General features: G+C 65.6%; 170 protein-coding genes, 1 pseudogene and 1 riboswitch (1 of these 172 only partly in view). Of the genes and pseudogenes, 96 read left to right on the top strand and 75 right to left on the bottom strand.

The genetic code is table 11. The features are described from left to right. Positions 1-369: 369 nt before the first annotated feature. From rpmH to JCQ34_RS19540, 8 genes are all read left to right on the top strand, one after another. Positions 370-507 carry a 50S ribosomal protein L34 gene (gene rpmH, locus JCQ34_RS19575; RefSeq protein ID WP_062008104.1) on the top strand — a complete coding sequence of 46 codons (138 nt, stop codon included), beginning with the start codon at positions 370-372 and terminating at the stop codon, positions 505-507. A 40-nt stretch (positions 508-547) separates the two neighbouring features. Further along, complete coding sequence (gene rnpA / locus JCQ34_RS19570; protein ID WP_286400621.1) at positions 548-958, top strand: ribonuclease P protein component; 411 nt, start codon at positions 548-550, stop codon at positions 956-958. Beyond that, the gene (gene yidD, locus JCQ34_RS19565) at positions 951-1,343 is read left to right on the top strand and encodes a membrane protein insertion efficiency factor YidD (RefSeq protein WP_286400619.1); all 393 of its coding nucleotides are present in this window, start codon (positions 951-953) and stop codon (positions 1,341-1,343) included. Before rnpA ends, yidD begins: the two co-directional genes overlap by 8 nt. A 15-nt stretch (positions 1,344-1,358) precedes the next feature. Next, positions 1,359-2,330 carry a membrane protein insertase YidC gene (yidC, locus tag JCQ34_RS19560; protein WP_286400617.1) on the top strand — a complete coding sequence of 324 codons (972 nt, stop codon included), beginning with the start codon at positions 1,359-1,361 and terminating at the stop codon, positions 2,328-2,330. Next, the gene (locus tag JCQ34_RS19555; protein ID WP_286400615.1) at positions 2,330-2,893 is read left to right on the top strand and encodes a protein jag; all 564 of its coding nucleotides are present in this window, start codon (positions 2,330-2,332) and stop codon (positions 2,891-2,893) included. Before yidC ends, JCQ34_RS19555 begins: the two co-directional genes overlap by 1 nt. 20 nt (positions 2,894-2,913) lie before the next feature. Further along, positions 2,914-3,564 carry a 16S rRNA (guanine(527)-N(7))-methyltransferase RsmG gene (gene rsmG, locus JCQ34_RS19550; protein WP_286400613.1) on the top strand — a complete coding sequence of 217 codons (651 nt, stop codon included), beginning with the start codon at positions 2,914-2,916 and terminating at the stop codon, positions 3,562-3,564. 89 nt (positions 3,565-3,653) lie between these two features. Next, on the top strand, positions 3,654-4,736 hold the full coding sequence (locus tag JCQ34_RS19545) for a ParA family protein (RefSeq protein WP_286400611.1): 1,083 nt from the start codon (positions 3,654-3,656) through the stop codon (positions 4,734-4,736). 65 nt (positions 4,737-4,801) lie between these two features. Then, positions 4,802-6,094 carry a ParB/RepB/Spo0J family partition protein gene (locus tag JCQ34_RS19540; protein WP_286400609.1) on the top strand — a complete coding sequence of 431 codons (1,293 nt, stop codon included), beginning with the start codon at positions 4,802-4,804 and terminating at the stop codon, positions 6,092-6,094. Between the two features lie 4,327 nt (positions 6,095-10,421). On the opposite strand, the gene trxA is transcribed toward JCQ34_RS19540, so the two are convergent. From trxA to JCQ34_RS19515, 5 genes are all read right to left on the bottom strand, one after another. Beyond that, positions 10,422-10,748, bottom strand: a complete 327-nt coding sequence (trxA, locus tag JCQ34_RS19535; protein ID WP_286400607.1) for a thioredoxin — start codon at positions 10,746-10,748, stop codon at positions 10,422-10,424. A 34-nt stretch (positions 10,749-10,782) separates the two neighbouring features. Continuing rightward, a complete protein-coding gene (gene trxB / locus JCQ34_RS19530; protein WP_286400606.1) occupies positions 10,783-11,739 on the bottom strand; it encodes a thioredoxin-disulfide reductase in 957 nt (318 codons plus the stop codon). A 227-nt stretch (positions 11,740-11,966) separates the two neighbouring features. After that, positions 11,967-13,652: an ABC transporter substrate-binding protein gene (locus JCQ34_RS19525; RefSeq protein WP_286400604.1), complete on the bottom strand. Its 1,686-nt coding sequence runs from the start codon at positions 13,650-13,652 to the stop codon at positions 11,967-11,969. A 163-nt stretch (positions 13,653-13,815) separates the two neighbouring features. Next, a complete protein-coding gene (murJ, locus tag JCQ34_RS19520; protein WP_286400602.1) occupies positions 13,816-15,948 on the bottom strand; it encodes a murein biosynthesis integral membrane protein MurJ in 2,133 nt (710 codons plus the stop codon). A gap of 60 nt (positions 15,949-16,008) precedes the next feature. Next, the gene (locus tag JCQ34_RS19515; RefSeq protein WP_159629410.1) at positions 16,009-16,509 is read right to left on the bottom strand and encodes an NUDIX hydrolase; all 501 of its coding nucleotides are present in this window, start codon (positions 16,507-16,509) and stop codon (positions 16,009-16,011) included. A gap of 208 nt (positions 16,510-16,717) precedes the next feature. On the opposite strand from JCQ34_RS19515, the gene JCQ34_RS19510 reads away from it, so the two are divergent. The 15 genes and pseudogenes from JCQ34_RS19510 (at position 16,718) to JCQ34_RS19440 (ending at position 36,492) form a co-directional block, all read left to right on the top strand. After that, a complete protein-coding gene (locus tag JCQ34_RS19510) occupies positions 16,718-18,226 on the top strand; it encodes a CCA tRNA nucleotidyltransferase (RefSeq protein WP_286400600.1) in 1,509 nt (502 codons plus the stop codon). Next, the gene (locus JCQ34_RS19505; RefSeq protein WP_142132017.1) at positions 18,223-18,807 is read left to right on the top strand and encodes a histidine phosphatase family protein; all 585 of its coding nucleotides are present in this window, start codon (positions 18,223-18,225) and stop codon (positions 18,805-18,807) included. The genes JCQ34_RS19510 and JCQ34_RS19505 overlap by 4 nt, the downstream gene beginning before the upstream one ends. 641 nt (positions 18,808-19,448) lie before the next feature. Next, the gene (locus tag JCQ34_RS19500) at positions 19,449-19,580 is read left to right on the top strand and encodes a hypothetical protein (RefSeq protein WP_286400596.1); all 132 of its coding nucleotides are present in this window, start codon (positions 19,449-19,451) and stop codon (positions 19,578-19,580) included. 64 nt (positions 19,581-19,644) lie between these two features. Beyond that, positions 19,645-21,108, top strand: coding sequence for a glycosyltransferase family 87 protein (locus JCQ34_RS19495; RefSeq protein WP_286400594.1), 1,464 nt, complete (start codon positions 19,645-19,647; stop codon positions 21,106-21,108). Between the two features lie 12 nt (positions 21,109-21,120). Continuing rightward, on the top strand, positions 21,121-22,587 hold the full coding sequence (locus JCQ34_RS19490) for a phytoene desaturase family protein (protein WP_286400592.1): 1,467 nt from the start codon (positions 21,121-21,123) through the stop codon (positions 22,585-22,587). Positions 22,588-22,665: 78 nt separating this feature from the next. Then, on the top strand, positions 22,666-24,654 hold the full coding sequence (locus JCQ34_RS19485) for a penicillin-binding transpeptidase domain-containing protein (RefSeq protein WP_286400591.1): 1,989 nt from the start codon (positions 22,666-22,668) through the stop codon (positions 24,652-24,654). Positions 24,655-24,679: 25 nt separating this feature from the next. Then, the gene (locus JCQ34_RS19480) at positions 24,680-26,362 is read left to right on the top strand and encodes an ABC-F family ATP-binding cassette domain-containing protein (protein ID WP_286400589.1); all 1,683 of its coding nucleotides are present in this window, start codon (positions 24,680-24,682) and stop codon (positions 26,360-26,362) included. Between the two features lie 61 nt (positions 26,363-26,423). Further along, positions 26,424-27,197: a DeoR/GlpR family DNA-binding transcription regulator gene (locus tag JCQ34_RS19475; RefSeq protein ID WP_286400587.1), complete on the top strand. Its 774-nt coding sequence runs from the start codon at positions 26,424-26,426 to the stop codon at positions 27,195-27,197. Further along, positions 27,194-28,495, top strand: a complete 1,302-nt coding sequence (locus JCQ34_RS19470; RefSeq protein WP_286400585.1) for an MFS transporter — start codon at positions 27,194-27,196, stop codon at positions 28,493-28,495. Before JCQ34_RS19475 ends, JCQ34_RS19470 begins: the two co-directional genes overlap by 4 nt. A gap of 22 nt (positions 28,496-28,517) precedes the next feature. Beyond that, positions 28,518-30,014, top strand: a complete 1,497-nt coding sequence (locus JCQ34_RS19465) for a bifunctional phosphatase PAP2/diacylglycerol kinase family protein (protein ID WP_286400584.1) — start codon at positions 28,518-28,520, stop codon at positions 30,012-30,014. A gap of 182 nt (positions 30,015-30,196) precedes the next feature. Continuing rightward, positions 30,197-31,120: an ABC transporter ATP-binding protein gene (locus JCQ34_RS19460; RefSeq protein ID WP_286400582.1), complete on the top strand. Its 924-nt coding sequence runs from the start codon at positions 30,197-30,199 to the stop codon at positions 31,118-31,120. After that, positions 31,120-32,008, top strand: a pseudogene (locus JCQ34_RS19455) (ABC transporter permease). Before JCQ34_RS19460 ends, JCQ34_RS19455 begins: the two are co-directional and overlap by 1 nt. Before the next feature lie 271 nt (positions 32,009-32,279). Then, positions 32,280-33,683, top strand: coding sequence for an amino acid permease (locus tag JCQ34_RS19450; RefSeq protein ID WP_286400580.1), 1,404 nt, complete (start codon positions 32,280-32,282; stop codon positions 33,681-33,683). 22 nt (positions 33,684-33,705) lie between these two features. Next, the gene (locus tag JCQ34_RS19445) at positions 33,706-35,007 is read left to right on the top strand and encodes a M18 family aminopeptidase (protein WP_286400578.1); all 1,302 of its coding nucleotides are present in this window, start codon (positions 33,706-33,708) and stop codon (positions 35,005-35,007) included. 168 nt (positions 35,008-35,175) lie between these two features. Then, positions 35,176-36,492 carry an O-antigen ligase family protein gene (locus JCQ34_RS19440; protein WP_286400576.1) on the top strand — a complete coding sequence of 439 codons (1,317 nt, stop codon included), beginning with the start codon at positions 35,176-35,178 and terminating at the stop codon, positions 36,490-36,492. 41 nt (positions 36,493-36,533) lie between these two features. Here JCQ34_RS19440 and JCQ34_RS19435 read toward each other — a convergent pair whose 3' ends face one another. The 14 genes from JCQ34_RS19435 to JCQ34_RS19370 all read right to left on the bottom strand — a co-directional run bounded on the left by JCQ34_RS19435 (position 36,534) and on the right by JCQ34_RS19370 (position 55,889). Then, positions 36,534-38,426 (bottom strand): glycosyltransferase family 2 protein, encoded by a 1,893-nt coding sequence (locus JCQ34_RS19435; RefSeq protein ID WP_286400574.1) that lies wholly within the window; start codon positions 38,424-38,426, stop codon positions 36,534-36,536. Then, complete coding sequence (locus JCQ34_RS19430; RefSeq protein WP_286400572.1) at positions 38,423-39,565, bottom strand: glycosyltransferase; 1,143 nt, start codon at positions 39,563-39,565, stop codon at positions 38,423-38,425. Before JCQ34_RS19430 ends, JCQ34_RS19435 begins: the two co-directional genes overlap by 4 nt. A 50-nt stretch (positions 39,566-39,615) precedes the next feature. Beyond that, complete coding sequence (locus tag JCQ34_RS19425) at positions 39,616-41,172, bottom strand: polysaccharide biosynthesis tyrosine autokinase (RefSeq protein ID WP_286400570.1); 1,557 nt, start codon at positions 41,170-41,172, stop codon at positions 39,616-39,618. A gap of 184 nt (positions 41,173-41,356) precedes the next feature. After that, positions 41,357-42,454 carry an acyltransferase family protein gene (locus JCQ34_RS19420; RefSeq protein WP_286400568.1) on the bottom strand — a complete coding sequence of 366 codons (1,098 nt, stop codon included), beginning with the start codon at positions 42,452-42,454 and terminating at the stop codon, positions 41,357-41,359. Between the two features lie 54 nt (positions 42,455-42,508). Beyond that, on the bottom strand, positions 42,509-43,450 hold the full coding sequence (locus tag JCQ34_RS19415) for a rhamnosyltransferase WsaF family glycosyltransferase (RefSeq protein WP_286400567.1): 942 nt from the start codon (positions 43,448-43,450) through the stop codon (positions 42,509-42,511). Between the two features lie 278 nt (positions 43,451-43,728). Continuing rightward, positions 43,729-44,862 (bottom strand): DegT/DnrJ/EryC1/StrS family aminotransferase, encoded by a 1,134-nt coding sequence (locus JCQ34_RS19410; RefSeq protein ID WP_286400566.1) that lies wholly within the window; start codon positions 44,860-44,862, stop codon positions 43,729-43,731. A gap of 11 nt (positions 44,863-44,873) precedes the next feature. After that, positions 44,874-46,409, bottom strand: coding sequence for a lipopolysaccharide biosynthesis protein (locus tag JCQ34_RS19405; protein ID WP_286400565.1), 1,536 nt, complete (start codon positions 46,407-46,409; stop codon positions 44,874-44,876). Beyond that, positions 46,406-47,488 carry a glycosyltransferase family 2 protein gene (locus JCQ34_RS19400; RefSeq protein WP_286400564.1) on the bottom strand — a complete coding sequence of 361 codons (1,083 nt, stop codon included), beginning with the start codon at positions 47,486-47,488 and terminating at the stop codon, positions 46,406-46,408. The genes JCQ34_RS19405 and JCQ34_RS19400 overlap by 4 nt, the downstream gene beginning before the upstream one ends. Continuing rightward, positions 47,485-48,144 (bottom strand): acetyltransferase, encoded by a 660-nt coding sequence (locus tag JCQ34_RS19395; protein ID WP_286400562.1) that lies wholly within the window; start codon positions 48,142-48,144, stop codon positions 47,485-47,487. The genes JCQ34_RS19400 and JCQ34_RS19395 overlap by 4 nt, the downstream gene beginning before the upstream one ends. Beyond that, on the bottom strand, positions 48,141-49,307 hold the full coding sequence (locus tag JCQ34_RS19390; protein ID WP_286400561.1) for a DegT/DnrJ/EryC1/StrS family aminotransferase: 1,167 nt from the start codon (positions 49,305-49,307) through the stop codon (positions 48,141-48,143). The genes JCQ34_RS19395 and JCQ34_RS19390 overlap by 4 nt, the downstream gene beginning before the upstream one ends. Further along, positions 49,304-50,299 (bottom strand): NAD-dependent epimerase/dehydratase family protein, encoded by a 996-nt coding sequence (locus JCQ34_RS19385; RefSeq protein WP_286400560.1) that lies wholly within the window; start codon positions 50,297-50,299, stop codon positions 49,304-49,306. Before JCQ34_RS19385 ends, JCQ34_RS19390 begins: the two co-directional genes overlap by 4 nt. After that, the gene (locus JCQ34_RS19380; protein ID WP_286400558.1) at positions 50,296-51,420 is read right to left on the bottom strand and encodes a Gfo/Idh/MocA family protein; all 1,125 of its coding nucleotides are present in this window, start codon (positions 51,418-51,420) and stop codon (positions 50,296-50,298) included. Before JCQ34_RS19380 ends, JCQ34_RS19385 begins: the two co-directional genes overlap by 4 nt. A gap of 28 nt (positions 51,421-51,448) precedes the next feature. Then, positions 51,449-53,047 (bottom strand): sugar transferase, encoded by a 1,599-nt coding sequence (locus tag JCQ34_RS19375; protein ID WP_286400557.1) that lies wholly within the window; start codon positions 53,045-53,047, stop codon positions 51,449-51,451. Positions 53,048-53,201: 154 nt separating this feature from the next. Then, positions 53,202-55,889, bottom strand: coding sequence for a helix-turn-helix transcriptional regulator (locus JCQ34_RS19370; RefSeq protein ID WP_286400555.1), 2,688 nt, complete (start codon positions 55,887-55,889; stop codon positions 53,202-53,204). Positions 55,890-56,182: 293 nt separating this feature from the next. Here JCQ34_RS19370 and JCQ34_RS19365 point away from each other — a divergent pair, with 293 nt between their 5' ends. Continuing rightward, positions 56,183-57,193: a metallophosphoesterase family protein gene (locus tag JCQ34_RS19365; protein WP_286400553.1), complete on the top strand. Its 1,011-nt coding sequence runs from the start codon at positions 56,183-56,185 to the stop codon at positions 57,191-57,193. A 134-nt stretch (positions 57,194-57,327) separates the two neighbouring features. On the opposite strand, the gene JCQ34_RS19360 is transcribed toward JCQ34_RS19365, so the two are convergent. Continuing rightward, positions 57,328-59,571, bottom strand: coding sequence for a PKD domain-containing protein (locus tag JCQ34_RS19360; protein ID WP_286400551.1), 2,244 nt, complete (start codon positions 59,569-59,571; stop codon positions 57,328-57,330). Between the two features lie 430 nt (positions 59,572-60,001). Here JCQ34_RS19360 and JCQ34_RS19355 point away from each other — a divergent pair, with 430 nt between their 5' ends. The 7 genes from JCQ34_RS19355 (at position 60,002) to JCQ34_RS19325 (ending at position 69,340) form a co-directional block, all read left to right on the top strand. Beyond that, positions 60,002-60,901, top strand: a complete 900-nt coding sequence (locus JCQ34_RS19355) for a glycosyltransferase family 2 protein (RefSeq protein ID WP_350310821.1) — start codon at positions 60,002-60,004, stop codon at positions 60,899-60,901. Beyond that, positions 60,894-61,898: a glycosyltransferase family 2 protein gene (locus JCQ34_RS19350; protein ID WP_286400549.1), complete on the top strand. Its 1,005-nt coding sequence runs from the start codon at positions 60,894-60,896 to the stop codon at positions 61,896-61,898. Before JCQ34_RS19355 ends, JCQ34_RS19350 begins: the two co-directional genes overlap by 8 nt. Beyond that, entirely contained in the window at positions 61,895-63,193 is a 1,299-nt protein-coding gene (locus JCQ34_RS19345; RefSeq protein ID WP_286400548.1) for a glycosyltransferase family 2 protein, read from the top strand. The genes JCQ34_RS19350 and JCQ34_RS19345 overlap by 4 nt, the downstream gene beginning before the upstream one ends. Before the next feature lie 91 nt (positions 63,194-63,284). Continuing rightward, complete coding sequence (locus JCQ34_RS19340; RefSeq protein WP_286400546.1) at positions 63,285-65,498, top strand: hypothetical protein; 2,214 nt, start codon at positions 63,285-63,287, stop codon at positions 65,496-65,498. Beyond that, complete coding sequence (locus JCQ34_RS19335; protein WP_286400545.1) at positions 65,479-66,309, top strand: glycoside hydrolase family 16 protein; 831 nt, start codon at positions 65,479-65,481, stop codon at positions 66,307-66,309. Before JCQ34_RS19340 ends, JCQ34_RS19335 begins: the two co-directional genes overlap by 20 nt. Positions 66,310-66,359: 50 nt before the next feature. Continuing rightward, a complete protein-coding gene (locus tag JCQ34_RS19330; protein WP_286400543.1) occupies positions 66,360-68,333 on the top strand; it encodes a hypothetical protein in 1,974 nt (657 codons plus the stop codon). After that, on the top strand, positions 68,330-69,340 hold the full coding sequence (locus JCQ34_RS19325) for an aminoglycoside phosphotransferase family protein (protein ID WP_286400541.1): 1,011 nt from the start codon (positions 68,330-68,332) through the stop codon (positions 69,338-69,340). The genes JCQ34_RS19330 and JCQ34_RS19325 overlap by 4 nt, the downstream gene beginning before the upstream one ends. A 48-nt stretch (positions 69,341-69,388) precedes the next feature. Here JCQ34_RS19325 and JCQ34_RS19320 read toward each other — a convergent pair whose 3' ends face one another. The 3 genes from JCQ34_RS19320 to JCQ34_RS19310 form a co-directional block, all read right to left on the bottom strand. Further along, entirely contained in the window at positions 69,389-70,876 is a 1,488-nt protein-coding gene (locus JCQ34_RS19320) for an oligosaccharide flippase family protein (protein WP_286400539.1), read from the bottom strand. After that, positions 70,873-72,084 (bottom strand): glycosyltransferase, encoded by a 1,212-nt coding sequence (locus tag JCQ34_RS19315; RefSeq protein ID WP_286400537.1) that lies wholly within the window; start codon positions 72,082-72,084, stop codon positions 70,873-70,875. Before JCQ34_RS19315 ends, JCQ34_RS19320 begins: the two co-directional genes overlap by 4 nt. A 133-nt stretch (positions 72,085-72,217) precedes the next feature. Next, on the bottom strand, positions 72,218-73,333 hold the full coding sequence (locus tag JCQ34_RS19310; protein WP_286400535.1) for a glycoside hydrolase family 16 protein: 1,116 nt from the start codon (positions 73,331-73,333) through the stop codon (positions 72,218-72,220). 4 nt (positions 73,334-73,337) lie between these two features. Then, positions 73,338-73,484: riboswitch (cyclic di-AMP (ydaO/yuaA leader) on the bottom strand. A gap of 378 nt (positions 73,485-73,862) precedes the next feature. Between JCQ34_RS19310 and rpsF the strand changes: the two genes are divergently transcribed. The 6 genes from rpsF to JCQ34_RS19280 all read left to right on the top strand — a co-directional run bounded on the left by rpsF (position 73,863) and on the right by JCQ34_RS19280 (position 77,344). Next, entirely contained in the window at positions 73,863-74,168 is a 306-nt protein-coding gene (rpsF, locus tag JCQ34_RS19305) for a 30S ribosomal protein S6 (protein WP_013602900.1), read from the top strand. A gap of 70 nt (positions 74,169-74,238) precedes the next feature. Next, on the top strand, positions 74,239-74,814 hold the full coding sequence (locus tag JCQ34_RS19300) for a single-stranded DNA-binding protein (protein ID WP_141158852.1): 576 nt from the start codon (positions 74,239-74,241) through the stop codon (positions 74,812-74,814). Between the two features lie 126 nt (positions 74,815-74,940). After that, positions 74,941-75,180, top strand: a complete 240-nt coding sequence (gene rpsR, locus JCQ34_RS19295) for a 30S ribosomal protein S18 (RefSeq protein ID WP_003800144.1) — start codon at positions 74,941-74,943, stop codon at positions 75,178-75,180. Between the two features lie 17 nt (positions 75,181-75,197). Next, a complete protein-coding gene (rplI, locus tag JCQ34_RS19290; RefSeq protein ID WP_018769834.1) occupies positions 75,198-75,650 on the top strand; it encodes a 50S ribosomal protein L9 in 453 nt (150 codons plus the stop codon). Positions 75,651-75,730: 80 nt separating this feature from the next. Further along, positions 75,731-76,579: a PhzF family phenazine biosynthesis protein gene (locus JCQ34_RS19285; RefSeq protein WP_286400531.1), complete on the top strand. Its 849-nt coding sequence runs from the start codon at positions 75,731-75,733 to the stop codon at positions 76,577-76,579. Positions 76,580-76,717: 138 nt separating this feature from the next. Continuing rightward, on the top strand, positions 76,718-77,344 hold the full coding sequence (locus tag JCQ34_RS19280) for an FMN reductase (protein WP_286404682.1): 627 nt from the start codon (positions 76,718-76,720) through the stop codon (positions 77,342-77,344). A 12-nt stretch (positions 77,345-77,356) separates the two neighbouring features. Here the strand turns inward: JCQ34_RS19280 and JCQ34_RS19275 are convergent, their stop codons facing one another. Next, a complete protein-coding gene (locus tag JCQ34_RS19275; protein ID WP_286400528.1) occupies positions 77,357-77,923 on the bottom strand; it encodes a hypothetical protein in 567 nt (188 codons plus the stop codon). 753 nt (positions 77,924-78,676) lie between these two features. Here JCQ34_RS19275 and dnaB point away from each other — a divergent pair. Beyond that, positions 78,677-80,062 (top strand): replicative DNA helicase, encoded by a 1,386-nt coding sequence (gene dnaB / locus JCQ34_RS19270; RefSeq protein ID WP_142132093.1) that lies wholly within the window; start codon positions 78,677-78,679, stop codon positions 80,060-80,062. Here the strand turns inward: dnaB and JCQ34_RS19265 are convergent. Further along, on the bottom strand, positions 80,059-81,033 hold the full coding sequence (locus JCQ34_RS19265; RefSeq protein WP_286400525.1) for an acyl-CoA thioesterase: 975 nt from the start codon (positions 81,031-81,033) through the stop codon (positions 80,059-80,061). The two genes, dnaB and JCQ34_RS19265, sit on opposite strands and share 4 nt — an antisense overlap. 132 nt (positions 81,034-81,165) lie before the next feature. Next, complete coding sequence (locus JCQ34_RS19260; RefSeq protein ID WP_286400523.1) at positions 81,166-81,600, bottom strand: DoxX family protein; 435 nt, start codon at positions 81,598-81,600, stop codon at positions 81,166-81,168. A 108-nt stretch (positions 81,601-81,708) separates the two neighbouring features. On the opposite strand from JCQ34_RS19260, the gene JCQ34_RS19255 reads away from it, so the two are divergent. The 3 genes from JCQ34_RS19255 to JCQ34_RS19245 all read left to right on the top strand — a co-directional run bounded on the left by JCQ34_RS19255 (position 81,709) and on the right by JCQ34_RS19245 (position 84,131). Next, positions 81,709-83,061: an MATE family efflux transporter gene (locus JCQ34_RS19255; RefSeq protein ID WP_286400521.1), complete on the top strand. Its 1,353-nt coding sequence runs from the start codon at positions 81,709-81,711 to the stop codon at positions 83,059-83,061. 46 nt (positions 83,062-83,107) lie between these two features. Next, the gene (locus JCQ34_RS19250; RefSeq protein WP_286400519.1) at positions 83,108-83,698 is read left to right on the top strand and encodes a hypothetical protein; all 591 of its coding nucleotides are present in this window, start codon (positions 83,108-83,110) and stop codon (positions 83,696-83,698) included. Between the two features lie 97 nt (positions 83,699-83,795). Then, entirely contained in the window at positions 83,796-84,131 is a 336-nt protein-coding gene (locus JCQ34_RS19245; protein ID WP_286400517.1) for a hypothetical protein, read from the top strand. Here the strand turns inward: JCQ34_RS19245 and JCQ34_RS19240 are convergent. After that, the gene (locus tag JCQ34_RS19240; protein ID WP_286400515.1) at positions 84,128-84,673 is read right to left on the bottom strand and encodes a CGNR zinc finger domain-containing protein; all 546 of its coding nucleotides are present in this window, start codon (positions 84,671-84,673) and stop codon (positions 84,128-84,130) included. The two genes, JCQ34_RS19245 and JCQ34_RS19240, sit on opposite strands and share 4 nt — an antisense overlap. A 131-nt stretch (positions 84,674-84,804) precedes the next feature. Between JCQ34_RS19240 and JCQ34_RS19235 the strand changes: the two genes are divergently transcribed. Further along, positions 84,805-85,779 (top strand): EamA family transporter, encoded by a 975-nt coding sequence (locus tag JCQ34_RS19235; protein WP_286404680.1) that lies wholly within the window; start codon positions 84,805-84,807, stop codon positions 85,777-85,779. 85 nt (positions 85,780-85,864) lie between these two features. Here JCQ34_RS19235 and JCQ34_RS19230 read toward each other — a convergent pair whose 3' ends face one another. Next, a complete protein-coding gene (locus JCQ34_RS19230; protein WP_110545130.1) occupies positions 85,865-86,128 on the bottom strand; it encodes a WXG100 family type VII secretion target in 264 nt (87 codons plus the stop codon). 211 nt (positions 86,129-86,339) lie between these two features. Between JCQ34_RS19230 and JCQ34_RS19225 the strand changes: the two genes are divergently transcribed. Then, positions 86,340-86,612, top strand: coding sequence for a DUF2277 domain-containing protein (locus JCQ34_RS19225; protein WP_286400511.1), 273 nt, complete (start codon positions 86,340-86,342; stop codon positions 86,610-86,612). Positions 86,613-86,633: 21 nt separating this feature from the next. On the opposite strand, the gene JCQ34_RS19220 is transcribed toward JCQ34_RS19225, so the two are convergent. The 6 genes from JCQ34_RS19220 to JCQ34_RS19195 form a co-directional block, all read right to left on the bottom strand. Next, positions 86,634-89,048 carry a heavy metal translocating P-type ATPase gene (locus JCQ34_RS19220; RefSeq protein ID WP_286400510.1) on the bottom strand — a complete coding sequence of 805 codons (2,415 nt, stop codon included), beginning with the start codon at positions 89,046-89,048 and terminating at the stop codon, positions 86,634-86,636. Between the two features lie 27 nt (positions 89,049-89,075). Then, complete coding sequence (locus tag JCQ34_RS19215) at positions 89,076-89,315, bottom strand: heavy-metal-associated domain-containing protein (RefSeq protein ID WP_286400508.1); 240 nt, start codon at positions 89,313-89,315, stop codon at positions 89,076-89,078. Between the two features lie 54 nt (positions 89,316-89,369). Next, positions 89,370-89,735: a metal-sensitive transcriptional regulator gene (locus tag JCQ34_RS19210; protein ID WP_286400506.1), complete on the bottom strand. Its 366-nt coding sequence runs from the start codon at positions 89,733-89,735 to the stop codon at positions 89,370-89,372. A 300-nt stretch (positions 89,736-90,035) separates the two neighbouring features. Next, positions 90,036-90,548 (bottom strand): universal stress protein, encoded by a 513-nt coding sequence (locus tag JCQ34_RS19205; RefSeq protein WP_286400504.1) that lies wholly within the window; start codon positions 90,546-90,548, stop codon positions 90,036-90,038. Positions 90,549-90,637: 89 nt separating this feature from the next. Then, complete coding sequence (locus tag JCQ34_RS19200; protein WP_286400502.1) at positions 90,638-91,450, bottom strand: class F sortase; 813 nt, start codon at positions 91,448-91,450, stop codon at positions 90,638-90,640. Positions 91,451-91,561: 111 nt separating this feature from the next. Further along, positions 91,562-92,359 (bottom strand): hypothetical protein, encoded by a 798-nt coding sequence (locus JCQ34_RS19195; RefSeq protein WP_286400500.1) that lies wholly within the window; start codon positions 92,357-92,359, stop codon positions 91,562-91,564. 278 nt (positions 92,360-92,637) lie between these two features. Here JCQ34_RS19195 and JCQ34_RS19190 point away from each other — a divergent pair, with 278 nt between their 5' ends. The 9 genes from JCQ34_RS19190 (at position 92,638) to JCQ34_RS19150 (ending at position 99,171) form a co-directional block, all read left to right on the top strand. After that, positions 92,638-92,838: a hypothetical protein gene (locus JCQ34_RS19190; protein WP_286400498.1), complete on the top strand. Its 201-nt coding sequence runs from the start codon at positions 92,638-92,640 to the stop codon at positions 92,836-92,838. Between the two features lie 69 nt (positions 92,839-92,907). Further along, positions 92,908-94,017 (top strand): WD40/YVTN/BNR-like repeat-containing protein, encoded by a 1,110-nt coding sequence (locus JCQ34_RS19185; protein WP_286400496.1) that lies wholly within the window; start codon positions 92,908-92,910, stop codon positions 94,015-94,017. Further along, positions 94,010-94,297, top strand: coding sequence for a MoaD/ThiS family protein (locus JCQ34_RS19180; RefSeq protein ID WP_286400495.1), 288 nt, complete (start codon positions 94,010-94,012; stop codon positions 94,295-94,297). Before JCQ34_RS19185 ends, JCQ34_RS19180 begins: the two co-directional genes overlap by 8 nt. Positions 94,298-94,463: 166 nt before the next feature. Then, positions 94,464-94,739 carry an ATP-binding cassette domain-containing protein gene (locus JCQ34_RS21135; protein WP_286400494.1) on the top strand — a complete coding sequence of 92 codons (276 nt, stop codon included), beginning with the start codon at positions 94,464-94,466 and terminating at the stop codon, positions 94,737-94,739. After that, positions 94,736-95,245 carry a hypothetical protein gene (locus JCQ34_RS21130; RefSeq protein ID WP_286400492.1) on the top strand — a complete coding sequence of 170 codons (510 nt, stop codon included), beginning with the start codon at positions 94,736-94,738 and terminating at the stop codon, positions 95,243-95,245. The genes JCQ34_RS21135 and JCQ34_RS21130 overlap by 4 nt, the downstream gene beginning before the upstream one ends. Then, the gene (locus JCQ34_RS19165; protein WP_286400490.1) at positions 95,232-95,942 is read left to right on the top strand and encodes an ABC transporter ATP-binding protein; all 711 of its coding nucleotides are present in this window, start codon (positions 95,232-95,234) and stop codon (positions 95,940-95,942) included. The genes JCQ34_RS21130 and JCQ34_RS19165 overlap by 14 nt, the downstream gene beginning before the upstream one ends. A gap of 6 nt (positions 95,943-95,948) precedes the next feature. Continuing rightward, a complete protein-coding gene (locus JCQ34_RS19160) occupies positions 95,949-96,830 on the top strand; it encodes a branched-chain amino acid ABC transporter permease (RefSeq protein ID WP_286400488.1) in 882 nt (293 codons plus the stop codon). Then, positions 96,830-97,918: a branched-chain amino acid ABC transporter permease gene (locus JCQ34_RS19155; protein ID WP_286400486.1), complete on the top strand. Its 1,089-nt coding sequence runs from the start codon at positions 96,830-96,832 to the stop codon at positions 97,916-97,918. The genes JCQ34_RS19160 and JCQ34_RS19155 overlap by 1 nt, the downstream gene beginning before the upstream one ends. After that, a complete protein-coding gene (locus JCQ34_RS19150) occupies positions 97,915-99,171 on the top strand; it encodes an ABC transporter substrate-binding protein (protein ID WP_286400483.1) in 1,257 nt (418 codons plus the stop codon). The genes JCQ34_RS19155 and JCQ34_RS19150 overlap by 4 nt, the downstream gene beginning before the upstream one ends. 20 nt (positions 99,172-99,191) lie before the next feature. Here JCQ34_RS19150 and JCQ34_RS19145 read toward each other — a convergent pair whose 3' ends face one another. The 7 genes from JCQ34_RS19145 to JCQ34_RS19115 all read right to left on the bottom strand — a co-directional run bounded on the left by JCQ34_RS19145 (position 99,192) and on the right by JCQ34_RS19115 (position 106,853). Beyond that, positions 99,192-99,812, bottom strand: a complete 621-nt coding sequence (locus tag JCQ34_RS19145; protein ID WP_286400482.1) for a PadR family transcriptional regulator — start codon at positions 99,810-99,812, stop codon at positions 99,192-99,194. Positions 99,813-99,881: 69 nt separating this feature from the next. Then, positions 99,882-101,294, bottom strand: coding sequence for a vanillate/3-O-methylgallate O-demethylase (gene ligM / locus JCQ34_RS19140; protein WP_286400480.1), 1,413 nt, complete (start codon positions 101,292-101,294; stop codon positions 99,882-99,884). A gap of 38 nt (positions 101,295-101,332) precedes the next feature. Then, entirely contained in the window at positions 101,333-102,205 is an 873-nt protein-coding gene (gene purU / locus JCQ34_RS19135) for a formyltetrahydrofolate deformylase (protein ID WP_286400478.1), read from the bottom strand. Between the two features lie 12 nt (positions 102,206-102,217). After that, entirely contained in the window at positions 102,218-103,114 is an 897-nt protein-coding gene (locus tag JCQ34_RS19130; RefSeq protein WP_286400477.1) for a methylenetetrahydrofolate reductase, read from the bottom strand. Between the two features lie 112 nt (positions 103,115-103,226). Continuing rightward, positions 103,227-104,717 (bottom strand): aldehyde dehydrogenase family protein, encoded by a 1,491-nt coding sequence (locus tag JCQ34_RS19125; RefSeq protein WP_286400475.1) that lies wholly within the window; start codon positions 104,715-104,717, stop codon positions 103,227-103,229. A gap of 46 nt (positions 104,718-104,763) precedes the next feature. Next, positions 104,764-105,729, bottom strand: a complete 966-nt coding sequence (locus JCQ34_RS19120) for a VOC family protein (RefSeq protein ID WP_286400473.1) — start codon at positions 105,727-105,729, stop codon at positions 104,764-104,766. Positions 105,730-105,755: 26 nt separating this feature from the next. Further along, complete coding sequence (locus JCQ34_RS19115; protein ID WP_286400471.1) at positions 105,756-106,853, bottom strand: 4-oxalomesaconate tautomerase; 1,098 nt, start codon at positions 106,851-106,853, stop codon at positions 105,756-105,758. A 190-nt stretch (positions 106,854-107,043) separates the two neighbouring features. Here JCQ34_RS19115 and ligM (JCQ34_RS19110) point away from each other — a divergent pair, with 190 nt between their 5' ends. Further along, the gene (gene ligM / locus JCQ34_RS19110; RefSeq protein ID WP_286400469.1) at positions 107,044-108,456 is read left to right on the top strand and encodes a vanillate/3-O-methylgallate O-demethylase; all 1,413 of its coding nucleotides are present in this window, start codon (positions 107,044-107,046) and stop codon (positions 108,454-108,456) included. Beyond that, positions 108,446-109,270, top strand: a complete 825-nt coding sequence (locus tag JCQ34_RS19105) for an NAD(P)-binding domain-containing protein (RefSeq protein WP_286400468.1) — start codon at positions 108,446-108,448, stop codon at positions 109,268-109,270. The genes ligM (JCQ34_RS19110) and JCQ34_RS19105 overlap by 11 nt, the downstream gene beginning before the upstream one ends. Before the next feature lie 29 nt (positions 109,271-109,299). On the opposite strand, the gene JCQ34_RS19100 is transcribed toward JCQ34_RS19105, so the two are convergent. The 4 genes from JCQ34_RS19100 to JCQ34_RS21080 all read right to left on the bottom strand — a co-directional run bounded on the left by JCQ34_RS19100 (position 109,300) and on the right by JCQ34_RS21080 (position 112,882). Continuing rightward, positions 109,300-109,536: a hypothetical protein gene (locus tag JCQ34_RS19100; protein WP_236800316.1), complete on the bottom strand. Its 237-nt coding sequence runs from the start codon at positions 109,534-109,536 to the stop codon at positions 109,300-109,302. 104 nt (positions 109,537-109,640) lie between these two features. Next, positions 109,641-110,891 (bottom strand): pyridoxal phosphate-dependent aminotransferase, encoded by a 1,251-nt coding sequence (locus tag JCQ34_RS19095; protein WP_286400465.1) that lies wholly within the window; start codon positions 110,889-110,891, stop codon positions 109,641-109,643. Between the two features lie 39 nt (positions 110,892-110,930). Further along, positions 110,931-112,616 carry an alpha-amylase family protein gene (locus tag JCQ34_RS19090; protein ID WP_286400463.1) on the bottom strand — a complete coding sequence of 562 codons (1,686 nt, stop codon included), beginning with the start codon at positions 112,614-112,616 and terminating at the stop codon, positions 110,931-110,933. Continuing rightward, on the bottom strand, positions 112,613-112,882 hold the full coding sequence (locus tag JCQ34_RS21080) for a hypothetical protein (protein ID WP_350310800.1): 270 nt from the start codon (positions 112,880-112,882) through the stop codon (positions 112,613-112,615). Before JCQ34_RS21080 ends, JCQ34_RS19090 begins: the two co-directional genes overlap by 4 nt. Positions 112,883-113,177: 295 nt before the next feature. Here JCQ34_RS21080 and JCQ34_RS19080 point away from each other — a divergent pair, with 295 nt between their 5' ends. Then, positions 113,178-114,101 (top strand): AEC family transporter, encoded by a 924-nt coding sequence (locus JCQ34_RS19080; protein ID WP_286400460.1) that lies wholly within the window; start codon positions 113,178-113,180, stop codon positions 114,099-114,101. 52 nt (positions 114,102-114,153) lie between these two features. Next, on the top strand, positions 114,154-115,242 hold the full coding sequence (locus JCQ34_RS19075; RefSeq protein WP_286400458.1) for an ATP-dependent DNA ligase: 1,089 nt from the start codon (positions 114,154-114,156) through the stop codon (positions 115,240-115,242). A gap of 108 nt (positions 115,243-115,350) precedes the next feature. On the opposite strand, the gene JCQ34_RS19070 is transcribed toward JCQ34_RS19075, so the two are convergent. After that, a complete protein-coding gene (locus JCQ34_RS19070; protein ID WP_286400456.1) occupies positions 115,351-116,670 on the bottom strand; it encodes an MFS transporter in 1,320 nt (439 codons plus the stop codon). A gap of 234 nt (positions 116,671-116,904) precedes the next feature. Between JCQ34_RS19070 and JCQ34_RS19065 the strand changes: the two genes are divergently transcribed. The 12 genes from JCQ34_RS19065 (at position 116,905) to JCQ34_RS19010 (ending at position 128,293) form a co-directional block, all read left to right on the top strand. Next, positions 116,905-117,768 carry an IclR family transcriptional regulator gene (locus JCQ34_RS19065; RefSeq protein WP_286400454.1) on the top strand — a complete coding sequence of 288 codons (864 nt, stop codon included), beginning with the start codon at positions 116,905-116,907 and terminating at the stop codon, positions 117,766-117,768. A gap of 154 nt (positions 117,769-117,922) precedes the next feature. Further along, complete coding sequence (locus JCQ34_RS19060) at positions 117,923-118,804, top strand: shikimate dehydrogenase (RefSeq protein WP_286400453.1); 882 nt, start codon at positions 117,923-117,925, stop codon at positions 118,802-118,804. Then, positions 118,804-120,693, top strand: coding sequence for a bifunctional sugar phosphate isomerase/epimerase/4-hydroxyphenylpyruvate dioxygenase family protein (locus JCQ34_RS19055; RefSeq protein WP_286400451.1), 1,890 nt, complete (start codon positions 118,804-118,806; stop codon positions 120,691-120,693). Before JCQ34_RS19060 ends, JCQ34_RS19055 begins: the two co-directional genes overlap by 1 nt. Positions 120,694-120,736: 43 nt before the next feature. Beyond that, positions 120,737-121,606: a protocatechuate 3,4-dioxygenase subunit beta gene (gene pcaH, locus JCQ34_RS19050; RefSeq protein WP_286400449.1), complete on the top strand. Its 870-nt coding sequence runs from the start codon at positions 120,737-120,739 to the stop codon at positions 121,604-121,606. A 5-nt stretch (positions 121,607-121,611) separates the two neighbouring features. Then, positions 121,612-122,169 carry a protocatechuate 3,4-dioxygenase subunit alpha gene (gene pcaG, locus JCQ34_RS19045; protein WP_286400448.1) on the top strand — a complete coding sequence of 186 codons (558 nt, stop codon included), beginning with the start codon at positions 121,612-121,614 and terminating at the stop codon, positions 122,167-122,169. Next, a complete protein-coding gene (locus JCQ34_RS19040; RefSeq protein WP_286400447.1) occupies positions 122,166-123,644 on the top strand; it encodes a lyase family protein in 1,479 nt (492 codons plus the stop codon). The genes pcaG and JCQ34_RS19040 overlap by 4 nt, the downstream gene beginning before the upstream one ends. Further along, positions 123,637-124,455, top strand: coding sequence for an alpha/beta fold hydrolase (locus tag JCQ34_RS19035; RefSeq protein ID WP_286400446.1), 819 nt, complete (start codon positions 123,637-123,639; stop codon positions 124,453-124,455). The genes JCQ34_RS19040 and JCQ34_RS19035 overlap by 8 nt, the downstream gene beginning before the upstream one ends. Beyond that, positions 124,452-124,892 carry a 4-carboxymuconolactone decarboxylase gene (pcaC, locus tag JCQ34_RS19030; protein WP_286400444.1) on the top strand — a complete coding sequence of 147 codons (441 nt, stop codon included), beginning with the start codon at positions 124,452-124,454 and terminating at the stop codon, positions 124,890-124,892. Before JCQ34_RS19035 ends, pcaC begins: the two co-directional genes overlap by 4 nt. Next, complete coding sequence (locus JCQ34_RS19025) at positions 124,889-126,091, top strand: thiolase family protein (RefSeq protein WP_286400442.1); 1,203 nt, start codon at positions 124,889-124,891, stop codon at positions 126,089-126,091. Before pcaC ends, JCQ34_RS19025 begins: the two co-directional genes overlap by 4 nt. 3 nt (positions 126,092-126,094) lie before the next feature. Further along, complete coding sequence (locus tag JCQ34_RS19020) at positions 126,095-126,784, top strand: 3-oxoacid CoA-transferase subunit A (protein ID WP_286400440.1); 690 nt, start codon at positions 126,095-126,097, stop codon at positions 126,782-126,784. A 1-nt stretch (position 126,785) separates the two neighbouring features. Continuing rightward, a complete protein-coding gene (locus JCQ34_RS19015) occupies positions 126,786-127,472 on the top strand; it encodes a 3-oxoacid CoA-transferase subunit B (protein WP_286400439.1) in 687 nt (228 codons plus the stop codon). Between the two features lie 11 nt (positions 127,473-127,483). Beyond that, positions 127,484-128,293 (top strand): IclR family transcriptional regulator domain-containing protein, encoded by an 810-nt coding sequence (locus JCQ34_RS19010; protein WP_286400438.1) that lies wholly within the window; start codon positions 127,484-127,486, stop codon positions 128,291-128,293. Positions 128,294-128,529: 236 nt separating this feature from the next. Here JCQ34_RS19010 and JCQ34_RS19005 read toward each other — a convergent pair whose 3' ends face one another. Next, positions 128,530-129,126, bottom strand: a complete 597-nt coding sequence (locus JCQ34_RS19005; RefSeq protein WP_286400437.1) for a hypothetical protein — start codon at positions 129,124-129,126, stop codon at positions 128,530-128,532. A gap of 154 nt (positions 129,127-129,280) precedes the next feature. Beyond that, positions 129,281-130,618 (bottom strand): MFS transporter, encoded by a 1,338-nt coding sequence (locus JCQ34_RS19000; protein WP_286400435.1) that lies wholly within the window; start codon positions 130,616-130,618, stop codon positions 129,281-129,283. A 143-nt stretch (positions 130,619-130,761) separates the two neighbouring features. Between JCQ34_RS19000 and JCQ34_RS18995 the strand changes: the two genes are divergently transcribed. Both JCQ34_RS18995 and JCQ34_RS18990 read left to right on the top strand, forming a co-directional pair. After that, entirely contained in the window at positions 130,762-131,598 is an 837-nt protein-coding gene (locus JCQ34_RS18995; RefSeq protein WP_286400433.1) for a shikimate dehydrogenase family protein, read from the top strand. Between the two features lie 116 nt (positions 131,599-131,714). Then, positions 131,715-132,494 carry an IclR family transcriptional regulator domain-containing protein gene (locus JCQ34_RS18990; protein WP_286400432.1) on the top strand — a complete coding sequence of 260 codons (780 nt, stop codon included), beginning with the start codon at positions 131,715-131,717 and terminating at the stop codon, positions 132,492-132,494. Here JCQ34_RS18990 and ligK read toward each other — a convergent pair. Next, the gene (gene ligK, locus JCQ34_RS18985; RefSeq protein ID WP_286400431.1) at positions 132,482-133,165 is read right to left on the bottom strand and encodes a 4-carboxy-4-hydroxy-2-oxoadipate aldolase/oxaloacetate decarboxylase; all 684 of its coding nucleotides are present in this window, start codon (positions 133,163-133,165) and stop codon (positions 132,482-132,484) included. The genes JCQ34_RS18990 and ligK overlap by 13 nt on opposite strands. Positions 133,166-133,188: 23 nt before the next feature. Next, positions 133,189-134,214, bottom strand: a complete 1,026-nt coding sequence (locus JCQ34_RS18980; protein ID WP_286400429.1) for an amidohydrolase family protein — start codon at positions 134,212-134,214, stop codon at positions 133,189-133,191. 192 nt (positions 134,215-134,406) lie between these two features. On the opposite strand from JCQ34_RS18980, the gene JCQ34_RS18975 reads away from it, so the two are divergent. The 5 genes from JCQ34_RS18975 (at position 134,407) to JCQ34_RS18955 (ending at position 139,113) form a co-directional block, all read left to right on the top strand. After that, entirely contained in the window at positions 134,407-135,066 is a 660-nt protein-coding gene (locus JCQ34_RS18975) for a GntR family transcriptional regulator (protein ID WP_286400427.1), read from the top strand. Between the two features lie 171 nt (positions 135,067-135,237). After that, complete coding sequence (locus JCQ34_RS18970) at positions 135,238-136,434, top strand: Re/Si-specific NAD(P)(+) transhydrogenase subunit alpha (RefSeq protein ID WP_286400425.1); 1,197 nt, start codon at positions 135,238-135,240, stop codon at positions 136,432-136,434. Then, positions 136,434-136,739, top strand: coding sequence for an NAD(P) transhydrogenase subunit alpha (locus tag JCQ34_RS18965; RefSeq protein WP_286400423.1), 306 nt, complete (start codon positions 136,434-136,436; stop codon positions 136,737-136,739). Before JCQ34_RS18970 ends, JCQ34_RS18965 begins: the two co-directional genes overlap by 1 nt. Next, complete coding sequence (locus tag JCQ34_RS18960) at positions 136,736-138,109, top strand: NAD(P)(+) transhydrogenase (Re/Si-specific) subunit beta (protein WP_286400421.1); 1,374 nt, start codon at positions 136,736-136,738, stop codon at positions 138,107-138,109. The genes JCQ34_RS18965 and JCQ34_RS18960 overlap by 4 nt, the downstream gene beginning before the upstream one ends. Positions 138,110-138,192: 83 nt before the next feature. Further along, complete coding sequence (locus tag JCQ34_RS18955) at positions 138,193-139,113, top strand: diacylglycerol/lipid kinase family protein (protein WP_286400419.1); 921 nt, start codon at positions 138,193-138,195, stop codon at positions 139,111-139,113. A 4-nt stretch (positions 139,114-139,117) separates the two neighbouring features. Here JCQ34_RS18955 and JCQ34_RS18950 read toward each other — a convergent pair whose 3' ends face one another. The 6 genes from JCQ34_RS18950 to JCQ34_RS18925 all read right to left on the bottom strand — a co-directional run bounded on the left by JCQ34_RS18950 (position 139,118) and on the right by JCQ34_RS18925 (position 145,397). Next, positions 139,118-139,843 carry a maleate cis-trans isomerase family protein gene (locus JCQ34_RS18950; protein ID WP_286400417.1) on the bottom strand — a complete coding sequence of 242 codons (726 nt, stop codon included), beginning with the start codon at positions 139,841-139,843 and terminating at the stop codon, positions 139,118-139,120. Positions 139,844-139,851: 8 nt separating this feature from the next. Next, positions 139,852-141,276: an amidohydrolase family protein gene (locus tag JCQ34_RS18945; RefSeq protein WP_286400415.1), complete on the bottom strand. Its 1,425-nt coding sequence runs from the start codon at positions 141,274-141,276 to the stop codon at positions 139,852-139,854. Between the two features lie 30 nt (positions 141,277-141,306). Beyond that, positions 141,307-142,095, bottom strand: coding sequence for an aspartate/glutamate racemase family protein (locus tag JCQ34_RS18940; protein WP_286400413.1), 789 nt, complete (start codon positions 142,093-142,095; stop codon positions 141,307-141,309). Beyond that, positions 142,092-142,805: a GntR family transcriptional regulator gene (locus JCQ34_RS18935; protein ID WP_286400411.1), complete on the bottom strand. Its 714-nt coding sequence runs from the start codon at positions 142,803-142,805 to the stop codon at positions 142,092-142,094. The genes JCQ34_RS18940 and JCQ34_RS18935 overlap by 4 nt, the downstream gene beginning before the upstream one ends. Positions 142,806-142,855: 50 nt before the next feature. After that, positions 142,856-144,214: an MFS transporter gene (locus JCQ34_RS18930; RefSeq protein ID WP_286400410.1), complete on the bottom strand. Its 1,359-nt coding sequence runs from the start codon at positions 144,212-144,214 to the stop codon at positions 142,856-142,858. A 340-nt stretch (positions 144,215-144,554) separates the two neighbouring features. After that, positions 144,555-145,397 (bottom strand): ACT domain-containing protein, encoded by an 843-nt coding sequence (locus tag JCQ34_RS18925; RefSeq protein WP_286400408.1) that lies wholly within the window; start codon positions 145,395-145,397, stop codon positions 144,555-144,557. A gap of 154 nt (positions 145,398-145,551) precedes the next feature. Between JCQ34_RS18925 and JCQ34_RS18920 the strand changes: the two genes are divergently transcribed. Continuing rightward, entirely contained in the window at positions 145,552-146,628 is a 1,077-nt protein-coding gene (locus tag JCQ34_RS18920) for an FUSC family protein (RefSeq protein ID WP_286400407.1), read from the top strand. A 58-nt stretch (positions 146,629-146,686) separates the two neighbouring features. On the opposite strand, the gene JCQ34_RS18915 is transcribed toward JCQ34_RS18920, so the two are convergent. Next, positions 146,687-147,868, bottom strand: coding sequence for an MFS transporter (locus JCQ34_RS18915; RefSeq protein ID WP_286400405.1), 1,182 nt, complete (start codon positions 147,866-147,868; stop codon positions 146,687-146,689). A 215-nt stretch (positions 147,869-148,083) separates the two neighbouring features. On the opposite strand from JCQ34_RS18915, the gene JCQ34_RS18910 reads away from it, so the two are divergent. After that, positions 148,084-148,827 carry an IclR family transcriptional regulator gene (locus tag JCQ34_RS18910; protein WP_286404677.1) on the top strand — a complete coding sequence of 248 codons (744 nt, stop codon included), beginning with the start codon at positions 148,084-148,086 and terminating at the stop codon, positions 148,825-148,827. A 114-nt stretch (positions 148,828-148,941) separates the two neighbouring features. Beyond that, positions 148,942-150,132 (top strand): 4-hydroxybenzoate 3-monooxygenase, encoded by a 1,191-nt coding sequence (locus JCQ34_RS18905; RefSeq protein WP_286400403.1) that lies wholly within the window; start codon positions 148,942-148,944, stop codon positions 150,130-150,132. Positions 150,133-150,169: 37 nt separating this feature from the next. Here JCQ34_RS18905 and JCQ34_RS18900 read toward each other — a convergent pair whose 3' ends face one another. Continuing rightward, complete coding sequence (locus JCQ34_RS18900) at positions 150,170-150,709, bottom strand: TetR/AcrR family transcriptional regulator (protein WP_286400401.1); 540 nt, start codon at positions 150,707-150,709, stop codon at positions 150,170-150,172. 56 nt (positions 150,710-150,765) lie between these two features. Between JCQ34_RS18900 and JCQ34_RS18895 the strand changes: the two genes are divergently transcribed. Next, positions 150,766-151,821, top strand: a complete 1,056-nt coding sequence (locus JCQ34_RS18895) for an FAD-dependent monooxygenase (RefSeq protein ID WP_286400399.1) — start codon at positions 150,766-150,768, stop codon at positions 151,819-151,821. Here JCQ34_RS18895 and JCQ34_RS18890 read toward each other — a convergent pair whose 3' ends face one another. The 4 genes from JCQ34_RS18890 to JCQ34_RS18875 all read right to left on the bottom strand — a co-directional run bounded on the left by JCQ34_RS18890 (position 151,822) and on the right by JCQ34_RS18875 (position 156,526). Beyond that, positions 151,822-153,645 (bottom strand): ABC transporter permease, encoded by a 1,824-nt coding sequence (locus tag JCQ34_RS18890; RefSeq protein WP_286400398.1) that lies wholly within the window; start codon positions 153,643-153,645, stop codon positions 151,822-151,824. It lies immediately after the preceding gene. Beyond that, positions 153,642-154,706 carry an ABC transporter ATP-binding protein gene (locus tag JCQ34_RS18885; RefSeq protein ID WP_286400396.1) on the bottom strand — a complete coding sequence of 355 codons (1,065 nt, stop codon included), beginning with the start codon at positions 154,704-154,706 and terminating at the stop codon, positions 153,642-153,644. The genes JCQ34_RS18890 and JCQ34_RS18885 overlap by 4 nt, the downstream gene beginning before the upstream one ends. 47 nt (positions 154,707-154,753) lie before the next feature. Further along, a complete protein-coding gene (locus JCQ34_RS18880; RefSeq protein WP_286400394.1) occupies positions 154,754-155,830 on the bottom strand; it encodes an extracellular solute-binding protein in 1,077 nt (358 codons plus the stop codon). 192 nt (positions 155,831-156,022) lie between these two features. Further along, on the bottom strand, positions 156,023-156,526 hold the full coding sequence (locus tag JCQ34_RS18875; protein WP_286400392.1) for a GNAT family N-acetyltransferase: 504 nt from the start codon (positions 156,524-156,526) through the stop codon (positions 156,023-156,025). Positions 156,527-156,681: 155 nt separating this feature from the next. On the opposite strand from JCQ34_RS18875, the gene JCQ34_RS18870 reads away from it, so the two are divergent. Genes JCQ34_RS18870 through JCQ34_RS18860 form a run of 3 tightly spaced genes read left to right on the top strand, consistent with a single transcriptional unit; the run spans position 156,682 to position 158,583 of the window. Beyond that, positions 156,682-157,197 carry a MarR family winged helix-turn-helix transcriptional regulator gene (locus tag JCQ34_RS18870; protein WP_286400391.1) on the top strand — a complete coding sequence of 172 codons (516 nt, stop codon included), beginning with the start codon at positions 156,682-156,684 and terminating at the stop codon, positions 157,195-157,197. 49 nt (positions 157,198-157,246) lie between these two features. Continuing rightward, complete coding sequence (locus JCQ34_RS18865; RefSeq protein WP_286400390.1) at positions 157,247-157,591, top strand: hypothetical protein; 345 nt, start codon at positions 157,247-157,249, stop codon at positions 157,589-157,591. After that, positions 157,588-158,583, top strand: a complete 996-nt coding sequence (locus tag JCQ34_RS18860) for a serine/threonine-protein kinase (protein WP_286400388.1) — start codon at positions 157,588-157,590, stop codon at positions 158,581-158,583. Before JCQ34_RS18865 ends, JCQ34_RS18860 begins: the two co-directional genes overlap by 4 nt. Here JCQ34_RS18860 and JCQ34_RS18855 read toward each other — a convergent pair. Together JCQ34_RS18855 and purB are read right to left on the bottom strand one after the other, a co-directional pair. Further along, complete coding sequence (locus JCQ34_RS18855) at positions 158,580-159,257, bottom strand: histidine phosphatase family protein (RefSeq protein ID WP_286400386.1); 678 nt, start codon at positions 159,255-159,257, stop codon at positions 158,580-158,582. The two genes, JCQ34_RS18860 and JCQ34_RS18855, sit on opposite strands and share 4 nt — an antisense overlap. Positions 159,258-159,349: 92 nt before the next feature. Further along, on the bottom strand, positions 159,350-160,792 hold the full coding sequence (purB, locus tag JCQ34_RS18850) for an adenylosuccinate lyase (protein ID WP_286400384.1): 1,443 nt from the start codon (positions 160,790-160,792) through the stop codon (positions 159,350-159,352). Between the two features lie 166 nt (positions 160,793-160,958). On the opposite strand from purB, the gene JCQ34_RS18845 reads away from it, so the two are divergent. Next, positions 160,959-161,261, top strand: coding sequence for a hypothetical protein (locus JCQ34_RS18845; protein ID WP_286400382.1), 303 nt, complete (start codon positions 160,959-160,961; stop codon positions 161,259-161,261). Continuing rightward, positions 161,261-162,607 (top strand): hypothetical protein, encoded by a 1,347-nt coding sequence (locus tag JCQ34_RS18840; protein WP_286400380.1) that lies wholly within the window; start codon positions 161,261-161,263, stop codon positions 162,605-162,607. Before JCQ34_RS18845 ends, JCQ34_RS18840 begins: the two co-directional genes overlap by 1 nt. A gap of 27 nt (positions 162,608-162,634) precedes the next feature. On the opposite strand, the gene JCQ34_RS18835 is transcribed toward JCQ34_RS18840, so the two are convergent. Next, positions 162,635-163,555, bottom strand: a complete 921-nt coding sequence (locus tag JCQ34_RS18835; RefSeq protein WP_286400378.1) for a hypothetical protein — start codon at positions 163,553-163,555, stop codon at positions 162,635-162,637. Positions 163,556-163,775: 220 nt separating this feature from the next. Next, a complete protein-coding gene (locus JCQ34_RS18830) occupies positions 163,776-164,201 on the bottom strand; it encodes a phage holin family protein (protein WP_286400376.1) in 426 nt (141 codons plus the stop codon). Positions 164,202-164,304: 103 nt separating this feature from the next. Here JCQ34_RS18830 and JCQ34_RS18825 point away from each other — a divergent pair, with 103 nt between their 5' ends. The 5 genes from JCQ34_RS18825 (at position 164,305) to JCQ34_RS18805 (ending at position 169,889) form a co-directional block, all read left to right on the top strand. Further along, on the top strand, positions 164,305-165,423 hold the full coding sequence (locus JCQ34_RS18825; protein ID WP_286400374.1) for a histidinol-phosphate transaminase: 1,119 nt from the start codon (positions 164,305-164,307) through the stop codon (positions 165,421-165,423). 149 nt (positions 165,424-165,572) lie between these two features. Then, positions 165,573-166,802 (top strand): pyruvate dehydrogenase (acetyl-transferring) E1 component subunit alpha, encoded by a 1,230-nt coding sequence (pdhA, locus tag JCQ34_RS18820; RefSeq protein WP_286400372.1) that lies wholly within the window; start codon positions 165,573-165,575, stop codon positions 166,800-166,802. Further along, entirely contained in the window at positions 166,802-167,782 is a 981-nt protein-coding gene (locus tag JCQ34_RS18815; RefSeq protein ID WP_286400370.1) for an alpha-ketoacid dehydrogenase subunit beta, read from the top strand. The genes pdhA and JCQ34_RS18815 overlap by 1 nt, the downstream gene beginning before the upstream one ends. A gap of 7 nt (positions 167,783-167,789) precedes the next feature. Next, positions 167,790-169,268: a dihydrolipoamide acetyltransferase family protein gene (locus tag JCQ34_RS18810; protein ID WP_286400368.1), complete on the top strand. Its 1,479-nt coding sequence runs from the start codon at positions 167,790-167,792 to the stop codon at positions 169,266-169,268. 3 nt (positions 169,269-169,271) lie between these two features. After that, positions 169,272-169,889 (top strand): phosphatase PAP2 family protein, encoded by a 618-nt coding sequence (locus JCQ34_RS18805; RefSeq protein ID WP_286400367.1) that lies wholly within the window; start codon positions 169,272-169,274, stop codon positions 169,887-169,889. A gap of 31 nt (positions 169,890-169,920) precedes the next feature. On the opposite strand, the gene JCQ34_RS18800 is transcribed toward JCQ34_RS18805, so the two are convergent. From JCQ34_RS18800 to JCQ34_RS18780, 5 genes are all read right to left on the bottom strand, one after another. Then, positions 169,921-170,256, bottom strand: a complete 336-nt coding sequence (locus JCQ34_RS18800) for a hypothetical protein (RefSeq protein WP_286400365.1) — start codon at positions 170,254-170,256, stop codon at positions 169,921-169,923. 178 nt (positions 170,257-170,434) lie between these two features. After that, positions 170,435-170,863 (bottom strand): universal stress protein, encoded by a 429-nt coding sequence (locus JCQ34_RS18795; protein WP_286400364.1) that lies wholly within the window; start codon positions 170,861-170,863, stop codon positions 170,435-170,437. A gap of 44 nt (positions 170,864-170,907) precedes the next feature. Then, a complete protein-coding gene (locus tag JCQ34_RS18790) occupies positions 170,908-172,200 on the bottom strand; it encodes a PLP-dependent aminotransferase family protein (protein ID WP_286400362.1) in 1,293 nt (430 codons plus the stop codon). A gap of 88 nt (positions 172,201-172,288) precedes the next feature. Then, positions 172,289-172,882, bottom strand: a complete 594-nt coding sequence (locus tag JCQ34_RS18785) for a GerMN domain-containing protein (RefSeq protein ID WP_286400360.1) — start codon at positions 172,880-172,882, stop codon at positions 172,289-172,291. A gap of 221 nt (positions 172,883-173,103) precedes the next feature. Further along, a complete protein-coding gene (locus tag JCQ34_RS18780; protein WP_286400359.1) occupies positions 173,104-173,661 on the bottom strand; it encodes an NAD(P)H-dependent oxidoreductase in 558 nt (185 codons plus the stop codon). Between the two features lie 122 nt (positions 173,662-173,783). Here JCQ34_RS18780 and JCQ34_RS18775 point away from each other — a divergent pair, with 122 nt between their 5' ends. From JCQ34_RS18775 to JCQ34_RS18750, 6 genes are all read left to right on the top strand, one after another. Then, positions 173,784-174,392: a TetR/AcrR family transcriptional regulator gene (locus JCQ34_RS18775; RefSeq protein WP_286400358.1), complete on the top strand. Its 609-nt coding sequence runs from the start codon at positions 173,784-173,786 to the stop codon at positions 174,390-174,392. A 267-nt stretch (positions 174,393-174,659) separates the two neighbouring features. Then, on the top strand, positions 174,660-175,643 hold the full coding sequence (locus JCQ34_RS18770; protein ID WP_286400357.1) for an ABC transporter permease: 984 nt from the start codon (positions 174,660-174,662) through the stop codon (positions 175,641-175,643). Positions 175,644-175,645: 2 nt separating this feature from the next. Continuing rightward, positions 175,646-176,635 (top strand): ABC transporter permease, encoded by a 990-nt coding sequence (locus JCQ34_RS18765; RefSeq protein ID WP_286400356.1) that lies wholly within the window; start codon positions 175,646-175,648, stop codon positions 176,633-176,635. Beyond that, positions 176,632-178,827, top strand: a complete 2,196-nt coding sequence (locus tag JCQ34_RS18760; protein WP_286400354.1) for an ABC transporter ATP-binding protein — start codon at positions 176,632-176,634, stop codon at positions 178,825-178,827. The genes JCQ34_RS18765 and JCQ34_RS18760 overlap by 4 nt, the downstream gene beginning before the upstream one ends. A 49-nt stretch (positions 178,828-178,876) precedes the next feature. Further along, positions 178,877-180,595: an ABC transporter family substrate-binding protein gene (locus tag JCQ34_RS18755; RefSeq protein WP_286400352.1), complete on the top strand. Its 1,719-nt coding sequence runs from the start codon at positions 178,877-178,879 to the stop codon at positions 180,593-180,595. A 103-nt stretch (positions 180,596-180,698) separates the two neighbouring features. Next, entirely contained in the window at positions 180,699-181,772 is a 1,074-nt protein-coding gene (locus JCQ34_RS18750; protein WP_286400351.1) for a Gfo/Idh/MocA family protein, read from the top strand. A 173-nt stretch (positions 181,773-181,945) separates the two neighbouring features. Here the strand turns inward: JCQ34_RS18750 and ald are convergent, their stop codons facing one another. Next, entirely contained in the window at positions 181,946-183,064 is a 1,119-nt protein-coding gene (gene ald / locus JCQ34_RS18745; RefSeq protein WP_286400350.1) for an alanine dehydrogenase, read from the bottom strand. Between the two features lie 234 nt (positions 183,065-183,298). On the opposite strand from ald, the gene JCQ34_RS18740 reads away from it, so the two are divergent. Next, positions 183,299-184,519 carry a PucR family transcriptional regulator gene (locus JCQ34_RS18740; protein ID WP_286400349.1) on the top strand — a complete coding sequence of 407 codons (1,221 nt, stop codon included), beginning with the start codon at positions 183,299-183,301 and terminating at the stop codon, positions 184,517-184,519. Here the strand turns inward: JCQ34_RS18740 and JCQ34_RS18735 are convergent. The 3 genes in view from JCQ34_RS18735 to ptsP are tightly spaced (at most 52 nt apart) and all read right to left on the bottom strand, a layout consistent with a single transcriptional unit that may run on beyond the window. Continuing rightward, complete coding sequence (locus JCQ34_RS18735; protein WP_286400347.1) at positions 184,482-185,312, bottom strand: alpha/beta fold hydrolase; 831 nt, start codon at positions 185,310-185,312, stop codon at positions 184,482-184,484. The two genes, JCQ34_RS18740 and JCQ34_RS18735, sit on opposite strands and share 38 nt — an antisense overlap. Further along, entirely contained in the window at positions 185,312-185,749 is a 438-nt protein-coding gene (locus tag JCQ34_RS18730; RefSeq protein WP_286400346.1) for a helix-turn-helix domain-containing protein, read from the bottom strand. The genes JCQ34_RS18735 and JCQ34_RS18730 overlap by 1 nt, the downstream gene beginning before the upstream one ends. A gap of 52 nt (positions 185,750-185,801) precedes the next feature. Then, positions 185,802-187,020: the 3' portion of a phosphoenolpyruvate--protein phosphotransferase gene (gene ptsP / locus JCQ34_RS18725; RefSeq protein ID WP_286400344.1), read on the bottom strand. It continues 467 nt past the right edge of the window; only the last 1,219 of its 1,686 coding nucleotides appear in the window; its start codon lies beyond the right edge, outside the window — the gene reads right to left on this strand; the stop codon is at positions 185,802-185,804.

Below are 187,020 nucleotides of genomic sequence, written 5' to 3'. Positions count from 1 at the left end.
CGTGGATAATCGGCTACTGGGACACTCTAGGGGATGAAAAGCCTAGAAGATAGCTGGCTATCCGGCTGTGGATAATTACACTGTTGTGGTTCTCCGAATGGCCTTGTGAGCCACTTCATCCACAGGCTGTTGGGGATACTTAGGCACAGCTGGGGACAGCCGGAGAAGGACCTCCCGGTTTGACTCCGGGCCGCGGATTGCCCTAACGTTGTGAAGTCCTTTGTGTCCGCTTTTTGGCCCCATTTGAACTATCCAGTCGCAGTGCGCCTGGCCAGTCGGGGGAAGCGTGCATATACAAAACTTAGCGTCGGCCAGTTCTTCCCCATACTGATCGGGTGGACGCACCTTTGATCCACTGGAGTAACTAACGTGAGCAAGCGGACTTTTCAGCCGAATAACCGCCGTCGAGCCAAGAAGCACGGCTTCCGCCTTCGTATGCGTACCCGTGCCGGCCGTGCCATCCTGGCAGCCCGTCGTGGCAAGGGCCGCATCGAACTGTCGGCCTAAATAACTGGCTCGTCGGTAGACATCCCTTTGCGAGTTTAAGGTGCTGGCCGCCCGCAACCGCCTGAGGACTTCAACCGATTTTTCAACAACTGTACGTTCCGGTGTCCGCAATGGGCGCCGGAACGTAGTGTTATATGCGGTAGCCATTGCTGCCGACGAACCCAGCCGGATCGGGTTCATTGTTTCCAAGAGTGTAGGGAACGCTGTGGTCAGGAACCTCGTTAAGAGGAGACTGAGGGAAGCAGCTGCTGCATCGCTGCGCGAGCACGGTACGGGACTCGCCATCGTGGTGCGGGCGCTTCCTGCGTCTGCCACCGCCAGCTGGGACCAGCTGCTGTCGGACTACAACGCTGCACTGGGATCTGCGCTGAACCGGCTGGCCGGCCGCCCTTCACGGGCTGCCGCCAAAGGTTCGGCCGGTACAACACAGGAGGGGACAACGCGTGCCTAACGCCACTGCCGTCGTCGCCCATTCCCGCCACCTGTTGGCCGCCGTCGGGAGGTTCCTCTGGGACCTGCCCCGGAACATCCTCATCCTTCTGCTGATGGCCTACCGCAAGGTGGTTTCTCCCTTGTACGGCCCGGTCTGCCGATTCTTCCCTTCATGCTCGGCGTATGCCCTTGAAGCGGTCACCGTCCATGGCGCCGTCAAGGGAAGTTGGCTGGCAGCCCGGCGCCTTGGCCACTGCCACCCATGGAATGCCGGCGGCGTGGACCACGTCCCCGCCGGCCGCCGGGAATGGCCCGAAGGCCGGACCCCCACAATTGTTGTGCTGAACAATCCGGACATTTACCGGGTTGATCGGACTGATGAACAAGGCCGCAGTGCGGCCTGACGAATAGGGATAAGTATGGACATCTTTGGAACAATAATCGCCCCGTTCAAGTGGCTGGTTTCGTTCATCATGGTGGCGTTCCACGACGGGCTCAGCGCCATTGGCATGCCCGCGGAGAACGGCTGGACCTGGACTTTGGCCATCATCGGGCTGGTGCTGGTGATCCGTGCCGCCCTCATCCCCGTGTTCGTCAAGCAGATCAAGGCGCAGCGCGGCATGCAGCTGCTGCAGCCCGACCTGAAGAAGCTGCAGGAAAAGTACAAGGGCAAGACCGACCAGCTCTCCCGCCAGGCCATGGCCCAGGAACAGATGGCCATGTACAAGAAGCACGGGACCAACCCGTTCTCCGCCTGCCTTCCCATGCTGATCCAGATGCCGTTCTTCTTTGCACTCTTCCAGGTGCTGTCGGGCATCTCGCAGGCCAAAGACCAGGGCGCCGGCATCGGTGCCATGAGCCACGAACAGGTTGTCGAGTTCGATGCGTCCAGCATTTTTGGGGCTCCGCTGTCCGCTTCCCTGCTGCACGGCGGGGGTGGTGGCGGCCAGGTTGCCGTGGTGGTGCTGTCGATCGTGATGATCCTGGCCATGACGGCCTCGCAGTTCATCACCCAGAAGCAGATCATGGCCAAGAACATGTCCGAAGAAGCCATGGCCAGCCCGTTCATGCGCCAGCAGAAGATGATGCTTTACATCCTGCCCATCGTCTTCGGTGTGGGCGGCATTAACTTCCCCATCGGTGTCCTGATCTACTGGACCACCACCAACCTTTGGACCATGGGCCAGCAGTTCTTTGTCATCCGCCGCATGCCGACGCCGGGATCCCCCGCAGCCAAGGCCCTCGCCGAACGCCGTGCCGCCAAGGGCCTGCCGGCACTTTCTGTGCTGACCGGCAAGCGGGACGAAGCAGCCGACGCCGCCGCGGCCGCCGCAGTTGAGATCAAGGGACAGCGTGTCCAGCCCCAGCGCAAGAACAGGAAGAAGAAGTAATGTCTGCCGAGAGCACCGAGCACGCCTTTTCTGAAGAGATCGAAGATCAGGACGTTTCCGTGAACCAGGATGCTTCCGCCGCCAAGGTTTCCGCCGCCAGCCGCCTCGAGGAAGAGGGGGACGTCGCTGCCGACTACCTGGAGGAACTGCTGGATATCGCCGATATCGACGGTGATATCGACATTGAGGTCCGCAACGGCCGCACCTACATCTCCATCGTCGCCGAGGAGGAAGCCGAGGGTCTCGAAGGCCTGGTTGGCGAAGACGGCGAGGTCCTTGAAGCGCTCCAGGAGCTGACTCGGCTGGCAGTCCTGTCGGCCACGGAAAACCGTTCCCGGCTTGTCCTGGACATCAATGGCTACCGGCAGGAGCGCACGGGCCACCTGCAGAAGATTGCCGAAGACGCCGCGGCGTCCGTCAAGGAAACCGGCAAGTCGGTGGCACTTGAACCGATGAGTGCCTACGAACGCAAGATTGTTCATGATGCTGTGGCCGACCTCGGCTTGGTCAGTGAGTCCGAGGGCGAAGGCGCCGGACGCCACATTGTTGTTTCCGCGGACTAGAGAATGCTGACCCGATAACCATGGTTGACATCACGGCAGCAGAACTGCGCGCTGCTGAGAAAATCTTCGGCGACCGGCTGGACCTTGCCAAGCGCTACGTGGAGCACTTGGCCACCTCAGGAACTGAGCGGGGCCTTATCGGGCCACGGGAGGTGCCCAGGTTGTGGAGCCGGCATGTCCTCAATTGTGCAGTCATCGAAAGCGAGATTCCCCCGGGAAGCCATGTTGCCGACGTCGGAAGCGGCGCCGGACTGCCTGGCCTGTGCCTTGCCATTGCGCGCCCGGACCTTGAGCTGACGCTCATCGAGCCGCTGGAGCGTCGCGTGATCTGGCTCCAGGAAGTGGTGGATGACCTTGGCCTGGAAAACGTCACAGTCATGCGTACGCGCGCCGAGTTGGCCGTAGGGCAGGTGGAGGCTGACGTGGTAACCGCCCGCGCCGTTTCGGCCCTGACCAACCTGGCCGGCCTCACCATCCCGCTCCTTGGCGGCCACGGTGAAGTGGTGGCCATCAAGGGACGCAGTGCGGGGGAAGAAATCGAGAAGGCGGCCAAGACCATCCGTAAGCTGGGTGGCGTTGAGACCTCGGTACTGACCGTAGGTGACAACCTCCTCGAGGAGCCCACTACGGTGGTCCGCATTGTGGTGAACAAGTCCCAAAAGAAGTCCTGACCCGGGCCCGCTGACGGCTGTCAGCAGGCAGGAGCAGTTAGGCTAGACAACGGCAGCAAAATTGGCTGAACGAGAGTGAGTGTGCCCCAGTGACCAGTAGTGAAGCCTCCGCACAACGGATCCCGCCGTTTGTGTCCCTGGGGTCGGCACGTTCTGTCGCTGGGTCCGGACTTGCCGGTATCGGCATGGCTCCCGCCCGGGGTGGAAACCACCCGAAAGCAGGTGTCTCCGCTGCGTCGGGCAATGCAGTTTCACGTGAAACAACCACGAACGGTCGATCAAACGTCATCGACGCGATCGACGACTCCAGCCCCATTGCACGGGAGCTTGCCCATGAAACGAAGCGCCGTGAGCGTCTGATGGGACGTCAGCTCCCTCGCCCCGAAAAGACCCGTATATTCACGGTGTCCAACCAGAAGGGTGGAGTAGGCAAGACCACCACCACGGTCAACATCGCCGCGGCTTTGGCAGCGGCCGGACTCAATGTGCTGGTCATCGATATCGATCCCCAGGGCAATGCCTCCACCGCCTTGGGCATCGAGCATCATGCAGACGTTGACAGCATCTATGACGTCCTGATCAATGACGTCCCTCTTGCCGACGTCGTAGCCCCGTGCCCGGATATCGGAAAGCTCATCTGCGCGCCGGCAACGATCCACCTTGCAGGGGCCGAGATTGAGCTGGTGTCCCTTGTGGCGCGCGAGCAGCGGCTGCGCCGGGCCATCGATGTCTACGCGAAGGAACGCGAGAAGAACGGCGAGGACCGGCTGGACTATGTGTTCATCGACTGCCCACCCAGCTTGGGCCTGCTGACCGTCAACGCTTTCTGCGCAGCCAGTGAGGTGCTGATCCCCATTCAGTGCGAGTACTACGCACTGGAGGGCCTGAGCCAGCTGCTCAAGAACATCGAGATGATCCAAAAGCACCTTAACGCGGACCTCGTTGTGTCGACCATCCTGCTCACCATGTACGACGGCCGCACCAACCTCGCTGCCCAGGTCGCTGCGGAGGTACGCCAGCACTTCCCCGAACAGGTCCTCTCGGCCGTGGTTCCACGGTCCGTCCGCATCTCCGAAGCCCCCAGCTACCAGCAGACGGTCATGACTTACGATCCGTCCTCAAGTGGTGCCCTGTCCTACTTGGAAGCCGCCGCTGAAATAGCGGAACGCTAGAATCTTCAATACCGCAACGCACGGAGCAAGGGTCAGCCCGGCTCTACCACTGGAGGGATTTACCCATGAGCGAGAAGCGACGGGGCCTAGGCCGCGGTCTTGGCGCGCTGATTCCAAGTTCCGCCGCAACCAATGGTTCCGGCAACGGTGGGGCGGTATCGCGGCCTGTTGATCTGTTCTTCCCGGAAGGACGCAGGAAGGCAGAACCCTCAGAGCAGCCTGCAGCGGCAGCAGTCACCGGAATGCAGAGCAAGGAGGCGGCAACTCCCGCCACCCCGTCTTCTTCAGCTAAAGCAGCTGCCTCCAAGGCCGCTGCCGATAAGAGCAGCGATGATAAGAAGCCAGCCTCGGCGGCTGCTCCCGCTTCGGCAAAGAGGGCTCCTGCCAGGAAGTCCCCCGCAGCGGGATCCAAGGCTGCCGCCGCCGAACCACCTGCCGCAGTGGAAGATTCGGAAGCCCCAAAGCCGGTGGATATTTCACGCCCCGAAGAGCCTGCTCAGGCCGGTGTGGCTGCCGACTCCGGCGTCGGGCTGGTGGAAGTTCCCGGTGCACGTTTCGCCGAGATTCCGGTGTCAGATATCCACCCGAACCGGAAGCAGCCGCGCAATGTTTTCGATGAAGACGACATGGCGGAACTGGTTCACTCGGTTCGCGAGATTGGGGTGCTCCAGCCCGTTGTTGTTCGCACATCAACCGAACCCGGTAGCGAACCCTACGAGTTGGTCATGGGCGAACGCCGCTGGCGCGCCGTCCAAGCCGCTGGGCTCGAAACCATTCCTGCGATCATCCGCGATACGACGGACGACGACCTTCTCCGGGACGCTCTGCTCGAGAACCTCCACCGCAGCCAGCTGAACCCGCTGGAAGAGGCAGCGGCCTACCAGCAGCTCCTGGAAGACTTTGGTACCACCCACGAGCAGCTGGCGGACCGCATTGGCCGTTCCAGGCCGCAGGTGTCCAACACTCTTCGCTTGCTGAAACTCCCCCCGCTGGTACAGCGGCGGGTGGCTGCCGGGGTGCTGTCCGCAGGCCATGCACGTGCCCTTCTGTCGCTGCCCGACGCTGCCGCCATGGAGCGGCTCGCGCAGAGGATTGTTGCAGAGGGTATGTCAGTGCGGGCCACGGAAGAGGCGGTGACGCTGTACCAGGATCCTGCAAAGCCCACGAAGAACAACATCCCGCGCCCTGGGGCCCGGCATGAACGCCTTGATTACTTGGCTTCCTCGCTCTCCGACCGCCTTGATACGAACGTCAAGATCTCGCTCGGTGTGAGAAAAGGTAAGGTGAGCATCGAGTTTGCCAGCGTTGAGGACCTAAACCGCATTATGGATGTGTTGGCTCCGGATTCGTCTAACTGATCCCCAATAAGAAAGGCCCGATTCTTCGCGAATCGGGTCTTTTTTAGTAGTGGGCGGAGCCGTACGCTGTGATGGTTGGTGGCGGGGCAAGTAGCTGAAGGTTCTGTCCTGATATCGCAACTACATCTGCCAATCGCCGCTAGAGATTGTTGGCCGGCCCTAGACTGGCTAGCTTTCAGGGAGGCCAACGTCGAATTACGCTCTGTGGCCGCGTACATGGTCGAGCGCTTACCCTTCCCGTGGTCGCTTGCTAAGGGTTGTGTGCGCGGCCTTTTGGGGTCGCCTTCACCATTCCCACGGAGACATGCGTCTCTATCTCACTGGTAAATCCGCATAATTCTCTGATCATCATGTTCTTACACCCCCTTTTGTAACGAGAAGTGCTTTGATCCAGCTGTTGGGAGGAGTGGAAGGATTTCAGAGTAGAGGATCGTGATCCGTCCTGTCGTGCCAGTTCTACCGGTAGCCGTGACGGTAGAAGTGTTTCACGTGAAACAAGGGTGTGCTGGCGGGCCCAGCGCTGTCCTTTCCCCCACACTGACAGATGTTCTGCATCTCGCTCTCCAGCCGCCAAGTGTGCTTACAAACGTCATAGGTCCGAGCCCCCCGCGGACGACCTACCCCCTCTTTCGTTGAGGTATCTGCATTTGCCGCCCCTTGTTGTCCTTGATTGGGTGGAGGAATGCGTGGGGTTGGCACTTCCCGTTTCCTTGCGTTGTTTTTGAGGAGGACGGACTCCGCTGGGAACTGTGCAGAGCATGCTTTTCCTGGGTATCAAGCCCTATCCTTGGTGCTCGGGCGTCCCATAATGGAACCGCCAATACCGACGTTTGCTTCAAATGAATACGTATTTGCGCTTTGTACGCTGGTGTCGGACGTGCAAGAGGTATATTGCAGCGGGAGGAGGGCCTGCAGCGGGCCATGTGTCGTGTGTCGCTGTAGGCGACAGGCAGGTTTCCGACCTCACGCTTTCAGCTTGCCGCACCTAGCGCAGCATCATTTGCCTTCGGCGGGAGGGAGGTTGTGCTGCAACTACGGAAGGCGGGTCCGGAACACCGCGTTTGAGTGTGACGCACGGATCGGTGTGTGTATTGCTAGCGGCAGAGCGCCTTAACCGAATCTGCTTGGAGGTAGTCCTTTTCGGATGGTCGTTGGTAAGCCGCGTGACATTCAAAGTTGGAGACGTAGGCGGCTGTTTCACGTGAAACATCAGGAGCCGCACATGTAAGCGGCAACACGTTAAGCGACAGATCGTGAGGCTACGGGCGCTCTACTCGCGGCATTTCAGGCGCGGTTAGAAGTTCCGGGTTGGGGATTCTGGCTCGAAGGATCGTACGACCGCGCCAGGGACCGCTCCCCCTTTCGCACCGACGGTAGGTCCCAGATGTTTCACGTGAAACGACCCCAGCCATTCGTGAATCGTGCTCGGACCCTGGTATTCGGCCAGGAAAACGGCGTAGTGTCCCGCTGGTGTAGGCAGCCGGACTTGCTATCGCTCCCTCGTTCTGCCCTACTTTTAGAGGGCGCCCGCAGCGGAGGCAGGGGGCACCCCTGTACGACAGCTTCTTCCGTCACTCTATATGTGCTGTCATGCACCTGGCGTTGTCCTTGGCTGCAGCCGTCCTACGGGCTATAGACAGCGATCTCCGTCCGCACGAACGTGATGTTCGGGTCTCGTCGAGCCTCGCAGTTCACTCTCTTGAACGGGCAACGCCTCAAGGCTATTGCTTGAGGAGGACGCGACTGTCTGTAGGTCATGCCTCATCTCGCTTTGTACGGCCGGGACTCCTTCTCCTCTTAGGTTTGCGGTGCCAGGGCGGCGTATTCTGCGCCGATAGGACAGCTATATATCGCTGCTAGGTCTTGGATTCGGAAGCATAGAAGGCCCTGGCAACATGGACTCGATCTCTGTAAGGGCCACACTGAGCACATGGCATAGTCCACCGACAAGCCGCAACGTAGTCCGTCTGGCCCTTACAGTAGATTTGCGGGGCTCATGTACTGCTCGTCCTGGACGGTCCCGTTCTGCGGGAGCACGATCCCTATTAGGCTTGAGCTACACTTCTGGCACCTTGATATGGGATCCTCGAACCCTTGGGGCCTATGTTTCGCCCCTCCAAGCATCCAGTGGATAACGCTGTGGATAACGCTGTGAATATCTTTGTGGATTCCGGCCACGGCCGGCCCCTTCACGGCAGGCTGCAGCAGCGTCACACTGAGGCCATGGTCTTGGTGACCAATATCGTCATCTGCGCGCACATGGCAAGAGTATTAGTGTTTCACGTGAAACCCGCCTTTAGCGGCGGGAGCGAGGGCTGCAGCATCGATATGCACATACTTTCGGTTGGTAAGTCATCCTGCCTGGTGAGCTTATGGTCAGGGCGCCACCTGTTAGGGACGGCGATCCAGGCCTAAGTGCTTACCTCTAGGGAGGCGGCGGTCAGCAAGTCGCGTGCAACCAACAAGTAAGTCGAAAGATGGCCGCCGCTTTCGGCTGTGGATAATCTTGTGGAAACCCGAGCGTGGGTCTGTGGATAACCGTGGGGACAAGTTCGCTCGGCGGATGAGTTGTTCCGTCCTCTTGGCGGTCATGTCCCTCACGCCTACTGTATGCGGTGCTGGTGACAGGACGGACGGCCGGCTTGATTGCAGGCGCCTGGCTAAGTGCCTTGCCTGCACACGAGTCGACCTTGCCTGTTGCCTCACTTGCGTACCTGGTACGGGTGGAAGTGGAAACCCCGGGCGGAGGCCATGCTGGGTGCTAACAGTCGTCGTTGCGGTCACACTCGCACTTCCGAATGGCCCCGTTGCAGGTGCCTACCGGTGTTCTGCTCAAACCAGGGATCGAGTGCGACAGGATGTCTGCCGCGCAAGGTGCAGCGCGTGCCGCGGACCGCAGCTTCTGGCATGTCCCCGGGAATTCCACGGAATCGCTCCCCGGCCGTGGGGTCTCTGCAATTCACGAACCCAGCCCTAGGCACCGCAGCGTCTTACCCGCAGGGGGCATGCTGTCCTGTTTTCTGCGTACGACCTCGGATGGCCGCTTCTGTGTTTCACGTGAAACATGGCTGGTTCGTGAAGCAGCTGTTTCACGTGAAACGTCGCGATCCTCAGTTTCCTCTTGTTGTGGAAATTTCATGCCTTCGCCCGCATCGCCATGCTTAGGACCCAACAGCGCGATTTAGGTGTCGTATGCTCGGTGCTTTCAGTGTGCCCCGCGACAGGGCTGGCCTTACGCCGGAGATTCTAGGAGAGCGGTGCGTCAGCACGGCTGCCCGCTGCCAAATCTGGTCCGCCGGGTCGATTTGCGGTCATAAAGGCGGTGACCACTAGGCGGCTGTACGTCGGACTCCAATAGCGCTGCAGCACGTAGGCCGTAAAACGATCACTTGTGAGCCCGCCCGGCCGCTTTGTGCTGCACATTTCCAGCGCGGAGGGAGGCGGATCCTCCAGCGACCGTTACGGGACCTCTCGCGCCTTACTTCACGCTACGTCGTGCAATCGGGCAGCGTGGCTTTGGAGGGTACGTTCGTCGATTGATGGAGTGGGAGCAGCGTTGGGCAGGACTGGTAACGCGTACGGGAAGACGAGGAAAATCTGGTGCCGCGGGACAAGCACATCAAGCGCTACGCACGGAGCCGCCACCCCGGTGCATAGCCAGCAGGAACCTCGGTCTGGACGCATTAGGAGCAGCAGGCCGTACAGCACGTCCACTTATTCACGGTGCTTGGAGCTTCAACGATTCGTTGATTTGAAGCGTATGCCTTGTATTGCGCAGGTCTGGCTCCTACAGGCCGATATCTGCTGCGACTTTGTCGCCTAGCGCCACGGCGTATAGCGCAATAGCTTTATACGGAGAAGGATGGCCGCCTTTGGCTCCGTTTCACGTGAAACAAATTGGTCGCTCGGGTTATGTGAAGGGTGCATGCCCCTACTAGCGTGGCCCAGGCAATTAGTCCGTGCCAATGCCTTTCAGATGCCGCCCATCTGAACTGGGTGACTCCAAAGTCCGATAACAGCCGTTCCCACACAAATCCAGGCGCTTCTCTAGGTTCGATCCGACGACGAACCTGAATGTGCAAGAGCTGTTCCACTAAAAAGTAGGCCTCGGTTCTGGAATTCCCTTCGCACCCTCACCCACACAAGGCATGTTTCACGTGAAACAGACATCCAGCAGCTGCCCGCCCACTAGTGACAGCCCATTATGCCTAGCAGTGCACAGGAGGCACGGATTTGAGCATAGAACCCACACATGAAAAAGAGCGGCCACCGCCTCCAGGCAGTGGCCGCTCTTCTACTGGCCCACGTTCAGCATGGGCGCTTGAGCTTAGGACAGAACGTCGGAGAATTCCTTCTCGAAGAACTGCTTGGGCTTGGCACCGATAACGGTGCTCTTTACCTCACCGCCCTGGAAGAGGTAGACGGCAGGGATCGAGGTGATTCCGTACTCAGCGGCAATAGCAGGATTGTCGTCAACGTTTACTTTGACGACGTCTACCTTTTCGCTGTACTCGACAGAGATCTCGTCCAGGATGGGGCCCAGCTTGCGGCAGGGGCCGCACCATTCGGCCCAGAAATCTACGATTACCGGCTTATCGGCCGACAAAACGTCAGTGCTGAAACTTGCGTCAGTTACATCTTTAGCGTTGCTCATAACCTATCTTTCTCTTCGGACTACAGTGCGCTGATTATGCGGGCAGATCTGTCAGGTAGTGCTCAACATCAATTGCTGCCACGCAACCGGAACCTGAGGCGGTGATGGCCTGGCGGTAGGTGGGGTCAACGACGTCACCGGCAGCAAACACGCCGGAAAGGCTTGTCTTGGAGCTACGACCCTCCACCGCTATGGTTCCCTCGGGGGTCAGGGCGAGGACGTTCTTGACGAGTTCGGTCCGTGGGTCGTTGCCAATGGCTACGAAAACACCTGTAACATCGAGCTCCGACTCTGTCCCGTCGAGAAGGTTTTTCAGCCGAAGACCGGTGACTTTCTCAGTTCCCAGCACATCATCAACAGTGGTGTTCCAAATGAAACGGATCTTTTCGTTGGCCAGCGCGCGGTCGGCCATGATCTTGGAAGCCTTGAGCGTGTCCCTACGGTGGACAACCGTTACTGACTTCGCAAACTTTGTGAGGAACAGGGCCTCTTCCATGGCTGAGTCTCCACCGCCAATGACGGCGATGTCCTGATCCTTGAAAAAGAAACCATCGCAGGTTGCACACCAGCTAACTCCGTGGCCGGAGAGCCGCTTTTCATTCGGGAGCCCCAGCTCGCGGTACGCGGATCCGGTGGAGAGGATGACAGCCTTCGCCTTGAAGGTCTCCCCCGTGGCGATGGTGACCGTCTTGATCGGTCCCTCCAGCTCCAGCGCGGTTACATCCTCGAACTGGATCTCCGTCCCAAAGCGGGCGGCCTGCTTCTCGAAGTTCTCCATCAGGTCCGGCCCCATGATCCCCTCGGGGAATCCGGGATAGTTCTCCACGTCCGTGGTGTTCATCAGCTCGCCGCCGGCAGTCACGGACCCGGCCAACAGCAGCGGCTTGAGGTCCGCCCTGGCGGTATAAACGGCTGCCGTATAGCCTGCCGGGCCCGAGCCCACAATGATGACGTCGCGAACATCCGACGCCGTCTTATCTTCGATGGTCACTGGACCGTGAACCTCTTCCTTGTTCGACTCGCCTCCCCGTGGAGGCCGGCCACATGGCACAACTGTGTCCGGGTGCTGAATATTCCAGCGCCCAAGCAAGGCAAACCGCCGGCAGGATGAAAGACGAGCGATCGCAGGCAGGGCGCGTTTCCCAAACTACATTCCCGCCTGGGCTCAGTCGCTCCAGACAGTAACATGCATAGTCGTGAAGCCCCCGGGCCTCCGCCCTACTGGACCTTGATCTCAGCCAGCCGGAGGCCGTAGCCGTAACGGGTCTTGGGAGCCGCAAGCTTGGGCAGTGAGTTGATGGACACAATCACGTACTGTGCCTGCACCGGCTCCGGCAGGGGCATGTTCAGGTCAGTGGAAGTGAAGCTATTGGTTCCAACCAGCTTGGCACCGTCCGTGGTGGGCCGGTCATTGGTGTAAACGCTGATGTTGCCACCCGATCCCCCAAGCTGGGAGAGCGTGATGGAAGAGACGGTGGATTGGCTCTTCAGCTTCACCACGAGGGGAACACCCTGCGGGGCCAGGCCACCCCAGTTCTCCGTGGCGAACTCCATGTCAGACCAGTAGCTTGCGGCATTGCCGTCGTACGCCTTGATCAAGTCGCCGTCGAACGTGGCGGCAAAGTCGAAGTTACCCTGCCGGCTGACACTCTCGATAACCGGCGCAACAACCGGAGGTTTCGAGGGGGCTGCCTGCGTTGCCGGGGCGGACGGCTGCGGCGCGGTGGTGCTCGCTGCGGGTGCGGCCGTCGGCTGGGCCTGCGGTTCAGAGGTGAAGAGGCTGCCCAGGTTGGTGACGGCAAAAATCAGGCCGGCAATCAGAACCACGGCCAGCAGGCCCCCAACCAGCCAGCGCATGGAACGGGGCTGGTTTTGGGATTCATCCCTGTCATCGTCGTAGTCGTCCCGGTCAGTGAAGGAGACTCCCGCAGCAGCCGGAGACGCCGCACGGGCGAACAAGGCAGACTTGCTCTTGACCGGCCGCGTTTCGTGCTCGGCTAACTCGGCTTCCTCGTAGCGGTCTTGGTCCCCCGCCTGTGTGTAATCGTCCTCGGACCACAGGGAAACCTTCGGCTTGCGCTGCTCGGCCGCGGGCTGCGCCTGGGTGCTGCCGGCGGCCGCCGTATCGTTCGGGCCCGTGTCTGCCTCCGCGGAGGCTGCGCGTCCGGATGGGGAAGGGGCACGGTTGGCTACCGGCTGGGCAGCAGTGGCATCGGGGTCTACCCGGGAGGCTCCCGTCCCTGCCTTTGAAGCACCAGCACCTGAAGCAGCAGCACCGGTAGCGGCGGCAGCACCGGCGACTCCCGCAGCTGCACCCGCAGCAGCTCCGGCACCGCGGTGGCCATTGGGGGCGGGCTGCTGAGACGCCGGCTGCTGAGAACCAGGCTGTTGCGCGGCGGGGCGAACGGCAGGCCGGGGCGGTACAGCGGGAGCGGCACGGTACGGATCAACCTGGCTGGGGTGCGAATCACCGTAGTTGATGTAGCCGGCCTCGACGTGGTCTTCCTCGTCGTACGGCTCGGGCTCGTGGGACCGCGGCTGGCCAAAGATTTCACTGCCCAGGGTGTCCGTGAAGAAGGGTTCAATGTAGGGCGGGTTCGGGGTGACCACCAGGTCCAGCAGGTCAGCGGCAGAGGTGTGGTTGGTGATCAGGTAGGTGGCGTCCTCGGTGACGCCCAGGTCCAGGACCTGCACGGTGCCGGGGCGTTCACCGGTGGCCACTTCCCGGGCGCTCTGGGCAACCTGTTCCGTGTTCTCCGGCCCGGCAACCAGGATGCTGACCGGGCGGTTGAGGACCTGGTCCACACCGTCCAGCACCAGATCGTGGTCATGCGAGGCCAACACTGTGGCGGTGACCTTGTAGCGGCCGCCCAGTACTGATCCGACATCGATCGGGTTGGACACGTGTTCCTCCTAGACTGTCCGGGATCGCCGGCCTCGATGACGCAACCGCCGTTCAGGCGCCGCGCACGGCCAACCCTGAATGCAACTACCCCTGTACCTGTTCGATCCTAGCCGATCCGCCCCGGACGACCGCGGAGAAGACGGGCGCCGGGCCACACCCGGGTCACTTTTTACGCTTGCGCCGGCTGCTGAAGTACGGGTTCTCGCCGGCTTTGCCCTGATAGGTCCGGCGGCCGGGGAGCGGAACCTGTTCGCTGAGCAGGCCCCCACGGGCAGTGCTTGGCTGGTCCTCGCCCGGCAGGTAGCCTCCTTCGGCACCCTGCCGGGCGCCGCCGTCGTACGTTTCCTGCCGGCGTGAGCCCCGCTGCGGATCCGGGCCCGCACGGAAGGAGACGGCGTCGAATTCGCCGGAGATCCGTGGGATGAGGCCGGTGTCCACGGAGGTGGTGGCCCGTTCAGGACGGTGCCCGGAGGAACCTTCAGCAGGGGCGGACGACGGCGCGTGCCCGGCTTCCGGAGCAGGCGTTTGGCCGCCGCGGCCAAGCCGCCCCAGCAGAGGCCTGAGCATGTCGCTGAGCTCGGAGACGCGGAACAGCCGCAGCAGCAGGAAGTAGACGGCCAGCATGACGGGTCCTGCCACCGCGACCGTCACCAGTGCCTGGAGGCGGCCGCTCCACGCGAAACCGTCAGGGTTGTAGCTGCCCATCAGCCACAGGGCGCCAGCACCGGCGATGGCCGAGCCCAGGGCCGCGTACCCCATTCGGATGTAGGAGTTGGCGATCCGCGGCCCGTCGAGGCTGCCCAGCATGCGCCGCAGGAAGAACGCGCTGATGACCACGGAGAGGATGTTGCCCACCATATAAAGGACGGCGATGGCGTAGATGATCCGGCCGACGGGCAGGAATTGAATGGCGAACGCACCGGCCACGTACACCACCGCGAGGAGCAGCTGCACGTAGAAGGGCGTGCGGGCGTCTTCATTGGCGTAGAAGACGCGGGACATCATGAAGTTGGCGCTCATGAACGGGGTGCTGAGGGCCAGGATGGTGAGCGTCTGGGCCAGCATGACGCCGTCCTGGCGCAGGCCGCCCGAAAAGAACATGCCCAGCGGACCGGCCAGGGCGAACAGTGCCAGGGCGCCGAAAACGGTGGCCACGGCCATGGTTCGCAGGCCGTGCGAGAGGGCGTCGCGCAGCTCCGCGCGGTTGCCGTCCTGCGACGCCCGGGTCATCCGGTTGAACAGCACGGTGGCCAGGGACAGCGCGATAATCGAGTGCGGCAGCAGGTACAGCTGGCTGGCAACCTCAAGGACCGCGTTGCCGGGAAGGGTGGAGGCGGACGGGTCCCCCGCCTCCTGCAGCCGGATGCGTTCCGCGCCGGGGATAGTGGCGATGCGCATGACGTACAGGAAGGCGAGCTGCCCGACGGCGGCCGTCAGGAGCGTCCAGATACTCAGCCGGGCAGCGTGGCCCAGTCCCACGCCCCGCCACCCGAACCGGGGACGAAGTCCGAGCTTGAGCCGGAAGACCGGAATCAGCAGTATGGCGGTTTGGGACAGCACGCCGATGGTGGAGAACCCTGCCACCAGGAGGGTTTCCGTGGCACCCCAGTTGTCGATGGTGTGGCGGCTGAACTCGTTGGTGCCGAAGATCCAGATGAACATTCCCAGGCCGGCAATCGCCACCAGGTTGTTCAGGATTGGTGCCCACATGGCAGGGCCGAACGCGCCGTTGGCGTTCAGCACCTGGGTGAGCAGGGCATAAAGGCCGTAGAAGAAGATCTGCGGGAGGCACCAGAACGCGAACGTGACCGCCAGGGCTTTTTGCTGGGGCGAGTAGCCCTGGGTGGTCAGCTCGATCACCGCGGGAGCCGCCAGGGTGACCAGCGCCGTCAGGCCGAACAGGAGCAGGACAGCCAGCGTCAGCAGCCGGCTGATGTAATCCGCTCCCCTGTCCGGAGCCTTGCTGGCCTTGATGATCTGCGGGACCAGCACGGCATTGAACACGCCGCCGGCCACCAGCAGGAAGATCAGGTTGGGCAGGTTGTTGGCGTTGATGAACGTGTCATTGACCGTTGATCCAAGTCCCAGCGCCGTACCCAGCATCCAGGTCTTGCCGAAGCCCAGGAAGCGCGACACCAGCGTGCCGGCAGCCATGATGGCACTGGAGCGCGTCTCGCTGACGCCCGCTGCTGCGGGCTGGGAGATGTCCGGCGCCGCCGGCTCGGGGGGCACGCCATCGGGTGCCGCATCATCGGGCCGGCCGGACCGGTCGGAAGGAAAGTTGGTAGCTGACATCGACTTCATCGTCTCACCCGCGGGCACTTAACACCGCAATGACGACGGCGGCGTCCGGGCTTAGAGGTGTCCCGGCAGGACTTCGCGGGCGAGGTCGGCGATGCGGCGTTCGTTGGGGAAGGACAGCTTCCGTGCCAGCTCCTGAATGGGCACCCAGGCCACGTCCACGGCTTCCTGGTCCGGATCGTTCTCGATGGTGAGCTCGCCGCCGGTGGCGCGCAGGAGATAGTGGTGCACGGTCTTGTGCACCCGGTGCCCGCTGACGGTGAACCAATAGTCGATGCTGCCCAGGGGGGCCAGGATGATGCCCTCGATCCCGGTTTCCTCGGCAATTTCCCGGACCGCGGCCTCTTCGTTGTTTTCCTTGCCCTCCGGATGGCCCTTGGGCAGGCACCACTCGAGCCGGCCACCCCGGTTAAGGCGGGCGATGATCGCCACCCTCAGTTCGGCGTCGGACGTGTCCACCACGACGCCGCCGGCGGAGACTTCCTCCACCGTGGGCAAGGACGCCGGCGCCGATTGCTGGGCAGGGGCAACGTGCGCCCCGATTGCCGACGGCAACGGTGCGTTTGTCCTCCTGCCTGGAGCGCTCGGTACTGGATGGGCCATGGAGTCCACTCTAACGACTGTTGCCCTCCGGTGATGACCGGAACATGACACCAACATGGACGGGATATGACGTACTTTCTGCCAGGGAACGCCAACCAGCGCGGATCCGGATGCTTTTTTGGACTGCCGCGGCGCTGGTTTCTGCCAAGCTTAAGGAACTATGTCGCACGCACATCACAAGATTGATACCCACACTGTCGACTTCAAGGTGGATCCGGTGGTCCTGGAGCTCGGGCAGCGCTTCGTGGACGCCGGCCACGAATTGTCCCTTGTGGGGGGTCCCGTGCGCGACCTGTTCCTTGGCCGGACCTCCCCCGACCTGGACTTCACCACCGACGCCACGCCCGACCAGACCGTGGCACTGATCAAGAAGTGGGCCGACAACTTCTGGGAGATCGGCAAGGCCTTCGGCACCATCGGCATGCGCAAGGCCGGTTTCCAGATCGAGATCACCACCTACCGTGCGGAGGCCTACGATCCCGACTCCCGCAAGCCCGTGGTGGCGTTCGGCTCCTCCCTGACCGATGACCTGCTGCGCCGCGACTTCACCATCAACGCCATGGCGCTGAAACTGCCCTCCATGGAACTGGTGGATCCCTTCGGCGGCGTACGCGACCTGCACGCCTCCCTGCTGGCCACGCCCGGTTCTCCGGAGGCATCCTTTTCCGATGACCCCCTGCGAATGATGCGGGCCGCCCGGTTCGCTGCCCAGTTGGGCGTCTCCGTCCGGGACGACGTCCGGGAGGCCATGGCCAACATGGCGGACCGGATCAAGATCATTTCCGCCGAGCGGGTGCGCGACGAACTGGTGAAGATGGTGTGCGGCGCACGGCCGCGGACAGGCATCGACCTCCTGGTGGACACGGGGCTGGCGGAGCATGTGCTGCCTGAGGTCTCCGCCCTCCGCCTCGAATCCGACGAGCACCACCGACACAAGGACGTCTACCAGCACTCCCTCCAGGTCCTGGAGCAGGCTGCCGCGCTTGAAACCGACGCGGAGGGCCCCGTGCCCGGCCCGGACTTCGTGCTGCGCTTTGCTGCATTAATGCACGACGTCGGCAAGCCGGCTACGCGACGCTTCGAACCGGGCGGCGCGGTGAGCTTCCGGCACCACGACATGGTGGGTGCCAAGCTCACCACCAAAAGGATGAAAGCCCTCCGGTTCGACAACGACACCACCAAGGCCGTGGCACGGCTGGTGGAGCTCCACATGCGCTTCTACGGCTACGGTGACGCCGGCTGGAGCGACTCGGCCGTCCGGCGCTACGTCACCGACGCTGGTCCACTGCTGGAACGGCTGCACCGGCTGACCCGCTCCGACGTCACCACCCGCAACCAGCGCAAGGCCGACCGGCTGTCCTTCGCCTATGACGATCTTGAGTCCCGGATCGCCACGCTCCGCAAACAGGAATCCCTGGACGCCGTGCGCCCGGACCTGGACGGAGCCGCGATCATGGCCCTGCTGGGGCTCAAGCCAGGACCCGTGGTGGGACGGGCCTACAAATTCCTCCTTAATGAGCGGATGGAGCACGGACCGCTGCCCACGGAGGAAGCGGAGGCGCGCCTGCTCCGCTGGTGGGCCGAACAGCCTGAATCCGCACCTGCCGGGCCCGGGGCAGAAGCCTCTCCGGCCGTCGTCGAACCTTCACCCGTTGAGGAGCCCAAGTGACCAATTCCGCCTTTGCCCCACGCCCCCAGCTCTGGATCCTCCGCCATGGTGAGACTGAATGGTCCAAGAGCGGGCAGTACACAGGCCTGACCGACCTTCCCCTGACGGTGGAAGGCGAGCAGCAGGCCGTGGAGGCCCGCAAGGTGCTGGACGGCGTCGACTTTGACCTGGTGCTTACCTCTCCGCTGCGGCGGGCCCGGCGGACGGCCGAACTGGCCGGCTTCCCTGACGCCAGGCACGAACCGCTCGCCGTTGAATGGAACTACGGCGACTATGAGGGCATCAGCTCGGACCTGATCCGCAAGGACAACCCCGATTACCTGATCTGGACGCACGGCGTGCCCAACGGAGAAACGCTGGACGAGGTGGCCGCGCGTGCGGACAAGATCATCGGCCGGATCCTGGAATCCGGGATGGACAACGTGCTGATCGTGGCACACGGGCATTTCTCCCGGATCCTCACCGCGCGCTGGCTGGAATTGCCGCCTACCGAAGGCCGACACTTTATCCTGGGCACCGCCAAGGTCTGCACTTTGGGATGGGATAAAAAGACGCCCGCTATTGTGCGGTGGGGCCTGTAAATCCCCGTTTTCATTAGTTTCTGATCTTTTCCGGGAAATTGCTGGCATTTTGCTGATTCCTGCGGTAGCTTTATTTCTGACCCCACGGTGATCTGCCCGGGTCGCAGACCGCATCGCACCCTACGCAGCGGACAGCAGAAAAGGAGGTTGGGAAAATGATGACTTTGACTGGCGAATGGAATGCCCCCATCAATGCGTTCCCGGCCTTTGCTGATGACGCATGCGTAGCTTCGGTCAACTCCGGTTCCCTCCGCCCGGCAGCCTTCGCGGGCTTGCTGCGGCGCCGCTAACCGCACCTGCATCGGCGTCCCGGCCGGGATCCCTTTCCGAGGTTTCGGCCATATCACCTGGCCTGCCTGGAACGCTGCGCTTCTTCACTGACTTCCCGGAACAGCTTCCGGCTTAGCCCCTGCTCTTTCGTCGAATAAGCCCTGCTCAGAGAGCTTTGCATTCGGCTTTGTGCAGTTCTACGGCTTCTCCGCAGTCAGGTATACCGTAAATTGCGTTTTTCTGCGCAATTTTCATTAATTCCCTTTTGTGGAATATCTGCGCCCTTATTCCCGAGATTTATCGTGCGAAAGGTCGGCGCTAATTCGCCATGCCCTTTTGCACCCGATGAGCAATGAAAGGAGGTGGTTCCCTTGATGCGAGTGATCATGGGACTCCTGTCCCGCCCACTGCAGCGCCGCAGTTCCTTCAACAGCGCCCTGCTGGAGCAGCACCGGAATGATGTTTTCGTGCTTATGCACCAGCAGTTGGGCGGCCTGCGCTGACAGCCGGCCCCGATCCTGCCGGACACTGATCTCCTGGGACGGGGCCGGCTGTAAGCTCGATGCCATGCACGAGACCCAGCCGCCGGAGGAAGCACGACGGCCCCGAATCGTGGTGCCCAGCCGCAGTGATGACCTGCTGCGGAATTTCACGGAGGTACTCGGCGGTCCGCTGGGATCCAGGACCGACCCCGGGGTGGTCTCCCCCGGCATCTTCACCGTGGAGCGGGTGCTGGTGGTCCTTACGGCACTGGCCGCCTTGGTGGGGATCCTGCTGAAGGGATACTGCAGGGTCAACGGCTGGGAGACGCCCACGCAGTTCTACGCCACCTGCTACTCGGACTTCCCCGAGCTGTTCCGCAACCGTGGCCTGGCAGCGGGGATCTTCCCCGTCCTGGGCAGCGGCAGCCAGTTCGAATACCCCGTGCTCATAGGACTCATTGCAGGGGTCACGGCGTGGCTGGTACCCGGCGGAGACCCCAATGCCATGGCTCTGGCCTACTTTGACATCAACGCCGTGCTGCTGGCGGCGGTGGTTATGGTCACCGTGGTGGTGGTTGCCCGCATGCCCGGCCGCCGGCCCTGGGACGCGGCCATGGTGGCCCTGGCCCCGGGGATCGTGCTGGCCGGCACCATCAACTGGGATCTTTGGGCCGCCTGCCTGCTTGCCGTGGGCATGTACTTTTTCGCCCGGAAGCGGCTTGTCCCTGCAGGGGTCCTGATCGGCCTGGCCACCGCTACCAAGCTGTATCCCGTGCTGGTGCTCGCCGCCATCCTGCTGCTCGCCATCCGCTCAGGCAGATGGCGGCCGCTGCTGGTGACCGGCGGCAGTGCAGCCGTCACGTGGCTGGTGGTCAATCTGCCGTTCGCGGCGGTAAACCCATCCGGCTGGGCCTATTTCTTCCAGTACAGCGCCGATCGTGGCGCCGGCTACAGCTCAGCCTGGTTCGCCTACAACCTGGTGGCGGGCAGGCTGGGCTGGTCCGGGCTCGGCGCCGACGGCGTCAGCATCCTGTCCGCCGGGTTCTTCGTGCTGGCCTGTGCCGGGATCGCCCTTGTAGCCCTGGCTGCGCCCCGCCGTCCGCGCCTGGCCCAGTTGGCGTTCCTGATCGTCGCGGCCTTCATCCTGACCAACAAGGTCTACTCACCGCAGTACGTGGTGTGGTTGATTCCGCTCCTGGCCCTGGCCCGGCCGCGGTGGCGCGACTTCCTGGTGTGGCAGGGCATCGAAGCCCTGCATTGGGCCGCGATATGGATGTACCTTGGACAGGTGACCAGCGCAGGTGCCTCCCAACACAACCTGGACATGCCGTATTACGTCCTCGCCGTTGCCGCGCACATGGCCGCGGTGGCGTACCTCATGGCACGCGTCACCTGGGATATCTACAACCCCGTCTACGACCCCATTCGCCGGCACCACCTCGATGACCCGCACGGCGGGCCCTTCGACGACGCACCGGACCGGTTCCGGTGGCGCATCCGACACGGCTCCGCTTCGCCCCTCCCTTTCCAAGCTTCGCCCTCACGTTGAAAGCAAGGTCTCATGGTTGATGTTGCGGTAGTTGGCTCCGGCCCGAACGGGCTCTCGGCAGCAGCGGTCATGGCACGCGCCGGGCTGTCGGTGGAGGTCTTCGAGGCCGCACCAAAGATCGGCGGAGGCACGCGGACCACCGAGTTGATGCAGCCCGGGCACTTCCATGACGTCTGCTCCGCGGTGCATCCGATGGCCGTTGCTTCACCCTTCTTCCGCGCCTTCGAGCTGCCCCGGAGGGTGGACCTGATTACGCCGGACGTGTCTTTCGGGTCTCCGCTGGAGGGTGGCCGCGCGGCTTTGGCCTACAGGTCCCTGGACAAGACCGCGGAGGCACTTGGGCAGGATGGTCCGGCGTACCGGAGGCTCATGGAACCGTTGGTCCGCCATATTGATGACGTCATGGAGTTCACCCAGAACCAGCTCCTCCGAATCCCCCGGAACCCGCTGGTGGCCGGCATTTACGGGCTGCGGACCCTGGAACAGGGAACCGGGCTGTGGAACCTTCGGTTCAGAGAAGAGCTTGCCCCGGCACTGCTCAGCGGGGTGGCCGCGCACGCCATTTCGCACCTGCCCTCCCTGGCCGCGTCCGGGGCCGGCCTCATGCTTGGCGCCCTGGGGCATGCAGGTGGATGGCCCATCCCGCGCGGCGGTTCTGCCTCGATAGCGGCAGCACTCGCTGATGACATCCGCGCCCATGGAGGCGTGATCCACACCGGGACAGCGATAGACCGGCTGGAACAGCTTCCTGCCACCCGGGCCACCCTGCTGGATGTGGCGCCCCGGGGACTTCTAGACATGGCAGGGGAATCACTCCCGGGCCACTACCGGCGGGCATTGGAGCGTTTCCGCTACGGCAACGGCTCCTGCAAGGTTGACTTCATCCTGTCCGGGCCGGTGCCGTGGCAGGCCAGTGGCCTGTCCGAATCCGGTACTGTCCACGTGGGCGGCACGCGGGCTGAGCTGGCGCGATCGGAAAACGAGGTCAGCGCCGGACGCCACCCTGAACGGCCCTACGTGCTCGTGGCCCAGCCGTCCCGTTTCGACCCGAGCCGGGCCCCTGCAGGCCGGCACACCCTCTGGACCTATTGCCACGTGCCCTCCGGCTCGACAAAGGACATGACCAACCAAATCGTGTCCCAGCTGGAACGGTTCGCTCCGGGCTTCCGCGACCTGGTGGTGGAATCGCACGTCATCACCGCGGCGGAGCTGGCTGAGTACAACCGCAACTACATCGGGGGTGATTTCAGTGCCGGCATCATGGACGTCCGGGGGCTCATCCAGAAGCCCGTGGTCTCCCCCATCCCGTGGCGGACGCCGCTGCTGGGCGTCTACCTTTGCTCGTCCTCAACCCCGCCGGGGCCTGGGGTTACGGGCATGCCGGGGATGCATGCCGCAAAGCACGCCCTTAAGGATGTCTTCAAGCTGCCGGTTCCGGACCTGGGGCTCGCCCAGGCCCAAAGGCTTGCCGGAGCGTGATTGGGCCGGGCGGTTGTTACGCCATGCCCTTCATCAGCGGTGGCGCTGCAGGCCGGCGGCCCGGGGGATAATGGCGCGATGGGGAAATCAACAAAACTTTCGCTTGCCGTAGCTGCGCTCATTCTCGGAACCTCGCTGGTGGCCTGCGATGACGGAAAGTCCGGGGCGGAAGCCGCCGTTCAACAACTGGCCAGCGCGGTCTCGGCCCTGGATGTAGGGGCCGTGGCCTTTGAGGGCAAGGACGCTGCAGCGGCCAACGACCAGCTCCACCAGGTCTTCGCGGCCCTGGATCCGCAAAAGCCGCAGGTCCAGGCAGGCGGGCTCACGCTCGACGGCGACAAGGCAACCGCCCCTCTGAATTACACCTGGAAGTTCGGCGACGCCGAGTGGAAGTACACCGTTGGGGCGAGCTTCAAGAAGTCCGGCGATAAGTGGCTCACCGTTTGGGACCCTGCCCTGCTGGCACCCGGTCTGGCGGACAGCGAGATCGTGACCAAGGGCTCCCAGACGCCCAAGCGCGCGGACATCCTGGGTGCCGGTGACGTGCCGCTGGTGACCTACCGTCCCGTGGTGAACGTTGGCATCGACAAGCCCCAACTTGGCGGTGCGGACCCAGCCGATTCCGCCGGTAAGCTGGCCGCGCTTGTGGGCGTGGATCCTGCCGCCTACGTGCAGCAGGTCAAGGCCGCCGGTGAACAGGCCTTCGTTTCCGCGATCACCCTGCGGGAAGAGGGCCGGACCATCTCCGACCAGCAGATCCAGGCCATCCCGGGTGCACGTGGCATCCCGGCATCGATCCCGCTGGCCCCCAGCCGCACGTTTGCCCGTGCCGTGCTGGGCTCGGTGGGTGAAGCCTCCGCAGAGCAGATTGAAGCCTCGGAAGGCAAGCTGGCTGCAGGCGACGTCACCGGCATCGGCGGTCTCCAGCAGCAGTACGATGAACAGCTCCGCGGCGCAGACGCCGTCGTCATCCGCGCACAGCGGGCCGACCTGACCCGCGAGCAGATACAGTCGGCCGGCACCGACCCCCGCCGCGTCCTCTTCCAGGTGGAGCCCAAGCCTGGGACACCACTGAAAACCACCCTCGACCCCCGGCTGCAGGCGCTGGCGGAGAGCACGTTGGAGGGGGTCAAACCGGCATCGGCAATAGTGGCGCTGCGTCCCTCAACGGGTGCCGTCCTGGCAGCTGCCTCCGGGCCGGGCAGCAACGGCTACAACACCGCCATGCTGGGACAGTACGCGCCGGGTTCTATCTTCAAGATGGTGGATTCCCTGGCAATGTTCCGCAACGGCATGACGCCGGATTCCACCGTCCAGTGCACTCCCACGCTCAACGTTGAAGGACGGACCTTCAAGAATTCCGAAGGCTACCCCGAAACCTCGCTGGGTGCTGTCACCCTGCGGGACGCTTTTGCGCACTCCTGCAACACGGCCTTCATTTCCCAGCGAGACTCTGTGACCCAGGGCCAGCTTGAAGCCGCCGCCACGTCCATGGGCGTTGCGGTGGAGGCGCCAAGACTTGGCGCCGAAGCCTTCCTGGGCTCCGTGCCCGGCCAGGCCCAGGGCACCGAACACGCCGCCTCAATGATCGGCCAGGGCAAGGTGCTGCTGTCCCCGCTGGCCGCGGCAATCATGGCCGGGTCGGTCGCCAAGGGCGCCCCCGTTTCGGTGCAGCTGGTCCTCAACCCCGACGCCGGTGCTCCCGCTGCTGGAACGACGGCAGGGTCCACCGCGCCGGCAGCCGAACCGACGGCAACAGCCATGGCCGAGGCGCCGTCGACGGCATCGGACAAACCCATCACGGCAGCGGAGGCGGCATCGCTCGCAGACATGATGCGCGCCGTCGTCACCTCCGGCCACGCCGGGTTCCTCTCCAGCGTGCCGGGCGCACCGGTGGGAGCCAAGACCGGAACCGCCGAATTCGGCACCGAGAACCCGCCAAAGACCCATGCCTGGATCGTGGCCGTGCATGGAGACCTGGCCGTAGCCGTGTTCGTGGAGGACGGCGGCCTGGGTGCCACCACCTCCGGCCCGCTGCTGAAGCAGTTCCTCACCGCCGCCGGCTAGGGAGGGGCATGGGAGGATTGACGGTGTGGCCCATATTGACGTTTCCGGCATCGACTACTTCCTCTCCGACGGCACCCAGCTCCTGAACGGGGTGACCTTCAAGGTCCCGGACGGCACCAAGACTGCCCTGATTGGCCCCAACGGCACCGGCAAGACCACGCTGTTCCGGATCATTGCCGGGGACCTCGTTCCGGACGAGGGCGTGGTGGGCCGCTCCGGGACCATGGGCATCATGCGCCAGTTCGTTGGCCAGGTGCGGGACGGCTCCACAGTCCGGGACCTCCTGGTGTCCGCCGCTCCCCCTGCCCTTGCGGCCGCTGCCCGCGAGGTTGATGAGGCCGAGCTGGCCATGATGGAGCACGACGACGAACCCACCCAGATGCGGTACGCGCAGGCCATCGTGGATTGGGGGGACGCCGGCGGTTATGACGTCGAAACCGTCTGGGACGAGGTCTGCATGGCCGCGCTGGGCCTGCCCTTTGACCGTGCGCAGCACCGCCCGGCGTCGACCCTTTCCGGCGGTGAGCAGAAGCGGTTGGTGCTGGAGGCACTCTTTGCTGGCCCGGATGACCTCCTGCTCCTGGACGAGCCGGACAACTACCTGGACGTCCCGGGTAAGCGCTGGCTCGAGGAAAAGCTGAACGAGTCGAAGAAGACGGTGTTCTTTATCAGCCACGACCGCGAGCTGCTGAACAACGCGGCCGGCCGCATCGTCACCCTGGAACCGGGAATCAACGGCGCCGCGGCATGGATCCACGGCGGCGGCTTCGGTTCCTACGTCGAGGCCCGCGCAGACCGGAATGCCCGCTTCGAGGAGCTCCGCAAGCGCTGGGACGAGGAGCACATCAAGCTCAAGGAACTCGTCAACATGTACAAGAACAAGGCCGCCTTCCGCTCCGACATGGCCAACCGCTACCACGCCGCCCAGACCCGGCTGGCCAAGTTCCTCGAAGTTGGACCGCCGGAAGCCCTCCCTATCGAGCAGAACGTCCAGATGCGGCTCAAGGGCGGGCGGACCGCCAAGCGCGCCATCGTGGCGGAGCGGCTGGAACTGACCGGCCTGATGAAGCCGTTCTCCACGGAAGTGTGGTTTGGCGACCGCGTGGGCGTCCTGGGCTCCAACGGTTCCGGCAAGTCCCACTTCCTGCGACTGCTGGCCACCGGCGGCACGGATCCCGAACGCGAGCACCTGCCCGTCTCCGATGTGCAGATCGCGGAAGTGCCGCATGAAGGGACGGTGAAGCTCGGTGCCCGGATCCGGCCCGGCTTCTTCGCGCAGACCCATGTCCGGCCCGACCTCCTGGGCAAGACCCTGCTGGAGATCCTGCACCGCGGCGACGAGCACCGCTCCGGGCTGGGCCGCGAAGCCGCCGCCGGGGCCCTGGACGGATACGGCCTGGCGGGGCAGTCGGAGCAGAAGTACGAGTCCCTCTCCGGCGGCCAGCAGGCACGGTTCCAGATCCTGCTCCTGCAGCTCAGCGGTGCCACCCTGCTCCTGCTGGACGAGCCCACGGACAACCTGGACCTGCACTCTGCCGAGGCCTTGGAACGCGCCATCGACCACTTCGAGGGAACCGTCCTGGCGGTCACGCACGACCGCTGGTTCGCGCGGACCTTCGACCGGTTCCTGGTGTTCGGATCGGACGGAAAAGTGTATGAGTCCGCGGAGCCGGTATGGGACGAACAAAGGGTTGACCGCGTCCGCTGAGCGCAACTCCCGGCTTTGATCATGCAGTGATCAAATGATCAGATGCTGTTAGCATTTGATCATGAAGACGGACGACCGGTATCGGACCATTGCCGAAATCCTCCGGCAGCAGTCAGAAGTGAGCGTTGAACAGCTGATGCTGGCTTGCGGTGCCTCGGGCGCCACCATCCGCCGCGATCTGGAGATCCTGGCCGGCCACGGGGTCCTCCGCAGGGTCCACGGCGGTGCCAGGAGCCTCATCGGCCAGGGCCAGAACCCCGGCTACGGGCAGCGCGAGCTGGAGGACCGGGACGCCAAGACCCGCATAGCGGCTGCTGTGGCGGGCCTGCTGGCCGAGCGGGAACACGTGTGGCTGGACAGCGGAAGCACGGCAACAGAGGTGGCGCGCGCGGTGGCAGGCCGGGAACTGACCCTGATGCCCATGTCCCTGCAGGCCCTCAATGCGGCAACCGCAGGTGAGGGAGGTTCCGGCACCCGGCCTGCACTGTTGCTGCCGGGCGGGAGCGTAGTGCCCGGCGAACTATGCTTCCGCGGGCCCCTTGCCGAATCCAATATCCGGTCCCTCCGATTTGATACCGCCGTGGTGACGCCCTGCGCAGTGGACTTCAAAGACGGCCTGCTCGCCCACGACCTGGACGATGCAGCAGTCAAGAAAGCTGGGCTGGAATCTGCAGCACGGGTGGTGGTGGCGGCCTCGGCGGCAAAGTGGCAGGCCAGCGCGAGGGTGCTCGTGGCCAGCCTGGACCGCGTGGACATCATCGTCACGGACCGGCAATTTGGTGTACAGGACAAGGCAGAACTCGAAAAATACTCTGTGGAAGTAGTGAGCGTATGAGCACCAACACCGGTATGGAACAGCAGGCAGGACTGAAAGCTGCCGCCGCGGCCACGTTCGTGGTCTTCGGCATCAACGGGCTTGTCTTTGCCAGTTGGGCGGCCAGGATTCCCGCAGTGACCCAGACGCTGCAGATCACGTCCGGCCAAATGGGCACCCTGCTGCTGTGCACGGCCATCGGCTCCCTGCTCGCGCTGCCCACCGCCGGACTGGTGGTGGGCCGGATCGGTACCGCCAACACCGTGCGCTTTGCGGGCCTGCTGGCAGCGGCGGCAGGCGTGGGCATCGCGATGTCCCTTTCAGCCACCTCCATTCCCGGAACGGCGGTGTCGCTCTTCTTCTTCGGCATCGGCATCGGGCTGTGGGACGTGGCGCAGAATATTGAAGGGGCCGACGTGGAGCACAAGCTCCGGCGAACCATCATGCCGCAGTTCCATGCGGCCTTCAGCGGTGGAGCATTCGTGGGTGCCCTCGTGGGCGCCGGGCTGTCCACCCTGGGTGTGGATCTTCCGCTGCATCTCCTGGTAATCGCCGCCGTGGTGGTCGTGGTGGCCCTGGTGGTGCCACGCTATTTCCTCCCACACCTGGTAACAGCCGCCGTGGAGGGGGCACCGAAGCCTGTCAAGGGGCCGTCCGCCTGGCGCGACAGCAGAACACTGTTGATCGGGGTTGTGGTCCTGGGCGCCACGCTGACGGAGGGGGCCGGAAACGACTGGATCGCCAAGGCATCCGTGGACGGTCTCGCCACCTCCGAATCCACCGGCGCCCTCATGTTCGCTCTGTTCGTCCTGGCGATGACGGCCATGCGTTTCCTGGGCGGCCGCGTCATCGACAAATACGGACGGGTTGCCGTGCTGCGGGCCAGCATGGCGGCAGCCGCTGCGGGCCTGGGACTATTTGTGTTGGCATCAAACATCTGGCTGGCAGGAATTGGTGCGGCCCTCTGGGGTGTGGGCGCCGCCCTCGCCTTCCCAATGGGGATGTCCGCGGCATCCGACGATCCGAAACACTCAGCGGCGCGCGTTTCCGTTGTATCCACTTTGGGGTATATATCGTTCCTGGCCGGACCGCCGCTGCTTGGCTATCTCGGGGACCTGACAGGGATCCACACTGCGCTGCTCGCAATCATGGCACCCATCCTGGTGGCACTCCTGCTCGCCGGAGCGGCCAAGCCATTGCCGGTGGACAATTTGGACGCGGGCCAGGAGTCGCATGTGGAGGACCATACGCAGGATTCGATGACCCGGAACTCCACCACCACCAATTCGAGTGCGCAGGAGTCCACCAAGCAGGAGTAACCCCTGGGGTTAGGGTAATCACATGCAAAGCAGCAGGCCAAGGGGCCGGACCTGGATCAGCCGCCTGGATAGATACCTCTTAAGGCATGTCTCCAACCTGCCGGGTGGCAACCACGATGTCTTCTTCCGGCGGCTTTCGGCCTCCGCAAACCAGGGCAAGCTCTGGATTGGGACGGCTGCGGTGATGGCGCTCTTCCCGGGCAAGACCAGGAGGGCTGCGCTGCACGGCCTGATCGCCCAGGGGGTGGCCTCGGCTGTGACCAACATGGTGTTCAAGACGCTGCTCCCCCGGACCCGTCCGCTTCCTGAACATCTGCCGGTCTTCCGCTTCGTACATCCGCAGCCCACCAGTTCCTCCATGCCGTCCGGCCATTCGGCATCCGCCGTAGCGTTCGCCGTGGGAGTGGGTTTGGTCCGCCCCGCCCTGGGCGCGGCACTGGCACCCGCTGCTTTGGGTGTGGCCTACTCGAGGGTGCACACCGGCGCGCACTGGCCCTCCGACGTCCTGTTCGGTTCGGCCCTCGGTGCCGGTGCTGCCCTGGTAACCCGCCACTGGTGGCCGGTCCGCCCGCCCATTCCGCAGACCACCCGGGCATGGACCAATGCGCCCCAACTGCCTGGCGGTGAAGGCCTGAGCATCGTGGTCAATACCTTGGGTGGCTCCTTTAAGGAGGAGACTGCGGGTGCTTTGCAGGAAGTATTTCCCAAAGCGCATATAAATACCGTGCAGCCTGATGAGGACCTGCTGCAGCGAATCGCCGCCACCGCTGATTTCCCTGGTACCCGCGCCCTGGGTGTGTGGGGCGGGGACGGCACGGTGGGCGCAGCGGCCGCGGCCGCCGTCGAACGCTCTTTGCCCTTGCTGGTCCTCCCCGGCGGAACCCTGAACCATTTTGCCCGGGACGCGGGGACGGGGAGCCTGAAGGACGCGGTGCGGGCTGCGAGCAACGGTGAGGCCGCGCTGGCAGACATCGGAGTGGTCACCGCGGAGCGGGGCCTGGCCGGGAACCCGGAGATATCCGAGGTGGCGGTGCTGAACACGTCCAGCATTGGTCTCTACCCGAACTTTGTCCGGCGACGGGAGCACCTGCAGCCTGCGCTCGGAAAACCGCTCGCGGGAGTCGCTGCCATGTTCAGAACCTTTGCGGCGGGTACGCCCACCACGATCACGGTGGACGGGAAGCGGCACAAGGTGTGGATCGCCTACCTGGGCCGGGGCCGCTACTACCCCCGCGACCATGCACCCCTGATCCGGCCTGTAATGGACGACGGCGTGCTGGATGTCCGGTTGATCACCGCCGATGAGTCCTTTGCCAGGCTGCGCTTGCTCTGGTCCGTGCTCACGGGCACTGTGGCAAGCTCCCGGATCACCCATCTGCGGGAGGCAACGCAAGTCAGGATCGATGCTGACGGCACACCCATGGCTCTGGCAGTGGACGGGGAGGCCCTGGCCGGAGTACGCCACGTGGCCTACCGGGTCCGGCCAAAAGCCCTGACCTACTACTCACCGCGGTCCTGAGCAGGCGGCTGTCCTGGCCAAAGCGGACCCCGCCCAGACCAAGAGGGCGTGGGGAGGACCCTGATTCTCCCCTGAATCATCCCTGAATTGGGGCGATAAGCTGCCCGCACCTCGGTAGCGTGGGGCATGAACACCCACCGAAAACCGTCCGCAGCCGCGCGCTGCCGTCCAAAGGATGATTCATGATCGAGGCAAACGGGCTGACCAAGGTCTACGGCGCCAAAACCGCCGTGGCCGGTGTCAGTTTCACCGTTAAGGCAGGGCAAGTCACCGGCTTTTTGGGACCCAACGGGGCAGGAAAGTCCACCACCATGCGGATGATCATGGGGCTGGACCGGCCAACGTCCGGATCTGTCACGGTGAACGGCCTGCCATACGTCCGGCACAAGGCGCCGCTGCGGCAGGTGGGTGCCCTGCTTGACGCCAAAGCGGTCCATACCAGCCGCAGCGCCTACAACCACCTGCTGGCCATGGCGGCCACGCACAGCATCCCCAAAGCCCGGGTTCACGAGGTGATCGAAATGACCGGGCTGGAGGCCGTGGCCCGCAAGAAGGCCGGCGGTTTCTCGCTGGGCATGGGCCAGCGGCTGGGTATCGCGGCCGCCCTGCTGGGGGACCCGCAGACCCTCATCCTGGACGAACCGGTCAACGGCCTGGACCCTGAGGGTGTGGTGTGGGTGCGGCACCTGGTGCGGTACCTCGCCGGGCAGGGGCGCACGGTCTTCCTTTCGAGCCACCTGATGAGCGAGATGGCGCAGACGGCAGACCACCTGATCGTCATTGGCCGCGGCCGGGTGATTGCCGACGCCCCCATCAAGGACATCATCACCGGAAAGGGGCAGTCACGGGTCCGCGTCCGCAGCGACCAACCGGACCGGCTCCATCAACTGCTCACCCAACGGGGCGCCTCCATTGACATGCCGGAACGGGAACTGCTCGAAGTAACGGGCCTGGAGCCGAAAACCATCGCGGCAGCCGCGCTGGAAAACCGGGTCATGGTCTATGAACTCACGCCTCTCGTTGCCAGCCTCGAGGAGGCATACATGGAACTGACCAAGGACGACGTCGAATACCACTCCCTGCCCGCTGCGGAGGTCAGCAAGTAATGAGTTCCACAACCACTGAATCCATGTCCTCCCGCGAACCGGCGCCGTCCCCCGCCGGACCAGCCTCCCGCAACGCCGGACGGTCCCTTCCCGGCCCCACCTTTTTCCGGGTCCTCCACTCGGAGATCATCAAATTCCGCAGCCTCCTCTCCACGCTGATCCTGCTCGCCTCCACGGCGGTGGTCATGGTTGGATTTGGCGCGCTGTCCGCGTGGGGAACAGGCCAGCTCACCAACGCCGCCACCCGGGATCCGCAGGCAGCCGCGAGAATGGCATCCCAGGGCGGAGACCTCGCCATCAGCGCCCCCACGTCCGGCATCGCCTTCGCACAACTGATCCTGGGGTCCCTGGGTGTGCTCCTGATGAGTTCGGAGTTCACCACGGGCATGGCCCGGTCCACCTTCGCAGCCGTGCCGAAGCGGATCCCCGCATTCGCCGCCAAGCTGGTGGTGGTGATGGTGACGTCCTTCGTGGTCACTGCCGTGTCCACATGGGTGGCCGGCCTGGTGGCCGTGCCCATCCTGGACAACTACGGCTTGAAACTGGACCTGGGCAGTTCCCAGTCGGTGAAGCTCCTCCTGGTCAACAGCATCTATGTGGCAGCCGTCGCCGCCATCGGCATGGCCCTGGGCACACTGCTTCGGAACTCCGCAGGCGGCATCATGAGCCTGGTGGGCATCTTCTTCGTGGCGCCTCTTGCCTTCCAGCTCATCCCCGGGGACTTCTTCAAGGAAGCCCGGCCTGCCCGGCAACACGGTTGAGCCGCTCACGGCTGTCCAGCACGTTCCGGACACCCTTGAGGCGTGGCAGGCCGGGCTGGTCCTCGGCGCCTGGGTGGTGGTTCCCGTCCTGCTGGCTGCCGTCCTGCTGAAACGCCGGGACGTATAGGCCGCGGCTTTTGTTCCGGCCGCGCGCCCACGCGGGCGCGTGGTTTCCGGCACATGACAAATATGCCTGACAGGAAACTTTTCTTGCTTCTGATGGTTCCTGCTTGGAGGCCCGTCCTGTTGGCTGGAGTCAGATCTGTTGGACTGCACAAAGCAGGGCGGATAATGGCGGACCTAGGGTGAAACGACGATGTGGTGCATCACACGGTCCGCCGGTGTCCACCACGGCACGTCGCTCAACCCATGCTATTTCCCAACAGGACGGCGCTTCCATGCATGCTGACCAGCAACTTTCAAAGTCCCTGAAACCCAGGCACCTGTCCATGATCGCCATCGCCGGCGTGATTGGTGCGGGCCTTTTCGTCGGCTCGGGGGCAGCCATCCAGCAGGCCGGCCCCGGCATCCTTATCGCCTACGCCGCCGCAGGCCTGGTGGTGATCCTGGTGATGCGCATGCTGGGGGAGATGGCCGCCGCCAACCCCGAAACAGGTTCGTTCTCAACCTACGCGGACAAGGCCCTTGGCCGCTGGGCAGGGTTCAGCATCGGCTGGCTCTACGCGTGGTTCTGGATCATCGTCCTGGGCATCGAGGCCACGGCCGGCGCGGCTATCATGCACCGCTGGGTGCCCGGCATCGACCAGTGGGTCTGGGCCCTTGCCCTCATGGTGCTGCTGACGTTGACCAACCTCGGTTCCGTGAAGTCGTACGGCGAGTTCGAGTTCTGGTTCGCGTCCATCAAGGTCGCCGCCATCGTCCTGTTCCTCCTCTTCGGTGCGGCCGCCATCCTGGGCCTCGTCCCGGGTGTCCCCGCGCCGGGCCTGAGCAACCTGATCAACAACGGCGGCTTTATGCCCAATGGCCCGGGCGCCGTCCTGGCAGGCATCCTTGTGGTGGTCTTCTCCTTCTTCGGTGCTGAAATCGCCACCATCGCAGCCGGCGAATCAGAAAACCCGGTGGATGCAGTGAAGAAGGCAGTGAAATCCACCGTGTGGCGCATCCTGGTCTTCTACATCGGCTCCATCGCCGTGGTGGTCACCCTGCTCCCCTGGAACTCCGCCTCCGTGGCAAAGAGCCCGTACGTGGCCGTCATTGAACTGTTCGGCATCCCGGGCGCTGGAACCATCATGGACGTCGTGGTGCTTACATCCGTGCTGTCCTGCCTGAACTCCGGCCTCTACACGGCCAGCCGCATGCTGTTTTCCCTCTCCACCCGCGGTGACGCACCGCGCTCATGGACCCGAATCTCCAGCCGGGGAGTTCCCGCCGCTGCCGTCCTTGCCTCCACCGTGGTCGGGTTCGTTACCGTCGGCCTGAACTACATCGCACCGGACACCGTCTTCCTCTTCCTGGTGAACACCTCTGGCGCCATTGCCCTGTTCGTATGGCTGGTCATCTCCGCCTCGCAGCTGGTCCTCCGCCGCCGCATGGGAGCCGCGGCAAAGGAGCTGCAGCTGAAGATGTGGCTGTTCCCGTACCTCACCTGGGCAGCGATCATCAGCATCGTGGCCCTGCTCATCGGCATGGTGATCGTGGAATCCACCCGGGAATCACTGCTGCTCTCCCTGGCCCTGGCTGCCGTGGTCGTACTGGTCGGCGTGCTCCGCTACCGGCGGAACGGCGCTGCCGCCCGCCAGCCGGCCGTGGCAGCCGAACCCACAGCGGCGCCTGCCGAGTAAGGGCGGCGCTAGACTCGGGACCATGCCTTTGCCTTCCTCTGCCGCAGACCACATCCAGGACCTTGGCGCCTATGTCAGCGCATCGCCGTCGAGCTTCCACGCCGCGCACGAAGGCGGCCGGCGGCTGGAGGAGGCAGGGTTCACCCGCCTGGATGAGCTGCAGCCGTGGGAGGGCGGGCCGGGTTCGTTCTTCATCATCAGGGACGGTGCCCTGATCGCGTGGGTGGTCCCCGAAGGTGCTGGGCCGACCACGGGGTTCAATATCCTGGGGGCGCACACCGATTCGCCGTCGTTCAAGCTCAAGCCCAGGCCCACCACCGGCTCGCACGGCTGGCTTCAGGCCGGGGTGGAAATCTACGGCGGACCGCTGCTGAATTCCTGGCTGGACCGCGAGCTTCGGCTGGCGGGCCGGCTGGTGATGCTGGATGGCACCGAGCACCTGGCCGCCACCGGGCCCCTGCTCCGGTTCCCGCAGCTGGCCATCCACCTGGACCGGGCCGTGAATGAGGGGCTCACCCTCGACAAGCAGCGGCACATGAACCCGGTATGGGGGCTGGGGAATCCAACGGATTCGGACCTGCTGGGTGTGCTGGCAGCTTCGGTTCCAGACGCCTCCGTCGATCCGGGGCAGATTGGCGGGTACGACGTCGTCATTGCTGACACGCAGGAGCCCGCGGTTTTCGGGGGCAAGGGGGAGTTCTTCGCATCAGGGCGGCTGGACAACCTTTCGGCCACACACGCCGGGCTTGTGGCGCTGGTTGCCCATGCCGGGTCAGGCACCAGCGACGGCCCGATTGCCGTCCTCGCCGCGTTCGACCACGAGGAAATCGGCTCCAACTCGCGCTCCGGCGCGTGCGGACCCATCCTTGAAGACGTGCTGGTGCGCATCTCCGACGGGCTGGGCGCAACGTTGAGCCAGCGGCGGCAGGCCCTGGCGGCGTCGTTCTGCCTCTCCGCCGACGCCGGGCACGCCGTCCACCCGAACTACCCCGAGCGGCACGACCCCGCCAACCACCCCGTGCTGAACGGCGGGCCGCTCCTGAAGATCAACGCCAACCAGCGCTACGCCACGGACGCGTTCGGCAATGCTTTCTGGGCCCGGCTGTGCCGTGACGCCGGCGTGCCGTACCAGGAATTCGTGTCCAACAACGTGGTGCCCTGCGGCTCCACCATTGGCCCGCTCACCGCAACCCGGCTGGGGATCCGGACGGTGGACGTGGGCGTGCCGCTGCTGTCCATGCACTCCGCGCGTGAGCTGTGCGGGGTGGAGGATCCCCTGCGCCTGGCCGCCGTGGCGGAACTGTTCTTCAGGACGGCTGCGTAGTTCCCGCGGTTTGTGGCACCACAAAGGTCCGTGCGGGTAGCCACATGCCCGGGCTGATGCCCTAGTCCCTGCAGTCACCCGGCCCCTACCGTAAGAATGCAGGATCCTGCAGGCGCACTCCGGCTTTGCCGCAGTTGCGCCGTGGCTGTCAGGGAAGGGCGGGGGCTTATGGGGCTGTTCACGCAGGCTCTGTACCTTGAGGTGGCATTTGCTGCCGTAGTTCTGGGCTTGGTGGCTGTTCTTACGCATCCGCGACGCCGGCAGATTCTCGCGTTCCTCCTGGGTGTTTCCGCAGGGCTCGTTGCAGTCCAGGTTTTCAGGGTCCATGTCTTTACGTTCCTCGCCGTAGGCTGGGTCTTGTTGCCCGGCCGGGCAAGGAACAGAGGCACACCCCGGCTCATTGCGGCGTTGCTGGCCGCCGCGCTGCTGTTGGCCTCAACCACGCTGCTGGGTGACCTGGTCAACAGCCCAACTCTCGGACTTCAGCTGCTGGGGCTTGCGGCATCGGCCGCGCTCATAACTTTTGCATCCAGCCGCCGGGATGCGGCGGCCATGCTCTGGGGCCTGCTGGTCGTTTCAACTTTTGGCAGTATCGTGGGCGTGCTGCAGGTATTCCATGTCATCCCCATGGATCTCTGGCATCTGGACGTGAGCGCCATCGGGCGGCCCACGGGGATCTACCCGGAACCTGATTGGCTGGGGATGTTCTCGGGTGCGGGGGTGCTGCTGAGTTGGCGGCTTTCCATGGCCCGGGCGTGGAAGGTGGTTTTCTTCCTGCCGAACGTGACGGTCTTTGTCCTGGCCATGGCCCGGGCGTCCTGGATTGCGCTCCTGGTGTGTATCGCCGCCGCAGGGGTGGCGTCAGTAATTCAACGCAGCCGGGGTGCCATCAACACTGCGGAGAGCGGACCACGGCGGGGGCGCCGTGCCGCCGTCGTCATCGCGTCGGTTGCTGCCGTCCTGGCCTTGTCGGCCATTCCCCAACTGCAGGAGGACGTGACAACCCGGGCATCCACCATGATAGGGACCGTGCAGGAGCACGATATTTCCGGTCAGGCCCGGATCAGGCAAAATGATTCCCTCCTCCAACTGGCCACGTCCATACCCATTTACGGACATGGCCTAAGCGCTGCAGGCAGAGTGGGCGTATGGGGCCAAATAGATACCCTGGGCGAGTCCCAAAACAACGTTGCCAGCAACTGGGTCCTGGGCATGTGGGTGGACGGCGCGCTATTTGCTGTTCCCTTGATCGTCTTCCTGGTTGGTCTGGCGTTCGCACGGGTTCGCAGCATCTCCGGCCAACTTCTGCTCTTCACCCTTGTGAGCAGCCTGTTTTCAAATGCCGTTTTCTTCCCTGTTACCTGGCTGCTCGTCGGTCTGGCGATCATCGCAAGCCGCCCTAATGCCATTGGCGTACCGACGCAGGCGCGGAGGCATGCCCGCCACCGGGTCGAGGACCCTTTGTTTGGTCTTCTGGAGCGCTGAGCTGCTGGTTTGAGGCGCCCCGGAGGCTGAGGCAGCGGCCTTCAACGGGCCACGAGAAGCGCCCACTCCCGTGCTGCTTGGCGGTGGAAAGCAGCTGCGGCCGTGGAAGCTTCCGCCTGTCCGTGCTCTACGGCGAATTCAATCGCCCTGCACCATGCCTGGACGTCGTTATCGGGACCGCTGTTGCCGCTGACCAGCAGCGGTGATTGCGGCCCAAAGAGATCGCCCAGGCTCGTTTCGGCACGCCCCACTACCGGCACGGCGTGCTCAAGGGCCCGGATGGCGATCCCGCTCTGGAAGAACCGTTTGTAGGGAATGAGGATGACCGCGCTGCCGGCAATCACATGGTTCAGTTCGTCTTCGGGGACGAACCGCGCATCCACCCGCCATCCTTCGACCGGTGGCCAGCCACGACCAATGATTTCAAAGTCGTAGCTGGTCCCCAGGCGGCGGGCCAGAGCCACCAAAAGGTCGAGATCCCTGTCGCGCTTGAACTGCCCCAGGACGCGCACCCGGGGACGGCGACTGGGGTCATGCTCATCAGGCCCCACAAACGGCTGCTTTGATGAATGGGGGACCACCGGATGGGGTACCACTGTTAGTCCGTTCGTGAAGCCCTTGCCGCGCATGGCTTCGGCGGCTGCCTGGCTGTGTACGAGTGTTTCAGGCCGGCCCCTCATTTTGCTCATGAGAGCGGAAGCCGCCCGGCCGCTTCCCACTGACCTGACCAGGGGGTCCGGATCGTGATAGACCACCCACGAGGAACCGCCGCACAGCACTTTGACCAGGAAAAGGTCCCAGAAACCCAAAACCGGCCAGGTAAGCAGGATACGGGGCCGAACACTGCGGCCGCGTCGGTACCACCCCTCTGAGCCCAGCAGTTCCAGGTATTCCAGAAGCCACGTAAGGCGGTGCTGGCCGGAAACGGACGGCTCATCCAGGGCTCTGACGCGCGCCCCAATCCCTGCTGCCAAAACATGTTGATGCAACGCCTGAGTGTAGTGCGCCAGGGCCCCTCCAAGCGGGTTGACGATCACAACGCCGCCCGGTTCCTTGGCACGGGCAGCAGCCGCCAAAGGCCGGCCGGAACGGAGCCCGGCCAGCATAGGGCCGAGCGTGGCGGCTCGGTGGTGCTTGATGAGGTCCCGGGCAACCGACCGTGCGAAAAGGTACGGCGCGGATGCCTGGGCCTGGAATCGTGACCCGTGCTTGGCGTGGAAGATCTGGATGTTTCGCGTGAGGTAGAACGGCGGGACCCCGTTCGAGTGTTGCCAGGCGAAGGCCTGCGGGTTCACTGTCACTTTCCAACCATGGCGCCGGAGGGTCTGGTGGTGGTCTGTTTCCTCCATGTACAGGAAATACGTTTCATCGATGGGATGCCGGGACAGGATGCCGCGGCGGAACATCAGGAACGCGCCGTCAAGCCAAGCAACTGGATGCGGGCCGTCAGTGGTCCGATTTTCAGACCTCACCGCCAGGTGCCCATGGTGGCGCGGCAACCCCAGCACCTTGGTGAGGTAACCGCCCTGCGACCAGAATGTCTTCCCATCATCGCCGGTGACCAGGACAGGTCCAGCCACCGCTGTCCCGGGATCTTCGGCGAGGGTGCTGCGGAGGACGGCGAGGCAATCGCCCTCGGGCGTGGTCTCATGGGTGGCAACAAGCAGGTATCGCCATCCTTGGGTGTTTTCCTCATGCCAGGCCGCTCCGCGGTTGACTGCTGCGCCGTACCCTGCGTTGTCGCAGTAGATGGCCTGCGCGCCCGGAGGCAGGAGCTTCTCCACTTCGGTCCGGCGGCCGGGTTCTTCACTGTTGTCCACCACGAGGAGCCGGTCCGGGGCCACACCACCGGCAACCAGAGCGGCCAGGGTCGCTCCCAGGGTCTGGTAGCTGCGGTGGTGGACCACCACGGCGGCCAGGTCAGCAATGGTCATGTGGCCTTCCCGACTGCCAACGGGATTGTCTTCTTTGACGCCGGCGCCGTCGCCGTCATAAGTGCCTGCTCGTAACGCCCGCAAACATCGTCCCAGTTGTACTGCAAAGCGGCCCGCTGCATGTTTGCGGTCCTCGCCCTTGAACGGAGCTCGTCGTCCGACAGCATGCGTCGAAGGGCTTTTGCGATGTCCGCCGGATGCGGATCCACCAGATGTTCCGAAGTGTCGAGGACTTCGCTGTTGTACGCGGTCCGCCGCGCGACCACTGGTGCTCCGCAGGCCATAGCCTGGACCAAGGCTGGATTTGTACCCCCTACGCTGTGCCCGTGGAAGTAGACGCCGGCGTGCTGCCACAGTGACAGCAGCTTCTTGTCGTCGCTGAGGTGCCCGAGCCAGGTGACGTTCGGATGGCGGTCACTCAACTCTTTTGCGTCCTCGTCCAGGGGACCTCCGTATCCGCTGGATCCCACGATGACCACTGGACGCTCACCGGCGATGTCCTCTACTGCCCTGAAGAACTCCGACACCGTATTTTCGGGGACAAACCGGGCCACCATAAGGACATAGGAGTCGTGTTCCAGGCCCGGGACAACTTCCAAGGGCTCCGGGACTTCGCCCCCGTAGGGGATAAACAGGGAGGAGCGGCCGAAATCCTCTTTCCAGCGCCGCTGTATCTCAAGCGAATCGCTGACCAGGACATCTCCAAACCGGGCGGTTAGGCGCGCCCCAAGCTTAAAGACGAACTTTGCAAAACCATTCCACTTGGCACGTTCCCATTCGATGCCGTCAACGTTGACGACAGTTGGAATGCCGCGCAGTTTTAGCAAGGGCAGCCAGAAACCGTTGGCCACGTTCATAACCAACGCGACGTCTGGACTTTCATGGATGCTGTGAAGGACCGCCGTGAGGCCGAATGACAGGGTACTAAGCGACTTTCGTTCCAAACCCGGGGTCGTGGTGGTCCGGACGCGGGGATCGCGGGTGTCATCGTCATCTTTGGTGGCACCCGGGCGGCAATAAACGTTGACATCCCAACCTTTGCCAGCCAGAAAGGGGGCGATCTTCCTGACGGCGGTTTCAAAACCGCCGTAGTAGCTTGGATAGCCGCGGGTGCCGACAACTGCGACAGTTTTGGGCATCTACTTTCTCCTGTTTCCCGTTCGAAGCACTTCAGATAGTTCCCGGCGGGCTACGACGCTTTCCGGCTTTCCTTGGGAAATCGGTCCCGGGTTTCGGCACCGTCCTCTTCCGTCCTCCGCCGATCACCCTCAACACCCCTGCCGGCACTCCCTGAAGTGGCAGCTTCCGGCGAGGCAGTGTAGGCACCGTAGTACGCGTAGGAATCCACACCTTTGGTCGGAACGCAGTTGAAGATCGCTCCGAGGACCGGGGCCTGGACCTTCTGAAGTGCCCTGAGGGACCTTTCAAATTCATCGCGTGTGGTTTGACCGGCCCTGGCCACCACGATCACCCCATCCGCGGCGCTCGACAGAACTGCAGCGTCTGTGACGGGCAGCAAAGGGGGAGCGTCAATCAGTACGGTGGCTCCGGCTGCAAGGGTGCTCAGCAATTGCTTCATGGCATTTGTGCCCAGCAGTTCGCTCGGGTTGGGCGGGGTTGGCCCGGAGCCCACGATCGAAAGGTTCGACAGGACTGTCGGGGCTTGGATCACATCGACCAGTTGGGCTTGCCCGCTGAGTACATTGGTCACCCCGACCCCCGGAACGAGGTTGAAGGCACCAGCGATTCGGGGACGACGGAGGTCTCCATCGACGACGACGACAGGCTCACCGGTAGCTGCCATCGTTACTGCCAGGTTGCTGGCCACGGTTGACTTGCCGTCGGAAGTCATCGGACTGGTTACCAGGATGATGCGGGGACGGTGGTCAACATCGAGAAACTTAAGGTTGGTCCTCAGCGCCCGGAGGGCCTCGACAAAGGCACGGTTCCGTTCTCCTGCCTGTGTAAGTTTGTGCCGCTCGGTGCCCAGTACCTTTAGGACTCCGCTGATATCCGGGTCATAGGGAAGAGTCCCGATCACGGGAACGTCGAAGAGGCGCTCGATCTCGGTGGAGCTGCGCAGCCTGCGGTCCAGATGATGGCGGAGGAGTGCTGCGGCGTAGGCCAGGAGAAGGCCACCAACTGCGCCGAACAGGAGAGCGAGTCTGATGTTAGGGGAAATTGGTGCCGTAGGAAGGGCCGCTTTATCGAGGGGAACCAGGCCTACCGGGAGGGCCGGAGGGGTTGGTTGGCCGGCGGTAACGGAGCTTTCGAGCAGCTGCACCCTTTTGGCCAGCTCGGTGACCCATGCATCAGCCACCCGCTGAGCCATGAGCGGGTCCGGAGACGTGGCAGTGATGCGAATTTCTGCCGTATCCACGGGGACGTTGACTGAAACGCTGGGGAGCAGGGCGTCAGCGGTGGTATTCAAGCCCACCGCTGCGATGACCTGATCTGCGATGAGCCGGGATTCCGCGATCGACTCGTAGTTCTTGATTTTGGACTTCGCCAGGGCATCACCGGTCAGGAGTGTGTTGACGCTGTCCGAACCCACGGTGAGCACAAGGGCGCTGGATTCCGCGGCGTAGGTACGCGGCTGAAGGGCCGCCCAAAGGGTTACCAGGGCGGTAACAAGGACGGTCACGACCGCGATGGAGCGCCAGTAGAGCCGAGCCACGCGCACATAGTCGCGCACTCCCATTCCTGCGATGGAGCCATCGCTGTTGATCTCGTGTTTGCCTGTCACGACGTCGTTCCTTCCCTTTCCGTGGAGCACCTCCGCACGGGTGGACCCATCGGCCTTGGAGAAAAATTAGCCCGGCGCTGCTTGTCGTCGGGATGAACCGGTTAGGCCTTTGTGGGCCCTGTCCTGCAACAGTGTGGAAACTGCGGACCTCCGCGGCTGTGGTCAGCCCTTTGGCGCTTTTCGTTTAGGAAAATCTCTTCTTCCATCTGGCGGCAGGCCTGACGAGGGCATGGTGTGTGATGACTGCCAGAACAGCGCTTCCCGGTATGGCGTACCAACCAACGTTGATGAGTTGGTCCGTCCCGGCGGCGAGCATGAAGAGAATTGCCATCGGATAGTGCCAGATGTACAGCTCGTAACTGATCTTTCCTACGTAAACGACGGGCGGAACGGAAAGGACGGACTTCAAAGCAAACGCGTTCCCGGGACCGGCCACGATGGAAGCAATCGCTGCGACGGTTCCCGCCGCAGCCGCAATGTAGGCCAGGGAACTGAACGCGGGCCAGAATCCGGCTGTGACCACCCCGAAGGCTATGGTCAGTGCGCCGGCATATCCCCACGACGGGGCGAAATGGGCGTCCCTATGCTCCGCGAGCCACAGGGCGAAGCTGCATCCGAGGAACAGGCCGCCGGCGCGGAGGAAGTAGCTCGCGTCCTGCCCGGTGGAGGCGAGCACAATCTGTGCGCCGTCCAGAATGAGCCCAAGGGCCAGGGAGACGATCCATTTTCCGGGGACGCGGCGCGAAAACAGGAGTATCAGCGTGAATGGCCATATCAGGTAGAAAATTTCCTCAATTCCGAGGCTCCAGGTTTGAAGCCAGGTAAGCCCCGACTTGCCGAAGAACTGGCCTGCCACCGGCGTCAGGTACGTTGCGGCGAGGGCGACCTCAAAGAGATGCTTGCTGCCCCGGATGAGTAACCCGAAAGGAAGAATGGCCACGATGGCTATCAGTAGCGCGGGGTACAGGCGGACAGCCCTGCGCCAGTAGAAGAGGCCTAACCGGATGCGGTCATAGCGGTTAAGTTCCGCGAGCAATATCGTCGTAATGAGGAACCCGGACAAAGCAAAGAAGATGTCAACGCCCAGGAAACCTGCAAATGGCAGTGGCTGGAGACCGTGGTGCACCAGGACAAGCAGGATGGCGACAGCCCGCAGGCCGTCCAGGGCGGGAACGTACTGCAGTCCCTGCTGGGGTGAGGGCGCCTTTGACGCAATGGTGGAAGCCGGCACTGGCGTCTGGACGGAAAAGGGGGTCGACAACCACGAAAAAGCTGTGGGCATACGCACCTTGTTCTCCTCTGGTATGCGATTCGTGAAGTCCCACTGACCCCGAAGTCAGTAGGAGCCCAATGAGCTGAGCTCGTAGCCAGTCAACGCGGCCGCAAAACTGGCCTGGGTTTCTGCCCACGTGTGTTCGCGGTGGGAGGCGGCTCTCGCGGATCGTTCGGCTGCATCCTCGGCCGTGACGACGTCACTGAGGGTTTTTGCCAATATTGCTGGGTTGGCTGCAGCCCATACCGCCTCCGGATTGGTGAGGACCGCACGGGATGACTGGTCATCATTGAGGACCGGGACGTTGCCGGCTGCCAGCATTTCCGCTGCTACCAGGGTGATGTTTGTGAAGCTCAGGGCAAGCCCTGAAATGGTCCGGTTATACAGTTCGTTGAGTTCCCGGGGAGAAATTCTTCCGTGCTGCCGGACAGGAACGCCCCATCCCGTGACCCGTGCTCCGTAAACGTGGATCTCCTGCCGCGGGTGCATTCGATGGAATTGCTGCAATGCCAGGCGGCCCATATCGTACCCTCGGCGTTCAGCCTCGGGTTTCGCGAAAAATACGACACCGGAGCGCCCAGTGGTGTTGGTGAGCCGGTAGGTACCTACATCACTACCAAAGGGCAGGATCTTTGACCGGACGCCGACCTCCCGTTTCAATACCTCCGCCACCATCGGTCCAAGGGCCATCAAGTTGAAACCGAAGCGGTAGCTGTCCTCGGCAAGTGCATAAAGCGAACCGCGAGGGTGGAAGTATGGCTCGAAATCCTGGATAAAGTAGTGGGGTGAAGGGCCCCCTCGCCGGGGCATACGGGCGGCTAGCACATGAGCGGTTTCCCATGAACTGGCGACACATGCGTCAAGGCCATCCAAGCTCACCGGGACAGGATGGATGTCAGCCGCCAGGCCGGGCCAGTGGTTCCTGATGACCGAGCGGTGCCTTTCCATCGCCCCGTCATTCCGGTTGTAAACCAGAATCGTGCAGCGGTGGCCCCGCTCTTCCATCCCCCGCACCATACGGAAGAAGGTCGTATGGCCTCCGGCACCTGGGATGGGTGGCGTTATGAGCCAACCAATATGCATTGGTCCCTCGCAAGTGTTTGGCGTTCCAGTGCTCATACTGGTTGAACTGGATACGTCCCCTGCATCCAGAGGAAAGTTGAGAGACTGGATCCCCATGCGGGCATCCAGTTCGCCGTAAAGGCGGCGTACTACCCGGCGCGAGGTATCCGCCAGACCGCGCGATCCTGTTCTCGATATAACCTCGCCCAGACTCATTCGAGTCAATTCGACCTCCTTGCCAGCGCACTCTTCAACGCCCTCGTCACATGCTGTTGCTGTTGCAGCGAAATATGGGGATACAGCGGGATCGACAGGATCTGTTGTGCTGCCGACTCGGCGATTGGGGCGTGCACGGGGGGCAGATCCAACCTCTTCCAGGCACTCGTCTGATGGAGGGGTACCGGGTAATGGACTGCGGTGGAGACCCCGGCGCCATGCAGTTGGTCCGCGACACGGTCCCGATTCGCCAAACGGATGACGAACAGGTGCCAGACGTCTGAATTTCCAGGAGCTGACGTTGGCAGTCGCAGTTCCTCGATGTCCGCCAAGAGTTGCTGGTAGTTCATGGCCGCCTCGCGGCGCAATTCATTCCACCCGGCCAAGCGCCGCAACTTGCAGGAAAGTACAGCGGCCTGAACAGTATCGAGGCGGGAATTGCGGCCCATGATCTCATGCCGATACTTGTGTTCACTCCCATGGGAACCAAGGAGCCGCACATGCCGGGCTGCTGCATCATCGTCTGTGGTGACAGCCCCAGCATCCCCCGCGGCTCCCAGATTCTTGCCCGGATAGAAGCTGGTGGCCGCCAAGTGCCCGAGCGTACCCGCGGCCTTGTTGAACCTGGTGGCCCCTTGAGCTTGCGCCGCATCTTCGATGATGACAGCGCCGCATTCTTCCGCTATTGGCTCCAGTCGCTCAACCGGGGCTACCTGCCCGAAGAGGTGCACCGGGATGATGGCAGCTGTCTTGTCCGTTATCGACTTCCGCACCGATTCCGGATCCAGCAGCAAGTACTCTTCGTCTACATCAGCCAGCACTGGGCGCGCGCCGGTTCTGAGAACCGCCTCTACGGTTGCTATGAAAGTGTTGGCCGGGACGATAACTTCCTGCCCGGGTTTTACACCGGCCGCGCTTAGCGCCATTTCCAGCGCGTCAGTTCCGTTGGCAGAGCCGATGCAGTGCCTTGCGCCGAGAAAGTCCGCGTACTGCTGCTCGAACAGCTCCACCTCTTTGCCGCCTACGAAGGCAGCCCGCGCCATAATATCCATCAGTTGGGGTTCCAGTTCCTCCCGGATCTCCTCCTGCTGCGCCGGGATATCAACCAGAGGCACACGGATTTGTTCAGGATGGGTCAATTCGAGCTCCTTTAGGTTGTCTGGGAGGTTGTTGTCGTCACGGGTGGGGTGGCCGGATCGATTTCGGCCCTTTCACCCTTTTCCGCGCCTGCGTCGCTCAACTGCTTCAATCGCAGGTACGTTCGCTTGGCGGCGCGGAGGGTCAGCGCCAGGTACAACACAGTGCCAGCGAGGCAACCCGAGGCAAGAGCGAGGAACGGCGGGGTGATCCACTGAGCGGCGAGACAACCGATGGCACCCGTCCCTATGGCCGCAAAAAGCGGAGTGACGGATGGCGCAAGCATTCGCTTGACCGACACTTTGACAATCCGGCCTACGAGGAAGAAGTAGACAGGGAGGACTGCTATCCAAATCACTATGGCGTGGGCTGCACCTGCACCGCTCACGCCCGTATAGGTGACACCCACCAGAAGGGCTGGGAAGAGGCAGGCCAGCCAAAGCATTTGCACCCAGAACAGGCCGGTTGTGCGGCCGCCTCCTACGCATAAATCGGCAAGGATTTCCGATACGATCCTCCCCGCTCCAAATATGCCCAGCCCGACCATGGCAGCTGGAGCGCCTTGCCAGGTGCTGCCGTAGAACACCTCGACGAGCGGACCTGCCAGTCCCACCAGCAAGGCGGATATCGGCATGGCCAGGTATGCGGTCAACCCCAGGACATCCGGTGCCGCCCGATCGAGGAGCCCCGCTTTATGCAGGCGGCCGAAAGTAGGTAATGCGACCGTTCGGATCATTGCGGTAATCAAGCTGCTCGGCAGGTTGGCAAGGCTGAATGCCAGAAGATAGACACCCAGCTGGGCAGGACCCAATTGCCGGCCCACGATGACGTAGTCCAAATTCAAGGTGGCGAAGACAACGAGATTTGCCAGCGCCAAAGGCATCCCGAGGCGGAGGACATAACCTGCGGCAAGCCGATCAAAGCCGGGACGGAACCGGACTGGGGTAATAACCCAATATCCGGCCGTGGTCAGTAATTGCCCGGCTACACGTGACCAAACAAGGGCGTAGGCCCCCAAGCCGTTCTTTGCCATCGGGATCGCCACCGCAAGAGTCAATACAGCTCCCGCAATTTCCACGAACGCACGTGGCCGCTGGAGGTACTCGCGCCAGACCATGGCCGCTGGCACGCCCGAGCACCCTGACAGGAGAATGGTGATGGAGAGGATTTGAATGACTCCGGAAGCGCCGGGATCACCAAGGACCGCGGCCAAGGTTGGCGCAAAGAAGATGACCGCTCCCGTGATCACCGCACTCGTTGCCACTCCCAATGTCAGGATTGTGGGTGCAATCTCACGTGGATCGCGATCAGCGCGTGCCAGCGCTGCGGTGGCACCCAGTTCCGTCACATTGATCGCAATGGTTTGGATAACCTGCGCGACAGCCAGGGCGCCAAAGTGCTCAGGGGCCAATATCCGGGCCAGGACAAGCATCGTGAGGAACTGCAGTGCCCTGCCGGCCACTACTCCAGCAGCGCCCCAGGCAAGCCCTCCCTTCAATCCCGCCTTGACCGCTTGGACCGGACCCGCTTTCGCCTGCTCCGTGCTCATGAGATGCCTACTTTGCGCCAGGCAACCCAACGTGCGCGGTTTAGTTGGTGCCGGTAGCTTTCCGTGAAGTTCTGGAAGCCTGTGGGCGCTGCTCCGGCCAAGGCCCGCCGGAGTCGGTAGCTGAGGGTGCGGCCGCGTAGGGTCTCGGCTGCGGCAGGGTAGGCGGCAACGGCCACTTCAAGGAACTCGAGGGAAGTGCCGGTTGGTCCCCCGCTGTCCAGGTTCCGCTCAGCCAGAAGGAGAGCTTCCCGGCAGATTCCCCGCATGGCGAGTTCAAGGAAGCGGTCTCCATTGGGCAGTCGACGGGTGACCTCCGCGGTGGCCAGCACCCGGAATGCGGCAAGCCTGTGCTCCAAGTCGATTTGAAGGGTGCTGTAGGTGGTGATGTGCATGTTCTTCCCATGAACCCGGTAGTACGCCTGGGATGGACCGTTGATTCTGCCGATGTCCCAATCGGCTGCGGTCCGAAGCCAATACTCGAAATCCGCTGAGTGGGGGAGATCCTTGTTGTAGGGGCCCACTTGCCGCATGGCGGAGGTACGCATCACCACTTCCGGCGAAAAAATGAAATTCCGTCCCCGCAGGCAGGACCATAGGAGCCATTCTTTGCCTCGCCAGATGGTCCAGTTGCTGCGCCGTGCGCCATCTTCTTCCCAGGAAGGTTTGGGGTCGCCACGGAATTCGGTTGGCAAGCCATAAACCAGGCCCACGCGGGGATAGGCCCTCATCAGGTCGGTAGCCCTGGACAGGGCTCCAGTAGCGACGATGTCGTCTGCTGACACGAGCGTAACGAATTCGGTCTCCACCCTCGCGAGGCCATCGTTGTAGGTGGCGATGTGGCCCATGTTCTTTGCGTGGGAAACCACACTGATTCTGGAGTCGTCGTCGGCGAGGGCATTTGCCACCTCCACGGACCCATCAGGTGAGGCGTCGTCGACAATGATGACCCTTGGAGCAACGCGTTTCTGCGTCAGTACGCTATGCACCACCTGCGGGAGATAGTGGCCGTAGTTGTAACAGGGAACGACGACGGTGACAGTTGCTGCATCATTGGCTTCCCGAGGCCATGAAACCCTCATGACATCCCCCCAATCCGGAAGCCGTCCCCGTCGATTTCGTGTGCGGGCACGCCAACCCAGGTCTCGCCGTCGGGGACGTTGCTCAGGACCGCTGCCCCCATACCCACCGTCGCGTAGGCGCCCACGGACGTCCGTTCGCGGACACTGGCGTTCATGCCCAGGTAGGCTGCCCGGCCAATCCGGACTCCGCCGCCCAGCGACACTCCCGCAGCGAACGTCGCAAAGTCCGCCACGTCGTCGTCGTGGGTGAACGTCACGGACGGCATGGCAACCACGTGCGCGCCCAGCGTGACGGACGCGGTGAGCGTGACATTGCGGAGCAGGATGCTGCCCCGGCCCACCCGGCACCCTTCCGGGTACTGGACCGAAGGGTCGATAGCGGTGGCGTAGCGGGCTTCGGTGAGGCCCAGCGCCGTCAGGCGTTCCACCACGGATTCCCGCGCCCGGCCCGAGCCGATGCACACCAGCACGAACGCGTTCGTGTACCTGGCAGCGTCGTCAATGGTCCCCAACACGGGGGCGCCGTCCACGCTGACCCCCGCCATTTCCTTGTCGTCATCAAGCAAGCCCACGACGTCGTACTGCCCGCTGCTGCGCACCATCGCCAGGACCTCGCGGGCCAGGCCACTGGCCGCTATGAGGATCAGCTCACTCATGTGCGCGTTCCTGGTGCCGCAGCCCGAATGGTGCTGATGATCCTGCCCAGCCCGTCGTCGTCCAGTTCGTGGTACACCGGCAGGATCAGCGTCCTGTCATTAAGCCGTTCCGTGTGCTGCAGCAGCGAGCCGCCGGAGTCCCGCCATCGGTAGGCGGGTTGCCTGTGCGCTGCCATGATGCCCCGCCGGGCCGAAATGCCCGCTTCGGCCAGCTTCTCCATCAGCCCGTCCCGCGTTGTTCCAAATCTGGGCAGCACCTCCACCCAGAACGACTGGAAGTTGGTGGTGCCGTACGGCGGGTCCGACACCAGCCGCAGGCCCGGCACCCGGGTGAGGCCGGCCACGTACCGTGCCGCAATCTCCCGGCGCCGCGCCAGGACTTCGGGCAGCCGGCCAAGCTGGACGATTCCGACGGCGGCCTGCAGGTCAGTCATGCGGTAGTTGAAACCCACCTCCAGGTAGGCCTCCGGCGGCGCGAGCAGCGAGCCATGCCGGTCTGCGGCGGACATGCTCATGGAATGCTCCCGCAGCGTCCTGGCCCTGGCAGCCCAGTCGGCCCGGTTGGTGGTGAGCATGCCGCCCTCGCCGGTGGTGAGGATCTTGCGCGGATGGAACGACCACACCGCAACGTCCGCGCCCACACCCACCGGCCGGCCTTTGTACGTGGAGCCCACGGCGCACGCCGCGTCCTCGATCACGGTGATCTCGTGGCGGTCGCACAGCTCGCGGATGGGGTCCATGTCCAGCGGCACCCCGCCCTGGTCCACCACGATCACGGCCCGGGTGTCCAAAGTGAGTGCGGCGTGGATGGTTTCCGCGGTCACATTCCCGGTGGCCGGGTCCACGTCGCAGAACACCGGCCGGGCGCCGACGTACGTCACGGCGTTGGCGGTGGCAATGAAGGACAGGGAAGGCACGACGACGTCGTCCCCCGGCCCGATTCCGGCCACCACCAGCGCCAGGTGCAGCGCCGTGGTGCAGCTGGAAGTGGCCACACCGTGCCGCGCATCCTGGGCTTCGGCAAAGCGCGCCTCAAACTCCTTCACCTTGGGACCCTGCGCCACCCATCCGGAGGCCACCACCTCGGCCAGGGCCCGGGCTTCCTCTTCCCCAAGCCATGGCTTCATGACGTTGATCCGGGTCAGGAATGTTTCCGCAGTCATGGCGCACCAACCTTCCGTGCAGCGGCAATCTCGTCGCGCAGCGGCATCCACCAGCTGACCAGTTGCCTCAGTCCTTCTTCGAGTTCCACCTCGGCCTTAAAACCGAGATCACGTGCGGCGGCGGACGTATCCGCCAGCCGCCGCACTACACCGTTCACCTGCCGCGCGGGCCCGTGTTCCACCTCAAGCCCGGAACCCATGACCCGCAGCAGCGCCTGGGCCATCTCCAGCAGGCTGGTTTCCGTACCGCTGGCCACGTTGTAGACCCCCTCGGTGATGCTGCTTGCCGCCGCCAGCACATTGGCGCGGGCAACGTCCGCGGTATGCACAAAGTCCATGGTCTGCAGGCCGTCGCCGAAGATCAGCGGCGGCCGCCCGTCCATAATCCGCTCCATCCACCGCACCAGGACCTCGGTGTACAGGCCGTGGACGTCCATCCGGGGCCCGTAGACGTTGAAGTAGCGCAGCATCACGTAGTCCAGCCCGCTCATGGCGCGGAAGCTGCGCGCCATGCCCTCGTTGAAGGACTTGGCGGCGCCGTAAAAAGTGTCATTGTTGGCGTGGTGGTGCCGTTCGGGGGTGGGAAACTCCTCGGCCATCCCGTACACGGAGGCACTGGAGGCTGCCACCAGCTTGCCCACCTTGTGCTCCGCGGCAGCCTCCAGAACGTTATAGGTTCCGTCCACCAGCACCTCAAGGGCCAGGCGCGGCTCCTCCGCACACTGGGTGATGCGGATGGCTGCCTGGTGGAACACCAGGTCCTTCCCCTTGGTGAGATCATGAACCAGGTCCCGGTCCTGGATGGTGCCGCGCACCAGGTCCACCTGCCCGGTTGCCAGGGCCCCGGAAAGGTTGCCGAGGCGGCCGCGGACCAGGTTGTCCAGGACGTCGATCCGGGCCACACCGGCGTCGAGCAGGGCGTCCACGAGGGTGGATCCGATGGTGCCGGCCCCGCCGGTGACCAGGACGGTGGCCCCCTCCAACGCGCTCACAGCGCCCCCTCCAGGTCGGGTCCGGCACTGGCCAGCTCGGACCCGGCCACCGGAGCCGGCTGCCCGTCCATGCCCAAGCTGCGGGTGACCGCTTCCAGGACAGACAGCACCCGGAGCCCGGAGGCGCCACCGGTGCGGGCTTCCTGGCCAGTGCGGATGCACGAGGCCAGTTCCTGCACCACCTGGCTGAGGGCCTCGCGCTCCGGCAGCGCAGGGGACCACGTATCTCCCAGGCGGTAGGAAACAGCGGTGGAAGCCTTCTCGCCGGCTGATTTCGGTTGCCGGTCCAGGCTGACGCCCCGGTCATAGACGCTCAGCCGCTGCTGGGGGTTCAGGTCGTCCCACACCAGGGTCCGCAGGGACCCGCCAATCACCATCTGCCGGATCTTGGTGGGGCTCAGCCAGTTCACGTGCACGTGGGCGGTGGCGTCGTTGGGAAGCCGGAAGTTCAGGTGCCCCACGCAGTCCCGCCCGGTTCCCAGCGGATCCGCGCCGAACGCGGACACGTCCGTGGGGTTCAAGCCACCCGGCAGGACGAAATCCAGGATGGCGAGGTCATGCGGCGCCAGGTCCCAGAACACATCAACATCAGGCTGGACGAGTCCCAAATTGATTCGCGTGGAATCCACGAACAGGATTTCGCCGAGCGATCCTGACTGCACCAGTTCCTGCATCTTCAAGACAGCGGGGGTGTAACAGTAGGTGTGGTCCGCCATCAGCACCAGCCCGTTCGCCTGCGCCTCGGCCACCATCTCCAGCCCATGCTCCCGGCTGTCCGCGAGCGGCTTCTCCACCAGGACGTGTTTACCGGCGCGCAGTGCCGTCATGACCGTTCCGTGGTGGGTGCGGGCCGGCGTCGCTATGGCAACGGCGTCTACGTCGCAAAAGTCCAGCAGCTCATCCAGGGACTCCACGCATGGGATCTCACCCAGAGTCGCCGCCAGCTTCCGCGCCCTCTCAAGGTCCAGGTCGCAAATGGCCACCAGGTCCCAGTCCGGGCTTGCCTGGAGGTTGCGCGCCAAGTTCGGTCCCCAATAGCCGGCACCAACGACGGCGATGCGGAGTTTGCGCGCAGGCTGCGGCTGCCTGGGGGGCTGGTTTTGATGCGTGAATGCCCTCATGTTTTTTCTTCCCATTTTCGTGAATTTGCTAGTAGGCGCCCGACGGCCGGACCACAGCCCGGAACGTTCGCCAAAGAATCAGGAGGTCCCCGGCAAGGGACCAGTTTTCGACGTAGTAGAGGTCAAGACGGACTGCTTCCTCCCAGGGAAGGTCGGAGCGTCCGTTGATCTGCCAAAGGCCTGTGATGCCCGGCTTGATCAGGAGCCGGCGGTGCGTGTGGCGCTCGTAGCCGCTGACCTCACGGTCCAGCGGCGGCCGCGGCCCCACCATGCTCATATCGCCCAGCACCACGTTCCAGAGCTGGGGAAGTTCGTCCAGGGAGTATTTGCGCATCCACCGTCCGCAGCGCGTCACCCGGGGGTCGTCCTTCATCTTGAAGAGCACCCCGGCCCCCTCGTTCTGCTGGTTCAGGGCGGCCAACCGCTCTTCGGCGTCGACCACCATGGACCGGAACTTGAACATCCCGAACACCTGGCCGTCCTTGCCGATCCTGTCCTGCCGGAAGAAGACGGGACCGGGGCTGTCCAGCCGGACGGTCACGGCAAGCACCAGGAGCACCGGGGAGAGCACCAGGAGTGCGGCCAGCGCAGCAGTGACATCCATGACCCGCTTCAAGGCGTGCTTGGCGCCGCCGTACTGCGGGATGTCAACGTGCATCAGGGGCAGTCCCTCCACTGGGCGCCAGTGGATCCGCGGGCCTGCCACATTGGTCAAGGTGGCAGCCAGGATCAGTTCGGTGGAGGACTCCTCGAGTTTCCATCCCAGCTCCCGGATGAACTTGTTCCCGCCCGGAAGGGGCCCGGCCACTATGACGGAATCGGCATCAACCAGCCGGACAGTCCGGGCGATGGCGTCCGTGGACGAAAGCACCGGCACCGTGCGTCCATCCACCCGAAGGCCGGCTCCGCGCCGGGCCCCGGGGAGGCAGGCACCGAGGATCTCGTATACCGCACCGGACTTCCGGCCCACCTGCTGCACCACATAGCGGACGTCCTCCGGCTCGCCCACCACCACAGCCCGCGAAAGGTGCCGGCCTTTGAGCTTTTCAGCAGCCAGCCGGCGCCGGAACGCCCAGCGGTTCCCGGTCAGGGCCACCAGGCCCAGCGGCAGGGAAACGGTGACGAAGGCGGTGGCGCCGTGGATAGAGAAGACCACTGCGGCCAGGGCCATCAGGCCGAAGATCCGCAGGGTAGCCGAGGCCACCCGCTTGTATTCGTCGGCGCCGACGCCCAGCACCTTGAGGTCCCTGGTGCGGTAGGCCTCCAGTGCCGCCATCCAACTGACTGCCAGGGCTGCGGAGGCAACTGCCGCTCCGCCATCCCTGGGGCCAACCGGGGAGAATCCGTCCTCGGAGAGAAGGAAGCCGGCGTACACGGCAGCCGCCACCATTCCGGCGTCAGCGCCCCTCAAGAGATTCACATGCCGGGAGATCCACGCAGCCGATGCCTTTCGGTTCCGGGCTTTTGATGCAGTGGCGGTCCGGGCAGCGGGCAACAGCGGGAACCTGGTTCCTGCAGCAGCCTCCGCTGCCACCGCCTGGGTTGCCTGTTTCCGCTGTACGGCAACGGGAGCCACAGGCCAGTCGAATGCAGCGGGCCGTGCTTTAGCGAGAGGTATGTCAGCCATGGTGCCCCTTTCCGGCATAGCCGCCTGTCCTTGGCCGTGAAGCAAAACTAGCCTCGGTTCGGCGGGTTTGACGGGGATGGGGAAGGCCCTTTGTGGGTGCCTTGGAGGAAGGATGTGGAAACTGCGGGGACCTGCAGATTGCAGGACTTTTGGCCTATAGAACGGGCAGGACGTACGGCTCGGCGGCCGTCGTGCCCTTGCCTGCGGCCAGGGCTGTCAGCTGCGCACGGGACTCAACACCGAGCTTGCGGTAGATGGCGGTGAGGCGCACTTCGACAGTCCGCACAGAGACATACAAGGTGGCCGCAATTTCCTTGTTCCGCATGCCGCGCGCCACCATTTTGGCAAGCGCCCGTTCGTGGTCGGCGAGCAAGAGCATGGCCGGATTGCCCTGGGGACGCACAGGCTCCATGCGTTCGTCCAGGAGGAGGGCGTCCACGTGCTGCGTCCAGGCATCCGCCCCGGCCTCGTCAAACATCACCTTGGCGCGCAGCAGCGCATCACGCGCGTCGCGCAGCCGGCCAAAAGCATGCAACCGCTCCGCATAGCACATCAGGGTCCGTGCCCGTTCCAGTGTGTGCCCGTTCCTGCCTTCAAGGGCCTGGCTGAAAAGCTGCAGCGACTGTTCACCGTCGGCAAGCATGGCGCGGCTGCGGGCAACCACCATCATCAGCCACGGCGACCGCAGCCCCACGGAGCGGCTCTCGAGGCGCAGGAGTGCTTGCGTGGCTTCGTGGTGCCGGCCCAGCCGTATCAGTACCTCCACCAGGTCCGCCTCACAGCGCAGGAGGGTTGGGTTGCCAAACCGCATCCCGATCTCGGCGGCCCGGGACAACTGGGCCACCGACTCCGCCAAATCACCGCGCAGCAGCGCAAAAAGCCCCTGGCAGGCGGCAAGTTGTGCGGTGATGGCAGCGTGGCTGTCCGCGCCGGCGTATCGGAGAGCTTCGGCTGCGACGGCACGGGCCTGGGCATCGTCGCCCAGGGAGTGTGCCCGCCACACCCGGAAGAGGAGCCGCGTTCCGCGGTGGTACTTGAGTTCAGGATCGGAAAGCTCGAGTTCGTCGATCAGCCTGATTGCCGACCGTACGTTGCCGGCCCGGATTTCATTATCCACTGCCATGAAGGCTGCGGTTTCCTGCCAGTTGATGTGGCCCGGTTCGGCGGAACCTTGAAGCAGCGCAAAGGCTTCATGGGCGTTCTCGTAGTGCTCGGCGTAGGTGAGGGAACGGCCGTGCATCAGCAGACCGGCGATCCTGGCAGTGCCCGCCCCTTCATACTTCCGTCCAAGGTTGGCCGTGTCGCCGCTGATCGATTCGATCAACAGCTTGGCGCGGTCGGCGATGCCAAGGCACTGCGCGGAGGCGGACCCGCGGAACGCGCCGCCCTGGCGCAGGAGGTCCGAGGCCTCCTGCAATTCCCACCGCTCGGCGTAGTAAAGCGCGCCGATGGCCAGCAGGCTGGCGGAATATGCGGGATCGTGCTGGCCGAACTCCTTGACCAGCCGCAGCACCATGCTCGAACGCACGGCGGCCCCCTGGGCGAACTGAATTTCGAATGACAACCCGGTCAACCGCAGGATCAGTGCAGGATTCCGGGTTGTCCGCTGTGCCCATTCCAGGTAGCGGCGCGCGTATACGAACTCACCCCGGTTGAAAAGCAGTTCCGCCACGCTGGTAAGGCGCGCCGCCGTTTCCGCTTCCCACGGGTTGATGGTGAGTGCCCGTTCGATGTACTCCACGGCGAACGGGACTTCCCCGCCCCGGATCAGGTCCACGGCGTGCCGGAGCAGCTGGAACGGGGTTTGTCGCTCCAGGGCTGTGAAGCTCAGGTGCCACCTGCGTGCATAGGGATCTTTGTCCGTTGCTGCTTCCGCAAGGGCGCGGTGGTTGGCGGTGCGTACCGCCGGCGTCATGGCAGCGAACACATATCCCCGGAGCAGCTGGTCGCCGATCCCCACGTGCGGACCGGAACGTTTCACCAGGCCCGCAGCGAGCAGCTCATCCACGCTCGTCCATACGTCGCGGTCGATATTCTCGATCGTTGAAATGGCGCTGCGGTAGGAAAGCGCCAACAGGTCCAGGACACTGCGGGCGCCGGGAGTCAGGGCGCCAACCGCGGATGCATACTCTGCGTCAAAGCTGCCCTTGGAGGGCAGCGGGACGGGAAGCGCGTACTTGCCCTCGGCGTGCCGCTCCATCAGCCCCTCGTAAAGCTCGACGGCGGCGAGCGGGTTGCCGCCCGTTGCTGCGGCAACCGCATGGGCAGCCGCCGTCGTGGTCCTTTTGACGGGGATACTTTCCAGCATCCGCACCGTGTTGCTGTAGCTGAGAGGGCCCACGCTCAGGGCCGACAGGCCGTTGAAAGGGCTTTCGGGGAAGTCCTCCCGCACCCCGACAACCAGGACGATGTCGGTTCCGGTCAAACGCCTGGCCATGAATCCGATGACTGCCTGGCTGCTGGGATCCATTTGGTCGGCGTCGTCAATCACGATGATGGTGCGCGATGACGAGCGCTGGTGCAGTCCGTTCAGCAGCATGCTGGAAACAGCCGGTACGCTCATTGCCCCGGCCGTGTCCCGCAGCAGCTCATCGGCGATGCGGTTCAGGACAGGATCGTCCATATCGTTCAGGAGCGCGGTGAGCCCGGACAGCGGCCATTCCGACTCGGCTGCAGTGGCCGCCATGAAAACCGTCCGATAATCGGAAAGCGTGGGAATTTCTGACAACAGCGCAGATTTACCCGTGCCCCTGCGGCCAATCACCGCCAGTGCGGTGTCTTTGGGACCGCGGATAACAGACAGTATGCGGTCCAGTTCTTTGTTTCGGCCGATGAGTGGCATCGCGTCCCCAATTCGTCGAAGAAGGAGACCGCTTCCTGCACAACCGATTTCATGCCGCAACATCCGCTCCCCAGTGCGGATCCTGCCGGTACATGCGAATATAGCCCCGCAACCAGCAGCCACACCACATGGTTACCGCTGGATTTCATCAAGATTGGACTCTTTGCCTGCTTAATATTGCAGCCCCTTAAATCGCTGCCGTTAGTGGGGCCAAAGGTCCCTCGCCAGTACTTATCGCTGCCAGTTATGCTGTCGTCCACACGGCTTGGGACGCTTCGATGCTGGGACGGCCAATGGGAAATGCCGGCAACCGCCTTTGGGCCGTAGCCCTTGCGGCCGTGGTCTGTACCGGCCTTTCCGCCTGCCAGGAGCAGCCGAAACCGGATGACCGCTCTGTGCGCTTCACTGCCTCCGGTGATCTTGGCATGGGGTCGGGGGCGCGGCAGGTGCTGGACGTGGTGGCCCGACTTAAACCGGACTTCAACGTGGCCTTGGGTGACTTCTCCTACAAGGCAGGCGCTGAGCAGGAATTTTGCCGGATGGTGACCCGGAAGCTCGGCCCGGACTTCCCTTTTCAACTCATCACGGGCAACCATGAAAGTGACGGCCACGATGGCCTGATCGCCAACTTTGCCCGGTGCCTGCCCAACAGGCTGCCCGGCCTCCAGGGCGAGTATGGAGTCCAGTGGTACGTGGACATTCCGCAGGACCGGCCGCTGGCCCGGATCATCCTGATTTCGCCCGGTTTGGAGTTCCAGGACGGCAAGGAACTGGACTATTCCGGCGGGAGCGATCGCTGGAAATGGACTGAGGACGCCATTGATGGTGCCCGTGGCGCCGGCATCCGCTGGACTGTGGTGGCCATGCACGCGCCCTGCTTCAGCCTGGGCAAATATGGCTGCGTCGCGGGCCAGGAGATCACCAACCTCCTGGTCAGCAAGAATGTTGACCTTGTGCTGACGGCGCACGAGCACGTATACCAGCGCAGCCACCAGTTGGCGGTGGGCGGTGCTTGCGCCTGGATTACTCCCGGCCGGACCGAGAAGTCCTGCATTTCCGACGCCGAGGGTCCGGTGACGCAGGGAAAGGGGACGGTCTTTGCGGGTGTCGGCACCGGCGGGCTGGGAGGGCACAAGGTTCAGGCCGATGATCCTGAGGCAGGTTATTTTGCTGCATGGTCCGGGGTAAACAAGGATCCTGCGCTGGGGACACTGGATGTGACGATTACCGAGGCCCGGTTGGATGCCCGCTTTGTGCCCGCGGCCGGGTACACATTCACGGACCAGTTTTCCATTGGTCGTTGATGGCCCGGCTGGTTGAGCCAGCTTCTGCGCGCCAATTGCACAATAGGAGCGGCTCCGGTCCGCCGTATGTGGCGTGCCGGAGCCGCTCCTGTATTCAGTTGTCTATTTAGTTGTCTATTCAGTTATGAGTTCCATTAGGCCGCCGGCTTGAGGGCTGCCCGCCAGGCGGCCACCGCCCTGGCGGCACTGAGGGTCCAGGTGGCTGTTCCGCTGGCGCCCGCCGTCGGCTGCGGTTTGTCCGCTTGCTCGGCGATCTGGCCGGCCGCAGCCTCCCACCGTTCGGTCCATCCGGACGGGGGTGTGACTACAGGGGCGCTGCAGTCGCATGCCACGCCGCCAATCAACATCGCGCCGTTGGTGGCAGTGGTGATACTGCCCACCGTGATGCTGGTGGCTGAGTAGCTGGTGTCAGCAGCGGTAACCACGGAGCTGTCCAGCGGCGTGGTGTTGTTGACGCCGCGGTAGGCGGTGATGCCGCCGCCCCACTTGGCAGCGGTGCTGAGGGCCCAGTTGTACGTTGCCGGATCCCCGGCACCTACCACCTTGTAGTAGGCAAACGCCCGCGCCCCGGAGGTTGACGTGCTGTTGATGGACTTCGCATTCACCATGGTTGTCCAGCCGGCCGGTGCCGTCAGGTTCGGATTCAGGTCCGTGGTGATGGAGGCCACCAGCACGTCGCCGGCTGCGGTGCCCGCGGGTACCGGCAGCGACGCCGTGGTCACAGCGGTCCCGGAGTTTGCGGTGCTGGAATTCACAACCGTGATGCCGCCGGTTGCGGGCGGCGGTGCCGTGCCCACGGTGATGGTGGTGCTTGCAGAGGACGATCCTGCGCTGTTGGTGGCCGTCAGTTTGGCGGTGTAGGTCCCCGCCGCCGCATATGAATGGACTGGATTCTGCGCGGTGGACGTGCCGCCGTCGCCGAAGTCCCACGCCCAGGACGTAGGCGTATTAGTGGACGTGTCCGTGAACGTGACGTTCAGCGGAGCAGCACCGGACGTCGGGTTGGCGGTAAACGAAGCTACCGGCGCCTGGCCCGCGGGCGGCGGGGTGCTGCCCAGGGGGCGGTCCGAGAACCAATAGCGCTTGGCCACGTTGTCGCTGGCCATGACCACCAGCCCGGTGGCGTTGTTCACGCTCTGCTTGCTGGTGGTTACGTCGTTGATGTTCGACGACGATGCCGCCTGCATGATGGGCGTCCCGCGGCCGGAGCCGAAAACAGGATTGTCCATGGATGCGGTCTTCTCATAGATGCTGCCCGCGACGCCGGAGTAGGCACAGCCCGAAACCGAGGTCGGCGGAGCCGTGTGGAACGCCCGCACCAGGTTGTTCTGGGTGTCCAGGATGATCTGGGGGCGGGATACGCAGTCGCCGGTCTTGGCGATCGTGGACTGCGTGAAAGCTCCCGTGCCCGGCTTGAAGACCAGGAGGATCTCCTGCGGCAGGGTCTTGTCGCTTGAGATGTCGTTCAGGCTGGTCTTGACCGCCGCGAAGACCCGGCCGGTGGTATCTGCCTGCAGGGTCTTGAGGTTCAGGTGGTCATCGGACTGGCCGTTACCGCGCAGTGCGGGCTGCAGTTTCCAGGACGCGTTGGCGGCATCTGAGTCCTTGTGGGTGGCCCACCAGACGGTGTTCGCCTTATGGTCGCTCCACATCACCCCGATCTGTCCGTTGCCGAAGGCGACCACGGCGGAGATGTCGTCCGGGGCAGGGTTCGGGTTGCTGACCGGAAGGACGAAAGGTGTCCCCCAGGAGGCGCCGCTGTTGGCGGCGGCATTCATGTACACCGTGTTGGTGTATCCCGACGTCGAATTCCCGCCCACCTGCGTCCAGGTTGCCCAGACCCGGCCCGTGGTGTCCTTGTCGATCGTCATGGATTCACTGGAATTGTTGGTGATGGTGGTGGGGAAGCCGCTGTCCAGCGTGTACTTGCCGCCGGCGTAGCTGTACCGGTAGAGCTTTGCCGGTGAGTTCGAAAGTGAGGGCTTGGGGGTGCCATCGCCGGTGATGGTCACAACATGGGAAGCGATGTAGAGATGGGATCCGTCCCACATCGTGTCCGCCAGCGTGCTGGCCCTGGTGTCGTTCACAACCCCGGTGTCCACCCAGGTCTTTGAGGCCCGGTCCAGCCGGTAAATGCTCCACCCGGTTCCGGACTTCCACATGTCCGCCCACCAGGACCCGTCATTCCACCACAGCTTGCTTTGCGGCTTGTCGGACGTTGGCGGGTTGGAAACCCCTGAGTAGGCCATGCCTTGGGTGCCGTAAACGGTGTCCGCCACGGCCGGCCCGGGTAGGCCGAGGATGGAGGCTGCAAGAACCAGTGCGACGGTGAGGGCCTGGCCCGTCCGGCTAAAGAAATGTCTGCGTCTGAGCTTCATAAGGGAACTCCTGGGGCTTGGGAAACAGTCGGGGAACGTCTGCCCATAGGCCCAGTCACGATGAGCTCTCCGCCCCCAAGTACCGAGAAGCGTATGCCCGCACTCCTACTGGGGCAATGCCGTTGCCATACCTAAAAAGGGGTTTTTCCCTATCCCCTACCTAACGCTTTTTGGGGCCGCAGGATCCCCTATACCTAACGATTTGCGCCGTAAGCCACCCCTTTACTTGCCTAACAGGGGGTAAACCCCAGGTGAAAAGCGAGTACCTACTACTCGTGATACCCGCATTAGGTAGGGGATAGTCTTCCGGAACGGCCAGAGGATTGGCGATGGGTTGCTGGGGGACAGCGACCAGACCATGACCGGATTAAGCGTTGGTGCCGCCGCCATAACGGCCGGCGGCATTGTCAAGAATCCGAACTGTCATGAAGTGGTGAGGCAATTGTCGATTTCGCCCCAACTTCCAGCTCTGTTTTCCGAGCCGGGAATTCTATCTCCACAGGCCTCAATCAGCGTGGTCATTCCGACGCTGAATGAGGAAAAAAACCTCCCCTGGGTTCTCCGCCGGATGCCCGCCTATGTGGATGAGGTGATCATCGTGGACGGCCGCTCGCAGGACAACACTGTTGAAGTGGCCAAGGCACTGCGCGCTGACGTGGTGGTGGTTAACGAAACCCGAAAGGGGAAAGGTGTAGCCCTCCGTGCCGGCTTTGCAGCCGCGACAGGGGACATCATCGTGATGCTGGACGCTGACGGGAGTATGGACCCCCAGGAGATCGGGTGGTTCGTCGCACCGCTCCAGCATGATTTTGATTTCGTGAAGGGCTCCCGGCACGTTACCGGTGGCGGGTCCGAAGACCTGACCCGGCTCCGCAAGGCCGGCAACCGGGCGCTGACCGGACTTGCGAACGCTGTGCTGCACAGCAATTACTCGGATCTCTGCTACGGGTACATCGCCTTCCGGCGGGAGTGCCTGGAGGTGCTGGAGCTGCAGTCCGACGGCTTCGAAATCGAGACCGAACTCATTGTCCGGGCAGCCAGGGCCGGCCTGCGGATCGCCGAGGTCCCCAGCCTCGAGCTGGACCGGATTTCGGGGGCGTCCAACCTCCAGACGTTCCGCGACGGGTGGCGGGTCCTGCACACGCTGGCCCGGGAATGCACCCTTTGGGAGGCACCCACGGCAGGAGCCCGCCCGGAAGCACTCCGCCGCGTGAAGTACACCTACTCCAACGTCCGCTTCCCCAGGCTCCCCGTGGATCCGCACAGCGTCCTCGCCCCGGCCGTGAAGCAGGAAGCCCTTGTTGCAGCGGCGGTGGGCCAGCATGCTTGACCGTGCCAAACCCCTGTCCGTGTCAGTGGTGATCTGCGCCTACACCTCGGAGCGGTGGGGCATGCTGCTGGACGTCATCGAATCAGTCCGCAACCAGACCCTTGCCCCGGACCAGATCCTGGTGGTCATCGACCACAACGAGGACCTGTACGAGCGCCTCATCGAGATCGTCGACGACGTCACGGTAGTTGAGAGCACCGGCCTGCCCGGGTTGTCCGGTGCCCGCAATACGGGCGTTGGGCTCGCCGAATCGGACATCGTCGCTTTCCTTGACGACGACGCCGAGGCGGCCTCGGATTGGCTCGAGCGCCTGGTTGCGCTGTACGACGATCCGGACGTGCTGGCGGTGGGCGGGAAGGTGGTCCCGCTGTGGGAATCCGGCCGGCCAGGGTACTTCGCCGAAGAGCTGGACTGGATTGTTGGATGCAGCCACCGCGGCTTGCCCCGTGTGGCTTCGGAAGTCCGCAACGTCATCGGTGCCAACATGTCCTTCCGGCTTGAGGTGCTGCGGCAGGTGGGTGGCTTCAACCAGTCGCTGGGCCGCAAGGGCACTTTGCCGCTGGGATGCGAGGAGACCGAGATCTGCATCCGTTCCCGGATGGGCTCACCGGGCTCGCGCATTGTCTACGAACCGGCGGCACTGGTCCGCCATCACGTTCCCGCGTCCCGCGGAACCTGGCGCTACATGATGTCCAGGTCCTGGTCCGAGGGATTGTCCAAAGCCCAGGTCAGCCAGCTGGTGGGCCACAAACGGGCACTCGGTCCGGAACGCCGTTATGTCCGCAGCGTGCTCCCTCGCGCAGTGTTCACCGGCCTCACATCGTGGGGGCGGGATGGCAGCCCCGACGGGCTGGGCCGTGCCGGTGCCGTCATCGCCGTCCTGGCGTGCACCGCTGCCGGGTACTTCCGCGGGCGTCGGCTCCAGCATTGGACCGGGCCGGAAGAAGAGGATCAAGTCCTGGTTGTAACCGGTGGGCAGTGGAGGGAAGTGCAATGAGTGAAGGCGCCAGCCAAGTGCTTGAGGAGCTCCGGGGCGAGGCACTGATCCTGGTGCCCGCCATGGAGTCCCCGTTGCCGCCGGCCTGGCCGGGGGCGCGGTGGATCGGGTCCGTGGATCTGGAAGACCTCGCGGACTGTTCGCGCTTTGAACTGGAGAACCATGCTGGATACGAACGGGCACGGCTGCTGGTGCGCGCGTCGGGGGCTGTGCGGGGATTCGTCGATGTGCCGTCGCCGGCGGGAATCGTGGATCGGGCTGTCTTCGAGGACGCCCTGGCGGCCCTGCCGCCAGTCCCATCATTCCCGCCGGCTGTGAGTGCCCCGCACATCACTGTGGTGGTGTGCACCAGGGACCGTACCCAGCAGCTGCGCGGGGCCTTGATGACAATCCTGGCCCTGGACTACCCGCGCTTCGACGTGGTGGTGGTGGACAACGCGCCGGCAACGCGCGCCACAGAGGAACTAGTCCGCCAGGAGTTCCGGGACCAGCGGGTACGGCTGGTGACGGAACCCGTTCCGGGCCTCTCCCACGCCAGGAATACCGGCCTGCGCCACGCCAAGGGAGACCTCGTGGCTTTTACTGATGACGACGTGGTGGTGGACAGGTCCTGGCTGCGGGAAATCGCAGCGGCATTCGAAGCCGTGCCGGGAGCGGCCTGCGTGACGGGGCTGGTCCCGGCGGGAGAGCTCCGCACTCCCGCCCAGGGCTACTTTGACTCGAAGGTCAGCTGGTCACGGAGCCTGGTCCCGCAGGTCTACTCGCTGGCAAACCCGCCCGCTGCACTGGCCAAATTCCCCTTCAGTCCGGGAGCATTCGGGACGGGTGCCAACTTCGCACTGCGGCGACAGGCCGCCCTCCGACTCGGCGGTTTTGATCCCGCCCTGGGGGTAGGCACTCCCACGGGCGGCGGCGAGGACATCGACATGTTCACCCGGGTCATCCTCGAGGGGCACGCGTTGGTGGTCCAGCCGGCCGCCATCGTGTGGCACCGCCACCGGGACGGGCTGGAAGACCTGCGTGTGCAGGCCCGGGGCTACGGCAATGGCCTCGGGGCGTGGATGACCAAGGTGATGATGGACCCCCGTACTGCACGGCTGGCACTTGCCAGGAGCTGGGGGGTAGGGCTCGAGTTCCTGAACCGCCGCCCACAGCCCATCCAGCCTGCCCTCCAGGGCTCCCCGGTGCACAGCTCCCTCGAGGCCCAGGTCTCCAGGCTTGTCTGGCTGCAGCTGCTGGCTGTGGCCTTCGGGCCCTACAAATATCTGCAGTCGCGCAGGGCTGCGGGCAGTTAGGACAAGCAGCTAAGACAACACAGTCCACAGCGGCGGAGCGGGGAGACCCGCTCCGCCGGCGGCAAGAGCAACATCCAGGAGTTGAAACAGTATGGCGCTTCTTATCAGGGGTGACGTGTCCGGCCCAATGCACTCCCGCACTTCCCGCCGGCGCAGGCCAGGCTATCCGGAGTACGTCCTGGCCCTGCTGGGTGCATTGACGGCGGTCCTGATCCTGTTCGATGCCGGTGGCGAATCCATGGCCGGAGCCAAACTCCTGGTATGCCTTGCCGTCCCCGGCTGGGCGCTGGTCCGGTGGCTGCGCCACGTGGATCCCGTTGCCCGCTTTGTCTTCACGGTCGTCGCCGGCGCAACCGCTTTCGCCCTGACTGCCGCCGTCATGGGGTGGCTCCAGCTCTGGAATCCCCGGCCCGCCGCCGTCGGAATCCTGCTTGTGTCCGTGACCGTCCTGCTGGTCCCCGGGCCACGCGATGCCTGGCAGGCTCCTGCCCGGCTGCCGCGTCCGCAGCTTGCCACTTATGCGCCCTGGCTGGTCCTCCTGGCGGCCATGGTGCTGTGGGCAACCACACTGGAGTCCACAAACCACCATTTGGGGGACTATGGCCTCCTGACAGCCTTCCCGGCCGCCTGGTACATTTCGCTGGCCCTCGTAGTCGCCCTGTGCATCTGGAGCGTTGCCCGGCCGGGCGCGCACTCCGGGTGGCTCGCCGGAGCTTCAATCACCGGACTGGTGGTCATCCTCTACTCTTCCGCCGGCCTGCTGGCCGACGTCCCCCGGCTGCCCTGGACGTACAAGCACATAGCAGTGACGGACCTGATCCAGACCACCGGCCAGTTCGATCCAAACATTGACATCTACAACCGCTGGCCCGGATTCTTCCTGTTCAGCGCGTTCCTGGGAGAATCCAGCGGCTACAAGGACGCCCTGTCCTACGCCGGCTGGGCCGAGCCGGTGTTTGCCCTGATGAACGTGGCCCTGGTGCTTGCGATTGCCAGGACTCTGACAAAGAATCCGCGGATTTACTGGACCAGTGCGTTGGTTTTCGCGCTCTCCAACTGGCTGAACCAGAACTACTACTCCCCACAGGCGTTTGCCTACACCCTGCACCTGACCATGTGCCTGGTGATCCTCACGTTCCTTCGTGGCACGCCGGCCGGGTGGGTTCAAAGGCTTGAGGACAGGCTCGCCAACCGGTTTTCCAGGTCTGCGCCGGAGCCGGAGGAAATCAAAACCTACACCGGCCGGCAGCAGGCGCTGGCAATCGTGGCGGTCCTGGTCCTGCAGGCGATGATCGTCATGAGCCACCAGTTGACGCCCTACCTTGCCATCCTGGGGCTGCTTCCCCTCTTCCTGGTGCGCTACTTCAAACCGGCCTGGGTGGCGCCGGCGCTGCTGATGATGGCCTTGCTCTACCTTCTTCCGAACGCCGAGTTCGTGAAGGACAAGTACGGCCTGCTCAACAGCTTCGATATCTTTGCCAATGCCGGCTACAAAGCCGCCAGCGGGACACCGGGCCCGTCCCTCCTTTCCGGGCGGTGGCTGGCACGGGAAGCCCTGGCGTTGTCCCTGTTCACCGCACTGCTTGCGGGGCTCGGATTCATCCGCAACTTCCTTCGCGGCAACGTCCGCACCACCTTGATCGTGGGCACGTTTGCGGCAACTCCGATCATCGGCCTGTTCGGAACGTCCTACGGTGGAGAGGGCAGGCTCCGGGTCTTCATGTTTGCCCTTCCGTGGCTTGCCATCGGTGCAGCCTGGCTGTTCTGGTCCGGCAAGCTTCCGGGCAGGAAGGCAGTGGTGGGTGCCGCGTCCGCGATCTCCGTCATGGCCATCATGTTCACCACCGTGTACTTCCAGAACGAAGCCAACGTCCGGGTGCCGGCAGCCGATGTATCGGCAAGCCGCTGGCTGGACTCGAACGTTCAAAAGGGCGACGCGGTGGTGGAGACAAACTACCACTTGCCACTCCTGGTCGGGCCGCACTATTCCTTCTACCTCCGCAGCGGCCAGCTGGTTTCGGTGGCCTCAAAGCTGCACAACACGGGCCAGCCATTCACCGGGGATGACATGCTCACCTACGTCGACAAGACCAGGGCAGCGGCGAAGATGCGGCCCTCCGACCGGGTCTTCGTAGTGGTATCGGACCTGCAGCAGCGGACCTCCACAGGCGTTCTCCGGCAGTTCCCCAAGGATGTCCTGGTACCCCTTGAGCACGACTTGGACGTCGCAAGGGGCAGCGAGCTGGTCTTTGAGAACAAGTCTGTGCGGATCTACGAGGTTACCCGTGCTGACTGGGGAAAATAGCGGGCGGGTGTACCAGGTGTCGCTCGTCACGGTAACGTCGTTGTCCATCGTCGGGGCCGCCTTGCTGGCCCTCCATGGCGACTCCTCGCGGATCACCAATGCGCCCAGGGGGGATCTTCCTTCCTGGCGGCAGACCATGGTCCAGGATTTTGACGTCCCGGCCCCGCTGGGCGCCGTGGGGCAGGTGTACGGGCCGGACATGCGCGGGTATTCGGGATTCTCCGATTCCTCGGGCTACGGCACGTACACCCCGGACGATGTCCTTTCGGTCCACGATGGCTACCTCGATTTCTACCTTCACTACTCGAACAGCAGGCCCCGCGTGGCCAGTGTGATTCCGTTCGGGTACACGGGCCAGACGTATGGGCGGTATTCGGTGAGGTTCCGCTATGACTCCACCCCCGGCTACAAGATCGCCTTCCTCCTGTGGCCGGCCAGCGACAACTGGAATGAGGGGGAAATCGACTGGCCAGAAGGAGCCCTCGACGGATCCCTCTACGGGAACTCCGCCATCAAGGGGACGCGCACGTCCACGGGAATGCAGTTTGATCCCGGAGATAAGAAGTATTCATCGTCCCAGCCCGGCCAATGGCACGTTGCCACGATCGAATGGAGCCCGGGACTGGTCCAGTGGTTCCTGGACGACGAGCTGGTGGACCAGACAACCAAACCGAAGGGCGTGCCGCACACCCCGATGCGCTGGACACTCCAGGCGGAGACCGCCGATGACGCCACAAGCACCTTTCCGGCCACCGAGGTGGCCGGGCACGTGCAGGTGGATTGGGTGGTGCAGTATGCCTACACGCCGTAATCGAAGCAATTGCCGTGACCGCGGCCCAGAACACCTTGGGGGATTTCACCATGGATATCACCAGTGACCTTCCTGTTCCCGAAGAGCTGGGGGACATCGGCCGCCCGGCAGGGCAGCCGGTAGCCGGAAACCGGCAAATCCACCCCCGGGTGGCGGCCGTATTCCGCGTCTTTGAGGACGCCAGGCTGCCCTGGCTCCTGCTCCGGGGCGAGGACGACCTGGCCCAGCCGCAAGGGGATGTGGACATCCTGGTGGACCGGCAGTTCCTGCCCCGCCTGGACGGCTTGCTGGCGGACGCCGGCTTCTGCCGCGTCCTGGCATGGGGCCATGGCAGCCACAGGTTCTACTTCTGCTACTCCCCGGAGGAAGATGCCTGGATCAAGCTGGACGTGGTGTCGGAGCTGGCCTTCGGCCCCTACCAGCAGTGGCACACGCCGTGGGCGGCGCGGTGCCTGCGCCGCCGGATCCGCCACGGCTCCTACTGGTTGCCGGATGCGGCGGACCAGGCCTGGCTCCTGCTGCTGCACCTGTTCATGGACAAGGGCGACGTGGCGCAGGAGCGGCAGGAGCTGGCCCGCTCGGCTGCCAGGGTGGCGGCCGACGGCGGCAGGATCGCGGAGTCGGTCCGGCGGCGGGTGGGTGCCGGGCTGGCAACGGACATGCTGAACCTGGTCCTGGCCGAACGGTTCGCCGATGCGCCCGCCATCGCTGCCCGGATGAGGGCTTCGTGGAGCGGCGGCGCTTACGCCAGGCTCATCGCCACAGCCAACCGGACGCTGCGGCGGTCCGGCGCCCGGATCCAGGGCCATACCCCCTTGCTGGGCGTCATGGCCCCGGACGGGGCCGGCAAGACAACCCTTCTCAACGGCCTGCACGCGGATGTGCCGTTGCCTACCAAATACGTCTACATGGGCCTGTGGGGGGCCGGCCCCTGGGATAAGGTCCTCAACCGGGTTCCGGGAGGGCGTACGGCCAAGAAGGTCTACCGCCTTGTGCGCGGCGGCGTCCTGGCGAGGTTTTACCGCCGGATGGGCAAGGTGGTGCTGATGGACAGGGTGGCGTATGACGCCCTGCTCGCCGGACCGGGGGGCGGACCGCTGGCAAGCCTGAGCAATGCACTGGCAATGGCCGTGATCCCTGCCCCCGATGTACTCCTGGTGCTGGATGTGCCCGGCGCAGTCATGTTTGCGCGGAAGGGTGAACACAGCCCCGAACTCCTGGAATCGTGGCGGAACGACTACCTCATGCTGGCCGGGCGGCTCCGCGGCAGCAGGGTGGTGGATGCGGCGCAGCCGGCAGAGGCTGTGCAGCGCCTGGCCACCGGCATCATCTGGGACTCGTTCTCTCCTGCCGCCGGCAAGGGATCCCGGCATCGCCCTCCCCAGCCGGCTCCCGCCGTCGGGCCTCCTTTCCAGGCCGGTCCCGCCCCGGAACCCGGCGCCGCTGAGGCTCTGTCCCTGCATCTCTGGCGGCTCCTGGACTGGCGGTTCCTGCTTCCCGTACTGCAGCCCCGCACCCTCGGCTTCGCCGGGAAGGTGACTCCTGAGACAGAGTCCGCGCTGCGGTTGCTGGACCCGGACGCGGTCCGGCTGCCCACGCCGGGAACCCGGCCCGGCGGCAGGACCTGTGACGTGGTGTTGCTGGCCTCGCCCGACGCCGGCGATATGGAAAGCGCAGGATTGGCGCTGGAGCCGGGTGGCTGGATCTGTGTGGAGGCCGGCCGGTCCCTGCTGCAGCGCCCCGGTCCCCGCACCTTGAGGGGCTGGAAACGGACCCTGGAGCGCCACGGCTACCAGGATGTTGCCCTGTACTGGAACGCCCCCAACCGTGAGCGCACCGCAAGGCTGGTTCCGCTGGAGTCCGGCGTGTCCATCAGGGACACCCTGGCCCTGCGGAAGGACGTGCGCTTTGGGGCACTGAAAGCGGCTGCGGTGCGCATGGCCCTTGCGCTGCGCGTCTTCGACCTCCTGGTCCCCGAGGGCACCGTCACCGGGAGGCGGCCGGAAAGGAATGAGCAGCCATGAGCTTCGTGGAGCAGTTCCTGCGGGACCACTACGACGAGTTCGCCCTTGACCGGTACGGCCTGGGGAAGCGCTGGGAGACGCTGCTGCTGACCCCGCGCTTCGCCACCTCCCGGCACGTGGTGGCCCTGGTGTTTCCCTCCCGGGAAAGGGAACCCGCCCTGGTAGTGAAAGTCCCCCGCCAGCCCGGCGACAACAGCGGAGTGCGGCGTGAGGCCGCCATGCTTGATCAACTCTCGGCCGCCGTCGACAGCTCGGGTGGCGGAGTTCCGCGCCTCGTGGGGATCAGGGACGCGGGACCCTTTACGGTCCTCGTCGAAACGGCGTTGACCGGCATGCCCCTCGATCCCCGGACGGTGGCCGCGGACTTGCCGTCCGCCGTCGCCACCGGGACTGAATTTGTCGCTTCACTTCCGTGCACCCACGCTGCCACGGACAACGCGGACTGGTACCAGCGCGCCGTAGCCGCGCCCCTGGCGGCGCTTGAGGACCTTGCAGGGGATGCCCCAACACGTGAACTGGTTGAACATACACACCAACTCCTGGCGCCCCTGCGCCACGCTCAGCTGCCCGCCGTCATCGAACACGGCGACCTGAGCCACCCCAACCTGCTCATCAAGCCCGGCGGCGCCCTGCAGGTGATGGACTGGGAACGGTCCCTCACCGACGGCGTGCCCGGGCATGACCTGGTGTTCTACCTCCAGTACCTGAGCGAGTCCAGCGAACAGGCGTTCGCCAGGGAGGCCCAGCTGGCGGCCTTCGACAAGGCGTTCGGCCAGGGCGGCTGGGCGCTTGACCCGCTGTCCCGCCACCTAAGCATGAGGGGAGTGGACCAGTCGCTCCTTCCCCAGCTGGTCATCGCCACCTGGGCCCGGTCCACCGCTACGCTCGCCGACCGCCTGGCCCAGGAAGCGGAGGCGGATCCCTTACAGGGGAACGGGAAAGTCCGGGCCACCCTCCAGGCCGATAGGGACTTCTGGTTGTGGCGCCACGTGGTGGAAGCGGTTTAAGGGCAACAACTTCCCCGGCCCAGGGGGCACGAATTCAGGCAAGAAACCCTAGGAGGTCCGGCTTTCCGCCGCTCCTGGACTTTCGTGGTTGCGCCTGAACAGACCGAGTATCTCGTCGTGCAGCTCCCGGTAGCCGAACCGCAGCACCGCGTACACCAGCGTTACGCCGGCAACCACCATGACCGCCAGCGTGGGGACGGGTCCTAGCGCATGCCGCGCGAGGTTCAGGAGGCCCACCAGCCCCACCGCGGCGCCGCACACCAGGCCGGGTGCCGCGGCGCGCAGCATGCGGCGCATCCTGGTTCCCATTACTTTGGCGGCCACAGCCTGCATGCCGAACGCGAAGACCACGGCCACCACCATCTGGGCGCAGGCAACACCCACAATGCCCCAGCGGCTGGCAAAGATCAGCGCGGGGAGGAGGACCACCAGGCGGACCACGGAGATCCAAATGGAGAGCCCTGGCCTGCCCATGGCCTTGTAGACGTCATTGGCCCCGGCGCCAAGGGACCGGGCCGCCGCGTACAGGGCAAGGAATACCAGCGGCGTGACTGATTGCTCCCACTGCCGGCCGAACAGGACCGGTACCAGGACGGGGGCCACCACGGCCAGTCCTACGCCCGCCGTAATGCCGTACAGCGCCTGCACCGTGACACTTTTCAGGTACCCGTCCCGCAGCCGCTGCCGGTCCCCGCGGACCTGGGTGTACAGGGGGAACAGGACGGTGGAGAGCACGAAAAAGACGTTCAGGATCAAGGCTTCGGGCAGCCGGAAGGCGAGGGTATAGAGGCCTAAGGCCTGGGCGCCCAGGATGACGCCGATAACCAGGTAGTCGACGTCGAAAATCGCCCTGGCCAGCAAGGTGCTGCCGGCGACGGGGGCGCCGAAGCGGACGTTCTCGCCGATTGCGCTGCGGCTCACCCGCCAAAGCTGCCAGGGCGCCTCGTGGCGGATCAGGAACCAGCAGGTGGCGGCGTAGGCCACGGACCCGGCAGCTGTTCCGACGGCGAGCGACCAGGCGCCGTGGCCGGTGAAGGCCAGGTAGAGGGTCACCGTTCCCATGGTTGCGGCGCGGAGCACCGGAGCCGCCGTCAGCTGCCTGAACTTCAGGTCCCGGCGCATGATGGCCTCCGGGACGGCGCCGCACGCGGTGGCCAGCACTGAAACGCCCAGGACCTGGACCAGCGGGGCCACGCCCTCGAGCCCAACCACGTCCTCCACGGTGTCGGCGGCGAGCACCGCCGCCAAGGCCAGGCCCACACCCAGGGCAACGGAAAGCAGCAGTGCGGAGCGCGCTATGACGGGCGTCCTGGGAAGATAGACCAGCGCCTGCCCCACGCCGGCGTCAGCTATGGTTTCCGCATATGCCATGAGCACCAGTGCCAGGGCAACGAGGCCATATTCCGCAGGCGACAGGAGCCGCGCCAGCACCACCGTGGTGACCAGCACGATCACCCTGCCGGAGGCAAAGGCCATGCCTTGCCACAGGGCGCCCCGGACGCCCTTGCGTTCCAATTCCCCCGGAGCGTACGTCACGGTTGCCTGTTCGGTAGGGAAAGTGCCCCGGCCGGGGAAGACGCAGCAACAGCCGCACGGACCTCCGCCAGGTATTCGCCGGCGACGGTTTCCCAGGTCCGGACTGCGGTTCCTCCGGTGGATCCGTCCTGCGGCGCCCCTTGCCCTGGTCCTTGCGGTGGTTCCTGGGCAGCCCGGGGGAGTCTGAGCTGCTCCACCACCCTGCGGACAAGGGCGTCCATGCTGCCCTCAACGGCCAGCAGCGGATGCGCAGGCAGTTCCCTGGCGGCCACCGGCGTTGCCACCACGGGCAGCCCGGCTGCCAGGGCTTCCAGCACGGAGTTCCGGATACCCACGCCGTGTTCGTCCGGGAAGACCGCCACATCGGCCCCGTGGAATACGTCCAGGATGGAGGGCACGTTGGCCAGGACTTCCACCTGTGGGCCGGCCAGTGCCTGCACGGCCGGTGTGGGCCGGCGCCCCGCGATGACGAAGCGGGCGTCCGGCACCTCCCGCCACACCTGGGGCGCGATTCTTTCAACCAATACAGCGGCGCTGTCCACATTGGGGGCGTAGTTGAGGCTGCCCGCGAAACACACCACGGGTACATCCCGCCTCCTGCGGGGTCCTGTTGCCACTTCCGTTCCGTTGGGGATGCTCCTGACCGGCCTGCCCAGCTTGGCGGCCCACGCGGCAGCGTCCTGCGCCCCGACGGTCAGCAGCCGGGCTCTTGCCGGCAACTGCCGTTCAGCGCGTGCCGCCAACTCTTCACGCAGCCGGTAGGCGGGCCGGAACGTCCGCGCGATGGCGGTGTCCATGCCGGCCCGGATGGACCAGGGGTCCACCGTCTGCAGCACTAGCGGCCCGGTGATGTGGTGGGACAGGAAGAGGGCGTGCGGTCCGTGGATCAGCGTGGCGTCCTGGCCGGCGGACAGGCGGGCGGCGGCAGCGCGGGCGGAGGGTGTGGCGCGCCGCTGTTTTCCCAGGCCGGTGAGGCCGCCCAGGGACCGCACGAAGGCCGAAAGTTCTTCCCGCGGGGCCAGTTCGTACACCGTCTCACACCGGTTCCTGATGGCTGCCGGGACCGGAACGGGACCGGAGAAAGTCAGCAGCGTGACGGCAACATCGGCAGGAAGGTGCAGGATCACCTCGTACGGAATCATGGAGCTGCCATCCCCCAGTTCTGGATCCCGGTTGGGCACGCTTTCCGTCACGTACAGGAGCTTCATTGCAAGAGTGTAATGGATCACATCAAGGGTGGAAGGGTTGCTTTAGGCAACCTTGAGGGAAACCACAGGAAAAGCGAAAGGACGACGGCGGGAGGTCCCGCCGTCGTCCTTCATCACATGGGTGCGTGGCTGGCTACTGCCAGGCCCGCACGTAGTCCACCAGCATCTGGGACTGGGGGCCGTAGGCCGGGTTCGTTGACGAGGCGCCCACGTTCAGCACGATGTACTGCGGGGCGTTTCCGTCATTCGTGGGGTAAGACTTGACCTTGACGCCGTCGAAGTAGACATCCGACGAGTTGGCCATCCGGTGCAGGCCAAAGGTGTGGTATTCATTGGCCCAGTTCCCGCCGACGCCGCCCTGGTTCTGCGAGCCGGAAGTGGAATGGTAATTAACGGTCATCTTCGCCTGGAGCACCTCGGCGATGTCGTTCTCGCCGGTGGCCGGCCAGGACTGCCCCGTGGTCCAGAATGCGGGCCAGTTGAAGAGGCCATTGGCGTTTCCGGGGAACTTGATGCGCGCCTCCACGTAGCCGGTGGTGAACTGGAAGCCCGTGCCTGCGCCGCCCTTCGGGTTGGTCGACACCAACGCGCCGGAAGTGGAGGATGCCAGGCCCAAGGCAAGGTTTCCGTTGGCCACCGAGACGTTGGCGGGACTGGTGGAGACCTTGTTCATGGTTCCGCAGCCGGGGGAGAACCAGCAGCCGGACCACTTGGCGGTGTCCAATCCGGCGCCGTTGAAGTCGTCGGCAAACGCCAGGGTCCAGTTCCCGGGCACCCCGGTGGGCATCGGCGCGCCGCTGCTGGCCAGCTGGGCCGCGGCCGGCGCCAGGGCGATAGGGGCCTCGGGGGCGGCCGGGACGGCCGGTGCCGGCGGCTCTGCCGCGGCAGGAGCCTGGGGGAGGGACGGGCCCTGAGCAGGAGCGGCAGCCGGGGAAGGTGCCGGAGCGGGCGTGGCGGGGGCAGGGGCAACGGCCGGTTCCTTCGTGGGGACATCGCTTACCGGGACACCACTGCCGGTGTCGGAGGCGCTCGCCACCCGCGCCACATCTGTGGGGTTGGTGCTGTGGGCCAGGCCGAGGCCCAGGGAAGCCGCCCCGAGGAGTGCTGCGGCGAGACCGGCAGCGAGGGGCCAGGGCCGCCGCCCGGGGCCTGGTTTGGCCCCGGTGGAAGGATGAAGGGGGGCGTCGGCGGCGGTCTCTTTTTGATAACGGGGCGCTGGGTGGGCGCTGTTTTTGCGGTGTGCGGGCATGGGGAAGTTACCTCTCAACGCCTGCGGAGTTAGCTGTCGGGTTCGGATGAGGCATCCGGCCGCGTGTGCGGCTTCACCCCAGGGCAGGCGCAAGCCAGGCCCGTGAGACTTGGGTCCCCCGCCTCTGCCTGGAACTTGGTGGATCACCGGAAGCGGCAGAGCTGGGCGTCATCCGGGATTGGGGCCGGCTGGGGGCGGCCCCCGCTCGACCGTACACGAATGTGGCCCTAAAATCACAATTAGGTAACGGGACTCACGTCGCGGTTCTGCGGGAAGTGCCCCGACTTGGTGGCATCCGGCCCCTTTTTCCGGTTTTCCACATAGCGTCACCGGGGATGCCTGCTCAGACCGTCACGCGGCTAGCCTCGAGTCAGGCGCAAATCGCCTATCGGGTCCAAATGCACTAAGATAGTGAAGTCTGTGCTGCGCCTGCCTCCGTTCGGGCGGCAAGGCATTGCACGGAATCGCAAATGAACCTCCTGTTACGGAAATGCCGTAACCGCTTAGCCCAAAGGAGGTGGGTTCACATATGCGTCCTTACGAATTGATGGTAATCATCGACCCCGAGGTCGAAGAGCGTACCGTTGAGCCGTCGCTTCAGAAGTTCCTGAACGTCATCACCAACGATGGTGGAACCATCGAAAAGGTTGACATCTGGGGCCGTCGCCGGCTGGCTTACGAGATCAAGAAGAAGTCCGAAGGTATCTACGCCGTGGTGAACTTCACCGCCAAGCCGGAGACCGCCAAGGAACTTGACCGCCAGCTGTCTCTTAACGAGACCATCATGCGCACCAAGATCACCCGCCCCGAAGAGCAGAAGGTTGTTGCTGAGTAATTCAGCCGTCTTCATTCTTTACCCCGCAGGAAACGCACTCTTCACCCAGGATCGAACAAGGAGGCAGTAGATGGCAGGCGAGACCACCATTACGGTCATCGGTAACCTCACCAATGACCCGGAATTGCGGTTCACACCGTCCGGTTCGGCAGTAGCGAACTTCACCATCGCTTCCACCCCCCGCACCTTTGATCGCCAGTCCAACGAGTGGAAGGACGGGGAGACCCTGTTCCTCCGCGCCGCTGTCTGGCGTGAAGCAGCCGAAAACGTTGCCGAGTCCCTGACAAAGGGTATGCGCGTCATCGTGACCGGCAGGCTGAAGAGCCGCTCCTACGAAACAAAAGAAGGCGAAAAGCGCACCGTCATCGAGCTTGAGGTCGACGAAATCGGCCCCAGCCTGCGCTACGCCAACGCCAAGGTCAACCGCACCCAGCGCTCCGGCGGACAGGGTGGCGGCGGCTTCGGCGGCGGCAACAGCGGCGGTGGCTTCGGAGGCGGCAACTCTGGTGGAAACCAGGGCGGCAACTCCGGCGGAGGCTGGGGCGGCGGCAACCAGCAGGCTGCACAGGATGATCCCTGGGCCACACCCGGGGTGTCCAACGCAGGCGGCTGGGGCAACGGCCCCGATTCCGAACCTCCCTTCTAAAACCCAAACAACGGCCCGGCGCCGGGACTGCCAGGGTGCTCAAGGCACCCAAAGCAGCTGCCGCCGTCGGACCACCACCATCCCGTGGATCAATATCCACGGGCTCCCTAGAATAGGAGCTCCACGATGGCTAAGGCTGAACTCCGTAAGCCCAAACCAAAGTCCAACCCCTTGAAGGCCGCTGACATCACTGTCATCGACTACAAGGACGTAGCATTGCTGCGCAAGTTCATCTCCGACCGCGGCAAGATCCGCGCCCGTCGCGTCACTGGCGTTACGGTGCAGGAACAGCGCAAGATCGCCCAGGCAATCAAGAACGCCCGCGAAGTTGCTCTGCTGCCTTACTCCGGCGCTGGCCGCGGCTAAGGAAGGGATTAACTAACATGGCAAAGCTCATTCTGACCCACGAAGTTACCGGTCTCGGTGCTGCTGGCGATGTTGTCGAGGTCAAGGACGGTTACGCACGTAACTACCTGCTGCCCCGCAACTTCGCCCTGACCTGGTCCAAGGGTGGCGAGAAGCAGGTTGAGTCCATCAAGGCTGCCCGCGCTGCCCGCGAGCACGCTTCCCTGGAAGATGCTCAGAAGCAGGCCGCCGCACTGTCCGCCAAGCCGGTCAAGCTGGTCGTCAAGGCCGGCGAGTCCGGCCGCCTGTTCGGCACCGTCAAGCAGGGCGACGTCGCCGACGCTGTTGAGGCCGCTGGCCTTGGCAAGATCGACAAGCGCAAGGTTGAACTGCCGGCCCACATCAAGTCGGTTGGTTCCTACCAGGCCAACGTCCGCCTCCACGCTGACGTTGCTGCTGTGATCGAACTCGACGTGGTGGCAGGAAAGTAATTTCCCACTCCACGTCATGACCCCCGTTGCCGGATTCCGGCGGCGGGGGTCTTTCGTTTTGGCGGTGGTAGCCTGCTCCGGTGAACCCGACACCCCGCAGCCGTCCTTTCCACCAGGTGGATGTATTCGCCAGCCAGCCCTACCGCGGCAACCCGCTCGCCGTCGTCCTTGATGCCCAGGGCCTGGACACCGCGACCATGCAGCACTTCGCCAATTGGACCAACCTTTCGGAGACCACCTTCCTCCTGCCGCCTGAGGATCCCCGCGCTGATTACAGGGTCCGGATCTTCACCGGCTCGGAGGAGTTCCCGTTCGCGGGCCACCCCACGCTGGGCTCGGCCCACACCTGGCTGGAAGCCGGCGGAGTGCCAAAGGCGGACGGCTACGTGGTGCAGGAGTGCGCGGCCGGGCTGGTCAAGGTAAGGCGCGACGCCGGGAGGCTGGCTTTCGCCGCACCACCCCTGACCCGCTTCGGCCCCGTGGAAGCGCCGGTCCGCCGGCAGTTGGCGGCAGCGCTGCGATTGCCATTGGATGATGTCCTTGACGCCGCCTGGCTGGTGAACGGCCCTGAATGGATCGGGGTCCTCCTGGGGTCTGCCGAACGAGTGCTGGCCCTTGAGCCGGACCAGGCAGCCATGGGCAGCCTCAAGGTTGGCGTCATTGGGCCTCATGCACCGGGCGCCGGTACCGACTTTGAGGTCCGCACGTTCCTGCCGGGCGACGCCATGGTGGAGGACCCCGTCACGGGCAGTTTCAACGCCGGAGCCGCACAGTGGCTGATTGGAAGTGGACGTGCGCCGGAGCAGTACCTGGCCGCGCAGGGGACGGTCCTGGGCCGCGCGGGGCGCATCCATATCAGTGCCGCGGACGGGGAAATCTGGGTGGGCGGTGATTCCACCACCTGCATCAACGGGAGCGTGCTGCTCTGAGCGGGGCCCGGTCCGGGTATGGCCGGCAGGAATCCACACCCCCGGAGCTGGCCGGGAATATCTCGAGGCTGCCCGCAGTTCATGGATATAAATGCATATGCATGTAGAATGAAACTGAACGAGCACCAGGAGAATGTCATGGAAACCCGCCGCATCACCGTCCTTTCCGCCGGGCTCGGCGTACCTTCATCCAGCCGGCTGCTGGCGGACCAGCTCGCGGCAGCCGCCGAGCGGCAGCTCAAGGCAGCCGGTTTCGTCGTGGCAGTGGATGTCGTCGAACTCCGTGACCTGGCCGTGGACATCGCCAACAACTTCGTGACCGGCTACGCCGCACCACGCTTGGCGGAAGTTATCGCCGGCGTTGAGGCATCGGACGGGGTCATCGCTGTGACGCCGGTGTTCAGCGCGTCCTACAGTGGTCTTTTCAAGTCCTTCATTGATGTCCTGGACCCGAAGTCGCTGGACGGCAAGGCGGTCCTGCTGGGCGCCACCGGCGGCACGGACCGGCACCAGATGGTCCTGGACTACGCACTCCGGCCGCTCTTCAGCTACCTCCGCACCCGCATGGCTGCAACCGGTGTCTTTGCAGGACCCCAGGATTGGGGCACTGCAGAAGAGGGCGGTGGGTCCCTGGCGGACCGCATCGAGCGGGCCGCCGGTGAGTTCACGCGGCTGCTCGAGGGGCCTCAGCCGGGTCGGAAACCCGCTCTGCTGGAGTCCCTGCCCTTCGAACAGCTGCTGGCGGGGATCGCAGGGCCCCGTTAGTCGGTCCACCCTCTAGTCATCCAGCAGCGCGATGAACTCCCGTGCCTGGGTGAGTGAGATGTCGGAGTGCCGGGTCAATGCATTGGCTGCCCCCTCCGTGTCGCCGCTCCGGGCCAGGGTGCGAATCCTGCCGTAGATCTCATCGTTGAGCATGTTGCTGCTCACCTCCCGCGTGACGTCGCCCTTGCTGGCGATGGCCCGGTAGCGGTACGGGAAACGCTGTGGCTCGTCGTCGTCCTCCTCGACGGCCGGAGCTGGCTCCTGGCGCCGGTAAGGCTGTGGGTGGGCGGCCAGGGCGCCCACGGCGTCCCGTGAGGCCCGCAGCCCCTCTCCGGTGATCTCGTAGTACAGCTTGATGGCGGCCATGGCCTGGCCCTGCGCAATCAACGCGTAGATCCGCCGGTGTTCGTCTTCCGACAACCGGTCCGCCGCGGTCCGGGCCAGCTCCAGTGATGACGCGGCGGGCTGGGCGGGGTCGGAGGGGTGTGCGGCACTGCGCTTCCGGGTGGCGCGGTACGCCACCGTCACCCCCGCAACCACCGCGAGCAGGATAAGGACCGGGACCACAAGGGATTCCATTTTCACGAGCCGTTCTGTCTACTTCCTGGCCCTCGCCAGGTGCGATTGCTTTGCTGGCCATCCGCCCAGCCCTGTTCCTGCTGCTGATTGCACAACTGCATGTTCTGGCTACCAAGATCTTAATCCAGATCATGGTTATCCACAGCAATATTCATCGGTGGGCATACAGCCCCGGCTGCTGCCCGTCAAACTCCCACGGTGGAATATGAGCAGGGCCACGGCGTGGGCCTTCAAGCCGCGAAGGCGCACTTCCCCTCGCTTCCCGGCGCAAGGGCCCAATGGGGCCTGTGGATGAAATTCCATCAAAGAAATATTTACTCCACATGCCAAAGGGGACGTTTGCGCAGGTCAGACCGCTGTTGGAGGATAAAAAACTTTTGTATCCACAGGCTTCCCCACAGGCTGTGCACAAGCTATGCCCCGTACTGCACAGGTTATCCACAACTGTTCCTGCATGCTGGCTTTGCCGCTGGCAGCCCGGCGGTTAGCGTAGCGGGGTACCTGTTCTCCGCGGCCGAAACAGGGCCTGCCCTGCTTCGATTCGGACCCCACTCTGCCGCTTTCACGCGCACCTGTGGAAAAGCTGTGGATACTGGGGATAACTCCAGGCGGGGGTATATGTGAACCCCTGCGGCACTCGATTGTCAGAGCCAGTGGGTAGAACTGGACAAGTAGCGGGAGCCGGATTTTCCGGAGGCCGCGAGCAGGATGGATCACCGGACGCACGCCCGGTACAAATGGAGGACGGCAGCTTTGTCAATCGCGCATCTGGACCCTGTCGAGGCAACCCGTGGATCGGACGCCAGCAGGAAGCCCCCGCAGGACATCGCTGCCGAACAGTCCGTACTGGGCGGCATGATGCTCTCCAAGGACGCCATCGCCGATGTTGTGGAAATCCTTCGCGGCCAGGACTTCTACCGGCCCGCCCACGAGACCATCTACGAAGCAATCATCGACCTGTACGGCCGGGGCGAACCTGCGGACGCGGTCACTGTTTCCGATGAGTTGACCAAGCGGGCTGAAATCAACAGGATCGGCGGCCCCGCCTACCTGCACGAACTGATCCAGACCGTCCCCACTGCGGCCAATGCCGGCTACTACGCCGAAATCGTGGCCGAGCGGGCAGTGCTTCGCCGGCTGGTGAACGCCGGCACCAAGATCGTCCAGTTGGGCTACGGCTCGGACGGCGAGGTGGAGGACCTGGTCAACCAGGCGCAGGCAGAAGTTTATGCCGTGGCCGAACGCCGCACCGCAGAGGACTACGTGGTGCTGAAGGACGTCATGGAGTCCACGGTGGACGAGATCGAGGCGTCGGGCCACCGCGGCGAGGGGATGGTGGGCGTCCCCACCGGATTCTACGAACTGGATGAACTGACCCACGGACTCCACCCGGGCCAGATGATCGTCATCGCCGCCCGTCCCGCTGTCGGCAAGTCAACCTTCGCCCTGGACTTCGCCCGCTCCGCAGCCATCAAGCACAACCTGGCCACCGTCATGTTCTCCCTGGAAATGGGCCGGAACGAGATCGCCATGCGACTGCTCTCAGCCGAGGCCACCATCAGCCTCCAGGATCTCCGCAAGGGCACCATCAAGGACGAGCAGTGGTCCAAGATCGCCACCACCATGGGGCGCATGAATGAGGCCCCGCTGTTCATCGACGACAGCCCCAACATGTCCCTGATGGAGATCCGGGCCAAATGCCGCCGGCTCAAGCAGCAGCATGACCTCAAGCTTGTGGTCCTGGATTACCTCCAGCTCATGAGCTCCGGTAAGAAAGTGGAGTCCCGCCAGCAGGAGGTCTCCGAGTTCTCACGTGCGCTGAAGCTCCTGGCCAAGGAACTCCAGGTCCCCGTGATCGCCCTGTCCCAGCTGAACCGTGGATCGGAACAGCGCCAGGACAAGCGGCCCATGGTGTCCGACCTCCGTGAGTCCGGCTCCATCGAGCAGGACGCCGACATGGTCATCCTGCTCCACCGCGAGGACGTCTACGACAAGGAGTCTCCGCGCGCGGGCGAGGCGGACATCCTGGTGGCCAAGCACCGTAACGGTCCCACCAAGGACATCGTGGTGGCGTTCCAGGGCCATTACTCACGGTTCGCCAACATGGCCGGTGACGGTGGCGGCGGTGGCGGCTTCTAAGCGCCCCGCGCCAGCAGATGGTTGGGCAGCCGGTTCCCGGGCGCCGTTCCCCGGATCTCCAGGAGTTCGCGGGCGTGGGCGTGGAGCCGTTTGTCTTCGTCGCTGACCGGCACCCAGGCGGGCACGGGCACTGAGGTTCCCTCGTCGTCGCGCGCCACCATCACGGTGAGGCAATAGGTGGTGAGGTTCAGTTCCCGGCCCTTGGGGTCGCCGGAACGGACGTGGACGGCGATATGCATGCCCTTGGTCCCGGTGTAGACCAGCCGGGCTTCCACCTCCACCACATGGCCAATCAGCAGCGGCCGGTAGAAGCGCACGCCGCCGGAGAACACCGCCACCGTATCCCGGCCGCAGTAGCGTGAGGCGCAAACGTAGGCGGCCTCGTCGATCCACTTCATCACAATGCCGCCGTGGACCTTGCCGCCCCAGTTCACATCGGTGGGCGCGGCCATGAACCGCAGCGTCACCCGTTCGGCTGTGCCGGCGTCGGTGTATTCCTGCCGGTTCATAGCTTCCACGATCTGCTCGCGGACCTTGACCCTGGCCAGTGCGTGGTCCCGCTGCTCCATCTCTTCCGGTGTGACAGGCTCGAACTGCTGTACCGGGACGGGCTTGCCGTCCTCACCCACGGCCACGAAGATGACCATGCATGTGCTGCGCATCGTGGCAGCGCCGCCTTTCGGGTCGCCGGAGGAGACCACTGTCCGGATGTGCATGGATGACCGTCCGGTGTAGACGATGGTGGCTTCCACCTCCACCATGTCGCCGCTGTTGACGGGATCGGCGAAGTGGATGTTGCCCACGTAGGCCGTCACGCAGTAGGACTTGGCCCATCCCACCGCTGCGGCATATGCGGCCTTGTCCACCCACTCCAGTACCGTGCCGGCATCCACTGATCCACTGTGGCCCACGTCGGTGGGGGCGGCGAGGAAGCGGAGGGTCACGGAGTTGGGGCGTCCGGTTTCAGTCATGGTGCGATCATACTGACGGCCCTGGTTACCGGCCGGTTGGGATTGCAACAAACGTTCCGCCTGCATTAACCACGACGGCGGCTGCGCAGTTGGTGCGCAGCCGCCGTCCGGCATTTGTCCGTTCAGCCGTGGTTAGGCCAGGGCTGCCAGCCGGGACTTGCGGCGGCCGAAGAGCGCGCGGTCCACGGAGAGGCGGCCTGCGCCGGTGAGCGCCAGGGCGAATGCTGCCGCGGCGAGGAGCAAGACGAGTTCATATCCTCCGTTTGCGGCAAAGATGCCTGCAGGGGCATGGACCAGGAAGAGTGCTCCCAGCATGTCCAGGACCAGGAGCGCGGCCACCACGCGGGTGAGGACGCCCAGGATCAGGGCAATCCCGCCGGCCAGTTCCAGGACGGCGATTGCCGGAGCCATGACATCGGCCGCCGGTACGCCCATCTTGGCGAAGGAGGCCTGCGTTCCGGCGATGGTCCAATCATTGAACTTTTGCCAGCCATGGGCTGCAAAGAGAAAGCCGAGGATCAGGCGGAGGGCGGTGAGGGCTGTGGTGGTCAATCGCGACTGATTCATATGTCCGGCCTGTCGGAGTATTAGTTGAACTGTCAACTAAAAACCGTGGACTGTGGGCTTTCTCATGTCCAGCCGTCCCCTGCCGGCGGGCGCCACTAAGCTGTCTCCGTGCCCCAACGACCAGCCCCCGCGTCCCCGGCAGCCACCCGAGGCCCGGCGCGGGAAATACTCCGCCTCGCCGTCCCCGCCTTCGGGGCGCTGGTGGCCGAACCCCTCTTCCTGCTGGCGGACTCCGCCATCGTGGGCCATCTCGGCGTCGCCCAGCTTGCGGGGGTCGGGCTGGCATCGGCGGTGCTGCAGACCGCCGTCGGGCTCATGGTCTTCCTGGCCTACTCCACCACTCCGGCTGTTGCCCGGGCCATTGGTGACGGGCAGCTCGGCAAGGCGCTGGCGGCAGGGCGCGACGGCGTGTGGCTCGCCTTGATCCTTGGCGTACTCCTCGCCGGGGCGGGCTTTGCTGCGGCCGGGCCGCTGATTGACCTCCTGGGCGCCGAGGGCAGCGTCCGGAGCTTTGCCGTCGACTACTTCCGCTGGTCCATGCCGGGGCTGGTGGCCATGCTGCTGATCTTCGCCGGTACCGGCGTGCTGCGCGGCCTGCAGGACACCCGCACCCCACTGGTGGTTGCCACTGCGGGATTCGGCGTCAACATCGTCCTGAACCTGTGGCTTGTCTACGGCCTGGGCCTGTCCGTGGTGGGCTCCGCGATGGGAACCAGCATTGCCCAGTGGGCCATGGCCGCTGTCTACGTGGTGATGGTGCGCCGGAATGCGGTGCGCCACGGCGTAAGCCTGTTGCCCAGCTGGCGGGGCATCCGCAGCATGACCCGCGTGGGGTCCTGGCTCATGCTGCGCACGCTCAGCCTGCGCGCCGCGATCCTGGCCACCGTGCTGGTCGCCACGGCCCAAGGCGAGGTGAACCTCGCAGCCCACCAGCTGGCGATGACCATCTTTTCCTTCCTGGCGTTCGCGCTGGATGCCCTGGCCATCGCCGCCCAGGCGCTTATTGGCAAGGAGCTCGGCGCGTCCGACGCGGCCAGGGCCCGGCTGCTGACGGGGACCATGATCCGCTGGGGAGTAGGCTTCGGCGTGCTGACCGGCCTGCTGCTGGCCGCGGCGGCACCCTGGGCCGGAGCCCTGTTTACCCCTGACCACCAGGTGCAGCAGGTGCTTACCGTGGCACTCTGGGTCCTGGCCGCGGGGCAGCCCATCGCCGGCTACGTCTTTGTCCTGGATGGAGTGCTGATCGGGGCAGGTGACGCGCGGTACCTCGCCCTCGCGGGACTGATAAACCTCGTGGTCTACGTGCCTCTGCTGGCATGGGTTGCACTGTCCGGCGCCCCCGGCGCCTCCGGGCTCGGCTGGCTCTGGGTGGCCTTCGCGCTGGGGTACATGGCGGCGCGCGCAGTCACGCTGGGCCTGCGTTCGCGCTCCGACCGCTGGATGGTGCTGGGCTCCGCCTGAGGCGGGCCCGGTTAGACCTCCCAGCCGCCCCCACTAAACTGGACCGGTGACGCAACCATCCACCCCCGCGGGCGCTGCTCCCGGAACCGCCCCCCGTAACGACCTTTGGAAGCCGGTCCTGCTCCGATCGGCTGCTGCGCTGGTATTTGGCGCGGTGACGGTCTTCTGGACTTCCCCGTCCGTGGAGGTCATGGGTTGGGCCGGCGGGCTCTACCTCCTGGCCGCCGGGGTGGTGTCGCTCCGCACCGTCCCCGCAGCGGGCTTTGCCCAGAACTCTGCCCCCGGCAAGCTGCTCTCCGCCGCCGGCGCCGTCCTGGCCGGTGCCGGCTTTGCCGTGCTCCTCCTGCACAGCGACCTGTTGTTCGGGGTGATCGCAGCCCTGGGGCTTGGCGTGGCCGGTGTCCTCGAGCTCGCCTGCGGCCTGCAATACAAGGGCCGCCACGTGCTCGCCAGGGACTGGATTGCCTCGGGGGTCATCGGCATCGGAACAGCTGTGCTCCTGCCGTTTTTCATCAACCTCGGCGCCCACGCGCTGCTGGGTGTAGCCGGTGGTGGAGCGATCATTTCGGGCGTCCTGTGGGTTCTTTCCGGCCTGACCCTGCGGCACGATGCCCGCGCCGGGGCAGGAAAGCCGTAAACTAGGAGGAGTGCCCTTCTACTTTATGTAGAAAATGGGTGCGACACCGCAAACGTAAACCAGGCCGGCCGTGCGCCGCCTGCAGGGAGGAACCACTGTGGCTGACCAGCATCAAGGAAAACCGCGCAAGCTGCGGACCTCGGTGAAGGGTCCCCTGATGTTCTCGGCATTCTGGGCCGTCGTCGCCTTCGTTGCGGTGTTGATCTTCGCCTCCGGGGGAAGCGCCCGCGCGCCCCGCTTCGACCTCGCCTTCACCGCAGCCGGCATCGCCTTCATCGTCACCCTGGTGATCGCCGCGATGCTGTCCATGAGCTACAAAGAGAACGCGGAACACCTGGGCAAGGGCTCGGGCGTGAACCTCAGCTCTGCGCCCAAAACCCCCCACAACCCGCCGGTCCCCGGCGACGATACTGACGGCACGCCCCGCCGCTAGCCCCCCGCCGCCTGCCTGGCGCGGTAAGCGGCAACGTGGGCGCGGTTGGCGCAGTTGCCCGTATCGCAGTACCGCTTGGACCGGTTGCGGCTCAGGTCCAGCACGGCCGCATCGCAGTCCTCCGAATCACAGATGCGCAGCCGGTCCATTTCCTTGCTGCGGATGACGTCAGCCAGGGCCATGGCCGCCTCGGTACTCATCCGGTCTGCCAGCGGCGCCTCCGGTGCCGTGGCGTGCAGGTGCCAGTCCCACCCGTCGTGCTTCATCAACTGTGGCAGGGCGTTTGCGTCGCGCAGCAGCCGGTTGACCGTGTCCACGGCGGCGTCCTCATCAGCCGTCCAAACAGCTGCCAGTTCGCGGCGCAGCTGCAGCACGCTTTCCAGTTCCACGGCATCCCGGTTCCGGGCGCCGGAAAATCCTTCCGCGTCCAGAAAGCTGTCCAGGTCGGCAACGGAGGTCAGCCCTTCCCTGCCGTTTGCCGCCGTGTTGATGAGGTTCACCACCGTGCGCAGCGCCACTTCCGTGTCAGGGGCGAAGACCATGTTGACTCCTTACAGCGCCGAAGCGTAGTGTCATGAGCATTACCCCACTTTACTCCTGACAGGAGGCGACGGTGCCTGCCGCCAACAACCACAGCCCCACCCCGGAACCGTCCGCCACGCGGACCAGCTTCATGGCATCAGGGCTCGGCATCGCGTTGTTCTCCTCGGCAGTCTTCGGCCTGTCGGGATCCTTTGCCAAGTCCTTGCTGGAAACTGGCTGGTCTCCTAGTGCGGCCGTCACCGCCCGCCTCACCGGGGCCGCCCTGATCCTCGCCCTTCCCGCGGTGTCCGCACTGAAGGGCCGCTGGCACCAGTTGGTGGACAACTGGCTCACCATTGTGCTGTTCGGGCTCATCGGCGTGGCTGCCTGCCAGTTGTTCTACTTCAATGCGGTGGCCCGCCTGTCTGTTGGCGTCGCGCTCCTGCTGGAGTATCTGGCCCCAGTCATCATCGTCCTCTGGCTCTGGGCCGCCAGCCGCCGCCGTCCGCGGGTGCTCACCGCCGGCGGGACGCTGCTGTCCCTGGCCGGATTGGTGCTGGTCCTGGACCTTACCGGCGCCGTGAAGGTGGACCTGGTCGGGGTCCTCTGGGGCATGGCTGCCGCAGTATGCCTGGCCATCTACTTCTTCATCACGGCCAGGGAAAACGACACCCTGCCGCCTATCGTGCTGGCGTCCGGGGGACTCATGGTGGGTGCCGCGGTCATGTGGCTTGCCGCCGCCACCGGCCTGCTGCCCATGGCCTTCAACACCGCGGACACCAAACTGGGACCCTGGACCACGCCCTGGTGGGGATCCTTGGCCGGGCTGGTGGTGCTGGCCACCGTGCTGGCCTACACCTCGGGCATCATGGCGGCCAGGGCGCTCGGCTCCAAGGTGGCATCCTTCGTGTCCCTCACCGAGGTCCTTTTTGCTGTGCTGTGGGCGTGGCTGCTGCTCGGTGAACTTCCCGGACCTGTCCAGCTCCTGGGCGGTGTCCTGATCGTGGGCGGGGTCATCCTGGTCCGGCTCGACGAGCTGCGCGCCGTGGCCTCCGACGCCGCCAAGGGCGCGCAGATGCCGGCCTCACCGCTGGAACACGCGAACGACGTCGAACCCGTCCCCTAGCAGTGCGGATCCTGCAGAGCCCATCGCCCAAAAAAGGGCAGGGACACCGTTTGGTGTCCCTGCCCTCCCGCCAGCGGCGGTAAGCCTAGTGCGAGGCCTGGCTCTGCTCTTCAGCGTTGCGCTTGGCCTGTGAGCCGGCTTCCTTCAGCGCCTCGGCAACCTTGGTGAGCATGGCGGTGTGGGTACCGGACCACTCGTTGCGGAACTTGGTTGCGTCCGGGCCTTCCCAGTTGGTGCTGCTCAGAACCTTGGTGAGAGTGGACTTCTGCGTCTCGATCTCGGACGCTCCTGCCTGAAGCTTGCTGCCGAGCTGGCGAAGCTGCTCAACGTCTGCACCCCAAATAGCCATCAGTTTCTCCTTGTTAGGTCGTGGATCCGAACCAGATCGGCATCCCCAGCGGCCCCCCGGCTCATCCGGAAGATCCATTGCCTAAAACCTATCCCGGCCTCCAAACAGTGTCGATGGGCAGCCCTGCCCATGCCGGGCTCCCCATGGACGCCGGGCGGAGACCATGAAAAAGGGGTCGATCCCAGGCGTTGGAAGAGCCTAGCATGGCGGTATGTGCCGGAATATCCGAACCCTCCACAACTTCGAGCCGCACGCCACGTCCGAGGAAGTGCACGCGGCCGCCCTTCAGTACGTCCGCAAGATCAGCGGCAGCACCAAGCCGTCGAAGGCCAACCAGGAAGCCTTCGATGAGGCGGTCCACGAGATTGCGCACATCACGCAGCACCTGCTGGATTCCCTGGTGACGCAGGCGCCGCCCAAGGACCGGGAGGAAGAGGCCGCCAAGGCCAAAGCCCGCGCCGCGGTGCGGTACGGCGCGGCCTGACCTGTCCTGAACCGGGATTGGCTACTTGCCGAAGCTGCGCAGGCGCAGCGAGTTGGCCACCACCAGGACCGAACTGGCGGCCATGGCGGCACCGGCGATCATCGGGTTGAGCAGCCCCAGTGCGGCCACCGGGATCCCCACCGCGTTGTAGAAGAACGCCCAGAAAAGGTTGGTCTTGATGGTGCCCAGGGTCTTCCGTGACAGTTCGATTGCCTGCGCCACCTGGGCGAGGTCATTGCCCATCACGGTCAGGTCCGCGGCTTCGATGGCTACGTCCGTTCCGGATCCCATGGCAATCCCCAAGTCGGCCTGCGCCAGCGCCGCGGCGTCGTTGACGCCATCTCCGGCCATGGCCACCGTGGCACCCGCGGCCTGGAGCTTCCGCACTGCCTCGACCTTCCCTTCCGGCAGGACGCCGGCGTAGACATCGCCGGGAGCAATGCCGACGGCGTCAGCCACCCGGGCGGCGACCGCGGCGTTGTCGCCGGTCAGCAGGATGGGCCGCAGGCCCAGCGTCTTCAGCCGGGTGACGGCGGCGGCGGAGCCCTCCTTGACGGTGTCCCGCAGGCTGATGATCCCGGCCGGTGCGCCGTCCACCGCCACGCAGATGGCCGTGGCGCCCCCTTCTTCAGCGGCCGCCAGCAGGGCCCGCTGGCCAGCATCCAGGACAACACCGTTCTGCCCCAGCCAGCCGCTGCGCCCGGCCATCACCTGCCTGCCCTCAACGGTTCCCGACACTCCGCCGCCCGGGGCGGAACTGAAGTTCTGCACTGACGGCAAGGTGCCGCCGTCGCTCGCTGCACGCCCGGAACCTGCCGCGGCCGCGATGGCGCGGGCCACGGGGTGCTCGGACGCGGCCTCCACTGCCCCGGCGAGCCGGAGGACGTCCTGTTCCGCGAAGCCGGGGAACGCGGAGGTGGCGTCTACGGCCAGGATGCCGGTGGTCACCGTCCCCGTCTTGTCCAGCAGGATGGTGTCCACGGTGCGGGTGTCCTCCAAAACCTGCGGGCCCTTGATCAGGATCCCCAGCTGCGCGCCCCGGCCGGTGCCCGTGAGCAGGCCCACCGGGGTGGCCAGTCCCAGGGCGCACGGGCAGGCAATCACCATGACGGCGACGGCGGCCGTGAACGCCTGGCGCAGATGGCCGCCATCAGCGTCGGGGCCGGCCACCAGGAGCCAGAGCACGAAGGTCAGGACGGCAAGGCCCAGAACCACCGGCACGAACACGGCGCTGATGCGGTCCGCGAGCCGTGCGATCGGCGCCTTGCCGGTCTGGGCCTGCGACACCAGCCGGGCCATCTGGGCAAGGGTGGTCTCAGCGCCCACCCGGGTTGCCCGCACCAGGAGGCGGCCGGAGGTGTTGATGGTGGCACCTGTGACGCGGCTGTCCGGCCCCACCTCGACCGGGACGGACTCGCCGGTCACCAGCGAAGCGTCGACGGCGGATGCACCGTCAACCACCACGCCGTCGGTGGCGATCTTTTCGCCCGGGCGGACCACCAGGATGTCGCCCACCTGCAGCCGGTCCGCAGCGATCTTCTGTTCGCTGCCGTTGCGCAGGACGGTGGCGTCCTTGGCCCCCAGGTTCAACAGGGCCTGAAGGGCGTCCCCGGCCTTTTGCTTGGCATTCGCTTCCAGGAAACGGCCCAGGAGCAGGAAGGTGGTGACCACGGAGGCCACCTCGAAGTACAGGCCACCGGACATTCCCTCCATCGCCGGGTGTTCCGTCATCCGCGGGTCCGCCAGCAGCTGCCAGGCCGAGAACAGGTAGGCCGCAGCCACCCCCAGCGACACCAGCGTGTCCATGGTGGAGGCCAGATGCCGGGCATTGATCGCCGCCGCCCGGTGGAAGGGCCAGGCAGCCCACGTGACCACCGGCAAGGCCAGTACCGCGGCCACCCAGCCCCAGTTGGGGAACTGGAACGCGGGGACCATGCTGACCAGGAACACCGGGACGGTCAGGACTGCCGCCAGGATGAGTCGGGGGCGGAGCCGGGCGGCGACGCCGGTCACTTGCTCCGCATGCTCGCTCGTCCCTCCCCGGCGGTTCCCTCGACTCGCAAGCTCGTCCAGGGAACCCTCCCGCCGTGGGCCCTGCTTGGATGCATGCTGCCGCAAGTCCCCGCCGTCGCCGCTCGCGGGCACCGCACCTTCGGCGCTGCCTTGAGTTTCCGCATCGACGGCTGGGTAATGCTGCGGCCGGAGTGTGGCCTTGTAGCCTGCGGCGTTGACCGTATTCACCAGCTGTTCGTCGGTAATGCCCTCCGGGACCGTGACATAGGCCGACTCCAGGGGCAGGTTCACTGTTGCCGCAACGCCCTCAAGCTTGCCGAGCTTCTTTTCCACCCGGTTGACGCAGGAAGCACAGGTCATCCCCTGGATGTCCAGTTCGACGATCCGGGTTCCCGGCGGGCGCAGCAGTTCTTGGTGGCTCATGTCAGCTTTCAGGTGTTGGGAGGGTGTTTAGGCTTCGTTGGCGACCACCAGGTAGCCGGCCTCGGCCACGGCTTCCCCGATGTCAGTGGGTGAGAGTTCCTTGTTTGCACTGATGGTCACGGTGGAGATGCCGCCGGCGTTGAGGTCCACCTGCACGTCCTCTACGCCTTCGATGGCTTCGAGTTCCTCGCTGACAGCCGATACGCAGTGCCCGCAGGTCATGCCGGAGACGCTGATGGTTGTGGTGGTGGGGGAGGTGGTGCTCATGACTTGCTCCTTTTGTAGGTTCCGGCGGTGGCCGGAGGTGGATTGTGGATGGTGTCAGCGAAGCAGCCGGCCGATTGCGTCGGCGGCTTCCTTGACCTTGGCGTCGATGGCTTCAGCGCGGGCATCCGGGTCCGGCTCGGAGGCTGCACCCACCACGCAGTGGCCAATATGTTCCTCGACCAGTCCGAGGCTGACTGCGTGCAGGGCCTTGGTGGCGGCGGCAACCTGGGTGAGGATGTCGATGCAGTACTTGTCCTCGTCGACCATCCGGGCGATGCCCCTCACCTGGCCCTCGATCCGCTTGAGGCGCCGCAGGTAGGCATCCTTGTTGCCCGTGTACCCGTGCTGCGGGGCAATGTCCGCCTCTGCGGGAACCTGGTCAGCTGCCGCGGCCGCAACGGCTTCTTCGATAGCGCTCATGCAGTCAACGTATACCCCGGAGGGGTATAAATGCAAGTACCCCCAGGGGGTATATCTGGCCTGTAAGCCCACGCAGGCGGCCGGAGCTGCGGCGGGGCACAAAAAAGCTCCGGAGTGCGTTATTGGGGGATACGCACTCCGGAGCAGCTTTTGGGCAATTCCGTCTTCCACCTAGGTGGACCGTCCTTGCTTATATTAGCTTACGGGCTGGTACCGGCACTGCGCCAGCATCCCGAATAACTACTTTCGCTTTACTTTAACCGGCCCTTCAATGGTGCGGATTTTCCCAAGGCTGAAAGGCTAGGGCCGGTCTTCGTGGGCCGGCCGGCGGTAGGGGACCACCAGCACCGGGCGGCTTTGGTGGTGGCTGAGCCAGGCGCCAACCGAGCCGCCAAGGGCCTCCGAGAGCCGGTGCGAAAAACCGCGTTCCGAGGTACCCACGATGATGATGGGGGCGTCGAGTTCGGCTGCTACCTGTCCCAGGGCGCGGGCCGGATCCCCTGTGAGGGTGCGGAAGGACCAGTCCACGGAGGCGCCGTCGGAGGCCAATTTGTCTACTACGGCCTGAACCTGGGCCTTCAGCTCCGTTGTCAGGGCGGGCATGTCGTCATTGGCGTCCGGTTCCCGGGACGGCCGGTGGGCGGAGCGGGCCGGATCCCATTCCACCAGGTAGCTGGCTTCATCCACGTAGGCGCAGACCAAAGGTGCGGCCAGCCGAGCGGCCAGGGTGGCGGCGGTTTGAAGCACTTCCGGGTGCTGTTTAGGCATGATTCCTACCAGCAGCGGGGTGCCGTTGAAGTGTTCCCCTGTCATGCGGCCCATTGTCCGCCCGGTGAAGGGGTGCGAACAGGTACGTTCGGCCTGGAAGATTTTGAAGGTCCTCGAGTGCCTGGCGCGGAGCGCTAGGAAACGGCAGGGTATGCAGTGACCACAACGTTTTTGCCCCAAGGGTCCTCGGTGTAGCAGCTGATGAGGACCAGCCGGTTGGGCACCATGTCCCACACGGGGCTGTCCTTGAGACCGGATTTCACGAACGTCTTGATGCTCTCCACCCGGTAGCTGATGGTTCCGGCAGCGGTTTCGACATCGAAGCGGTCGCCAACGGCTGCCGCTGAACTGAGGTGGTTGAAGGGGGCATCCGCGCCTTCCCAGCTGTGGCCGATGACGTAGGTGGTGTTGTTCGAACCACTGCCCGGAATGCCGAACGGCGTCAGCCAGTAACCATCCTTGGTGGCAGGGGGTTCAATTGTCCGGCTGGACTGGGCTTCCCCATCCAGGTCCAGGGGGTGGACGGGGACGTCGAACGCTGCGGATGGATACCTGATGCGGAGGGGTTGTGCAGCTGCCGGAAGGGCCGGTCCTGCCGCAGCTATTGTCGGCTCCACGCCGGAGGTTTGGGCGGCTGCGGTTGGATCCGCTGGGGCGACTGCGGCAGGAACGCCCGTCCCGGCGATGGGAGCTCCGCCGGCCGAGGCAGGTGCCGGCGAAGTGTGGGTGGGGGACGCTGCGCCACCGGCAATGATCACAGCGGCCGCAGGACCATTCCCCACGGACAGCGGCGGTGCCGGGTGGAAAAGCGGAGCACCAACGGTGAACGACAGGAAAGTGAGGACACCGCAGAAGAGGATGGCGAGGTCGCCCCGGTTCGATGTCCGCCAGTCGCGCCGCCAAGTGTGGCGCCTGGGTGCCGCGTGCCGGCTCCGGTCTTGTCGCATGGCACTCCTCGGTGGTTAGCGGGATTGGCTGGATTGGAAGGAAGGCGTCCCGCCGGGCACTGGCGGGACGCCTTCCTTGTCAGGGGGCCACGGGTTTGTGGCGGATTGCGGTTACCCGGCGTCGTTCAACGGACGCGACCGGCGGCGGGCTGCCACGGCTGCGCCTGCCGCAGCAAGGGCTCCCACCCCTGCCAGCCAGCCCTGTCCGCCGTCGGAAGCTCCCACCGCGGTCTGGGCGTTGTAGCCCTGGTTGGTGCCCACACTGACGGGCGCGGGCGCGGCCTTCGGTGCCGCGGCAACGTGCTTGGCAGGCGCGGGCTGTACAGGGACCTGGGCCACCACAACCGGTGACTTCACCTCAGGCGCCTGCACGGTTGGGGGTTGTGCCGCGGGCGGTTCCACCGCGGGTGGGTCGACGACGGCGGGTGGCTGCACTACGGGCTGGTCAACGACGGTTGGCTTCTCGGTGGGCGGCGGCGTCACGGGAGGATCGACGGTGGGCGGCGGCGTCACGGGAGGATCGACGGTGGGCGGCGGCGTCACGGGAGGATCGACGACGACGGGCGGCTGCTCGGCAGGCGGTGTTGCCGGAGTTGTGGCAGGAGGATCCACCACAACGGGCGGGTCAATCACTTCGCCGGGCGGCAGCGTCGCACCACACTCGTTGACGTATCGAAGCTTTCCCTCGTTGGTCCAGTTCTTTCCCTCCGGCAGTTTGGTGGTTGGAGGAATGATGTCATCAGGGTGCTGGTCGTGGCCGCCGGTCCCGTTGGCGTTGAATGACATCTGCGTGAGGGTCTTTCCGTCCCAGTGGCAGGCCACCACCTGGTCAGGGGCGGCTATGGCAGGCGCTGTGAGGCTGAGGAGGCCGAGCCCCACCACCCCCAGTGTGGCTAAGGTGCGTTTCATCTTTTTCCCCATCTGTTTGAGAAACGGGCCATGGCGGGGACGGACCAGCGGTTGCGCCGTATGCCCCAGCAGCACGGTCAGCTTGCTTTGAGGTTTCAGGCTAGGAGGACCTGCAGGAGGCGGTCGCCAGTAGGGGGTACTCGTCTTTTTCAGCCCCTTGGTGGCCAAGTTACCTGCGGGTACCCGAAACACTGCCGGGCCCCCACCTGTTTCGATGCCGGCACCTTGTCTGCCCCTCCGACTGTGCCTAACGTTTTAAGCGTCAGGGAGGGGGAATCGTGGAGATCTTCATGTGGTGGCTGGACCTGGATCTCGCCAGCAAGGAGTGGCTGCGGCAAAACCTTCGGGCGGACGAACTGCCGCTTCCGGTGCTTCAGGGCATCGCCGAGGCGGGAGGTCCCCACCCGGGCAACCCGGCCGCCGTGCTGAACCCGGCGGACTGGGACTTCATCGAGACGCAGTCGGAGTTCGTGGACTGACCCCCACCTGCCCGGGAGTGGGAGTTGCGGGGCTGAAAACCGTTGCGCTGCTGCCCTTCCGGTGGTTGCATGGTCCGCATGGCAACGGCGGCAGAATCATTTGTCCTGGCAATCGGAACTAAAAAAGGCCTCTGGCTGGCCACGAGCAAGGATCGGCGGGACTGGTCCTTCTCCGGCCCGCATTTTCTCATGTCGGAGATTCCCAGCATCGGGATCGATACCAGGGAGGGCCGCACCCGCATCCTGGTGGGCGTGCGCAGCCCGCATTGGGGTCCCACGGTTGCCCATTCTGATGACCTCGGCGCCACTTGGACGGAGCCGGAACAGGGTGCCATCAAGTTCCCGGAAGATACCGGCGCAGCACTTGAGCGTGTGTGGCAGATTTACCCGGACGCCGAGTCCCGCCCGGGTGTTGTGTGGGCCGGCGCTGAACCCATCTCGCTCTGGAAGTCCACGGATGGCGGGGAGCACTTCGAGTTGAATCGAGGCCTGTGGGACCACCCGCATCACAGTGAATGGGGGGCCGGCTACGGCGGGGCGGCAGCGCATTCCATCGTGGTGAACCCCTCGGGTGAGACCGTCCACGTCGCCATGAGCACCGGCGGCGTTTACCGCTCGGCCGACGGCGGCACCTCCTGGGAAGCGCGCAACAAGGGGATCTCGGCCTACTTCATGCCGGACCCCAATCCGGAATTCGGCCAGTGCGTGCACAAGATCGCCGCGGATGCCGCCGTCGAAGGCCGGCTCTACGCGCAGAACCACCACGGCGTGTATCGGACGGACGACAACGCGGACAGCTGGAACTCCATCGCCGAGGGGCTGCCTGCGGACTTCGGCTTCGTCATGCTGACCCATCCCCGCCGCGACGGCACCGCCTGGGTGGTACCGCTGAAGGCCGACGGCGAACGCATCCCTCCTGACGGGAGGCTCGCCGTCCACCGCACCGACGACGCCGGGAACACCTGGAAGCGCCTCAGCAGCGGGCTTCCGGAGCATGAATACAACAGCGTCCTCCGGGACGCGGCGTCGGTGGACACCGCCGAACCTGCCGGGGTGTACTTCGGCACGCGGGGCGGAACCGTCTACGCGAGTGCTGACGAGGGCGAGACGTTTATGGAGGTGGCCGCCCACCTGCCGGACGTCCTGTGCGTCCGCGCGGCAGCGGTGGCCGGTGCCTGAAATCTCGGTGCTGCTCCCGAGCGTCCTGCAGCCCCTGGCCGGGGGGCAGTCCGTCCTGACTACGCCCGCTGACGGACCGGTGACGGTGGCAAGCCTGCTCGATGCGGTGGCCTCTGACTATGCGGTGCTGGGCCGGCGGTTGCGCGATGAGACCGGCGCGCTCCGAAGGTTCGTCAACATCTATGTCGACGGCGATGAGGTACGGCGGCTGCGGGGACTGGATACCGAGGTGATGCCCGGCCAGGAGGTCCTGGTGATCCAGTCCGTCGCCGGCGGCTGACCGGCCACCCCCGCACGAACACGCGCTTTGGCTGGCGCGCTTCCTCGGGTACCGGAAGTTCGAGCCAAAATCGTTGACAATTTCGTGGGCGATCCGTAGCGTCGGTCTCGTGCAGTACTGAACGGCTGCATCCATTCCTAGCGATGATGCGACAGGAAGGTACAGGGTGGCTGCGAGCCTGAGCCTCAAGGACGTCAACCTGCACTTCGGCGGGGTCAAAGTGCTGCAGGATGTCAGCTTCGACGTCGAGCCCGGCGTCATCCTGGGCCTGGTCGGGCCCAACGGCGCGGGCAAGACGTCCCTGTTTAACTGCATCAGCGGCCACTACAAGCCAAGCTCCGGCTCGATTTCGGTGATGGAACGGAGGTTTCGGGCAGCGCTCCGTCCCGGCTGGCCCGCTTGGGCCTGGCCCGTACCTTTCAGCATCCAGCCCTGCAGTTGAACGCAACAGTCCTGCAGAACGTGCTCCTCGGCGCCCACACCCGGCTGCCCGGCGGCCCTGTGTCCTGGGCGCTCCGGTTGCCCCGCACCGTCCGGGCCGAGCGGGAAGTCCGCGCCGAAGCACTGGAACTCCTTGGCAGGGGAGGTTTGGGCTGGGCGGCGGAGCTGCCGGCCGATGAACTCTCGCACGGCCTGCACAAAGGCATCGAGTTGTGGCGGGCGCTCCTTTCACGGCCCGCACTCCTCCTGCTCGACGAGCCTGCAGCTGGACTGTCCCACGGCGAAGTGGAACAGCTCATCGCAACAGTTAGGCGCCTGCGCTCGGAGCAGGACATCACCATCATCATCGTGGAACACCACATGGGACTGATCTCCGCGCTCACGGACCAGGTTGTAGTGCTGGACCACGGGCGCAAGCTGATGTCGGGCACCGCAGCCGACGCGCAGTCCGATCCACGGGTAATTGAGGCTTACATCGGGAAGGACGCCGCCGATGACGCTGCTTGAACTCAAGGACGTCACCGCGTCCTACGGGCCGGTGCAGGTGCTGGACGGGGTTTCACTCAGCGTTCCGGAGGGCGGCTCGGTGGGGATTCTCGGTGCGAACGGTGCCGGCAAGACCACTACCCTGCGGGCCATCAGCGGCACGGTCAGGACCGGAGGGACCATCAGGTTCGACGGCCGTGACATCCGGGGCCTCCGGTCGGACCAGGTGGCGGCCTTGGGCATTGCCCATGTACCGGAAGGCCGCGGCACGCTGGGGCAGCTGAGCGTCCGGGAGAACCTGCTGGTGGGTGCCTATCTCCGCAGGGACCGGAAGGCCATCGAAACGGATATCGACTACTGCCTCGATCTGTTTCCGCAATTGCAGGACCGGGTGGGCTCCCGGGCAGCGGCCCTGTCCGGCGGTGAGCAGCAAATGCTGGCCGTGGGCAGGGCCTTCATGGCCAAGCCCAAGCTGCTGCTGTTGGACGAGGCATCGCTGGGACTGGCGCCGGGCACGGCGAAGACGGTATACCAGGCCATCCGCCGGCTGCGGCTCGAGTCCGGCATCGCCATGCTGGTGGTGGAGCAGAACGCAAACCTCGCGTTCTCACTGGTCGACACCGCGACCGTCCTGGAAACAGGCCGCAACGTCCTTACCGGCACGTCGGCCAAGCTCAAGGGCATGGACGAGATCCGCCGCGCCTACCTGGGGGGTTGAACGGGCATGGGAACCTTTATCCAACTCGTGGTCGACGGCCTTGCCACCGGTTCCATCTACGCGGCCCTGGCCCTGGCAATCGTGCTGGTCAACCAGGCCACGGGCCTGATCAACTTTGCCCAGGGCGGCCTGGCCGTGCTCTCCGCCTATATTGCCTACGTCTTCGTTCAACTCGGCCTGCCCCTGATCCTCGCCATCCTCATCGCCGTGGTGCTTTCCTTCGTCCTCGGCGCGCTGGTGGAGCGTTTCCTGGTCCGCCGCTTCGAACGGGGCGACCCCGACACCGCAGTGGTGGTCACGATCGGACTGCTCACCCTCGTCACCGGCATCTCCGCGGTGCTGTGGGGCTACAACAACCTTGCGTTTCCGTCACTCTTCCCCCTGACCAGCGTGGAGATACTGGGGGCGGTGGTAAGCGTCAGGTCACTTGCCACCGCGGTGACCATCGTCGTCATCATGGTGATCCTGCAACTGCTCTTCCTCCGTACCAAGCTGGGACTGGCCCTCCGCGCCGTCGCCGACAACCCGGCGTCGGCCGCTTTCTCCGGCCTCCCCGTGGGCCGGCTGCTCATGGTGGGCTGGGGGCTCGCGGCGACCCTCGGCGCCATCGCCGGAGTCCTGGTGGCACCCCAGCTGACCCTGACGCCGGGCATGCTGGACACCGCCCTGGTCTACGCGCTCGCGGCCGTTATCCTGGGCGGCCTGAACAGCCCCATCGGCTGTGTGGTGGCCGCGGCGGCGATCGGTGTCCTGGAGAACCTGGTGGCCGTCTACATCCCCCTCATCGGCCACGACCTCAAGATCGCGGTGCCCTTCGCACTGATCTTCGTTATCCTCATCGTTCGCCCACAGGGCCTGTTCGGCAGAAAGGTCGTGGTGAGGGTCTGATGAGCACCGCTGCCGCCACCTTACGCCCACGGCGGGTACGTCTTGCCCTCGCCGCCCTCGCGGCGGTTCTGCTGGTCGTCGCCCCACTGATCCTGCCGGCGTTCGCCAACCAGACACTGGTCCGCATCGGGGTCTATGCAGTGGCGGTGCTGGGCCTGAACATCGTGATGGGATACACCGGCCAGGTCAACCTCGGGCAGATCTTCTTCGTAGGCCTGGGCGCCTACGTCACCGCGTACGGCGTCAACCATGGCTGGAACATCCTGCTGGTCTTCGCAGCGGCCTGCGCCATCGCCGGCGTGGTGGGGCTGCTGGTGGCGCTCGCGGCCGCACGCCTCGGCGGCCTGGCCATCGCAATGGTGACCATCGCCCTGCCCATCGTCGGCGTCCCCCTGGCCAAACGACTCTCCGAGTTCACGGGCGGCTCCCAGGGCATCTCCGCACGGTTCACCGATGCCCCGGACTGGTCCGGGCTGGCCAACGACCAATGGCAGTTCTACATCGTGCTGATTGTGACGGCCGGAGCATTCCTGCTGGCCCGGAGCCTGGTCCGCGGCAAGTACGGGCGGGCCTTCGCAGCGGTCCGCGAAAATGAGGCTGTTGCTGCCTCGATGGGCATCTCGCCCTACCGAACCAAGGTCCTGGCCTTCACCATCGCATCCATTTTCGGCGGCGCCAGCGGCTTCCTCTACCTGGCAGCAGTGCAATACACCTCTCCGGAAACCCTCAGTTTCGGGCACTCCATCAGCCTCCTGGCCGCCATGGTCATCGGTGGGGCCGGCAGCATCGCCGGTTCGCTTCTGGGCGGGGCCTACTACGTCTTCGTTCCGCAACTGACCAACGCCATCGATCCCAACCTCACCACCGTAAGCCAGGGCGCGATCCTCCTCGCAGTGCTGTTCCTGCTGCCCGGCGGCCTGGTCAGCCTGCCCCGGGCGGTGCGCAGGCTCACCCGCCGTGCCGCCCCGCGCCGTTCCACCGCCCAAACTGCACCCGGGACTTCCCCGCAAACCGCTCCCGCCCATCGTCCGGTACCGGATGCTGCGCCGGAGGGACACGAACAAACAGAGAGGCAAGATGGACCATGAAGATGAGAAAGAAGCCGCGCGCGGTACTTGGCGTCGTTGCCGTGGCGGCCGCCGTCGCGCTCTCCCTGTCCGGTTGCAGGGGCGACAGCGGCGGGCAGGGCGGAGGATCCGCGTCCTCCCCGGGGATCACTGACTCGGCGATCACGCTTGGGATCACCACTCCGCTCAGCGGTGCAACCGCCGGGCCGGGCAAGTGCACCGTTGCCGGCGTCTCGGCCTACTTCGGTGCCGTCAACGCCGCAGGGGGCGTGAAGTTCGGCGACGGCAAGACGCGCACTGTGAACATCAAGTCCTATGACGACGCCTACGACCCGCAAAAGTCCCTGGCGAATTTCCAGCAAATGGTGTCCGACAACGTGTTTGCTGCCACCGCCGGCCTGGGAACGCCCACCAACCGGGCGTTCCGCGACGCCGCCATCAGCCAGAAGGTCCCGCAGGTGCTGGTGATGACCGGCGACCCGCTGTTCAGCGACCGGAAGCAGAGCCCTTGGCAATTGGGCTTTGTGCCCATTTACCAGAATGAGGGCGCGGCCTTCGGAAAGCTCCTGGCGAAGTCGGGTGCGCAGCATAAAGTTGCCATCCTGTCGCAGAATGACGACTACGGCAAGGGGTACGTGGCGGGCTTCAAGGACGCGATCAAGGGGGCGTCCAACATTTCGGTGGTGGGGGAGCAGACCTACGAGGCCACCGACACCTCGGTGGATGCGCAGCTCACCCAACTCGCTTCCTCCGGGGCGGACGTCTTCTTCAACGCCATGTCCATCACGCCGCTCACCATCGCGGCACTCCAGAAGGCACAGCAGATCGGCTGGAAGCCCAGCTGGTTCCTGCCGTCCAACACGTCCAGCCCAACGGCGATCCTTGAGCCGGGCGGGGGCGCCGCCTACCCGGGTATCTACTCCGTGTCGTTTGCCAAAGCCCCCCAGAGCCCGGCATTCGCCAAGGACCCCGACGTCGTGAAATTCCTTGACGAACTGAAGAAGTACGGGAACTACCCGGACATGCCTGCGTTCCCGCACTGCATGTGGAGCTACATGGTGGGGGCCACGCTTGAGCAGGCGTTCAAGAACATGAAGGAGCCCACGCGGGACAGCTTTATGACGGCGCTGCGGGACATCAAGGACCTGAAGGCGCCGCTGATGCTGGAAGGGACTTCGGTGGACACCACGGTGGACGGCCAACCGGCGGTGTCCTCGGTGGTGGTGCAGAAGTACAACGGCAAGGGCTATGCAACTGCCGAGAACTTTGGCTGATCAGGGCAGATCAAGGCCGATCAGGCCCGGGACGCGCTGGGCAGCGGCTTGGCGCGTTCCGGGGATTCCAGGCTGTCGATGAGCTCAAGCCCGCGCCGGGCCCACGCGATTTCCCCGTGGGCCCGGTCCACCAGGCCCTCGTAGGTGAACCGCTTGAAGGCGATGGTCCGTTCGTGGTCGGCCGGGTCCGTCACGGCCAGGCGGCGCACCAGCATTGGGTTGTCCACCTGGGCGATGCGCTGGAGTTCACCCTCCCATTGGGCAAGCTCGGCCTCCCACTGTTCCTGGTGCCGGCGGAAGAACGCCCGGGCCGTCTCCGGTGATGCCGCCTCAAGGTAGGCGGCCCGCAGGTGCGCGGGGTCGCGGACCCGGGCGTACTCCAGCGGGGTCTGCATCCAGTCGAGGAAGGCCTGGTTCCCGGCTTCCGTCACGTGGTAGACCCGTCGGGTGGCGCGCTGGCCCCTGGGCTGCTCCTCGCCCTCGATGAGCTTCTCTGCTTCCATCTTGCGCAGCTCAGGGTAGATCTGGGAGTCGGGGGCGTGCCATACGTGGCCCACGGACATGGAGAACTGCTTCTGCAGTTCATAGCCGGACAGCGGGCCCACGCGCAGCAGGGCCAGCAGCGCGTACCGAAGGCTCATGCGGTGCTCCTCCAAGGGCTCAAGGAAAGTGCGGGGGCGGCTGCGCCCCCGCACTTCAGGGTCCCCAGCCTAGGCCGACTGGTAGTTCGTCCGCCACCCGCCGTGATAGGTGGCGCGCGCAACGGTGGAGTAGGGGACGGGGCTGACCACGGCCCGGACTTCAGTCTGGACATGGGGTTCGACGGCGGCCTTGGCAGTTCCACCGTTCGGCTCGCCCCAGACGACCTTGAGTTCCGTGCCTTCGGGGACGTTGGGATCGATTGTTGCCAGTGAGAGCGCACGCCGTTCGTTGGCGCTGTAGCCGGTGAACATGGAGTAGCCCACCACCGTGCCGTCTGCGTCCACCACAGAGTCATAGTTGGCCGAGCCGTAGTTGGCCAGGGGCAGGTCGAAGAACTTGTAGCTGGGCCCCTCCACGTTGAACAGCGACGCGAAGATCGAGGTCACGTCCTCCGCGTCCCAGGCCAGGGTGACCTTCCTGCGCTGCGTGGCGGGATCGATCCGCTCGAGTGCGTCCCGGCCGATGAAGTCGTGGTCGAACTTCACGAACGAGCCGTAGCCCAGCTCCCAAGGGGTCAGGTAGTAGTCCTCGATGTTCCCGGACACGAACGACCCCGCCAGGGTTCCCGTGGCCTCGTAGCCGTCCGCGGGCAGCCATTCGCGGTAGCCGCGCTCCGCTTCGCCGGTATAGATGGCCGGGAGCGGTGACGGAATCCAGCCGGACTCCAGGGTGTTGGACGGGTACGCCCGGGAACCCACGGGCACCAGCCCGAACTCGGCGCCCGCCTCAACAATTGCATCCCGGATGCGGTCGTGGTCCGCGTACGGGCCCCAGACTTCAAGGCCGGGGGCGCCGGCCATGCCGTGCCGCAGGGTGCGGACGGTGGTCCCGGCGATGGTCATGGTGGACATGTTGAAGAACTTGAGTTGCTCCAGAGCTCCGCCGTTAAGTTTTTCGATGACCTGCCAGGCGTTGGGTCCCTGGATCTGGAAGCGGTAGTACCGGCGGGTCACGGGGTGGCCGTACGGCCGCGACGGGGACCGCCGGTCCACGGTGATGTCCAGGTCCCGGTAGCCGCCTGTCTCGCCGTGGTAGAGCAGCCAGTTTGCGGCGGGGGAACGGCCGACATACACGTATTCGTCGTCCGCCTCATGGAAGAGGATGCCGTCGCCGATGACGTGGCCGGACTCGGTGGTGGGCACGTACTGCTTGGCCTTGTTCACCGGGAATGTGGCGGTGGAGTTGATGGCGGTGGCGGTGATCAGCTTGATCGCATCCGGGCCCTTCAGGAACAGGTTGTCCATGTGGTGGGACTGGTCGTAGAGGACGGCTGTCTGCCGCCAGGCGGTCTGCTCCTTGATCCAGTTCTGGAAGTCCGCCGGCACTACCGGGTAGATGTAGGAGCCGATCTGGGAGTTGCGGAGGAGGTCGACGGCCCCATTTGATGCGTCGAGGACTTCCTGCAGATTTTTCGGTGCCACGTTGAACCTCTTGTTCTGTATCGGATTGTTGGTGGGTATCAGAAGACGATGGTCTGGTTTCCGTGCCGGATGACGCGGTCCTCGGCATGCCACTGCACGGCGCGGGAGAGCACTGCGCGTTCCACGTAGGCGCCCCGCGCTTGCAGGTCCAAGGCTGAGTGCCCGTGCGTCACGCGGGCCACATCCTGCTCGATAATGGGTCCCTCATCCAGGTCCTTGGTCACGTAGTGCGAGGTGGCGCCGATCAGCTTGACTCCCCGCTCCTTCGCCTTGCGGTAGGGCGCGGCGCCCACGAACGCGGGAAGGAAGGAGTGGTGGATGTTGATCAGCGGCACTTTCACTGCCTCCAGGAACCCCGGGGACAGGATCTGCATGTACCGGGCCAGCACCACGAAATCCACGTTCCCTTCCAGCAGCTTCAGGATCTGCGCCTCGGCCCCGGACTTGTCCGGACCGGCAGAGGGGACATGGAAGAACGGGACGCCGAAGGAGCGTACGTCCTCGGCAGTGTTTGTGTGGTTGGAGATCACCATGGGAATGGTTACCGGCAGTTCACCCCTCCGGTGCCGCCAAAGCAGTTCCAGCAGGCAGTGGTCGGAAGTGGAGACCAGGATGGCCATGCGCTTGGGGATGGATCGGTCCGTCAGCGTCCAGGACAGCCCCAGCGGCGTGAGGGTCCTGCCGAGGTCCGCCTCGATGTCGGGCATCGCCGCGGCCAGGTCCGGCCGGTTGAAGACCACGCGCTGGAAGAAGTCGCCCGATGACGGATCACTGGAGTACTGGTCCAGGGAGACGATGTTTCCCTGGTTCCGGGTCACCAGGGCGGCCACCGCAGCCACGATCCCGGGCTGGTCCGGCCCGTGGACAATCAGGCAGGACTGGTCCTTGCGCGATTCTGTGTGCAGGGCCATTGGTTGCCGTCCCTAGCCCGCTTCGGCCATGAAGTGCCGGACCCAGTCCGCCGTCGCCAGCAGGCCGCCGAAGGTGTAGAAGTGCAGTCCCACCTGGGGGTGCAGGTGCTGGTCCTGCCCGGGTGCGTCCCCGGCCAGGACGGCGGCCAGATCGTTGACGAACCTGTCCGGCCCGGCGTCTCCCATCAGGTTGGTCAGTGAGAAGCCGTATTTCTTGACGATCATCGCGTTGGCTCCCACTCCGAACCGGCGCGCAAAGCCGAGGAGGCGCTTGATCCCCGCCGGTCCGGGTGTTCCCACCCGGATGGGCGCCTTGATGCCCCTGGCCCGGACCTCCTTGATCCACCCGGCAACCGGCGCGGTGTCGAAGGCAAACTGCGTAATGATGAAGGCGTCGATGTTCTGGGCGGCGAGGGCCGCTGTTTTGTCTTCCAGCGCCCGCCAAAGTGTCTCATTGGGGATGTCGGGATGGCCCTCGGGGTAGCCGCCGATTCCCACCTCCCGGACGCCGAACTCCTGCAGGATCCCGGTGTTGACCAGCGCCAGCGAGTCCGCGTACGGGCCCTCAGGTTCGGCAGGGTCGCCGCCCACCACGAACACGTGCTCGGCGGCACCCGCCTCCTGGAGGCGCTGGAGGAATTTTTCGAGTTCACCCCTTGATGCCAGCCGGCGCGCTGAAATGTGCGGCACCGGGATGAATCCCAGGTCCCGGACCGCCTTTGCCGCGGCCACCCGCATCTCCAGGTCCTCGTTGCCAAGGAAGGTGACGTTGATGCGGGAGTGAGGCGGAATTTTGTCTTTTGCTGCGACGAGGGCGGGGATGTCCTTGCCGGTCATTTCCAGCGAGAAATCCTTGATGAGTTCCAGTGAGGCTGCCCGGTTGGGGGCGGGCACGATTCGAGTCGCCATCAGGTCATCCTTTCGGCGGGTGCAGCGGTGCACCCGCCTCCGACATTACCTATGTCCATAGGTAATGTCGATAGTTATCTAGAAAACCTTGGCCCTTCTGCCGACCGCGCGCCTAGCCTTCCGCCGCCTCAGGTTCCAGGTGGGCAATGGCGCGGGTGTCCTGGAAAGCCCGGACCCCCTCGATGCCCTGCTCCCTGCCCATGCCGGACTGCTTCATGCCGCCGAACGGGGCCCGCAGGTCCAGCCGCGTGGCGCCGTGGTCATTCACCCAGACATAGCCGCAGACCAGTTTCCCGCCGACCCGCTCGGCGGCGGCGGGATCAGCGGTCCAGACGGAGCCGCACAGCCCGGCCCATGTTCCGTTTGCCGCCTGCACTGCCTCTTCCTCGGTGTCGAAGGGGATCAGGGGAATGACGGGCCCGAACTGTTCCTGGGTGACGACGCGCAGCGAGGGGTCCGGATCGATGACCAGTGCGGGGCGCAGGAAGTTCCCGCCCTGGAGGTCCGGGTCCGTGGGAAGGGTCCCGAATTCCCTCACATCAGCACCCGATTCCTTGGCTTCCTCGATAAGTTCGGCCACGAATGCCTTCTGTACCGGTGAGTGCAGCGGACCCATGGTGGTCCCCTCATCGAGACCGTAGCCGATTACCGCTTTTTCAAGCCGCTGCGCCAGCCCGGCCACCACTTCGTCCAGGCGCGATCGGTGGATGTAGATCCTTTTTGCGTTCATGCAGATCTGGCCGGTGGTGTCGAAGATGGCAGCGTAGAGCCGGTCCAGGTGCATGTCATCAAGCACTGCGTCCGCGAGGATCACGGCCGCATCGTTTCCGCCGAGTTCAAGCGTCACCCGGGTCAGCGACTTCGCGGCCATCTCCATGATGCGCTTGCCGCCGCCCACGCTTCCCGTGAAGCAAACCTTGGCGATATCGGGGCTGTTGATCAGCGAAGCCATGTCCGCGTCTTTGCCGGTGACCACGTTCAACACCCCCGGCGGCAGCTTCGCGGCAATCCTTTGGACCACCCGGGTTGTTGCCAGCGGCGCCGTGGGCGGCGGCTTAACAATTGCCGTGTTTCCTGCCAGCAGCGCGTGCGGCAGCGAGGCCGCCAGGATGGCTATGGGCCAGTTGAACGGCACGATGACCGTCACCACGCCGAGCGGCTGGAAGGCGATCGATGTGGATACGGGGATTCCCGGGGCAGGCGGCAGCACCGTGGTGGCATTCACTTCCGGGGCCAGCTCCAATGCCAGGTTCCACCGGATCTCGAACACCAGGGAGTCAACCCACGCTTCCATGCGGATCTTGCCGTTCTCCTGCGACAGGATGGCAGCGTCCTCGTCGCGGAAGTCCGCGATGCCTTCCAGTGCCTGCCGCATTTGGTCGGCGCGCTCCTGCGGGCTCAGTGCGGCCCATCCCGGATAGGCGGCTTTTGCCGCGGCGATGGCGTCCTCGACGTCGGCCGCGCTGGCTGCTGCGGCATGACCCACGACGACTCCAGGCTTGCCCGGATCGGCAATTTCCATGGTGGCGGCGGCCTGGCGCTCGGTGCCTCCGATGAAGAGGCCGGTGGTCACCGGAGCGGAAGTATCCACTGTGTTGGTCATGATCTTGCACCTCTCTGTGCGCTACTGCGGGGATCCCTTAATTTTCTCACTGACGGACGTTCGGCGTTCCGTGCGTGTGGAACGTCTCGATGGTCTTCATGCCCCAGGCCTGGCCCTTCCTGCGTTCCTCCTGGCTCCACTCCACCACCGGCGAATCCGGGTCCAGCAGCAGGCGTGCCCCGGCATTGGCCAGTTCAATACGGTTGCCGCCGGGTTCCCAGACGTAGAGGAAGAATGTCTGGTTGATGGCGTGCTTGTGCGGCCCTGATTCGATGTGGATGCCGTTTTCAAGGAAGATGTCCGCGGCCTTCAGGATGTCCTCGCGGGTATCGGGGGCGAATGCTACGTGGTGCAGCCTGTTGCCGTGCTTCAGCCAGTCGTCGGAGTACACGATGTCGTAGGACTTGTTGTTGAAGTGGAACCACCAGGCGGCGTATCCGCCGTCGTCGAGCCGGATGCGCTCGCTCTCCCGCCCCCGCAGGACGTCGGCCACAAATTCCCCGTTTGCCCCCACGTCCTTGGCCAGGAAATTGATGTGGTCCAGCCGGCGCGCGTTGACCCCGCGGCCCGGGAAGGCCGAAGCCTGGTTCTTCAGCGCGGGCTTGTCGTCCGTTGCCACGTACCGTTCGGTCTCGTAGTAGATGCCCATGTCGTGCCCGTCCGGATCCCGGAAGGCATAGGTGCGGCCTGTTCCCACCCCGCCGTCCTCCCAGCCGATGCCCAGGCCCGCGGCTTCAATGGCGGCGACCCTGCGTTCCAGCGCCTCCTGGCTGGTGGTCCGGAAGCTGGTGCGCCCGACGCCGGCGTCCGCTGACTCCGTGAGCTTCAGGGTGTAGAGCTGGTATTCGTCCCAGGTCCGCAGGTAAGCGCACCTCCTGCCTGCGCTGCTGGACTCGGCCACCACCCGCATGGCGAGGAGATCCCGGAAGAACCAGAGGCTTTCCTCGAAGACAGGGGTCAGCAGTTCCACGTTCCCCAGGTGGGCGACGTCGAACGAGGTATACCCGGTCATGGAACTGTCCTCTCTCTTGTTCCTGTTTAGCGACGGGGGCGCGGGAAGACGCGTCCGTCGAAGATCTTCCGTGCCGTCCGGAGTGCCGTGGACCTGGTCACCGTGTAACCCTCCGCGGTAGGGTGCATGGCCACTTCCACGTCAAAGTGACCTGTGGGGTGTTCCACCCGGAACGCTTCTCCCGGCGGGGGAAGCGTGGCAAGGTCGTGGCCCACGGATCCTTCTGCCATGATCCCTGCGGCCACGGTGAGTGCGCCCAGCACACCGATGGAGGTGTGCACCCGGACCGGAAGGAAACTGCGGGTGGCGATGGAACCGCCGGCCCGCGGCGGCGCCAGCAGCACCAGTTTGGGTACGGTGGCCCCGCTGACGTCACCCATGCCCATCAATTCCGCCGCTGCCAGGCGGAGCCCGGCAAGACGGGCCGCCAGGCCTTCGTCTGCCTCAAGGTCTGCGGGGTCCTCGTAGCCGGTGGTGCCCAGGTCGGCAGCCCGCATCAGGACGGTTGGCATTCCGTTGTCAACGCAGGTGATGTCAACGCCGTCAACGCGGTCACACACTTGGCCTGAGGGAAAGAGGGCCCCGGTCGATGACCCCGCCGTGCCCTCGAAGTTGAGCCTGATGGGCGCCGCCCTGCCCGGAACGCCGTCGATTGCCACTGCACCGCCTGCCTCCGGGCCGCCGTCGTAATCCACCACGCCGCCTGGGGTGGCGAACCGCGCCGTGGCCAGGCTTCCGGTGTTCACCATCCGGATCCGCACATCCGTCTGCGTTTCGGAGGCCCCCACGAGTCCCCGTTCGACGGCGAAAGGCCCCACCGCCGCAAGGATGTTTCCGCAGTTCTGGCGGTCAGTCACAAATGCCGTGTCCACCCCCACCTGGAGGAAAAGATAGTCCACATCCGCTGCGGCCTCGGCCGATGGGGAGATGACAGCCACCTTGCTGGTCAGGGGGTGTGCGCCGCCAAGCCCGTCAACTTGCCGGGGGTCGGGTGTGCCCATGATCCGCAGCAGCAGGTCGTCGCGTTCACCCGGGTCCGCAGGCAGGTCCGAGGCCAGGAAGAACGCTCCCTTGGATGTTCCTCCCCGCATGAGGAGGCAGGGGATCCCCACTGATCCGGGCATTTCCAGTCTCGCGATCCTCGGCGGGCAGGGTGCCGGGCGGCCCATGGTCGGTCCGTTCCGGCGGACACTGCCAGAAAATCACGCTCTGGAACTTTGGTCAATACATCCCATACAATTTTGTTAGCAATCGCGCGCCGGCCCCGATCAGGGATGCGTTTCGGCAGTACCCACTGAACCGAAGGAGAAAGCCATGGCCCCGAAGTCCCTGCAGGAAGTGCTTGATGCGGCAGGCAACACCGTTGATCTCCTGCGCAATTCCCAACTCGGGACCTACATCTATCCGGTGGTGCCGGCGGAGTTCACCAACTGGCGCCGTGAGCAGCGTGCCTGGCGGGAGACGGCAGTCCTCTACGACCAGTCCCACCACATGGTCAACTTCTTTATGACGGGGCCCGATGCCTTGAAGCTTCTCTCGGACACGGGCATTAACAGCTTCGCGAACTTCCCGGTCAACACTGCCAAGCAGTTTGTGCCCACCGCCTCCAACGGCGGTGTGATCGGTGACGGGATCCTGTTCCATCTCGCGGAGCAGGAGTTTGTCTATGTGGGCCGCGCCCCAGCGGCTAACTGGCTCCAGTTCCACGCCGAAACCGGCGGGTACGACGTCGAATGCACCTACGATGACCGGTCGCCGTCGCGCCCCTACGGCCAGGCAGTCACCCGGAAGTTCTTCCGCTTCCAGATCCAGGGCCCCAGCGCATGGCAGATCATCGAAAAGCTCAACGGTGGAACGCTTGAGCAGGTGAAGTTCTTCCACATGGGCCACCTGGACATCGCCGGGGAAAAGGTGCGCACCCTCCGCCACGGCATGGCCGGGGCCCCGGGACTGGAAATCTGGGGACCCTACGAACAGCACGGCAAGATCCGTGATGCCGTCCTCCAGGCGGGGGCTGAATTCGGCATCGAGCCCTGCGGGTCCCGGGCCTACTCCTCGAACACCTTGGAATCGGGCTGGATCCCGTCGCCGCTGCCGGCGATCTACAGCAGTGACGCCGAACGGGCCTACCGTGAGTGGCTGCCGGCAACAAGCTATGAAGCGGTCAATGCGCTCGCGGGCTCATTCGTCTCCAACAACATCGAAGACTATTACCTCACGCCCTGGGAGCTCGGCTACGGATCATTCGTGAAGTTCGACCATGACTTCATTGGCCGCGACGCCCTCCAACAGATTGACCCGGCCAGGCAGCGGAAAAAGGTGACGCTTGCCTGGAACGATGAGGATCTCGCCAGGATCTGGGCGTCCTTCCTGGACCGCGACACCCCGGGCTACCAGTTCTTCGACATCCCCAACGCCAACTACGGCTCGTCCAACTACGATTCGGTGGTGGATGCCGACGGCACCGGCGTGGGACTCTCGCTTTTCACCGGCGTCACCGCCAACGAACGGCGCGGCCTTTCGCTGGCAACGGTCGACCCGAACGTCGAGCTCGGAACAGAAGTCCGGGTCATCTGGGGAGAACCGGACGGCGGATCCCGCAAGACAACGGTGGAGCCGCACGAACAGCTCAGCGTGCGTGCTGTGGTTAGTCCCGCACCATATGCGGTCACTGCCCGGAATGAATACCACGGGGGTTGGCGAACCGCGGCCGCCGGTGCACGGTAGGGAAAGGGAGCAGGGCGGCACCTGGATTGCCGTCCTGGGCCTCGGGGAAGCCGGCAGCATCTACGCGGAGGACCTCGCCGGCCGGGGACTGCGGGTCACCGCAACGGATCCCGCTGTCGAGGGTGCCCCGCCGGGCGTGGTGCGGGCCGGCTCCATCCGCGAAGCGGTGGCCGGCGCGGACCTGGTACTCAGCCTGGTGGGCGGACAAGCTGCCGGGCCCGTCCTCCACGAGGCGCTGCCCGCCATGGAGCCCGGCGCCGTCTTTGCCGACCTCAACACTGCGGGGCCTGACCAAAAGCGGCGGCTCGCCGAACAGGCGGCCCGGCGGAATGTCCTGTTCGCCGACGTCGCCATTCTCGCGCCTGTGCCCCGCAATCGGATCGGTGCGCCCCTGCTGATAAGCGGCACTGGGGCGGCTGCGCTGGTGCCCCTCTTCGCCGGGTGGGGCATCCCGGCCTCCGCTGCGGGAAGTGAAGCGGGGGCGGCAGCGGGGCTGAAGCTGCTCCGCAGCGTGTTCATGAAAGGGCTGGCGGCAACCATCCTGGAGGCGGTCACGGCCGCCGAAGCAGCAGGCGCCAAGGACTGGATGACCGGCCAGATTGCGGGGGAGCTGGGTCCGTCCGGCCCGGCGCTTGTGGCCCGGATGCTTGAAGGTACGCGCGTGCACGCTGTGCGCAGGGAAGCGGAGATGTCAGAGGCGCGGGCCTACCTTGAGTCGCTGGGAACCCCGCACCCGGTGACCGATGCCGCCATCTCGTGGCTGCAGTCGCTGGCGCATCCACACGGGGGACGGGTTGCGGACAGTCCTTCCTGACTACGTCCGCCGCCCACCGCCCGAAAGTCCTAGGCCACCCGCCAGACGCTGCACTCGTCCGTATTGATCGCCTTGCGGAGGCCGGTGAGCCGGTCCAGGATCCAGACGACGCCGATCCCCGGAGCAGTTTCCTGCACGCTGCCGCGGCGGATCACCACGTCGTCGTAGGAAGGCCCCACCGAGAGGCGGGCTTCGATTTCGTCACCGCGGTGGAGCTGGTCCAGTGCGCGGATTCTGGTTACATGCGGGGTCGCTTTCTTCAACATCGGGGCCTCCTGGCTGGAGCTGGTGCCGGCTCTTGCCTGCATTCACAGTGTGGCGGCGCAATGTTGCGTACCGGTTTCCCCGCTGTTAGGAGCCGGTTAGTTCTTCACTCCGCCACTGTTTCCAGCTCATAGGCTGCGCCCCGGCTGCGGTAGGCGCCCAGGAAAGTGGAGATCCGGCGGACTGCTTCTTCGATCTCCCGCACCGACGGCAGGATGACGAAGCGGAAGTGATCGGGTGTGGGCCAGTTGAAGGCCGAACCGTGGGAGACCAGGATCTTCTGGTCCTTCAGCAAATCCAGGACAAACTGTTCGTCGCTGTCGATGGGGTAGAGCTCCGGGTCCAGCCGGGGGAACAGGTACATGGCGCCTGAGGCCGGAACGCAGGTTACGCCGGGGATGGCCGTGAGGAGCTTGTGGGCAAGGTCCCGCTGTTCGCGGAGCCGCCCGCCCGGCTGCACCAGGGCGTTAATGCTCTGGTATCCGCCCAGGCAGGTCTGGATGGCGTGCTGGGCCGGGACGTTGGCGCACAGGCGCAGTGAGGCCAGCAGTTCGAGGCCCTCACGGTAGGCGGCGGTGGCGGCCAGCGGCCCGGTGATGGCCACCCATCCGGCCCGGTAGCCGGGCATCCGGTAGGCCTTGGACAGGCCGCTGAAGGTCAGGCAGCACACGTCCTCGGCCACTGCCGCGGTGTGGATGTGCTTGGCGTCTTCGTACAGCACCTTCTCGTAGATCTCGTCGGAGAACAGGACCAGGTTGTGCTTCCGTGCCAGGGCCGCGAACTGCTCCAGGATGTGGCGGGGGTAGACGGCGCCGGTGGGGTTGTTCGGGTTGATGATCACGATGCCCTTGGTTCGGCTGGTGATCTTTGCTTCCACGTCGGCCATGTCCGGCCACCAGTTCTCCGCCTCATCGCAGAGGTAGTGCACGGGCTTGCCGCCGGTCAGGGTCACCGCGGCGGTCCAGAGGGGGTAGTCCGGGGCCGGGACCAGGATCTGGTCGCCGTTTTCCATGAACGCCTGCAGGCACATGGAGATCAGTTCGCTGACGCCGTTGCCGATCACAATGTCCTCGACGCCGATGTTCATCAGCCCACGGGTCTGGTAGTACTGCGAAATCGCTGTCCGGGCGGTGAAGATGCCCTTCGAGTCGCTGTAGCCCTGGGCGCCGCGCAGGTGGTGGATCATGTCCACCACCACCGACTCCGGCGCCTCCAGCCCGAACGGCGCGGTGTCCCCGAGGTTCATCTTCAGGATCCGGTGCCCCTCGGCCTCCATGTTCTTGGCGGCCTGGAGGATGGGTCCGCGGAGTTCGTAACGGACGTTCTGGAGTTTGCTGGAGTGCTGCATGGCGTGCATGGTTGATTTTTTCACAAAGAACGACGCCGGGCGGCCGGGTTACGGTGCCAGCCGGTCACCTTTGCGGTGCACGCGGAACCAGCGGCAGCCGTAGCGCCCCAGCTCCACCGTGAAGCCGCCGTCGGGCTCCAGGGCAACATTGCCGCCGTCGAACAGGTCCAAAAGCATGGCGCCCCGGAAATCCGGAGAACCGTCACCCATCTTTCCGCTGACCTTCACGGGGTCTTCGCTGAAGTTGTGCAGCAGCACCAGCGTCCCGCCCTCGGAACTGCACGTGTGGGCGAAGACCGCGGGCTGGTCCTGGTCGATGACCGCGAACCTGCCCCAGCCCAGTTCCGCTGCTTCGCGGTACCGCGCGATCAGCGTGGCCATGAAGTTGAACAGTGACTCCGGGTCCCGCTTGGCCGCCGCGGCGTTGACCCGGTCCGGCCCATACTCCCCGCGCACCAGGGGTGCCACCAGGTCCGCCGCCCGGGCACCGGAGAAGCCGCCGTTCTCCTCGTCGTTCCACTGCATGGGGGTGCGCACGGCGGTGCGGCCCTCCTGCCGGAGGTCCTCGCCCATGCCGAGCTCCTCGCCGTAGAACAGCACCGGAGTGCCGGGGAGGGAGAACATCAGTGAGTACACCATCCGCATGCGTTCCTGGTCCCCGTCCAGCATCGGCGGCAGCCTGCGCCGAAGTCCCCGCCCGTAGATCTGCATGTTCTTCTCCGGTCCGAACGCCGCAAAGACCTCCCGGCGCTCGCCGTCGGTGAGCCTGTCCAGTGTGAGCTCGTCATGGTTCCGCACGAACATGGCCCATTGGTTGTCCGGGTTGATCGGTGGGCGGCCCTTGAGCGTCTCAGCCAGGGGCCTTGCATCCTGCCGTGCCAGGGACAGGTAGAGGTGCTGCATCGACATGAAATCGAACTGCATGTTCAGCTCGTTGCCCTCCGGCCCGCCGAAGTACTCCAGCTGCTCCTGGTAGGACAGGTTCACCTCGCCCAGCAGCACCGCGCTGCCATTGCGCCGGTTCAGGAAACTCCGCAGGGCTTTGAGGTAGCCGTGCGGGTTGATCCTGGCTGACTGGTCCTTGGGCTCGCCCCTGGTCTCCAGGAAGAACGGCACGGCATCCAGCCGGAACCCGTCCAGGCCCAGCTCGAGCCACAGGCCCATCGCCTTGGCGATCTGGTCCCGGACCTTGGGATTGGTGACGTTCAGGTCCGGCTGGTATTTGGCGAACATGTGCAGGTACCACTCGCCGGTGGCATCATCCCTGGTCCACAGCGAGTTTTCCTTCCCGGGGAACACCACCTCGGCGGAGGTGTCCGGGGGAGTGTCCTTCCGCCACACGTAAAAATCGCGGTATGGGTTGTCGGTCGATTTCCTGGCCTCGACGAACCACGGATGCTGGTTGGAGGTGTGGTTCACCACGAAGTCCGCGATCACCCGCATCCCCCGGTCCTTTGCCGCGCGGATGAACTCCACCAGGTCGCCCAACGTGCCGAGCCGGGGGTCCACATTGAAGAAATCCGTCACGTCGTAGCCGTCGTCACGATCGGGTGACGGGTAGAACGGCATCAGCCAGATGCAGGTCACGCCCAGGGCGGCCAGGTAGTCCACCCGCTGGGTGAGGCCGGCGAAGTCCCCGGTGCCGTCGCCGTCGTCGTCATAGAACGTCTCCACGTCAAGGCAGTAGATGACGGCGTTCTTCCACCACAGGTCCGAGGTTTCGGCGATCCTCATGCGGACGCGTCCGACGCCGGACTGGCGGCTGCCGCGGCCAGCTCCGGTTCAGCGGGGGTTCTTCCGCCAGGGCTTCCTGACGGGGTGCGCAGCTGGGGGAGCACCTCCGCGGCGAAGGCGTCGATGAAGGCTGCCTGTTCCTGCCCCACGAAGTGCAGGAACAGCTCGTCGAAGCCAAGGTCCGCGTATCCGTCCACGCATTCCTCCAGGCGGCGCTGCCTGATGTCCTTGGCTGGCCACGTGTCCCCGCTGATGTGTTCGTTCATGTTCCCGCCGCTGATATGGTCTGAACACATGGCCGCGTCGAAGCCCGCGCGCTCCGCGTGCTGGACGTCCTTGAGCAGCTGGCCGGGGCTGACCTTTTGTGCGAACCGTGGAAGCCGACGGTAACCATCATTAAGCTGTACCGTCCGGCAGGCGCCGTGTCGAGAGGCAGGACAGGCGGCCGGCGGCCCATTCTGTGGACGCTGGTGGCGGAGCGCTCCTTATCCGATAAGTATGAAACTTGTAGTACTGCCTTCCTGCGGTAGTGCATGGCGTAACCGGAAGGAAGTACCCCAAGTGGGCGGTGTGCTCATCGGACTGGCGGTGATCGGCGTCGTCATTGCCGTCGGGTACATCGCCGCGCGCTGCGGGCTGGGGGACGAGCCCACCATTTCCGCATTGACGCGTACCGCCTTCTTCATCACCAATCCGGTGCTGCTCTTCACGGTGGTGCTGAAATCAGACCTGTCGGTTGTCTTTTCCGCCTATGTTCCGCTTGCCATGATCACCGCAGCGGTCACCGCCCTGCTCTACGTTGCCGCCAGCCGCATCTGGTTCCGAAGGCCGGCGGCCGAAACCGCCGTCGGTGCCATGGCCGGGTCCTACGTCAACGCCAACAACATCGGCATCCCCATCACGCTCTATGCCCTGGGGGACGCCACCCCGGTCGCCCCAGTCCTGCTGGTGCAACTGCTCCTGTTCGCCCCGCTGGTCCTGACCCTGCTGGACCTTTCCGAGGCGGGCCGGTTCTCTCCCCGCCTGATGCTGACGCAGCCTTTTCGCAACCCCATGATCATCGCCTCGCTCCTGGGCGTGGTCCTGGCCGCGCTCCACGTGAAGCTGCCGGACCCGGTGATGGCCCCACTGACGCTCCTGGGCGGGGCTGCCGTGCCGGTGGTGCTGCTGGCGTTTGGCATGTCGCTGCGCGGAACCAGGATGCTGCGCAGCGGCGGCCACACGGCGGAAATCCTTACTGCCACGGCACTCAAGTCCGCGGTGATGCCGGCGGTGGCGTTCGTCGTCGGACGCTTCCTGTTCAACCTGGACCACCGCATGCTCCTGGGCGTGGTGCTCATGGCGGCGCTTCCCTCTGCCCAGAACGTCTTCCTGTTCGCCAGCAAGTACGGGCGCGGGGTGACCGTGGCACGGGAAACGATCCTGCTCTCCACCGCGGCTGCCGCACCGGTGCTGGTGCTGATCGTTTGGCTGCTGGCCGCCTGAAACCGGGCGCGCCGCCCTACCCGCGGGGCGCCGGCCGGGCAAGAATGGGCACATGGAACTTCCCGTGATGCCGCCCGTCCCGCCCATGCTCGCCAAGGCCGTCAGCGGCATCGACGGCATTCCAGGCAGCGGGAACCTCAGCTATGAGCCCAAGTGGGACGGCTTCCGGTCCATCATCTTCCGTGACGGCGATGACCTGGAGATCGGCAGTCGCAACGAAAAACCCATGACCCGCTACTTCCCGGAACTCGTTGCCGCGCTCAAGGAAAACCTGCCGCCGCGCTGCGTGGTGGACGGCGAGATCATCCTGGTGGGGGCGTCCGGGGACCGGCTGGACTTCGACACGCTGCAGCAGCGCATCCACCCTGCCGCCAGCCGGGTGAAGATGCTGGCGGAACAGACCCCGGCAAGCTTCGTGGCCTTCGACCTCCTGGCCCGTGACGATGACGACTACACCGGCAGGCCTTTCAGCGAGCGTCGTGCCGCGCTGGAGAAGGCGCTCGCGGCCAGCAAGGCACCCGTCCACCTGACGGCCGCCACCACGGACAAGGACACCGCCGCTCAGTGGTTCGAGCAGTTCGAGGGTGCCGGGCTGGACGGCATCGTGGCCAAGCGGCTGGACGGCCGGTACGAGCCCGACAAGCGGGTGATGTTCAAGGTCAAGCATGAGCGCACCGCTGACTGCGTGGTGGCCGGATACCGGCTGCACAAGAGCGGGCCGGACGCCATCGGTTCCCTGCTGCTGGGCCTGTACAAGGACGACGGCGGCCTGGCCAGCGTGGGCGTGATCGGCGCCTTCCCCATGAAGAAGAGGCAGGAATTGTTCGAACAGCTTCAGCCGTTGGTCACCGACTTCGAAGGCCACCCGTGGGCCTGGGGCAAGCAGGAAGAAGGCGAGCGGACCCCGCGGAACGCCGAAGGCAGCAGGTGGAGCGCCGGGAAGGACCTGTCCTTCGTGCCGCTCCGGCCCGAACTGGTGGTGGAGGTCCGCTACGACCACATGGAGGGCGAACGCTTCCGCCACACGGCCCAGTTCAACCGCTGGCGCCCGGACCGGGACCCGGAATCCTGCACCTATGAGCAGCTCGAGGAGCCGGTGAACTTCGACTTGGCCTCGGTGCTGGAGACCGGACGGGGGTAGCGGCCGCTGCCGGGACTGGCCCAGTTTTAACGGGGGAGAGCCCGCCATTTGGGGGAATGGCGGGCTCTCCGGCCTGAAAACTGGGCCAGTCTGTGCGCGGCGGCGCTCCTACTTCAGGCCGAGCTGCTTGGTGGGGGTCCGGAAGGACTCCTTGGCGGTCAGCGCCGACACCGCGGCGACGGCGCAGATGATGGCGGTGAAGATCGAGATCTGCACCCAGCCGCCGGGCTTGATGCCGCCCATGGCGGCCACGATCGCCGGGGCGAACCCTGCCATCAGGAAGCCCAGCTGGGTGCCGATGGCCAGGCCGGAGAAGCGGACCTTCGTGCTGAACATTTCCGCGTAGAAGGACGGCCACACCGCGTTGGCGGCTGCGTAGCCGCCGGAGAAGTAGCCGATGGCGGCCAGGAACATCAGCGGGACGCTGCCGGACTCCAGGCTGAGCAGGAACACGGGGGTCAGGATCGCGCTGGCAAGTGCACCGTAGATGAAGACCGGCTTGCGGCCGATCTTGTCCGCGAGCATTCCGAAGAGCGGCTGGGTGCCCAGAGCCACGATGTTGGCAGCCACCACCAGCCAGAGGGTGGTGGTGCCGTCAACGCCGGCCACCGTCTTGGCGTAGCTGATGGCCAGGGTGCCGAACACGGTGGAGACGGCGGCGATGAAGGCGCAGCAGATCACGCGGAGGACGTCGCGCCAGTGGCCCTTGAGCAGGTCGGCAACCGGGAGCTTGGCGATTTGCGCGGTCTTGCGGGCCTCTTCGAACGCGGGCGGCTCGTGGAGGGTGCGGCGGATGAGGAACGCCACCACAACCACGGCGGCGCTGAGCCAGAACGGGATGCGCCACCCGATGCCGAACTTGATTTCATCCGGCAGGGCCAGGACGGGAATGAACACCAGGGCCGCGAGGATCTGCCCGCCCTGGGTTCCGGTGAGGGTCCAGGAGGTGAAAAAGGAACGGCGGTTGTCCGGGGCGTGCTCCAGGGTCATGGAGGAAGCGCCGGCCTGCTCGCCGGCGGCGGAGAGGCCCTGGCACAGCCGGGCCAGCACCAGCAGGGCCGGAGCCCACCAGCCAACGGTGCGGAAGTCCGGGAGGCAGCCAATGACAAAGGTGGACGCACCCATGAGCACCAGGGTGAACATCAGGACCTTCTGGCGGCCTACCCGGTCACCGAAGTGGCCCAGGATGATGGCGCCGACGGGGCGTGCCACGTAGGCGAACCCGAAGGTGGCGAAGGACATGATGGCGGCGTTGGCATCGGCACTGGGGAAGAAGACCGTGGGGAAAATCAGGGCGGCGGCGGAGCCAAAGATAAAGAAGTCGTAGTACTCGACGGCGCTGCCGAGGAAGCTGGCGAGGGCGGCCTTCCGGGGCGTCCCGGCCTGCGTGAGGGCACCTGCCCCTGCGGACGGAAGTGTCTTGCTCATGGTGTTCCTTTGGTGTGACGACATTGTCGCGGATGGATCTGGGGGGTCGCAGCCGCCGCTGCCTTGGTGCGGGCGGGGCGCGATGCGGCTGGAGTCCGGAAAAGACCCGGCATAAATAGCCACATGGTGGGAGCTACTTGTGCGATACAGAAACTATGACTGTGAGGGCTGTCACCTGTCAAGAAAAATAATCACTATCTAGAAGTAGCTCTCACATTGTGGCAACATTGAGCTATGAGTGTGAACCAAACCACAGCGGCCAATGAAGAATCCGCTGTCGCAGCCCCCATCGCGGAACCCGTGAACGCCATGCCTCCGGAGGGGAAGGTCGGCGCGCGTCCTGCCGACCGCACGGACATGGTGGGCAAGGCCCTTGGCCTGCTTGTCCTGCTGGGTGACGAACCGCGCGGCGCCACCGCCGCGGACATATCCCGCCGGGCGGAACTTCCCTTCAGCACCACCTACCGCCTGCTCGGCTCCCTGACCCGTGACGGCTTCGTTGACTATGAGCCGGATGGACGCCGCTACCACCTGGGCCTGCGGATCTTCCAGCTGGGCCAGCGGGTCTCCAACCACCACGGCTTCGCCGGGACGGCCATGCCCATCCTCCGCCGGGTCACCGAGCGGACCGGCGAGGCCACCATCCTTAGCGTCCGCGACGGCCTGCACCACCTGACCGTCAGCAAGGTGGACGGGCCGCAGACCTTCCGCGTCACCAGCGACCCCGGCCACCTCGGCTCACTCTCCACCACCGCGGTGGGCAAGGCCCTGGTGGCATTTGCGGAGGACGCGGAACGCGAAAAGCTGCTGGCCGAGCTCCCGCTGGAGGCGCTCACCGGGAAGTCCATCACCGACCGCGACGCCTTCAGGGCTGAAATCGAGCAAGTTCGCGGGCAGGGCTACGCCGTCATGGACGAGGAAAACGAAGCCGGAATGCGCGCAGTGGCCGTACCGCTGCTCAACGACCAGGGGCACGCCTTCGCCTCGTTGGCAACTGCCGTGCCGGTCTTCCGCCTGGGCTTGGACGAGCTGATCGCCCACGTGCCCCTGCTGCAGGAAGCCGCCGCCGAGTTGGCCGCGCGGCTGCCGCAGCGGTAGCAGGACCCGAGATAAGGGCCTGCCCCAAAATCACACTTGTTCGCATCTAGAACATGAGTGCGATAAGTGAACATTTGATGTACCGTAATCCCTATCACCCGCAGCGCGGCAAAGTTCCGCCGCTGCCAGGTGCTGTACCAAAGGAGCTGCACGCATGAGCAATCGAACTGAGTCCTACCTGGTGGGACTGGTCGGTGATGGCGTGATGCCGTCGCTCACGCCGCCCATGCACGAGCGGGAAGGTGACGTGCAGGGCCTGCGCTACCTGTACCGCCCCATCGACCTGCTGGAACTGGGGCTAACCGCCGAATCAGTGGGCAGCATCCTGAACTGTGCCCGCACCCTGGGCTTCAATGGCCTGAACATTACCCATCCCTGCAAGCAGCTGGTCCTGCAGCACCTGGACGAAACAAGCCCCGACGCCCGCCGGCTGGGCGCCGTCAACACGGTGGTTATCCGCGACGGCCGCTTCATCGGCCACAACACGGATTTTTCCGGCTTCGCTGCAGCCCTGGCGTCCGGCCTGCCCGGTGCGAAACTGGACCGCGTGGTGCAGCTGGGTGCCGGCGGCGCAGGATCCGCCGTCGCCTACGCCCTGCTCACCGCCGGCGTGCGCACGCTGGACCTCGTGGACATGGACCCCGCCCGAGCCGCCGCCAGGGCTGCCGAGCTGCAGGGCTTTTTCCCGGACAGCACCATCACGGCACGCACGACGGCGGAGCTGCCGCAGCTGATGCGCCTGGCCGACGGCCTGGTGCACTGCACCCCCGTAGGCATGGCGGCGCATCCCGGCGTCCCGCTGGACCTGGACCTGCTGGAGTCCCGGCACTGGGTGGCGGACATCGTCTACCGCCCCATCGACACCGAACTGGTCCGCGGCGCCCGCGCCAAGGGCTGCGAGGTGCTGGACGGCGGCCGGATGGCCGTGGGCCAGGCCGCCGACGCCTTCCGGATCTTCACCGGGCTCGAGGCAGACCCGGCGCGCATGCGCAGCCACTTCCTGGAGCTCGTGGCCGCCGAGGAGGTGGCCGCCTGATGCGCACCGGAATCGCCACGGTTTGCCTCTCCGGCACCCTGAAGGAAAAGATGCAGGCCTGCGCCATCGCCGGCTTCGACGGCATCGAGATCTTCGAACAGGACCTGGTCACCTCCCCGCTCAGCCCCGAGGACGTGCGGAAGACGGCAGCCGACCTGGGGCTTGGCCTGGACCTGTACCAGCCGTTCCGGGACTTCGACGGCGTCACGCCGGACCTGCTGAAGGCCAACCTGCGCCGCGCAGAGGCCAAGTTCAAGCTTATGGCCCGCCTTGGCATGGACACCATCCTGGTGTGCTCCAACGTTGCCACCGCCACAATTGACGATGACGCTGTCCGGGCCGAACAGCTGGCACAGCTTGCCAGTCTGGCCGGGGACCACGGCGTCAAGGTGGCCTATGAAGCCCTGGCGTGGGGCAAATACGTCAACGACTACGAGCACGCCTACCGGCTGGTGGAGATGGTGGACCACCCCAACCTGGGAACCTGCCTGGACTCCTTCCACATCCTGAGCCGGGACTGGGACACTGCGCCCATCGAGGACATCAACGCGGACAAGATCTTCTTTGTCCAGGTGGCGGACGCCCCAAAGCTCTCCATGGACGTCCTGTCATGGAGCCGCCACTACCGGGTGTTCCCCGGTGAGGGCCAGTTCGAGCTGGCCAAGTTCATGGGCCACGTGGTCCGCGCCGGCTACACCGGACCCGTGTCGCTGGAGGTCTTCAACGACGTCTTCCGCCAGTCGGACGTCGAGCGCACCGCGGTGGATGCCATGCGGTCCCTGATCTGGCTGGAGGAGCAAAGCGCAAAATGGCTGAGCACCTCCGCCGCAGACGCGCCGGGCAACGGAGGCGCCCTCCGTCGTCGTTATCCCATGGAGCTGGCCACGCTGCCCAAGGTGAACGAGCCCGCAGGCTTCAACTTCGCCGAGGTGAAGGCGGACGACACCGCGCAGCTGGAGAAGCTCCTGGGCCAGCTGGGCTTCGCGTTCGAGGGCAGGCACCGGACCAAGGATGTCCAGCTGTGGACCATGGGCCAGGCCCGGGTGATCATCAACGAACAGGCCGCGCAGCACGCCGAGCCGGCCATTGCCGCGTTGGGGTTCGACGTCGATTCCCCCGTGATTGCGTCCGCCCGGGCCCAGCAGCTCAAGGCCCCCGTAGTGGCCCGCAAGGTGCAGGCGGACGAGGAAGTATTCCAAGGCATCTCAGCGCCGGACTCCACTGAGATCTTCCTGTGCCAGGGCAGCCCCGACGGCACGGCGGCATGGACGCATGAGTTCGGCGAAGGGCTGGAACACCCCTCCGCGGGCGCCAGCGCGGTCATTGACCACGTCAACCTCGCACAGCCGTGGCAGCACTTCGACGAGGCAGTCCTCTTCTACACCAGTGCCCTGGCCCTGGAACCCCAGCCCTTTGCCGAGGTGCCCAGCCCCAGCGGCCTGGTGCGCTCGCAGGTCATGCAGACCTCCGACGGCGCGGTGCGGCTGGTGCTGAACCTCGCCCCCATCCAGCAGGCACGGAACGAGGCCCGCAAGACCTACCAGGAGCACATCGCCTTCGCTGTGGACGATCTCGTGGCGACTGCCCGCGCCGCGCGGGACCGCGGCCTGGAATTCCTGCAGATCCCCGCCAACTACTACGAGGACCTGGACGCCCGGTTTGATCTTGAGCCGGAATTCCTGGCCACCCTGCAGGAGCTCAACCTGCTCTTCGACCGGGACGCGGACGGGGAATTCCTGCACTTCTACACCGCCACCGTGGGCAGCGTGTTCTTCGAAATGGTGGAACGCCGCGGCAACTACGACGGCTACGGCGCGCCGAACGCCCCGGTGCGGCACGCGGTCCAGTACGACTCGCTGCACCGCAGCACCTGGACCCGCACCCCCTAAACCACAAGCCAAGCAACCCGAACAGATCAGAAAGGAGCCAGCCGTGTCGGAAAACATCACCGAGGAGCTGGAGTCGGAGGAACTCGTGCCCCCGGCCGAACCAAAGGCTGCCCACCAGCTGGACAAGGCCGTCGAGTCGCAGGCGGATCTCAGTGCAGAGATCACCGCCATCGGCGAGGCCTACCAGCGGGCCCTCAAGGACGGTGCCGGGCAGGAAATCCAGCCGCGACTGGACTACCCGCCCTACCGCAGCAGCATTTTGCGCCATCCCACCAAGAGCCTGCAACACGCGGACCCGGAAACCATTGAGCTGTTCTCGCCGGCGTTCGGGCACCAGGACGTGCACGCGTTGGAGTCGGATCTGACCATCCAGCACAACGGGGAGCCGCTGGGTGAGCGGATCATCGTGTCCGGCAAGGTCCTGGACGGCGACGGCCGCCCGGTGGCGGGCCAGCTCGTGGAAATCTGGCAGGCCAACTCGTCCGGCCGCTACATCCACAAGCGGGACCAGCACCCCGCCCCGATCGACCCCAACTTCACGGGCATCGGCCGCTGTATCACCGGCGCGGACGGCTCCTACCGCTTCATCACCATCAAGCCCGGCGCCTACCCGTGGAAGAACCACCTGAATGCCTGGCGGCCGGCGCACATCCACTTCTCGCTGTTCGGCAGCGAGTTCACCCAGCGGATCATCACCCAGATGTACTTCCCGGGTGACCAGCTTTTCCCGCTGGATCCGATCTACCAGACCATCGTGGACCAGGACGCCCGCGACCGCCTCGTGGCCACCTACGACCACAGCCTTACCGAACCGGAGTGGGCCCTGGGGTACAACTGGGACATCGTCCTGACCGGCCCCAAGCGCACTTGGACCGAGAACGAAGCATACGGCGACGCCGGAGATGAGGAGTAGGAACGATGAGCACCAAACTGGTACCCACCCCCGGCCAGACCGTGGGCCCGTTCTACGGCTACGCCCTCCCGTTCGAGAAGGACAACGAGTTGCTGCCTCCCGGTTTTCCGGGCTCCATCCGCCTGCAGGGCACGGTCTATGACGGCGCCGGCCACACCATCCCGGACGCCATCCTGGAGATTTGGCAGCCGGACGCCGACGGCAAGGTTGTCCAGCGCACCGGCTCCCTGGTCCGCGACGGCTACACCTTCACCGGCTGGGGCCGCGGCGCCGTGGGCAACTCCGGCGTCTTCACCTTCACCACCGTCAACCCCGGCCCCACCAAGCCGGGTGCGGCCCCGTTCATCTCCGTGGCACTCTTCGCCCGCGGCCTGACCAACCGGCTGTTCACCCGCATCTACCTGCCGGAGGACACCGAGGCACTGGCCAACGACCCGCTGCTGAGCTCGCTGGAGCCGGAGCGCCGCAAGACGCTCATCGCCCACCGCGACGCCGACGGCGGCCTCACCTGGGACATCCGTCTCCAGGGCCAGGACGAGACGGTTTTCCTGGACTTCCAGTGACGCACGCCGCCGCCCTGGGAGATCTGCGCGCCTTCGCGGAAGAGGCCGACGCCGGCCTGCTCAGTCCCGTGTCAGCCTCGCCGTTGGTGGCGGCGCTGACGGGGGACCGGGCAGTGCTCGGCGCCATCCTCGCCGTCGAGTCCGGCTGGGCCGCCGTGCTGCAGCGGGCAGGCCTGGCGCCCGCCGGTTCGGCCGCCGTCGTCGCTTCCGCCGCTGAGGCGGGGCGCTACGACCTGGCCGGTATCGCACTGCGCGCCCAGGGCGGCGGCAACCCCGTGATTCCCGTGCTCGCCGACCTCCGGAGGAACGTGGCGGCGCTGGACACCGCCGGAGTGGGGGCGACGAAGGCTGTGCACACCTCGCTGACCAGCCAGGACGTGCTGGACACAGCCCTCATGCTGCTGGCCCGCAACACCGTCCACGCCGTGCTGGCAGATTTGAAGGGCACCACGACGGCGCTCGCGCACCTTGCCGCGCATCATGCGGACACGCTCTGCGTGGGCAGGAGCCTGACCCAGCATTCCCTTCCCTTCACCTTTGGGTTGCGGGCTGCTCAGTGGTTCCAGAACGTGGCCGCAGCGGGCCGGCAGCTCGAGGCCCTGCAGTTCCCGGTCCAGTTCGGCGGTGCGGCGGGAACGCTTGCGGCCGGCACTGTACTGACAGACGGCTCCTCCGCCACCCCCTTCAGCCTGGCCGATGCGCTCGCCGCCCAGCTGGGCCTGGCCCCGGCCGCGGCGCCATGGCATACCAACCGGCTCGCCATCACGTCCCTCGGGCACGCTCTCGCCTCCGTGCTGGACGCCTTTGGCAAAATCGCCGCGGATGTTCTGTTCCTCAGCCGCCCGGAGGTTGCCGAGCTCGCCGAACCCCGTGCCGCCGGCCGCGGTGTTTCTTCGGCCATGCCGCAGAAACAGAACCCGGTGCTGTCGGTCCTGGTCCGCAGCGCCGCACTGCAGGCACCGCAGTTGGCAGCGCAGCTGCACGTGGCCGCCGCCAACTTCAACGACGAACGTCCGGACGGGGCCTGGCACGCGGAGTGGCCGGCCCTCCGGCACTTGCTGGCCCTGGCCCTCGGGGCCGCCGGACACCTCCGCGAACTCGCCGAGGGGCTGCGGGTGTTCCCGGACGCCATGCGCCGCAACCTTGACCTGGCCGGCCCGCTGCTGCTGGCCGAAGGCGTCACCGCCGCCGTGGCCCCACTGCTTGCGGAGCAGGACGGGCGCACCGGCAAGCAGCAACTGCAGCAGGTGGTGGACAGGACCCTCGACGCACCCCCCTCGGAGCAGGCCGCAACTTACCGGAAGCTGTTCCGCGAAGCCGTGCCCGCCGCCGTCGTCCCTGACGCCCGGTTGGAGGAACTCCTGGACCCCGCCAGCTACCTGGGCCAGGCGGCGGAGATCACCCGCCGCATCCTTGCCGCCTACCCCGAATTCGATTCCACCACCACCGACGCGAATGGAGCTTCCCGTGGCTAAGCCAGCCTTGAAGGCAGCGCTGCTGTCCCCCCAACGTCCCCTGGGCGACCACCCCCTGATCGTGGCAGGCCCCTCCCTGGGCACCTCCACGATTCTGTGGAACAGGGTGGCGTCCCTGCTCGGCAATGACTACGACGTGGTGGCCTGGGACCTCCCCGGCCACGGGGTTTCGCCCGCCGCCGGCGAAGGGTTCGACGTCGCCGCGCTGGCTGACGCCGTCGTGGACCTGGTGGACTCCATCGCCCCCGGCGAAAACTTCCACTACGCCGGGGTTTCCCTGGGCGGCGCGGTGGGCCTGCAGCTGGGCATCAAGCACGGTGAACGGCTGAAGAGCCTCTCCGTGCAGAACAGCGGCGCCAAGATCGGCACCCCCGAAGGCTGGCTGGAGCGCGCCGAAACCGTCCGCACCCAGGGCACGCCCGTGATGATCCTGGGGTCCGCCCAGCGCTGGTTCGCACCCGGCTTCATGGACCGGGAACCCGAATTCAGCAGCAGGCTCCTGCACGCCCTGCGCGACGCCGACCGCTTCAGCTACGCCTTCTGCTGCGAAGCGCTGGCCGCCTTCGACGTCCGGGAGGAGCTGGGCAGCATCACCGTCCCCACCCAGGTCATCGCCGGCGCACTGGACGGCGTCGCAACACCCGCCATGGCCGAGGAAGTGGCAGCGGGAATCACCGCAGCGGGCGGCACCGCGACCGCGGTGACCGTGGAGGGCGTCTCGCACCTGGCACCCGCGGAGGCACCGGCCCACGTTGCGGACCTCATGCGCAGCCTGGCCACCTGGGCCGAGTCCCGGCAGGCAGCCAAGTGAGCGGCGCTGACTACGACGGGGCGCAGCGCCACGGCGTGGTCCAGCCCGGCGCCACCAGCCAGGAGATCTACGACGGCGGCATGGCGGTCCGGCGCGAAGTGCTGGGCGACGCCCACGTGGACCGGGCCAACGCCAACAAGGACGAATTCACCGACGACTTCCAGGACATGATCACCCGCATCGCCTGGGGCGGCATCTGGACCAGGCCAGGCCTGACCCGCCAGATGCGCTCGGCGGTGACCATCACCGCCATGGTGGCGCACGGGCACTGGGAAGAACTGGCCATGCACATCCGCGCCGCCCTCCGGAACGGCCTCAGCAGGGACGAAATCAAGGAAATCCTGCTGCAGACCGCCATCTACTGCGGAGTACCTTCCGCCAACACCGCCTTCAAGACCGCCCAGCAGGTCTTTCGAGAAATGGATACCACCCCGTGAACCAGGCTTTTGTGTACGACGCTGTGCGCACCCCTTTTGGCAAGTTCGGCTCCGGCCTTGCCGCCGTCCGTCCGGATGATCTTGCCGCGCACGTGATCAAGGAGTCCGTCAAGCGTGCCCCGGGCCTTGATGTTGAGCGGATTGATGAGGTGGTGTTCGGGAACGCGAACGGCGCTGGTGAGGAGAACCGGAACATCGCCCGGATGGGCACGCTGCTGGCCGGCCTGCCGGTCTCGATCCCGGGCACCACGGTGAACCGGTTGTGCGGGTCCTCCCTGGATGCGGCGATCATTGCTTCCCGGCAGATCAACGCCGGTGATGCGGACCTGATGCTCGTCGGTGGCGCGGAGTCGATGTCCCGCGCCCCGTGGGTGCTGCCCAAGACGGAGAAGCCGTACCCGGCCGGGGACATGACGCTGGCGTCCACGACGCTGGGCTGGCGCCTGGTGAACAAGGCGATGCCTAAGGAGTGGACCATCTCCCTGGGCGAGGCCACCGAACGCCTGCGCGAAAAGTATGGCGTGACCCGGGAGGCGCAGGATGAGTTCGCCGCCGCCTCGCACAACCTGTCCGCCGCCGCCTGGGACGAGGGCTTCTACGACAACCTGGTGACCCCGGTGCCGGGCACCGACCTGGTCCGGGACGAGGGGATCCGCGCCGGGTCTTCGGCAGAGAAGCTCGCCGGGCTGAAGACCGTGTTCCGGGCTGAGAACGGCACGGTCACCGCCGGCAACGCGTCGCCCTTGTCCGACGGCGCCTCCGCGGCTTGGATCGGGTCCGAGGCCGCCGCGGGGCTGCTGGGGCTGGACCCGCTGGCCCGGATCGCTGGGCGCGGGGCGCACGCGAACGATCCGCAGTACTTCGGCTACGCCCCGGTCGAGGCGGCGAACAAGGCCCTCGAAAAGGCGGGCATCGGCTGGGAGCAGGTGGGCGCCGTCGAACTTAACGAAGCGTTCGCCGCGCAGTCCCTGGCCTGCATCAACGCCTGGGGCATCGACCACTCGATCGTGAACCGGCACGGCGGGGCCATCGCCATGGGACACCCCCTGGGTGCTTCCGGGACCCGGATCCTGGGCACCCTGGCCCGGTCCCTGCAGGCCTCCGGCGAACGCTGGGGCGTCGCTGCCATCTGCATCGGCGTGGGCCAGGGCCTGGCCGTCGTCCTCGAAAACGTCACTGCTTCGAACGGAAAGGCATAAGCCATGCTGAACTTCGTAGATTCGGTCCAGGATGCCGTGGCCGGCATCAAGGACGGCTCCACCGTGATGATCGGCGGGTTCGGCAACGCCGGCCAGCCGTTCGAACTGATCGACGCGCTGCTGGACTGCGGCGCCACGGACCTGACCGTGGTGAACAACAACGCGGGCCAGGGCGACCAGGGCCTGGCGCTGCTGATCAAGGAGGGCCGGGTGAAGAAGATGATCTGCTCCTTCCCGCGGCAGTCCGATTCCTGGCACTTCGACGCCAAGTACAAGGCCGGCGAGATCGAACTCGAACTCGTGCCGCAGGGCAACCTGGCCGAACGGATCCGCGCCGCCGGGGCCGGGATCGGCGGGTTCTTCACCCCCACCGGGTACGGCACCATGCTTGCCGAGGGCAAGGAAACCCGGATCATCGACGGCCGCGGCCAGGTCTTTGAAACGCCCATCCACGCCGATGTCGCCCTCATCAAGGCGCTGAAGGCGGACGGCAAGGGCAACCTCGTCTACCGCAAGACCGCCCGGAACTTCGGCCCCATCATGGCAGCCGCGGCGAAGCACACCATCGTCCAGGTCTCTGAGATCGTCCCGGTGGGCGGCCTGGACCCGGAAAACGTGGTCACGCCCGGCATCTACGTCAACACAGTGGTCCGCGTCCCCGCGGGCGCCGGCACGAGCGAGAAGGTGGCCTGACATGAGCACCGCAACAACCCTCCAGACCTCCACCACCCCGCTGGGCCGCGATGACCTGGCCCGGCTGGTGGCCAGGGACATCGCGCCCGGGTCCTTCGTGAACCTGGGGATCGGGCAGCCCACCCTGGTGTCCAACTACCTCACCGAGGAACAGAACATCACCCTCCACACGGAGAACGGGATGCTCGGCATGGGCCCGGAGGCCAAGGGCGACCAGATCGACGGCGACCTCATCAACGCCGGCAAGATCCCCGTCACCGAACTGCCCGGTGCGTCCTACTTCCACCACGCCGATTCCTTCGCGATCATGCGCGGCGGGCACCTGGACATCTGCGTGCTCGGCGCCTTCCAGGTCTCCGCCACCGGTGACCTGGCGAACTGGCACACCGGCGCGCCCGGGGCCATTCCCGCCGTCGGCGGTGCCATGGACCTGGCCACCGGCGCCAAGGACGTCTTCGTCATGATGACCCTCCTGACCCGCGAAGGTGCCTCCAAGATCGTGGAGTCCTGCACCTACCCGATCACCGGCGTCGGCTGCGTCACCCGTGTCTACACGGACAAGGGCGTGTTCCTCACCGGACCCGACGGCGTCTCCGTCCGCGAAACCTTCGGCTGCACCCTCGAAGAACTCCAGGAACTGGTACCCGTCCCGCTCAAAGCGGCGCCCGCCGTCGGAAGCGCCACCTAGGATTGGTAACCATGACCGACGCCGTCCGCACGGAAACCCAGCCCCCGCAGGCCAGCGACCAGTACGTCCAGTCGCTGGCACGGGGCCTGGCCGTGATCCGTGCCTTCGACGCCGACCGCCCCGTCATGACCCTCACGGAGGTCGCGTCCCGCACCGGGTTGACCCGCGCCACCGCGCGCAGGTTCCTGCACACGCTCGTGGAACTCGGCTACGTGCGGACCGACGGCAAGACCTTCGCGCTGACGGCAAAGGTGCTCCAGCTGGGCTACGCGTACCTCTCCGGGCTGTCCCTGCCGCAACTGGCCCAGCCGCACCTCGAGGAACTGTCCCTGAAGCTGGGCGAATCCACCTCCGCTGCGGTGCTGGACGGCACGGACATCGCCTACATTGCCAGGGTCACCACCCGCCGGATCATGACCATCGGCATCACGGTGGGGACCCGGTTCCCCGCGTACGCCACGTCCATGGGCCGGGTTCTGCTCGCGCACCTGCCCCCGGCGGAGCTCAAGGCATACCTGGCGGCCGCGGACATCAAGCCGCTTACTCCGCGCGCCCTGGCAACAGTTCCCGAGCTGCTCGCCGTCCTGGAAACCGTCCGCGCCCAGGGCTGGTGCCTGCTCAACCAGGAACTGGAACTGGGCCTCATGTCCGTCGCGGCGCCCGTGTATGACGGGGCCAAGGTGGTGGCCGCCGTCAACGTCAGCCTGCAGGCCCAGTCTGTGGAGGCCAAGCCGGACCCGGACGCCTATCTGGCATCGGTCGCACAGGAAATTGTGGCCACCGCCAAGCTCATTTCCGCAGACCTCACCGCCCGCGGGTAGGAACGCCGCCGCGCAGCCTCCCCTGCTCTCAGTGGGCAGGGACTGCCCCTGCGCAGCGAACCCCCGTCCCAGTGTGCAGCCCGGTACGACGCGCCCTTCTCCCGCCGCCACGCCGGGGGCAGACTCGGACCCATGGTCACCGAAGAGGATGTCAGGCAGGCTGCCCTCGCGCTGCCGGGCGTGACGGAACGGTCCAGCTGGGGACAGCCCGCATGGTTTGCGCGAGCTGCTTCCGGCTAGCTGGTCCGGGTTTGGGCGAACAACCGGCGGAGTGTGAAGAAGCAGCCCAGGCCACTGAACAGCAGGGCAACGAGGAAGTCCCCGCCGTACCCGTCGACCAGTTCCCGGTTCGTCGAGAGGTTGAAGAGGAGCAGGTCCCAGGTCTGGGCATCTGCCAGCATCAGCAGGGGAGAGCCCCCGCCAAGGTACTTCGCCGCGTCCACCAGCATGCCGCCCCAGAACGACAGCAGCACCGTCACCGCCGTTATTGCCACAACCACCCATGCGCCCCGCCGGCTGATGATGCCGCCGGCTCCCGTGACGTACAGGCGCGCTGCCAGCGCCGCGGCGATAAAGGCAACGATGGAGGCCATCCAGCCCATGTTCCACAGCACCAGCCAGGCGGCGATGCCTACCGGAACCGCCGCCAGAGCGTAGACGGCGCCGCGCACCACGTCCTCCCGCGGAGCTGTCGGCGCGGGCACCGGGAGCTGGAACTGGCCTGCGGGCGGCAGCCATGGTTCCGATGACCGCTGGCCGTACTGCGGTACCGGAGTTCCGTGACCGCCCTCCGGTCCGGATGGTGTTGCCTCGAATTCTGCGCGCTCTGACATGGGTCCCCCAATATTCTGTTGTCTGTGAATCCCGCTCATTCTCACACAACAGCGCCTTGAGCTGCCCAGACGCGCGGGGTGCAAAGGCAAGAGGCCGACGGCGGTGCTTCCCGCCGTCGGCCTCTTCCTGTTTGCTGCGTGATTGTGAAGGCCCCTACCGCACGTGGTTGCCCAGCTCCCGGAGCGGGGTCTTGGCGGTCTCGCGCGCCCACCAGGCGCCCGCCACGGCGAGGACCGAGGAACCTGCCACGATCCAGGCCGCCGGTCCCCAGTTGGCCTTGTCCGCTCCCACCAGGGCGGTGCCCAGCAGTGGGGTGAAACCGGCGCACAGGATGCCGATTTGGAGCCCGATCGCCATGCCCGAGTAGCGGACCTTGACGTTGAAGAGCTCGGAGAACCAGGCCGGGTAGATGGCATTGGACATGGCGTAGGTGCCGGCCGTGATCAGCGTGCTGGTCAGGAAGATCATGGGGATGTTCCCGGTGGAGATCACCCAGAAGTAGACAAAGATCATGGCGCCCGAGCCGAGCACGCCGCCGATGAAGATGGGCCGCCGGCCAAGGCTGTCGGACCACCGTGCCATCAGGGGCTGGCTGCCGATCGCCAGGACGTTGCCCAGGATGCTCACCCAGAGCATGGTGGAGGCGGGGACACCCACCGAGACCGCGTACGCGAGGCCAAAGGACTGCATGAACGTGTTGGTGACGGTCTCGAAGGACATCAGCGCCACCTGGAAGAACTGCGCCGGGTGGGTCTGGAACATCTTGGCGAAGGGCAGCTTCACCAGTTCGCCGTGGTCATGCTTTTCCTCGAAGACCTCCGGCTCCTCCAGGGAGCGGCGCACTAGGTACGCGACGATGAGGACCACCAGGGAGAGCCAGAAGGGAATGCGCCAGCCCCATGCAAGGCGGTCTGCCTCGCTCATTGCCGCCACGGGCAGGAACGCAAGGGACGCGAGCACGATGCCGGCCGAGATGCCGCTCATGGCGAAGCTGGCAAAGAAGCCGCGGCGGCCTTCCGGGGCTTCTTCCGTGGACAATGCCGATGCCCCGGCGGTCTCGGCGCCGGCGGACAGGCCCTGCAACAGGCGCAGCACCACCAGCAGTGCGGGGGCCCAGTAGCCTGCCAGGCTGAAGTCCGGCAGGGCGCCGATCAGGAACGTGGCACTGCCCATCAGGACCAGCGTGAGAACCAGGGTGTTCTTGCGGCCGATCTTGTCACCCAGGTGCCCGAACACCACTGCGCCGAACGGCCTCGCGACGTAGGCGACACCGAAGGTGGCGAAGGACGCGATAAGCGCCACTGTGGGGTCGCCCGCAGGGAAGAAGATCTTCGAGAAGACGAGGGAGGCGGCAGTGGCGTAGATGAAGAAGTCGTAGTACTCCAGCGCGCCGCCGAGGAAGGCTGCCAACGCTGCCTTCTTTGCGCGCTTGAGGCGGCGCTGCTCCTCGGGCGTCGCCTGGGCCTGGGCTCCTGCTGCGATGTTGGTCATTGTGGGGTTCCTTCCACGCTGAAGGTGGGGATCTTTTCTCATTTGTACGCATAACGAACAAGTGTGCGAAATGCGCCTAAAAAGAGGATACTAGCCGGTGACGCCAATCACAACGCCCATCTCTGCGAAAGGTGGAGCACTGCATGGAACCGCACTCTCTCACTTCCCGCCTGGTCCTGATCGGGTCAGCGGCTTCCCAGGCCATGTCACCCGCACTTTGGAACCCTGTCCTGGCCCGCCTGGGCAACGGCTGGAGGTACGAGGCATGGGATGTGCCGCCGGACGGCGACCTTGCGCAGGTCCGTAAAGACCTCCTGGGTCCGGATATGGTGGCCGCCAACGTGACCATGCCGCATAAGCATTGGGCGGCGGAAACCGCTGATGCTGCCGACGAGTCCGTGAGGCTGAGCGGTGCCTGCAACCTGCTGGTGCGGGCAGGTGAAAGGCTGGAGGCCCACAACACCGACATCACTGCTGCCCGGAAACTGCTTGGGCCCACCTACCAGCGCCATGCCCTCCTGCTCGGGGCAGGGGGAGCGGCCCGCGCAGCCCTCATTTCCATCCGGGACAACGTGGGAGCCGTGTCCATTGCGGACCGCGATCCCCATGCTTCCGCCGAGCTGCTGGAGCTGGCGCGCGAACTGGGCCTCGACGCGCACGCCATCATGTGGGAGCAGGCCAGGGATGCCGCAGCTGATGCCTCCCTTATCGTCAACGCCACGCCCATCGGGAAACAGGCCTCCGACCCGGCGGCCTGGGGTGGTGCTGCACTGGCGCCCGACGCCGTCCTGTACGACTTCGTTTACGCCCGCCACACCACCGCCAGCGTGGCCTGCGCGGACGCGATGGGCATCCGGTGCATCGACGGGTGGGACCACCTTCGGGAGCAGGCGGTGGCCATGGTGCCCCTCCTGGGGCTGGACGGAGAGGCAGGCGCACTGCTGCAGGAGACTCTCATCGGCCTTCGTGATGTGCACTAGGGCGCGGGCTTTGGGCCGGGCTTCCTCCCCGCAGGTGCCCGATATGATCGGACAGGTGCGAAAAGCCCGGCAATTCCGTGCCGGTACGCCCGGTTGGTTCGGAGGGGAACAGCAACGTGGAGGAGCAGGCAGGCTACTTCGTTAAGTCGGTTGAGAAGGCTTTTGACGTCCTGCTTGCCTTTACCCCTGACCAGCCCCGGCTCACCGTCTCGCAGGTTGCAGCCCGGACGGACATGACGCGGGCTTCGGCCCGGCGCTTCCTGCTCACCCTCGCCGACCTTGGCTACCTCCGGGCCGTCGGGCCGGCCTTCGAGCTGACCGCGCGGTCCCTGGACGTGGGCAGGTCCTATCTGGCCGCGCTGACCTTGCCCAAGGTGGCCGAGCCGCACCTGAGGGACCTGGCTGCGGAGCTGAACGAGACAACCTCCCTGTGCATCCTCGATGGCGGTGACGTGGTCTACGTTGCCTGCGTTCCCTCTCCGCGCCTGTTGAGCGTGTCCATCACGGTGGGCACCCGCTTCCCTGCCTGGGCCACCTCCATGGGCCGCGTCCTCCTTGCCGGGCTGCCTGCACCGCAGTTGGAGGAATACCTCCACTCGGTCCGGCTCCAGCGCTTTACGGACCGCTCTATCGGCAGCGTGGATGACCTCCGCGCTGAAGTGGAGGCGGCAAGGACCAGGGGGTGGTGCATGGTGTCGCAGGAACTGGAGGAAGGCCTCCGGGGTGTGGCAGTCCCGGTCCTGCGCGGACATGAGGTTGTGGCCGCGGCCAACGTTTCGCTGCAGACCCATCGGGCCGCGGCCCAGGACATTGAAGCGGCCGTCCTGCCGCAGCTGATGGAGACCGCGCGCCGCATTGCCCTTGATTACGGCGGTCCCGCCGTTCAGTCCAGGTAGCGCAGTCCGGCCGCTTCGAGCGGTCCCCGCATGTTGTAAATGTCCAGTCCAAGTTCCCCGCCGGCAAACCGCTCACGCTTGGCTTTCTCGTTGTCTTCCCGCGCCCGTGCTGCTGCCGCCACATCGGCCGCCCGGGCAGCCGGCACCACCACAACGCCGTCGACGTCGGCAAGCACCACATCCCCCGGGTTGACCAGGGCGTTGGCGCAGACCACCGGGACATTGACGGAGCCCAGCGTGGCTTTGACCGTTCCCCTGGAGTTGATGGCGCGGCTGAAGACCGGGAAGTCCATGGCCTGAAGGGCGGCAACATCCCGGCAGCCGCCGTCGATGACCAGGCCCGCCGCGCCCTGTGCCCGCAGCGACGTTGCCAGCAGTTCTCCGAAGAAGCCGTCCTCGCATTCGGTGGTGCAACCGGCCACCACCACGTCTCCCGACCGGACCTGCTCGGCGGCGACATGCAGCATCCAGTTGTCTCCAGGCTGGAGCAGGACGGTGACGGCGGTGCCGCACATGGTGGCGCCGGGGTAGACGGGGCGGATGTAGGGACGCATGAGTCCGAGCCGGCCCATGGCCTCGTGGACGGTGCTGACACCGAACGCGGAGAGGGCTTTGACGCTGTCTTCAGCCGCCCGGGTGATGTTGGTGTGGACAACGCCTAGTTCCTGCATGGTGGTTCCCTTCGGAGGCGGAGTCAGCGGCCTTGCTGCTTGAGCAGGGCGTCGAGGCGTGGATAGACGGCGCGGGCATTGTGCTCCTGGATGGCGCCGAGTTCGGCTTCATCCAGGCCGGCGGCGTCGATGTACCGTGCGGTGTCATCGAAGTGATGGCCGGTCCAGGGGTCGATGTCCCGGACGGCCCCGATCATCTCGGACGCGAAGAGGATGTTTTGTGTGGGGAAGACCTCCAGGAGCAGGTCGATGCCCGGTTGGTGGTAGACGCAGGTGTCGAAGAAGACGTTATCCAGCAGGTGCTCTTCGAGGGGCGGCTTGTGCAGGGCCATGGCCAGGCCGCGGAAACGTCCCCAGTGGTAGGGCACCGCCCCGCCGCCGTGCGGGATGACGAGTTTTAGGGTTGGGAAGTCCTTGAAGAGGTCGCCCTGGATGAGCTGCATGAACGCGGTGGTGTCGGCGTTGAGGTAATGCGCCCCGGTGGTGTGGAAAGCGGGATTGGTGCTGGTGCTGACGTGGACCATCGCGGGGATGTCGTACTCCACCATCTTTTCGTAGATCGGGTACCAGTACCGGTCCGTCAGCGGCGGGGCGGTCCAGTGTCCGCCTGACGGGTCGGGGTTCAGGTTCAGGGCCACGGCGCCGTATTCCTCCACGCAGCGGGCCAGTTCGGGGATGCAGGTGGCGGGGTCCACGCCGGGGGACTGGGGAAGCATCGCGGCCGGGATGAACCGCTCCGGGTAGAGCCGGCTGACCCGGTAGCAGAGCTCGTTGCAGATGGCCGCCCACTCCGCCGATGTTTCGAGGGAGCCCACATGGTGGGCCATGAAGGACGCCCGGGGTGAAAAGACGGTGAGATCGATGCCACGTTCATCCATCAAGCGCAGCTGGTTCGCTTCGATGCTTTCCCGCAGCTCGTCGTCGGAAATCTTTAGGTCTGCGCGGGACGGTGCCACGGACGGGTCGTCCAGGGCGGCGACCTGCCGGTCCCGCCATTGCCCGAGCGCGGGCGGGGCGGTGGTGTAGTGGCCGTGGATGTCAATGATCATCGCGCACGCTCCTGGCAGGGGCGCCCGCCGAACGACGCCGCACTAATCGAAAAACCGCACAACCCAGATTTTGTCAGCAATATAGCTAACAATCAATGACTACGTTGGGTCTCGAGCGCAGCAGTTGGAGTACGCTGGGGTCGGAAATTGTCAGCAAAATTGGCAACCGGCGGGATAGGGAGAAGGTTGGCTGTGGACACAACCGTGGATGGAGCAGGCCGGACTCCCACCGCCGTTGAACTCGCAGGGCTGCTGCGCACCGCCATTGTCAGCGGGGAACTGGTGCCCAACCAGCGCCTTGTGGAAGGCGACCTCGCCGCCGAGTACGGGGCGAGCCGGGGAAACATCAGGGTTGCCCTCTCGGAACTGAGCGTTGAAGGCCTCGTGGAGCGTATCCAGAACCGGGGAGCGCGGGTGCGTGCGGTCTCGGTGGAGGAAGCGGTGGAGATTACCGAGGTGCGCGCCGCCCTCGAGGCGCTTTGCGCCCGCAAGGCTGCCGAACGGGTCACCGATGACGACGTCGCTGAGCTGCAGGACCTGGCCGCCCGCATGAAGGACGCCGTGGACCGGGGCGACCGCGAGTCCTACTCTGAAGGCAACCAGGCGATGCACGAAAAGATCATCGCCATGAGCGCGCAGCAGACCGCTGCAGCAACCATCCAGCGGCTCCGGGGACAGGCGGTCCGGTTCCAGTTCCGCCTTGCCCGCCAGTCGGGCCGCCCGGCCGTTTCCCTGCCTGAGCACCTCGCCATCATTGATGCCGTCTGTGCCCGGGATCCGGATGCGGCGGCAGAAGCCATGCGGCTCCATCTGGAAAGCGTGGCAGACGCCATCCGCGCCAGCACCAAATAGCCCGGTCCCTCAGCTGCACGGCACGCGTTCGCCGCGGAGGCAGCCTGACAGGCGAATCGTTACCACCAACCCTCCGGCCCCTACTCCCGCCGCGGCGCGGAGCGCTTTAGACTCTAGCCAACTGCGTGCAGCAGAGCCGCTGCACTGCTCGTCAGGAGGAGGAGTCGGCGGGTGAAACTGGGGATTCCGCGGGAACGCCGGGAGGGCGAGCGGCGCGTGGCCGCCACCCCGGACACTGTCAAACAGCTGGCAGGGATGGGGCTGGAAGTCCTGGTCGAAGCCGGGGCAGGGGACGGTGCCGGGCACGCAGACCCCGGATACCAAAAAGCCGGCGCCACGGTTGTCCCGCAACTGGACCTGGCCGCCCTGGACATCCTGGCCCACGTCCGCCCCCTCGACCCGCACACCGCCGCATCCCTCAAAAGGGGGGCCGTCACCGTAGGGCTCGCGTCGCCGTCGTCCGAACTCCCGGCCGTCCAGGCACTCGCAGGCAACGGCGTGACTTCTTTCGCGCTGGAACTGGTGCCCCGAATATCCCGTGCACAGTCCATGGACGCGCTGACGTCGCAGGCGCTGGTGGCCGGGTACCGCTGCGTGCTGGAGGCCGCCATTCGGCTGCCCCGGTTCTTCCCGCTGTACATGACCGCCGCCGGAACCGTTCCGCCGGCCCGCGTCCTGGTGCTCGGCGCCGGCGTGGCAGGGCTGCAGGCCATCGGCACCGCCAAGCGCCTGGGCGCGCGCGTCTTCGCCAACGACATCCGCCCAGCCTCCGCCGACGAAGTGGCGTCCATGGGCGGCACGTTCATCCGGCTGGACCTTGAGACGGCGGAGGCGGCAGGCGGCTATGCCCGGCAGTTGAGTTCCGACGCCGGCACCCGGCAGCGGCAGCTGCTGGCACCCCACGTGGCGCAGTCGGACGTCTTGATTACGACGGCGGCAGTCCCCGGGCGGCCGGCACCCCTTTTGGTGACGCGGGAGATGGTGCAGGGCATGCGCCCGGGATCGGTCGTCGTGGACCTCGCCGCGGAGTCCGGCGGCAACGTGGAAGGTTCAGTGCCGGGCCAGGATATCCCGGTCCCCACCGCCGATGGCGCCGGGCACATCAGCCTGGTGGGGCTGAAGGACCCGGCCTCAGCCATGGCGTCGGACGCCTCCCGCCTCTACGCAAAGAACGTGGCCAACCTGCTCGCCCTGCTGGTCCGCGACGGCGCCCTCACGCTGGATTTCGGCGATGAAGTGGTGGCAGGTGCCTGCCTGACCCACGGCGGGGAGGTGCGGCACCAGCCCACGGCCGAATTGCTGGCGGCGAGGGCACATGCCCCAACGGCCGGCGCCGCTGCCGCCGCCGGGCAGGAAGGAGCGCTCTGATGGACGGAATCGCCCTGCTGACCATTACGGTGCTGGCGGTGTTCGTCGGCTTCGAGGTGGTGTCCAAGGTTTCCAGCACCCTGCACACCCCGCTGATGTCCGGCGCGAATGCCATCCACGGCATCATCCTGGTGGGGGCCGTCATCGTGGCCGGCCAGGCAGCCGATCCGTGGGTGCTCGCGGTGGCGCTGCTCGCGGTCGTCCTTGCCACCGCCAACCTGGTGGGCGGCTTCGTTGTGACGGACCGGATGCTGCACATGTTCCACGGCAAGAGGGACGCGGTCACCAAGGCAGGCAGCAAATGAGCCTCCTCGATCCGGTCTGGACCTCCCTGCTCTACCTCGCCGCGGCGGTCTGCTTCATCCTGGCGCTGCGCGGGCTCAGCTCACCGCGCACCGCCCGCCGCGGAAACCTGGTGGGCGCACTCGGGGCGCTGATCGCCGTCGTCACCGTCTTCCTGTCCGCCCGGCTGGAGAACATCCCCTGGATCCTGGCTGCCATCGCCGTTGGTTCCGCAGTGGCCGCACCGGTGGCCCGCCGGGTGAAAATGACGCAGATGCCGCAGCTGGTGGCCCTGTTCAACGGAGTGGGCGGCGGCGCGGCCGCCCTGGTGGCACTCCTGGAACTGGGCAACGCGGAGGAACCGTGGGTGCGGGTGGCCATCGTGTTCACGCTCCTGGTCGGTGCGGTGTCCTTTGCCGGCTCCGGCGTTACCTTCGCCAAGCTGCAGGAACTGATGACCACCCGGCCGGTGGTGTTCCGCGGGCTGCCGGTGGTCATGGCCGTGGTCCTGCTCGCCGCCGTGGCCGCGGCGGCGGCTGTGGTGCTTACCGCTTCATTGCCGCTTGCGGTCGTGCTGCTGGTCCTGGGCCTTGCCGCCGGCGTGCTGCTGGTGCTGCCCGTGGGCGGCGCGGACGTGCCCATTGTCATCTCTCTGCTGAACGCCTTCACCGGCCTGGCCGTGGCAGCGTCAGGGCTGGTGCTGGGCAATGTCCTCCTGGTGGTGGCGGGCACCCTGGTGGGCGCCTCGGGCACCATCCTCACCCGCGCCATGGCGGCGGCCATGGGCCGGAGCGTGGCAGGCATCCTGTTCGGCGCCTTCCGGGGAGGTTCGACGGCGGGATCCACCGCCGTGAGCGAGCGTCCGGTCCGCTCGTCCTCACCGGAGGACGTGGCGGTCCTGCTGGGGTACGCCCAGCGCGTGATCATCGTCCCCGGCTACGGCCTGGCGGTGGCACAGGGCCAGCATACGGCCGCCGAGCTGGCCCAGGCCCTGGAAGCGCGGGGCATCGAAGTGGACTTTGCCATCCACCCCGTGGCCGGGCGCATGCCGGGCCACATGAACGTGCTCCTGGCCGAGGCCAATGTGCCGTATGAGTCACTCAAGGAGATGGGCGAGATCAATCCGGAGTTCAAGACCACCGATGTGGCACTGGTGGTCGGCGCCAACGACGTGGTGAATCCGGCCGCCAAGACCTCCTCGGGCTCGCCGATCTACGGAATGCCCATCCTGGAAGTGGCGGAGGCCCGGCAGGTGGTGTTCCTGAAACGCTCCATGCGCCCGGGCTTCGCCGGCATAGAGAACGACCTGCTTTATGAGCCGCAGACGTCCCTGCTGTTCGGGGACGCCAAGGACTCCCTGGCGCAGGTGTTGGGCGCGGTCAAGGCGCTGTAGCCCACCGCGCTGCGCCGGACCACCCCCGCAGCGGGATACCCTTCTTTCAGAAGCTTGCTTTCCATCCGCCATTAGAGGACGCCATGACTGAGACCAGCTCCACTTCGCCCAAACGGGCCGCCATCATCGTCAATCCCGCCAAGCCGGTGGATATCGACGTGCGCGGCTTGGTGGCCAAGCACTGCGTGGAGAACGGGTGGGGCGAGCCCATCTGGCTGGAAACCACCAAGGAGGACCCCGGCGTGGGCCAGGCCAAGGAAGCGCTGGCGCAGGGCGCGGACATCGTGATCGCTGCCGGCGGTGACGGGACAGTGCGCTGCGTGGCCGAGGTGCTGTCCGGTGGCGATACCCCCATGGGCCTCCTGCCCCTGGGCACCGGGAACCTGCTGGCCCGCAACCTGGGCATGGACGTCACCGATTACGACGGCGCCATGGCCGGGGCATTGATCGGTACCGAGCGGAAGATCGACGTGGTCCGCGCCCGCCGCAGCGACCCGGACAAGGACCAGCTGTTCCTGGTCATGGCCGGGATGGGCTATGACGCCACCATCATGGCGGACACGAATGAGGACCTGAAGGACAAGGTGGGCTGGCTGGCCTACGTGGACGCAGGGATCAGGAACCTGCCAGGCAAGCCCATCAAGGCCACCGTGGTAATCGACGGCAAGCAAGTGGTGCATCGGGGCGTCCGCAGCGTGATGGTGGGCAACTGCGGCAAGGTCCAGGGTGGCCTGGAAATCTTCCCCGAGGCCAAGATCGACGACGGCCTGCTGGACATCGCCGTCCTGGCACCGCACCACGGCAAGCTCGGCTGGCTGTCCGTGCTGGCCGGCATTATCGGCAAGGGCAGGAACAAGGACACCTCGGTGGAGTACTTCCAGGGCAAGAGCGTGGAAATCACGCTGGAGCACAAGGACGATTACCAGCTGGACGGCGACCACGAGGGCCAGGGCAAGCACGTGCTCATGACCATGGAGCCCGGTGCCCTGACCCTGCGGATGTAGGGGTTCAGCCCAGCAGCCGGCCCCAGCGCCGCTCGAGCAGCGGCGCGCCTGCCAGTTTAAGGGCGTGCCAGAGCGTGACGGCCACGGAATCGAGAACCGGAACACCGGTCGCGTCCTCGATTTCCGCGGTGATGTTGGCCCCGTACAGGTTGGTGCACAGGTACACCAGGGCGTCGGGGGCCGCGGCAGCGAGTTCCAGCGAGCCGGGGCGCATCTCGTCATCCGTGACGCGGGCAAAGGACTCGTTGTCACTCAGGCCCAGGGCCCGGTGGTCCACGGTCTTGATGCCTTCACGTTCATAAGAGGCGATGATTTGCCGGTTAACGTCCTCCGTGTAGGGCGTGAACAGGCCGATCCGTTCGGTGCCGAAGGCGCGGAACGCTTCAAGGTAGGCCAGCGTGGAGGTGGTGGCGGGGATTCCGGTGGCGCCGGTGATTTCCGCGGCCAGTTCATGGTCGTGCGCGGCGCCCAGCCACGAGCCTGACGTGCCGTTCCAGGCAATCACGTCCACGTCCGCCGTCGCCAGCAGCTGTGCCGCCTCCCGCATGACAGCAGGGTCGAACTGGCGGTCCGAGGAATCATCGAGCGCGATCCGGGTGACCGGGATCCGGGTGAAATGCACCGTCACGTCGGTGCGGCTGCCCAGGATGCGGTACGTCTGCGGTTCCAGGCAGGTGTTGGAGGACGGCACGATCATGCCGATCCTGCGGGGGCGGATGGTTGCAGGCATGGTGGCTCCTAGAGGGCAGCGGGCAGTTGGGCGGCGTCGGGGGCGGACTGGTGCTGCCGGAAGCCGTTGCGGTGGATGAAGCGGCCCGCGGCGCCGGGATCGTGGAAGCCGTCCGCGTCAAGGACCACGCGCCCGTTGGAAACAACGACGGCGGGCCAGCCGGTGAGTGCCTTCCCGTCGAAGGGGGAGAAGTCCGTGCCCATGTGGAGGGCTGCGCCGTCCACGGTACGTTCCTCGGCGGGGTCGAAAACCACCAGGTCGGCGTCGAATCCTTCGGCGATGCGGCCCTTGCCGGGGACGGCATTGATCCGGGCAGGTTCCGCAGCGAAGGCGCTGACAAACTGTTCCACGCTGGCCCCGGCGGAGGCCATTGCCGTGAAGGTGACCGGCATGCGCGTCTCCACCCCGGGGAGTCCGTGCGGCATGGCACGCACGTCGTCGGTGCGCTCGCGCTTCTGGGACAGGTCGTAGCAGGAGTGGTCCGAGGACATGGTGTGGATGGCACCGGAGACCAGCCGCTCCTTCAGGGCCGCCACCGTTTCCGCGCAGCGCATGGGCGGGCAGCAGGCGAACCACTCGGGGAAGGTGGAGGCGTAGACGGTGTCGTCCAGCGTGACGTAGTGGGGGCAGGTTTCGGAGTAGGCCTCGATGCCGCGCTCCCGTGCCTGCGAGACCAGGTCCACGGCGCCGGGCGTGGACTGGTGGACGAAGTACACCGGGGCGCCCGTGTATTCGGCCATGGCCAGGGTCTCCTTGACGGAGATCTCCTCGGCCAGTTCGGGCCGGGTCCGGTGCAAGTGTTCGATGCCGATGCGGCCGTCCTGGGCGTGCTGTTCGGTGCAGTCGGCAATGATGGGGTCGTGTTCGGCGTGGATGTAGGCCAGGCCGTCCAGCCGCACCATTTCCCGCATGACTTTCAGGATGGTGTCGCCGTCGGCCATGGTGGTGCCGCGGTTGGTGGTGTACATCTTCACCGAGCGGACGCCTTCGGTGGCCAGTTGTTCCAGCTGCCACGGCACGGTTTCGTCCCAGCTGATGACGGCTCCGTGGAGGGCGACGTCGCAGCGGGACTGGGTGGCCAGTTCCTTCTTGTGCAGGACGGCGGCCAGCGGGGTTTCCTGGGCATCGCGGGGGATACCGAAATCGATGATGGTGGTGGTGCCGCCCCACAGGGCCGCGGTGGAGGTGGTGCGGTAGTCGTCCAGGGTGCGGAAGCGGCCGGTCACCTGCGCCACGTGGCAGTGTCCGTCCACGCCGCCGGGGATCACGAGTCTTCCCGTGGCGTCGATGGTGCGGTCCGCCGTGGGGACCGGCTGGGCGGCGTCGATGAGGGCGGCGATCTTTCCTTCGTGCACCACGATGTGGGCTTCCTGCCGGCCGGTGCTGTTGACGACGGTGGCGTTGGCAATGACGAGGTCTGGCTGGTGGGACATCGGTGTCCTCCTTGGGGTGGTGAAGTCTGCTTAGGCGGCGGGCTGCGGGGTTTCGGCGTGCTCCTGGCGGGCGGCGAGGGCCGCGTCCAGGTTGCCCGACAGGCCCTTGCGGTCCTTGGCCGGGGGCGGGGCGAAGGCGCCGGCGCGGTGGGTTCCGGACTGCAGTGCAGCCACGGCTTCCGCCAGGCGGATCCCGGCGGAAATACCGTCAACCACGGGCACGGGAATCTGTCCGTTGAGTTCGCGGGCCAGGCCGGCCAGCGGGGCACCGGCGAGGATTACGACGTCGGCGCCGTCCTCGGCGACGGCCTGCCGGCTGAGTGCCAGCAGGGTTTCCCGGAAGTCCTGCTGGACCGAGGCGATGCTGGTGAGGGAGTCGTTGATGGAACGGATGGAGGCCAGGCGGCCTGCCAGGCCGAATTGTTCCACGCATTCGCGGTACCAGGGCTTGATCCGGTCCGAGATGGCGATGATGGAGAAGCGGTGGCCCTGCAGTGCCGCGGCGCAAAGGGCTGCCTCGGTGATCCCGATGACGGGTACGTCCGCCAGTTCCTTGAGGGCCGGCATGCCGGGGTCCCCGAAGGCTGCGACCACTACGGCATCCACCGGGTCAGCGCCGGGGCGGGTGTGTTCGGCGATGATCTCGGCCACTGCGCCGGCGGCGATGAGGGCTTCAAAACGGGTTTCGATGTACTCCACGCCGTGGCCGGCCGTCCGGACCATCAATTCGGTTCCGGGGGAGGCGGAGCGCAGCGCCTCGGATTCGATCAGTGCGGTGACGTCGGCACTGATGTTGGGGTTGATGACCAGGAGTTTCATTTTCTCTTCCGGTGGAATTCTGGTTCGGTTTTCTGGAAGTCCTCGGGAAACTGGTCCCGGTACTTCCCGATGTGGGATGCGGATTGGGCCGCGGCCCTGTCCGGGTCGCCGCTGGCGATCGCGGCGAAGAGTTCGCGGTGTTCGCGGATGAGTTCGGGCAGGTCGGCCACGTGCCGGAACAGCCAGTGCATGCGGCCCTGGAGGGGTTCCAGGGCGGACTTGAGGAAGTTATTGTCCGCGATCCGGGTGATGGCGTCGTGGAATTCGCTGTTGGAGCGGTGTGCCTCCATGACGGAACCCTTCGCCAGGAAGGCCTCCGCGTTGTCCAGCAGGCCCTTGAGGTAGGCGAGGTGCTCCTCGGTGGCTCGCTTGGCGGCGAGCCGGCAGGCCAGCACCTCCAGGGACTGGCGGACGTCGAAGAGGTCCTCCACGTCCTTGGGGCTGAGGCTGCTGACCTCGGCCCCGCGTGCGCCGCGGTCACTGATCAAGCCTTCCATGCGGAGCATTCGCAGGGCTTCGCGGACCGGCAGCCGGGAGACGGAGAATTCGGCTGCCAGGTCGCGTTCCACCAGCCGCGTGCCGGGAGCGTAGTGTCCTTCGAAAATCCGGGTGCGGAGGGTGTCCCGGACGGTCTCGCGGAGGGGGCGGTCCTTGTCCTGGGTCTCTTCTGCGGTCAGCATGATGCTCCATTCCGGATTCTCGTACGGCACTGCTCCCGGCTGCGGGGGCGTCGATTGCAAGTTTCCCTGCGAGGGTCAGCTTAGACAGGAAGCCGCTTGTTGTAGTTCAGGGTGAGGACAGAGGCGCCCATGATCACCGCGGAACCCACGAAGTACAGCAGCGCCCAGGTGTAGGAGCCGGTGGCGCCCACGATCAGGCCGACGACGATGGGGGTGACGAAGCCGGAGATGTTGCCGCTGAGGTTCATCGCCCCGCCCAGGACGCCGGCGTTGGTGCGGCCGCCCAGGATGGAGGGGATGCTCCAGAACAGGCCCACCCAGCGCAGGAAGAACAGGACCACGGAGAGCAGGACCACGGCGGTGGTGGCGTCAGGCACCACGGTCACGCCCACCAGGCCTGCCACGACGATGGCGCTGGAGATGCCGAGGAGGGTCCGCATGACAAGGTTGGCGGAGGCGCCGGACGCGCGCCACTTGTCGGCGATGGTGCCGCCGATGATCTCGCCGACGAACCCGGCGCCGAAGATCACCAGCGTGGACCAGCCGATGGTCTTCAGGTCGAAGCCCTTGGCCTGGGCCAGGTACAGCGGGCCCCAGGTCAGCAGGCCGTAGAACACGCCGTTGAAGCCGAGCCAGCCCAGGCACATGGCCCAGAAGGAGCGGAATTTAAGGTAGGGAAGCAGCCCGCGCTTGCCCTTGCTGCCGTCCATGGCTGCTTCGGCATCCTCGGCGGCGTGCGACGCTTCGATGTAGGACGCCTCGGCGTCGTTGACCCCGCGGTGCTGGCGGGGGTTGTCACGGACGTACCACCAGACGGCCAGGCCCATGAGGACGGTGGCGGCGCCGGCGATGACAAAGGACCAGCGCCAGCTGCCGGTGGAGGCGATGAGGCCGGCAATGATGATGCCGCCAAGCCCGGCACCCAGGGGTGCGCCGGCGTCCAGGATGGTGGCGCCGCGGCCACGTTCGGACTTGTGCATCCAGATGGCATTGAGCTTGCCGCCGGCGGGCATCACGCCGGCCTCCGTCACGCCGATGCCGAGCCGGGCGATGAACATGCTGAGGAAGCCGCCTGCCATTCCGGAGGCCGCCGTGGCAGCGCCCCAGCCGATGCAGGACGCGGTCATCACCTTGCGGGGACCGAATTTATCGATCAGCCAGCCCACGGGCACCTGCATCAGGGCGTAGGTCCAGAAGAACGCGGAGAGCAGCAGGCCCACCAGTTCGGGGGCGAGGTTGAATTCCTTTTGGATGATGGGCAGGGCGACGGAGATGGAACCGCGGTCGATGTAGTTGACGGACACCAGGACCAGGAGCAGCAGGAAGAGCTTCCACCGGACGGCAGTGCGTCGTTGCGTGCCGTCCTGTCCGGGTTTGTCGGCGGTGCCGGGGGTGGCCTGGGGGGACGTGGCCGTTGTTTCAGTGTTTGGGATGGACACAGCTTCTCCTTCACGGGGAAGTTTACGGATGGGGGGATGCGAACGGGGCGGTACGTGCCCGTTGGGCCGTTGCCATGGGGAGAATCCGCTGGGCGATCCGGAGCGCCGAGCGGAAGCTTTGCAATTTTGGGATCCCAAAATGGGATCCCAAAATCAAAGGTAGGAGTGACTCCCGCCACTGTCAAGGATTTTTCAGGCACTGGCTGCGTGGCCGGCTTCCCAACCGATTGTGACTGGCGGCGGCCGGGTAGTGGGCAACCGTGAACAATCCTCTCCACCCCGGTCCAGCTGGCCTCCATGGCCGGTGCCATCATCCTGATCACCGTGGTGGGGTGGGGGCTCAACGTTCTGTTGGGGACGCGGCCGGCCGATAAGAAGTAATTTCGGCCACCTCAGCCAGCCGGTGGGCCCGCGCCGATTCCGCCGGAGTGAACGGCTCGCCCGGCCGAGAGAAAGTGATGGGCCCGTCCCATGCGGTTGGAATCTTAAGGCGCGTTCCGTCGTCGGGCCCTGTGCCGGCGGCGTCCGACGGCGGCAGGATCCTTGCGTGCAGGAGCTCGGCCACCGCCAGCGGCAGTTCGTCCGGGGCGGCAGCGATCCGTGCCGCGAGGCTCAGCGCCTTGGTTTGCCCATCCGCCATGGCCAGTACGGTGGTGGGCCACACGTGGGAACTGCTGCCGCCGCCGTCGTGCAGTGCTGTCAAAAGCTCCCGCTCGCGCACGTGGCCGGGGACGGAGAGGACGAACTCGTCCAGGACTCCGCCGGGCACAGGGTGGACGTGGATGCTGAGGATGTTGCTGTCCAGCCGCGCCAGCGCCCGCGTGATCCGTTGCAGTGAACCGGGCTGGTCCCGCAGCATTGTCCGCGCCCGCCACAGCGATGGGGCTGCCGCCAGCTGCCGGCGGCGCCGCAGCGCAGGAGCATGCAGCCAGCGGAGCAGGAGCCGGGCGGCTGATGGCTCGGCCACCCAGATCACCAGGACCGTCGCGGTGAGGGCCAGCACCAGCACCTTGGCCACATAAGGAAGGCGGGTTTCCACCACCAGGGCGTGGACCAGCAGCTCGATGGGCAGCATCACGGCCACGTTCGCCACGGTCAGTCGGGCCTTGGGCGGTTCCGGCATCTGGCCGCAGACTTCGCAGCGCAATTCTTGAGCGGTCGGGTGGGACGAAGGGTGCTTCATGGCTCAAGCATTGCCCCGAGTTATTTCCCCTGCGTTGCCTTCCGATTCCATTCAGGGGAACGCGGCGGGCGCTGCATAGGGTCCGGGCCGTAGGATTTATCAGGAACGTCAGCGTGGCCGCCCGTCCAGAATCCACCCCAGGAAGGCGCTGCCCGTGAAGTTGTTTGCCGAGATGTTCACCATCGGCCCCGGCAACAAGGACCACCACCCGGCGCTGCGCTGTGCCGTGGGCGTCTTCGTTCCCCTCATCACGCTGGTGCTGCTGGGCCGGCTGGACGTGGCAATCTTCGCGTCCTTCGGCGCCTTCACTGGAATCTACGGCCGCGGCGAACCGCATGCCGTCCGCTTCGTGCTGCAGCTGCGGGCCGGGCTGCTGATGCTGCTGGTGATCTTCCTGGCGGCGCTCGCGGCCCGGATGGGTCCTGCCTGGGGCCTGGATGCTGCCACCCACACCTGGCTGCTGGTCCTGGCCACCACGCTTGTGGCAGGCGCCTGTTCCGTCGCCATCTCCTGGCTGCGGCTGCGCCCGGCAGGGTCGCTTTTCCACATCTTCGCTTTCGCCGCCATTGCGTCCATTCCCAACCAGCCGCCGCTTTGGCAGGGCATGCTGGTGGCCGTCCTCACCACGGTGTTCGCCCTGCTTGTGGGCTTCTCGTCCCGGATCCTTCCCAGCCACCGCACCCCGTGGACCAGGCCGCCGCGGATCCGGCGCACTGCCACGGAGAAGCGCACGGCGTGGCTTGAAGGGTTGGGCTACCTGGTGGCCGCGGGACTTGCCGGCACACTGGCCACCTGGGCCGGGTCCCGCCTGGGGTTCGGGCACAACTACTGGGCCATGGTGGCCGCCGTCGTTCCCCTGGTGGGCCACACCACACGGCACCGGGTGCGCCGCGGCATCCAAAGAATCATCGGCACCGTCCTGGGCCTGCTGGTCCTGGCGGCCGTCCTGCTGGTGGGCCTGCAGCCCTGGCAGACAGTGCTCGTCATGGCGCTGTGCCAGTTCGGCGCCGAAATGTTCATCATCCGCCAATACCTGCTGGCCCAGGTGTTCGTCACCCCCCTGGCGCTGATCTCCACGCTGTTGGTTGTTCCCGCCTCGCCTGCGTTCCTGCTGCGCGACCGCATCGTGGAGACGGTCATTGGTGCCGCCGTCGGCATAACTGTGGTGCTGGCTCCGGCCCTATGGCGCCGTGTGCGGAGCAGGCAGGGCGGGGTCACGACGGCGGCCTGACCGCCTTTTCCGATCGGCCCGCCCCCGGAGCGCCTGGGGCGGGCCGATCGGCGGCGGGTTATGGGCGTTCCGCGGCTGCTTCTTCCCGGACTGCCCGGATGGTGTGCGGAACTGCCACCAGCGCCACCACGGCAATGGCGGCAGCGGCCGCGAAGACGTAGAAGCCCCAGGGGTAGGCGATGTTGGCGGCCACCAGCGTTCCGGTAACGGCGGGGCCCAGGATGGCGCCGAGCCGCCCCACACCGGCGGCGAACCCCAGGGCGGTGGCGCGGAGGGCTGCCGGGAACAGCTGACTGACCCACGCGTAGACCAGCACCTGTGCGCTGAACACGAAAACGCCAGTGACAAAGACTGCCAGGTTGAGCAGCAGTTCACTTTGGATCTTGACGCTAAGGACCGCCAGGAAGACCGCGGAGAGCCCGAACCACAGCAGTACCACCTTCTTGGTGCCGTGCCTGTCGGCCAGGATCCCCGCGATGACCAGCCCCACCACGGCACCCACATTCAGGACCAGCAGGAGGACCAGGCCCGTGCTGACCGTGTACCCGGCGCCGGCCATCAGCTGCGGAAGCCAGGTGTTCAGTCCGTAGACCAGGAGCAGGCCCATGAAGGAAGCGGCCGCGATGGCCAGCGCCACCAGGGGGTAGGGCTTCCGGGCCAGGTCCCGGAAGCCTGTGGGGGCTGCGGCCGGTTCCCTTGCTTCCGTGGCCGGGGCAGCCGCTGAGGAGAGGGTCTCCGGGAGCTTGAACCACAGGAAGGGAGCCAGGACAATGCCCGCGAGCCCGCCGACGACGAACATCATCCGCCAGTCCGGGATCAGCATCAGGGCAAGGAAGGACGTGGCCACGGCGCCCGCGTGGTAGCCGGTCATGGTGCGCGTGGTTGACTTACCGGCAGTACCTGCCGGAGCGTAGTCGTTCATGTAGGCCAGGGCGGCCGGGAGGCAGGCACCCAGGCCCAAGCCGGCCAGAAGCCGGAAGACGCAGAACACGGCGACGTTGGGAGCGAACACCACGGCGATGGTGAAGATCGAAAACCACAGGACGCACGCCACCAGGAGGCGGCGCCGGCCGAAGCGGTCTGACAATGGGGCGATGAACAGGGCACCGGCGCCAACGCCGACGAGGGAGATGGTGGCGGCCCACGTGGCGCCCACGGCATCGAAACCAAGGTCGTGGGTCTTGATCAGCGTGGGGATGACGGTGCCCAGCACCACCAGGTCAAAGCCGTCAAGGACCATTGCGAGCCAGCAAAGCCAGACCGGCCACTTGGAGCGGGGTTGAGATGGCGCAAATGACATAGAAATACCTCGGTGTATCTTCCAGGAGTTTGAGCGGCGGGCTGCTTTGCCGTGGTGGTTTTGGGCAGCATCGCCCACATCCCCAGTGAGGTTTGTATCACCAGGGGGTGTAATCTGGGACATGTTTTCCCATTCAACGGAAGCGGGTGATCGCCCTGGCCAACTCTCCCTCCGGCGACTCGGTGGTGGACCGGATCGTCCGCCTGATTTCCGCGTTTCCCCAGGACATCGGCGCCCTGCAGCTGAGCGACCTCGCCCAGCGGGCGGGCCTGCCGCTCACCACCACGCACCGGCTGGTGGGCCAGCTTGCCGCCCATGGATTGCTGGAAGCGGCGCCGGGCGGCATGGTCCGGCCCGGGGTCAGGTTATGGGAACTGGTGAACCGTACCTCCCCAACACTCGCCCTGCGGCAGGCGGCCATGCCATTCATGGAGGACATCCAGCAGGTGCTGCACCAGAACGTAAACCTTGCCGTGCTGGACGGCTGGGAGGCCTTGTTTGTGGAACGGCTGTCCCGGCGGGGTTCGGTGGCCAACCGGGCCCAGGTGGCAGGCCGGATGCCGGTCCATATTTCGTCGGCAGGCCTGGCGCTGATGGCGCACCAGGACAAGGCTGCGCAGGAGGAATACCTCCGCGGGTTCACGGACCCGGATGGAAAAGTCGGACCTGACGCCGTGCGCGCCCTCCTTGCCGAGACCTCCCACCAGGGTTTTGCCCAACTCAAGGGCGTGGTGGATCCGGACACCTGGGGCATAGCCGTCCCCGTGCTGAACCGGCGGCAGCGCGCCGTGGCCTCGCTCGGCGTCGTGGTTCCCCTCCGCGAGATGCGCCTGCAGGCATTGGTGCCCGCGCTGCAAACGGCTGCCCGCGGCATCGCCCGGCAAATGGCAGACTTCTGATCCATTGAACGGAATAGGTGTAACGGAGGTCACCGGCTTCGGCCCACACTGGTTGCCAGACGAAGAAGCCCGGTGCCGCCTCCGGCGGGGCCCGCAATGAAGCGAGAACAGACCATGGCACGAAAAGTCATCACCACCCAGGTAGCCATCATGGGCGGCGGCCCCGCAGGACTCATGCTCTCCCACCTGCTGGCCAAGGCAGGCATCGAGTCCACCGTGATCGAGATCCGCAGCCACGAGCAGATCGCCCACACCGTTCGGGCGGGCATCCTGGAGCACGGCACCGTCAACCTGTTGGTGGACAGCGGCGTTTCAGATCGGGTGCTGCGCGACGGCGACCGGCACGACGGGATTGAACTGCGCTTCAACGGCGAGAGCCACCGCATTGACTTCAAGGACCTGGTGGGGGAGTCCGTGTGGCTGTACCCGCAAACAGATGTCTTCCTGGACCTCGCCGCGCGCCGCAAGGACGACGGCGGCGACGTCCGCTACAGCGTCACCGACACCTCGGTGCACGACCTCGAAGGCAAGCCGAAGGTGTGGTTCACCGATGCGGACGGCGTCGAGTTCGAGATCCAGGCCGACTTCCTGGTCGGCGCCGACGGCTCGCGCAGCCACTGCCGGTTCCAGATCCCCGAAGCCCACCGCAAGTGGTACTTCCACGAATACCCCTTCGCCTGGTTCGGCATCCTGGCCGAGGCGCCGCGCAGCTCGGACGAGTTGATCTACGCCAACTCCGCCAACGGCTTCGCCCTGATCAGCCAGCGCACCGAGACCGTGCAGCGGATGTACTTCCAGTGCGACCCCAAGGAAAACGTCGCGGAATGGGATGACGACCGGATCTGGGCCGAATTCCGCAGCCGGGTCAACGGTAACGGCTTCGAGCTCAAGGAAGGCCCGGTCCTGGAAAAAATGGTCCTGCCGTTCCGCAGTTTCGTCCACACGCCCATGCGCCACGGCAACCTTTTCCTGGCCGGCGACGCCGCGCACACCGTCCCGCCCACCGGGGCCAAGGGCCTCAACCTGGCCATCAATGACGTCAAGGTCCTCTTCGAAGGCCTCGACAGCCACTACAACTCCGGCTCGGATGCGCTCCTGGAGACCTACAGCGATCGCGCCCTGGACCGGGTGTGGAAGGCGCAGCAGTTCTCCTACTGGATGACCACCATGCTGCACACCCCCGTGGGCGCCGATGACTTCTCCCGCGCCCGCCAGCTCGGGGAACTGAACTCCGTGGTCTCCTCCCGGCATGGCAGGGCCTACCTGGCCGAGGCTTACACGGGCTGGCCCACCGCAGCCTCCTGAGCCAGGGAGGATTACGACGGCGGGCTGCCAGCCGGTCTTACGGCGCCAGCAGCCGCCGGACTGCCGACGCAATGGCGGCGGCGTCGGGAGCGTCATCCCGCCGCACGGTGAGCAGGTGCAGCAGTACGCCGTCGCCGTAGTCCGCCACGTCCCGTGCCCTGGCTCCGGCGTCCGGTACGCCCAAGGCGGCCAGTGCCTGTTCCAGGCCGCCCACCAGCCGGAAATGGCCGGCGGTTACTGACTCGGGCTTGTCCAGGGAAAGTGCCAGCCGTGCGCGGGTCAGGCCGGCATGCTGACCCGCAAGCGCCAGCACCAGGGAGGCCAACTGGTTTGCCAGTTCCTCAACGCTCCGGGGCGGCCCGGCCGGCCCCTGCTCCGCCAGGAGCGCTGCGTCCAGCTCCAGCAGGCGCTCCAGCACTGCCGCTACCAGGGTGGCGCGGTTGCGGTAGTAGTTGGAGGTGGTTCCCTCGGCCACTTCTGCTGCGGCGTCAACAGCCCGGTGGGTGAGGCCCTTCATTCCGCGGTCCGCCACCACGGCCAGGGCGGCATCGAGCAGTTGGGTGCGGCGGTCCGGCATGCGTTCAGTGTAATTGGGCTCTTCCTGTTCACTACAAAAGTAGTAGAATGTGCTGCATGGAAACGATCACGATCGTTGGCGGCGGAATCGCCGGGCTCGCCCTCGCGGCTGCTTTGGATACCAGCCGCTTCCAGGTCACCGTCCATGAGAAACGTCCGGAACTGCCTGCCGTGGGCAATGCGCTGGGGATGTGGCTAAACGCCCAGCGGGCACTGGCCCGACTGGGAATCCTTGACGAGGCGCGGGCAGTCAGTCCGGTGCTCGGCACAGGCTCGGTCCGCAATGCACAGGGGGAGCCCTGGGTCACCGTCGATGCAGGGGAGATGTTCGGCATTTCCCGGGTAGACCTGCTCCGGCTGCTGGATGCCGCCGTGCCCGCTACCGTCCGTAGGGTCACTGACACCGTGCAGACGATTCCCGTGGACGGCAGACTGGTGGTGGGCGCCGACGGTGTCCACAGCATGGTCCGGCGTACGGCCTGGGGCGGGGCCACCGATGCCCGCCTCACCCCCTACCTTGCTCTTCGCGGCACCCTCCCCACTCCAGTCGCACCGGATGAGGTGGGCGAGTACTGGGGCCGGGGAGACCTGTTTGGGATGGCCGCTGCGCGTGGAGGCTCCTTTTGGTATGCGAGCTACCGGTCGGAACTCGGCCCGTACGGGATAGACCCAGCGACAGCCCTCGAGCAGGCAAGGGCACGCTACGCCAACCACGCCCCTGCCATCCGGCACGCCCTGGCTGCAGCCACGTCGGAGGAATGCCTGGTCCAGCGCCTGTGGACGGTTCCGCGCCTCGGCTCCTACGTCAGCGGCAGGAGGGTGCTCATTGGAGACGCCGCGCATGCCATGATGCCCACGCTGGGCCGCGGGGCCTGCGAATCGCTGGTCGACGCGGTCACGCTGGCCGACCTCCTCAACACCTTGCCCGAGGACCAGGCGCTGCGGGCTTACAACCGGCAGCGGAGGCTGCGCACGCGCGCCGTGAGTGTCGCCTCGTCAGCGCTGGGACGGATCGCGCTCGCCGACAGTGCCCAGCCGCTGCGGGACCGCGTGCTCAACCTCGCCCGACGGCGGAACGCAGGGGCCGCCGTCGGCAGCACCTCCGGCGGTTGATCAACGAACGGCACCGGCTGGACGCGTGGCGTCATCCTCACCCGGCGCCTGCGCTCCAGGAGCTCCCGGGCCGGGGGCTTGCGATGCGGAAGGCAGGGCGGGCAGGGGTTTCTTGGACCTGCGCCGCCCGGACCTGCCGTACACGAGGTACATGGTCACGCCCGTAATGACCATGAGGAGCACTGTGTAGACGAATGTGTTCGCGATTCCCTCAGTGCCCTCGGCGCCGTCAGTATTGGCTTTGATGACCAGGCCCAGCGGCTGCACCAGCGGATGGGCCAGGAAGATAGCGGTGTCGTAGTCGTCGAGGAGGCTGTTGAAGTTCAAGGCCGTAATGGCGGCCGCGGCCGGGAGCACTAGCGGCAGGAGGATCCGCCTGAAGACGTACAGGGTCTTGGCACCCATGATGGCTGCAGCCTCCTCCAATGAGGAGTTCACGGAGGCAAAAGACGCCTTGAGCATCCGGAGTGTAAATGGGATCTTCACCGTGACAAACGCGATGAGCAGGATCACCGTTGTCCCGGTGAGGACGGCACCGCCCACCAGGGGATTGGGGTGGTCGTAGCTGACAATCAGGCCCAGGGCCAGCAGTGCGGACGGCAGGATCCACGGGATGTGCAGCAGGTACTCGAACGTGGAGGCCACCCAGTTTTTGTACTTTTGCAGCAGCCGCGCCACAAAGAGCAGCCCGCCCACCGCGATGACCGCCGCCAGGGCGCTGTACACCACGCTGACGATGAACGGCCGGAGCCCCGACTGCTGGGTGAGGACGCGGACGTAGTTGTCCAGTGTCAGGTTCGCAGGCGAGAGCTGTCCTGTTTGGATGGCAGCGCCGTCCGCAAACGAGTACAGCACGATCAGCACGACCGGAAGCGTGTAGATGGCAAAGAGGAGATAGGCCACGCCGTGCACGGCCACGTTGGCTGCGCGATTGGTGATTTCCTGCTTCTGGAGTTCGGAAGACACCTTTGACACTGAAAAGTAGGTTCCGCCCTTTTCCAGGCGGGACATCACTGCGAGCATCAGCATGGTGGCCAGGCCCAGGATTACGGCCAGCAGCGCCGCCAGGTCGCGGGAGGTGGGGCTGTTGGTAAACGTCAGGATCATCGGCGTGATGGTCTGGAAGTCCCGGCCCCCCAGCACCTGGGGAGCGCTCAACGCGCCCAGGCCGGTGAGGAACGACAGGATGGTGACGGCGAACAGCGTGGGTTTGAGCATGGGCAGGACAATGCGCCGCAGGATGGTCCACGTGGAGGCGCCAAGGTTCCGCGCCGCCTCGATGGTCTGATAATCGATGCCCTTGAGAGCGTTGGCCACGAACAGCATGTGGTTGGTGGTGGTGGCAAAGGTCATGACCACCAGGACGGCAAAAAACCCGGAGAACCAGCCCGGGTCCATCCCGGGGAAAATCCGGACCAGCAGCGAGGTGACCATGCCCTTGTCCCCGTAGATGAATTTGTAGCCTGCGGCCAGGACGATGCCGCCGTAGATGAAGGTGGAGGCATACCCCAGGAAGAGGATCCTGGAGCCACGGATCCGGAAGTAGTGCGTCACCAGGACGATGAAGACCCCCACCGCGTTGACGGTGATGGACAGCGCCACGGCCAGGAGAAAGCTGTTGCCCAGTGCCTTCATCGCCCGCTGGGAGGAGAATAGCTTCTCCGCGGCGCGGCCCGAAAAGCTGCCGTCGGGGAAGAAGGTGGCGATCAGGATGTTCACGTTGGGCCATACCAGGAAGCCGGCAATGAACCAGGTGAGGATGACCCCCACCACCAGGACGAACGGCGAGCGGGCCATGCTGCCCACCGGGTTGTTGACGCTCATGGCAGGGCAACCGCCCGGTCCTTTGCCAGTGCGGCACCGGTTTCGGGATGGTACTGCAGGATGTGCCCGGGCTGGACGTAGACAGTTACGGCCGTGCCGGCCTCGGGGTGCGCGCCGCCGTCTTCCCGGACCAGGAGGCGAATGTCAGCGCCGTGGCTGCGCACCACGTAGCGGCTGTGCAGGCCGTGGTACGTGCGGGAGACCACGGTGGCGGAAAGTCCGACGGCGGTCCCTCCGTCCCCGGGCCGGTCCAGTGAGGCTTTTTCCACGCGCAGATAGGACCTGGCATCCGTGCTGAGGCCGGCGCCGGAAAGCCGGTTGACCTCCGCCACGAAGTCCGGCGTCAGCGTGGAACTGTCGCCGATGAAGTTGCAGACGAACTCAGTGGCGGCCTGGTCGTAGATGTCCTGCGGGGTGCCGACCTGCTCCACGACGCCCTTGTTGAACACGGCGACCCGGTCACTCATGGCCAGTGCCTCGTCCTGGTCATGGGTGACGTACACGGTGGTGATGCCGAACTCGCTCTGCAGGTCCTTGAGCTGCTGGCGCAGCTGGTGGCGTAGCTTGGCGTCCAGGTTGGACAGCGGCTCGTCCAGCAGCAGGATTTTCGGCCGCAGCACCAGGGCGCGGGCAACGGCTACCCGCTGCTGCTGGCCACCGGAAAGTTCGGCCACGTTCTTCGCCAGCTGCTCCTCGCTGAGTTCCACGCGCCGGGCAATGTCCCGCACCAGGCGGTCGCTGTCGGCCGGTTTTTCCTTCCGGACCCGGAGCCCGAAGGCGATATTCTCCCATACGCTCATGCTCGGGAACAGGGCATAGTTCTGGAACACCATGCCCACCTGCCGCTTGTCGCTGGGAAGGCGGGTCACGTCCTTGCCGTCCACCCTGACCGTACCCCTGGCCGGCTGGATGAAGCCGGCCAGGGTGCGCAGCGCCGTCGTCTTCCCACAGCCGGAGGGCCCCAGGAGGGTGAAGAACTCGCCCGGCCGGACATGCAGGTCCAGCTGCGGAATGGCGGTGAAATCGCCAAAGGTAACTTCGATGTTTTCCAAGCGGATCATGGCAACCCTGTCTGGTGGAACGCGGGAATGGCGGCTGGCGGTATGAGTTACGTCATGTACTCAAGTTCGATCTTCTCCACCCAGGCACCCATGTTCTTCTGCACGAAGTTCCAGTCGATGTCCTGCTGCTTGAGGCCGGCAAAGAAGTCCACCACCTCGGGGTTGGCCTTTGCCTGGGCACCCTTGTTGACCGGCATGGAGTTGAACTTCTGCGCGAACTCGCCCTGGACCTCGGCGCTGCCGAACCAGTCGATGAACTTTTGCGCCTGGTCCTTCTTCTTGGTCCCCTTCACCAGCGCTATCTGCTCCACGGCAAGCGGGACCCCCACGGAGGGGATGACAGTGTCCACGTTTACCTTGAAGGACTTTTCGCGGTCGGCAATGATCGAGGACGGCATCTGGCCCATGTCCACGTCACCGGAGGCGATGCGGGCAAACAGGTCGGTCTTGGCCACTGCGGGGCTGCCATTCTTGAAGTACTGCTCAACCTGCTTCCACCCGTCGTCGGAAATCCCCAGATCGCCGGAGTCATCCCGGTACCTGGAGAGGATGCCTGCGAAGACCAGCTGCGCGGTGGCCGTGCCCATGCCGGTGACCCGTTCATAGCGGCTCTTGAACTCGTCCTTCGTCCACAGGTCCGTCCAGTCCTTTGGCGCGGCGTCCTTGCTGATCTTGTCCGAGTTGTAGCCCAGGAGGATGGCCTGCTTCACCAGGGGCCAGTAGGTCTCGCCGTCGCCCAGGCCCTTGTCCACGTCGCCCGCCCATGCGGGCTGGTAGGCCTCCAGCGCACCCTCGTTCTTGACCTGGGAGAAGTACATGTTGTTCAGGCCGAACGCGACGTCCGCGATGGGGTTGTTCTTCTCGGCAATGAGCTTGTTGGTGGCGTCGGCGCCCCCGGCCCCCACGATCTCAATCTTGAATCCGGCCTCGGCCGCCTTGGCGGCCAGCCAGTCGCCCCGGCCCTCGCCGTTGGAGTTGGTGTAGATCACCAGGGTGTCCCCGGAGGCTCCCGCCGGAGCGCCGGAGGCGTCACCGGTAGAGGCCGGCGGGGTGGAGGCACCGCCACAGCCGGCGAGAAGGGTGGCGGCGACGGCGGCGGCAACCAAAGTCTGCAATTTACGCACGATCAGGACTCATTTCTGGACTGGAATCGGAGCATGTCCGCACAGCCTATAGCCGGGCATGACAAAAACCGGGCCGTTATAGCTATCGATTCGATAAACAGCCCGGCTGCCCACTTTGAACCAGTTGGGGAAACGGCTGGGGCCCGCGGCGTAAACCGGGGGCGAACGTTAGTCCTGGGCTCCGATGCCCCGCTAGGCCATGGCGGTCTGCGCGGCGCTGTGGGCGTTGATGGTCTTGGCGTAGCAGGAAGAGTGTTCCACTCCGATGTACGGCCCGAAGTTGGGGATTGCCTCGAATCCGGAGTTTCGGTAGAAATTGCGGCCGTCCGGCTGGGCCGAGCCGGCTTCCGCCTTGATCCGGGTTATGCCCTGCCTGAAAGCCTCCGCCTCGAGTGCGGCCAGGATCGAACTGGCAACGCCGGAGCCGCGCGTGTACGGCAGTACGTAGAGGCGCTTGATTTCCGCCGTCGATCCATCCAGGAGCCGCAGTCCGCCGCAGCCGACGGGTTGTCCGGAACCCTTGTCATACGCCACCAGGAAGACAGCGCAGTCGGCGCCCGACGGCGGCGGGCCGGGTTCATGGTCGGGCCGGCCGAAGCGGGCGTCCAGCTCGGCCTGCTGGGCATGGCGCAGGTCCGCGCCTACGGGGTTGGACCAGGGGACCTGCCGGATGTTCAGCCGGGGGTTGGTCTGCATAACTGCCTCGATTCGCCGGAGGGGTATGCCTGACAAGGCTAGGCGCCGGCGGTTACGTGGGTGTTTCCTGCCGGTTAGGGCCTCGCTAACGTGTGTGGGAGGCGGCAAAGCAATTTACTTGGCAGGCTAGTTATCAGTTGGTCTAGAATGATCCCATGGTTTCTACGGGCAACGAGGGATCCGGCTACTGGTACGGACCCGACGGGCAGCTGGACTACAGTGCAGCCGTGCTGAAGTCACTCCGGGACTACCGGGCGGCTGAAACGGAAATCCGCCGCAGCACCAGGGACTCCATGGGCATGGGGGAGACGGACATCCTTGCCCTGCGCTACCTGCTGAGGGTGCAGGCGTCGGGCAAGCAGGTTGTGCCGAAGGATCTCAGCCAGTTCCTCAATATTACTAGCGCGTCCACCACCTCGCTCATCGACAGGCTGGTGGGCAGTGGCCATGTACGTCGTGAGCCGCATCCCTCCGACCGCCGCTCCGTGGTGGTGGTTCCCACGGTCGAGTCCGACAAAGAGGTGCGCGAAACCCTTGGCGCCATGCACCGGCGGATGATGACGGTTGCTGAAAGCCTGACAGCGGAGGAAGCGCGCATCGTTGTCGATTTCCTCCAGCGCATGACCCAGTCGCTTCAGGTGCACGAAGGCGAAGAACTAAAAGTTCACTAGGCTGACTAGCTAGTTGGCCTAGTTATATGTAAGCTTACGATTGTTCCTGATGTTGCTTCCCAACGGAGTCGTGAGTGTGTTGGTTACTTTCACCGAAGTTTCGCCGCCTGATCCCGGCCTGGGCGCTGTAATCCTGGACAGCCACTTGGACCTGAACCCATCCACCCTGGACGGCACCACTGCGCCGCAGGGCGGATGCGCGGTCCACCGCGGCACCCCGATGCAGCTCGTGACCCCTGCGGTCGGCTTGGAAACCGCGAGCTATACCTTTGCACCCGCCGATGCCGTCGGTACTGAGCTTCCACCCGTCTGGCGTTGCGGCTGCGGGTTCCAGCTCGATGCCTGGTCCACTGACCCCCGGCGGGGACATGCCACAGTGGTTTCCCCCGCATGAGCCTCCTGGAAACTGCAGTTGCTGCGACGTCCCCTGCTGCGCTGCTCCCAGCCCGTTCAAACGGCACTGTTGCCGGGCGTTGGCAACTTCGGGAACGGCTGGGCCGCGGGTCTGCTGCCGAAGTCTTTCGGGCGGTAGACCTGGAGGGCGGTCCCGATGTTGCGGTCAAGATGGCTGCCGGCAACGGCCGCAAGCAGCACCAGCGCATCCAAAACGAAGCCGGGGTCCTCGCCGGACTCACCCACCCCTCGATTGTGCGGCTCACTGCGCAGGGCGTTATGCCCGACGGCGGTACCCACGCCGGGCGTCCCTTCCTGGTGGAGGAACTGGCGCTGGGAACGAGCCTGGCCGACACCATCCGGCTGCAGAGCCCACGGCCGGATGATGTTGCGCGCTGGGCGCGCGGCCTTTTTGAGGCGCTCGCGCACCTTCACGCCAGCGGCCTTGTGCACCGTGACATCAAGCCGGCGAACCTGATGCTGAGCGGCCTGCGGAGAAGTCCCGTCCGGATCATCGATTTTGGAATTGCAGCCACGGCGGGGGCGGCTCCCGAACCCGGAATTTCTTCCGGAACCGTGCACTACATGAGCCCGGAGCAGGCCGCCGGCGGGGCAGCGGAGCCGTCCTGGGACGTGTACGCCATGGGGTTGGTCCTGCTGGAACTCCTCACCGGCACCAAGGCCTTTCCCGGTACCGCCGTTGAATCCCTCGTGGCCCGCACCCTGCGCTCGCCCGAGATCCCGGATTCCCTGGGTGACTGGGCTGCCCTGCTGCGTTCCCTAACGGCGATGGACGCCACGGAACGTCCCACGGCAGCAGCCGCCGCGGCGATGGCGGCACAGCTGATTCCGGCGGTACCGTCGTCCAGCCAAGGTATCCAGCGCACCCTGCACAGCCAAGGGCGCCAGTGTGGCCAGCGTGGCCAGACGGGTGCCGGGACGTGTCCGGCGACGCGGGCACTCTCTCCCCGACGCCGCCGGCAGCGGGCCTAGGGAGCCGCTACGTCGCGTCCGGTGGGATCCCCGGCCGTCGGGTCTGCCAGGGCAAGGCCACCCACGGGGCTTCCATCCCAATGGATCAGGGTCCAACCTGCAGCCACATCTCCCTTCAGCGCGACGATTCCGGTGTTGGCCAGGACATGGCGTGCGGCGAACTCGTGGTCAGCGCCATCTGCCCGGAGTCCTGCCCAGGTGCGGATGGCGGCACCATGGCTGACGACGGCAACCGTGCCGTGCTGCTGCCGTTCAGCCCGTTCCACCACTTGTGCGATGGCGGCGTCGAACCGCTCGAAGAAGGCATGGCCGTCGGGCCCGGCGGGCATGCGGCGGTCCAGGTCGCCCGCAGCCCAGGAAATCACGGTCCCCATGTAGCGCTTGTGGGCTTCGTGGTCGGTCAGTTTCTCCAGTGACCCGGCCTCGATCTCGTGCAGCCCCTCCAGGACTTCAATATCGAGGGTGTGCAGCCGGGCCAGCGGCGCGGCGGTGATCTGCGTCCTGATCAGGGTGGAGGCGTAAAGCGCGTCAATGCGTTCGTTTACCAGTGCCCGCGCCATGGCTTCGGCCTGGCGTTCGCCCAGTTCGGTCAAACCGGGCCCAGGGTGGTCGGTATCCAGTTGGCCCAGTACATTGCCTGGGGTTTCGCCGTGGCGGATCAGGAGCAACTTCATGTTCCCAGTTTCCCACCCCGAACGCACGGAAGGCGCCGGGCCTTCTTGAAGCCCGGCGACGCCGTCGTACGTTTCCTGCCCTGCGTGCGGGCTTACTTCAGGTGGTCCACCAGCTGGTCCGCGATGCCCGTGTACTTGCCGGGCGTAAGGGCCAGGAGGCGTGCCTCAGCCTCGGGCGAGAGGCCCAGGCCCTGCACGAACTCCTGCATGCGGGCCGCGTCCACGCGGTGGCCGCGGGTGAGGTCCTTGAGGCGCTCGTAGGGGTTCTCCATGCCTTCGACGCCGGCAATCGCCTCGGCGCGCATGACCATCTGGATTGCCTCGCCCAGGACCTCCCAGTTGGTGTCCAGATCGGCGGCCAGGACGTCCTCGGCAACGTCCAGGCGGTCAAGGCCCTTGGCCACGTTGGAGAGGGCCAGCAGGGAGTGGCCGAACGCCACGCCGATGTTGCGCTGACTGGAGGAGTCGGTGAGGTCGCGCTGCCAGCGGGAGGTCACCAGGGTGGCAGCCAGGGTGTCCAGCAGGCCGTTGGAGATCTCCAGGTTGGCCTCGGCGTTCTCGAAGCGGATGGGGTTGACCTTGTGCGGCATGGTGGACGACCCCGTTGCGCCGGCCACCGGGATCTGCGCGAAGTAGCCGATGGAGATGTAGCTCCAGATGTCCGTGCAGACGTTGTGGAGGATGCGGTTGAAGCGCGCCACGTCGGCGTACAGCTCCGCCTGCCAGTCGTGGCTCTCGATCTGCGTGGTCAGCGGGTTCCAGGTCAGGCCGAGTCCCTCGACGAACGACTTGGACACCTGCTCCCAGTCGGCGCCGGGAACGGAGGCCACATGGGCGGCGTAGGTGCCGGTGGCGCCGTTGATCTTGCCCAGGTATTCGGTCTTGGCAATCCGGTCCAGCTGGCGGGTCAGGCGGTGCGCGATGACTGCCAGCTCCTTGCCCAAAGTGGTGGGTGTGGCGGGCTGGCCGTGGGTGCGGGACAGCATCGGGACGGCGCGGTTGTCCTCGGCCATCCTGCTGATCTGTGCCACCAGGGCGCGGGCCGCGGGCAGCCACACGTCCTCCACAGCACCCTTGACGCCGAGTGCGTAGGAGAGGTTGTTGATGTCCTCGGACGTGCAGCCGAAGTGGACCATGGCGGTCAGGTTTTCGATCCCGATCGCCGGGAGCCGGCGGCCGATGTAGTACTCCACGGCCTTCACATCGTGGACGGTGACGGCCTCGATCTCGCCCAGCTCCGCTACGGACGCGGCGTCGAACTCCGTGACGATGGCCCGGAGTTGGCTCTGCTGTTCCGCGCTCAGCCGGCCCGCGCCGGGCAGGACATTGTTGCTGGTCAGGTGGATCAGCCATTCCACTTCGACGGCCACGCGGTCTCGGTTCAGCGCAGCCTCGGACAGGTAGTCGACCAGGGGCGCGACGGCGGACTGGTAGCGGCCGTCCAGGGGGCCAAGCGCGATATTTTCCGATGACGCGGCGAGGGCCAGGCGTCCTGAGGGCGTGCGGGTGTCAGCTGTGGCGGCAGTTTCAGGCATGTGCTGATTCTTTCACGAAGTCCGGCGCCGCCTTAAGCGCGTCCCCCACGTTACTTGTCCACATAGCCGACGGCGGTGCTTACCCGGGCAGGGAAGCGTCCCTAGCGTTGGTGGCGGCAGGGTTGGGGCGGATCATCCGGCCGGGAAGACCGCGACGGTAAGCAGCATGGAGAACGAATCGATGGACGGGATACGGGGCAGCGGGCAGGACGTCAGCCTGGAAGTCCAGGAGGTGGGCAGGAAGGTGGCGCAGTGCTCGCACAGTGCCGAAGAAGTGCTTGCGGGATTCCATGAGATCCAGATGGAGGACTGGCAGTCGCCTGCGGGACAGGCCTACCGGGAATCTGTCGCCTTGCAGGCGGTGGCCGTACGGAGGGCCTTGGACCGGATCCTGGAAGCTTCTGCCGCCGTGGCAGCACATGCCCGCGCGGCATTGACCTCCGAATGTTCGCCTGACGGCCGGTGCTGATGGCTGACGCAACGCCCTCCGGATCGGGAGGACCCATCCAGGTTTTGCCACCACCTCCGGACGGCAACCTCACAGTCTCCGGCGGGGTGGGCGGCATTACCGTCCAGCTGGAGGAGCTGGAGGTGGGGGCCGGAAAGCTCGATCGGCTGGCCGAGCGGCTCGCAGCCATCGAGTCTGGGCTTTTCACTGCCTGGCAGGAGCTCGGTGCCCACCAGAACCGACCGCGCAGTACGGGAACCGCCGCCCTCATTGCCGTTTGGGAGGCTAAGGATGCCGTCCGGACAGTACGCCTGGAACTGCAGCGGATCAGCGGCCAGGTGCGCAGTTGCAGGCGCGAGTATGAGATTGCCGAATCCGCTGCCCACCTGAAGTGGCGGCTGGGTTTGTCGGATCCGGACGTGGAGCTCCAGAATCACGTGGACTTCTGGCGGACGGGATTCCTTAACGGGGATGCCACTGAAATGCTGGTGGCAGATGCCGTCATCCTCCTTCCCGCGATCAAGCCAGCGGTTGAAGAGAACATCCCTTCCCTGCGCACGGGCCCCGTAACGGCCACGCAGGAAGAAACCATCTCCATCGATCTTGATGCGAGCCCCGCCGGGCTGCTTGAGCGGGTACGGATGATTGAGGCACGCGGCAGCGGCTACATCGAAGTCATTGAAGTGGATACCGGCGCCGGAAAAGCCTACGTCGTTGTTGTTCCCGGAACGCAGGTGAACGAATCCGATGGCGGGACCAATCCTTTTGATTTGGGCGGAATCGTAGACGGTATGGGTGCCCGCTCGGAACGGATCAATGAAGCTGTCATCCAGTCGCTCCGGCAGGCGGGTGCGGAACCCGGTGCGGAGGTGGTCGCTGTGGGGTACAGCCAAGGCGGTATCCACGCCATGAACCTGGCGGCTGACGAGGCCTTGGGGAAGGAGTACCGGCTCAAATACGTCCTGACCGCCGGGTCGCCCGTTTCGCGCATCATGCCTTCCCCCGATGTCAGCAGCCTTCACCTGGAGCACCGAACAGACTGGGTGCCCGGCAGCGATGGCTTGCCGAACCGCGACGCCAGGAACCAGGTCACCGTAACCATGAACAATGACCTTTACGTGCGCGGGGGAGAAGATGCCGGGTTGGGCCCCGGACACAGCCTCCCGGGCTATGAGGAGGCAGCCCGGCAGGTGGGCGCCAGCAAAGACCCCTCACTGGTCCAGTCCACGGCGGTGCTTGGGAGTGTCCTCGGAGCCGGGGGTGCTGCCACCGCCACCCGCTTTGCATTGTCCAAGACTCCGCCGCCCTCTGTTCCCAAGGATCCCAGGGACCCCTTTTCCGGGCGGCCGCAGCCGGGTGCCCGGTAGGGGCCGTGACTGTTCCCGGCGGGGGAGTCATGAAATCTGCGCGGCGTGCAGTTCAGCATAGGGATTTGAGCGTGGGTTTTCCGGTTTCGGGGCAGGTTCCGGAGCGGGCGGCGGGGCTGGCTGTGGAGCCGGGGCGGGGACAGCGGCGGGGCACCGGTAGTTGTAGTCGAGGTCGTTTTCCGTGAACTGCGTTGTGGTTACAGTTCCGCCTGGCGTCAAAGGTGAAGCCCCGCAATATTCCTCTGCCGACTCTGCGGAATAGGCGCCCGCCAGCCAGTTCTGAAGTTTGTCGAGGTTGCTGCCGGGCCTGACGTCACCCACAATCTCGCTGAATTGATACCCGGTTGAATAGATCCCTACTTCTGCTCCGGCGCCCTGCAGGTAGGCCGTCATGCCTTCCAGTTCTGCTGCATTCACCGCCTTGTCCCACAGCCAGCTGTTTCCGAATTCAACATCCAGCCACCACATCCGGTGGCCCACGGTGTGCCCGGCTTCCTGCAGGATGCCAGCCGCGTTGACGGCCATCCCGTAGCCGTGCACGTAAGCGCAGGCCGGGGAGGCAGTGCCATCGCATTGCCCGTAGGGGTTGCTGACAGCAGCGTTCCGATAGGTGTTCTCTGCAGGCCACCACAGTGTTTCAACAGGACCTGTTGCGGCCGTGTTCACATACACGGCCGCCGGCGTCCCTCCTGCCGAGAGCGCGCTTTTGTCGGCCCAGGCCAGCTGGTCCGACAAGCACGGGTTGGCTGTATCCGGCCGGCCGCCGTTCACGCCCACGATCGCGAAGGCAGGGGGTGCAGGAAGATCCGCGCCGCATTGGGGCCAGGAGATGTCGTTGCCCAAACCCCCGGCACTGGGCAACGGCCCTGTTTCGGTGTCCGCATGAGCAGGGCCGGCCTGCCAGGCGAAAAGCAGGCAGGCAGCGAGCAGGATTCTTATGGGCTTCATCTTTGGCCCCCGTGTTCCGGAACTGACAGCAACGGGCCTTTTTGCGGCCCGATTCGCAGCCTAAAAGGCGGGCACCATGGGGGTCATGGGTGGCCGGTACTGGACTTTTGGGAACCGGCACGGGGAAAGCACCTGTGAGGTACCTGCTTCCGCGGGCACTTCTACTTGGGTGGACGAATCCTGCCTGGTCGTCAGCCCCGGCAGGTGGCCCCGCGGGACGTCAGCGCCGGCCGCCGGGCAGCAGCCCTGCAACCATTGAAACCAGGGAAATGATGATCGCGGCCAGCACGGCAGTCCAGAAGAAGGAATCGAAGGTGAGGTGCACCGGGGTGTAGCTGCTGATCCAGGAGGTCAAGTACAACATCGCTGCATTGATCACTATCGCGAACAGGCCGAGCGTCAGGATGGTGATAGGAAGAGCGAGGAGACTTACCAGGGGCCGCACGAAGGCATTGACCACGCCGAAAATGAGGCCGATAAAGAGATAGGCCACCACAATCCCGATGGTCCCGGTGTCCTGCGAAATACCGGTCCTGGCCACGGCATCAGATGCCGCAGTGCTGGAAATTTCCATGCCGGGCAGGACCCAGCTGGCCACCCAAAGAGCAGCGGCATTGACGACGACCCGGAGGATGAAGGAACCCATGGCACCATGCTTCCATACCGTCCTTCCGGGCGGCTGGGACCGGCCTGAATTTCTGCCGTTCACTCCCCGGAACCCTTGAGGGCCTCGAAGTAGGCTAGAGGCCATGACTTCATCTGAAACCAGGGCTGGCGGAATCGCGCCGCGCCCGGTGCTGGACCGGCTGCCCCGCTACGCTGCAGGAAAGCCGCCGGCCGCGGTCAGCGGACTGGCCAGCTACAAGCTGTCCTCCAACGAAAACCCGCTGCCGCCGATTCCGGCGGTGCTGGACGCCATTGCCGGCCAGAAAGACTTCAACCGCTACCCGGATCCCCTGAGCAGCAAGCTCCGTGCCACGCTCGCAGAATTCCTTGACGTTCCTGCCGAGGACATCGTGACCGGAGCTGGAAGCCTGGGCGCGCTCAACCAGATCCTGGCGGCCTTTGCGGGCCAGAACGACGACGGCAAGGCGGACGAAGTCATCTACGCCTGGCGCTCCTTTGAGGCATACCCCATCAGCGTGGGCCTGGCGGGCGCCGAGAGCGTGCAGATCCCCGTGACCGGTGACGGGCGGCACGACCTCGCAGCCATGGCGGCAGCAGTGAGTGCCCGCACCAAGGTGATCCTGCTCTGCACGCCCAACAACCCCACCGGCCCGGCCCTCACGGCAGCTGAGACCGAGGCCTTCATCCGTTCCGTCCCAGCCGACGTCGTGGTGGTCATCGATGAGGCTTACCAGGAGTTTGTCCGGGCGGAGGACGCGGTGGACGGGATCGCGCTCTACCGCAAATACCCCAACGTTGTGGTGCTCCGGACGTTCTCCAAGGCACATGGCCTGGCCGGGCTTCGCGTCGGCTACAGCGTCTCCCATCCGGAATTAACCCAATACCTGCGGGTCGCCGCAACACCTTTCGCCGTGTCCCAAATTGCCGAAAAGGCGGCAATCGTTTCCCTCGAGAATTACCCCCAGGTTGTGGAAAGGGTACAAAAACTCGTGGACGAGCGAACGCGGGTCATGGCTGGCCTCCGGGAGCTGGGATGGGCGGTCCCCGATGCCCAGGGCAACTTCGTGTGGCTTGCCCTTGGCGCTGAAACCACGGCCTTTGCCGAGCTCGCGGGCACGCGGGCCCTCTCTGTGCGGGCCTTCGCCGGGGAAGGCGTAAGGGTCAGCATCGGGGAACCCGAGGCAAACTCACGGTTCCTCCAGTTGTGTGCCGACTATACAAAGGCGCCAGCAACTTCCTAGCGCTTAACAAGTAGCCCTCCGGCTACTTACCGCAGATAAAGTTAGGATCAGTAAGCCAATGTATATGCCGTAGAGGGAATGTATTCCTTGTAAGGCATATATCCTCACGACATCGCATTGCATCCGGATGCGGCAGGCAAGGAGACGGTATGGGCACTCATCTGCCTTCCACCGAGTTCGACGGAACAGCGGTAGACGACCAGCGGGAGGCCGATGCAGAGGCCGTTATGGGTGAGCCCCCTGCCCAGATGGTGCAGTTGCTGGGCCCTGACGGAAAACTGGGCGCCGACCCGGTCTTCAGTGAGTACGCGGACAAACTCACCCCGGAGGACCTCCGTGGCCTCTACGCCGACATGGCCGCCATCCGCAGGTTCGACGTCGAGGCCACCGCCCTCCAGCGTCAAGGGCAGCTGGCACTGTGGGTCCCGCTTACCGGCCAGGAGGCAGCGCAGATTGGCTCGGGCAGGGCCAGCCAGCCGCAGGACTACATCTTTCCCACCTACCGTGAACACGGCGTAGCGCTGACCCGCAACGTGGACCTGGCAGAACTCCTGCGCCAGTTCCGCGGGGTCTCCAACGGTGGCTGGAATCCAAAGGACACTAACTTCCACCTGTATACGCTGGTCCTGGCCGCGCAGACCCTGCACGCCGTCGGCTACGCCATGGGAATCCAGCGGGACCAGAAGCTCGCGGCGTCGGATCCGGCAGGCAGGCAGCCGGATGCGGCCGTCATCGCCTACTTCGGCGACGGCGCCAGTTCCGAGGGCGACGTCCACGAATCGATGGTGTTCGCCTCCTCCTACAAGGCCCCGGTCGTGTTCTTCTGCCAGAACAACCACTGGGCCATCTCCGTGCCCACCAACGTCCAGACCCGCGTGCCCCTCTCCAACCGCGCCAAGGGCTACGGTTTCCCCGGCATCCGCGTGGACGGGAACGACGTGATCGCTGTGCACGCAGTCACCGAGTGGGCGCTCGAGCACGCACGCCAGGGCAAGGGCCCGGTCCTGATCGAGGCCTTCACCTACCGGGTGGGGGCGCACACCACCGCGGACGATCCCACCAAATACCGGCACTCCGACGAAGAGGACGCCTGGCGCGCCAAGGACCCGCTGGCCCGGCTCGAAAAGTACCTGCGCGCCGAAGGCCTGGCCGACGACGCCTACTTCGCCAAGGTGAAGGCAGACGGCGACGAGCTGGCCGCTTATGTCCGCCGCACCGCCCATGATCTCGAAAACCCGGACATCCGGACGGCCTTCGCCAACGTCTACGCCGAAGCGCACCCGCTGGTGGCGGAGGAACTGGCATGGTTCGAGGAATACAGCGCAGGATTTGCCGGCGAGGAAGAATCCGCCGGGCGGGCAGCAAAGGCAGGCCACTGATGACCACCATGACCATCGCGAAGGCCATCAACGAGGGCCTTCGCGCCACCCTGGCCGCCAACCCCAAATCGCTGCTGATGGGCGAGGACATCGGCCCCCTGGGCGGCGTCTACCGGGTCACCGACGGGCTGATCGGCGAGTTCGGCCCTGACCGCGTGGTGGACACCCCGCTGGCGGAGTCCGGCATCATCGGCACCGCCATCGGCCTGGCCCTGCGCGGATACAGCCCCGTCTGCGAAATCCAGTTCGACGGCTTCGTGTTCCCCGGCTTCAACCAGATCACCACGCAACTGGCCAAGATGCACGCCCGCAGCAACGGGACCCTCACCGTTCCGGTGGTCATCCGCATTCCCTACGGCGGCGGCATCGGGTCGGTGGAACACCACTCGGAATCCCCTGAAGCCCTGTTCGCCCACACGGCAGGCCTGCGGATCATCACCCCGTCCAACCCGCACGACGCCTACTGGATGATCCAGCAGGCAGTGACGTGCCAGGACCCGGTAATCATCTTCGAACCCAAGCGCCGCTACTGGCTCAAGGGGGACGTGGACGTCCAGGCGCCGGGCCCCGCCGAGGACCCGTTCAAGGCCCACGTGCTCCGGGAGGGCGCCGACGCCACCATCGTGGCCTACGGCCCCCTGGTTCCCGTGGCCCTTGCCGCCGCCAATGCAGCCGAGGAGGACGGCCGCAGCGTTGAGGTCATTGACCTGCGCTCAATCTCGCCGATCGACTTCGACACGGTCACCGCGTCCGTGCAAAAGACCGGCCGGTTGATCGTGGCGCACGAGGCACCCACGTTCGGTGGAATCGGCGGCGAAATCGCCGCCCGCATCAGCGAACGCGCTTTCCACTCGCTTGAATCCCCGGTGATCCGCGTGGGCGGATTCCACATGCCGTACCCCGTTGCCAAGGTGGAGGAAGACTACCTTCCGGACATCGACCGCATCCTGGAGGCGCTGGACCGCGCCCTCTCCTACTGAGGACACCATGACCCTGAACAAGTTCAACCTGCCCGACGTCGGCGAGGGCCTGACCGAAGCGGAAATCGTCTCCTGGAAGGTCAAGCCCGGCGACACCGTGGCCATCAACGACGTCCTGTGCGAGATCGAGACCGCCAAGTCCATCGTGGAACTGCCGTCCCCGTTTGCCGGGACCGTCACCGAACTGCTGGTGCAGGAAGGGGTGACCGTCGACGTCGGGACCGCCATCATCAGCGTCAGCGACGAAGTTGCCGGCGACCCCACGCCCGCAGACGTCCGCGCGCCGGAAGCGCCGGCACAGCCACAACAAACCGCGCAGCCGCTCTATGGAAAGCTTCCCCAGGACGAGGCGCCGGATGGAACGGACGACGGCGGCGCCAGCGCCCCGGCCGGCGGTCCGCTGGTGGGTTCCGGCCCCAAGGCCGACGCCGTCAAGCGGCGCCCGCGGAAGACCGCACCAGCCGCTGCCGTGACCGTCAACGCCCCCGAGGTTGAGCCTGTGCAGCCGCGGACCCCCGCCGAGGTGTCCGCCGGCGCACCCGCCGCCGTCGACAACCGGCCGACCCTGGGCGGCACCATCACCGGGCTGGTCAACCGCGTCCTGGCCAAGCCGCCGGTCCGCAAGATCGCCCGGGACCTGGGCATCGACCTGGCCGACGTCGTGGCCACCGGTTCACGGGGCGAGGTGACGCGGGAGGACCTGGTGAGCTACCAGGCCCAGCGCGACGCCGAACTGGACAAGGCGGACGGCTTCTGGGGCAAGGCAGGAAAGCCGCAGGACCAGCGGGTGGAGCGGATCCCGGTCAAGGGCGTGCGCAAGGCCACGGCCAAGGCGATGGTGGAATCGGCCTTCGCGGCACCGCACGTCAGCATCTTCGTGGACGTCGACGCCAGCCGCACCATGGAGTTCGTCAAGCGGCTCAAGGCCTCGCGGGACTTCGAGGGCGTCAAGGTCTCACCACTGCTCATCCTGGCCAAGGCCGTCATCTGGGCTGCCGCCCGGAACCCCAGCGTGAACGCGGCGTGGGTGGACAACCAGGATGGATCGGCCGAGATCCAGGTCAAGCACTTCATGAACCTGGGCATCGCCGCAGCCACCCCGCGCGGCCTCATGGTGCCCAACATCAAGAACGCCCAGGACCTGTCGCTCAAGGAACTCGCGCTTGCCCTGAACAACCTGGCCACCACCGCCAGGGCTGGGAAGACGCAGCCGGGGGAAATGCAGGGCGGCACCCTTACGATCACCAACATCGGCGCCCTGGGCATCGATACCGGCACGCCCATCATCAACCCGGGCGAGGTGGCCATCGTGGCCTTCGGGACCATCAAGCAGAAGCCCTGGGTGCTGGACGGCGAGGTGATTCCCCGCTGGATCACCACGCTTGGGGGATCCTTCGACCACCGCGTGGTGGATGGTGACTTGTCCGCCCGCTTCATGGCCGACGTCGCGGCCATCCTGGAAGAGCCCGCGCTCCTGCTGGACTGACCGGTGACGGTTAGCGGCGGGTCGATCCGGGTTAGGAACCGGACCGCCAGATGGCTGACTGAGGTTTTCCAGCCACCGGTGGTGGTTTCCCTCCAGCTGCTGATCAGCCCGCTGGCGGAGGCGGGGTTTCCCGGATCCATCGGCTACGGTGCACTGGCGGCCCTCTTTGTGTGCGTGGTTCCGCTCGCAGTGCTGCTGGTCCTGGTCCGGCTGGGGAAGGTGACGGACCACCACGTCAGCGACCGGAAGCAGCGCGCGCCCGTGCTCCTGATGGCGCTGGCCTCCATCGCTGTCGGTTTGCTGGTGCTCAATGCCGTGGACGCGCCATCGAGTGTGGTGGCCATGGTCCTGGCGGTGGTGGGCGGAGTCGCCGTGCTGGCCGCGGTCAGCCCGTTCTGGAAAATGAGCGGCCACGCCGCCGCGATGTCCTGCGCCGCCGTCGTATCCGTCCTGATGCTGGGCCCGGCGTGGGCGCCGCTGCTGCTCCTGGTTCCGGCGGTCAGCTGGTCAAGGGTGGTCCTGAGGGCGCACACGCTGGCGCAGGTGGTGGCAGGCTCGCTCTTCGGCGGAGTGGTGATGGCTGGGATCTGGTGGCTGTTGCGGGGCTGGCTGGTGGGCTAAAGCCCCGCGGAGCACGTGCAGCCAGGAGGTTTTAGTACGCGTTGTACGCAGTCAGGGCGTCAATGATCGCCGGATCGGCAGTCGCTCCCAGGGCCACCGCGGCGCCAGTCATCAGGACTCCCATCAGGGCGGCCATGCCGGCCCAGGCGCTCAGCAGCTTCCAGTCCTCGCGCAGGACGCTGCGGACAGTCGCCGGAAGCTGAAGGCCGGGAGTGATGAGGTTGGGAGCGCTGTCCAGGCTGCCGTCGTCCAGCAGCGCAACCACCCTGTCGTTGCTGCGGTCCAACCGCATGGAGCTGATGTGGTTGCCGTGGCGGGCCAGGAGGATGTCGTGGCCAACCAGCTGGCGGCGCTGCAGAGTAATCAAGGAAAAGCCCTTCGCTGGGGGTGGAATCGTCAGTGTCCACGCCTTTGGGGGCCTCTACAATTTTATCGTTGCGCCACCAGCTGAAGCGGTGATAGAGCGGTGAGAACGGACACCCCCCGCAGCGATATCCGCCACCACGGGGAGTGTCCGGGGTTACGCCTGGGGCCGGACGGTGGGCCTAGTCGGCGTCGTAGGTGTTGGCGATGTAGACGTCACATGGAGCGTTGTGGGCAACGCTGTTGGCAACGCTGCCGAGCACCCGGCCAACGCCGCGCATGCGCCGGTTTCCCACCACGATGATCCGTGCGTCCATTCGGACCGCTTCCTTGATCAAGGCGTCGGCCGGCCGCCCCCGTGCTGCCGAATACGTCACGGTGATGTCGCGGCCCAGCGATTCCGCTACGGTCCGCGCCACCTGCTCTGCGGCGTCCGCGTCGGAGACGATCCACCGGTCGCTGCCGCTGCCGAACACTTCGGTACGGTCGCTGTCGAAGGCCGAGACTACGTGCAGCGAAGCGTCCATGGCTGCTGCCAGGCCCTTGGCCGACTCGGCCGCCTTCTTTGCGGTTTCACTGCCGTCAACCCCTACAACGATGATTCCACCCATATGCATGCTCCTTTGCTCGGTTTACGGCTCTCGTGTGGCTTACGCTACAGCGCGGCGATGGCTTCCTGCAGCACCGGCGCCAGGCGGCGCACTCCTTCGGCGATCGCGTCGGGAGGCACGGCGCTGAAGGCGAGCCTGAGCTTGTTGGACGGCTCGTCCGACGGCGTGAAGGCGGCTCCCGGGATGAACACCACCCCGGCGTCGATCGCCTTGTGCAGCAGCGGGTAGGTATCGACGCCTTCGGGCAGCGTCACCCAGACGAAGAAGCCGCCCTGCGGACTGGTCCAGGAGGTTCCGGACGGCATGTATTCCTTGAGGGCGGCCAGCATGGCCCGGCACCTTTCGGCGTACAGTTCGCGATAGGTTTCGATTTGCCCTTTCCAGTCGTATCCGCCCAGGTAGGCCGAGACCAGCATCTGGTTCAGGGTGGGCGGACAAAGAGTCACGGACTCGGCGGCAAGGTAGTAGCGGCGCTGGAGGTGCTCCGGAACCAGCGCCCAGCCGATGCGGAGGCCGGGAGCGAATATTTTGGAAAAGGAGCCCAGGTAAATCACGTCATCGGGATTGGCGGCCCGCAGGGGAGCCAAGGGTTCCCCCTCAAAACGGAGCAGGCCATACGGGTTGTCCTCCAGCACCAGAATATTCGCCCTGCGGCATATATCCACCACCTGCTGCCGGCGTTCCTTGGCGAGGGTGATGCCGGAGGGGTTGTTGAAATTGGGGATGGTGTAGAGGAACTTGATGCTCCTCCCGGCCAGTTGTAGGGCTGCAATGCGGGCTTCCAGCAGTTCCGGGACCAGCCCGTACTGGTCCATCTCCACCGTTTCCACCTGGACCTGGTAGGCCTCGAATGTGTTCAACGCGCCCACATAGGTGGGGTCCTCCACCAGCACTACGTCGCCGGGATTGCAGAAAAGCTTTGTGGCAACATCCTGTGCCGATTGGGAGCCGGCAGTGATCACCACATTCTCCGGTTTGGCATCGAGGATGCCTTCGGTGGCCATGACCTCGCAGATCTGGGCGCGCAGTTCCGCGGTCCCCTGCCCGGCGCCGTACTGCAGGGCCGTGAGGCCGTCCTCGGCGATGATCTTCGCAGCCGTCGCCGCCAGGCGGTCAAGCGGCAGCGACTGCAGGTAGGGGCTTCCGCCGGCCAGGGACACAAGGCCTGGCCGCATCGAGATGTCGAAAACGTCGCGCACGGCCGACTGGCGGATGTTTGCCGCGCGCTCGGAAAAGAGTTCCTCATGCCGGTGCGCCGAGGTGGCGGCACGTTCGATGGCGTCAATGGCCTCTGCCGGCAGCGTGCCCGCCGCAGCGTCAAGTGTTTCGTGGGTCACAGAGTCAGGATACAGCCCACTGTTATTTCTAGAGCAACACCTGTTTATCCCCGATTTACCCGCGGGAAGTTCGGTGCCAGGCGCCCAGCTACTTCAACTTCAGGTAGTCAGCCAGGCTTTCGCCGTTGATGTAGATTGCGGCCTTGACGGCGCCAACGGCTTCAAGGGCGGTCTGGGTGAGCTGGGCCTCAACCCGCGGAGTGTCGCAGGTCCCGCCCGGGTTGAGGGTTCCCGACAGGTAGACCGTGACGGTGGTGCCGTCGAAGCTGCCGGACAGGAACTTCAGCCGGGAGCTGCCCAGTGCGTTGTACAGGTTTTCCGGTTGTTCCGCACCCAGGAGGGCGTTTATCGCTGCCTTAAGCCTGCCGTCCCCCGTGCTGCCGGCCCCGGCTGCACCCACCAGGCTGTCATTGCAGCCAAAGCGGACGCCGTGCCTGCCGCCGTCGTCCACCAGCACGAAGTACGCCGTGACCGGCGCGGCCGTTGCCTCGGTGCCACTGCCGGGGGTGGGGGAGGCTGTTGACCCACCGCTTTCGGAGGCGGCAATTGTGGCGGGAATGAAGGCCAGCGGGGCGGCGCTTGGTCCGGTGCTTCCGGCTGCGGCAGGGGATTGCACGTCAGGGTGGGGGATCGGGGAGCTGCATCCCGTAAGCAGCAGGGCCAGGCATCCCACGGCAACCATGGCGCAATGCACACAGCTGTCCCAGCTTCTTTTTCCTGCCATGGGGCCGCAATCCGATCCGGTAGTTCCAGTGGATTAACGCTACGGCCCCCCTTCCCGCCGCAGATGTCCGGACGGTACCGGTTGGGACAAGAGTTGGTCACGGCCCCTGCGCCCGCGCCTTAACGCGGCAGTGCCCGGTACGCAGGGGGCGTACCGGGCACTGCGGGGTGCGGGACGGGCTAGGCTGCCGGTGCGGATGCGGCCAGGGCGTCGAAGATGCCCTTGATCTGCTCCACTACCTCGGCGTCGTCCTTGGGGTGGACTTCGGCAAAGCGCACCATGGAACCGGGGACGGCAAGCTTGACGTCTTCAAGGACCTTGGCGCCTGCGATGCCCGCGGCCTTGCGGGCCTCATCCTGGGCCCACACGCCGCCGTACTGGCCAAAAGCGGTGCCGACGACGGCGGTCGGCTTGCCTGCCAGGGCGCCGGCGCCAAAGGGGCGGGACAGCCAGTCGATGGCATTCTTCAGGGTGGCGGGAACGGTGCCGTTGTACTCGGGGGTGACGAGCAGGACGCTGTCAGCCTCTTCAGCTGCGGCGCGCAGTGCTGCCGCTGCTGCCGGGACCTGGCCTTCGACGTCGATGTCCTCGTTGTAGAACGGGATGTTGCCCAGGCTTTCGTGGATTACCACGTCCACCTGCTCCGGTGCGTTGAGCTGGATTGCTTCCGCCAGCTGCTGGTTGGTGGATCCGGCGCGGAGGCTGCCCACAAGGGTCAGTACGGTGCTCTTGGTCATGGAAACTCCTGGCTAGGGGGCGCGGCGGGGGCCGCGTTCGGTCAGACTTCAGGCTTTGCAGCCTTTCACCCAGACTAAACGGACCGTGGTCCGGTTCTATTCCCTCTGGCTACACTGTCCTTGTGAGTTCCATCCCAGTGCGGCCGGAAACGCCGGTCACGGCCGCGGAGCGCAGCGATGCCGCCCGCAACCGGGAGCGCCTCCTGCTGGCTGCCCGCGAACTGATCGAACAGGGCGGAGCAGGGGCGCTCACCATGGACCGCCTGGCCGAGCACGCAGGGGTGGGCAAAGGCACCGTCTTCCGCCGCTTCGGGAGCAGGGCCGGACTGATGCTGACCCTGCTGAATGATTCGGAGGCCGCCTTCCAGGCCCGCTTCCTGTTCGGCCCGCCACCCATGGGACCAGGCGCTGAGCCGCTCGAACGGCTGATCGCCTTTGGAACCGAGCGGATTGCCTACTTGGTGGAGTTCGGGGACCTGGTCCTCGCGGCCGGGCACGCCTCCCGGGGACGGTTCGAGGTGCCGGCCGTGGCCCTCTGGAACCAGCACGTGGAAATGCTGCTGCGCGAGGCCGGAGTGGACTCGCCCGAGCCCTGGCTGATGGCGGGCTCCCTTACCGCAACCCTGGACCCTGAACGGCTCCTGCACCTCATCCGCGACCACGGTGTCACACGTGACCGTCTCGGCGTCTCGTGGCGCGATCTTGTGACACGGGTTGTAACAGGCGCGTAGGTTACGCCCTGGCAGTTTCGCTCGTCCAGTCACACCAACTTCACAGAACTATTCATAACGATCTGATACGGCGCGCCGGATTTCGAGGGATTACCGCGCTTTTCGGGTTGGGGCTTGTGATAGTTTCCTCTGGAATGTGACCCGCGACATAGTCCACCAGGACCTGCCCATAGGGCTGCGGGAAGCCAGCTACCCGCTGGTTCGGGACCCGGTGAGGCGGCACAATCCGTGCTTGTCCGGGGAAGACGGAAGGATCCAGCAGCGCCCATGCTCAAGTACCTCGCCAAGCGCGGCATCACCTATGTGGTGATGATCTTCCTCACCACGTCCGCCGGTTATTTCCTGGCTGTCAGCTCGCTCAAGCCGGCGCTCCTCGAACAGGAGCGGATCCCCCGGCCAACCCCGGAACAGGTCGCCAACTCGATGCGGCTGAAGGGACTGGACCCGGACCTCAGCCCATGGGAGCGCTACGTTGACTGGCTGACCGGCATCGTCACCCGCTGGGACTGGGGCCGGAGCCCCAACGGCGCCTACATCAACGCCGAGTTCGGGGACCGCGTCTGGATCTCCACCCGGCTCTTCCTGGCGTCGATCATCCTCACCCTGGTCATTGGCGTTGCGCTGGGCGTCTATTCGGCGGCACGCCAGTACAAGTTCCAGGACCGGGCCATCACGTCCTACAGCTACCTTGCCCACATTGTGCCCGCGCCCATCGCCTACTTCCTTGTACAGCTGGGCGCCATCAGCATCAACGAATCAGCGGGGAACCGCATCTTCTTTGTCACGGGCATTTCCACCCCGGGCGTTGCGCCCGGCTGGCCCCAGTTCGTCGACCTGCTGGCCCATTATGCAGTGCCCACGGTGGCCATCACCCTGGTGGGCTGGGGGTCGTACCAGATCGCCCAGCGGCAATACCTTCTGGACAACGTCAACGCCGACTTCGTCAGGACTGCCCGGGCCAAGGGCCTGAGCCGGAACCAGGCCATCGCCCGCCACGCGCTGCGCGTCTCCTTCATCCCGGTGGCCCAAAGCATCGCGTTCACCATCCCTGCCATCTTCGCCGGCGGTTTCTTCGCCGAAAAAATCTTCGCCTGGCCGGGCGTTGGTTCCTGGAGCATTGATGCAATTTCGCTGCAGGACGTCAACGCCGCCACAGCCACGTTGGCCTACGGCTCAGTGATCTTCGCCATTGGCGCCATTTTGGCGGACTTCGCCACCACGCTTGTCGACCCGAGAGTGCGGGTGCAGTAACCATGACCAACCTCAATGCCGTCGACCTGGCAGCCGAAGCGCAGGATGCGCACCTGGAAAGCGCCGACGTCGTCATCGGCAAAAACACCATCATCTTCCGCCGGTTCCTGCGCAATAAGACGGCAGTGGCGGGCCTGGCCATCTTCCTGGCCCTGACCGTTTTCTCGTTCATCGGCGGATTCTTCACGCAGTGGGACAAGGAAACGATCGACCCCTTCAACATCGGGATGCCGCCGTCGGCCGACCACTACCTCGGCACGTCGCAAGCGGGCATCGACCTCTATGCCATGACCGTCGAGGGCACCAGGATTTCCATCCTAATCGGCCTGGTGGTGGGCCTGGTCTCGGTCCTGGTTGCCGCGGTCTACGGCTGCACCATGGCCTATTTCGGCGGCAAGGTGGACAAGGTGATGCTGTTCATCCTGGAAGCGCTGATCATGATGCCGGCGCTCCTGGTGGTGGCAGTTGCCACCAGCGGCGGAGGCGCAGGCCTTAAGCGCGACCTTCCCTCGTGGCTACTGCTCATCATCGTCCTGCTGGTGTTCAGCTGGATGGGTACCGCCCGCCTGATCCGCTCCATGTCCATGTCGCTGATGCAGCGGGACTTCGTCAAGGCCGCCCAGTACATGGGCGTCCCGCCGCGCCGTATCGTCTGGCGCCACCTGGTGCCGAACATCGGCTCGCTGCTGATCCTGGACATCACCCGCGGCGTCACCGCCGCAATCCTTGCCGAGGTGGCGTTCTCCTTCATCGGCATCGGCATCAAGGTCCCGGACGTGAGCCTCGGCGTGCTGATCGGCGCCGCAACCTCGCAGGTGCAAACCTTCCCGTGGATGTTCTGGGTTCCGCTCGCCGTCATGTTCCTGCTGACCGGATCCCTGGCCATGATGAACGACGGCCTGCGAGACGCCTTTGACCCCAGCTCCAGTTCCACCGGCAAGGCCAAGAAGGCCAGGGCCCGTAAAATCACGGCGGAGAAGAAGACGGCATGAGCAGCGAAACCACCACCGGAGCCACCCAGCCAGCACGGTCCGACGTCGAGCGGCTGCACATGGCAGGACTGCATGCCCCCACCGACGCGGTGCTGTCGGTCCGCGACCTCAACGTCCGTTTCAATTCCGAGAACGGCGTGGTCCACGCAGTCCGGGGCGTCGACTTTGACCTGATGCCCGGAAAGACACTCGGGATCGTGGGTGAATCGGGCTCCGGCAAATCCGTTACCTCCCTGGCCATCATGGGACTCCTCCCGCCAACGGCAGAGGTCTCCGGGTCCGTCCGGCTCAAGGGCCGCGAACTGCTGGGGCTCAGCGACAAGGACATGTGCCAGTACCGCGGCAATGACCTGGCGATGGTCTTCCAGGACCCGCTGTCCTCCCTCACGCCGGTGTTCACCGTCGGCACCCAGATCATCGAAGCGCTCACCATCCACCACCCCACCATGAGCAGGAAAGCCAAGGAAGCCCGCGCCGTCGAACTCCTGGCCATGGTGGGCATCCCCAGTCCCAAGGAACGGCTGAAAGCCTTCCCGCACGAGTTTTCCGGCGGCATGCGCCAGCGCGTCATGATCGCCATCGCCATCGCCAACAACCCGCGCGTCCTGATCGCCGACGAGCCCACCACGGCCCTGGACGTCACCATCCAGGCACAGGTCCTCGAAGTGCTGCACACCGCGCAGGAGGAGACCGGGGCCGCCGTCGTCATGATCACGCACGACCTCGGCGTGGTGGCCGGGATGGCGGACGACATCATGGTCATGTATGCGGGCAAGCCCGTGGAGACCGGCGCTGTGGACGATATCTACTACAACCCCCGGATGCCCTACACCCTGGGCCTGCTGGGCGCCGTCCCGCGCGTGGACGCTGCCGAGAAGACCTCGCTGGTTCCCATCGCAGGCATGCCGCCGAATCTCCTGCACCCGCCCACCGGTTGCTCGTTCGCCCCCCGCTGCCCCCTGGTATCGGACGCCTGCCTCGAGGGCGAGCCCGCCCTGGCACCCGTCGACGGCCAGGGACACCGGGCCGCGTGCATCAAGTCCGAGGCCCTGGGCGGCGACGTGGACGTCCACGACGTGTTCGCCGCGCCGCCGGTGCCGGTGTCGCGCTTCGATGCGATTCCCCGGGCGGAGCGGACCACCGTGCTGGAACTCAAGGACGTGAGGAAGCACTTCCCACTGAACAGGGGCGCCCTGATCAAGCGCAGGATCGGAACCGTCAAGGCGGTGGACGGCCTCAGCTTCGACGTCCGCGAAGGCGAGTGCTTCTCCATCGTGGGCGAGTCGGGGTCAGGAAAGACCACCACGCTGCTGGAAATCATGGAGTTCCATCCGGACCAGGACGGCGAGGTGGTGATCGGCGGCCTCAGCAACAAGCAGGCGGCCGACGCAAAGACCAAGGGAAAGATGCGCCGCGAGCTCCAGATGGTGTTCCAGGACCCCACCGGGGCCCTGGACCCGCGGTTCACGGTGTACGAGGTCCTTGCCGAGCCGCTGCAGAACGCGGGCATGGACCGCGCCGCCATCAGGAAGCGGATCATGGAGTTGATGAAGCTCGTGGGGCTGCAGCCGGACCACGTCAACCGCTTCCCCAACCAGTTCTCCGGCGGCCAGCGGCAGCGAATCGGGATCGCCCGCGCCCTGGCCGTGAACCCCAAGCTGGTGGTCCTGGACGAGCCGGTGTCGGCCCTGGACGTATCCGTCCAGGCAGGTGTCATCAACCTCCTGGACCACCTGCGCGCCGAACTCGGCCTGAGCTACCTGCTGGTGGCTCACGACCTTTCCGTGGTGCGCCACATTTCCAACCGCGTGGCCGTCATGTACCTCGGGAAGATCGTGGAGATCGGGGCCGTGGACAGGGTGTTCGACAACCCCCGCCACCCCTACACGCGCGCGCTCCTGTCGGCCATCCCCGTGCCGGACCCGCAGCTGGAACGCACCCGCGAACGCATCATCCTCCAGGGCGACCTGCCCTCGCCGCTGCAGGCACCCAAGGGCTGCAATTTCGCCACCCGTTGTCCTGTCTTCGCGGCGCTGCCGGCGGCCAAACAGGAAAAGTGCCTCACCCTCGAACCACCGCTGGAAGCCGCGGCATCCGCCACGGACCAGCAGTTCGCCTGCTTCTTCCCGGACGGGGAACTGGATGAGGACATGTTGGTGGTCCATGAACCGGCGGACCACCATGCACCCTGAGACTTCTCGACCCACACGCTCCACCACTCGCACCTATGAAGGGAAAACCATGAGGAAACTGAACAGGATCGGCGGAGCTGCAGCGGTTGCTGCGGCACTGGCGCTGACCGCTTGCGGCGGCGGTGGCGGTGCCAGCGGCCCCGAAACCGCGAAGGGACAGGACTCGGGCAGCGACCTGTCCAAGCTGATCAGCATCAACGAGAAGCCGGCTGCCGATCTTCAGCAGGGCGGCAAGGTCACCCTGCCGCTGGGCAACATCGGCCCCGACTTCAACGGGTTCTCCAACAACGGCAACAGCGCGGACAACTCTGCGCTTCAGGTGCCCATGAACCCGGTGGGAATGAACAGCGGCGGCATCGGCGGCTGCTGGAAGGTGGACTTCAAGGGCAAGGTCACCCCCAACACGGATTTCTGCGAGTCGGTGGACAGCGAGGTCAAGGACGGCAAGCAGACCATCACCATCAAGGTGAACCCCAAGGCCACCTACAACGACGGCACGCCCATTGACGTCAAGGCCTTCAAGAACACCTGGAACATCCTCAAGAGCCCGGATGCCGGCTACGACATCGTCAGCTCCGGCGCCTACGAGTTCGTTGATTCGGTCGAGGCAGGCAGCAACGACAAGGAAGTCATCGTCAAGACCAGCCGCCCGGTCTTCCCGGTGGACTCGCTCTTCTTCGGTCTCATCCACCCCGCCGTCAACACCCCTGAGATCTTCAACGAGGGCTACAACGGCAACCTGCACCCCGAGTGGATGGCCGGCCCCTTCAAGCTGGACCAGTACGACACCGCCGCCAAGACCGTCACCTTGGTGCCGAACGACAAGTGGTGGGGCCAGAAGCCCGTCCTGTCCAACGTGACCTTCCGCCAGCTGGAAACCAGCGCCCAGATCGCCGCGTTCAAGAACGGCGAGATTGACGCCATGAACGCCAACACCATCTCCCTCTACAAGCAGCTGGACGGCACCAAGGACACCGACATCCGCCGCGGCCAGCGGCTGTTCGCGGGCGGCCTGAACCTGAACGCCCAGCGCATTACCGATGTCAACGTCCGCAAGGCAATCTTCGCCGCCGTGGACCGCGAAGCCCTGCGCAAGGTCCGGTTCAACGGCCTCAACTGGGAAGAGCCCAGCTCCGGTTCCATGATGCTGCTGCCTTTCTCCGAGTACTACCAGGACAACTACCCCGTCAAGGAAACCGGCCCGGACGCCGCCAAGAAGGTCCTCACCGACGCCGGCTACACCGCCAATGCCAACGGCGTCATGGAGAAGGACGGAAAGCCCGCCGCCTTCAAGATCAGCAACTTCGGTGACGATCCCACCACCCTGGCTGTGGCGCAGACCCTGCAGAAGCAGCTCCAGGCCGGCGGCATGGACGTCGGGATTGACCAGCGCGCCTCCGCCGACTTCGGCAAGGTCCTGGGCAGCCGCGAGTTCGACCTGAGCATCTCCGGCTACACCGTTGGCCCGGACGCCACCGACGCTGTCAAGCAGTACTACGACTCCAAGGTCAACGAGAACAAGCTGGGCGACGCCGAGCTGGACAAGAAGATCGCCGACCTCGCCTCCATCGAGGACAACGCCGCCCGCAACAAGGCAGCCATGGACGTGGAAAAGGAGCACATGGCCAAGTACTACTCCATGGGCGTGGTCTTCAACGGCCCGCAGATCTCCTTCGTCCGCAAGGGCCTGGCCAACTACGGACCGTCCCTGTTCCAGAGCCTTTCCCAGGTTCCGGACTGGACCACCATCGGCTGGGAAAAGAAGTAAGCACCACTTCGGCGGCGCCAGCCGCTAGCGTAGAAGCCGGCATCCCTGGGAACCAGGGATGCCGGCTTCTTTATGCCTGCGGCAGCGGCGGTAGCGTAGTTCCATGACCGGTACCGAAGGCGAACCCCGCACCATCCGCACCGCCGTCGTCGGCTATGGGCTTGCCGGCAGCGTGTTCCACGCGCCGTTGCTGGCCACCAACGCCAGCTACTCGCTGGACGCCGTTGCAACGTCCGACGCCGGGCGGCAGGCGGCTGCCTCCTCCCGGCTTCCGGGGGTGGAGGTGGTGCGCGACGGCGCCGCCGTCCTTGAGCGGGCAGCGGACCTTGACCTTGTGGTGCTGGCAACGCCGCCAATGACCCACTACCCCCTGGCCAAGGCTGCGCTGGAGGCCGGCCTGGACGTGGTGGTGGACAAGCCGTTCGCAGTCACCAGCGCCCAGGGGCAGGAACTGGTTGACCTCGCCCGGCAACTTGGCCGCGTGCTGACGGTGTTCCACAACCGCAGGTGGGACGGCGACTTCCTCACCCTGCAAAAGCTGCTGGCCGTCCAGGGCGTGGGCGAGGTGACCAGGTTCGAGTCGAGCTTCGAGCGCTGGTCACCCACCATCGGTAAGGCCTGGAAAGCCCGCGCAACGGCTGCCGACGGGGGCGGGACGCTGTTCGATCTCGGCAGCCACCTGATTGACCAGGCAATCCAGCTGTTTGGTCCGGCCACCGTGCTGCACGCGGAGCTGACGGCGCGGCGCTCCGACGAAAGGGCGGACGATGACGTCTTCCTGGTCCTGCGGCACCACTCCGGCGTTGTCAGCCACCTGGCCATGAACATGCTGTGCGCCCAGCAGGGACCGCGCTTCCGGGTGCTCGGCTCCATTGGCGGCTTCACCAAGCACGGCGTGGACCCGCAGGAACCCTACATCGCCGCCGGCGGCAGTCCCCTGGACGCTGAGTACGGCGTCGAGGCAGCGGAGTGGGCCGGCCTCCTGGGCCGCGACGGCCATCTGGACCCGCTCCCCACCGAACGGGGAAATTACCCTGAGTTCTACCGCCTGCTGGCAGAAAAGATCCTGGACGGCGGAGCAGAGTCACCCCTTCCCCTCCCAGTAAATCCAGAGGACGCGGTGGAGGTCCTAAAGATTATTGAAGTTGCCCGCAAGCTCGCCTCGACGAACGTCTGATACGCCGAACGCCGGACGACAGGCATCCGGCAGCGTGCGTCAAAGCGACGAAGTGGGCCCACACCGGCAGGGTTCCCTGGCCGAGCTTGCGAGGCGAGGGGGCCGGTGGGGAGCAGCACGCAGAGGATGTCTGTCGTCCGGCGCAGCGGACGAGCAGGGGTCAGCAGAGGGGACTAGGCGGAAACGAGCTCGTGCCAGTCGGCGACGAGGGGCAGGCCGTGGGCCTCGGACACGGAGTGGTGTGCCACGTGGCCGGCGGCGATGTTGAGGCCGGCGGCCAGGGCGGGGTCGCGGTCAAAGGCGGCCTTGACGCCCAGGTTGGCCAGGGACACGGCGTAGCGCAGGGTGACGTTGGTCAGCGCGTAGGTGGAGGTGTTGGGCACGGCGCCGGGCATGTTGGCCACGCAGTAGAAGATGGTCTCGTGCACCTTGTACGTCGGCTCCTGGTGCGTGGTGGGGTGCGTGTCCTCGAAGCAGCCGCCCTGGTCCACGGCGATGTCCACCAGGACCGAGCCGGGCTTCATGCGGGCCACGAGGTCGTTGGTGACCAGCTTGGGGGCCTTGGCGCCGGGGATCAGCACTGAACCAATCACCAGGTCGGCGTCCACCACTGACTTTTCGATCTCGTACTTGTTGGACGCAACGGTCTTCAGCCGGCCCTGGTACTGGGCGTCCAGCTCGCGGAGGCGGTTGATGTTGATGTCCAGGATGGTGACGTCGGCGCCGAGGCCCAGGGCCATGGCTGCGGCGTTGGTGCCGGCCACGCCGGCGCCCAGGACAACCACCTTGGCGGGGCGGACTCCGGGCACGCCGCCCATCAGGACGCCCTTGCCGCCGGCCGGGGCCATCAGGGAGGTGGCGCCCACCTGGACGGACAGGCGGCCTGCAACCTCGGACATGGGGGCCAGCAGCGGGAGGGAGCGGCCCTCCTGGACGGTCTCGTAGGCGATGGCGGTGACGCCGGAGTTGATGAGCTCCTTGGTGAGCTCCGGCTCGGCGGCCAGGTGCAGGTAGGTGAAGAGGATCAGGCCCTTGCGGAAGCGGTGGTACTCGGACTTGATGGGTTCCTTGACCTTCATCACCATGTCGGCGCGGGCCCAGACGTCATCGGCTTCGTTGACGATCTCGGCGCCGGCGATTGAGTATTCCTCGTCGGTGATGCCCGAGCCCAGGCCGGCGCCGCGCTCCACCAGGACGGTGTGGCCATGCGTGAGGAACTCGTGGACGCCTGCCGCGGTGATGGCCACGCGGAATTCGTTGTTCTTGATTTCTTTGGGGACGCCGATGATCATCGTCTGCTCCAGTTTTTAGGGCCGGTGGGCCGGAAATGCGGAAGGTTTTTCGTGTTCCAACGATAAATCCCGCTGTGAGCCAGGCGACATGAGCTGCTTGGGACCTGACCGCCAGGCACCGCGTATTTCCGCGGTTTTCTCCAACTTCAGCTCGACATGTGTCGAGTCCTGAAGCGTCAGGTGTCGCCTCGTGTCCGTTCGTCCGCAGGGCCGCCGGGGCAGTACTGTTGGCCCATGCAGCAGCAGGGTGTGGAACAGCTCGTCGAACAGGTGGCGCAGAAGCTGGGCCGGGGCCTGTCCCTCGAGGACCTGGACGGCCTGCTGCTTGCCTACAGCTCCAACCAGTCCCATGCCGACCGGGTGCGGGTCAACTTCCTGCTGAGCAAGAAGGTCCCGGCGGACGTGAGCGCGTGGCAGCTCTCGCACGGTATCGCCACCGCCGTGCGGCCCGTCGTGGTTCCCGCCAACCCGGACCTGGGCATGCTGGGCCGTGTCTGCGTCCCGCTGATGGTCCGGGGTTTCCGCGTGGGGTACCTGTGGGTACAGCAGGACTCGGCGGAGGAAAGCCCGACGGCGATCCTCACCCAGCTGCCGGGCGTCAACCACGAGCTGGAGCTGCTGTCCGGCCTCCTCCTCGACTCCAATACCGCCGAATCCGAATTCCGCCGCAGCCGTGAGCGTGAGTTCCTGCTGGCCTGTTCGGGAGAACCCAACGCGGTGGCGGCAGTGGCAGGCTGGAAGGAAGTCCAGGGCCGCGGGCCGTGGCAGATGGTCACGGTACTGGACGCCGACGGCTGGGCCAGCGGCCCGGACCCCATCGCCTCGACCCTAATCCACCGGTCCACCGCCCTCCAGGCAACGGTGGGCATGGACGCCGCCCTCTTCAGTGCCGGCACGGAGACCCATTCCGTGGTGCTGTTCCGCGAATCGACCGGCCGCGCCAACCACGCCCAGGTCCTGGTGCACTACCAGCTGGAGCTGGCCAAGCGCTCCGGCCGCCCGGTCCACCGGATCATCCTGGGCATCAGCGAGGGCTTCGCCAGGACCAGGCAGCTCGCGGAGGCATACCGGCAATCCAGGGTGGCGGCCCAGGCGGCGGCGGTGGATCCGCAGTTGGGCGAGCTGGTGGATTGCAGGTCCACTGGCGTGTACCAGCTGCTCGCATCGGCCGGGGGAGGGGTGGGGGCCTGGGCGGATTCCTGGTCGGTCTACTTCCGAATGCTCGAGGACCACGACCGCAACGGCGAGCTCATCCCCGTGCTGGAGCTGCTCTACGACAACGACGGATCAGTCCAGGACGTGGCTGGCAAGCTCCACCTGCACCGGAGCAGTATCTATAACAGGCTGGGCCGGATCCGCCAGCTGTTGGGCGTGGACCCCCTGAAGGGGCTTCCCCGGCTGGAACTGCACGCCGCGCTCAAGATGCGCCGGTGGGCGGCACGGCCCAGGATCTGATCGCGGCCGCCACCTCCCGCGGGCGCAGGTGCTGTGCCACGTGCCCTGCCCGGGCAATTTCCACGAAGCTTCCCTGCGGCACCACCTGTGAGAGCCGGAGCGACCAGTCGGCGCCGGCCACTTGGTCATGGTTGCCGCGCAGCACCAGGACGGGGACGTTGACTCCTGCCAGCCGTGACTCGGTGGGGTAAGACATCATCACGGGGAGCTCGGTGAAGTACCAGCGGGGGCCGCAGCGGAAGTAGTCCGAGAAAACCAGCCAGTTGGAGGACGCGTTTTCGCGGAGCAGCGCATCAAGGAACAAGGCCAGGCCCTGCCGCCGGACGCTGCGGTGCCGCGAGTCCACCACCGGGCCCATCAACACCACCCGTTGCGCCTGCCCCGGAGCGTACAGCGCAGCCTCGATGGCGAACTGCACGCCCATGGAATGCCCCACCAGGATGTACGGGCCGATACCGCTCGCCTTCAGCGCCTGCGCGATGAAGGCTCCGTAGTCCGCTGCGGACAGCTGCCTGCCGGGCTTGGGGGTTGCGGCAAAGCCTGGAAGGTCCAGCGAATAGGTGGGGGCGACGGCGGCAAGCTCACCGTGCAGCCGACGCAGGTAGCGGTGCGATACACCGATGCCGTGGATCAGGATGTAGGCGGGTGCTGCCGGGCGGGCCGCAGCATCCGGACCCGGGGCAGGAGTTCCGTCAGCCCAAAGGATGCGCCCCGTGAAACCGTTCGCTTCCACGTCGGCTGAGCGAAGCGCACCGTCCTTCCGCCCTCGCGCCCACGCCGATGGGGTACGCACTATTCCTCCGTGCCGGCGTCGTCCCCGGCGTCTTTGCCTGGCTTGCGCTTCTGTTCGGCATGCTTTTGTTCCGCAAGCTTCTGCTTTTCGAGCCAGGTCATGATGTCGGCCGTCCTGATGCGGCGGTGTGAGCCGCGGTATTCCACCGGTATCTCGCCCCGGTCCGTCATGTTGCGCAGGTAGGTGTGCGAGATCCCTGCCAGCTCGGCGGCCTGCGAGGTGGTGAGCATTTCCTCCACGCTGCTTACCGTCACCGTTTCACCGCGGCTGAGCCGTGCAAGGAGGTCGACGACGGCGTCCCTCGCCTCCCCGGGGAGGCGGTGGACGGTCCCGTCCACGAACACGGTGATGTCATTGCTGTCCTTAAGGGCGCGCGTGAGGCTGCGCGCGTCGCCGGCGGGCAGGCCGGCCGTGACGCGGGGGGCTATCAGTGCCATGCACGTAGCCTATCCCGGCCGCAGCCGGCCTGCCGGAGACGTGGAGGAGGCGTCAGAGCCCCAGTTCCTCCAGGACCGGCAGCTTCTCCCGGACCCAGGCCCGTGCCTCGGTGGCGCTCGGCGCGGACAGGGCCAGCTTGGCCAGTTCCTGCGCCTCGGACAGGGTGACCGTCTTCAGGACCGCTGCCACGGCGGCCAGCGACCGGGCCGTCATGGAGAGGGTGGTGACGCCAAGGCCGGTGAGGACGACGGCGAGGGCGGGATCGGCTGCGGCCTCACCACAGACGCCCACGGGCTTGTTGTGGCCTTCCGCCCGGGAGCCTTCGACGGTCAGTCCAACGAGGCGCAGGACCGCTGGCTGCCACGGGGTGTTCAGGTTGGCCAGCGGGCCGAGCTGGCGGTCGGCGGCCATGGCGTACTGGGTGAGGTCGTTGGTGCCCAGGCTGGCGAACCCGACTTCGCGGAGGATGGCTTCTGCGGTGAGGGCCGCGGATGGAACCTCCACCATTACGCCTGGCGTCTTGATGCCGGCGTCGGCGCACATGGAAGCGAAGCGGGCAGCCTCTTCCGCCGTTGAAATCATGGGGGCCATGACCCAGACGTCTGCCTGGGACTGCTGCTGGGCCAGGGCGATGGCCTCCAGCTGACGGTCCAGCACGCCGGGGGTGGTGAAGTCGGTGCGGTAGCCGCGGACGCCCAAGGCAGGGTTGGGCTCGGTGGAGTCGGTCAGGAAGGGCAGCGGCTTGTCGGCGCCGGCGTCCAGCGTCCGCAGGACCACCTTCTTGCCGGGGAAGGCGTCGAAGACGCTCTTGTAGGCTGCGGCCTGTTCCTCGACGCTGGGTTCGGTGTCCCGTTCCAGGAAGCAGAATTCGGTGCGGAAGAGCCCCACGCCCTGGGCTCCCAGCTTGGCGGCTGCTTCAGCGTCCTTGCCGCCGCCCACATTGGCCAGCAGCGGCACTTCGTGGCCGTCCGCCGTCGCGCCCGTGCCGGTGAACTCGGCCAGGAGGGAGGCCGTGGCGGCCCACGCTTCCGCCGTGGCGCGGAGGGTCTCGTCCGGTTCCGCAGTGATGCTGCCGGCCGCGCCGTCCACGTACACCTCGGTGCCGTCCGGAAGTTCGTCAACGCCCACGGCGGCCACCACGGCCGGCAGGCCGAGGGAGCGGGCGATGATGGCGGTGTGGGACTGCGGGCCGCCGCCCGCGGTGACGAGTGCCAGTACCTTGTTGGGGTCAAGCGTCGCGGTGTCCGCGGGGGCCAGGTCCTCTGCCACC

It is taken from the genome of Pseudarthrobacter defluvii, assembly GCF_030323865.1.
Lineage (GTDB): Bacteria > Actinomycetota > Actinomycetes > Actinomycetales > Micrococcaceae > Arthrobacter > Arthrobacter sedimenti.
Note: the sequence above shows the minus strand (reverse complement) of the source record. Positions and strands in the feature narration are given on the sequence as shown.

Bases quoted from the DNA above. Each gene is read 5' to 3' on its own strand.
- yidC (WP_286400617.1), top strand. From the start codon at position 1,359: ATGGACATCTTTGGAACAATAATCGCCCCGTTCAAGTGGCTGGTTTCG.
- JCQ34_RS19555 (WP_286400615.1), top strand. From the start codon at position 2,330: ATGTCTGCCGAGAGCACCGAGCACGCCTTTTCTGAAGAGATCGAAGAT.
- rsmG (WP_286400613.1), top strand. From the start codon at position 2,914: ATGGTTGACATCACGGCAGCAGAACTGCGCGCTGCTGAGAAAATCTTC.
- JCQ34_RS19540 (WP_286400609.1), top strand. From the start codon at position 4,802: ATGAGCGAGAAGCGACGGGGCCTAGGCCGCGGTCTTGGCGCGCTGATT.
- trxA (WP_286400607.1), bottom strand. From the start codon at position 10,748: ATGAGCAACGCTAAAGATGTAACTGACGCAAGTTTCAGCACTGACGTT.
- murJ (WP_286400602.1), bottom strand. From the start codon at position 15,948: ATGTCAGCTACCAACTTTCCTTCCGACCGGTCCGGCCGGCCCGATGAT.
- JCQ34_RS19510 (WP_286400600.1), top strand. From the start codon at position 16,718: ATGTCGCACGCACATCACAAGATTGATACCCACACTGTCGACTTCAAG.
- JCQ34_RS19495 (WP_286400594.1), top strand. From the start codon at position 19,645: ATGCACGAGACCCAGCCGCCGGAGGAAGCACGACGGCCCCGAATCGTG.
- JCQ34_RS19490 (WP_286400592.1), top strand. From the start codon at position 21,121: ATGGTTGATGTTGCGGTAGTTGGCTCCGGCCCGAACGGGCTCTCGGCA.
- JCQ34_RS19485 (WP_286400591.1), top strand. From the start codon at position 22,666: ATGGGGAAATCAACAAAACTTTCGCTTGCCGTAGCTGCGCTCATTCTC.
- JCQ34_RS19475 (WP_286400587.1), top strand. From the start codon at position 26,424: ATGAAGACGGACGACCGGTATCGGACCATTGCCGAAATCCTCCGGCAG.
- JCQ34_RS19470 (WP_286400585.1), top strand. From the start codon at position 27,194: ATGAGCACCAACACCGGTATGGAACAGCAGGCAGGACTGAAAGCTGCC.
- JCQ34_RS19465 (WP_286400584.1), top strand. From the start codon at position 28,518: ATGCAAAGCAGCAGGCCAAGGGGCCGGACCTGGATCAGCCGCCTGGAT.
- JCQ34_RS19460 (WP_286400582.1), top strand. From the start codon at position 30,197: ATGATCGAGGCAAACGGGCTGACCAAGGTCTACGGCGCCAAAACCGCC.
- JCQ34_RS19450 (WP_286400580.1), top strand. From the start codon at position 32,280: ATGCATGCTGACCAGCAACTTTCAAAGTCCCTGAAACCCAGGCACCTG.
- JCQ34_RS19445 (WP_286400578.1), top strand. From the start codon at position 33,706: ATGCCTTTGCCTTCCTCTGCCGCAGACCACATCCAGGACCTTGGCGCC.
- JCQ34_RS19440 (WP_286400576.1), top strand. From the start codon at position 35,176: ATGGGGCTGTTCACGCAGGCTCTGTACCTTGAGGTGGCATTTGCTGCC.
- JCQ34_RS19435 (WP_286400574.1), bottom strand. From the start codon at position 38,426: ATGACCATTGCTGACCTGGCCGCCGTGGTGGTCCACCACCGCAGCTAC.
- JCQ34_RS19430 (WP_286400572.1), bottom strand. From the start codon at position 39,565: ATGCCCAAAACTGTCGCAGTTGTCGGCACCCGCGGCTATCCAAGCTAC.
- JCQ34_RS19420 (WP_286400568.1), bottom strand. From the start codon at position 42,454: ATGCCCACAGCTTTTTCGTGGTTGTCGACCCCCTTTTCCGTCCAGACG.
- JCQ34_RS19415 (WP_286400567.1), bottom strand. From the start codon at position 43,450: ATGGAAGAGCGGGGCCACCGCTGCACGATTCTGGTTTACAACCGGAAT.
- JCQ34_RS19405 (WP_286400565.1), bottom strand. From the start codon at position 46,409: ATGAGCACGGAGCAGGCGAAAGCGGGTCCGGTCCAAGCGGTCAAGGCG.
- JCQ34_RS19400 (WP_286400564.1), bottom strand. From the start codon at position 47,488: ATGAGGGTTTCATGGCCTCGGGAAGCCAATGATGCAGCAACTGTCACC.
- JCQ34_RS19395 (WP_286400562.1), bottom strand. From the start codon at position 48,144: ATGAGTGAGCTGATCCTCATAGCGGCCAGTGGCCTGGCCCGCGAGGTC.
- JCQ34_RS19390 (WP_286400561.1), bottom strand. From the start codon at position 49,307: ATGACTGCGGAAACATTCCTGACCCGGATCAACGTCATGAAGCCATGG.
- JCQ34_RS19380 (WP_286400558.1), bottom strand. From the start codon at position 51,420: ATGAGGGCATTCACGCATCAAAACCAGCCCCCCAGGCAGCCGCAGCCT.
- JCQ34_RS19375 (WP_286400557.1), bottom strand. From the start codon at position 53,047: ATGGCTGACATACCTCTCGCTAAAGCACGGCCCGCTGCATTCGACTGG.
- JCQ34_RS19370 (WP_286400555.1), bottom strand. From the start codon at position 55,889: ATGCCACTCATCGGCCGAAACAAAGAACTGGACCGCATACTGTCTGTT.
- JCQ34_RS19365 (WP_286400553.1), top strand. From the start codon at position 56,183: ATGGGAAATGCCGGCAACCGCCTTTGGGCCGTAGCCCTTGCGGCCGTG.
- JCQ34_RS19360 (WP_286400551.1), bottom strand. From the start codon at position 59,571: ATGAAGCTCAGACGCAGACATTTCTTTAGCCGGACGGGCCAGGCCCTC.
- JCQ34_RS19350 (WP_286400549.1), top strand. From the start codon at position 60,894: ATGCTTGACCGTGCCAAACCCCTGTCCGTGTCAGTGGTGATCTGCGCC.
- JCQ34_RS19345 (WP_286400548.1), top strand. From the start codon at position 61,895: ATGAGTGAAGGCGCCAGCCAAGTGCTTGAGGAGCTCCGGGGCGAGGCA.
- JCQ34_RS19340 (WP_286400546.1), top strand. From the start codon at position 63,285: ATGGCGCTTCTTATCAGGGGTGACGTGTCCGGCCCAATGCACTCCCGC.
- JCQ34_RS19330 (WP_286400543.1), top strand. From the start codon at position 66,360: ATGGATATCACCAGTGACCTTCCTGTTCCCGAAGAGCTGGGGGACATC.
- JCQ34_RS19325 (WP_286400541.1), top strand. From the start codon at position 68,330: ATGAGCTTCGTGGAGCAGTTCCTGCGGGACCACTACGACGAGTTCGCC.
- JCQ34_RS19315 (WP_286400537.1), bottom strand. From the start codon at position 72,084: ATGAAGCTCCTGTACGTGACGGAAAGCGTGCCCAACCGGGATCCAGAA.
- JCQ34_RS19310 (WP_286400535.1), bottom strand. From the start codon at position 73,333: ATGCCCGCACACCGCAAAAACAGCGCCCACCCAGCGCCCCGTTATCAA.
- rpsF (WP_013602900.1), top strand. From the start codon at position 73,863: ATGCGTCCTTACGAATTGATGGTAATCATCGACCCCGAGGTCGAAGAG.
- JCQ34_RS19300 (WP_141158852.1), top strand. From the start codon at position 74,239: ATGGCAGGCGAGACCACCATTACGGTCATCGGTAACCTCACCAATGAC.
- rpsR (WP_003800144.1), top strand. From the start codon at position 74,941: ATGGCTAAGGCTGAACTCCGTAAGCCCAAACCAAAGTCCAACCCCTTG.
- rplI (WP_018769834.1), top strand. From the start codon at position 75,198: ATGGCAAAGCTCATTCTGACCCACGAAGTTACCGGTCTCGGTGCTGCT.
- JCQ34_RS19280 (WP_286404682.1), top strand. From the start codon at position 76,718: ATGGAAACCCGCCGCATCACCGTCCTTTCCGCCGGGCTCGGCGTACCT.
- JCQ34_RS19275 (WP_286400528.1), bottom strand. From the start codon at position 77,923: ATGGAATCCCTTGTGGTCCCGGTCCTTATCCTGCTCGCGGTGGTTGCG.
- JCQ34_RS19265 (WP_286400525.1), bottom strand. From the start codon at position 81,033: ATGACTGAAACCGGACGCCCCAACTCCGTGACCCTCCGCTTCCTCGCC.
- JCQ34_RS19260 (WP_286400523.1), bottom strand. From the start codon at position 81,600: ATGAATCAGTCGCGATTGACCACCACAGCCCTCACCGCCCTCCGCCTG.
- JCQ34_RS19240 (WP_286400515.1), bottom strand. From the start codon at position 84,673: ATGGTCTTCGCCCCTGACACGGAAGTGGCGCTGCGCACGGTGGTGAAC.
- JCQ34_RS19235 (WP_286404680.1), top strand. From the start codon at position 84,805: ATGGCATCAGGGCTCGGCATCGCGTTGTTCTCCTCGGCAGTCTTCGGC.
- JCQ34_RS19230 (WP_110545130.1), bottom strand. From the start codon at position 86,128: ATGGCTATTTGGGGTGCAGACGTTGAGCAGCTTCGCCAGCTCGGCAGC.
- JCQ34_RS19225 (WP_286400511.1), top strand. From the start codon at position 86,340: ATGTGCCGGAATATCCGAACCCTCCACAACTTCGAGCCGCACGCCACG.
- JCQ34_RS19220 (WP_286400510.1), bottom strand. From the start codon at position 89,048: ATGAGCCACCAAGAACTGCTGCGCCCGCCGGGAACCCGGATCGTCGAA.
- JCQ34_RS19215 (WP_286400508.1), bottom strand. From the start codon at position 89,315: ATGAGCACCACCTCCCCCACCACCACAACCATCAGCGTCTCCGGCATG.
- JCQ34_RS19210 (WP_286400506.1), bottom strand. From the start codon at position 89,735: ATGAGCGCTATCGAAGAAGCCGTTGCGGCCGCGGCAGCTGACCAGGTT.
- JCQ34_RS19205 (WP_286400504.1), bottom strand. From the start codon at position 90,548: ATGACAGGGGAACACTTCAACGGCACCCCGCTGCTGGTAGGAATCATG.
- JCQ34_RS19200 (WP_286400502.1), bottom strand. From the start codon at position 91,450: ATGCGACAAGACCGGAGCCGGCACGCGGCACCCAGGCGCCACACTTGG.
- JCQ34_RS19195 (WP_286400500.1), bottom strand. From the start codon at position 92,359: ATGAAACGCACCTTAGCCACACTGGGGGTGGTGGGGCTCGGCCTCCTC.
- JCQ34_RS19185 (WP_286400496.1), top strand. From the start codon at position 92,908: ATGGTCCGCATGGCAACGGCGGCAGAATCATTTGTCCTGGCAATCGGA.
- JCQ34_RS19165 (WP_286400490.1), top strand. From the start codon at position 95,232: ATGACGCTGCTTGAACTCAAGGACGTCACCGCGTCCTACGGGCCGGTG.
- JCQ34_RS19160 (WP_286400488.1), top strand. From the start codon at position 95,949: ATGGGAACCTTTATCCAACTCGTGGTCGACGGCCTTGCCACCGGTTCC.
- JCQ34_RS19155 (WP_286400486.1), top strand. From the start codon at position 96,830: ATGAGCACCGCTGCCGCCACCTTACGCCCACGGCGGGTACGTCTTGCC.
- JCQ34_RS19150 (WP_286400483.1), top strand. From the start codon at position 97,915: ATGAAGATGAGAAAGAAGCCGCGCGCGGTACTTGGCGTCGTTGCCGTG.
- JCQ34_RS19145 (WP_286400482.1), bottom strand. From the start codon at position 99,812: ATGAGCCTTCGGTACGCGCTGCTGGCCCTGCTGCGCGTGGGCCCGCTG.
- purU (WP_286400478.1), bottom strand. From the start codon at position 102,205: ATGGCCCTGCACACAGAATCGCGCAAGGACCAGTCCTGCCTGATTGTC.
- JCQ34_RS19130 (WP_286400477.1), bottom strand. From the start codon at position 103,114: ATGGCGACTCGAATCGTGCCCGCCCCCAACCGGGCAGCCTCACTGGAA.
- JCQ34_RS19125 (WP_286400475.1), bottom strand. From the start codon at position 104,717: ATGACCAACACAGTGGATACTTCCGCTCCGGTGACCACCGGCCTCTTC.
- JCQ34_RS19120 (WP_286400473.1), bottom strand. From the start codon at position 105,729: ATGACCGGGTATACCTCGTTCGACGTCGCCCACCTGGGGAACGTGGAA.
- JCQ34_RS19115 (WP_286400471.1), bottom strand. From the start codon at position 106,853: ATGCCCGGATCAGTGGGGATCCCCTGCCTCCTCATGCGGGGAGGAACA.
- ligM (WP_286400469.1), top strand. From the start codon at position 107,044: ATGGCCCCGAAGTCCCTGCAGGAAGTGCTTGATGCGGCAGGCAACACC.
- JCQ34_RS19100 (WP_236800316.1), bottom strand. From the start codon at position 109,536: ATGTTGAAGAAAGCGACCCCGCATGTAACCAGAATCCGCGCACTGGAC.
- JCQ34_RS19095 (WP_286400465.1), bottom strand. From the start codon at position 110,891: ATGCACGCCATGCAGCACTCCAGCAAACTCCAGAACGTCCGTTACGAA.
- JCQ34_RS19090 (WP_286400463.1), bottom strand. From the start codon at position 112,616: ATGAGGATCGCCGAAACCTCGGACCTGTGGTGGAAGAACGCCGTCATC.
- JCQ34_RS21080 (WP_350310800.1), bottom strand. From the start codon at position 112,882: ATGAACGAACACATCAGCGGGGACACGTGGCCAGCCAAGGACATCAGG.
- JCQ34_RS19075 (WP_286400458.1), top strand. From the start codon at position 114,154: ATGGAACTTCCCGTGATGCCGCCCGTCCCGCCCATGCTCGCCAAGGCC.
- JCQ34_RS19070 (WP_286400456.1), bottom strand. From the start codon at position 116,670: ATGAGCAAGACACTTCCGTCCGCAGGGGCAGGTGCCCTCACGCAGGCC.
- JCQ34_RS19065 (WP_286400454.1), top strand. From the start codon at position 116,905: ATGAGTGTGAACCAAACCACAGCGGCCAATGAAGAATCCGCTGTCGCA.
- JCQ34_RS19060 (WP_286400453.1), top strand. From the start codon at position 117,923: ATGAGCAATCGAACTGAGTCCTACCTGGTGGGACTGGTCGGTGATGGC.
- JCQ34_RS19055 (WP_286400451.1), top strand. From the start codon at position 118,804: ATGCGCACCGGAATCGCCACGGTTTGCCTCTCCGGCACCCTGAAGGAA.
- pcaG (WP_286400448.1), top strand. From the start codon at position 121,612: ATGAGCACCAAACTGGTACCCACCCCCGGCCAGACCGTGGGCCCGTTC.
- JCQ34_RS19020 (WP_286400440.1), top strand. From the start codon at position 126,095: ATGCTGAACTTCGTAGATTCGGTCCAGGATGCCGTGGCCGGCATCAAG.
- JCQ34_RS19015 (WP_286400439.1), top strand. From the start codon at position 126,786: ATGAGCACCGCAACAACCCTCCAGACCTCCACCACCCCGCTGGGCCGC.
- JCQ34_RS19010 (WP_286400438.1), top strand. From the start codon at position 127,484: ATGACCGACGCCGTCCGCACGGAAACCCAGCCCCCGCAGGCCAGCGAC.
- JCQ34_RS19005 (WP_286400437.1), bottom strand. From the start codon at position 129,126: ATGTCAGAGCGCGCAGAATTCGAGGCAACACCATCCGGACCGGAGGGC.
- JCQ34_RS19000 (WP_286400435.1), bottom strand. From the start codon at position 130,618: ATGACCAACATCGCAGCAGGAGCCCAGGCCCAGGCGACGCCCGAGGAG.
- JCQ34_RS18995 (WP_286400433.1), top strand. From the start codon at position 130,762: ATGGAACCGCACTCTCTCACTTCCCGCCTGGTCCTGATCGGGTCAGCG.
- ligK (WP_286400431.1), bottom strand. From the start codon at position 133,165: ATGCAGGAACTAGGCGTTGTCCACACCAACATCACCCGGGCGGCTGAA.
- JCQ34_RS18980 (WP_286400429.1), bottom strand. From the start codon at position 134,214: ATGATCATTGACATCCACGGCCACTACACCACCGCCCCGCCCGCGCTC.
- JCQ34_RS18965 (WP_286400423.1), top strand. From the start codon at position 136,434: ATGGACGGAATCGCCCTGCTGACCATTACGGTGCTGGCGGTGTTCGTC.
- JCQ34_RS18960 (WP_286400421.1), top strand. From the start codon at position 136,736: ATGAGCCTCCTCGATCCGGTCTGGACCTCCCTGCTCTACCTCGCCGCG.
- JCQ34_RS18955 (WP_286400419.1), top strand. From the start codon at position 138,193: ATGACTGAGACCAGCTCCACTTCGCCCAAACGGGCCGCCATCATCGTC.
- JCQ34_RS18950 (WP_286400417.1), bottom strand. From the start codon at position 139,843: ATGCCTGCAACCATCCGCCCCCGCAGGATCGGCATGATCGTGCCGTCC.
- JCQ34_RS18945 (WP_286400415.1), bottom strand. From the start codon at position 141,276: ATGTCCCACCAGCCAGACCTCGTCATTGCCAACGCCACCGTCGTCAAC.
- JCQ34_RS18940 (WP_286400413.1), bottom strand. From the start codon at position 142,095: ATGAAACTCCTGGTCATCAACCCCAACATCAGTGCCGACGTCACCGCA.
- JCQ34_RS18925 (WP_286400408.1), bottom strand. From the start codon at position 145,397: ATGAAGCACCCTTCGTCCCACCCGACCGCTCAAGAATTGCGCTGCGAA.
- JCQ34_RS18915 (WP_286400405.1), bottom strand. From the start codon at position 147,868: ATGGTCCTTGACGGCTTTGACCTGGTGGTGCTGGGCACCGTCATCCCC.
- JCQ34_RS18905 (WP_286400403.1), top strand. From the start codon at position 148,942: ATGGCACGAAAAGTCATCACCACCCAGGTAGCCATCATGGGCGGCGGC.
- JCQ34_RS18900 (WP_286400401.1), bottom strand. From the start codon at position 150,709: ATGCCGGACCGCCGCACCCAACTGCTCGATGCCGCCCTGGCCGTGGTG.
- JCQ34_RS18895 (WP_286400399.1), top strand. From the start codon at position 150,766: ATGGAAACGATCACGATCGTTGGCGGCGGAATCGCCGGGCTCGCCCTC.
- JCQ34_RS18890 (WP_286400398.1), bottom strand. From the start codon at position 153,645: ATGAGCGTCAACAACCCGGTGGGCAGCATGGCCCGCTCGCCGTTCGTC.
- JCQ34_RS18885 (WP_286400396.1), bottom strand. From the start codon at position 154,706: ATGATCCGCTTGGAAAACATCGAAGTTACCTTTGGCGATTTCACCGCC.
- JCQ34_RS18875 (WP_286400392.1), bottom strand. From the start codon at position 156,526: ATGCAGACCAACCCCCGGCTGAACATCCGGCAGGTCCCCTGGTCCAAC.
- JCQ34_RS18870 (WP_286400391.1), top strand. From the start codon at position 156,682: ATGGTTTCTACGGGCAACGAGGGATCCGGCTACTGGTACGGACCCGAC.
- JCQ34_RS18865 (WP_286400390.1), top strand. From the start codon at position 157,247: ATGTTGCTTCCCAACGGAGTCGTGAGTGTGTTGGTTACTTTCACCGAA.
- JCQ34_RS18860 (WP_286400388.1), top strand. From the start codon at position 157,588: ATGAGCCTCCTGGAAACTGCAGTTGCTGCGACGTCCCCTGCTGCGCTG.
- JCQ34_RS18855 (WP_286400386.1), bottom strand. From the start codon at position 159,257: ATGAAGTTGCTCCTGATCCGCCACGGCGAAACCCCAGGCAATGTACTG.
- purB (WP_286400384.1), bottom strand. From the start codon at position 160,792: ATGCCTGAAACTGCCGCCACAGCTGACACCCGCACGCCCTCAGGACGC.
- JCQ34_RS18845 (WP_286400382.1), top strand. From the start codon at position 160,959: ATGGAGAACGAATCGATGGACGGGATACGGGGCAGCGGGCAGGACGTC.
- JCQ34_RS18840 (WP_286400380.1), top strand. From the start codon at position 161,261: ATGGCTGACGCAACGCCCTCCGGATCGGGAGGACCCATCCAGGTTTTG.
- JCQ34_RS18835 (WP_286400378.1), bottom strand. From the start codon at position 163,555: ATGAAGCCCATAAGAATCCTGCTCGCTGCCTGCCTGCTTTTCGCCTGG.
- JCQ34_RS18830 (WP_286400376.1), bottom strand. From the start codon at position 164,201: ATGGGTTCCTTCATCCTCCGGGTCGTCGTCAATGCCGCTGCTCTTTGG.
- JCQ34_RS18825 (WP_286400374.1), top strand. From the start codon at position 164,305: ATGACTTCATCTGAAACCAGGGCTGGCGGAATCGCGCCGCGCCCGGTG.
- pdhA (WP_286400372.1), top strand. From the start codon at position 165,573: ATGGGCACTCATCTGCCTTCCACCGAGTTCGACGGAACAGCGGTAGAC.
- JCQ34_RS18815 (WP_286400370.1), top strand. From the start codon at position 166,802: ATGACCACCATGACCATCGCGAAGGCCATCAACGAGGGCCTTCGCGCC.
- JCQ34_RS18810 (WP_286400368.1), top strand. From the start codon at position 167,790: ATGACCCTGAACAAGTTCAACCTGCCCGACGTCGGCGAGGGCCTGACC.
- JCQ34_RS18795 (WP_286400364.1), bottom strand. From the start codon at position 170,863: ATGGGTGGAATCATCGTTGTAGGGGTTGACGGCAGTGAAACCGCAAAG.
- JCQ34_RS18785 (WP_286400360.1), bottom strand. From the start codon at position 172,882: ATGGTTGCCGTGGGATGCCTGGCCCTGCTGCTTACGGGATGCAGCTCC.
- JCQ34_RS18780 (WP_286400359.1), bottom strand. From the start codon at position 173,661: ATGACCAAGAGCACCGTACTGACCCTTGTGGGCAGCCTCCGCGCCGGA.
- JCQ34_RS18770 (WP_286400357.1), top strand. From the start codon at position 174,660: ATGCTCAAGTACCTCGCCAAGCGCGGCATCACCTATGTGGTGATGATC.
- JCQ34_RS18765 (WP_286400356.1), top strand. From the start codon at position 175,646: ATGACCAACCTCAATGCCGTCGACCTGGCAGCCGAAGCGCAGGATGCG.
- JCQ34_RS18760 (WP_286400354.1), top strand. From the start codon at position 176,632: ATGAGCAGCGAAACCACCACCGGAGCCACCCAGCCAGCACGGTCCGAC.
- JCQ34_RS18755 (WP_286400352.1), top strand. From the start codon at position 178,877: ATGAGGAAACTGAACAGGATCGGCGGAGCTGCAGCGGTTGCTGCGGCA.
- JCQ34_RS18750 (WP_286400351.1), top strand. From the start codon at position 180,699: ATGACCGGTACCGAAGGCGAACCCCGCACCATCCGCACCGCCGTCGTC.
- ald (WP_286400350.1), bottom strand. From the start codon at position 183,064: ATGATCATCGGCGTCCCCAAAGAAATCAAGAACAACGAATTCCGCGTG.
- JCQ34_RS18740 (WP_286400349.1), top strand. From the start codon at position 183,299: ATGCAGCAGCAGGGTGTGGAACAGCTCGTCGAACAGGTGGCGCAGAAG.
- JCQ34_RS18730 (WP_286400346.1), bottom strand. From the start codon at position 185,749: ATGGCACTGATAGCCCCCCGCGTCACGGCCGGCCTGCCCGCCGGCGAC.